At 64.5% G+C, this 230,686-nt stretch carries 170 protein-coding genes and 1 pseudogene (1 of these 171 cut by a window edge); 100 read left to right on the forward strand and 71 right to left on the reverse strand.

The genetic code is table 11. From position 1 onward, the window contains the following. Together K1X11_RS10295 and K1X11_RS10300 are read right to left on the reverse strand one after the other, a co-directional pair. On the reverse strand, nt 1–736 hold the 5' end (the start) of the coding sequence (locus tag K1X11_RS10295) for a phosphoenolpyruvate carboxykinase (GTP) (RefSeq protein ID WP_221032253.1). The gene continues 1,079 nt to the left of window position 1, outside the view; the window shows 736 of its 1,815 coding nt (coding positions 1–736); its start codon is at nt 734–736; its stop codon lies off the left edge, out of view. 74 nt (nt 737–810) lie between these two features. Further along, nucleotides 811–1,740 carry a cation diffusion facilitator family transporter gene (locus K1X11_RS10300; RefSeq protein ID WP_225919605.1) on the reverse strand — a complete coding sequence of 310 codons (930 nt, stop codon included), beginning with the start codon at nt 1,738–1,740 and terminating at the stop codon, nt 811–813. A gap of 103 nt (nt 1,741–1,843) precedes the next feature. On the opposite strand from K1X11_RS10300, the gene K1X11_RS10305 reads away from it, so the two are divergent. Then, a complete protein-coding gene (locus K1X11_RS10305; RefSeq protein WP_221032254.1) occupies nt 1,844–2,299 on the forward strand; it encodes an acetolactate synthase in 456 nt (151 codons plus the stop codon). A gap of 32 nt (nt 2,300–2,331) precedes the next feature. On the opposite strand, the gene K1X11_RS10310 is transcribed toward K1X11_RS10305, so the two are convergent. Continuing rightward, nucleotides 2,332–2,820: a DUF3299 domain-containing protein gene (locus tag K1X11_RS10310; protein WP_221032255.1), complete on the reverse strand. Its 489-nt coding sequence runs from the start codon at nt 2,818–2,820 to the stop codon at nt 2,332–2,334. A 242-nt stretch (nt 2,821–3,062) separates the two neighbouring features. Here K1X11_RS10310 and K1X11_RS10315 point away from each other — a divergent pair, with 242 nt between their 5' ends. After that, entirely contained in the window at nt 3,063–3,845 is a 783-nt protein-coding gene (locus K1X11_RS10315) for a DUF3667 domain-containing protein (protein ID WP_221032256.1), read from the forward strand. On the opposite strand, the gene K1X11_RS10320 is transcribed toward K1X11_RS10315, so the two are convergent. Next, nucleotides 3,820–5,898, reverse strand: coding sequence for a DEAD/DEAH box helicase (locus K1X11_RS10320; RefSeq protein WP_221032257.1), 2,079 nt, complete (start codon nt 5,896–5,898; stop codon nt 3,820–3,822). The genes K1X11_RS10315 and K1X11_RS10320 overlap by 26 nt on opposite strands. A gap of 307 nt (nt 5,899–6,205) precedes the next feature. On the opposite strand from K1X11_RS10320, the gene K1X11_RS10325 reads away from it, so the two are divergent. Continuing rightward, complete coding sequence (locus tag K1X11_RS10325) at nt 6,206–8,758, forward strand: TonB-dependent receptor (RefSeq protein ID WP_221032258.1); 2,553 nt, start codon at nt 6,206–6,208, stop codon at nt 8,756–8,758. Between the two features lie 204 nt (nt 8,759–8,962). Beyond that, a complete protein-coding gene (locus K1X11_RS10330) occupies nt 8,963–10,225 on the forward strand; it encodes an MFS transporter (RefSeq protein WP_221032259.1) in 1,263 nt (420 codons plus the stop codon). Nucleotides 10,226–10,246: 21 nt separating this feature from the next. On the opposite strand, the gene K1X11_RS10335 is transcribed toward K1X11_RS10330, so the two are convergent. The 5 genes from K1X11_RS10335 to K1X11_RS10355 form a co-directional block, all read right to left on the reverse strand. Beyond that, nucleotides 10,247–12,364, reverse strand: coding sequence for an ATP-binding protein (locus K1X11_RS10335; protein WP_221032260.1), 2,118 nt, complete (start codon nt 12,362–12,364; stop codon nt 10,247–10,249). Nucleotides 12,365–12,430: 66 nt separating this feature from the next. Further along, a complete protein-coding gene (locus K1X11_RS10340; RefSeq protein ID WP_221032261.1) occupies nt 12,431–12,982 on the reverse strand; it encodes a VUT family protein in 552 nt (183 codons plus the stop codon). Between the two features lie 88 nt (nt 12,983–13,070). Continuing rightward, nucleotides 13,071–13,943: a mechanosensitive ion channel family protein gene (locus K1X11_RS10345; protein ID WP_221032262.1), complete on the reverse strand. Its 873-nt coding sequence runs from the start codon at nt 13,941–13,943 to the stop codon at nt 13,071–13,073. Nucleotides 13,944–14,109: 166 nt separating this feature from the next. Continuing rightward, nucleotides 14,110–14,502, reverse strand: coding sequence for an energy transducer TonB (locus K1X11_RS10350; RefSeq protein WP_221032263.1), 393 nt, complete (start codon nt 14,500–14,502; stop codon nt 14,110–14,112). Nucleotides 14,503–14,879: 377 nt separating this feature from the next. After that, nucleotides 14,880–16,214, reverse strand: a complete 1,335-nt coding sequence (locus tag K1X11_RS10355) for an MFS transporter (RefSeq protein WP_221032264.1) — start codon at nt 16,212–16,214, stop codon at nt 14,880–14,882. 251 nt (nt 16,215–16,465) lie between these two features. Here K1X11_RS10355 and K1X11_RS10360 point away from each other — a divergent pair. The 12 genes and pseudogenes from K1X11_RS10360 to K1X11_RS10415 all read left to right on the forward strand — a co-directional run. Next, nucleotides 16,466–17,323 (forward strand): annotated as a pseudogene (locus K1X11_RS10360) (acyl-CoA desaturase); the annotation flags it as partial. Nucleotides 17,324–17,670: 347 nt separating this feature from the next. Continuing rightward, nucleotides 17,671–18,957, forward strand: a complete 1,287-nt coding sequence (locus K1X11_RS10365) for an NAD(P)/FAD-dependent oxidoreductase (RefSeq protein ID WP_221032266.1) — start codon at nt 17,671–17,673, stop codon at nt 18,955–18,957. Nucleotides 18,958–19,058: 101 nt separating this feature from the next. Continuing rightward, on the forward strand, nt 19,059–19,901 hold the full coding sequence (locus K1X11_RS10370) for a DUF1365 domain-containing protein (protein ID WP_221032267.1): 843 nt from the start codon (nt 19,059–19,061) through the stop codon (nt 19,899–19,901). A gap of 105 nt (nt 19,902–20,006) precedes the next feature. Continuing rightward, the gene (locus K1X11_RS10375) at nt 20,007–21,308 is read left to right on the forward strand and encodes an SAM-dependent methyltransferase (protein WP_221032268.1); all 1,302 of its coding nucleotides are present in this window, start codon (nt 20,007–20,009) and stop codon (nt 21,306–21,308) included. A 6-nt stretch (nt 21,309–21,314) separates the two neighbouring features. Then, nucleotides 21,315–21,728 (forward strand): DUF1475 family protein, encoded by a 414-nt coding sequence (locus K1X11_RS10380; RefSeq protein WP_221032269.1) that lies wholly within the window; start codon nt 21,315–21,317, stop codon nt 21,726–21,728. Then, nucleotides 21,725–22,264 carry a DUF2062 domain-containing protein gene (locus K1X11_RS10385; protein ID WP_221032270.1) on the forward strand — a complete coding sequence of 180 codons (540 nt, stop codon included), beginning with the start codon at nt 21,725–21,727 and terminating at the stop codon, nt 22,262–22,264. The genes K1X11_RS10380 and K1X11_RS10385 overlap by 4 nt, the downstream gene beginning before the upstream one ends. Further along, nucleotides 22,261–23,046, forward strand: coding sequence for a DUF1295 domain-containing protein (locus K1X11_RS10390; protein WP_221032271.1), 786 nt, complete (start codon nt 22,261–22,263; stop codon nt 23,044–23,046). Before K1X11_RS10385 ends, K1X11_RS10390 begins: the two co-directional genes overlap by 4 nt. An 87-nt stretch (nt 23,047–23,133) precedes the next feature. Continuing rightward, nucleotides 23,134–24,144, forward strand: coding sequence for an SAM-dependent methyltransferase (locus K1X11_RS10395; protein WP_221032272.1), 1,011 nt, complete (start codon nt 23,134–23,136; stop codon nt 24,142–24,144). Then, nucleotides 24,141–24,932, forward strand: a complete 792-nt coding sequence (locus K1X11_RS10400; protein ID WP_221032273.1) for a tetratricopeptide repeat protein — start codon at nt 24,141–24,143, stop codon at nt 24,930–24,932. Before K1X11_RS10395 ends, K1X11_RS10400 begins: the two co-directional genes overlap by 4 nt. Before the next feature lie 16 nt (nt 24,933–24,948). Then, on the forward strand, nt 24,949–25,896 hold the full coding sequence (locus K1X11_RS10405; RefSeq protein WP_221032274.1) for a glutathione S-transferase family protein: 948 nt from the start codon (nt 24,949–24,951) through the stop codon (nt 25,894–25,896). A gap of 241 nt (nt 25,897–26,137) precedes the next feature. Next, nucleotides 26,138–27,355 carry an MFS transporter gene (locus tag K1X11_RS10410; protein ID WP_221032275.1) on the forward strand — a complete coding sequence of 406 codons (1,218 nt, stop codon included), beginning with the start codon at nt 26,138–26,140 and terminating at the stop codon, nt 27,353–27,355. 110 nt (nt 27,356–27,465) lie between these two features. Further along, on the forward strand, nt 27,466–28,089 hold the full coding sequence (locus K1X11_RS10415; protein WP_221032276.1) for a hypothetical protein: 624 nt from the start codon (nt 27,466–27,468) through the stop codon (nt 28,087–28,089). A gap of 24 nt (nt 28,090–28,113) precedes the next feature. Here the strand turns inward: K1X11_RS10415 and K1X11_RS10420 are convergent, their stop codons facing one another. The 5 genes from K1X11_RS10420 to K1X11_RS10440 form a co-directional block, all read right to left on the reverse strand. Next, on the reverse strand, nt 28,114–28,830 hold the full coding sequence (locus K1X11_RS10420; protein ID WP_221032277.1) for a ThuA domain-containing protein: 717 nt from the start codon (nt 28,828–28,830) through the stop codon (nt 28,114–28,116). Between the two features lie 48 nt (nt 28,831–28,878). After that, nucleotides 28,879–29,670: an RluA family pseudouridine synthase gene (locus tag K1X11_RS10425; RefSeq protein WP_324726168.1), complete on the reverse strand. Its 792-nt coding sequence runs from the start codon at nt 29,668–29,670 to the stop codon at nt 28,879–28,881. Nucleotides 29,671–30,004: 334 nt separating this feature from the next. After that, nucleotides 30,005–30,541, reverse strand: a complete 537-nt coding sequence (locus K1X11_RS10430; RefSeq protein WP_221032279.1) for a TlpA family protein disulfide reductase — start codon at nt 30,539–30,541, stop codon at nt 30,005–30,007. Nucleotides 30,542–30,590: 49 nt separating this feature from the next. Beyond that, a complete protein-coding gene (locus tag K1X11_RS10435) occupies nt 30,591–32,099 on the reverse strand; it encodes a glycosyltransferase family 2 protein (protein ID WP_221032280.1) in 1,509 nt (502 codons plus the stop codon). Nucleotides 32,100–32,205: 106 nt separating this feature from the next. Continuing rightward, a complete protein-coding gene (locus K1X11_RS10440) occupies nt 32,206–33,111 on the reverse strand; it encodes a LysR family transcriptional regulator (protein WP_221032281.1) in 906 nt (301 codons plus the stop codon). 67 nt (nt 33,112–33,178) lie between these two features. On the opposite strand from K1X11_RS10440, the gene K1X11_RS10445 reads away from it, so the two are divergent. From K1X11_RS10445 to aroE, 3 genes are all read left to right on the forward strand, one after another. Then, a complete protein-coding gene (locus K1X11_RS10445; RefSeq protein WP_221032282.1) occupies nt 33,179–33,886 on the forward strand; it encodes a YggS family pyridoxal phosphate-dependent enzyme in 708 nt (235 codons plus the stop codon). A gap of 81 nt (nt 33,887–33,967) precedes the next feature. Next, nucleotides 33,968–34,825, forward strand: a complete 858-nt coding sequence (locus tag K1X11_RS10450; RefSeq protein ID WP_221032283.1) for a transglutaminase-like domain-containing protein — start codon at nt 33,968–33,970, stop codon at nt 34,823–34,825. A gap of 84 nt (nt 34,826–34,909) precedes the next feature. Further along, on the forward strand, nt 34,910–35,806 hold the full coding sequence (aroE, locus tag K1X11_RS10455; RefSeq protein ID WP_221032284.1) for a shikimate dehydrogenase: 897 nt from the start codon (nt 34,910–34,912) through the stop codon (nt 35,804–35,806). A gap of 9 nt (nt 35,807–35,815) precedes the next feature. Here aroE and K1X11_RS10460 read toward each other — a convergent pair whose 3' ends face one another. From K1X11_RS10460 to K1X11_RS10470, 3 genes are all read right to left on the reverse strand, one after another. Continuing rightward, complete coding sequence (locus K1X11_RS10460) at nt 35,816–38,302, reverse strand: hypothetical protein (protein WP_221032285.1); 2,487 nt, start codon at nt 38,300–38,302, stop codon at nt 35,816–35,818. Nucleotides 38,303–38,397: 95 nt separating this feature from the next. After that, entirely contained in the window at nt 38,398–40,890 is a 2,493-nt protein-coding gene (locus tag K1X11_RS10465) for a hypothetical protein (protein ID WP_221032286.1), read from the reverse strand. Nucleotides 40,891–40,991: 101 nt separating this feature from the next. Then, complete coding sequence (locus K1X11_RS10470) at nt 40,992–41,873, reverse strand: LysR family transcriptional regulator (RefSeq protein ID WP_225919606.1); 882 nt, start codon at nt 41,871–41,873, stop codon at nt 40,992–40,994. Between the two features lie 83 nt (nt 41,874–41,956). Here K1X11_RS10470 and K1X11_RS10475 point away from each other — a divergent pair, with 83 nt between their 5' ends. The 5 genes from K1X11_RS10475 to K1X11_RS10495 all read left to right on the forward strand — a co-directional run bounded on the left by K1X11_RS10475 (nt 41,957) and on the right by K1X11_RS10495 (nt 45,646). Then, nucleotides 41,957–43,441, forward strand: coding sequence for a catalase (locus tag K1X11_RS10475; protein ID WP_221032288.1), 1,485 nt, complete (start codon nt 41,957–41,959; stop codon nt 43,439–43,441). 3 nt (nt 43,442–43,444) lie between these two features. Further along, complete coding sequence (locus K1X11_RS10480) at nt 43,445–43,906, forward strand: ankyrin repeat domain-containing protein (protein ID WP_221032289.1); 462 nt, start codon at nt 43,445–43,447, stop codon at nt 43,904–43,906. 146 nt (nt 43,907–44,052) lie between these two features. Continuing rightward, a complete protein-coding gene (locus K1X11_RS10485; RefSeq protein WP_221032290.1) occupies nt 44,053–44,745 on the forward strand; it encodes a DUF1573 domain-containing protein in 693 nt (230 codons plus the stop codon). After that, nucleotides 44,742–45,194: a rhodanese-like domain-containing protein gene (locus tag K1X11_RS10490; protein ID WP_221032291.1), complete on the forward strand. Its 453-nt coding sequence runs from the start codon at nt 44,742–44,744 to the stop codon at nt 45,192–45,194. The genes K1X11_RS10485 and K1X11_RS10490 overlap by 4 nt, the downstream gene beginning before the upstream one ends. Next, entirely contained in the window at nt 45,191–45,646 is a 456-nt protein-coding gene (locus K1X11_RS10495) for a MauE/DoxX family redox-associated membrane protein (RefSeq protein ID WP_221032292.1), read from the forward strand. Before K1X11_RS10490 ends, K1X11_RS10495 begins: the two co-directional genes overlap by 4 nt. A gap of 384 nt (nt 45,647–46,030) precedes the next feature. Here the strand turns inward: K1X11_RS10495 and K1X11_RS10500 are convergent, their stop codons facing one another. The 6 genes from K1X11_RS10500 to purN all read right to left on the reverse strand — a co-directional run bounded on the left by K1X11_RS10500 (nt 46,031) and on the right by purN (nt 53,290). Beyond that, on the reverse strand, nt 46,031–47,182 hold the full coding sequence (locus tag K1X11_RS10500) for a peptidoglycan-binding domain-containing protein (protein ID WP_221032293.1): 1,152 nt from the start codon (nt 47,180–47,182) through the stop codon (nt 46,031–46,033). A 241-nt stretch (nt 47,183–47,423) separates the two neighbouring features. Beyond that, entirely contained in the window at nt 47,424–49,808 is a 2,385-nt protein-coding gene (locus K1X11_RS10505) for a VIT domain-containing protein (protein ID WP_221032294.1), read from the reverse strand. Nucleotides 49,809–49,889: 81 nt separating this feature from the next. Next, complete coding sequence (locus tag K1X11_RS10510) at nt 49,890–50,753, reverse strand: 50S ribosomal protein L11 methyltransferase (RefSeq protein WP_221032295.1); 864 nt, start codon at nt 50,751–50,753, stop codon at nt 49,890–49,892. A 52-nt stretch (nt 50,754–50,805) separates the two neighbouring features. Continuing rightward, the gene (locus K1X11_RS10515; protein ID WP_221032296.1) at nt 50,806–51,498 is read right to left on the reverse strand and encodes a GOLPH3/VPS74 family protein; all 693 of its coding nucleotides are present in this window, start codon (nt 51,496–51,498) and stop codon (nt 50,806–50,808) included. 42 nt (nt 51,499–51,540) lie between these two features. Beyond that, nucleotides 51,541–52,491 carry an N-acetyl-gamma-glutamyl-phosphate reductase gene (gene argC / locus K1X11_RS10520; protein WP_221032297.1) on the reverse strand — a complete coding sequence of 317 codons (951 nt, stop codon included), beginning with the start codon at nt 52,489–52,491 and terminating at the stop codon, nt 51,541–51,543. 220 nt (nt 52,492–52,711) lie between these two features. Then, entirely contained in the window at nt 52,712–53,290 is a 579-nt protein-coding gene (purN, locus tag K1X11_RS10525; protein WP_221032298.1) for a phosphoribosylglycinamide formyltransferase, read from the reverse strand. Nucleotides 53,291–53,576: 286 nt separating this feature from the next. On the opposite strand from purN, the gene K1X11_RS10530 reads away from it, so the two are divergent. Then, complete coding sequence (locus K1X11_RS10530) at nt 53,577–54,179, forward strand: hypothetical protein (protein WP_221032299.1); 603 nt, start codon at nt 53,577–53,579, stop codon at nt 54,177–54,179. Nucleotides 54,180–54,280: 101 nt separating this feature from the next. Here K1X11_RS10530 and dnaJ read toward each other — a convergent pair whose 3' ends face one another. From dnaJ to K1X11_RS10550, 4 genes are read right to left on the reverse strand one after another with little or no spacing between them, the layout of a single operon-like run. Continuing rightward, on the reverse strand, nt 54,281–55,465 hold the full coding sequence (gene dnaJ / locus K1X11_RS10535; RefSeq protein WP_221032300.1) for a molecular chaperone DnaJ: 1,185 nt from the start codon (nt 55,463–55,465) through the stop codon (nt 54,281–54,283). A 22-nt stretch (nt 55,466–55,487) separates the two neighbouring features. Beyond that, nucleotides 55,488–56,126 (reverse strand): nucleotide exchange factor GrpE, encoded by a 639-nt coding sequence (gene grpE, locus K1X11_RS10540; RefSeq protein ID WP_221032301.1) that lies wholly within the window; start codon nt 56,124–56,126, stop codon nt 55,488–55,490. A gap of 25 nt (nt 56,127–56,151) precedes the next feature. After that, entirely contained in the window at nt 56,152–56,955 is an 804-nt protein-coding gene (locus K1X11_RS10545; protein ID WP_221032302.1) for an AsmA family protein, read from the reverse strand. A 60-nt stretch (nt 56,956–57,015) separates the two neighbouring features. Continuing rightward, on the reverse strand, nt 57,016–57,969 hold the full coding sequence (locus K1X11_RS10550) for a type I phosphomannose isomerase catalytic subunit (RefSeq protein WP_221032303.1): 954 nt from the start codon (nt 57,967–57,969) through the stop codon (nt 57,016–57,018). A gap of 211 nt (nt 57,970–58,180) precedes the next feature. Here K1X11_RS10550 and K1X11_RS10555 point away from each other — a divergent pair, with 211 nt between their 5' ends. Together K1X11_RS10555 and K1X11_RS10560 are read left to right on the forward strand one after the other, a co-directional pair. Next, complete coding sequence (locus K1X11_RS10555) at nt 58,181–60,673, forward strand: FtsK/SpoIIIE family DNA translocase (RefSeq protein ID WP_324726158.1); 2,493 nt, start codon at nt 58,181–58,183, stop codon at nt 60,671–60,673. 121 nt (nt 60,674–60,794) lie between these two features. After that, on the forward strand, nt 60,795–61,601 hold the full coding sequence (locus K1X11_RS10560; RefSeq protein ID WP_221032305.1) for a helix-turn-helix domain-containing protein: 807 nt from the start codon (nt 60,795–60,797) through the stop codon (nt 61,599–61,601). A 200-nt stretch (nt 61,602–61,801) separates the two neighbouring features. On the opposite strand, the gene K1X11_RS10565 is transcribed toward K1X11_RS10560, so the two are convergent. From K1X11_RS10565 to K1X11_RS10580, 4 genes are read right to left on the reverse strand one after another with little or no spacing between them, the layout of a single operon-like run. Beyond that, complete coding sequence (locus tag K1X11_RS10565) at nt 61,802–62,473, reverse strand: hypothetical protein (protein WP_221032306.1); 672 nt, start codon at nt 62,471–62,473, stop codon at nt 61,802–61,804. Between the two features lie 48 nt (nt 62,474–62,521). Continuing rightward, nucleotides 62,522–63,541: a flotillin-like protein FloA gene (gene floA, locus K1X11_RS10570; RefSeq protein WP_221032307.1), complete on the reverse strand. Its 1,020-nt coding sequence runs from the start codon at nt 63,539–63,541 to the stop codon at nt 62,522–62,524. A 22-nt stretch (nt 63,542–63,563) separates the two neighbouring features. After that, entirely contained in the window at nt 63,564–64,028 is a 465-nt protein-coding gene (locus K1X11_RS10575) for an NfeD family protein (protein ID WP_221032308.1), read from the reverse strand. Beyond that, nucleotides 64,025–65,443, reverse strand: a complete 1,419-nt coding sequence (locus tag K1X11_RS10580; protein WP_221032309.1) for an NfeD family protein — start codon at nt 65,441–65,443, stop codon at nt 64,025–64,027. The genes K1X11_RS10575 and K1X11_RS10580 overlap by 4 nt, the downstream gene beginning before the upstream one ends. A gap of 202 nt (nt 65,444–65,645) precedes the next feature. On the opposite strand from K1X11_RS10580, the gene K1X11_RS10585 reads away from it, so the two are divergent. The 4 genes from K1X11_RS10585 (at nt 65,646) to K1X11_RS10600 (ending at nt 67,888) form a co-directional block, all read left to right on the forward strand. Further along, nucleotides 65,646–66,578, forward strand: a complete 933-nt coding sequence (locus K1X11_RS10585) for an aldose epimerase family protein (RefSeq protein ID WP_221032310.1) — start codon at nt 65,646–65,648, stop codon at nt 66,576–66,578. A 90-nt stretch (nt 66,579–66,668) separates the two neighbouring features. Beyond that, complete coding sequence (locus K1X11_RS10590) at nt 66,669–67,097, forward strand: Sec-independent protein translocase subunit TatA/TatB (RefSeq protein WP_324726159.1); 429 nt, start codon at nt 66,669–66,671, stop codon at nt 67,095–67,097. A gap of 12 nt (nt 67,098–67,109) precedes the next feature. Beyond that, nucleotides 67,110–67,397 (forward strand): Smr/MutS family protein, encoded by a 288-nt coding sequence (locus tag K1X11_RS10595; protein ID WP_221032311.1) that lies wholly within the window; start codon nt 67,110–67,112, stop codon nt 67,395–67,397. 227 nt (nt 67,398–67,624) lie between these two features. Further along, the gene (locus K1X11_RS10600; protein ID WP_221032312.1) at nt 67,625–67,888 is read left to right on the forward strand and encodes a hypothetical protein; all 264 of its coding nucleotides are present in this window, start codon (nt 67,625–67,627) and stop codon (nt 67,886–67,888) included. A 355-nt stretch (nt 67,889–68,243) separates the two neighbouring features. Here K1X11_RS10600 and K1X11_RS10605 read toward each other — a convergent pair whose 3' ends face one another. Further along, nucleotides 68,244–70,265, reverse strand: a complete 2,022-nt coding sequence (locus tag K1X11_RS10605) for a prolyl oligopeptidase family serine peptidase (RefSeq protein ID WP_425503836.1) — start codon at nt 70,263–70,265, stop codon at nt 68,244–68,246. A 575-nt stretch (nt 70,266–70,840) separates the two neighbouring features. Here K1X11_RS10605 and K1X11_RS10610 point away from each other — a divergent pair. The 6 genes from K1X11_RS10610 to K1X11_RS10635 all read left to right on the forward strand — a co-directional run bounded on the left by K1X11_RS10610 (nt 70,841) and on the right by K1X11_RS10635 (nt 74,463). Next, complete coding sequence (locus K1X11_RS10610) at nt 70,841–71,059, forward strand: hypothetical protein (RefSeq protein WP_221032314.1); 219 nt, start codon at nt 70,841–70,843, stop codon at nt 71,057–71,059. A 141-nt stretch (nt 71,060–71,200) separates the two neighbouring features. Further along, nucleotides 71,201–71,413, forward strand: coding sequence for a hypothetical protein (locus tag K1X11_RS10615; RefSeq protein ID WP_221032315.1), 213 nt, complete (start codon nt 71,201–71,203; stop codon nt 71,411–71,413). 409 nt (nt 71,414–71,822) lie between these two features. Beyond that, entirely contained in the window at nt 71,823–72,035 is a 213-nt protein-coding gene (locus K1X11_RS10620; RefSeq protein WP_221032316.1) for a hypothetical protein, read from the forward strand. Nucleotides 72,036–72,431: 396 nt separating this feature from the next. Beyond that, on the forward strand, nt 72,432–72,809 hold the full coding sequence (locus tag K1X11_RS10625) for a hypothetical protein (RefSeq protein ID WP_221032317.1): 378 nt from the start codon (nt 72,432–72,434) through the stop codon (nt 72,807–72,809). Further along, nucleotides 72,806–73,159 (forward strand): hypothetical protein, encoded by a 354-nt coding sequence (locus tag K1X11_RS10630; RefSeq protein ID WP_221032318.1) that lies wholly within the window; start codon nt 72,806–72,808, stop codon nt 73,157–73,159. The genes K1X11_RS10625 and K1X11_RS10630 overlap by 4 nt, the downstream gene beginning before the upstream one ends. 182 nt (nt 73,160–73,341) lie before the next feature. Beyond that, complete coding sequence (locus tag K1X11_RS10635) at nt 73,342–74,463, forward strand: glycoside hydrolase family 43 protein (RefSeq protein ID WP_221032319.1); 1,122 nt, start codon at nt 73,342–73,344, stop codon at nt 74,461–74,463. A 16-nt stretch (nt 74,464–74,479) separates the two neighbouring features. On the opposite strand, the gene K1X11_RS10640 is transcribed toward K1X11_RS10635, so the two are convergent. Together K1X11_RS10640 and K1X11_RS10645 are read right to left on the reverse strand one after the other, a co-directional pair. Next, complete coding sequence (locus K1X11_RS10640) at nt 74,480–76,198, reverse strand: ShlB/FhaC/HecB family hemolysin secretion/activation protein (RefSeq protein ID WP_221032320.1); 1,719 nt, start codon at nt 76,196–76,198, stop codon at nt 74,480–74,482. Nucleotides 76,199–76,257: 59 nt separating this feature from the next. Next, entirely contained in the window at nt 76,258–83,781 is a 7,524-nt protein-coding gene (locus K1X11_RS10645; protein ID WP_221032321.1) for an MBG domain-containing protein, read from the reverse strand. A gap of 93 nt (nt 83,782–83,874) precedes the next feature. Between K1X11_RS10645 and K1X11_RS10650 the strand changes: the two genes are divergently transcribed. The 12 genes from K1X11_RS10650 to K1X11_RS10705 all read left to right on the forward strand — a co-directional run bounded on the left by K1X11_RS10650 (nt 83,875) and on the right by K1X11_RS10705 (nt 104,782). Next, nucleotides 83,875–87,804 carry a hybrid sensor histidine kinase/response regulator gene (locus K1X11_RS10650; RefSeq protein WP_221032322.1) on the forward strand — a complete coding sequence of 1,310 codons (3,930 nt, stop codon included), beginning with the start codon at nt 83,875–83,877 and terminating at the stop codon, nt 87,802–87,804. Beyond that, nucleotides 87,801–88,751 carry a response regulator transcription factor gene (locus K1X11_RS10655; RefSeq protein ID WP_221032323.1) on the forward strand — a complete coding sequence of 317 codons (951 nt, stop codon included), beginning with the start codon at nt 87,801–87,803 and terminating at the stop codon, nt 88,749–88,751. Before K1X11_RS10650 ends, K1X11_RS10655 begins: the two co-directional genes overlap by 4 nt. Before the next feature lie 100 nt (nt 88,752–88,851). Next, nucleotides 88,852–89,055 (forward strand): hypothetical protein, encoded by a 204-nt coding sequence (locus K1X11_RS10660; RefSeq protein WP_221032324.1) that lies wholly within the window; start codon nt 88,852–88,854, stop codon nt 89,053–89,055. 97 nt (nt 89,056–89,152) lie between these two features. Beyond that, nucleotides 89,153–89,950 carry a TIGR00266 family protein gene (locus K1X11_RS10665; RefSeq protein WP_221032325.1) on the forward strand — a complete coding sequence of 266 codons (798 nt, stop codon included), beginning with the start codon at nt 89,153–89,155 and terminating at the stop codon, nt 89,948–89,950. A gap of 168 nt (nt 89,951–90,118) precedes the next feature. Further along, the gene (locus tag K1X11_RS10670; protein WP_221032326.1) at nt 90,119–92,863 is read left to right on the forward strand and encodes a TonB-dependent receptor plug domain-containing protein; all 2,745 of its coding nucleotides are present in this window, start codon (nt 90,119–90,121) and stop codon (nt 92,861–92,863) included. Between the two features lie 368 nt (nt 92,864–93,231). Further along, the gene (locus tag K1X11_RS10675) at nt 93,232–97,680 is read left to right on the forward strand and encodes an Ig-like domain-containing protein (RefSeq protein WP_221032327.1); all 4,449 of its coding nucleotides are present in this window, start codon (nt 93,232–93,234) and stop codon (nt 97,678–97,680) included. A gap of 42 nt (nt 97,681–97,722) precedes the next feature. After that, nucleotides 97,723–99,951, forward strand: a complete 2,229-nt coding sequence (locus K1X11_RS10680; protein ID WP_221032328.1) for a hypothetical protein — start codon at nt 97,723–97,725, stop codon at nt 99,949–99,951. 136 nt (nt 99,952–100,087) lie between these two features. Beyond that, nucleotides 100,088–101,944, forward strand: a complete 1,857-nt coding sequence (locus K1X11_RS10685; protein ID WP_221032329.1) for a tetratricopeptide repeat-containing sensor histidine kinase — start codon at nt 100,088–100,090, stop codon at nt 101,942–101,944. Between the two features lie 98 nt (nt 101,945–102,042). Continuing rightward, complete coding sequence (locus K1X11_RS10690) at nt 102,043–102,774, forward strand: LytR/AlgR family response regulator transcription factor (RefSeq protein WP_221032330.1); 732 nt, start codon at nt 102,043–102,045, stop codon at nt 102,772–102,774. 87 nt (nt 102,775–102,861) lie between these two features. Beyond that, on the forward strand, nt 102,862–103,638 hold the full coding sequence (locus tag K1X11_RS10695) for a hypothetical protein (RefSeq protein WP_221032331.1): 777 nt from the start codon (nt 102,862–102,864) through the stop codon (nt 103,636–103,638). Between the two features lie 136 nt (nt 103,639–103,774). Further along, complete coding sequence (locus K1X11_RS10700; protein ID WP_221032332.1) at nt 103,775–104,110, forward strand: hypothetical protein; 336 nt, start codon at nt 103,775–103,777, stop codon at nt 104,108–104,110. 108 nt (nt 104,111–104,218) lie between these two features. Continuing rightward, nucleotides 104,219–104,782, forward strand: coding sequence for a DUF4199 domain-containing protein (locus K1X11_RS10705; protein ID WP_221032333.1), 564 nt, complete (start codon nt 104,219–104,221; stop codon nt 104,780–104,782). Between the two features lie 115 nt (nt 104,783–104,897). Here the strand turns inward: K1X11_RS10705 and K1X11_RS10710 are convergent, their stop codons facing one another. The 4 genes from K1X11_RS10710 to K1X11_RS10725 all read right to left on the reverse strand — a co-directional run bounded on the left by K1X11_RS10710 (nt 104,898) and on the right by K1X11_RS10725 (nt 107,824). Further along, nucleotides 104,898–105,965 (reverse strand): S1C family serine protease, encoded by a 1,068-nt coding sequence (locus tag K1X11_RS10710; RefSeq protein ID WP_221032334.1) that lies wholly within the window; start codon nt 105,963–105,965, stop codon nt 104,898–104,900. Nucleotides 105,966–106,017: 52 nt separating this feature from the next. Then, nucleotides 106,018–106,593: a hypothetical protein gene (locus K1X11_RS10715; protein WP_221032335.1), complete on the reverse strand. Its 576-nt coding sequence runs from the start codon at nt 106,591–106,593 to the stop codon at nt 106,018–106,020. Next, nucleotides 106,586–107,101, reverse strand: a complete 516-nt coding sequence (locus tag K1X11_RS10720) for an RNA polymerase sigma factor (RefSeq protein ID WP_221032336.1) — start codon at nt 107,099–107,101, stop codon at nt 106,586–106,588. The genes K1X11_RS10715 and K1X11_RS10720 overlap by 8 nt, the downstream gene beginning before the upstream one ends. Before the next feature lie 543 nt (nt 107,102–107,644). Beyond that, complete coding sequence (locus K1X11_RS10725; RefSeq protein WP_221032337.1) at nt 107,645–107,824, reverse strand: hypothetical protein; 180 nt, start codon at nt 107,822–107,824, stop codon at nt 107,645–107,647. Between the two features lie 117 nt (nt 107,825–107,941). On the opposite strand from K1X11_RS10725, the gene K1X11_RS10730 reads away from it, so the two are divergent. The 6 genes from K1X11_RS10730 to K1X11_RS10755 all read left to right on the forward strand — a co-directional run bounded on the left by K1X11_RS10730 (nt 107,942) and on the right by K1X11_RS10755 (nt 116,701). Beyond that, nucleotides 107,942–108,835 carry a LysR family transcriptional regulator gene (locus K1X11_RS10730; RefSeq protein ID WP_221032338.1) on the forward strand — a complete coding sequence of 298 codons (894 nt, stop codon included), beginning with the start codon at nt 107,942–107,944 and terminating at the stop codon, nt 108,833–108,835. A gap of 296 nt (nt 108,836–109,131) precedes the next feature. Next, nucleotides 109,132–110,439 (forward strand): MFS transporter, encoded by a 1,308-nt coding sequence (locus K1X11_RS10735; RefSeq protein ID WP_221032339.1) that lies wholly within the window; start codon nt 109,132–109,134, stop codon nt 110,437–110,439. A 44-nt stretch (nt 110,440–110,483) separates the two neighbouring features. After that, entirely contained in the window at nt 110,484–110,804 is a 321-nt protein-coding gene (locus K1X11_RS10740) for a phasin family protein (protein ID WP_221032340.1), read from the forward strand. A 1-nt stretch (nt 110,805) separates the two neighbouring features. Further along, complete coding sequence (locus tag K1X11_RS10745) at nt 110,806–112,461, forward strand: ABC1 kinase family protein (RefSeq protein ID WP_221032341.1); 1,656 nt, start codon at nt 110,806–110,808, stop codon at nt 112,459–112,461. Between the two features lie 103 nt (nt 112,462–112,564). After that, a complete protein-coding gene (locus tag K1X11_RS10750) occupies nt 112,565–115,144 on the forward strand; it encodes a U32 family peptidase (RefSeq protein WP_324726160.1) in 2,580 nt (859 codons plus the stop codon). Between the two features lie 321 nt (nt 115,145–115,465). Continuing rightward, nucleotides 115,466–116,701 (forward strand): nucleoside monophosphate kinase, encoded by a 1,236-nt coding sequence (locus K1X11_RS10755; RefSeq protein ID WP_221032343.1) that lies wholly within the window; start codon nt 115,466–115,468, stop codon nt 116,699–116,701. 211 nt (nt 116,702–116,912) lie between these two features. Here the strand turns inward: K1X11_RS10755 and K1X11_RS10760 are convergent, their stop codons facing one another. From K1X11_RS10760 to K1X11_RS10795, 8 genes are all read right to left on the reverse strand, one after another. Then, nucleotides 116,913–118,139 (reverse strand): ABC transporter permease, encoded by a 1,227-nt coding sequence (locus K1X11_RS10760; protein ID WP_221032344.1) that lies wholly within the window; start codon nt 118,137–118,139, stop codon nt 116,913–116,915. Further along, a complete protein-coding gene (locus K1X11_RS10765; protein ID WP_221032345.1) occupies nt 118,139–119,386 on the reverse strand; it encodes an ABC transporter permease in 1,248 nt (415 codons plus the stop codon). Before K1X11_RS10765 ends, K1X11_RS10760 begins: the two co-directional genes overlap by 1 nt. Beyond that, complete coding sequence (locus K1X11_RS10770) at nt 119,383–119,775, reverse strand: four helix bundle protein (protein ID WP_221032346.1); 393 nt, start codon at nt 119,773–119,775, stop codon at nt 119,383–119,385. Before K1X11_RS10770 ends, K1X11_RS10765 begins: the two co-directional genes overlap by 4 nt. A gap of 46 nt (nt 119,776–119,821) precedes the next feature. Beyond that, nucleotides 119,822–120,571, reverse strand: coding sequence for an ABC transporter ATP-binding protein (locus K1X11_RS10775; protein ID WP_221032347.1), 750 nt, complete (start codon nt 120,569–120,571; stop codon nt 119,822–119,824). A gap of 87 nt (nt 120,572–120,658) precedes the next feature. Beyond that, nucleotides 120,659–122,059, reverse strand: coding sequence for an efflux RND transporter periplasmic adaptor subunit (locus tag K1X11_RS10780; protein ID WP_221032348.1), 1,401 nt, complete (start codon nt 122,057–122,059; stop codon nt 120,659–120,661). 386 nt (nt 122,060–122,445) lie between these two features. Next, complete coding sequence (locus tag K1X11_RS10785) at nt 122,446–122,949, reverse strand: TlpA family protein disulfide reductase (protein WP_221032349.1); 504 nt, start codon at nt 122,947–122,949, stop codon at nt 122,446–122,448. A 93-nt stretch (nt 122,950–123,042) separates the two neighbouring features. Next, the gene (locus K1X11_RS10790) at nt 123,043–123,741 is read right to left on the reverse strand and encodes a DUF4336 domain-containing protein (RefSeq protein ID WP_221032350.1); all 699 of its coding nucleotides are present in this window, start codon (nt 123,739–123,741) and stop codon (nt 123,043–123,045) included. Further along, nucleotides 123,738–124,565, reverse strand: coding sequence for an ion transporter (locus K1X11_RS10795; protein ID WP_221032351.1), 828 nt, complete (start codon nt 124,563–124,565; stop codon nt 123,738–123,740). The genes K1X11_RS10790 and K1X11_RS10795 overlap by 4 nt, the downstream gene beginning before the upstream one ends. A 72-nt stretch (nt 124,566–124,637) precedes the next feature. Here K1X11_RS10795 and K1X11_RS10800 point away from each other — a divergent pair, with 72 nt between their 5' ends. Both K1X11_RS10800 and K1X11_RS10805 read left to right on the forward strand, forming a co-directional pair. After that, nucleotides 124,638–125,870 carry an MFS transporter gene (locus tag K1X11_RS10800; protein WP_221032352.1) on the forward strand — a complete coding sequence of 411 codons (1,233 nt, stop codon included), beginning with the start codon at nt 124,638–124,640 and terminating at the stop codon, nt 125,868–125,870. 134 nt (nt 125,871–126,004) lie between these two features. After that, nucleotides 126,005–126,973, forward strand: a complete 969-nt coding sequence (locus K1X11_RS10805) for a ring-cleaving dioxygenase (protein WP_221032353.1) — start codon at nt 126,005–126,007, stop codon at nt 126,971–126,973. A 221-nt stretch (nt 126,974–127,194) separates the two neighbouring features. Here the strand turns inward: K1X11_RS10805 and K1X11_RS10810 are convergent, their stop codons facing one another. Continuing rightward, a complete protein-coding gene (locus K1X11_RS10810) occupies nt 127,195–128,322 on the reverse strand; it encodes an alpha/beta hydrolase (RefSeq protein ID WP_221032354.1) in 1,128 nt (375 codons plus the stop codon). A 137-nt stretch (nt 128,323–128,459) separates the two neighbouring features. On the opposite strand from K1X11_RS10810, the gene K1X11_RS10815 reads away from it, so the two are divergent. Genes K1X11_RS10815 through K1X11_RS10825 form a run of 3 tightly spaced genes read left to right on the forward strand, consistent with a single transcriptional unit; the run spans nt 128,460 to nt 129,659 of the window. Next, nucleotides 128,460–129,083 (forward strand): DUF2975 domain-containing protein, encoded by a 624-nt coding sequence (locus tag K1X11_RS10815; RefSeq protein WP_221032355.1) that lies wholly within the window; start codon nt 128,460–128,462, stop codon nt 129,081–129,083. A gap of 11 nt (nt 129,084–129,094) precedes the next feature. After that, complete coding sequence (locus K1X11_RS10820; RefSeq protein ID WP_221032356.1) at nt 129,095–129,445, forward strand: hypothetical protein; 351 nt, start codon at nt 129,095–129,097, stop codon at nt 129,443–129,445. A gap of 10 nt (nt 129,446–129,455) precedes the next feature. Further along, on the forward strand, nt 129,456–129,659 hold the full coding sequence (locus K1X11_RS10825) for a helix-turn-helix domain-containing protein (protein ID WP_221032357.1): 204 nt from the start codon (nt 129,456–129,458) through the stop codon (nt 129,657–129,659). A gap of 175 nt (nt 129,660–129,834) precedes the next feature. Here the strand turns inward: K1X11_RS10825 and K1X11_RS10830 are convergent, their stop codons facing one another. Further along, a complete protein-coding gene (locus K1X11_RS10830; protein ID WP_221032358.1) occupies nt 129,835–130,710 on the reverse strand; it encodes a sugar phosphate isomerase/epimerase family protein in 876 nt (291 codons plus the stop codon). A gap of 230 nt (nt 130,711–130,940) precedes the next feature. On the opposite strand from K1X11_RS10830, the gene K1X11_RS10835 reads away from it, so the two are divergent. After that, nucleotides 130,941–131,951 carry a glycoside hydrolase family 130 protein gene (locus tag K1X11_RS10835; protein WP_221032359.1) on the forward strand — a complete coding sequence of 337 codons (1,011 nt, stop codon included), beginning with the start codon at nt 130,941–130,943 and terminating at the stop codon, nt 131,949–131,951. 322 nt (nt 131,952–132,273) lie between these two features. Here the strand turns inward: K1X11_RS10835 and K1X11_RS10840 are convergent, their stop codons facing one another. Then, nucleotides 132,274–132,537: a hypothetical protein gene (locus tag K1X11_RS10840; protein ID WP_221032360.1), complete on the reverse strand. Its 264-nt coding sequence runs from the start codon at nt 132,535–132,537 to the stop codon at nt 132,274–132,276. Nucleotides 132,538–132,730: 193 nt separating this feature from the next. Between K1X11_RS10840 and K1X11_RS10845 the strand changes: the two genes are divergently transcribed. The 6 genes from K1X11_RS10845 (at nt 132,731) to K1X11_RS10870 (ending at nt 138,203) form a co-directional block, all read left to right on the forward strand. Next, complete coding sequence (locus K1X11_RS10845) at nt 132,731–135,229, forward strand: hypothetical protein (protein ID WP_221032361.1); 2,499 nt, start codon at nt 132,731–132,733, stop codon at nt 135,227–135,229. Nucleotides 135,230–135,261: 32 nt separating this feature from the next. After that, entirely contained in the window at nt 135,262–135,546 is a 285-nt protein-coding gene (locus tag K1X11_RS10850; protein ID WP_221032362.1) for a hypothetical protein, read from the forward strand. A gap of 34 nt (nt 135,547–135,580) precedes the next feature. Beyond that, the gene (locus K1X11_RS10855) at nt 135,581–136,033 is read left to right on the forward strand and encodes a GNAT family N-acetyltransferase (protein WP_221032363.1); all 453 of its coding nucleotides are present in this window, start codon (nt 135,581–135,583) and stop codon (nt 136,031–136,033) included. Between the two features lie 164 nt (nt 136,034–136,197). Next, nucleotides 136,198–136,557, forward strand: a complete 360-nt coding sequence (locus K1X11_RS10860; protein WP_221032364.1) for a hypothetical protein — start codon at nt 136,198–136,200, stop codon at nt 136,555–136,557. A 42-nt stretch (nt 136,558–136,599) separates the two neighbouring features. Continuing rightward, nucleotides 136,600–137,058, forward strand: a complete 459-nt coding sequence (locus K1X11_RS10865) for a hypothetical protein (protein ID WP_221032365.1) — start codon at nt 136,600–136,602, stop codon at nt 137,056–137,058. A gap of 104 nt (nt 137,059–137,162) precedes the next feature. Further along, entirely contained in the window at nt 137,163–138,203 is a 1,041-nt protein-coding gene (locus K1X11_RS10870) for a mechanosensitive ion channel family protein (RefSeq protein WP_221032366.1), read from the forward strand. Between the two features lie 68 nt (nt 138,204–138,271). Here the strand turns inward: K1X11_RS10870 and K1X11_RS10875 are convergent, their stop codons facing one another. Beyond that, nucleotides 138,272–140,266, reverse strand: a complete 1,995-nt coding sequence (locus K1X11_RS10875) for a beta-galactosidase (RefSeq protein WP_221032367.1) — start codon at nt 140,264–140,266, stop codon at nt 138,272–138,274. Nucleotides 140,267–140,414: 148 nt separating this feature from the next. After that, nucleotides 140,415–142,628 carry a 1,3-beta-galactosyl-N-acetylhexosamine phosphorylase gene (gnpA, locus tag K1X11_RS10880; RefSeq protein ID WP_221032368.1) on the reverse strand — a complete coding sequence of 738 codons (2,214 nt, stop codon included), beginning with the start codon at nt 142,626–142,628 and terminating at the stop codon, nt 140,415–140,417. 179 nt (nt 142,629–142,807) lie between these two features. Between gnpA and K1X11_RS10885 the strand changes: the two genes are divergently transcribed. Beyond that, complete coding sequence (locus tag K1X11_RS10885) at nt 142,808–143,362, forward strand: hypothetical protein (protein ID WP_221032369.1); 555 nt, start codon at nt 142,808–142,810, stop codon at nt 143,360–143,362. Between the two features lie 112 nt (nt 143,363–143,474). Beyond that, the gene (locus tag K1X11_RS10890) at nt 143,475–145,505 is read left to right on the forward strand and encodes an alpha/beta hydrolase family protein (protein ID WP_221032370.1); all 2,031 of its coding nucleotides are present in this window, start codon (nt 143,475–143,477) and stop codon (nt 145,503–145,505) included. 46 nt (nt 145,506–145,551) lie between these two features. Here K1X11_RS10890 and K1X11_RS10895 read toward each other — a convergent pair whose 3' ends face one another. Together K1X11_RS10895 and K1X11_RS10900 are read right to left on the reverse strand one after the other, a co-directional pair. Continuing rightward, nucleotides 145,552–146,808, reverse strand: coding sequence for a response regulator (locus K1X11_RS10895; protein ID WP_221032371.1), 1,257 nt, complete (start codon nt 146,806–146,808; stop codon nt 145,552–145,554). Continuing rightward, nucleotides 146,805–148,019, reverse strand: a complete 1,215-nt coding sequence (locus K1X11_RS10900; protein WP_221032372.1) for a sensor histidine kinase — start codon at nt 148,017–148,019, stop codon at nt 146,805–146,807. The genes K1X11_RS10895 and K1X11_RS10900 overlap by 4 nt, the downstream gene beginning before the upstream one ends. A 173-nt stretch (nt 148,020–148,192) precedes the next feature. On the opposite strand from K1X11_RS10900, the gene K1X11_RS10905 reads away from it, so the two are divergent. After that, the gene (locus tag K1X11_RS10905; protein ID WP_221032373.1) at nt 148,193–149,938 is read left to right on the forward strand and encodes a sensor histidine kinase; all 1,746 of its coding nucleotides are present in this window, start codon (nt 148,193–148,195) and stop codon (nt 149,936–149,938) included. Beyond that, entirely contained in the window at nt 149,935–151,149 is a 1,215-nt protein-coding gene (locus K1X11_RS10910) for an HD domain-containing phosphohydrolase (RefSeq protein ID WP_221032374.1), read from the forward strand. The genes K1X11_RS10905 and K1X11_RS10910 overlap by 4 nt, the downstream gene beginning before the upstream one ends. Nucleotides 151,150–151,156: 7 nt before the next feature. Here the strand turns inward: K1X11_RS10910 and K1X11_RS10915 are convergent, their stop codons facing one another. After that, entirely contained in the window at nt 151,157–152,893 is a 1,737-nt protein-coding gene (locus K1X11_RS10915) for an energy transducer TonB (protein WP_221032375.1), read from the reverse strand. 165 nt (nt 152,894–153,058) lie between these two features. Between K1X11_RS10915 and K1X11_RS10920 the strand changes: the two genes are divergently transcribed. Together K1X11_RS10920 and K1X11_RS10925 are read left to right on the forward strand one after the other, a co-directional pair. After that, nucleotides 153,059–155,032 (forward strand): family 43 glycosylhydrolase, encoded by a 1,974-nt coding sequence (locus K1X11_RS10920; protein ID WP_221032376.1) that lies wholly within the window; start codon nt 153,059–153,061, stop codon nt 155,030–155,032. A gap of 56 nt (nt 155,033–155,088) precedes the next feature. Beyond that, the gene (locus tag K1X11_RS10925) at nt 155,089–156,162 is read left to right on the forward strand and encodes a transporter substrate-binding domain-containing protein (protein WP_221032377.1); all 1,074 of its coding nucleotides are present in this window, start codon (nt 155,089–155,091) and stop codon (nt 156,160–156,162) included. 242 nt (nt 156,163–156,404) lie between these two features. Here K1X11_RS10925 and K1X11_RS23505 read toward each other — a convergent pair whose 3' ends face one another. Continuing rightward, on the reverse strand, nt 156,405–156,656 hold the full coding sequence (locus K1X11_RS23505; RefSeq protein WP_221032378.1) for a type II toxin-antitoxin system Phd/YefM family antitoxin: 252 nt from the start codon (nt 156,654–156,656) through the stop codon (nt 156,405–156,407). A 34-nt stretch (nt 156,657–156,690) separates the two neighbouring features. Further along, nucleotides 156,691–157,473 (reverse strand): glycosyltransferase family protein, encoded by a 783-nt coding sequence (locus K1X11_RS10930; protein ID WP_221032379.1) that lies wholly within the window; start codon nt 157,471–157,473, stop codon nt 156,691–156,693. Nucleotides 157,474–157,648: 175 nt separating this feature from the next. Here K1X11_RS10930 and K1X11_RS10935 point away from each other — a divergent pair, with 175 nt between their 5' ends. From K1X11_RS10935 to K1X11_RS10955, 5 genes are all read left to right on the forward strand, one after another. Beyond that, nucleotides 157,649–159,067 carry a sodium:solute symporter family transporter gene (locus K1X11_RS10935; protein ID WP_324726161.1) on the forward strand — a complete coding sequence of 473 codons (1,419 nt, stop codon included), beginning with the start codon at nt 157,649–157,651 and terminating at the stop codon, nt 159,065–159,067. Beyond that, the gene (locus tag K1X11_RS10940; protein ID WP_221033208.1) at nt 159,064–161,310 is read left to right on the forward strand and encodes a beta-galactosidase; all 2,247 of its coding nucleotides are present in this window, start codon (nt 159,064–159,066) and stop codon (nt 161,308–161,310) included. The genes K1X11_RS10935 and K1X11_RS10940 overlap by 4 nt, the downstream gene beginning before the upstream one ends. 11 nt (nt 161,311–161,321) lie before the next feature. Then, nucleotides 161,322–162,884, forward strand: coding sequence for an alpha-N-arabinofuranosidase (locus K1X11_RS10945; RefSeq protein ID WP_221033207.1), 1,563 nt, complete (start codon nt 161,322–161,324; stop codon nt 162,882–162,884). A gap of 60 nt (nt 162,885–162,944) precedes the next feature. Then, a complete protein-coding gene (locus K1X11_RS10950; RefSeq protein ID WP_221033206.1) occupies nt 162,945–164,312 on the forward strand; it encodes a TolB-like translocation protein in 1,368 nt (455 codons plus the stop codon). 207 nt (nt 164,313–164,519) lie between these two features. Beyond that, on the forward strand, nt 164,520–165,944 hold the full coding sequence (locus K1X11_RS10955) for a hypothetical protein (protein WP_221033205.1): 1,425 nt from the start codon (nt 164,520–164,522) through the stop codon (nt 165,942–165,944). 111 nt (nt 165,945–166,055) lie between these two features. Here the strand turns inward: K1X11_RS10955 and K1X11_RS10960 are convergent, their stop codons facing one another. The 4 genes from K1X11_RS10960 to rhaM all read right to left on the reverse strand — a co-directional run bounded on the left by K1X11_RS10960 (nt 166,056) and on the right by rhaM (nt 175,321). Next, nucleotides 166,056–168,572: a family 78 glycoside hydrolase catalytic domain gene (locus K1X11_RS10960; protein WP_221033204.1), complete on the reverse strand. Its 2,517-nt coding sequence runs from the start codon at nt 168,570–168,572 to the stop codon at nt 166,056–166,058. 153 nt (nt 168,573–168,725) lie between these two features. Next, entirely contained in the window at nt 168,726–172,055 is a 3,330-nt protein-coding gene (locus K1X11_RS10965; RefSeq protein ID WP_324726162.1) for a DUF5107 domain-containing protein, read from the reverse strand. 86 nt (nt 172,056–172,141) lie between these two features. Continuing rightward, the gene (locus tag K1X11_RS10970; RefSeq protein WP_221033203.1) at nt 172,142–174,895 is read right to left on the reverse strand and encodes an exo-rhamnogalacturonan lyase family protein; all 2,754 of its coding nucleotides are present in this window, start codon (nt 174,893–174,895) and stop codon (nt 172,142–172,144) included. A 111-nt stretch (nt 174,896–175,006) separates the two neighbouring features. Next, nucleotides 175,007–175,321 (reverse strand): L-rhamnose mutarotase, encoded by a 315-nt coding sequence (gene rhaM / locus K1X11_RS10975; RefSeq protein ID WP_221033202.1) that lies wholly within the window; start codon nt 175,319–175,321, stop codon nt 175,007–175,009. A gap of 123 nt (nt 175,322–175,444) precedes the next feature. On the opposite strand from rhaM, the gene K1X11_RS10980 reads away from it, so the two are divergent. Next, entirely contained in the window at nt 175,445–176,551 is a 1,107-nt protein-coding gene (locus tag K1X11_RS10980) for a LacI family DNA-binding transcriptional regulator (RefSeq protein ID WP_221033201.1), read from the forward strand. A gap of 449 nt (nt 176,552–177,000) precedes the next feature. Here the strand turns inward: K1X11_RS10980 and K1X11_RS10985 are convergent, their stop codons facing one another. Then, nucleotides 177,001–178,575 (reverse strand): GDSL-type esterase/lipase family protein, encoded by a 1,575-nt coding sequence (locus K1X11_RS10985; protein ID WP_221033200.1) that lies wholly within the window; start codon nt 178,573–178,575, stop codon nt 177,001–177,003. Nucleotides 178,576–178,712: 137 nt separating this feature from the next. Here K1X11_RS10985 and K1X11_RS10990 point away from each other — a divergent pair, with 137 nt between their 5' ends. Next, nucleotides 178,713–179,381, forward strand: coding sequence for a DUF6250 domain-containing protein (locus K1X11_RS10990; RefSeq protein ID WP_221033199.1), 669 nt, complete (start codon nt 178,713–178,715; stop codon nt 179,379–179,381). A 141-nt stretch (nt 179,382–179,522) separates the two neighbouring features. Here K1X11_RS10990 and K1X11_RS10995 read toward each other — a convergent pair whose 3' ends face one another. From K1X11_RS10995 to K1X11_RS11025, 7 genes are all read right to left on the reverse strand, one after another. Then, the gene (locus tag K1X11_RS10995; RefSeq protein ID WP_221033198.1) at nt 179,523–180,470 is read right to left on the reverse strand and encodes a glycoside hydrolase family 43 protein; all 948 of its coding nucleotides are present in this window, start codon (nt 180,468–180,470) and stop codon (nt 179,523–179,525) included. A gap of 148 nt (nt 180,471–180,618) precedes the next feature. Further along, a complete protein-coding gene (locus K1X11_RS11000) occupies nt 180,619–182,676 on the reverse strand; it encodes a sodium:solute symporter family protein (protein WP_221033197.1) in 2,058 nt (685 codons plus the stop codon). A 191-nt stretch (nt 182,677–182,867) separates the two neighbouring features. Next, complete coding sequence (locus K1X11_RS11005) at nt 182,868–183,233, reverse strand: hypothetical protein (RefSeq protein WP_221033196.1); 366 nt, start codon at nt 183,231–183,233, stop codon at nt 182,868–182,870. Between the two features lie 210 nt (nt 183,234–183,443). Further along, complete coding sequence (locus tag K1X11_RS11010; RefSeq protein WP_221033195.1) at nt 183,444–187,157, reverse strand: TonB-dependent receptor plug domain-containing protein; 3,714 nt, start codon at nt 187,155–187,157, stop codon at nt 183,444–183,446. A gap of 348 nt (nt 187,158–187,505) precedes the next feature. Beyond that, nucleotides 187,506–191,081, reverse strand: coding sequence for a TonB-dependent receptor plug domain-containing protein (locus tag K1X11_RS11015; RefSeq protein ID WP_221032136.1), 3,576 nt, complete (start codon nt 191,079–191,081; stop codon nt 187,506–187,508). A 495-nt stretch (nt 191,082–191,576) separates the two neighbouring features. Then, complete coding sequence (locus K1X11_RS11020; RefSeq protein ID WP_221032135.1) at nt 191,577–195,188, reverse strand: TonB-dependent receptor plug domain-containing protein; 3,612 nt, start codon at nt 195,186–195,188, stop codon at nt 191,577–191,579. A 429-nt stretch (nt 195,189–195,617) separates the two neighbouring features. Continuing rightward, the gene (locus tag K1X11_RS11025) at nt 195,618–196,808 is read right to left on the reverse strand and encodes a Gfo/Idh/MocA family protein (RefSeq protein WP_221032134.1); all 1,191 of its coding nucleotides are present in this window, start codon (nt 196,806–196,808) and stop codon (nt 195,618–195,620) included. Between the two features lie 331 nt (nt 196,809–197,139). Between K1X11_RS11025 and K1X11_RS11030 the strand changes: the two genes are divergently transcribed. From K1X11_RS11030 to K1X11_RS11080, 11 genes are all read left to right on the forward strand, one after another. Continuing rightward, entirely contained in the window at nt 197,140–199,701 is a 2,562-nt protein-coding gene (locus K1X11_RS11030) for a glycosyl hydrolase (protein ID WP_221032133.1), read from the forward strand. Further along, on the forward strand, nt 199,698–200,621 hold the full coding sequence (locus K1X11_RS11035; protein WP_221032132.1) for an alpha/beta hydrolase: 924 nt from the start codon (nt 199,698–199,700) through the stop codon (nt 200,619–200,621). The genes K1X11_RS11030 and K1X11_RS11035 overlap by 4 nt, the downstream gene beginning before the upstream one ends. 90 nt (nt 200,622–200,711) lie before the next feature. Then, the gene (locus tag K1X11_RS11040) at nt 200,712–202,751 is read left to right on the forward strand and encodes a rhamnogalacturonan lyase (RefSeq protein WP_225919580.1); all 2,040 of its coding nucleotides are present in this window, start codon (nt 200,712–200,714) and stop codon (nt 202,749–202,751) included. A 165-nt stretch (nt 202,752–202,916) separates the two neighbouring features. Then, nucleotides 202,917–204,734, forward strand: a complete 1,818-nt coding sequence (locus K1X11_RS11045) for a glycoside hydrolase family 27 protein (RefSeq protein WP_221032131.1) — start codon at nt 202,917–202,919, stop codon at nt 204,732–204,734. A gap of 205 nt (nt 204,735–204,939) precedes the next feature. Further along, nucleotides 204,940–207,780 (forward strand): beta-galactosidase GalA, encoded by a 2,841-nt coding sequence (gene galA, locus K1X11_RS11050; protein WP_221032130.1) that lies wholly within the window; start codon nt 204,940–204,942, stop codon nt 207,778–207,780. A 34-nt stretch (nt 207,781–207,814) separates the two neighbouring features. Beyond that, a complete protein-coding gene (locus K1X11_RS11055; RefSeq protein ID WP_221032129.1) occupies nt 207,815–209,182 on the forward strand; it encodes a hypothetical protein in 1,368 nt (455 codons plus the stop codon). Nucleotides 209,183–209,188: 6 nt separating this feature from the next. Beyond that, entirely contained in the window at nt 209,189–211,138 is a 1,950-nt protein-coding gene (locus K1X11_RS11060; RefSeq protein ID WP_221032128.1) for a sialate O-acetylesterase, read from the forward strand. Between the two features lie 273 nt (nt 211,139–211,411). Continuing rightward, the gene (locus K1X11_RS11065) at nt 211,412–212,299 is read left to right on the forward strand and encodes a 2-dehydropantoate 2-reductase (RefSeq protein ID WP_221032127.1); all 888 of its coding nucleotides are present in this window, start codon (nt 211,412–211,414) and stop codon (nt 212,297–212,299) included. Between the two features lie 225 nt (nt 212,300–212,524). Next, a complete protein-coding gene (locus K1X11_RS11070) occupies nt 212,525–213,742 on the forward strand; it encodes an MFS transporter (protein ID WP_221032126.1) in 1,218 nt (405 codons plus the stop codon). A 126-nt stretch (nt 213,743–213,868) separates the two neighbouring features. Continuing rightward, complete coding sequence (locus K1X11_RS11075; protein ID WP_221032125.1) at nt 213,869–215,413, forward strand: rhamnogalacturonidase; 1,545 nt, start codon at nt 213,869–213,871, stop codon at nt 215,411–215,413. A gap of 329 nt (nt 215,414–215,742) precedes the next feature. Next, nucleotides 215,743–216,882 (forward strand): rhamnogalacturonan acetylesterase, encoded by a 1,140-nt coding sequence (locus tag K1X11_RS11080; protein ID WP_221032124.1) that lies wholly within the window; start codon nt 215,743–215,745, stop codon nt 216,880–216,882. Between the two features lie 242 nt (nt 216,883–217,124). Here the strand turns inward: K1X11_RS11080 and K1X11_RS11085 are convergent, their stop codons facing one another. Beyond that, complete coding sequence (locus tag K1X11_RS11085; RefSeq protein ID WP_221032123.1) at nt 217,125–217,454, reverse strand: hypothetical protein; 330 nt, start codon at nt 217,452–217,454, stop codon at nt 217,125–217,127. Nucleotides 217,455–217,659: 205 nt separating this feature from the next. Here K1X11_RS11085 and K1X11_RS11090 point away from each other — a divergent pair, with 205 nt between their 5' ends. The 9 genes from K1X11_RS11090 (at nt 217,660) to K1X11_RS11130 (ending at nt 229,363) form a co-directional block, all read left to right on the forward strand. Beyond that, complete coding sequence (locus tag K1X11_RS11090) at nt 217,660–218,052, forward strand: (deoxy)nucleoside triphosphate pyrophosphohydrolase (protein ID WP_221032122.1); 393 nt, start codon at nt 217,660–217,662, stop codon at nt 218,050–218,052. 219 nt (nt 218,053–218,271) lie between these two features. Next, nucleotides 218,272–219,468, forward strand: coding sequence for a lipid A deacylase LpxR family protein (locus K1X11_RS11095; RefSeq protein ID WP_225919579.1), 1,197 nt, complete (start codon nt 218,272–218,274; stop codon nt 219,466–219,468). After that, nucleotides 219,456–220,289: a VTT domain-containing protein gene (locus tag K1X11_RS11100; RefSeq protein ID WP_221032120.1), complete on the forward strand. Its 834-nt coding sequence runs from the start codon at nt 219,456–219,458 to the stop codon at nt 220,287–220,289. Before K1X11_RS11095 ends, K1X11_RS11100 begins: the two co-directional genes overlap by 13 nt. A 235-nt stretch (nt 220,290–220,524) precedes the next feature. Continuing rightward, the gene (locus tag K1X11_RS11105; RefSeq protein ID WP_221032119.1) at nt 220,525–221,859 is read left to right on the forward strand and encodes a sigma-54-dependent transcriptional regulator; all 1,335 of its coding nucleotides are present in this window, start codon (nt 220,525–220,527) and stop codon (nt 221,857–221,859) included. A gap of 50 nt (nt 221,860–221,909) precedes the next feature. Further along, a complete protein-coding gene (locus K1X11_RS11110; protein WP_221032118.1) occupies nt 221,910–223,181 on the forward strand; it encodes a phospholipase D-like domain-containing protein in 1,272 nt (423 codons plus the stop codon). Nucleotides 223,182–223,351: 170 nt separating this feature from the next. Next, nucleotides 223,352–223,966 (forward strand): biliverdin-producing heme oxygenase, encoded by a 615-nt coding sequence (locus K1X11_RS11115; RefSeq protein ID WP_221032117.1) that lies wholly within the window; start codon nt 223,352–223,354, stop codon nt 223,964–223,966. Next, nucleotides 223,963–226,233, forward strand: a complete 2,271-nt coding sequence (locus K1X11_RS11120) for an ATP-binding protein (RefSeq protein WP_221032116.1) — start codon at nt 223,963–223,965, stop codon at nt 226,231–226,233. Before K1X11_RS11115 ends, K1X11_RS11120 begins: the two co-directional genes overlap by 4 nt. After that, entirely contained in the window at nt 226,230–228,365 is a 2,136-nt protein-coding gene (locus tag K1X11_RS11125) for a hybrid sensor histidine kinase/response regulator (RefSeq protein WP_221032115.1), read from the forward strand. The genes K1X11_RS11120 and K1X11_RS11125 overlap by 4 nt, the downstream gene beginning before the upstream one ends. After that, complete coding sequence (locus tag K1X11_RS11130) at nt 228,365–229,363, forward strand: sensor histidine kinase (protein WP_221032114.1); 999 nt, start codon at nt 228,365–228,367, stop codon at nt 229,361–229,363. Before K1X11_RS11125 ends, K1X11_RS11130 begins: the two co-directional genes overlap by 1 nt. Nucleotides 229,364–229,443: 80 nt before the next feature. Here K1X11_RS11130 and K1X11_RS11135 read toward each other — a convergent pair whose 3' ends face one another. Beyond that, nucleotides 229,444–229,905, reverse strand: coding sequence for a PA2169 family four-helix-bundle protein (locus K1X11_RS11135; RefSeq protein WP_221032113.1), 462 nt, complete (start codon nt 229,903–229,905; stop codon nt 229,444–229,446). Between the two features lie 109 nt (nt 229,906–230,014). Continuing rightward, entirely contained in the window at nt 230,015–230,476 is a 462-nt protein-coding gene (locus tag K1X11_RS11140) for a ferritin-like domain-containing protein (RefSeq protein ID WP_221032112.1), read from the reverse strand. Between the last annotated feature and the right edge of the window lie 210 nt (nt 230,477–230,686).

Genomic DNA, 230,686 nt, shown 5'->3' on the forward strand with positions numbered 1-230,686 from the left:
CGGCCATCCAGCCTTCGTCGCGCGCCATGTTGGAGGCGATGCGCAGCGCGAAGCACTTCTTGCCGAGCAGCGCGTTGCCACCGTATCCGGATCCGTAGGACCAGATCTCGCGGGTTTCCGGGAAGTGGACGATATACTTCTCCTTGTTGCAGGGCCAGGCGACGTCGGGTTCACCGTCCTTGAGCGGCGCACCGACGGTGTGCATGCAGGGCACAACCCGCTTTTCGTCCTTATCGATTTCTTTGATCACGGGAGCGCCGATGCGCGCCATGATTCGCATGTTGACCACCACGTAGGCGGAGTCGGTCAGTTCCACACCGATCTGCGAGATCGGCGAACCCACCGGGCCCATGCTGTAGGGCAACACATACATCGTGCGCCCCGCCATGCAGCCGTCGAAGAGCTTCTTCAGCCGCTTCCGCATAACAAAAGGGTCCTCCCAGTTATTGGTCGGACCCGCATTGTCTTTGGAGAGGGAACAGATGAACGTGCGATCTTCGACTCGAGCCACGTCCGAGGGGTCGGAGCGGGCATAAAAGCAGCCCGGCCAGAGATCTTCGTTAAGTTTGGTGAAAGTGCCCCCATCAACCAAGGTTTGGCAGAGGGCGTCGTATTCTTCCTGCGAGCCGTCGACCCAGTGGATCGCGGCGGGTTTGCAAAGAGCTGCCATTTTCTCCACCCACTTCAGCAGGTTTTTGTTGGTGGTGAGGGGTGCGGCAGGGTTGCGTAATGTCATCGTCATTTGAGGTATAGGGTTAACCCTCGGAGTAAACCGGAAACCTCCCTTTTGCTCTCACCATTACCTGTGCATCACTGCTCATCAGTTGCGCACATATCCTCATTTTCTGCCGGTTCTATATGCACCAGAACGTCAGTGATTTGCAAAGGAGAGCGCAAAAGCGCGTGTTTCACCGCCCCTGCGATGTCGTGCCCGGCCCGCACACTCAGGGTCGGCGCCACTTTCACGTGTAAATCGACGAGATAACTGAGGCCCGCGCGGCGAATGCGCACTTTCTCCATCGCCTCCACGCCCGGCACCGCTGCGGCCACCGCCTGCACCTTGGCCGACGTTTCATCCGGCGCCGCCAGATCCATGATGTCACCGATCGCCTGCCGCAGGACACGCACGCCGTTGGCCCCGATCACCCCACACGCGATCAACGCCGCCCAATCATCCGCCGCCGCAAAACGATCTCCCCCCACCACCGCAATGGTGATGCCGACAAACGCCGCCGCCGAGGTAATGGCATCCGCGCCATGGTGCCACGCCTCCGCCCCCAACGCCGTGCTGCCGGTGGCTCGCCCCAACGATTCCAGCCGACGGGCAAACACCGTCTTCGCCAGCACCACCCCGGCCAAAACCGCCAAGGTCCAAGGCGCCGGCACCCGATGCGGCGTCACGATCTCTCGCACCGCGTGCACCGCGATCCACCCCGTCGCCGCAAACAGAAACAACGCCACCGTCAGCGCCGCCAACGACTCCGCCTTGCCGTGGCCATACGGATGATTCTCGTCCGGCGGCGCCGCCGCCCAACGAAAACCAGCCCATACCATCAGCGAGGAAAACACGTCGGCCACCGACTCCACCCCATCCGCCACCAAGGCGTAGGTATTGCCCAGAATTCCTCCGGTGAATTTCACCGCGGCCAACACCAGATTCAGCAGAATGCCCCGCATCACGAGCGCACCACCCGACTCGGCGCGCTGCGCCATGGTATGATGGGGATTCGATTCAGACATGGTGAACTTGGAGTGAGGCGAGCCGCCTACTTTGGCGATTACCCGTCGCTCACCGCGAGGCCAGAATTGACCGCTTTCGGCGTTGTGCCAGCATCGCCAAACCATGTCGGAATTTTCCACCGCGATCGCTCGGGATCCCGTCAAACAATTCTCTGTCTTTGCCGAAAATCGGGTGGGTCGTCTCTACGACCTGACGCAAGTGCTCCAGTCACACAACGTGCACATCCTCGCGCTCACCGTGCTCGACACCACCGACAGCTCGATCTTCCGCATGGTGGTCGACGATCCCGACCTCGCCCGGGAGCTGATGATCAACAACGATTTTCCGTTCACCGAAACCACCGTGATCGCGCTGGATTTCGACGGTGAGCACAAGGTCAAGCACGTCCTCGGCGCCCTGTTGGAGGCCGAGATCAACATCCACTACGTATACAGTTTCCTGATACGCCCGATGGACAAACCCGGCCTGGTTGTCAGCACCGAGGACACCGAGGTCGCCGCCCAGGCGCTCAACAACTGCGGGTTCCGGGTTCTGACTCAGGCTGACATTTCGCGCTGAGCGCCGTCCCCCGGTCGACGCGCCCCGTCGCCCTACTCCTTCACCGCCACCGCCTCATCCATCTCGTAGATGGTGGTGAGGTAACCATTGTCCATCACCGGACCAACTTTGAGTCGTCCTCGGAAAAACAAGGTAACATCCATCAACGGTTCGATCGGTTTGGCCAACCGCACCGTCACCCATTCATTCACCGCCGGCACCGCGCCGTAGCAGCAGACCATCGGGTCGCTCACCAACAGAAACTCCGCCACCTTGCCCGTTCCCGCCTCCATGCGGACCGGCAGCATGAAACCGCTCAGCACGACATCACGACCATTGTAGCTGGCGATGTCCTCCGGGATCTGCGCCGTGCTCTCCGCCACGATGTCGGCCTCGCTCTGACCTGGTTCGTAAGCCGGCGCCGTGAACTTGAAGCCGGCCAGCTTCTCCCAACCTAGCTTGGGCACCTCGGCTGCGCTCACGCCCAGCGCCAGCATCACCAAAAACATTCCCCACCGGCCGATTCGTTGCACCGTTCGCATGCGCCCAACCTGAGCGCCATGGACGCCCCGTCAACGCCAGCTCCCGCTGAACGCTCATCGCACCACCTTCACGCTTCTCAAACCGCTGCAGATCAGCACACTCTGCGCCCATCGTGTTCTCCCGCTCCGAGCCTCCGCCTCCGCTCCCCGGCCATTGCCTCAATTGCGGCACCCCGCTCCACGGCCAATTCTGCAGTAAATGTGGACAACGCGATTTCGATTTCCGCCAAGGCTTTTGGAGCATGCTCAGTGAAGCCGCTGAGAGCTTTTTTCATCTCGACGGTCGTTTCGCTCGCGGCGTCGTCTACCTGCTTTTTCTCCCCGGCCGGTTGACGCGTTCCTTCCTCTTGGGACGCCGGGCGAGCCAGGTGCCACCGCTGCGCTTCTACCTCTTCATCACGCTCGTCTATTTCCTGTCGCTGCCGCTGCGCACCACCTTGGAGATGCCGGAACTACCCGCGGGAGACCTCCAACAAGGCCTCAAAGAGCTCCCGCAGGACATCGTCGTTGCCGACAACTCAGAGGAGGCTGAAGACCTGAGCGACTTCATCGCCGGTCTGCAGGAAGGCATGACCAACGAACGCGGGGAGAGCCTCCGCCTCCCCACCCGGGACGAGGTCATCGAACTCGTGTTGTTTTATGGGCCCAAGGTCCTCTTTGTCCTCCTACCGCTCCTGGCCCTGTCCACGCGCGTTCTCTTTTGGCGATCCGGCTTCGCTTACCTGGAACACCTCGTCGTCGCGCTGCACATCGGCGCCTTCTACTTCACCTTCCTGTTGTTTGCGGGCGGATGGGTGGGCCTCTTGGAATTGATCTGGTCTCCCTTGGCAGGTCTCGCCCAAGCCCTCGCGTTTACCTACGCCGCCCTCTATGTGCCGCTGCTCTTCGCCGAAGTTTTTCGCAAAGGCATCTGGGGCACCCTCTGGCGCACCGGCGTGCTTTTCACCGCCGCGTTCTGCATTTTCCTCGTCGTGGTCGTCAGCTTCAGCGTCGTGCTAGTCAGCCAGCTGCAGCTTGACGGGTGAGACCTTCGCCCGGCCGCAGTCGCCGGAAGCGGTGTTCGATCGGCTTGCGCTGCTCCGCGCTCAACGGCGGCACCTCCGGTAGCGTCGTGCGACCCTGCGCATCCAGCGTCGCCCGGCACAGTCCGCGAAAGACGTCCCATCGCTCAGCCAACTTCAACTCCGCGGGGCTCAATCCATCGCCGTCCAACGGGGCCGCGTGCGCCACCTGCCGCAGCAGGGAACGCCATTCTGTCAGCAGTCGATCCACGTCACCGCGTCCCGCCTGCTCGAGCTCGGCAATCACCGTCGACGCCTTGGCCGTGCGTTCGGTCAAAGCCTGCACCACTTCCGACGCGCCCGCCCCATAACCGGTCGGCACGCCTTCGCTCAGAAAGCCCGGAAAATCGAAACGCCGATACACCTTTTCCGCCACCTGCAGCAGCCGGCCGATCCGCTGCGGATCATCGCCGCAGAAACGCTCGCCGGCAAAAAGGTTGGCCGCGTCATACAACAAATCATCCAGCGGATACCGCGGGCTCTCCAGCGCCGCCGCCAACGCCAACCCCTCCGGTCCGGTGAAGCTCGCCACGATCGCCCCGCGCGCTGTCAACCGCAGCTGTTTGTCGAGCACCCCCAAGCGCTGCAACGACCACAACAAGGTCGGCTGCGGCGACAACGCCAGACACTCCCGTCGCCACTCACACCCGCGGCACCCACGAAACGGATTGCGCCGGCGTCGCACCACCCGCGCTCGCCCTGTATCCGTTTTTTGAGCACAAGGTAGCGTGACCTCCGCGGGGAGTTGTCCCGTCACTTCGTTGCCCACCGCGATTGGTTCCGGCGCGTAAAACCGCGCGCCCCAATCGCGCACCAGCTGCGCCGCGTCATCACCCACCCGCAGGCCGCGCAGCAGGAAGGTCCACGGCATCGGCGTCGCCCGCTTGAGACGCTGCGGCGCCGCTCGCCCCATGCGCGGCGTGCGTAAACTCACCAGCATGTAACCGACCTCATCCAACCCGCGCCGTCCCGCGCGCCCGATCATCTGCAGCAACTCATGCGGCGCGATAGGTCGCTCCACGTGCCCCACCCGATACCGCTCCGCCGTCACCATCACCGAGCGGAGCGAGAAGTTGATCCCCGCACTCAGCCCGAGCGTCGCGACCACCGCGCGCAACTGCCCGGCCTTGGCCAGCGGCTCCACCACGCCGGCTCGCTGCAGATACGATAATCCGCTGTGATGATAGGCCACCCGTTGGCGCAACAACCGCGCCAACTGCGGTCCCGCCGCCTGTTCCTGCGCCGTGGTCAACGTCAGCGGTTCGCTCAACGGCACCTCCCGCGCAAATTGCCGCGCCAATCGCTCCGCGTCGCGCCGATGCGGCGCAAACACCAACACCGGGCCCAATCCTTCGCGCAACGCTCCCGCCAAACGTTTCGCCCAGAAACCCTGAATCTCCCGCGGCAGACCACGCGTCAGGTCATCCACATCAAATTCTTCCAGCGGCACGGGCCGCACCCGCGTGCGCACCATCCGCACGCTCCGTCCCAATCGTTGCAACCACGCCTGCACGTCCCCCGGATTGCCCACCGAACCGGACAACAGCAGCAACTGCACCGTGACCGGCAACGCGAGCAACACGCCTTCGTAGTGGTTTCCCCGCACCGGATCAGCGATCCATTGGTATTCGTCGACCACCAGCAGTCGCGATTCCCCGGTCGCTCCTATGGCCGTCAGTTCCCGTTGCACCGCCTCCAGCGTAGCGACAACCACCGGCGCCTCCGGATCCACCGTCACGTCGCCTGTCACGATGCCCACCCGCCAACCGCGTTCCCGCCACTCGGCATACTTGTCATTCGCCAATGCCCGCGTGGGAACAGTGAATATGGCCCGGCGCCCAAAGTTTGCCTGCTCCGCCCAACGCTCGAACACGTAGGTTTTTCCCGCCCCCGTCGGCGCGTCGACCACCACATCCTCCCCCGCCGCCAGTGCCTGGATCGCCTCCGCCTGCCACGCATCGGGCAGCATCAAGCGCTGCAAACCCGCCGCCCAGTCATCGGATCCAAATCGCGCCATGCCGCGCGGACGCTCCACCGCCCGGCCCCTCACGTCAATCCGTCGACGGCGAATCCAAGCGCATTCAGATTACAAAAAAACCCTCCGAGGGCCCCCGCTCTCAAAACTTCCTTATATCGCGTAACATTTGTGAAACAAACCCTCATCTTATTCGCGACACCCGCCAAGAGGCCTTGACCACCGGGCCCGCAGCCCTGTGTTCGAGGGCGTTGACTTACATTGGTCGGTCCTCGGCCTGCCAGATTGGGAAACCTATCACCCGATCCGGCAAACCCGGTGACCGTTCCATTCACATCCACAAACTACCATGAACTATTCGAAACGGGCTTTTGCCCTAACTGCATCTGCCGCTCTCGCGGCGTTGCCGGTCTTCGCTCAGCAGACCACGCCGAGCGCCGAAGACACGGTCGAACTCGACGCCTTCGTCGTGACCGAGATGGCCGACTTCGCGGATCAGGCCATCCTTGGCACGACGCCGGTCGCTTTCACGACCTTCGATAAAGAACAGATCACCAAGGAGCTCGGCTCCCGGGACATCCCGCTCGTGCTCAACAGCGCGCCGTCGATCTACGCCACGGAAGACTCCGGCGGCGCCGGCGACGCCCGCGTCAACGTGCGTGGCTTCTCCCAGCGCAACGTCGCCATCATGATCAACGGTGTGCCCACCAATGACATGGAAAACGGCTGGCTCTACTGGTCCAACTGGGACGGTCTCGGTGATGTCTCGCAGAGCATCCAGCTCCAGCGCGGCCTCTCCAACACCTCGCTGCCCATGCCCTCCATCGGCGGCACCTTGAACATCATCACCGATCCCTCCGCTTCCGAGGCCGGTGGTTCCGTCAAGACCGAGTTCGGCTCCGATAGCTTCTGGAAGGTCACCGGCGTGTTCAACACCGGTATCCTCGAGGACAAGTTCGCCCTCACCGTCGGCGCCGTCCACAAGGAAGGCGATGGCAAGTTCGACTACGGTTGGACCAAGGGTGAAGGTTACTACCTCGGCGCGACGTGGTTCGTGAACGACACCAACCGCCTCGAGCTCTACGGCATCGCCGCCCCCCAGCAGCACGGTCAACGCTTTGACGCCAACATCGCGGTGTGGAGCGCCAAGGAAGCCAAGAAGCTCGGTTACACCGACGCCCAGATCGCGGCGGTGGAACGCTTCAACAACAGCCCCCGTTTCTACGGTTCCGGCCCGGTCGATGCCGGCTTCGATTTCAACTCGAACGCCGCTCCCGTCGATCCCTCCTACACCGGCCAGCAATACTACTGGGGTGGTCTGCATAACCGCTACGACGCCAACTTCATGAACGAGCGCGTCAACTACTTCAACAAGCCGCAGGTGAACCTCAACTGGTTCTCCGAGCTGTCCGACAACGCCAAGCTCGCCACCGTGTTCTACTGGTCCGGCGGTGAAGGCGGTGGTTCCGGCACCTACGGTAGTATCCAGCGCTACGCTGAAGGCACCTCCCTCGTGCAAAACTACGACTGGAACGCCACCATCGAGCGCAACCAGAACCGCACGCCGGACGCCAATGGCGAACTCTCCTCCTACGGCATCCTGCGCAACTCCAACAACGAGCAAAACACCTACGGCATCATCTCCAAGCTCACCTACGACTTCAGCGATGAGGTCTCCGTCACCGCCGGTGTCGACTGGCGCACCGCCGAGATCGATCACTATCGTGAAGTCCGCGACCTCCTCGGTGGCGACTACTACTGGTATACCGGTAACGACTTCGACACCACCGACGCGCAGCGGAAGAAGCGCCTCGGCGACAAGATCGCTTACTTCAACACCAACACCGTTGACTGGCTCGGTCTCTTCGTGACCAGCAAGTATAACTCCGGCCCGATCGACGCCTTCGGCACCGTCGGCTACTCGAACATCGATTACTCCTACCTCGACCACTTCACCGATGTCGGCGGTGGCGAGAAGCTCTACGCCGAGGCCAACGGTCTCGACGGCGCCCAGATCAAGGGCGGCATCAGCTACGAGTTCTCCGAGCAGTTCTCCGCCTTCGTGAACGCCGGTTATGTTGACCGCGCCCCGATCTTCGACGGCGCCATCGACGACAGCACCGGTCAGCTCGTCCCGGACCCGACCAACGAGACCTACACCTCCGTGGAAATCGGCGCTCGCTGGGCCACCCCGAGCGAGAACTTCTGGATCTCGGCCAACGCCTACTTCACCACCTGGCGTGACCTCACCGGCACCGACGTCGACGAACAAGCCGACATCGTGACCTACCAGCGCGGCATCAACTCCGACTACAACGGTATCGAAATCGAGGCCGCTTACGCCATGAACGAATGGGTCCGCTTCGACGCCGCCGCTTCCTTCGGCGACTGGACCTACGTTTCCGACGTGGACTACACCCAATACACGATCAGCACGCGTCAGCAGCTGCCGAGCAACGGTGACATGCTCTACCTCGACGGCATCAAGGTCGGTGACCAGCCGCAGACCCAGCTCGCCTACGCGGTGACCTTCTTCCCGACCGACGGCTTGTCCATCAAGCTGCAGGGTCGCTCCTACTCCAACTACTACGCCGATTGGGATGTGTTCACCCGCAACAACCCGAACGACCGTGAGCAGTCCTGGAAGATCCCGAGCTACACCGTGTTCGACCTCCATGTCTACTACGACATCCCGGCCGAGTTCGGTCCGTTCGACGTGAGCCTCTTCGCCCACGTGTTCAACCTGCTCGACGAGACCTACGTCTCCGACGCCTCCGACAACAGCCAATATGAAGGTCTGCCCGTCGGTCTCGCTGGCACCGAATCCCACACCGCCCAGTCCGCTGGCGTGTTCTTCGGCCAGAAGCTGAACTGGAACATCGGCGCTCGCCTCCGCTTCTAAGCGGCACGACCCGACTTCCTGTTCGATCTAAAAAACTCTCAGCCCCGTTCCCTTGTGGAACGGGGCTTTTTTGTGGCCCATGAAATTTACCTGCTGAGTCGCCAAAAACGTCTCCGGGCATAGATTGCTTAGCTTCTTTCCAGCTTCCCCGGGCTTCCGACACGTCACCAGCGCCAGCCCCGCGCTCCCGCTTCCACTCCACATTTGGCCTTTCCGACTTCTCTCCGCGCGCTCAACTCCCGCAACTACCGGCTGTTCTTCACCGGCCAGTCGTTCTCCCTGCTGGGCAACTGGATGACCCTCACCACCTCCGCGTGGCTCATCTACGAACTGTCACGCGACCCGTTTCTCGTCGGTTTCCTCCCCTTCGCCAACCAGATCCCGGTGCTCCTGCTCGCGCCGCTCGGCGGCCTCCTCGGCGATCGTCTGCCGCGCATCCGCCTCATGTGGTGGCTCAACATCCTCTGCGCGCTCCAAGCCGCCACCCTCGCCACCCTGACTCTGTTCGACGCCATCACCGTCGGTCGCCTGCTCGCGCTCGTCACCTTTCGCGGCCTCATCAACGCCCTCGAATTCCCCACCCGCCAGTCCTTCATCGTCGAGTTGGTCGACCGCAAGGACGACCTGCCCAACGCCATCGCGCTCAACTCGTCGATGTTCAACGCCGCCCGCCTGGTTGGCCCGGGCATCGCCGGTCTCACCATCGCCACTGCCGGGCCCGGCGTGAGCTACCTGCTCGATGCCAGCAGCTACCTCGCCATCCTCTCCGCCCTCTTTCTCATCCGTCCGCCAGCCCACCATCGGCCCGCCGCCCAGCGCAAACGCCTGCTCACCGAACTCCGCGAGGGCGTGGGCTACGCCCGCCGGTCCCCGGCCCTCATGCCTTCGCTGGTCATGGTGCCTTTGATCGCCCTGGTAGGCTTTGCCGCCAGCACGCTCGCCCCCGTCTTCGCCCGCGATCTGTTCCACGGCGACAGCACCACTCTCGGCTACATGTTCTCTGCCGTGGGCGCGGGCGCGCTCGTCAGCGCCGTCACCCTGGCCCGCCAACCCTCCCCCCAGGGCCTGCCCCGCCTCGTCGCCGCGGGTGCGTTTGCCATCGCGATTGGCCAAATTGGAGTCGCCTTCAGCCCCACCCTTCCCTGGGCCCTGCTGTGCCTGGCCGCCACCGGTTGGGGCACCGTGCTCTCCATGGCCGGCAACAACACCCTCGTGCAATCCGCCGTCGCTGACGACAAACGCAGCCGTATCATGGGCCTCTTCGCCATGGGCCAAGGCATGTTTCCCATCGGCAGCCTGATCGCCGGTGGCATCGCGTCCAGCCTCGGCCCCCGCCCGGCCGTCGCTCTCGCCGGCGTGTCGTCGGCCGCGGTCGGCTGGTTTTTTCTGCGCCAACGACGGTCCGTCGCCTCGCGCATCCGCCCTCCGCATCAGCCCGCTCCCCTCCCCTCGGATTCCCAAACCTGAGGCGACCGACGCCGCAGCCACTCAGCGTGACGGCGCTCGCCGCAGCGCCGGACTTACTGGCTGCGGTGCCTGTTCGAGGACGATCTCGATCCGGCGCAATAATTCGCCCGCCCCAAACGGCTTGATGATCAGATTGCTCCGCGTATCGAACCACTCTGACTCCGCCGAGACGCCCAGATAGCCCGACATGAACAGGGTCCGCAGGCCCGGCCACCGCTTGCTCGCGAGCTCCGCGACTTCCGGTCCTGTCATTCCCGCCATCACGACGTCGCACAAAAATAAATCCGGCGGCCGCGAGGCCTGCATCAACATCTCCAAGGCCTGATCGCCCGACCGCGCCAGCGACACCTGGAAGCCCGCTCGCCGCAGCAGCCGCTCCAAATAGCTGCGCACTGCGTCATTGTCCTCCGCTACCAGCACCGAAGTGCCCTCCATCGATGCATCGATTTCCACCATCGCCGGCACCGCCGGTTCAACCAAGGGCGCCCGACTGCGCGGCACCAAAACGACGAAAGTGGAGCCTCGGCCCAGCGTCGACTCGACCGTCACTTCTCCGTTCGCCCGTCGCACGATTCCATGCACGGTCGAGAGCCCCAGCCCCGTGCCGGTGTCGGGCCCTTTGGTGGTATAAAATGGCTCAAAAACCCGGGCCTGCACCTCCGGCGTCATCCCCTCACCTTCATCCCGGACCCGCAGCTCCACCTGATCGCCTCGTCGACGGCAACTCACCCACACCCGGCCGCCTTCCGGCATCGCGTCCCGCGCGTTGACCACGAGATTGATCAAGACCTGCTCCATCTGGCCCGGGTCTGCCTCCACTGGACACACCTCCGGCGCATCCACTTCCAGCAGGACCTGCTGGCCCACCATGCGATTGAGCAACGGCACGGCCGAGAGCACGCAGCTGCTCAGATCCATCACCGTCGGCGTCACCCGCTCCCGGCGGGCAAAGGTCAACAATTGCCGCACCATGGCCGCTCCGCGTTCCTGCACCGCCATGATATCCGGCGCATAGCGGCGCGCTTCGGGATCGCTCGAACGCGTGAGCATCGCTCCATACCCGCCAATCACCGTGATGAGGTTATTGAAGTCATGCGCCACGCCTCCGGCCAACAATCCGATCGCCTCCATCTTCTGCGCCTGCAACAGCTGCTCGCGCAAGGTCTTCTCCCGCTCCTCCGCCTCGCGCCGCACGCTTACGTCACGCATGACCAGCAGGATATCCGCCGCTCCACCGTGTCGCGGCAGTCGGCGTGAGCGCACGTCCAGCGGTATCCCGGTGGGCCCGCCCAACAACGGCACCAACTCGTCGGTTGCCTCCGACGCGCTCAACCATCCCGTAAAATCAAAGGCATCCGGCCAATCCAGCAGCTCGTCGATGCGCCGTCCCTTGAGCTCTTCGATCGGCGCCCCCAGAATTCGGGCCGCCTCCGCGTTGGCCTCCACGATGATCTCGTTCCCCCGCACCACCACGACCCCGTCCGGGGCCGCTTGGATGAGCTCCACCATCCGCGCCTCCTCCATTTCCGCCCGCCGCAGACTCTCCGCCAACCAGCGCATGAAGGTGATTAAGAGCGTGTTCGAAACCAACACCGTGGTCGCCAAGACGATCACCAGATAGGGAAACCCGGGCGCCGCGAAACCCGCCGTCATACCCAGATAACCCGATATCCCGATCGCCGCCGGGATCGTGAATAGAATCAACCACCCCATCCACTGCGCCACCCGCGGTCCCAGCCACAACGCCGCGACCGAGACCAACATCGGCACCATCATCCCGCTCGGCGCCCACGATTGCTCCAGATTCAGCGCAAACGCCAGATGCACCTCCATCATCACCGCCGCCAGCACCACCGAACCCGCCGCCCGCAGCCGACGCTTTCGCCACAGCCCCAATGCGATCAGTCCGATGATGAACACATACGGATCGCTCCACCCCCACATACCCAAGGCCCCCTGCTCGCGCCAGAGTCCCAAGGTGGTGGCACCGTAGCCCACCAGGGTGATTAACACCCCACCCAGAATCCATCGCGAGTAACCCTCCGGCATGCGCGACTGCAACAGGTGCACTCCCGCATCTTCCACAGAAGCGACCGCACGTGCCGCGGGCGAACGGGTTTGGGAGGGGCGACTTTTCACGCAGTTTAAATGCGGTTAATAACCGAGGCCCGGTTCGCCGACTTTGGATTGAGGGACGAGCGCGAATCAGGCGCTCGGCTGTTGTTGCGCCGAAGACCGTTCCAGTGCGGCTCCGTCGACCTGCCGGCCGCGCCAGATCGCCGCCACCGCACCGACCATAAACTTCACCAGAATCTCGCCAAAGATGATCGAGGCCAACACGCGCGGCGGAAAACCCGCCACGCCCGCAAAGGCCACCAGATTAAAGAAAAGTGAGTCGAGCGGAATACTCACCGCATTCGACGTCAGCACCCGGTGCCACCACGATTTTCCGAGCAAGCGCTGGTAAACCTCCGTGTCCGCCGTCTCCGCCAAAATGATCGCCACGACCGACGCCAGGATGATGCGCGGGGGCACGTGACCCAACAGGGACAGCCCGCAACTCAGCAAGGCCGCCAGCCCGATCACACCGTAGACAAACTTCCGCCCACGCACATGCATGCGGTCGCGCTGGGTGAAGGTGAACCCAAACACAAACGTGCCCACCGCCACCTGCCCGAAGACCGGGAAATGGATGAACCAGGTTGCCGTGAGGTTAGCGCCCAACACGGCGACGATGTAAATGATCGCAGCACGCATGAAACGGCGGACCGTGAGCCTGCCTCCACCGCTTGGCGAGACTGGAAATCACGCCCACCGCCCGCGTAGTTTTCGCTACGCCGCGTCGTTAAGGACCCGCTTCACCCACCGCCCGCTGCCGCAGCTGCTCCCCGCCGTAGTTCACCTGCGAAGGTCGACCAAACGGAATACCTTCCTCGTCAAAGCGCCGTTTGATCGCCCGATGCACGTCCCACGTCATGTTCATCGCCGTCGGTAAGTCTTTGGCCCACAGCGGCACGCGGAAGTTCACCATGGACTGACTAAAATCGAGCACCGGCACCTCCACCAACGGTTTGCCGTCCGCGACCTCTTCCGGCGTGCGCTCGTCCAGCAGGTCGGGATGTTTCGTCGCCTCCTCGCGAATGATTGCCACGGCGCGGTCCACGTCGGCCTCAAATCCCACGCTGATGAACATAAACTTCTGCGCCTTCTCGTCGCGGATCGTCCAATTGATCAACGGCTCCGAATCGATCACCGAGTTGGGATAGATCAGGCGCTTGTTCTCCAATGCCCGGATCACCGTGTGCCGCAACGTGATGTCCTCGATCGTCCCGATCTCGCCGTTAATCTTGATGATGTCATCCACCCGGAAGGGCTTGAACAACACGATGAAGATCCCGCTCACGATGTTCGAAAAGGCTTTCTGCGACGCAAAACCGATGATCGCCGCCAAAATACTCGCACCCGCAAACACGCCCACCGCCAGCGACCGCAGCGCCGGGATGCTGTAAATAATCGCCAGCACCGAAACGAAGAGAATCGCGGCCTTTACCGCGTTGCGCATGAAAGTGATCCCGGTGCGCCGCTCACTGGTGAGCGCTTTGCGCAGGTGATGGTCAAAGATGCGCCGCGCGATCGCATTGATCACCACCGCCGAAAGCAGCACGACCACGATGCTCACCAAAATGGTCGTATCGATGTAAGGCAGGATTTCCGGCATACGTGCCGCCTCCCCTAGCCGATGTGGTGCCAGCCCTCGCTGGCTCCATCGCTAAATCTTCCGCCCCCTCCCCTTTCGTAAAAAGAAGCAGGGCCGCCCCCGCAAAAAGCGAGGACGGCCCTGTGTTGTTTTCTGGTATCAGACTATCGATTCAGTCTCGCAACGATCAGAAGACCGCGGCGAAGCGCTCCGAACGGAGAGCCGGCTCGGAAGCGCGGACCGGGAGCTTAACCTTGGTGGAGACGGTGTCGCCGTCCTTCATCACCGGGGTGAAGCGCCACTGCGCGACGGCCTCAACGGCCGCGGAAGCGAGCTCCTCGTCGTTCGAGGAAGCCACTTCGATGGCCTCAGGAACACCGGCCTTGTTGACGACGAACTCGACAACAACTTCGGCACCCGGGGTCGCGAGCAGGTCCGGAGCAACCACCTTCACGGGCACCGGCATGTCGGTGCGACCTTCGTAGGAGGCGACATAGGCCTTCTCCGACGTCACCGCGAAAGCGGAGGCGGCGAGAGCGCCGAGACTGAGCACGATAGCGAGTTTCTTGACTGCGTTCATGTTGGGAATGCCCTGTTAAACGACAGGGCGGCGTTTTGTTTTCTTTATTTGGTGTAAGACGCCCATCGCCACCCGCGTTGTTCGCGGCAGGCTAAACGGACGGTTTCGACCCGCGCTCATCGCGCTGGCCAAAGTTCCCGGTCGGTTCGCGGCGAAACTCGCTAGTCCGCGTCCGACCAAAATTCGTTGAGAAAGGACCTTATTACGGGGCGAACCTCGCGGGCTACTTAGCCTCAGCGGATCCGGCGACCGTTTCCGGCCCGTTCCTTTCCTCTCGCAGTAAAATCAAAGAACCCGATTGGGGAGGGTCCTGAGAAAGCAAGGCGAATCAAACTCGCCAACAGTTCTAATGCAATACCCGTGCCAAGTCTAACATGTTAAGAACGCGTGACGGCGTGGCGGGAGGGCAGCGTCAGCGGCAGCAAAATCACCAGCCCCAGCACAAAAAAGCCCGCATTGGCCGCGATCGCCGGCCGGTAGCCCCAATGGGTCGCCAGGGTGCCAAACACCGCCGGACCGATCACGCCGGCCAACTTGGCAAAGAACCCCCAGTAGCCAAAAAACTCCCCCGATCGCCCCGGCGGCGTGAGGGTCGCCACCACCGCCCGCGCCGCCGATTGCAGGCTCCCCATGGCGATACCTGCCAGCACCCCGATGAGATAAAATTCCGTCACCGAATGGCAGACCGCCCCCCACAGGCACACGACAATCCACAACAGCAAAGCGCTCACCAACGGCCACTTAGGCCCGGACCGATCCTGCCAGAAGCCAAAACCAAACGCCCCCGCCACCCCCGCCAGTTGCAGCACCGCAAAGAGTCCGATCACCTCCGCCTCCCCCATCCCAATCACCTCGGTGGCATAACCCGCCGCAAAGCCCACCACCGCCATGAGACCCGCGATGAAACACACCATGGAAAGGAAAAACACCGCCAGCCGCCGATGCTGCGGCAGCTCCGCCTTCATCTGCCCAAACTGGGTCCAAGCCAGCCGAAGATACGTTTCTCCCGGCGCCAAAACCCGCGGCTTCGCGCGCTCTTTGAGCAGCAACAAAGTAGGCAAACTGGCCAAAAAGAAAAAGAGACCCGTGGTCAAAAATGTCCAAACCGCCCGCCCGTCGCCGCTTTTTACGATCACCAAGGCCAAAACCAGACTCAGCAATCCGCCAAAATAGCCAAAGGACCAGCCATAGCCGGAGATCTTGCCGACGTTTTGCGGGGTGCTGATCTCCGGCAAAAACGCCGAACAGACATTTTCGCTCATCGAAAAGGCCACGTTTGCCACGAGCACCAGCCCGAGCATCAGCCAAACCTGCCCCGCGTCGATGCCCACGATGCACGCCGTCGCCACCGAACAGGTCAGCGCCGTCGTAGCGAGGTAACGTTTTTTGCGCGCCCGCACGTCCGCCACCACCCCCACGAGCGGCGACAGGAGGATCACAAACACCTGCGACAGCGCCAACATCCAGCCCCACCACTGCTTCGCCTCGGGCTGCCCGTCGGCAATCACCCCGGTGAAATAGGGCATGCCGACCACCGTGATCACGATCGTGGTGAAGGCCGAGTTGGCGAAGTCGAAGCAACACCAACCGAAGATCTCCCGTTTGCGCACCGGCGGAGCGGTGGCTGGCACATTCTCCGGCGACGTCGCGGGGTGAGCATCCATGTGGCCGCGACAAAAACCGCCCGCCTGCCAGCTGGCAAGACGTCGCATCGGGAGGGAACATCGACCGCTTCCGCAGGACTCTTTTCCTCCACTCTGACTTGCGGAGGCCGATAAGGAGGGTTTTGCACTACCGACCGGGGGCACGATCGCCCGCCCCCGTTTTTCCGCCCATCGACTCCGCCCCTCTAGACCCGAAATAGATCAACGTGTCTGCTCCCGCCCGTCCCCTGCTTAGCCGCCTGAAAACCGCCGTCGTCCAATGGATCGACGCCGACTATTGCCCCGATGGTCCCGAGAAAATGCGCCAGGAACCCGACAAGGTCGACTGGGTGCGCGTCATGCCTTTCGCCGTGCTGCACCTCGGCTGCTTCGGCGTGATCTGGACCGGCTGGAGCCCCTTCGCCGCTTGGTCAGCCGTCGCGCTCTATTTCCTACGCATGTTTGCCGTCACCGGCATCTACCACCGCTACTTTTCCCACAAGACCTACAGCACCTCCCGCTTCGGTCAGTTCCTGCTCGCCGTCTGGGGCGGCACCACCGTGCAACGTGGTCCGCTTTGGTGGGCCTACCACCACCGCCACCATCACCAGCACAGCGATGACGAAGAGGACGCCCACTCCCCGCACGTGCATGGTTTCTGGTGGTCGCACATCGGTTGGATCACCAGCCGCCGCAACTTCCCCACCGACTACTCCAAGGTGAAGGACCTCGCGAAGTTCCCCGAGTTGGTGTTCCTCAATCGCTTCGACATCGTCGTCCCGCTGCTCTTCGCCGCCTCCATGTTCGGTCTCGGCGCCGCCCTCGAGCGCTTCGCTCCCGGCCTCGGCACCACCGGTCCGCAAATGCTCGTCTGGGGCTTCTTCATCAGCACCACCGCGCTCTTCCACGGCACCTCCTGCATCAACTCCATGGCTCACCTCATGGGCCGCCGTCGCTTCAAGACCACCGACGACTCCCGCAACAGCTTCATCCTCGCCATCATTTGCCTGGGTGAGGGCTGGCACAACAACCACCACCGCTACCAGAGCTCCACCCGCAATGGTTTCTATTGGTGGGAAATCGATCCGACCTACTACGGACTCAAACTCCTTTCCTGGACCGGCCTCATCTGGGGCTTCAAAGCCGTGCCCCAGTCCGTCCTCGCCGAAGGCGAACACGCCGACCACCACCGCACCGTCGAAGCCGCCGCCCGCTCCGAACACGTGCACGTGCGCTCCTCCTTGAAAAAGGTGGTCCCCACCGCCACCGCCCTGGCCGTCGGCACCATTCAAGCCGCCCAAGCCGAGGCTCCGAAACAACCCGAGCGTCCCGGTATCCACAAAGACACGACAGAGCTCACCGTCGACAAACCCGACGCCAAGCCCGCAAATTAATCCGCTCCGGCGGCCAAGGTGGACGCGGACGTCCCGGCCGCGTCGCGTTGCCTCTCCGCTCGGCGTCAGCCCGCCCCCGCCTGTCGCCCCCGTCGACTTGACCCGCGCCACCATCGGCGCACCTATCCGGCATGTCCCGCATCGCCATCATCGGCTCGGGCGTCGCCGGTCTCGGTTGCGCCTACTTCCTGCACCGTCAGCACGACGTCACCGTCTTTGAGTCGGCCGACTACGCCGGCGGTCACGCCAACACCGTCGATGCCGATGAACCGGGCACGCAGCGCCGCGTGCCCATCGACACGGGTTTCATGGTTTTCAACCGCGAGACCTACCCGCACCTCTGCCGTCTTTTCGACCGCCTTGATGTGCCGGTCAAAAAGACCTCCATGTCCTTCGCTGTCCGGGACGACGAGACCGGACTCGAGTGGTGCGGCACCTCACTCAACCACCTCTTCGCCCAGCGCAAAAACCTCTTCAACTTGCGCTTCCTCAAGATGCTCATGGCCGTCAACCGCTTCAACGCCGACGCGGTCAAGGCCCTCGACGACCCGCGCCTGCGCGACGTCTCCCTCGGTGACTACGTGCGCGAGCGCGGCTACGGCGACGACTTCTTCCGCCTCTACCTCGTGCCCATGAGTTCGGCGGTCTGGAGCACCCCGCCCGAGCTCATGCTCGAGTTCCCCGCGTCCACCCTGCTGCGCTTCTTCCACAATCACGGCTTCCTCGGTCTCCACACCCAGCACCAGTGGTGGACCGTCGACGGGGGCAGCCGCGAATACGTGCGTCGCATGGTCGCCCCCTTCGCCGATCGCATCCTCACCGGCACCGCCGCCACCCGCATCGTGCGCACCGGCGACAAGGTCATCGTTATGACCAACCGCGGCGAAGCCCAGTCCTTCGACCAGGTTATCCTCGCCACCCACGCGCCCGACTCCCTGCGCCTCATCGTCAACCCCACGCCCGAAGAGTCGCGCATCCTCGGCGTCTTCCGCTATCAGGCCAACGTCGCCACCCTGCACACCGACACCGACGTCATGCCCCGCACCCGCCGCGCTTGGTCGAGTTGGAACTACCAACTCGTGCGTGGCGCCGAGGGCCGCATCGAACCCGCCACGCACTATTGGATGAACTCCCTGCAAGGCGTCAGCGACCGCGAGCAATACTTCGTCACCATCAACCGGCCCAACGACATCAACCCCGCTGCCGTCCACCGCCGCATCGACTACGCTCACCCCCTGTTCGACCTGCCCGCCGTGCAGGCGCAGGAAGAAATCCCGGCGCTGCACACCGCCGCCGACACCACCACCCACACCTATTTCGCCGGTGCCTGGCAGCGCTACGGCTTCCACGAAGACGGCCTCCTCTCCGCCTACAACCTCAGCCGCCACCTCCTCCACAACGACCCCTGGGCCACCTAAACGGGACCGCCGACCCACAAATCCCCGTCCACCGTTTGCAACCACCCCGCCGAGCAAACTCCTTACCCTTCTGCCCCCTCGCCCGGCCTCGCCCCCCACCCATGCGCTCTCAGCTCTACGAATGCCGTGTCATGCACGCCCGCTTCGCCCCGAAGCGGCACCGCTTTGTCTACCGCATCTTCATGCTGAGCCTCGACCTCGACGAACTTCCCGCCTTGGCGAAACGCCTGCGCTGGTTCTCCGTCGACCGCGCCAATCTCTACAGCCTGCGCCTGCGCGACTTCCTCCCCCTCGGCGAAATCAAACACAACGCCAGCCCCGACGCCCCGGCCGACCACACCACCGCCGCCCACCTCAAACAACGCGTCCTCCACCACCTCGCTGCCCACGGCATCGATCCCGGTCCCGACGCCCGCGTGCAACTCGTCACTCTGCCGCGCATCCTCGGCTACCGCTTCAACCCCGTTTCGTTTTATTACATCCGCAACGCCGCCGATGAACCCGTCGCCGCGCTCGCCGAGGTCACCAATACCTTCCACGAGATGAAGCCGTATTTGCTTTCCGGTGACAACCGCGACGGCGACACCTTCCACCGCCGCACGCCCAAACACTTCTACGTGTCGCCCTTCTCTGACGTTGATGTCGCCTTCGACTTCACCCTGCGCGTTCCCGGCGACCGTCTCTCCGTCCAAATCGACGACTACACCGGCGACAAACGCACCCTCACCAGCACCGTGACCGGCACCGCCCGCCCGCTCACCGACGGTGCCCTCGCCCTCTTCCTCCTCAAATACCCCCTGCTCACCCTGCGCGTGATCTTCCTCATCCATTGGCACGCTTTCCGCCTCTGGCTCAAACGTGTGCCATGGTTCGCCAAAGCCGCCCGCGCCGCCGATCAACGCGACCTCTACCGTCCCCACTCCTCCCTCCGTTCCGAATCCTGAGCCGACGCCGATGCTCGCAAAAAACCGGTCTGCGGGTTGACCCAACTCACCTCCCGCATCCTGTCCACCCAGCAAGCTCACTCCGAACGCTTCACCTCCCCAACCATGCCTTCCTCGTCCTCCACCGCCTCCGCCAGCCCCACCGCGATTCCCGAGGAGCAGCGCCGTGTCTCCCTCGGTCGACGACTTGTGCTGGACACCCTTTCGCCCATGCAGCGCGGCTACCTGCGCCTCGAACTCCCCGGCGGCGAAGCCGTTGAGTTCGGCGATCGCGACACCGCCCGACCGCTGCCCTGCGGCATCAACGCCCACGCCGCCATCAAGGTGAAGCGCGAGGCCTTCTTCCAAAAGTGCGTGCTCTCCGGCGACCTCGGTTTTGCCGAGAGCTTCATCGACGGTGACTGGGAATCTCCCGACCTCTCCGCCGTGATCGCGTGGTTCATCCTCAACATCGACGAGGCGCCCACCCTCTCCGGTTCCAAACGCGCCGCCCGCGCCGGTGCCCTCAACGTGCTGCGGCTCATCAACCGTCTCGGCCACCTCCTGCGCCCCAACAGCCGCACCACCGCCCGCCGCAACATCAGCGAGCACTACGACCTTTCCAACGAGTTCTTCGGCCTCTTCCTCGACCCGTCCATGATGTATTCGGCCGCCCGCTGGCCGACCCCCGACCTGTCCCTCGAGGAAGCCCAACGCGCCAAAAACGACGCGCTCTGCCAGAAGCTCCAACTTCAGCCCACCGACCGCGTCCTGGAGATCGGCAGCGGTTGGGGCGGTTGGTCGATGCACGCTGCCCGCACCTACGGCTGCCACGTCACCACCCTCACCATTTCCCAACAACAATACGACCTCGCCACCGCCCGCATCGCCGCCGCCGGTCTCAGCGATCGCATCGAGGTCAAAATGTGCGACTACCGCGACGTCACCGGCTCCTTCGACAAGATCGTATCGATCGAAATGATGGAGGCCATCGGCCACCGCTACCTGCCGCAGTTCTGCTCCGCCCTCCACCGCGTGCTCAAACCGCAGGGCTTGCTCGCCCTCCAGTTCATCACCTGCCCCGACGACCGCTACGACGCCTTCCGCAAGGGCGTCGACTTCATCCAAAAGCACATCTTCCCGGGCTCCCTCTTGCTCTCGCTCAACCGCGTCAACGACCAGCTCGCCCGCGCCGGCGGCTTCGTGCTCAACTCCGTCGAGGACTTCGCCCACGACTACGCGCGCACCCTGCAACTCTGGCGCGAGGCCTTCAACGCCCGCCTCGACGAGGTGCGCGCCCTCGGCTTCGACGAGCGCTTCATCCGCAAGTGGTCCTACTACCTCCACTACTGCGAAGCCGCCTTCGCCCTGCGCAACATCGGCGTCGTGCACACCCTGCACACCCGCGCCAACAACCTCACCCTCTGACCCACCATGCTCTGGCTGCTCCGCCTGCTCTTTATCGGCATCTTCGCCTCCATGAGCGGCCTGATCGTCTGGGCCAGCCTGCAACAACCCATCTTCGGCATTCCGGCCGAGGTCACCGGCAACCCGTGGTTCATCGCCACGCTCTTCGACGCCTACTTCGCCTTCATCACGTTCTGGGTCTTTGTCGCTTGGAAGGAACCCACCCTCGGCGCGCGTATCCTCTGGTTCATTACCGTCATCCTCTGGGGCAACTTCGCCATGGCCGTCTACATGCTGGTCGAACTCTTCCGCATCGATCACATCAACCGCCTCCGCGAGGTCTTCACGGTCCAGCGTGAGGGCCGCCTGCGCCTGCCCCTCGGCTTCGTCCTCGCCGGGGTTGCCGCCTACGCCCTCGGCGCCGGCCCCCTTTCCTCATGAGCGCCGACGCCGGCAGCTCATCCGCCGCGACCGCCGATTCCTCCTCCGCGCCGCGTCGCAGTTTCTGGCAACGCCGCCTGGTCGATCCCATCAAGCGCCAACTCACGCAGGGCGTCACGCCCCGCAAGATCACCTTCACCCTCGCCGTCAGCACCGTCTGCTCCCTCTTCCCCTTCCTCGGCTTCACCTGGCTGCTCAACCTCTTCGTCGGCCTCCCCCTCCGGCTCAACCAGCCCATCATGCAAACCCTCAACCAACTGCTCACACCCGTCCACGTGCCCATGATTGTGGTCTACGTGCGCCTCGGTGAGCTGATCTGGGGTTCCGAGGAACAGGCCTTCTCCGTCGTCGACATGGTGCAGAACTTCGCCGACCTCACCTTCGGCGAATTTCTTGAAAAATTTGGCTGGGCCGGCGTGCACGCCTTCACCGCGTGGTTCATCAGCATCCCGCTGCTCTTCGCCGTCGTGTATTTTCCACTACGGCCGGTCATCGACCGCCTCGCCGACCTCAACCGCGAACCCGACGCCGCATGATCGCCACGCTGCTCCTCACCACCGTCGGCCTCATGGTGCTTTTCGCCCTCACCTACTTGTGGGCACGGCGCATCAACAACTACGGTATCGTCGACTTCGTCTGGGCCTACAGCTTCACCGCCGTGGCCTGGCACTACGCCCTCGCCGGCCACGGCTGGGCCGCCCGCGGACTCGTCATCGCCTCCCTCGCCACCATCTGGAGCGTGCGCCTCGGCAGCCACCTCTACTCCCGCGTGATGAGCCACCACCCGCAGGAGGACAGCCGCTACGTCCAACTCCGCGAAGACTGGCAGGCCAACTTCGCCCCCAAGATGTTCGGCTTCTTCCAACTGCAGGCCGTCTCCGTCGTCATCCTCAGCGCCCCGCTCTTTTTCCCCGCGCGCAACGCCATGCCCGCCTTCAACGCCTGGGAACTCATCGGCACCACCATCACCGTGCTTGCGCTGCTCGGTGAAACCCTCGCCGACGGCCAGCTCAAAGCCTTCGTCCGCCACCCACACAACAAGGGCAAGGTCTGCAAAGTCGGCCTGTGGCGCTACAGCCGTCACCCCAACTACTTCTTCGAATGGTGCATCTGGGTCGGCCTCGGCCTCTTCGCCTGCGGTTCCGCCTGGGGCTGGATCGGCCTCATCGCCCCCGCCGCTATCCTGCACCTGCTCCTCAACGTCACCGGCGTGCCCATGGCCGAAGCCTCGTCCCTCAAATCCAAGGGCGACGCCTTCCGCCAATACCAACAAGAGACCAACGCCTTCTTCCCCGGCCCCACCAGAAGCAGCGAGTAGACAGTAGCGTGTAGCGAGCATCCGAATGCTCCGCTACCCGCACCGCACTACCCGCTACTCACTACTCGCTACTCGCTACTCACAAAAATGATCGACTGGCTGCTCGAAAAGAACCTGCTCCCCGATGCCCTCATCCGCGTCGGCATCCGCCGCCTCCTCGCCCAACGCATCCGCGACGAGGCCGGCTACGATGCTGCCGCCTACGTGGCCGATCTCAAGACCCGCGGCATCGCCGAGCAAACCGCCGCCGCCAACGAGCAGCACTACGAGGTGCCCACCCGCTTCTACCAGCTCTGCCTCGGCGCCCGCCTCAAATACTCCGGCTGCTTCTATCCCACCGGGAACGAATCCCTCGACGAAGCCGAGACCCACATGCTCGACCTTTACGCCGAGCGCGGAGAGTTCACCGACGGGCAGGACATCCTCGAGCTCGGCTGCGGCTGGGGCTCCATCACGCTCTACCTCGCCGCCCGCTATCCCGACTCCCACATCACCGCTGTATCCAATTCCCGGACACAGAAGCTCCACATCGATGCCGAGGCCACCCGCCGCGGCCTGACCAACGTCACCGTGATCACGGCCGACATGAACGATTTCGACATCACGCCCGCGTCCTTCGACCGCGTGATCTCCATCGAGATGTTTGAACACATGAAGAACTACCAACGGCTCCTCGCCCATGTGGCCCGTTGGCTGCGCCCCGGCGGCAAGCTCTTCGTCCACATCTTCACCCACCGCGAGCTGTCCTATCACTTCGTCGCCCGCGACGCGACCGACTGGATGTCCCGCTACTTTTTCACCGGCGGTCAGATGCCCGCCCACGATCTGCTCAGCCACTTCCAAGACGACCTCACTCTCGAGGCCGCTTGGCAGGTCAACGGCCGCCACTATCAGCAGACCGCCGAACACTGGCTCCAGAACATGGACCGCCACCGCGACGAAATCCTCCCGCTCTTCGCCGAAACCTACGGCGCGAACCAAACCACCAAATGGTGGGTCTATTGGCGCGTCTTCTACATGGCTTGCGCCGAACTCTGGGGCTACCGCAACGGCGAGGAATGGCTCGTGAGCCACTACCGCTTTTCCAAACCATCATGAACACTCCGCGCATCCTCTCCCGGGCTCTTCCGTTGATCCTCACCGGCCTCTTCGCCGCCGCGGTATCGACGGCTTTCGCGGAGACCGACGATCCCGATGCGCTCCTTCAACGCGCCCTTCAAGCCGAGGACGAACTCCGCTCGCAGGACGCCCTCGACCTCTTCCTCCAGCTCGAAGACGCCCGCCCCGACGATCCGTTCATCCTGCAGAAAATCGCCCGGCAATACTCCGACGCCATCGTCGACCTCGAGGACCTCGACCGCAAACGCGCCTACGCCGAGCAAGCCATCACCTACGCCAAGCGCGCCGCGGAACTCGCCCCCGACAACGCCGAGAACGTGCTCTCCGTCGCCGTCGCCCGCGGCAAACTCGCCACCTACAGCGACAACCGCACCAAGGTAAAACTCTCCCGCGAAATCAAAACCGACGCCGAACGCGCCCTCGCCCTCGATCCCGATTACGCTTGGGCCCATCACGTGCTCGGTCGCTGGCACCGCGAGGTCGACGACCTCGGCTCCGTCGCCCGCTTCTTCGTCAGCCTCATCTACGGCGGCCTGCCCGACGCGTCCCTCGACGACGCCATCTCCCACCTCGAACGTGCCGTCGAACTCGAACCCGACGCGCTCGCTCATCACTTGGAACTTGGTTTCGCCTACCAAGCTGCCGGCCGCATCGCCGAAGCCCAGGAACAATTGGAATACGGCCTCCAGCTGCCTTCTCAAAAGAAGCATGATGAGATCGCCAAAGCTCGCGCCCGCCAACAACTGGCCTCGATCCGGAGCGGTTGAGTCCGCCCGCGCCACCATGCCCAAACGCAGCCAATTTCCCGACGAACAATCCGACGACGGTAACTTCAACCGCCAGGAGGATGCCTTCCGTGATTGGGTGCGCGCCGATGGCTCCAGCGCCTATCCCGCCATCGCCGGCCGCTACCACCTCTACGTCTGTTACGCCTGCCCGTGGGCGCATCGCATCATCATCGCCCGCGAGCTCAAAGGCCTGCAGGACGCCATCGGCATGACCGCCGTCGATCCGTGGCGCGACGACCGCGGCTGGGCCTTCCGTGACGGCGACGGTTTCTCCGCCGACCCGATCAACGATTTCCAATTTCTGAGCGAGGCCTACCACGCGACCGACGCCGCTTACCGCGGCCGCTTCACCGTGCCGGTGTTGTGGGACAAAGAAACGAAACGCATCGTCACCAACTCCGACGACGATCTGCTGCGCATGTTCAACTCCGAGTTCAACGCCGTCGCGCGTCACCCCGAACTCGACCTCTGCCCCGTCGACTACCTCGACGAAATCGACCGCCTCAACGCCATCATTTACGACAAGGTCAACAACGGTGTCTACCGCGCCGGTTTCGCTTCCGAACAGGCCGCCTACGAAAAAGCCGTCGCCCCGCTCTTCGCCACCCTCGACGCGCTCGATGACCACCTCTCGCGGCAACGTTATTTGATCGGCGGTCGTCTCACCGAGACCGACATCCGCCTCTTCGTCACCCTCGTGCGTTTCGACGCCGTCTACCACGGCCACTTCAAGTGCAACCTGCGGCGCATCGTCGACTACCCGGCGCTCGGTGCCTACTTGCGCGACCTCTACCAGCACCCCGGCATCGCCGACACCGTGCGCATCGACCACATCAAAACGCACTACTACGCGACCCACACCGAGATCAATCCCACCGCCATCGTGCCGGTTGGCCCCGACCTCGATTTCACCACCCCAGCCAACCGCGAACACCTCGCCTAAGCCGCCTCCACGCGCGCCCGCCGCAAGCCCCTTGCACCTCGCGATCAACGTTCGCAGGCAAGGGGCCTTTTTGTGGCTGGAAGTCAGGTCCCGCTCTGCATTGATGTTGCCCGCTCTCGTTCCTTAGCCCAGCAACGAGAGCGCTTTACCCGCTCCCCGCCCCGAACCCTCAACCCTACTCCCCCCGGCCGGTTCCCCCGCGCCCGCGCTCGGCTTTCCCCGCCGCGCAACGCTTTCCATCATGAGCACTGTTAACCCCTCCAAACTGTTCTTCGCCGCGTGCATGTCACTGATCGTGACCGCGATGACCTTCGCGATCCGTGCCGGTGTCCTCACCGAACTCAGCCAGACCTTCGACCTCACCGACACGCAGCTCGGTTGGGTCAACTCCATGGCCTTCCTCGGCTTCCCCGTCGCCATGATGGTCCTCGGTCTCGCCTACAACTACCTCGGCGCGAAGATCCTCATGTATATCGCCTTCATTGGTCACGTGCTGGGGTTGATCCTCACCATCACGGCCAGCGGTTTCTGGGGCCTCATCATCTCCACCTTCCTCATCGGTTTCGCCAACGGTTCGGTCGAAGCGGCGTGTAATCCGCTCATCGCCGACATGTATCCAAAAAAGCAGACGGCGATGCTCAACCGCTTCCACGTTTGGTTCCCCGGTGGCATCGTGATCGGTGCGCTCGTGTCTCAAGCCATGACCTCCGCCTCTCTCGGCTGGCAGGCCCAGATCGGGGTCATGCTCATCCCGACGGCGATCTACGGCTGGCTCATCTTCACCCAGACCTTCCCGAAGTCGGAAAACATCGAGACCTCGACCGGCACGAACATCAAAGCCCTCTTCACCCCGCTCTACCTGTTCATGATCGTCTGCATGACGCTCACCGCGACGTCCGAACTCGGCACCCAACAATGGGTTGGCCGCGTGCTCGCCGAGACCGGCGCCCACCCGATGATCCTGCTCGCGCTCTCGACCGGCCTCATGGCCATCGGCCGTCAATTTGGCGGTCCGCTCGTGCATCAGCTCAACGTCACCGGCGTCCTCCTCGTCTCGGCCATTCTCACCGCCGTCGGCCTCTACATGCTCAGCACCGCCACCGGCGGCATGGTCTACGTGGCCATCGTGGTCTTCGCCATCGGCGTCTGCTACTTCTGGCCCAACATGATCGGTTTTGTGTCGGAATACCTGCCCAAGACCGGCGCGCTCGGCATGTCGCTCATGGGCGGCGCCGGCATGTTTGCGGTCTCGATCTGGAACCCCATCATCGGCGGCTGGATCGACTCCAACCGCGCCGAAGCCATCGCCAACGGCATGACCGACGAATCCGCCATCGAGCTCGCGACCGGTCAGGCCACGCTGCACACCATGACCATGTTCCCCATCGTGCTCATCGTCGCCTTCGGCATCCTCTTCGCGGTCCGCGGCAAACTGGCCAAAGGCGCCCACACGCAATAACGCTGCTTCCATTTCGGTCCTTCCCCCGCCCCGCCATTTCGGCGGGGCTTTTTGTTTGTGCAACTTCCCGGCGATACCTTCCTTCCCCAGCTTCCGCCTCCCTCCTACCCATGAAGTTCTTCACCCTCCTGCTCGCCCTCACCCTGCCTTTCGTCTCGTCCCTCTCCGCTCAAACCGACACCGCGGCACCGGAGCTCGAGGAACTCGGTGACTTCGACGACTTTGAAGACGAGCCGCCCGCTTCGCCCTACCACGCCGGAGACTTTTTCGGCTACCTCGAACTAGTGCTTGCCGGGCGCCTCGATCACTATGCCTCCCTCCGCGGTGAACCGCTCGACCGACCCGAGGATGCTCCCCCCGGCTGGCACGCCACGCTCGAACATCCCGCCGTGCTTTCCGCCATCATCGAGGATCACGGCTTCCACGCCCTCATCGGCAAATACGACGATCGTGAATCGGCCATGGCCGTTTACGCCCAACTCGAGTCCGCCCTGCCTCAGCTCGCCTTGGCCTTCTCGCCCCTCACGCCGACCGCAGTGCGTCAGTCGAACACCGTGCCTGCCATGGAAGCCGCCGCGTGGGAGTCACCCCTCATCGACGGCTTTAAAATCTACTACGGGATCGAGATGGACGGAGATTTTGACATCCCCGATGGCGCTTTCGTGCCGCGCCGCATCTACGTCGTGACGCTGCATATTTTCAACCTGCACCCGCAGCCCCCGGCCGACGAATAACGCTCGGTGCGGCACGCCGGCCGCTCACTCCAGCGGCTCCACGTTCGGACACCCGTCCGGGATCCGCACCGTCGGGCGCAACCAGCGCACCGCGTTGAGAATCACCCGACGCACATTCGCGTCATGGTAGGATGGATACGTCTCGTGCCCGGGCCGGAAATAGAACACCCGCCCGTGGCCCCGTCGCCATGATGCGCCCGAGCGAAACACCTCGCCGCCACTGAACCAGGAGATGAACACCGTCTCATCGGGCTCGGGAATGCCAAAGGGTTCGCCATACATTTCCTCCACGAGCTCAAAATGCTCCGGCACCCCAGCCGCCACCGGGTGCGACGGCATCACCGTCCAGATGCGCTCCTTGTCGTTGTTTTCCCGCCATTTCAACGAACAGGTGCTGCCCATCAGCCGTTTGAACGGTTTGGCGTAGTGCCCCGAGTGCAGCACCAGCAGCCCCATGCCTTCCAGCACGCGCCGCTGCACGTCCGCCGCGATGGCATCGTCGACTTCGTCGTGCGCGCAGTGGCCCCACCAAAGCATCACATCGGTGCTTTCCAAAACCTCCGGCGTCAGCCCATGACTCGGCTCGTCCAGCGTCGCCGTGCGCACCTCGATGTCACCCTCCGCGCCCAAAAGCTCCGCCAAGGTCTGGTGGATGCCCTCCGGATAAAGCTCAGCCACCTTCGGGATTTCTTTCTCGTGGCGGTATTCGTTCCAAATCGTGACGCGCAGCGGATCAGCCATGGCGCGATCCTCTGAACAGACTCGCCAGGCGTAAAGCCCGACTCCCCTTCACCGCACAAACTTGCGCAGATTCTTCAACGCGATCTCAAAGCCCTTGGGCCGCGGCGCCGCAAACGTCACCTGCTCCCTCGTCGCCGGGTGTCGCAAGGTAATCCGCGCCAGGTGCAGCGCCAACCCATCCACCATCGGCCGCTCGTCCGCCCGTCCCTTGTAACCACGCTTAAACTGCGACAACAGCAGCCGCGCTTCCGGCAGCCCGTGCGCCGCATCCCCGACCACCGGCGCGCCCACCGCCGCGAGGTGCGCCTGCACCTGCTGATCCCGACTCGTCTCCGGCTCGGCTTCGATCCAGCACCAGCGCCCACCGCCAAATCTCTCCAACACCCGCACCACCGTGCGCGCCGGCCGCCCTCCCCGCTTGCGATACACGTGCATCCGCCCCGGCACCTCCAGGTCCGGCCCCAGCCCATACCCCACCTCAAATCGATCCGGCAGGCTGCCATCCGCTCCCCGCACTGGCGCAATCGCCACCGTCTGCGCCAATTCCTCCTCCCGCGCCACCACCACAAACCCCTCCATTACCCGCTGCGCCATTTTGCTCTGGAATTCCCCACTCACAAAATCGAGCGCGGCCTTGGTTTTGGTCAAAATCAGCACCCCACTCACCTCCACATCGATGCGGTGGGCATTCAGCAGCGACTCTCCGCCCTGCCGTCCGGCCTCAGCCTGCCAGCGCTCCAATACCGTAGGTGCCCCGCGCGGCACCCCTTTGCCCGGAGCCACGGCCACTCCCGGTGGTTTTGTGACCACTAAAAGCAGCTCATCTTCAAAAATGCTCACCGATTCGCTCAAGATGGATCAAGTCCGCACTCTCGCTGACCCGGAGCAATCGATTTTCCCTTCAGCCGCTTAATTTTGAAATAATTTCGAAGAGCCATCTGCAGGTTGGCACGGGCGATGCATAAACATAATCCGCAATCCGGCACTGCCGGTTATTGGGGTTACATGGATGTTGGTTCTTAGAACCAACGAGAAAACAATGGGCCCGCCGTTAAGGGGTTTTCGGCGGGCCCTTCTCGTATCCGGATACCAAGGTTTTCCGACCCAACAAAAACGCCGGAGCTTTCGCCCCGACGTGCCCACTACTCCGCCCCTCCTCCAGCGCGCTCTCCGCTTACAACAGCGAACGCACCAGCGGCTCGTAATCTTCGCGGCTCATCGAGCCCACCTTGCGGTGCCGGATCTTACCGTCCCGATCGATCAGGAACGTGGTCGGAATCGCTTCGATGCCGCCAAACGTCTCCGTCAGATCCTGATCTCCCATCACGATTGGGTAGTTGATCTCATAGTCCTGAGCAAATTTCTGCACCACCGGCACCCCGGCCCGGTCGAGCGACACGCCGACGATCACCACGCCCTGCGCCTCCAGCTCACGCTGCATCTCCACGTAGCCGGGAATCTCTTCGCGACACGGCGGGCACCACGTGGCCCAAAAATCGACCACCACCACTTTGCCCTTCAGGTCAGCCGAACTCAGCTTCGTTCCATCGAGCTTCGCCAACGTCCAGGACGGCGCCGTCCCCAGATCCGGCAGGGCCGCCACATCGGCCGTCGCCGCAGAAGCCGATTCCGTTGTGCCGCCATCGCCGCTGCAGGCTGCGACCAGCGTGAGACTCAAACCGAGGGTGAGAACGAGAGCATATTTTTTCATCATAAAAAGTGGATTTCGGGAGCTAAAGGGTCCTGTCGCCGCGCGCAAATCAGGTGCCGGCATTCATGACCCCGGTGGGCTCCGCAGGTTTCAGCCAAAAGCTCGGCCACAGGTCATTCGACGACAACCAAGCCACCGCCCAGAAGCCGCCGCCTTTCAAAGTGAGCGCCGCCGCCAATTCACCGTGGCCGCGCAGGCCAAAATAAACCGCCCCGCCCAGCAGCACCGCCCCGAGGAGCATTTCCGCGCAGGTGATCGCCGCAAAAAAGGTCCGGCTGCGCATCCGCGCCAACAAACCGCCCGCCCGCACCCGCCGTCCGCCCTTGGGCGTGCGCACAAATTCGCCACCGTTGGACAGCAGCCCCTCAAAAAAGGCCACACACAGCGTCACACTCAGCGCCAGACCGAACGACAACAGCAACGGCGACACCGCCAACCACATCAACCCTTCACGCCACTCCCGCCGCTGGAGAAATTGCCCGGCCACGTAAAACGCCACCGGAGCGCCACCCGCCAGCAGCACGATCGCGGGATTCGCCAGATACCACCAGGTGCCGAGCTGATCGGCCGCAAACCACAGGTAAGGCACAAACAGCAGCGAAAACGTCACCAGCAGCGGATGCACCACGCCGATCGTGAGATGCCACCAGGCTTCTCGCTTGATCCGCGCCGGCAGCGACGCCGTCAGCACCGTGCCCAACAGCTTCCGCGCCACCTGCACCCCGCCCTTGGTCCAACGGCGCTGCTGGGATTTGAAGGCGATCAGATTCTCCGGCAGCTCCGACGGCACCGCATAGCGATGCAGGTAAACCAGCCGCCAGCCGCGCAACTGCGCCCGGTAGCTCGCGTCGAGGTCCTCCGTCACCGTGTCACTCGTCCAGCCGCCGGCGTCCTCCAAGGCCGTGCGCCGCCAGATGCCGGCCGTGCCATTGAAGTTAAAAAACAGCCCACTCGCCGCCCGCGCCGTCTGCTCCACCACAAAATGGGCGTCCAAAAACACCGCCTGAAACCGCGTCAGCAGCGTGCGTTTCCGATTCGCAAACTCCCAGCGCGCCTGCACCACGCCCACCTCCGCCGCCGCGAAGTGCGGCATCATCCGCTCCAGGAAATCCGGCTGCGGCCGGAAATCGGCGTCGAAGATCGCAAAAAAATCCGCGTCCGTGCGCGCCATGCCCTCGCGCAAGGCACCCGCCTTGTAACCCTCCCGCCGCGCTCGCCGCACGTGGCTCACCCGCCGCGCGGCCTGCGGATGCGCCGCCAACCACCCCTCGATGATCGCCGTCGTCTCGTCGGTGGAATCGTCCAACACCTGAATCTCCCACGCCTCGTCGGGCCAACGCAGCGCCGCGACGTGATCCAATAGCGCCTCCACCACCAGCGGCTCGTTGTAAACCGGCAGCTGCACGCAGACTTTCGGATGCCAGCGCAGCGGCGGCGGCACCGGCTCCGGTCGCGACGCCGCCCGCCAATACAGCACCAACATCTTCAGTCGGTGCGCTCCGTAGAGAGCCAACCCCGTGAGGGTCAGAAAATAGGTGATGGCGATAAAGGACGGCATGCGCTCGAGGGGTAGAGGCACCAACCTGTCGGTTTATGCCCGAAAAACAACGCCCCGGAGCCAACACCCTCTGGGCAGGGCCAGAGCCCACTAATAACGCAGCCGCTTATTCGCTCTTCTTCTGGTCCCGCAGGTCCATCCCCAGCGTGTCGATGAACTTGCGCATCGCCGGCGTGAGCACCCGACCTTTGCGATGCAGGATCGCCAGCGGTCGAGTGAAGTCCTTGCCGTTGAAGTGGAGAATCTTGAGCGAGCCTTGCTGCGCCTCACGCAACACCGTGGCCTGCGGCACGATTGCCACGCCATGGTCGATTTCGACCGCGCGCTTCACCGTCTCGATGTTGTCGAACTCCATCACCGGCTCCATCTCGATCTTGTTGTCGCGGAAGATCTGATCGACCGCCTTACGCGTCGGGATGTCCGGGTCGAACCCAATGAACTTCAGGCCGGAAAGCTCGTTGAGGTCCACCGTGTCCCCCCGCTTGGCCAACGGATGATCCGGGTGCGTGATCAACACCAGATGATCGTCGCGGAACGGCACCGCCTCGATCTGACGATGCTTCAGCGGAAATGCCACCAGACCAAAATCGACCGAATTGTGCAGGATGTCCTCATACACCAGATTAGACCGGCGGTATTCCACCCGCACATTCACCGACGGGAAGTCGTGCAGGAACCGCTTAATGTAGGGCGGCAGCTCGTGCAGGCCGATCGAGTAGATGGTCGCGATCCGGATCGTCCCGCTAATGACCTTCTTCATCTCCTGCAGCTCGGAGAGCAGCTTATCGTAGCCATGCAACAACTCCTTCGAGGTGTCATACACCGCCTGGCCTTCCCGGGTGAGCTGGAATTGCTTCTGGCTGCGGTCAATCAGCAGCGTTTTGAAGTGCTTTTCCATGGCCCGCGCCTGCTGGCTCACCGCCGACTGCGTAATGCCGTTGATTTTGGCGGATTTCGAAAAACTCTTCGTTTCGACCAGATCCGCGAAGACCTTGAAGTTCTCAATTTGCATCGGTAGCGAAAGATTTAGCCCATCTATAAAGCGCGCTTATCGCTGCGCAACCCATTAATAGGACTGTATGATCCCAACTTTTGAGACCTTTGTGAGCCGGGCCGAGACCGTTCTCGCCGAAATCGCGACCGCTTGCCGCGAGGCAGGCCGCGACCCCGCCGAGGTCGAGCTGCTCGCCGTCACCAAAACCCACGATGCCTGGGCCCCCGCCTACGCCGCCCGCTTCGGCCTGCGCGGAGTCGGCGAAAACCGCGTGCAGGAAGCCATCGACAAAATGCCCCACGTCGAGCTCCCCGCCGACGTCACGCCCCCTCGCTGGGAACTGATCGGCCACCTGCAGTCCAACAAAGCCAAGCTCGCCGCCACCCACTTCGACCGCGTGCAAAGCGTCGATTCGCCCAAACTCCTCCAGCGCCTCGACCGCGCCGCCGGCGAACTCGACCGCTCCCTCGCCGTGCTCCTCCAAATCAACGCCGGCCGCGACCCCGCCAAATTTGGCGCCGAACTGGAAGACGCCCCCGCCCTGCTCGAAACCGCCCTCAACTGCACTCACCTGCGCGTCGACGGCCTCATGACCATCGCCCCGCTCTCCGACGACCCCGCCGTCGCCGAGCGCACCTTTGCCAACCTGCGCCAACTCCGCGACGACCTCGCCGCGCAGTTCAGCGTCGCCCTGCCCACCCTTTCCATGGGCATGAGCGGCGACCTCGTTCCCGCCATCGCCGCCGGCTCCACCCAAGTGCGCGTCGGCACCGCTCTTTTTGGCCAACGCTGACGCCTCCGCCTCCCGGGATTTCCCATTTTCTTGCCACAACCCGGCCGCGCGATTGTCTGAGGGCCCGTGGCCTCCCCGACCTTGACTCTCAGTCCCACGGAAAAGACCGCCCTGCGTGAGCTGCTCGACGATCCGAGTCCTGCCGTGCGCCGCGGCCTCACCCACCGCTTCGGCGACCTCGGCACCACCGCGCGTGACTTCCTGCGCGAGATCGCCGACGGCTCCAACCGCCACCTCGCCTGGCACGCCCGTTCCTACCTTGAGGAGCTGAACTTCACTGACCCGGTCGCCGAATTCCGCGAGTTCATCCGCTCGCTCAACTATGAGCTCGAAACCGGCGCCCTCCTGCTCGCCCGCACCGTCCGCCCGCGCCTCGATGTCGGCGAATGCTGCGCCGAACTCGACCGCATCGCCGACCGCTGCCGCGAGCTCATCGTCGAACCCTCCTCTACCCGCGAAAAGTGCCGCGTCATCAATCGCGTGCTGTATCACGAACTCGAATACCGCGGTAACGTCGAGCACTACACCGACCCGGACAACAGCTTCCTCGACCAAGTCATCGCCCGTCGGCGCGGCATTCCCATTTCGCTCTGCACGCTCTACCTGCTCGTCGCCGGCCGCCTCGGCCTCGCCCTCGAACCCGTCGGCCTGCCCGGCCACTTCATGATCGCGTGCTTCAGCGACGGCGCCCCGTTCTTCATCGACGCCTTCGACCGCGGCGTCTTCCGCACGCCCGAGGAGATTTTTGTTTTCCTGCGCGCCCACGACATGGCCCCCACCCTGGCCGATCTCGCCCCCACGCCCGTGCGCGAAGTCCTCTGCCGCAGCTGCCGCAACCTCGCCAATCACTTCGAGGCCAAAGGCGACCCCGAACAATCCGCCCTCTTCGACAGCTTCGTCACCGACTTCGAGACGACCTACACGAAGAACATGCTGTAAGTGGCCGAGGCTTCCAGCCTCGGCAATCCACCCGGCACACCCAGGTTTGACATTCGGCGCCGCGCCGACCGCACTCCGCCCTCGATGGAGCCCGTCTACACTCTCGCCGATCTCGATACCTGGTCCCACCGCGGCACCGCCCTCGCCGTGCTGGGGCATCCGATCAAACACTCCATCAGTCCTCCCATGCATAACGCCGCCCTCGCGGTCATGGCGCAGGACCACCCCACCTACGGCGACTGGCGCTACTTCCGTTTCGACGTGCCGCCCGCCGACCTGCCGCTCGCCCTCAACCGCCTGCATGCCGCCGGTTTCCATGGCCTGAACCTCACCGTGCCGCACAAGGTGCTGGCCTGCGACACCATCGCCCACGTCGACCCCAGCGCCCGCCCCATCGGCGCCGTCAACACCCTGCGCCGCACGACCAACGGTTGGCACGGCTTCAACACCGACGGTTACGGCCTCGCCACCGCCGTGACCGAAACCCTCGGTATCCAAATTTCCGGCACACCCGTCATCCTGCTCGGCGCCGGCGGCGCCGCCCGCGGTGCCGCCGTGGAATGCCTCGCGCGCGGCTGCGCCTCGCTCCACATCGCCAACCGCACCGCCGCCAACCGCGACGCCCTGCTGACCGCGCTCGCGCCGCTTGCCGGCGACATCCCGCTCCACGGCTTCGCCCCGGCCGAGCCTCCCGCCGACCTGCCCGTCGGCGCCTTGCTCATCAACGCCACCAGCGCCGGCCTCCATCCCGAGGATCCCTTGCCGATCGATCTCGCCGCGCTGCCCACTCCGGCCGGCGTCTACGACATGATCTACAACCCGGCCGAAAGCGCCTTGCTCGCGCAAGCCCGCGAGCGCGGCCTCCCCCACGCCAACGGCCTCTCCATGCTCATCCATCAAGGAGCCCGCGCCCTCGAGATTTGGACGGACACCCCCGTCCCCGTGGACGCCATGCGCCAAGCCGTCCAAGCCGCCCTCTAGGGGTGTCGCTCAGCGCGCCTTGATCGACTCGATCCTAAAAATGAGTCCCGGGCGCCCTTCACCTGGGTCAACTAGCAGTCCAAACCATCCGTCCAGCTCGGAACCCCAGCCCCGCAAGCCCACGTCCTCCGAACCGATTGGCACCCCCGCCTGCGAGAGCATTTCCATTCGCCCCCCTTCATACCAGATCAGTCGGTAAACGGGCTGGTGGCCCGGCACATTGTCCGGGTGCGCTCGGATCCGGCTATCCCATGCTTCGATTCGCCGCAGACCGCGGAACCACAATTCCCCGCCCCGCGAAATCAGGATGCCATCGTCAGTCAAGGTGCCACCGCGCACCACCAATTCGACGTCGTCCACCCAGTCAGCCGGAAACGTCCGCTCGCGCCAACTGCGCTCTTCACCGTCTTCCTCCATCGGAGCGGCCGCCCGCAATCGGGGCGGCTCTTCCGAGCGTTCCGCGGCTTGCAGAATCTTCGGTAGGAACCATCCCGCCGCGGCCAAACCAGCCGCCTCATCATCAACTTCAATTAAGAACCGCGTCGCACGTCCTCCCATTGCGACCTGCTGCTCAACCTCGACGACTTTTTCCCCCGCCGGTAGCACCAATGTGTGCGTCCAAACATCTCCTTGTAGCGCTCCGGTCTTCGCATCCAACGCCTGCACCGTAAACCGTGCTTTGGGTTCAACGCTCTCATCCGCATCAGGCAATCGGCGTAGGAACGGCTTCACCTTCAATTGATGCGTCGGAGCTTCGAATACAAAACCTCCCACGCCATTCACCAACCCCAGCGCCGACCGACCTTCGTGCGTCTTCAAGGTCTGCACTCGCGCTTCCACCGTAATCAAGCGTCCGTCAAGATTACCGCCGTAGGTATTGAGCACCTGCACCGCATCCTCACGCGGTGCCAGTCCCTCCCGAACCTCCGACTGGTGCAAACGCCATATTGTGTATTGCCCGCTCCGCTCCCGCGTCGAAACCAACCGGATGTAATCATCCAAATCGCCGGGTAATTCCATCCACGAATCCATCGTAACGATCGCTTCAAACCGCGACGGATAGGACAACGCTTCCCCCAACACTTGCAGCTCCGGCGGACCGTAGCCCAAAGGGGCAATCAGGATCGGCAAACCTGACATCACGTCCGTCCGCCAAATTCGCTGCAACCACTCGACGCCCCCGCCAAAAAAATACGGATACACCTTGCCCGGCTCCACGGGCCCCAAGCGCTCGGCCAAAGACTCCAGATCGCTCGCCATCTCCGGCGGTATCCGCGTGCCCTTGAGATAATCAAACGCGCCCCCCTCAACGGATAATTCCCGATACGTCTCCCGCGGTGATTGGCTAAACCCAAATAACGTGCGCTGGCCGAGCCAAGCCGAGTGCCAAAACACCATCCCCAACAACAACGTCGGCAGGATCAAACCGAGGCCCGCTGACCAACCATCACGCTTCAAATCAAATCCGATCCAAAGCCCCACCAACAACACCATGCCTGCAGCCATCGCTACATAGCCGATCTCATGATTTGTTGCCATCAGTCCACCCGTGCCACCCACCACCAACGCGCCGGCTCCCAGCAACAATAACCGGTCCAACCCACTGCGTCCTCGCCACGCCAGCCCCGTGACTACCACCAACCAGCCCACCAAAATCGCCCCCAACGGCCGGAGCCAAGCATCGTAATAATCGTGCATCGGTTCGAAGTAGAACCGCAGGGTGAGCAGGGCCCACAGATTGCCGCCCCGCTGGCGGACAGTGACCTCGATCAGATTATAGCGCCACATCTCCCAAGACGCCCCGTTTACCATCAACTCCAAGACCACCGGCACCAATGTGCCAAACAGACCCCAAACTAAGACCGTGCTAAGCGCCCGCCTCCAGCTTTCCCGACCGACCAAGGCCGCCCGCAATGGCCAAGCCCACGCAATCACGAGGCCGATCGCATGGTAGTTCAGCTTGTTCAAACCGCTCAATACCAGCGCTACCGCCACAATCAGATTCATCCCCCACCGTTCCCGACTGAGCACCGGAGCCACAGCTGCCGGCCAAGCAATCAACGCCAGCAACACGACCCCCAGGGTGTTATACCAAATGATTGCATGCTGGGCGAACGACCCCACCACCAGCGTTGTCGCCACGGACCAAGCCGCCCACCCGGGAAACCAACGCCGCAACAACGCTCCCAACCCCACGCTTACCACCACCATCAACCCAGCGTTTCCCAAGGTCATCGCTTGGTAGGTTCCTCCCAGCCAGTGCTCGACCCAAGCATTCAGAAAATACGACAGACTCGGCAACGGTGTCAGGAAATCGACAAAAGGTCGCCCTCCTTCGGCCATGCGCCCGCTCGCCACCATCATCAAGCCGTAGTCGAAAAAGTCCCGCAGTAGCCCGTGATTGCGCCACCACGGCGCCAATACCACCACCAACATAACCAAACCGCCCGCGAGGGTCAGCCCATGGCGTTTGAAGAAGGAGGACAGGGATGACATCGAAACGAGCAAAGCAACCCGCCCTACCGCTCGCGGTAAACGCAAAAGCGCAGAGCTACCGCCGCCCCTCTGCCTCAGCTTTCCCCGGACCTTCCCTAGGGGGCTTCGAACGACTCCAACTGCAGCCAGACCCCGGGCTTGATCGCGTCTCGATCAACCAAAACGCCAAACCACCCTTCGTTCTCGGGTGACCAGGCGCGGAAACGCTGCGCGCTGTCCCCCTTTTCCACCACCAACTGGGTCAAGATCTCGATCCGTCCGGCCTCATACCACACCACCCGAAGCACTGGATCTCCGCCTCCGACCTCAGTCGGCAAGGCCCGAAACGACATCCACCACTCTGCGATCTCTTTGGCAGACCGGAACCACAACTCACCGCCGCGCTCAAGCGCCAGGCCGCCATCGAGGGCCTGCCCACCGCGGACCACCACCGTCACATCCTTGGCCAATTCGGGCGGGAACAACGCCTCCGCCCAACCTGCCTCACCACCGGAAGTCTCCGGTAAAACGGGCGAGCGCAACTGCGGGGACTGCGGGGAGACGCCCGCACTGTGTTGCACCCGCGGCAAGAACCATCCTGCCGCAACTGCGCCATCGGACGCATCCGCCACCGTCACTTCAAATCGCGCCCCCCGGCCCGCGACCTGCACCGCCTGCTTCGCGCTCACAAACACCTCCCCCGGCGGCAAAATCAGTTCCCCCTCCCAGGCCTTGCCCACCCCCATCCGCGTCATCGGGTCGATCACCTCCACACTGTAAGTCGCGCTTAATTCCAGATTCGGATCCGTGCCCTCCAAACGCCGCAAGGCATACTCCCCTTCCATGACATGAGCCTCGCCGCGAAAAAGAAAACTGCCGAACCCACGCACGACCCCCAGCAACGGCTTTCCGGCTTCGATCGGCTGCAAAAACTGAACATTGCCGTCCAGCTCCACCAGGCGCCCATCCATGTTGGACCCATACCGATTCACCACTTGGATTGCATCATCCCGCGGTGGCAACCACGTCTCCTGCTTGTTTCCCCGCAGATCCCACACCGTGAACTTGCCCAAGGTCGAAGCGATACCGCGGTCATCGATAAACTCATCGATGTCCCCCGGCCAATCCGTCCAGTTGTCCATCCCCACCACAAAATCAAACCGCGGCGGATAGGAGAACGCCTCTTCCAACAAAAGCCGTTCCTTGGGCCCGTAGCCCAACGGCTCGACCGGAATCGGAATGTGCTTAATTGTATCCGTTTCCCAAACACGTCGCAGCCATTCCGTGCCTGATCCGAAAAAGTAACGGTGCTGCGTCGCCGGATCTCCCGGTGGCCCCAGTCGCTCCGCCAATTGCTCCAAGCTATCGGCCAACGCCGGCGGAATCTTCACCCCGGCCATGTAGGCGTAGGTGCCGTCCCCGTCGCGCAACTCTCGCCACTCCGCTCGAGGGGGCCGCTCAAAGCCAAACAGCGACCGCTGTCCCACCCACGCCGATTGCCAAAACACCACCCCGAGGAGCATCACCGGCGCGAACAGCCCGACCATCACTCCCCAACCCCGACGCGGCAGCTCAAACCCCACCCAGATGCCGATGAGCAACACCATCCCCGTGGTCAACGCGACGTAGGCGATCTCGTAGTTGGTCGCCAGCAGCCCGGCCACCGCTCCCCAGACATACACGGCCGCCGCCACCAAAAGCGCCCGATCCAACCACGATCGCCCTCGCCAACCGAGGCCCACCGCCGCCACCAACCACAGCACCAGAATCGCCCCCACCGGCCTCAGGTAAGCGCCGTAATAATCGTGCATAGGCCGCAGGTAAAACTCCGTGCTGAACACCGCCGCCAAATGCCCGCCACGCGACGAAAAGGCCGCCCCGATCACGTTCTCCCACCACTGCGCCGGCGTCGCCCCCGTCCACGCCAGTTCGATCGACCACGGCACCACTGTGCCCACGAGCAACCAACCGGCCACGGTAGCACCCACCCGCCCCCAATGTTCCCGCCCCAATAAACCCGCCCGCACCGGCCACGCCAGAGCCGCCACCAGCGTGATCGCGTGGTAGTTAAGTTTGTTCATCCCGCTCAATACCAGCCCTGCCACCACCACCACATGCCAGCCCCAGTCGCGTCGCCGCCACACCGGCGCCGCCGCCGCCCCCCACGCCACCGCCGCCGCCAGCAGCGTGCCCAGACTGTTATACCAAATGATCGTATGCTGCCCGGCCGTCCCCACCACCATCACCCAGCCCAGCAGCAACGCCCCCGGCGCGGCAAACCACCGCCGCATCGCCGCCACCACGAGCACCAAGGCCAACGTGATCAACACCGCGTTGCCCAGCGTCAACGCCACGAACGTGCCGCCAAAAAGCTGATCCGCCCAGGTGTTCATCCGGAACGTCAGCGTTTGCAGCGGCGCCACAAAATCCACAAACGGCCGCTCCCCCGCGCCGATCCGATAGCTCGCTACCATCATGTAACCGTAGTCGAAGAAATCCCGCAGGAACCCGCGATTATGCCACCACGGCGCCATAGCCAGGACGAGGGCCAGCCCCGCACCTCCGCACCACCACGCCTCGCGCCGCACAAAATCAAAGACTCGCTTCATTCCTAAAGCCCGCCAACTCAGCCCACGCGCCCGCCGGCCGCAAACGCAATTCCACCCCGTTTACGCCCGCCACCTCGGACTCGCCCATCTCGCCCCTCCGCTCACCCCACCCCCAACGGCGCGATGAAGGTGCTCGCCGCCCGACTCAGCTTTCGCCCCCGTCGCTTCAAAATCCCCATCACCCTCGTGGGCGCCGGATCTGTGATCCGCACCAACACCACCCCCGCCGGCACGCTCTCCCGCACCGCCATCTCCGGCACGATCGCCGCCCCCAAACCCGCCGCCACCATCGCGAGCTGCGTCGGCAACTGCTCACACACCAGCGCCCCCTCCGCCTCCACTTGGCCACACACCTGCAGCGTCTGATCCCGCAGGCAGTTGCCTTCACTTAACATCACCAGCGCTTCCTTCGCGACCACGTCGACCTTCACCCGTTGTCGCCCCGCCAGGGCGTGCCCCTTCGGCACCGCCAACAACAAGCGTTCATGAAACAGGGGCGTCAGTCGCAGCGAATACCGCTTCAGCGTCGCCGCATCCACGTCACTCACGATCGCAAACTCCAACTCCTCCGCCACCACTTCGCGCACCAACTCCGAGGTGCGCGCCTCCCGCATCATCAAACGCACCCCCGGATGCTCCGCCCGAAACCCGGCCAGCAAGGTCGGCAACAAATAGGGCGCCGCCGTCGGGATGACGCCCAGTCGCAACTCTCCCGTCTCCAGAGCATCACGCTGCCGAAACGCCGCCAGCACCTGCTCCTGCTCCGCCACGATGCGCACCGCACTCTCCCACAATTTGCGCCCGGCATCGGTCAATTCCACCGCCCGGGGCTTGCGCCGAAAAAGCACCGCCCCGAGCTCCTCCTCCAACCGGGCAATCTGGTAACTTAACGCCGGCTGACTCAAATGACACACCTGCGCCGCCCGCGTGAAATTCCCCTCCGTCCCCACTGCCAAAAACAATCTGAGCTGCCCTATTTCCATAAACGTTCTCTATTTTGATAAACGATTCTATCGATTTCTTCGATTTTTAATTCCTTGGTAGGATCAGCGGACAACTTCATTCCATGTCTGCTCCCACCTCTCGCCTCACCACCTCCGCCGGCAATCCCATCGCCGACAACCAGAACGCTCTCTCCGCCGGCCCCCGCGGCCCGCTGCTGCTGCAGGACTACCAGCTGATCGAGAAACTGGCCCACCAGAACCGCGAGCGCATCCCTGAGCGCGTCGTGCACGCCAAGGGTTGGGGCGCCTTCGGCACCTTCACGGTCACTCACGACATCACCCGCTACACCCGCGCCAAGCTCTTCAGCCAGATCGGCCAGCAGACCGAGGTCGTCTCCCGCTTCTCCACCGTCGCCGGCGAACTCGGTGCCGCCGATCAGGAACGCGACGTGCGCGGCTTCGCTCTCAAGTTCTACACCGAGGAAGGCAACTGGGACATGGTCGGCAACAACACGCCGGTGTTCTTCGTGCGCGATCCCTACAAGTTTCCCGACTTCATCCACACCCAGAAACGCCACCCGCGCACCAACCTGCGCTCGCCCACCGCCATGTGGGACTTCTGGTCGCTCTCCCCGGAGAGCCTGCACCAGGTCACCATCCTCATGAGCGACCGCGGCTGCCCGGTTTCTCCCATGCACATGAATGGCTACGGTTCGCACACGTATTCATTCTGGAATGACGAGGGCGAACGCTTCTGGGTGAAGTTCCACTTCAAAACCCAGCAGGGCCACCAGCACTACACCAACGCCCAGGCCGAAGAGGTCATCGGCCGCACCCGCGAGAACTACCAGGAGGAACTCTTCGGTGCCATCGAGAAGGGCGAGTTCCCCAAGTGGAACGTCTTCGTGCAGGTCATGCCCGAACTCGATGCGGAGAAGACGCCCTACAACCCCTTCGACCTCACCAAAGTCTGGCCCCACGCCGACTACCCGCTCATCCCCGTCGGCGTCCTCGAGCTGAATCGCAACGCCGACAACTATTTCACCGATATCGAGATGGCCGCCTACTCGCCGTCCAACATCGTGCCCGGCATCGGTTTCTCCCCGGACAAGATGCTCCAGGCCCGCGTTTTCTCCTACGCCGACGCCCATCGCTACCGCCTCGGCACGCACTACGAAGCCCTGCCGGTCAACGCGCCCAAGTCGCCGCGCCACCACTACCACAAGGACGGCGCCATGCGCTTCTTCCGCAACGACACCGGCAACCCCGACGCCTACTACGAGCCCAACTCCGTGAACGGTCCCGCCGAAGATCCTTCCGTCGCCGAACCGCCGCTCCGCATCTCCGGCGACGCCGATCGCTACAACCACCGCGAGGGCAACGACGACTACACCCAGGCTGGCAATCTCTTCCGGCTCTTCGATGACGCCCAGAAGCAGCGCCTCTTCGCCAACATTGCCGCCGCCATGGGCGGCGTGCCCGAGGAGATCATCCGCCGCCAACTCGTCCACTTTCACCGGGCCGACCCGACCTACGCCGCCGGCGTGGCGGCCGCGCTCAAGCTCGACTTCGACGCCACCGCCATCAGCAACCCCGGATCCGCCTGAGCCATGACCGCACCGGCTGGCGCAGACACCTTCACCGAAGCGGAGCTCACGCGTTACGCCGAGCTCCAGCAGCATGCCGTCGAACTGGCCCGCAACGGCGCGACCGAGGAACTCGAGCGCGTCGTTGCCGCCGGCATGCCGGTGAACCTGCGTGATTACAAAGGCAACAGCCTGCTCATGCTCGCCGCCTACAACGGTCACGTCACGACCACCCGCATGCTTTTGCAGCACGGCGCCGATGCCGACGCCCGCAATGACCGCGGACAAACTCCGCTCGGCGGCGTCGCCTTCAAAGGTTACACTCCCATCGCCGAACTGCTGATCGCCCACGGCGCCGACCTCAACGCCAGCCAAGGCGGCGCCGGCACTCCCCTGCTCTACGCCACCCTGTTCGGCCGCCTCGCCATGCGCCGCGTGCTCAAACAACACGGTGCACGTCTGCGCAGCTCTGAGCCCCCAGCCTGAGCCGCCACATCCCTCCGTTTTCCGGTTGTCACCCGACAACTTGAACCACCCAACGCACCCCGCCCACCCGGCGGGGTGTTTTTCGGCCCCCAAACCACCGTCCACGCGAACCGATCTTCCCACCGCGAGTCCATGTCGAACGTCCCATGCTCGACTTCGGTTCCATCCTCCCACGCCTCCTCCGCATCGTCGGCCTGCTCGCGGTCATTCCTGCCTTCGTCTGCGCCGAGGTGCAGTGGAGCCAGCCCCGCCAATCCGTGGAGCTCCCTGTCGGCGCGACCGAGCACGTGGCCACCTACGCCTTCACCAACGCCGGTGACCAGCCCGCCACCATCATCGACGTGCACGTCGACTGCGACTGCACCACCGCCGCAATTCATCCCCTCACCTACGCCCACGGCGAATCCGGCGAACTTAAACTCACCCTCGACACCCGCGGACTCGAAGGGGAAGTCGAACGCGAGCTATTGGTGAAACTCCGCTACGGCGACGGCACCTCCGCGACAGTCAAAAACGTCGCCCTGCAACTCCACGCCTCCATCACGCCGTGGTTCACCTTTTCCCCTCGCGTCCTCTTCTGGTCGGCCGACGAAACCGCCGCCCCGCGCACGCTCACCGTAACCCTGTCCGCGACCGAGCATGACGATGCTCAACTGGTCCTGGGTGACATCCCCGCCGATCTGAATGCGGAACTCTCCGCAACCGGCCCGCGCACCTACCAACTCACCGCCCGCCCCGCCACACCCTCCGACCCCGGCGAATGGCACCTCCCCCTCGAGCTGCACGCCGCCGACGGCTCCCTGCTCACCACCGCGTCGGTCTACGTTCTGGTCCGATGATCCGCCGTGCCCTGCCCGAAGCTCTTGGCCTGCTGCTGTTGGCCCTGCCGCCGGCAGCCCTGTCCTACTTCGTGCACCCGGACGCCGCGCTGCATCGCGACGCCAACGAACCTTTGCCTGAGTATCACCTGACACTCGCCCAGGCCGAGGCTCTCGTCGCCGACGCGACCACCCCTCCCCTCTGGATCGACGCCCGCCCGCCGTCCGCGTATTCGGCTGGTCACTACGCCGGCGCGATCAACCTGCCACCGGCCGAATGGGACCGTCACTTTCCGCAGCTGCTGCCCCACTGGGCGCCTGATCGCATCATCATTGTCTACTGCAGCTCCACGTCCTGTGACGCCAGCGATCAGGTCGCCCGTCGCCTGCGCCGCGAGCTTGGCCAGCAGGAAAAAATCTGGGTGCTCCACTCCGGATGGAGCGCACTGCAAGACACGGTTAAGCCATGAAAACGCCAAGTTTGGATGCCGCCCTCGACACCAGCCCTGAAGCACCCTGCGCCGCCGCCGCGCGCATGCTAAGCGGTCTGCTCTTCGCGGGCAGCGGCGTGCTGAAGCTGTCCGATCCGTCCGCGCTCACCACTGCGATCGAGCGTTACGAATTGGTGAGCCCGGCACTCGCTTCCGTCGGCGGCCACATCTTGCCGTGGGCCGAACTCACCACCGGCGCCGCGTTGCTCTTCAACGTCTGCCGTCGTGGCGCGTGGCTCAACGCCTGTGGTTTCTCGCTGCTGTTTCTCCTCGCTGTCGCCTCCGCGTGGTATCGCGGACTCGACATCTCCTGCGGTTGCTTTGGTGCCGATCGCACCATCGACGCCGGCTCCCTCGCCTTCAACGTCGCCCTGCTCGCCCTCACCACCTGGGGCCTCCGCCAGGAACTCCGCCGCGAAAAGCAGCGATAATGTTCGCAGCTGAAAGTGTAGCAGCGGCCGTGTCGGCCGCTCCGCACTGCACCTCCGACTCCCCGCCCCGGTAGCTACGAGCGTGAGCGAGTGGCCCCCTGTGCGTCGCAACCCTCGCCTCCTCCCTTCCACACGCGGTCGGCCCAGCGGTCCGACCCTACCAGCATACCATCTTCGGGTAGGGCGGGACCGCCGGGCCCGCCGCCCCTGCCCCTCCGCCAGCGCATCAGCCTATCCGCCCGCGTATTCACTCTGTGGCTACGAGCGTGAGCGAGTGGCCCTCCGACCGTTACGACGCCCCCCGCCCCCCATAAACCCAAAAGCACCGTGGGCTTAACCCACGGTGCATTTCGTGTGGAGAGTCTGAGACTGGAAGGTGTTCGATTACGCTTCGACGCCGAGGGCGTCGAGGGAGGCATAACTCACGCCGGCGATGGGCAGCTTGTTATCCTTCTGGAAGTCACGCAGGGCGGACATCGTGCGACGATCGAGTTCGCCGTTTACCTTCACCTTGTAGCCGCGGTCCTTCAACTCGGACTGGATGTTGGCGATGATCTCGGGAGTAGCATTGGTCTCGCACAGCACGCGGCGCCATTCGATGCGGCTTTCGCCCTGAGCCACGAGACGGTCGACCTCGCCATACTCGGCGGGAATGGCGCGACGCTCGGTGCGAGCCTCGGCCACCATCTTGCGCACCTTGCGGGTCTCATACACGGCCGGGATCTTCACGACCTTAACCTGAGCCGGGGTGTCGACGACACGACGGGCATAGGTCTCATACTCGGCCGGCACGGTTTCCTCGCGAGTGGTCGCGGGCTGCACCAGCACGCGGGTCGTCACGGTCTCATACTCAGCGGGCTCACGCACGAGACACATGATCTCACTGGTCGGGTTTTCGAGTTCGGTGAGCGGATTCTCGCCTTCGGTCCAGTAAACGCGCTCCGGCTTGACCATCACCTTGGCAGTGCGGGTCTCATAAACCGGCTCGACCGGGATTTGACGGGTGTAGGCCGGATGCTTGAGCACGCGCTCCTCCACCGTCTTGTAAGTGGCCGGGATCACCTCCTGCTTTTCGTAGCCCGCCTGCACCATCACGCGTTCTTCGACTTCTTCGAACTGCGCCGGAATCTCGACCAACTCGTAGCTCTCTTCGCGGAGCAGAATGCGATCGGTGACGGGCACCATCTCGGCCTCGACGAGCACCTGAGCATAGCACTCACCGGTCTTCACGCCGATGGCGGGGACGCCCTCTTGGGCCTGGCCGGGAGTCAGCGGCGGCGGCACGGCCGTGCCGGTGAGCGGCGTGCCCGCATCGACCGTGATCAAGGAAGCTTCGGACTCCGACCAGTCCTGCTGGCTCGTGGAATCGTTGCCCTGCGGGGCGCCGGTGGTCGGCCGCTGCAGACGGCGGTCGTTGGTAAAGAAAGGTTCGCGCTCAACGTCGTCTTGAGCGTGGAGGAAACCGACGGTCGCGCTGATCGCCAACGCAGACGTCGTGAGGAGGAGGGTGGTCTTGGTCTTGGAGGAAGATTTCATTTTCATAGGTCGGTTGAGAAGGCCGCGGCATTGCGAAGCTTCGCCAACCCCTGTTGCCAACCCCATGCCGACTCCGACCAAATGGACGCACCCATTCTTCCTATTTAATCACTCACAAGCACTTACAATTAGTTACGGCTTTTTGGACCTAGTGCCAACGACACCGCAAATCGCGCAGACTGAGCGATGCCTCCCGCCCAATCACTGCAGAATGCCCAACGAGTTCGACCCACTTTGCAAGTCACACGAAGATCGCCGAGTGATCCTGACATCTGCCTTTTTGCCGTCGGCGCCAGAGATAGAAAGCCACCAACAGTCCCATCAGCATCAAGCCATAGGTTGCCGGCTCGGGAATCGCCGGAGCGGACATCGGGTCGATCTGAGACAACCCCGCGTCCGCATACTGTTGTTGCGATTCCAGCACCACCGCCCCGCTGACCGGCGTCACGACTTGCATTCGCACAGCCATTGCTTTCGCCTCTGCGGTCAACCGCTCATCGCGAGCTACCATCGCACTCACCCGTCGGGCAGTCCACAGCCGCGCGATATGCAACGCCGCCGGACCCTCGAGGACCCGGCCCGGTGGCTTTACTCGCAGTGTCGTGTAGTGGAGAACTGGAGACGGCCGCAACGCTTCACGCAAAACTCCGGCCATGCGGTTTATTTGATTCTCAAGACTCAGGGGACGCCAGGAGACCTCGGTGGCGTCTTCAGCAAGGCGATCCAACAGCACATTTGAGCCGCGGCCGACTCGCACCACTTGCAAGGTTCGAGCAGGCAGGTCCCGCAACAGGTGGCGGACGCCTCCCAGGCCAACTTGCCAAGAAACGGATTGCGCGCCTGCGATCCACATCACCGGCGCATCGCTGCTCGCCTCCGTTGCACGATCACGCAGGGCCGCAATCAACGCATCGGTGCTGTCCTGCCCCCCCACAAACTTCTGCTCAAGCAGCCACGAAGCTGCTTCACCAGCCGTGCCCGTCGGACTCACTTGCAGTGTATCCCCCGCCAAATACACCTGCACCGGCGGTGACTCCCGCAGCCCCTTGAGCGCCGATGCCAACTCAAGCGCCACTTCTCCCAACGACTGCGACCCATCGACAACGATGCGCAACACGCCTGACGTGAACGGAATCGTCGCGAAACGCTGCTCGATCCAAGCCCCCTCTTCGTGCGGATGGGCGATCGCCACCGGCTCCGCTTGCGGCAACTTCGGCGCATCAACCGTGACCCACAACGATTCGTGCAACGACGCTGCCCCCAGACGTCCGGCCATGATGGAACGACTCGCCTCCGCCCATCCCCCGTCGACCTTAATCTGAGTCATCACCTGCTCCGGCAAACTGAAGTTAGCCGCGACCACACGTGGCAGAGCCGTCCGCAGATTACCGTGCTCGGTCGGCAGCAAGGGGAAGGTTACGGCCACCCGCATCTGCATGCGTCCCTGCGGGGGCACCGGGAAACACTGCATGAAGACTTGTTCAGGTTGGTGCCATGTAACCAAAACGGGATCCCGTCGCCGGGAGACCACGCTTTGGTAAGCACTCGTCGTCTGACTCTTGCCCCCAAATGCTGCCTCCTGTGGTTCTCCATCGATCCACAGGGTCAGCCGCGAAACCGTCCCGCCCGGTGGAAGCTGTAAGATCGTTCGGCCCTCCACGCTCTGAAATGGGTGCTGATTCTGCAGCACCAGGGTCCACTGCGCGTAGGCTACGTTGGTCTCCGGGTAGGTGATCACCTCGATGTTCGATTCCGCCAAACTCAGATCCGGGAGCAGCGAGCCGATCACCTGCTCTCCCTGATGAGCATCCCAATTCCACCCTCTGTCCGCAAGGTCCTCGCGCACCTTCGCCCAATGTGGCACTTGAGCCTCCATCGCGGACTCGGATTCACCAAAAAGCCGATACCATGCGGCCCGACGATCAACCTCCTCAAACTGCGCGTAAGCCCAGTGAAATCGCGATGTGACAAGGTGCAGAGGATACGCCACCGCCTTCTGCGAGATCCACGTGCGCAGTTTCGGCATGTCTTCCGCCCGTGCCACGCCCTCTTCTCCGATGCCTGCCAACGAGTATTGAGCCAGCATGGCCGGAATCAGTGGCAGCACTGGTAATAGAACTCCCGCCCCCAGACACCCCACGAGAGGCAGCACCCGAACCGGGCCAAAATGCCCCGCCTTTGCCCCACGCCAGAACGTCGCCGCAGCAATAAACAAACTAAAATATGGCGCGAGCGGCAGCAATCCGAGTCCGAAAAAGATCACGCCCACCGCCGCAGCCGGTGCGATGGGAATAAACACGATGCAGTAGGTCAGACTTACGCCCAAACTCACCGGCACCAGCCAGCGCAAAACACCCCGCCAAGGTCCTTCCCCTCGCTCCCGCATCACTCGCACCATCCCAAAGTTCGCCAGCGGAACGAGGGCGACAAACAGCACGTGCCACCACGTGGGAAAGGGGTTTATCAAAATCTCGGCCGCTGTGTGAGTCACCAGCTCCACCACCCAAGCGATCGCAGGAAGGACGATACCCATCGCGATCAAGGCAACCGTGCGCTCCCGTTTCGGCTGCTCCGATTCGGAGGCGGGGGCGGGGGCGGGCGATTCCGGGGCAGCGTCAACATTCATGGGGAGGGCAGCGATTGAGCGGAAAGTGAGACGACGGGCACCGGAACGGGTTACCCTCGTTTCCCTCCCCTCATCATCCCCTCAGGGCCGCCACAGCGCAACGTCGGCCCACTCGCCCATGATGCGTTGCTCCACCCGCCATTCCGGCACGGCCTGAGTGAACGCCGCCTGCACTTGATCGACTTCGGTCGCGAGGATGCCGCTGAGCACCAGCAAGCCACCCGGCGCCACCGCGCCGGTGAGCTGCGGCACAAACTGCATCAGCACGTGACCGAGGATATTCGCCATCACCAGATCGCCCGGACCACCCGACCAACCCGTTATCAGGTCACCTTCATAAAAGGTGATCGCATCGGCCAAGCCGTTGAGCGCCGCATTCTCTTCACACACGCTCAGCACCTCAGGATCGTTGTCGAAAGCGCGCACCTCACGCCAACCCAGTCGCGCCGCCGAGATGGCCAGAATGCCCGAACCGCAACCCGCATCGATTACACGCGCGTCGGCCGACGCCGTCTTGGCCCACTCCACCAGCCGCTCGCAACACAGTCGCGTCGTCTCGTGGTTGCCGGTGCCAAAAGCCATGCCCGGATCCAGCCAGATCGCCACGTCGCCCTCCGGCAGCGCGTAGGTCTCCCGCTCCCACACCGGCACCCAATGCAAGCGCCCGCACTGCCACGGCTTGAAGTGCAGCTTGTAAGCGTCGCGCCATGCCTCGTCGGGCATCTCGTTGAGCTCCGGCTCGCCCGCCCCCGCAACCGCTCCCGCCAGCGCCGCCCAGCTCGCTTCGGCATCCTCCTTGGCCTCGAACACGCCCACGATCCACGCCGCCGGGATCAGCACGTCGTGCAACACACTCCAACGCTCATCGCCCAACTCGAGCAACAGATCATCGGTCGCATCGACCTGCTCCACCGCCAACGGCACTTTGATTTCCCAGAGACTCATGCGCCGACGAGAACCGGCCGTCCTACCGATGACAATCGCGGATGCAGGCGAATCAGCTCGCCGCCACCACTACGACGGAGGCGGCGATTACGGCGACCATGGCGGCTTCCATTTCTTCGATCACCTTTGCCGTGGCCGAACCTACCGGCGAGTTGGCTATCAGACCCTGCACATGCTTGCGTTGCGCCTTCATCTCCCTCGCGCCAAAGATGCGCTTCAAGATATCGCTGTGATGCAGAATCGAGAGCAGCACCACCGTGCGCTCCGTCACCGCCGCTCCGCGATCGAAGATCGCCGCCCGCAGCCGTTCGCGCAGCGCCTCCTCCGGCTTCGGATTGAGCTCGGGGTAACGCTTCCGCGTGAAGAGAAACAACACCGTGTCCTCGCGCAGTCCGATGATGCCGCGCTCCTGCAGCCGTTCCGCGATGCTTTGTTTCAACCCGCGCGTTCCAGCCACTTTGCTCAACCAATGGTTTAACCGCCGCCGTCTTTCGGACGCCGCAATCTTGGCCAGCAAGTCGTCCAACAGCGCATCGCCGGTCGGCCCGGTGCCCTGCACCACCACCAAGTCCTTCTTCCGCTCCCGCACCAGACCGAGCCGCCCCTGCGCGAAACCTTCCGCCAGGATCGCTCCGCCCAAGACCTGCTCAAACCACTCGCCGCCTTTCATCGCGCCAGTCTGACGCGAGAGCGCGAGCAACATGACTTCTTCGTGAAAGGTGAGCGGGGTGGTCGATCGGGGCATGGGTCGTAGTGGGGTTGAATAAAAGCGTGAACAGGCCGGACGCTACACGGTGAGCCCTGCCATCTCGTCCAAGCCGAGCCGCAGGTTCATGCACTGCACCGCCGAGCCCGACGCGCCTTTACCGAGGTTGTCGATGCGCACCACCACCTCCGCCTGCTCGTCGTGGCCAAACACCATCACATCGGCGCGATTGGTGCCGTTGTTGGCCTGCACATCGAGGAAGCCGCCATCAAGATTGGCCGGATCGCCCAAGGGCATCACCCGCACAAAAGTCTGCCCTGCGTAGGCCGCACTCAAAGCAGCGTGCACCGCCGCCACCGTCGGCTTGCCCGGCAGCGTCGGCAGATGGAGCGGCACCGTCACCGCGAGGCCTTGGCGGAAGCAGCCCACCACGGGATTAAACAGCGGCGCGTGCTGCAGCCCCGAGTGCTGCTTCATCTCCGGCAGGTGCTTGTGCGTGAGCCCCAGCGCGTAGAGCCGCGGACTGTTCAGGGTCGCCGGCCGATCCGCCGCCTCAAACTCGGCAATCATCTTCTTGCCGCCACCGCTGTAGCCGGTGATCGAAAAACAACTCATCCGCGTATCCGTCGGAATGATACCCGCCGCCACCAGGGGCGTCACCCCCAGCAAGAACGCGCCCGCATGGCAGCCGATGTTCGCAATGCGGTTGGCCGTGGTCAGACGCTCCCGAAAGGCCGCGCCCAATTCCGGCAAGCCGTAGGCCCAGTCCGGATGCATCCGATGCGCCGTGCTGGCATCGATCACCACGGTGTCAGGATTGGTCACCAGCGCGGCCGATTCCTGCGCGGCGGCATCCGGCAGGCAAAGAAACGCGACATCGGCAGCATTGAGGCACGCCGCCCGCGCCGCCGGATCCTTGCGCAGCTCGGGATCGATCTGAATGACCTCCAGATCTTCGCGTCCGGCTAGCCGTTCGTGAATCTGCAATCCGGTCGTGCCTTCGGAACCATCGATGAAAACTTTGTGCGCCATGAGGCCAGAACCGTGGAGACCCAGCAGTCGGTCGTAAAGGGTCAGATGACAGGTGATGCAGAACACCGTTTCGTGCGTCCGCACTCCAAGGTCCAGTCCGACGAGCACGGCCGACACGGCCGTGGCTACACCCCAACGCCCTCCGCCGGGGTCCAAACGTCGATACTATCTGCCGAGATGTAGCAGCGGCCGTGTCGGCCGCTCTGACCTGCCTCTCCGCTCACTCCCCTGCCGTGCTCAGGCGCGCGATGACCGCCGGCAGCAGTTGGTGCTCGGCGGCGTGGATTTTGGCGGCGAAGCTCTCCAATGTATCCTCCACCTCGATACGCACCGCCGCTTGGTCGATGATCGGGCCGCCATCCACTTCGGCCGTCACGTAGTGAACCGTGCAACCGGCCAGCTTCACCCCGCGCCGCCAGGCCTGACCAATGCCGTCGAGTCCCGGGAACGCCGGCAATAGGCTCGGGTGCAGATTGATAATTCTGCCCGCGAAGTGCGCTATGAAGCGCGGTTTGATCACCCGCATGAATCCGGCCAACACGATGAGGTCCGGCTGCAGCGCTTCGATCATCTCAATGTAGAGGTCCTCCCCCGCGCCTTCGAGTTTGGTTTTGAACGGCGCCGGATCGAGGTAACGCGCCGGCACCTCGTATTTTTCGCCCAGCGCCAACATGCCCGCCTGCGGCTGATCGACGATGAGCTGCACCACTTCGGCCGAGCCCAGTTTACCGGCCTTTTGAGCCGCCAGAATGGCATCGGCATTGGAGCCGCGACCGGAACCAAGAATCACTACGCGCATGCCTCCTAAACCGGCGACCTCCGCTCGCCTTGGCAACCCGGATCGCACACCGAGCCCACCGGTGCCGCACACCCGAATCGACCGGTTAAACCCGGGCCCAAATTTCTCCCATACCAATACCTCCTAGCGATTTACACAAGCGCCTGATTTTCCGTCGAGGACTGTCGCGTCACCCCAATGTTCCGAAATTATTATTAAATTATTTCATTGATACGCGCCCGCCAGGCCCTACTTCCGACGCCCCCCGATTTCGTGTTGGGGGCTAAACCTAAACAGAAAATTATCCATGAAACCTCATAACCTCATCGGGTCGCTCATCGTGGCGGCTTTGGTGTCCACCACCGCGTTCGCGCAAGGCTCCACGCCGGCGACCAACGCCAGCCTGCGCGGCGTTCGCGCCGCCGAGCTCGGCTTCGGCTTCGTGAACCCGAACCACAGCTCCCTCAACGTCTACGCCACCAACCTCGGCGTGAACGTGCCGGTCTCCGCCAATGTCGATCTCGGCGCCGCCCTCACCTACGGCTGGGTGGAAGCCAACTCCGACGTCGACACGACCGACCTCTCCGTCAGCGCGACCGTTTACCAGGACTTCGCTCAAGTCCGCGCCTTCGCCGCCGTTTCGCTCGGCTACGCCTGGCTGCCGGGCGCGCTCGACGACGACTGGATCTGGGGCGCCCGCGTCGGTGCCGAGTTCGACCTCGGTTCCCGCTTCACCACCGTCCTCAGCGCCGGCTACGACGACTCGTTCGACAACGGGTCCGACGGCGCCTTCGACGGCACCGTGCGCCTGAACTACCGCGCCACCGACAAGCTCCTCCCCTACGTGGAAGTGAGCAACATCGAGGGCGGTGACTGGGGCGCCGCGCTCGGCGTCGCTTACGCTTTCTGATCGCACCGCGTTCGATCCGTTTGGTAGTTGTTGTGTAAACGAAAACGCCGGTCCCGCGAGGGCCGGCGTTTTTTAACAAAGGAGAGAAACTCCGCGTCGGTTCAGAAGAACTTTTTGGCCTTCTCGAACCAGCTTTCTTCGGTCGGTTGATCAGCGTCGCCGCTCACCTTGGCGAACTCCTCGAGCAGGCGGCGTTGCTCGTCGCTGAGCTTCTTCGGCACTTCGACGTGCACGCGCACGAGCTGGTCGCCCTGCGCACCGCCTTGGCGCAGCGATGGCATACCCTTGCCGCGCAGCCGGAAGGTGGTGCCGCTCTGCGTCGCCGCCGGGATCTTGAGCGAGGCTTTGCCAAAGAGAGTCGGCACTTCGATCGTGCCGCCGAGGGTGGCGAGGGTGAACTTGATCGGGATCTCGCAGAAGAGGTCCTGGCCGTGGCGTTCGAAGATCTCGTGTTCCTTGACCGTGAGCACGATGTAGAGGTCGCCCGGTTGGCCACCACCCACGCCGGCTTCGCCGTTGCCGACGGAACGCAGGCGGGAACCCGTGTCGACGCCGGCCGGGATCTTGACGTTGATCTTGGCCGTCTTGGCTTCGCGACCTTCACCGCGGCAGCGCGCGCAGACCTTTTCGATCTTCGTGCCGGAGCCACCGCAGGTCGGGCAGGTCTGGCGGAAGGTGATGATACCGCCGCTGCGTCGCACCTGACCCACGCCACCGCAGGTCGGGCAGGTCACGCGCTTCGAGCCGGGCTCGGCGCCGCTGCCGTTGCAGCGTTCGCAGGCCATGGCCTTGCGGAAGGAGAGTTCCTTTTCGACGCCCTTGGCCGCTTCGACGAGGGTGATTTCGAGGTCGTAGCGCAGGTCAGCGCCATCCTGGCCACCGCCGGCACCACCACCGCCACCGCCGCCGAACATCTCTTCAAAGATACCGCCGCCACCCCCGCCTCCTCCGCCGCCGCCGAAGACTTCGCGGAAGATGTCGAACGGGTCGTGGAAACCACCGCCGCCACCGCCACCGCCGAAGCCGCCCATGCCACCCGGACCGCGGCCAGCGCCGCCGCCTTCAAAGGCCGCATGACCATAGCGGTCGTAGGCCGCGCGCTTCTGCGGGTCCTTGAGCACCTCGTAAGCGTGCGAGATCTCCTTGAACTTCTCCTCGGCCTCCTTGTTGCCCGGGTTCTTGTCCGGGTGATACTTCACCGCCTGCTTGCGGTAAGCTTTCTTGAGGTCGCCCTCGGAGACGTCGCGGGAGACGCCCAGTAGTTCGTAAAAGTCGGTTTTCGCCATGATGTCGGGGGATGCGCGCCGCTCAGGATTCGCTCTTCGCGTCGTCGCTGGCCGGACCACCCGACACGATGACGGAGGCCGGGCGCAACAGGCGGCCATTGAGGGTGTAGCCGACTCGGATCACTTGGAGCACCTTGCCCTCCTCCACCTCGTCGCTCGGCTGCTGCGACATGGCTTCGTGCAGGTTGGGGTCAAAGTCGCCGCCGACCGGGTTGACCTCTTTAAGGCCGTGGTTGCCGAGCGCCGTCTTGAATTGATTGGCCACCATCTCGACGCCGTCGGTGAGTGACTTGAGCTCAGCGTTGGGCGCCTTGGCGGCGAGAAGCGCGAACCCGAGATTGTCGAGCACCGGCATCAGCTCCTCGACAACGTTGGCCGCCGCATAGGCGCGCAGGTCATCGCGCTCGCGGGCGGTGCGGCGACGGAAATTCTCGAGGTCGGCCACGGCGCGCAGGTGCGCTTCCTTGGCGCTGGTCGCATCTTGGCGAGCCTTCTCCAGCAGCTCTTCGAGCGTGGGTTCGACCTCAACCGAGGCGTTCTCGGTCGGGGTGGTTTCGGTGGCATCGGACGATGCCGCTGCGGCCGCAGACGAAGTCTCGGTGCCCTCGATGATGGGCTCTTCGCTCTCGTTGGAATCGGTCTTGGACGTGGTATCGTTCATTGCAAAGGGTCAGAATAAGCTACGGTCAGGGCTTTTGTTCAAGTGTGCGCAGCAGGGAATTGAGCAGACCGCCGGCCTGATTGAGCAGCTGGTTAAGCTGGGAATCGCCCGCGGTCGCGCCCTGCACGGCCTCGCTGTTGAGCAGCGCGCGCCAAAGCGCGGGGGATTGCAGCAGGCGGGTCACGAGCGCCTGCGACAACAGGTCCTGCGCCTCGCGCACGTTCTCATAATCTCCCTCCCAATCGAGCTGCTCCACCAGGCGATCGAGCGTGGCATGGCCGGGTTGCAGGACCTCCACGCGGCCGATTCTCAGGTGCAGTTTACGCACCAACACGGCCTGCGGGCCGTCCCCGATCATGGGCAGCGCGGCGAGCGCTGTGGGTGGTTCACCGGTCGGGACCACCGGGACGATGGAGGCCGCGAATCCTTCACCAAAGGCCTGCGCGTTGGAGGTGCCGTCGGGGCCGATGACGATCACGAGGTGGGCGATTTCGACGGTGAGTTCATCCACCACGAACTCCTCGCGGGTGGCCGACATCGTTTCGAGCCGGCCTTCAAAATGCGGGATTTCAACAAAACGGCCGCCGCCCCAAATCCCGGGATTGTCGATCTCCACCCCGCCGCCGGAAAAACGACCCGAGACGGGGTTGAAGGCCAGGCGCTGCACCTCGGTCGCAAAACCACTGCGCTGCGCCAGCACCCGTTCCACGCCCGTCGGCAGCAAAAGCATCCACGCCAGCACGACCGCCGCGGACAGCACGACCATGAACAGGATCAGCTTGCCGAAGGCGCCGCCGTGTTGGGAGGACGGCTGGAAACGGGAACGCATGTGGTGGGCGGAGGGAGGAACGAGGACGGAAGCCGGAGTCGAGGCAACGCCGGGAACGGCTCAGGCGAAGTTCTCGGTGATGAGCAACAGGCTGTCTGCGGTGGCGGTGAGCTTGAACTCCCCGGCGTAAGGCAGCAGGGCGTTGTCGCCCTTGGTCAGCGTGTCGGCGGCAGCATCATTCACCGTAACCACGCCGCTCACCACACTGGCGAGACGTGGCTGTTCACCGGCGGCGAAGGACACCGACTCACCGGCGGCCAGCGGCACGCGGCGGATGCGGAATTCCTGACTGTCGGCGATCACCGCGTCCTCGCGGGCGGCGCGCACGGGTTCCGGCTCGAAGAGGTCCCAGTCGATCGACGCCAAGGACTCGGCGATGTGCAGCTGGCGAGGTTTGCCGTCGAGACCCATGCGACCCCAGTCATACACGCGGTAGGTGGTGTCGGAGTTCTGCTGGATCTCGAGAATCAGGTTGCCGCCATCAATGGCGTGGACCGTGCCGCTGTGCACCAGGATCGAGTCGCCCGCCTGCACCGGGAAGCGGTGCACGCAGTCTTCCAAGGTGTTGTCGACCAAGGCCGACGCGAAAGCGCCGCGGGTCGCGCCCTTTTTCAGGCCCACGATGAGACCGGCCTCGCCCGTCGTCTCGGCGATATACCAGTTCTCCGTCTTCGGCTCGCCGCCCATGGCCGGAGCGATCTCCGCCGGCGGGTGCACCTGCAGGCTCAGGCGCTCGCGGCAGTCGAGCCACTTGATCAAAATCGGGAACGGGCGATCCGCCGGATAATCCGGCCCCATGAGCGCCGCGCCGTGCTGGTCGATCGCCTCGCGGATGCTCAGACCGTCGCAGGTGCCGCCGACGAGAACCGATTGGGCTTCCGGGCGGTCCACGACCTCCCAGCTTTCGCCGATCGGACCTTCGCGCGGCAAAGTGCGACCGAGCGCCGTCTCCAGCACCCGACCACCCCACACACGATCTTGGTAAAGCGGTTGAAAGCGAATGACTTCTTGCATGTGAACAGAGCGTATAATTCCAAAAGCCCCGAGTGGGCTATTTACATTTGACCGGGCTGGTGGCAGAGCTGAAATCCCCGCAATCGCCACCCGGTGGTGAGAGTTAGAGGCGGGAGCCTCAACAGACATGGCCAAGTCCCGGACTTCAAAACAAAAGACCCGTCACGCCGGATTCCAACCGCCACGCTATCGCCCAGCGTGGTTTGTTGCCGTGCTGTGCCTCTTGCTCGGCCTCTGGCTGACCGTGGCCTATCTCGATTACAGCCCTCTCCAGGAAGGTTATTTCTACAACAACGCCACCACTCCAACCGACCGCAACCTGGTCGGCAAAATCGGTGCCGATGTGGCACACCTGAGCTTCGTGTGGTTTGGCCTCGGCGCCTGGCTCATCCCCTTCTTTTCCTTTTGGTCACTCTGGGTGGCCGTGCGCAACGCCCGTCGCCTCGCCTTCACCCGCTTCACCGCCATGCTGCTGGCCATCGCTTCGGCCTGCGGCGTCGCGGCCATGATCAAGCTGCACTCCTTCGCCGACAGCCAGTTCTTCCCCGAGGGCCGCCTCGGCGGAGTGCTCGGTCACTGGATCTACGACGGCATGCTCTCCGAGACAGTCGGTGTCTTTGGCTCCGCTTCGCTGCTGACCACCATCTACGTCGTCGCACTGATCTTCATCTTCACCCGCGACATCGCCGCCCAATTTGAGCGCGCCATCTCCGGCTTCCACGACTGGCGCGCCAATCGCGCCGAGCGCGCGGCGGAGCGCAAAGAGGAAAAACGCCTCGCGAAGGAGGCCAAAGCCAAAGCCAAAGAAGAAGAGAAAGCGGTCCGCGAAGAGGCCAAGCGTCTCGAAAAGGAACGTATCGCCGCCGCCAAAGAAGCGGCCAAGGAAGCTAAGAAAGCCGGCAAGGAAGTCGCCAAGCAGGACATCAAACTTGCCCCCGGCACCTCCAGCGACGATCCGCTCGCCAAGGCCCCCGCCAAACGCGAAGCCCCGCCACCCGCGCCGGAGCCGGAACCTGAGCCCGAACCCAAGCCGCCGCCGCCGAAAGTCGTTGGCCTCACCCTTGGCAAACCTTCCACCGCGCCAGACAGCCCGGTTCTCGCCACCGGCGAGGGCAAAAAGATGGAGCTCCAGATCGTTAAAGCCGAGGAGCTCAAAAAAGCCCGCGGGGTCAACACGCCCAAGTCCGACGGCGATTACCGCTTCCCGCCCCTCAAGTTGCTGGCCGATCCCGCCACGCCGCACGAGGACAACACCGAGGAGGAGCACCAGCGCAACGCCGAGAACCTCCTGCGCATCCTCGAAGAATTTAACGTCAAGGTCTCCATCGGCGAGATCCACGTCGGCCCCGTCATCACCCGCTACGAGGTGAAGCCCGCCCCCGGCGTGCGCGTCGAAAAGATCGCCGGCCTCGACAAAAACATCGCTCTCGGCATGCGCGCCCAGTCCGTGCGCATTCTCGCCCCCATCCCGGGCAAGGCCGCCGTCGGCGTCGAGGTGCCCAATCAGCACCCCACCCCGGTCGGCATGCGTGAGATCCTCGAGTCGACCGACTGGAACGGCCACAAGGCCGAGCTGCCCATCGCCCTCGGCAAAGACGTCTCCGGCAAGCCGCTCGTCTCCGACCTCGCCAAGATGCCCCACTTGCTCATCGCCGGTGCCACCGGCTCGGGCAAATCGGTCTGCATCAACTCCATCGTTTCCTCCATCCTCTACTCCAAGAGCCCGCGGGACGTGCGCCTCATCATGGTCGACCCCAAGGTGGTCGAACTGAAGGTGTTCAACACCCTGCCCCACATGCTCATCCCGGTGGTGACCGAACCCAAGAAGGTCCCCGGCGCCCTCAAGTGGCTGCTCAGCGAGATGGAGCAACGCTACCAGATCTTCGCCAAGTGCAACGTCCGCAACATCGTCGGTTACAACAACCGCAAGAAGCGTGACGCCAAACCCGACTTGCCCGAGCAACCGCCCGAGTCGCAAACCGGCCTGCCCGGCGTCGACCCGGCCCTCGACGACGAGATCGAGTTGCCGGATCACCTCCCCTACATCGTCGCCATCATCGACGAACTCGCCGACCTCATGATGGTCGCCCCGGCCGAGATCGAGACCTCGATCGCCCGCCTCGCGCAGCTCGCCCGCGCCGCCGGCATCCACCTCATCATCGCCACCCAGCGCCCGTCCGTGAACGTCATCACCGGCGTCATCAAGGCCAACCTCCCGTCCCGCATCGCCTTCCAGGTCGCCTCCCAAGTCGACTCCCGCACCATTCTCGACACCAAGGGCGCCGACAACCTCATCGGCCGCGGGGACATGCTCTTCTCGCCCCCCGGCACTGCCCGCCTCGTGCGCGCTCAGGGCGCCTTCTGCTCCGACGACGAGGTCATGGCCATCGTTGAGTTCATGCAGACCAACGGTCCGCCCCAATACGCCCAGGACGTGCAGGCGCAGATCGATCGCGCCGGCTCCGACGACGATGGCGGTGACGGTGGCGACGGTGATCTCGGCGACGACGAGGAGCTCTACCAACAGGCCCTCGGCGTGCTCAAATCGAGCAAGCGTGCCTCCACCTCCAACATCCAGCGCCGCCTGCGCATCGGCTACAACCGCGCCGCCCGCATCATGGATCTCTTGGAAGACAAAGGCATCGTCGGCCCCGAAAACGGCTCCAGCCCCCGCGAGATCCTCGTCGACCTCGACAGCCTTTAAGCCACGCAACGGCTGTTACCGTGTTCCGGCCGCGCTTTTTCACGGCTTTCCCGCATTGTCTGTTGTCGCTGCCCACGGAACGTGGTTTGCATCCTGAGTTTAATCCCCCTTCTTAAATACCATGCAGAATATCGGCGAACGACTGGAAGAAGCACGCAAGCGTAAGGGCATTTCCATTCGCGAGGCAGCTGAAGCGACCAAGGTGCGGGGCGACTACCTGCACAAGTTCGAGAGCAACCAGTTCGATATCAACCTGCCCGACATCTACGTCCGCGGCTTCCTGCGCAACTACGCTCACTTTCTGAATCTTCCGGCCGAGAAGATCATCAACGACTACAATTCTCTCGGCCACGGCGGCAGCGCCACCAGCAGCCGCCCCAAGCCGCTCAATCGTGAAACCTACGGTCGCATGGACCTCACGGTATCCTCGTCGAAAGATTCGGGCCGCGAAGACGATGACGACGGTGAGGCCGGCGCTGACAGCGAAGGCGACAATCCCGCCACCTTTAAACCCAAGCCTGGCGCCCTGCCTTACGTCGACAAGGCGCTGCTGGTCAAAGGCAGCGTCCTCGTCGCCGCGGTGGTGGCCCTGATCGTTTTGGTCGTCATCACCGTGCGCGCCTTCAGCGGCGGCGGTGAGGACAACGTCGCGACCGACGACACCGCCACCCAACAAGTGGCTTCAGATCCCACCATCGTCGTGCACGCCCTCGGCAATGTGCGGGTGAAGATCGTCGAGGAATCCACCGGGGTCGAAATTTTCCAAGGTGCCATCACGCGCGGCGACTCCCGCACCTTCCCCAAGAACGGTCAGCTGCTCTTCACCGCCGACCCGATGGAAAACGTCGAAGTCGAAATCGATGGCTCCCGCAGCAACATCTCCGCCGAGACGGGCCTCCGCGGCCGCCAACGCGTCCGCATCGAATAAACCTCCTCGAGAGCACTTTCCCCCTTCCCCCGTGGCCGAGGCATCCCTGCCTCGGCTTCGTCGTTTAGGCCGCGATCAGCGATCAGCTACCAGCCACCCAGCCACCAGCGATCAGCTACCAGCACCCAGCCACCAGCTACCAGCTACCAGCTACCAGCTCGCTACTCGCTACTCGCTACTCGCTACTCGCTACTCGCCGCTCACCGCAGCCCCACCGGGCGATCCAGCACTTCCTTCAAAATGATCGCCCGCCGCGCACTGCGCGAATCGCGCAGCGTCTTCAGGAAATCCCGATCGCTCATCATATCACCGCCTGTGTTCGCACCGTATGAGGCGGAGTGCTGCCGGCGGCGGCGTTTGCGATCCGTCGAGCCCGGCAACGCGCCTTTGACCCGCGATGCCATTGCCTCGGCTTCGCGTTGCTTGGCCTCCAGCTCCCGCATTTGCGCGGCCATGCGTTCGCCTCCTTCATTGCGCGGCAACGGCGGTGGCACCATCGGCTCCGGCCGGCGCACCTCACGCACCGGCTCTGGCTCCGGCTCGGGGATCCCCATCAGCTCACGCAACACCGGGGGAATGTCGCTGGCCGTCGGCTGCGGCCGCTCCGACTGAGGCGATTCACGACGCTGGCTCTGACGCTGTTCCTGCTGGCCGCGTTGCTCGCGCAGCCGCCGCATGCGTTCGCGCACTTGGCGTGCTGCATCCGACTCGCCGCCCTGCTCCTCGCGTTTCCAATCGATGGCTTTCCGCCCCGGCCGATCGCTCGGCTTCGGCTGATCGTCATCGCTATCCTTCTTCTGCTGCGTGAGCCACCAGGCAATGGACGACCCGATGATCACCAGCAGTTGAATGTTATCGAAGATCCAATCCATCAGGCGGCTTTCGCTAGAGGCGTAACAAACGCGGAGGCCAACTCAGACTCAGTTATTGGAGTTGTTGCCGTCCTCGTCGTCCGGCTCACCGATGGACTTCCGCATGTCGGTGTCGGCCTGGATGTTTTCCATCTTGTAGTAATCCATCACGCCCAGGTTACCCTTGCGGAAAGCCTCGGCCATGGCGAGCGGCACCTGTGCTTCGGCTTCGACCACCTTGGCGCGCATCTCTTCGACCTTGGCCTTCATCTCCTGCTCGACGGCGACGGCGGCCGCGCGACGGATTTCCGCCTGAGCCTGCGCGATCTTCTTGTTCGCCTCGGCCTGGGCCTCCTGCAGCTTGGCGCCCACGTTGTCGCCCACATCCACGTCGGCGATATCGATGGAAAGAATCTCAAACGCCGTGCCCACATCGAGACCACGCTTGAGCACGACCTTCGAAATGGCGTCCGGCGATTCGAGCACGACCTTGTAGGTGTCGGCCGAACCAATGGTGGTCACAATACCTTCACCCACGCGGGCGATGATGGTCTCTTCCTTCGCACCACCCACAAAGCGGTCGAGGTTGGTCCGCACCGTGACGCGGGCGCGCACCTTCACCTGAATACCGTCCTTCGCCACACCATCGATGGTGTTGCGGCCGGCCTCCGGATTCGGACAATCAATGACCTTCGGGTCGACCGAGGTGCGCACCGCCTCCTCGACGCTCTTACCGGAGCCCTTGGTGGCGAGGTCGATGGCGCAAGCGCGTTGCCAGTCCAGCTCGATTTTGGCCTTCTGCGCCGCGATGAGCGCCTGCACGCAGGAGATCACGTTACCACCCGCCAGGTATTGGGATTCAATGTCGTTGATGCCGAGCGCCAGACCCGCCTTCACCGCGCGAATGCGCGCCTCGACGATCACCCCGTAGGGCACACCACGCAGGCGCATGGCAATCAGGTTGAAGGGGCTGACATAGGCCCCTGAGAGCGCGGCTTTCAGCCACACGTTGAAGAACGAAACAATCAGGCCGAAGAGGACCAGGCCGATGACTACGGCGACGATGAAAAGAATGAGTTTGATGTCCATGAGAGTGAGGTGCGAGTGGGGTTCATTCGGTGGGGATCACCACGACCCGGAAACTGTCGGTAGCGACAACCTTGATCGGAGTGTCCTCGTCCAAAAAGCCATTGCGGGAAAACGCCTCCACCTTGGTGCCGTCGATTTCGACCAGACCGGAAGGCGCGAGTTTCGTCACCGTTTTCCCAATACAGTCTTGGTAGTTGATCGTGCGCTCCTTCCCGGCGGTGCCCGAAATCACTTCGTTCAGGAACAACTTCCGTCCGGTCTTGGTTTTGGGCAGCACCGCAAACTCCAGCCACAACATGATCGCGACGATCACTGCAGCGACCAATACCGCCACCGCGCCACCGCCGACGCCAAATTCGGAGAACGACAACACGCAACCAGCCAGCATCGCCAGCCCACCAATCACGCCAATGATCCCTCCCGGCAGAATGATCTCGGCGCTCAGCAGCACCATGCCGACCAAAAACAAAACCACGATCAGCGTCATACGTCGTCCTCCGCCAAAGCTTCCACTTCCAAGCCAAAGCCAGTCTCGCGGCGCACCACGACCGTCGCGCCGGCTTCGGCCGAGCCGACCACCAGTTTGGCTTCATAACGTTTGCCACCCACCTCGACCTGACCACTCGGGAACAGATCCGTCGCGGCGACTCCGGTTTGACCCACCAACGAGCCCGCCGCCGGCGCCCCCGCAACCACTGGAGCCCCACTGGTGCCAGTGATGCTGGCAGCGATGACCAGTTTGTCCCACACCCAGCCGCGCGGCATAAAGCGCACCACCAGGATCGCGCCCACGATCGTGACCGTCAGAGCCAGCGACAGGTCGATCAGCGGACCGGTAAAGGTGTCGCCACTGAAAGAGATCGGTTCATCCGGCCAAATGTCCGCCATCGACCAGAGCAATGAGCCCAACATCGAAACCACTCCCGCCAACGCGATGAAGATGGTGCCCGGCAGGAAGAGAAGCTCCACCAGCACCAGCATCGCGCCGATGGCAAAAAACAACGCCGGCTCGTGCCCGGAGAGACCCGCGACGTAGTGACCAAAAAACACCACCGCCAACATCGCTCCGCCCGCGATGCCAAACACCCCAAAACCCGGGGTCTTAAATTCGATGAAGACACCGAGCAGTCCGAGCCCCATCAACAGCGGCGAAATCGCATTCAACCACGCCGCCAATTCCTCCGACCAGGTGGTTTCGAGCGAGAGCGTGGTGTAAGCACGCTCACCAAACCGCTCCGACAGCAAGGCGTCGATCGACTCCGCCGTGCCCGCCGACAGCAGCGGCTGCGCCGGATCGCCATACGTCTCCGCCGCCTCCGAGGCAGTGAGCGACAGCAGCTCGCCCTTTTCCTTCAAAACCTCATCGCCGATCTTCAATTCATAGTTGGCGTCGATCATGGCCGAAATCACTTCGCCGCGATACGGATGCCCCTCCGAGATCGCCCGAATACGCGCCTTCAGGTAACTCACGATCTTCTGCTTCATCGTCTCATCGATGTCCGCCCCACCTCCGCTCACTGGCGCGGCCGCGCCGATGACCCCATCGGTCGCAAAATAGATGTCGTCCGTCATCGCCGAGATAAAGGCGCCCGCGGAAATCGCTTCGTTGTTCACGTAGGTCGCCGTCTCGCCTTTAAAACGGTCCAACGCTTCCATGATTTCAAAGGTCACGCCCAGGCTCCCACCCGGCGTCTTCATATCGAGCACCACCAGATCCGCCTCCATCTCGATCGCCTGCTTCAACCCGCGGCGGATCACGTAGAGAATGGGTTTCGCGATCTGATCCTGCACCGGAATCACGACCACCTTGGCCGGCAGCCCCTCCACCGTCGCGGTGGCCACTTGCTCCACCATGTCCTCCGCACTCGGCACCGCTTCCTGCGCACGACCAAGCGTCGTCAAACTCAGGAGGAGACCAATAAGCCAAGGAAGGAGGCGGATAACTCGGGGGGCAGGCATTGCTAACTCGGCCAAGCTGGGACACCTGCGCAACAACCGCAAGCGTCGCGAGTCGCTTCCGCCTTACAATCCGGACCGCAATTTCGAGCCGCATCCGTGACACGCGGGCATTTTTGCGTTTCGTTGTCGCTCCCTTACACCGCTCATGCAGTCCGTTCCTTACCTTGGTCACACCATTCGCCGCTGGGAAATCGGCGATTCCACCTTCCTCGCCTGGCCCGAACGCGGCGCCCGGCTCATGCACTGGCATCACCAGCGCGCCGATGGCTCCCTGCGCGAGATCCTGCACTGGCCCGAGCTCACCGCGGATGAACTCGGCGATACCACCGTTGCCAAAGTCCGCGGCGGCAACCCGATCCTGTTTCCCTTCAACGCCCGCGTATTCGATGAGGGCGAGATTCACTTCTGGAAGGATCCCGCCGGCCAACGCCGCCCCATGCCCATGCACGGCTTCGCCCGCCAAGGCTCCTTCCGCCTCGAGTCCATCAACGACCGCGGTTTCATCGCCGTGCTCGAGCCCACCGCCGCCGACGCCGAGGTCTACCCCTTCGACTACACCTTCAGCGTCAAATACCGCTTCCACCGCCAACGCTTCACCTGCGAGTTCGCCCTCGAAAACCACGGCGAGGAACGCATCCCGTGGAGCGCCGGTCACCACTTCTACTTCGCCGCCCCCTGGACCGAAAACCAGACCCGCGACAACTACATGATCGAGCTCCCGCCCGGCGAAACCGTGCGCCAATCCGCCGTCGGTTCCCTCGTGCCCGGCCCGGAGCTGCCACGTCGCAGCCGTCTCTCCGATCCGGAGCTGATCGACGCCATCCACGTCAATCTCGCCGGCAACACCGTGCGCTTCGGCCCCATCGACGGCTCCGAACACGTCTCCCTCACCCACGGCACCACCAACCCGCCGCCCGCCGACGCCGCCTTCGTCACCTGGACCGCCGCGCCGGACGTGCCCTACTATTGCGTCGAACCCTGGATGGGCCCACCCAACGCCCCCGAACACGGCCGCGGCCTGCATTGGGTCGCCCCCGGCGCCACCGGACGTTTCGCCGTCGAAGTCGCCATCGGCTGAGATCCCCCAAATTATTCGTGTTCATTCGTGTCCATTGGTGGTTAAGACAGACCTTCCTTCCTCTTCATCCGTGTGAATCCGTGTTCATCCGTGGTTAACTCTCCCTCTTTCCTCGCCTTCCTCGACGGTATCGGCGGCATGGAGATGCTCGTCATCTTCGCGCTGTCGCTGATGCTTTTCGGCGGCAAAAAGCTACCCGAAGTCGCTCGCGGCCTCGGCAAAGCCATGCGGGAGTTCAAACGCGCCGCCTCGGGAGTAGAGGACGAGATTCGCCGTGCCATCGACCTGGAATCGCCCCCGCCCACCTCTTCGCGGCCCAACCGCCCCACCGCGCCGCCCCGCCAGCATCCGCCCATCACGGACCCCTCCGCGACCCCGCAGCCGCAAGCCGCGCCGCAAACCGTCGCCCACGAACCCGAGCCCGATCTCGCCGAAGACGCCCCCTCCGTGCCCGACGAGCCCACCGAAACCACCCGCAAGAAGCCCGGCGCGCAGAACCCGCCGCCCCCGGCTGAGTAAAAAAGGCGTCCCATGTCGGCCGACGCTCCCGACGACGCCCCCGTCGAGATGCCCATCACGGGGGAACTCGACCTCCACACCTTTCGCCCCTCCGACCTCGGGGACCTGATTCCGGCCTACCTCGAGGCCGCTCAAGCCAAAGGCCTGCGCGAAGTTCGTATCGTTCACGGCAAAGGCACCGGCACCCTGCGCACCACGGTGCACACCCTGCTCGATCGGCTGCCGCACCTCGTCGCCGGCTACCGCCTCGGCAACGAAACCACCGGCAGCTGGGGCGCCACCCTGGTCACCCTCCGGTAAACCGGGACGACCAAGCCCCCGTGGCTACGAGCGTGAGCGAGTGGCAACTCAAGCCATCCCGCATCGCGCATCCCGCATCGCGCATCCCGTATCCCGTATCCCGCATCGCGCATCCCGTATCCCGTATCTCGTATCCCGCATCCCGCACCGCGCACCGCGCATCCCGCATCGCCAAAAAACTTTCCGATTTCTGCAACCTCGCGCGGTGGAGCTGGGTGATACCTCACGTGAACCCAACCAAATCCAAGACCAACAAACTCTCCACCCTCATGAAAGCCACCGCCTTCTTACTCGTCACGGCGCTGGTTACCCCGGCCGCCCTCGCCTTTGGGGCCAGCGCAGCGGTCGTCGGAGCCACCGCCACCGGCATTGCCCTCTCTTCAATCGCCCTCGGCGACTACGGCAAACGGACCTGCTCTTACCGCGATCACGACACCGCGAAAGCCAAAGCGAACGCCAAGCAAGCCGAACGCCACCCCCTCGCCGCGTAACCATGTGGTATCCATCCCACCCCTACACCTAAACGCCGCGTCCTCCCCCCGACGCGGCATTTTTGTGCCCAAACACCACTGCGCCTTTGAAACCACAGAGAGCACAGAATCGAAAACCGCAGATGACGCAGAGAAACGCAGATCCACTCCCCTACCTCTCCACCTCCCTCCCCTTCAGTGCGTAGCCGGTAGGCGAAGCCATCCGTGTCCATCCGTGGTTAAAAAAACTCTCTGCCTCTCCGCCACCTCCCCTGTTCTCTTACCACCCACCGCCCGCAAAAAACCCGCGCCGAAATCGACGCGGGCTTGAAACTACCCAGAGCGAACGGTTCGCGATCTCACGGACGTCGCGGCCCTACTTCACTTCGTTCCAGAGGAACGTGTAGCCCAGCGCGTTCATGCGGGCGCGCTGCTCATTGTTGGCCGCACCACCGTGGCCGCCTTCGATGTTCTCGTAGTAGAGCACGTCGTAACCGTGGCTCTCCATCCGCGCCATCATCTTGCGCGCGTGACCCGGGTGCACCCGATCGTCGCGCGTCGACGTCGTGAACAGCGTGCGCGGATAGTCCACGCCCTCCTTCACGTTCTGGTAAGGCGAATACTTGCTGATAAACTCCCACTCCTCCGGCTTGTCCGGATCGCCGTATTCACCCATCCATGACGCCCCCGCCAGCAGCAGGTGGTAACGCTTCATGTCGAGCAGCGGCACCTGACACAGCACCGCGCTGAACAGATCCGGACGCTGCGTGAGCATCACACCCATCAACAGACCGCCGTTCGAACCACCCTGCGTGCCGAGGTGTTCCCGCGAGGTCACCTTGCGCTGGATCAAATCCTCCGCCACCGCGGCGAAGTCGTCATAGGCGCGTTGGCGATTCGCCTTCAGTGCGGCCCGGTGCCACTTGGGTCCGAACTCGCCGCCGCCCCGAATGTTCGCCAGCACATACACGCCGCCCTTCTCGAGCCACGCCGTGCCGATCGATCCGCTGTAGAACGGATCCATCGAAACTTCAAAACCGCCGTAGCCATAGAGCAGCGTCGGATTGGTCCCGTCCAACTTCAGGTCTTCCGGTCCGATCTGGAAATACGGCACGCGCGTGCCGTCGGCCGACACCGCCTCGCGTTGCTCGATCTTCAGCCCGCTCGCGTCGAAGAACGCCGGCAGTGTGCGCAGCAGTTGTTTACCCGGTTCACCCACCACCGCGTGGTAGAGGCTGGTCGGCGTGAGGAAATCCTCCACCGTCATAAAGTAGTCATCGCTCTCATCGGAATCGAGGCCGCGCAGGCTCACCCGGCCGAACTCCGGTGCATCCAACGGCATCAGCTCCCAGGCTTCCCCCACAAACTTCGCCGCGTAAGGACGGCTGCGCACGTTATCGAGCACGTTGAGCAGGAGGTAGTTTTTGGTCGCGCTGACCCCGTCGAGCGAGGTGCGCTCGGCCGGCGCAAAGACCACCTTCAAGTCGCGATCACCGGCCAGAAACGCATCCACCTTCGCGGTGAGCAGCGAACCCGCCAGGAAGGTCTCGCCGTCCACCGTCCAGTCCTCGCGCGGCTGGAAGGTGAGCCAGTCGCCAAACACGCCCATCGACACGTCGTCGGGCTTGTTGATCTCCACCCACTCCCCCTCGTGGAGCAGGTAAGCCTTGTTGGTATAAAACGTCATCGCGCGGGTGATCATGTCGTAGTGACGCCCCTGCGTGACCTGGTGACCGATGAACAAGCCCAGCTCTTCGGCATCGATTTCAAAGGTCTGCTCCGCCTCCTCGATCGGCGTGCCGCGACGCCACTTTTTCACAATGCGCGGATAACCTGACTCGGTCTGCGAGCCTTCACCAAAGTCCGTGCCCACCCACAACGTATCGCGGTCGAGCCAGGACACGTAAGACTTCGCCTCGGGCAGCGTGAATCCACCGTCGACGAACTGCTTCGTCTCGAGGTTGAACTCGCGCTTCACCGTCGCGTCCGCGCCACCACGGGACAGCGAGATCATCGCCAGGTCTTCCGCCGGCTCGAGAACCGACGAACCCTTCCAGACCCAGTTCTCGTCCTCGGCCTTACCCAACGCATCGAGATCGAGCACGGTTTCCCACTCGGTCTCCTCGCTGCGATAAGACTCCAGCGTCGTGCGACGCCAGATCCCCTGCGGGTGCTCGGCATCCTGCCAGAAGTTATAATACAGCTCGCCGATCTTGTAGACGCCCGGGATGCGATCCTTGGAATCGTAGATCGCCCGCAGCCGCGCCTCGAGTTCCGCGTAGCCCGGCGTGCCCTGCAGCTCGGCCAAGCTCACCGCGTTGCGCTCGCGCACCCAATTGAGTGCCTCGTCACCGCCCACATCCTCCAGCCACAGATTTGGATCTTCGGTCGCACTCATGTCGGCATTATCCGCGGCCAGCAGACCGCCGACTGGCAAACTCAAAGCCAGACCGATCAGACCCCGCGCCACGTGACGCCGAAGTGTTGAAGAGGAAAAAGAAGACGTAGGCCGTAGGAAGGAACGAAGACACATAGGCATTCAAACTTGGCATCCGGATAGGCCCAAACGCCCCCAAACGCCAGCCGTTACCCTAGAAAGCTGCGGAGAGGAATAACCGCCGCACACGCTGATACCCACAGATCCATTCCAACTGAATCTCTACCACGCTGCTCCCAGGTATCGGCGCTCATCTGCGCCATCTACGGTCTACTCCACCTTCGCGCCCCTTAGCGTTCTTGGCGGTTTTTCCACCCCTTTTCAGACCCTGCGACGGTAATCCCCAGCATCCCTCAAAACTGTCCCAATCGTGGGACAACCAGGTTTCAGGAGCGCACCGCTTACCATTCGCCCGACATACCTCCGAAAACGCCAAATATTTTATCCCATTACCTTTCGGCCACTTACAACTCTATGAATCGGTTGGCACGGGCACTGCAAGGTATGAGGCACAACCTTCAAAGAAAGTAACCAACATGAACATCACCAACTCCCTCATCGTCTCCTCCCTCATTGCTCCCGCCACCATGGTTGTGGGTCTCTCCGCTCCGATCGCCCTCGGCATCACCGCCGTCGCCGGTGTGCTCTCCATCGCCCTGATGGACTACGGCACTAGCCGCATGAGCTACCTCGACGAGTCCAAGGTCACCGTCGCCGCCAACGCGAAGAGCGAGAAACACGCCCTCGCCGCCTAAGTCCCGTTCTCCACGTCCGCGGACCGCTCATCCTAATTCGACTCAAAACGAAATCGATTTCTGCAACTTCTGTTCTCGCCGACGGGTAATAGCCCCTGAAGCAACCAACCAAAACCAAACCAACCAACACACTTACCCATCATGAAAATCGCCACCTATCTCATCACCGCCGCCATTGCCGCCCCGGCCGCTATTCTCCTCGGAGCCAGCGCCCTCATCGTCACCGGCGTCGCCACCACCGTCGGACTCAGCGCCATCGCGATCGCCGACTACGCCAAGCCCGCCATGACCTACCACACCGAAATGAACATCGCTAAAACCACCCGCGCCGAACGTCACCCCCTCGCCGCGTAACCATGTGGTATCAACTTAACCCCTACAGCTAAAAGCCGCGTCCCAAAACGACGCGGCTTTTTTGTGCCCGCACATCTGGATGCATTGACCACAGAGCACACAGAAAATCACAGAACCACTCCACTGAAGCTTCAGTGCGTAGCCGGTAGGCGACTTGTGCGCCGAAGCCTCGGCAAAGGCGTAAGCCATCCGTGTCCACTTGTCCGCCATAGCTTGAAGAGCGACGGAGGATCCGTGGTTAAAAAATAATTCCTGCCTCTCGGCCATCTGCCCCGTTCGCCCAGCCCGGGAACCGCTCATCCTAATTCGTCCCAAATTGTTTCCGATTTCTGCAACTTCTGTTCTCGCCGACGGGTGATACTCCTCGAAGCAACCAACCAAAACCAACCAACCAACTCACTTACCCATCATGAAAATCGCCACCTATCTCATCACCGCCGCCATCGCCGCTCCGGCCGCTATTCTCCTCGGAGCCAGCGCCCTCATCGTCACCGGCGTCGCCACCACCGTCGGACTCAGCGCCATCGCCATCGCCGACTACGCCAAGCCCGCCATGACCTACCACACCGAACTCGCCACTGCCCAAACCACCCGCGCCGAACGTCACCCCCTCGCCGCGTAACCATGTGGTATCAACTCAACCCCTACAGCTAAAAGCCGCGTCCCAAACCGACGCGGCTTTTTTGTGCCCGCACACCTGGATGTTTTGCCCCCAGAGCACACAAAAGACCACAGAACTAACAACCGCGGATAATCGCACAACCACTCCACCACTCTGAGACCCCCATCGCAGCCGAGGGCCTCCCCCGCCAATCCGCTCACGAAACTGCAACGTAGGCCGCGAGCTTGCTCGCGCTCACGTCGGATCGAAAACCCAACGTCTCGCACGGTAAAAACCGGACTCGCAGATCGGCGACGCATAGACAACCTGATCACCACCTGGCCGCTAGTCCGTTTCTTCACCATGAGTCCCTGCCGGACGCTTTTCTTTGCTCGATCAGATTCCCAACCACGGCCCATGAAATCCGCACTAGCGATCGCCCTGTCGATTCAGGTAGGGAGCTCGGCCTTTGGCGCCGATCCCTCCGTCACGGTGAAAGCTCAGGAGCTGATTCAACAGGAATTTAAATTCGACCCCGCAAAGGTAGAGGTCCCGGAGCCTGAGGCCGAACCGGAGGACGAAGTGGTCACCATGCCAGCAATGACCGTGTCGGCCGCACTGCAGCGGCGAGACTTGGAGAAGAAGATCCAAGAGCAGGAGCGACTACTCGAAACCAGAACCTTTTCATTCATCCGCGGTGGCACCGTGCTCGAGCGGGAACTCGGCCCCACCAAAATCGAGCTCGGTTCGTGGGCCGTTGGCTCCAACCTCGGCCTACTGCGAATTTCCTGGTGAAGACCTCCCCCATGATCCCCTACATCCACCGCCCGAAGGTTGGGTTCGGGTTGTATCTATTGGTGATGGTCGCCGCTGCCTTCGGTGCGACCTACAACCCCGCCGTTAATGCCAAACTCATCCTCAAACTCGACGGTATCGCGCTCGGATTCATGGCCGCCGTCGCCGTGCAAAGAAGCCCGATTCACCACCGTCGCAGTCACTATCCGGCCGATTGGGTTTTCTTCTATTACTACCTCCTGTTCCCCCTCTATCTCCTGACCGAAAAAGGTTGGCGCGGTGCCCTCCAAGGCCTCGCCATCCTGCTGCTCATCGTCGCCGCCAGCCTCACGCCCGCATTGCTCATGTGACGGTCTCCCCAACCTACGGGGTCAATCTTATATTCTTGAATTCCACCGTCCGTGCACGTGTCAATGCCTCCTCCGGTCGGCTTACCGGCAGCCTCCCATCGTGCGGGCGCTGATCGGTCACCTAGATTGAGACCTGACAGCGGGACGAAGCAGTCCGAAGCTGGAAGGTCTCCTCCCCGCTTATGCCTTCTACCCCCGTTCGCTTCCGCTACCTCGCCCTCTCCATTTTGTGCGCCGCACTGAGCGCTCCGTTGCTCACCGCCCAACCGGCCGCGCCCGCCTCCGACACCGGGATTCACATTGTCGAAAACCTCACCCGGCCCGCGGACAAAGCGGTGCCGCAGGAGGACGATTACGCTGGCTACATGATGGTCTATTTTAAGGATCAAACCCAGTCGGCCTACCTCGCGATCAGCGAGGACGGGTATACCTTCACCGATGTGAATGGCGGCGAGCCGATCTTCATCGGCGAACACCTCGCGGAGCAGAAGGGCGTGCGCGATCCACACATCACCCGCGGTCCCGACGGCGCCTTCTATCTCGCCATGACCGACCTGCACATTTTCGGCGATCGGGCCGGCTTCCGCGAGACCCGCTGGCAACGCTCCGAAGAACGCTACGGCTGGGGCAACAATCGCGCGCTGGTGCTGATGAAGTCCTGGGACCTGATCCACTGGAGCCACACCGATTTCCGCGTCGATCTGGCCTTCCCCGAACTCGGGGACATCGACTGCTCCTGGGCGCCGCAAACCACCTACGACCCGGTGGCCGACAAGATGATGGTCTACTTCACCATCCGCTATAACAACGACTACGCCAACATCTACTGGTCCTACGCCAACGACGACTTCACCGCGCTCGAAACCGTGCCGCAGAAGATCCCCGACATCGGCGGCATCGACGCCGACCTCACGCTCGTCGATGGCACCTGGCACATGTTCTACGTCGCCGGCGCCAAGCTCTTCTACGCCAGCTCCACCAAGCTCCACGACGGCTACGTGGGCGACCAAACCCGCATCGATCCCGAAACCAAACCCACCGAAGCACCCAATGTATTTCGCCGACTCGGCACCGACACCTATGTGCTGATGTATGACGTCTACGGCGGCCGCCCCAACAACATGGGGTTCAGCGAAACCAAGGACTTCAAAACCTTCACCGACATCGGCCACTTCAACGAAGGGGTGATGCAGGGCACCAACTTCGAACGGCCGAAGCACGGCGCCGTCTCCTACCTCACCCGCGAGGAGCTGGAGACCGTGGCCAAGCACTGGAACGTGAAGCTTCCTATCGCGCAGCCCTGAACGGCCGCCCCCTCACTCAAAAGCTCACATTCGCGGCGACGTGGAGGCGGGAGTTATCGCCGGTGTCACTGCTGCCGCTGTCGCGCAGTTGCCAGCCGTGCGCCACCCGCACATTGGCGTGGGCGGTCAGCTGGTAGGTGAAGCCGATACCGACGCTGTGCAGGTTGTAGGTGCGCTCGCCGGGTAGGCGGTCGACGTTCCACACCCGCGCGTAGTCGTGAAAAAGATACGGGGTGAGTCCATCGCGTAGGCCCGCTTTTAGCAGTGAGCGCGCCGGGTGCACGGTGGGCAGGCGCAGTTCCTGGCTGAAGAAAAGCGCGTTATCCCCCACGACCTCGCCCTGCTCGTAGCCGCGCACGGAACCACTGCCGCCAGCGGAGTATTGTTCACTGCCGAGGAGGTTGTTGGTCGAAACCTGCAGCTCACCCCGCACTGTCCAACTCGCGCCCGGTAGCAGGGCGGCGAGGGAGGTTTCGCGAAACACATCCATGCTCGCGTAGGCGTAGCGTGCTTTGGCCCCGGCCCGGGATCCGCGAAACGCACCGTCACCGTTATGGTCGGTCAGGCCGCCCGGCGAAGCCGTGAGCCGCAGTCCCCAGGTGGTGGCTCCCCAATCATCGCTGAGCGTGCCGCGATACTGCGCGCGGACCTGCGCGATGTGGGTAAGGTTGTCGGAGATGGGAATGACAAACGGCGGCAACGCGAACTCGAGGTTATTGTCGCTCACTTTGAAGTCGGCGCCGAATTGCAGGCCGTGCGTGTAGCGCGAACCGAGATCGCGCAGCGGCTGGTCGAGCTGGAGGCCCGCCTGCCAGCTCATGCCTTCTTGCGAGAACCCACCGTTGGGCACGCTCTCGATCTCCGAATAGGCGCCGAAGAACGAGAGACTGCGGTTACCGGCCAGATCGGCGGTGTAGTTGCCGGAGAGCGAGCGCGAGTGCTCTGCCTCGAGATCGCTGCTCCATTGCAGGGTGGCCATGTGGCCCAGCCCGAGCGCGTTGCCCCAGTTCACGCCCGCGGAGAGGCGATCCTCCGTGGTGGTCTGCGTGCCGGTGTTGCTGTAGCCGCCGAAGACCCGCCACGGCAGGCGGTCCTGCACCTGAATGACGATGTCGGTGGTGCCGGGCTCCGCGCCGGCTTCGACGCGGGTGGCAACGTTGCGAAAGCTATTGCGGTTAAGCCGGTCCACACCAGCCCGCAACGCGGCGGCATCGACGCCCGCACCGGGCGCGAAGTCAAAACGGCTCAGGTAACTCGCCTCCGGAAAGTGCCGGTTGCCCTCCACCCGGACTTGGCCGAGCGAGCTCTCCATCACCACGTAATGCACCACACCGTCGGTCACATCCTGTGGTGGGGCATACACCACCGAGAAGGGGTGACCCTGCAACGTGAGCATGCCGCGCACGATCGCGCGCAGTCGCTCCAGCGATTCGCGCGACGCCGGTTCACCCAGCATCGCGTCGGCCACGCCAGCGAGGTCGGCTTCGGTCAAGGTCGCTACGCCGTCCAGACGAATGCCGCCCTCGCGGCTCGCGCCCGTCGCTTCCACCTGGGCGGGATCGTTCACCAGACGCACGCCGCGCAAGGCTGGCAGGATCACGGTCTCGTCGGGGCGCGCCGATAGACGCAACTCCGGCGACAGGATGGGCGTATCCGCTTCCTGGGCACGCAGAACCGTGAGTCCGCCGGTCAGGGCGAGGGCGAGCAACAAAGGACGAAGGAAGGATGAGAACATCGGAGAAAAGCGGGACAAAAATTGGGAATCGAAGGAGTGGGATCGTGCGGCGGTCATGTTCAGCCCTCCCCTCCCGCCGGACCGACCAGTAGGCTAGTCATCGCATCCATGAGGAATTGTTTTTGGATCATCGCCTGCATGTCGCCCGGCAACGGATCGTAGTCCTCGGCGGTGATGTCCGGCAGCGGCGAGAAGTCGATGTCGGCAAAGGCCCGCGGCTCGCCCACGTCACCCACGAGGTTTTCGAAGATGATGCGTTGCTCGTCTTCCTGAAACACCTGGAAGGCCCGTTCGGTGGACCCGATGATGAAGGTCGCGAGGGCCATCGGTCCGGAGGCGAGACGGCCGGCCCCCGCCGATGCGCTGCGCACGTAGGGGAAGATCGTTTTGGCGATATTCACAGCCGCCTGGGTGCTCGCGGCCGCCGCGACGCCGGCGCCGCCCACGGCTCCTCCCGTCACGCCGCCGATGGCGCCGCTCAACACATCGTAGTTGGCCAACTTGGCATCGAGGGCGTCGAGTCGCGCCTCCCCGAGGATGTCGAGGTAGGGCACGTTTGAGCCGAACAAGCCCTGCATGCCGCCCGCGTAAAGGGTCGCGCCCTCGGCGGTGGGATCTTCCAACACCTCGCGCAGGTCCGCCCGCTGGGTTTGCAACGCGAGCAACTCTTCGCGGAAGCCGGCAATCTGGTCGTCGATGAAGGCACGTTCGCCGCCCTCGCGCGTGGCGATCCATTGATCAATGAGGGCCAGCGTATCGGCGGTTTCGCGCGGATCGCCCGACCGCGCGAGGATGTCGTTGAGCAAGGTCGTCTCGGTTGCGCTGAGGGAGCCGCTCTCAAAATCGAGGAAGCCCTGCGCCGCCGCAGCGAGACGCGTTTTGATCGTCTCCACTTCGTCGAGCAGACTGTAATAGAGACCACCCGCGGCGTTGTTGCGCTGGAAGGCCTCGAGGCGCGAGATCAGCAGATTGCCGGTCCGGTCGCGCTCTTCGGCAAACTTCTGCTGCACCACCTGCGCGAGCAGGTTCTGCGCGCCGGAGCGCTCGGTCACCGGGAGGGCCTGGACCTTGGCGAGATAACCAACCATGGCCCCGCCGAGCGCGGCACGTTTTTCCGGGTTGGTCGCGAGGTCGGCCATCCAGGCGCGAATGCGCGCAGCGTTGAAGGGCGGGCTCACGTCTTCCTCGCCGAAGATCGCGTAATACAGACTGCCTTCGCCGCGGTCCTCTCCGAAGGTGTCGGTGAGGTGGCCGAGGATCATCTCGAAGGTCATCTCGGGCTGATCGGAGAACAGCAGACCGATGTCGTTGGCGTAGTCGGAAATCGACCGCACCTCGACGCTGGCGTCCGAGGCCACGGCGTCTTCGGCGAGTTTGATCATCTCCTCGATTTCGGTGCGGTTGCGCACGGTGAGCACGCCGTTGGTCACGGCGGTGACGACATAGTTGCGGTTCGTGCCGAGGTGGCCGCCGCTGATGCCGATGGAACGGGTCACGCGGGTCTCACCTGTGCCGATGGAGGTATCCGGCACGAAGATAACCGCATCGCCCGTCACGATCGTGCCGGGATCGGAGGCGCCGATTTCGATCTCGTTCACCGCGACCTCCGTCGTCTCGCCATCAATGACAACGGGGATGAAACCCACCTGCTCGCCGCTGGTGGAGTCATCGCCTTCGTCGCGACCGATGCTCCGGCCGCCGCTTTCGCCGTCGGACGCTCCGGCGACGCCACCCACGAAGGCGCGCAGGTCGGGCGCGACGTAGTTGTTGAGGTCCACCGGCACCCCCACCTGGGCCGCAGCGGGATCGTCGCTCACCTCGTATTCAAGATTCCCAAACTGCTCAGCAGCGGTCTCACCGTTGGCGAAGTTCGTGCCGGTAACCGAGAAGGCGACGTCGCTGAGATCGAAGATCGACGCCGGATCCGTGCCGGGCGAAACGGCGAGCTCGGCGTCGTTGACGATGAGCGTGACCGGACGCGGGAAGATCGACAGCACGCCGGGCGTAAACGCCTCGAGCGCGTAGAGGTCGCTGTCGAAGGACGACCACAACATCGAGATGAGGTAGTGACCGGCGTCGCTGAAGACATCCGTCGGCACCACGGTGCGCAGATCGAGCACACTCGCGGGGTCGACAAAGTCCGGCAGCCCCATGCCACCGAAGATGGCGCTGAAGGTGGGGTTGGCGTCGCCGTAATAGCGGGCCACATTGTCGACCGTGATGGTGAGCGGACGCTTCAGGATGGCGAGGTTGCCGAAGCCGAGGGTGCCGATCGTGTAGTTGGCGTTAATGATCTCCGCCTCGATCGTGTAGTTGCCAGGCGCGGTCGCGCGGTCCGGCGCGGTGAAGCGCAGCACTTCGTCGAGCGTGTTGAGGTCGGTCGGCAGATTGGTGTCACCGATGAGCGAGAAGCTCGGGTTGCCTTCGCCATAGTAGCGCTCGATCGGGGCGATCTCGATGTTGAGCGGACGCGGCGCGATGGTCACCGCGGCGGAGGTGTCCGCGAGCGTGTAGTTGTTGGAACGCAGCGTGAAGGTCGACGCAGCGGTCACGTCGTAGGTGCCGACGTTATGTCCGCGGGCGAGATCGGTCGTGGTGGCGAAACCGAGGATGTCGCTCGCCAGATCGCCGTTGGCAAAGTCGCCGGTGAGCGTGAACGCGCTGCCGGTCGGATTCTCGTCACCGAAGAAACGCGTCGCCGTCGCGGCCACCGTGAGCGGACGCGGCAGCACGAGGAGCGTCCCGGTGAAGTCGGTGAGCGTGTAGTTGGGATCGAGCAGCGTGCCCGCGAAGGCATAGGTGCCGACATCGCTGCGGAAGTCCGCCGGATCATCGATCTGGATGAGTCCTTCGCGGTCGGCGGCAAATTTCAGGCCGTCGACCGTGAAGCTCGGCAAACCCTCCAACATGTCGCCGTAGAGGCGGCTGGTGTCGGTCACATGCACCGCGATGGGCGCCGGGGTCACGTTGAGGGTGCCGCCGTTGACCGTGATGTCGTAGTTGGGGCTGCTGGCCGTGGCGTTGTAGAGGTAGTTGCCCACGTCACTCGTCGGCGTCGCATCGGTCCCGATCTGCAGGCCGATCGACTCAAAGGTGTCGCCGAGCTTGAAGCCGGTGGCGATCGACGCGGATGGCGTGGGGTTGGCGTCGCCGTATTCGCGAGTCACGTTGCCCAAATCCAGTAGCAACGGCGCCGGATCGATGATGAGACGGCCGGGCACGTAGGTGATGGCGTAGTTGGCGTTGGCGTCGGACGTCACCTGGATGCCGTAGCCGCCGGCGATCACGTTGGAGGAAGCCGTCGCCACCGTGGAAAGGTGGAGCCCGGTGATGTCGTCCACGGTGTCAAAGGACGCCAGACCAGCGAAGGTGGCGGTGAGGGTTGGGTTCAACTCGCCGTATTCGCGGTGCAGGGTGTCGGCCGTGATCGTGAGCGGTCGGGCGAGGATGTTGAGCGTGCCGGTGCCGAAGGTGAGATCATAGTTGATGGCCGAAGCCGACGTGATCGAAACGGTGTGGCTGCCGACGCCGGCAGCGACGTTGGGGCCGGCAAACGAGAGGCCCTGAATCACGGCCGGGGTGTCGCCGTTGACGAGTCCCGTGGCGCTGAGCGTGAAGGTGGGATTGGCGTCGCCGTAGAGGCGCGAGGTGAGTTCCGGCGCGATGAACAGCGGGGCGCGGTTCACCGTGAGCGTGCCCGGCACGAAGCTCACCTGGTAGTTGCCGCTGAGGGCAGAGCCGGCCGCGTTGATGGCGTAAGTGCCAGCGTTGCTGGCAGCCGTGGCGGCGGTGCTGAGGCTCAGGGTGCCGATCGCATCAGCGAGTGTATCCGAAAGTTTGAGACCATTGCCCGTGGCGGTGAAGGTGGGATTGGCCGCGCCATAGAGGCGGGCGGCATCGGCCACCTGAACGGAAAGCAGCGCCGGGTTCACCGTGAGTCTGCCGGGCATGTAGGTGACCGCGTAATTGGCATCGGTAATGCCGCCAGCCGTAATGCTGTAAGTGCCGACGTCGGAGCCCGCGGTAGCGGTCGTGCTCAGACTCAGACCGGTGGTGTCGAGCAGGCTGAGGTTGGTGTAGCCGGTCGGATTGGTGCCGGAGAGGCTGTAGGAAAAGCTCGGGTTGGCGTCGCCGTAGCTGCGGGATTGGTCGCCCACGAGGATGCTCACCGGGCGCGGCGTGACGGTGAAGGTCGCGGGCACGAAGGTCACCGCGTAGTTGCCGGCCAAGCCGGTCGTCGTCGCCCAGGCGGGAGTGATGGCGTAGGTGCCAACATCGGAGAGCTGGCCGGTCGGCGTGGTCACCGCGAGCGTGCCGAGATCGGCCAACGATTGATCGAGCACCAGCCCCTCCACGTCGGCCGCAAAGGTCGGGTCAAGATCGGCGAAGAGCTTGCTCGCGTCCTGCGCGGTGATGGTCAGCGAAACCGGATCAATGGTGAGCGTGCCGGCCGTGGTGGTGATGGCGTAGTTGGGATTCGCGCCGACGGTGGGTGTGATCGCATAGGAGCCGACGTCGGAGTCGATCGCCGCCGTGGTGGAGTAGCTCAGCCCCACGATGTCGGCTGCGGTGTGAAACGAGGCCAGACCGGAGAGCGTGCCGCCAAAGGTGGGGTTGGCGGAACCATAGAACCGCGACACATCACCGGCGGTGATGGTAAGCAGGCGCGGATCGACTGTCAGCACGCCGTTGACGAGGTTGAAGGAAACGCCGTCGAGGGTGTCGACCGACGGCACGATGGCGTAGGTGCCGACGCCCGAGGTCGGCGTGGCGGTGCTGCTGTAGCTCAGGCCCGTAATCAGATCGAGGTCGAAGCCGGTCGGGGCGCTCACCGTGCCGGTGAAGGTCGGGTTGGCGTCACCAAAGAAGCGCGTGAAGTCGTGCGCGCGGATCGTCACGCTGGAGGCGCCGACGGTGAGCAGGCCGTTGAGGTAGGTGTAGGTGTAGTTGGCGTTGGTGGCACCGCTCGCGATGATGTTGTAGGCGCCGTCGGGGGAGCTCGCGGTGGCGGCCGTGCTCAACGTGAGCCCCGTGATGTCCGCGGCGGTGTCGCCATTAACGAGTCCGGTGAAAGAGGCGGTGAGTGTGGGGTTGTCGGTGCCGAAACTGCGGGTGAGATCGTCGGGGCGGATCGTGAGCGGCGCCGGGTTGATGGTCAGCGTGCCGGGCGCGAAGGCGATCTGGTAGTTGTAGTCGGAGGCCACCACGGTGCCGGCCGCGATGGTGATGGCGGCCGTGCCGACGTCGTCGCCGGCGGTGGCGGTGGTGCTAAGCACGGGCGCGCCGCTGAAGGCCTGCGCGGCGGTATCGTCGCCCACGAGGCCGTCGACCGAGAAGGTCAGGGTCGGATTGGCGCTGCCGTAGAGGCGCGCGAGGTCGTCGGCCGTGAGCGTCAGGATGGGCGCGAGACGGTAGAGGATGCGGTTGCCGGTCGCGGTGATGGTGCCGGGGGCGTTGGCCGCGTAAGTGCGATCGTAAACTGGCTCGAAACTGAGGCCGCCGAGCGCGCTGTCGGTGGGATTGTCGGCGTAGATCAGCGCGCGACCGGAGTTGTGGTTCGTGATGGCAGGGCTGCCGGCGAGATTGGTGAAGTTGCCGCCGGTTGCGACCAAGGTGATGTCGGCGTCGGTGGTCTCGATCGTCGCACCGCTGGCGAGGGTGAGGTTGCCGGCCGTGATGATTTGCACGTCGAACCCACTGCCGACTCCGAGCTCTTCGCTGTAGGCGTTGAGCTGACCGTCGATGGTCAGGTCGCCCGAGCCATCGACAATGTGCACCGCACCGCCAATCGCCGCAGGAGTGGCGTCGGACGTGGTGAGCATGCCGATGGCGTTGGCGGCATTGGCAATCGTCACCGCCCCGCCGATACCGCCCTCGTTGAGCGCGAGATCGAGCGTCTGCGTATTGAGCACGCCATCAAAAGCGACGGCGCCCATGACGCGGCCCTCAAAACCGGACGGCGGCAGATTGCCGCTCCCGGCCGGCGCGGCGTCGGCGTTCTGGCGGATCGAAACCGTATCGGCCGTGACCGTCGCGCCGCTGTCGACCGTGAGATTGCCAGTGGTTTCCGCAAACCTACCACCGACGCCCAACTCGAAAATGACAGCACTGCCGCTGCCGCCCGTGAGGTCGGCGTTCACGTTGATATTGTCGCCGGATTTCAGGATGAGCGAAGAGCCCGAGGTCCAGGTCACCGCATCGTTGACCGTGATGTCACCAAAGACGTCGAAGCCGTTGCCGTAAGCGCTGGAGGTATCGATCGTGACGTTGGCGGTGGCGAGGTTGGCGGCGAGCACGGCGGTGTTGAACACGCCGTTGGGCTGATCGTCGGTCGCGCTGCTGATGATCGCCTCGTCCGGATCCAGCCAGAGCATGCCGGTCAGGCCGTGCACCGCAGTGAGGTCGGCGAGTCCCCGGTAGTTGAGTATTTGCTTGCCCGATACCTCGGCAAAGGCGCCGTGGCCGCCCTGCCCGCCTGCGCGGCCATCGATAAAGCCGGCAAAGTCGGTCTGCTCGTCCGCCCACACGATCGCACGTCCGGCGCTGGCCGCGCTGTCGGCGGCGGCGGACACATCGATGACGGCGTCGGCCGTGACCGTGGTGCGCGCGGCGTTGGCAACGGCGGCGTTTTGACCGCGGAAGTCGCCGCCGAGCAGCACCTCGCCGCCACTGCCATCGGCGTTGCGCGCGGCCAGCGTGCCGCTGTGTTGCAGCTCGCCGCCCTCGGCCGTGAGTAGGATCCGACCATCGCGATGAGCGACGCCGGTGGCACGGACGATGCCGCTCTGGTTGATGGCCAACTCGTAAAGGCTGCCACCGGCGGCTTTCAGCTCCGCCTGCGCGGCGTCGATCACGCCCGCGTTGGCCACGCCGACTTCGGCGGCATCGGCACCGACGCTGGTTTTGACCAAGAGGCGCTGGTCGCCCTGCGGACTGAGCACCACCTCGCGACCGGCGGCGAGACCGGCGATGCCGTTGGCCGCGGCGATTTCCCCCTCATTGGCGACGGTGTAGGCGATGAGGATCACGTCGCCGTTTTCAGCGGTGATTTTACCGAGGTTGAGCACACCGGCGGTGGATTCGCCGGCAAAGTTCAGGTCGCCGCCGTCGAGAAAATCCTGGTCCGTCACATCGAGCGCCGACGCGACGAACTCCATTGCGTTGATCGAAGCGTCTTTGCCCACCACCACGCCGTTGGGGTTGATGAGGTAAACGCGCCCCGAGGCGTTGAGCTGGCCGAGCAACTCCGACGGATTGGCCCCGAGCACGCGATTGAGCAAAGCAGCCTGCGCGCTGTCCTGCGTGATGTTAACAACCTCGCCCGCCGCGATGGAGAAATCGGCCCAGTTCACGATGGCCGCATCGCCGAGCTGAGTCAGATTGAGCGTGTTCGCGCCAGCATCGATGGTCACATCACCCGCCACGACCTCACCGCCCTCGGGCAAAGCGGCGACCGGGCCCGCCAACAGGCTGCTCAGCAACAGACCTCCGACTACCCGGCGCCGATTTTTCCACGCGGAACGGATTCCTCGACGGGCAACGGGTAACAAAGTGACGGGGGAGTCGGCATTCGACTGGCTCATGGAACGCAGACTATCTCAACGTGCTCTTTCCGAGACATACCCCCATGGGAGTATGTCGCCACCGCCGCCGCTCATGAAATATTGCAACGCAACGTGTTGTTAATCCGCCCGCCCTTTTTTTGGAGACTGCTTCAGCTCGCCGCCGTTCTGCTCGCCGGATCGGCGCTTGTCTCCGCGCAGTCGGCGGTTGCGGATGCGCCGGCCCCCGACCGCGAACGCGGCCTGCCCATGCTGCGCACCTTCGGCGTGCGCGACTACGAGGGGCACAACCAAAACTGGGCCGTCGTCCAGGACCGCGCCGGCCTCCTCTACGTCGGCAACAAAGACGCCGTGCTCACCTACGACGGTCAGGCTTGGAACCGCCTCCCGGTGCCCGGCCTCTTCATTCGCGGCCTCGCGGTCGACGCCGAAGATCGCATTTGGGTGACCGGCGTCGGCGAGTTTGGTTACCTGGAGTCCAACGCCTTCGGTGGTCGCGACTACGTGTCACTCACCGAACACCTTCCCCCGGAGGACCGCCAGACCCTCGAGCTCCATCACTGCGTCGCCCTGCCCCACGGCATCTACTTCAGCAGCATCAAAGGCCTGCAACGCTGGCACGACGGCCGACTCACCCTCATCGCCCCCGGCCGCCGCACCCACTTCTCCGTCATCGATGACGTCCTCTGGCTGCACTACCGCGATCAACCCCTGCAAACCTTCGACGGCGCCTCCCTTCGCGACATCACCGCCGCGCCGTCGATCGTCGACGACTGGGTGATCAAGGTCCTCCCCCTCGCCCCCGACGCCCGCCTCATCGTGACGGAGCGCCACGGCCTTTTCCTGCTCCACGACGACAACGCGGATCCGCAACCGTGGCCCAACGAGCTCGCCGCTGCCCTCACCCAACTGCGCGTCAACGCCGCCCTCCGCCTCGCCGACGGCACGCTCGCCATCGGCACCAACGAAGCCGGCGTCTTCCTCCTCGATCCCGCCGGTCGGCTCCTCCACCAACTCCAGACCGACAACAATGCCCTCCTTTCCGACACCGTGCTCGGCCTGCAGGAAGACGACGAAGGCAACCTCTGGATCGCCGCCAACAACGGCCTCGCCCAGGTGCGTTGGCCCGCCGCCTACACCCGCTATGGTTCCGGCGAAGGCCTGCCGCGCGCCGGCATTCGCACCGCCCTGCGCCACCAGGGTCGCCTCTACCTGACCACCAACGCCGGCGCCTACGTCCTGCAACCCGCCGCGCCCACCGCCACCGGTTTTCAACCCGCCCACTTTGCCCACATCTCGCCCACTCGCGGCACCTTCTGGGGCATCGACGCCGCCGGCGATGAACTCCTCCTCGCGGGCAACGGCCTGCATGTCGTCACGCCCGCGCCAGACCCGCAGGTCACCGCGACGATCGAACCCCAGACCTTCTTCACGACCCTCCACGTTTCCCGCCAGAACCCGACCGTGCTCTGGGTCGGCGCCGAGGAGGAACTGCGCATGTATCGCCGCGCCGCCGACGGCTGGACCCACCAAGTCACCCTCTCCACCGGCAGCAGCGAGGTGCGCATCATCGTCGAAGACGCGACCGGTGCCCTCTGGCTCTCGCTCGCCGGACGCGGCTTCGCCCGCGTGACCGGCCCGGTGCACGACCCGTTCGCCACCGCCGACAAACTCACCCTCACGCCCTTTCCCGGCGAGCACGGCCTGGCGTCCGCCCTCATCACCGGCCTGCCGCAGGTCACCGCTCACGCCGGTCAGCTCCGCTTCCTCGATGCCAACCGTATCTACTCTTTCGATACAGCGACCGAACGTTTCCAACCCGTCCGCGCTCCGCTCGACGAACTCGGCCTGACCGCCGGTCGCCTCGCCACCGTGCAATACGGCGACGACGGCCGCCTCTGGATCCGCACCACCGAAGACGGCCCCAACGCCGGCCCGTGGGACGGCCGCGTCTTCCGCCGCCTCTCCGCCGACGGCCACTGGCAATCCCTGCCCTTTGCCATCGCCCGCACCGTTGCCGAAAACCCCCTGATCTACACCGAGCAAACCGCCGGGCGCGACATCGTGTGGCTCGGCGGCAGCGATGGTCTGGTGCGCGCCGAACTGCCCGCCGCGTTTGTCGCGCCCACTCCCTTCGCCACCCGGCTCCAACGCATCGAGGACAACCAAAATCAGTTGCTGCCCATCGCGCCCACCGCCGCGGTGAACCTGGCCCCCGCGCAGAAGCGCCTGACCTTCACCTTCGGCACCGACCGGCTCGACGACGCCGGCATGCGCTTTCAAACCCGGCTCGACTACGATCCCGACGGCTGGTCGCCCTGGAGCCCCAACCGCAGCCTCACCCTCAACTACCTGCCACCCGGCGAACACACCTTGTCGATTCGCGCGCAGGACAACAACGGTCGCGTCGCCGAGACCCTCGACTACGCCTTCGTCGTGCCGCCGCGTTGGTGGCAGACCCCGTGGGCCGGCCTGCTCGCCGTCGTCGCCCTCGCCGGGGTGTTCTACGCGGGCGCCCGCCTGCGCTCGCGCAGCATCGAACAACGCAACGCCGAGCTCGCCGCCCAGGTCGCCCACCGCACCGAAGAGCTGCGCCTCAACCAAGCCGAGCTCGAACAGGCGCGCGACGAAGCCGAAGCCGCCAACCGCGCCAAGAGCGTGTTTCTCGCCAGCATGAGCCACGAGCTGCGCACGCCCCTCAACGCCATCCTCGGCTACAGCCAACTGTTGCGCCACCGCCCCGACACCGCCGGCGAGATCAACCGCCAGCTCACCACCATTCAACACAGCGGCGAACACCTGCTGCAGATGATCAACGAGGTGCTCGACCTCGCCAAGATCGAGGCCGGCCGCGTCGAGCTGAACCTCCAACCCACTTCGTTGCCGCGCCTGCTCAGCCACCTGCAGGAGGTCTTCGCCCTGCGCGCCTCCCAACGCCGCCTCGCCTTCAGCCTGCGCAGCGAAACCGCCCTGCCGGAAACGGTCGTGATCGACGAAGCCCGCCTGCGCCAGGTGCTCTACAACCTGCTCGGCAACGCCGTAAAATTCACCGCCGCCGGCCGCGTTGAACTCCTCGTCGCCTTGCACGACGAGCGCCTGCACTTCGCCGTCGAGGACACCGGCCCCGGCATCGCGCTCGCCGATCAGGGCCGCGTATTCGATTTCTTCCAACAAGCCGCCGGGCCGCAACTCGCCGCCCAGGGCGCCGGCCTCGGCCTCGCCATCAGCCAGCGCCTCGTCGGCCTCATGCAGGGCCGCATCACCCTGCAGAGCACTCCCGGCAGGGGCAGCCGTTTCGCCTTTGCGATTCCGGTCACCAGCTCCGATTCCACGCCCCCCTTCCCGGTCGAGGCCAGCCTGCCCACCGGCTACACCGGCCCGCGTCGACGCGTGCTCATCGTCGACGACGAACCCGTCAACCGCGACGTGCTGCGCACCCTGCTGGCACCGCTCGGCTTCGAACTCGCCGAAGCCGACGATGGCGAAACCGCGCTCCAAGCCATCGCCGCCGCCCCGCCCGATCTGGTGCTCATGGACCTGCGCCTGCGTTCACTCGACGGCCTCAGCGCCACCCGCCGCCTGCGCGCTCAGCCCGCCACCGCCGCCGTGCGGGTGATCGCGATCTCCGCCAGCGTATTTCCCGACGATCGCGCCCAGGCCCTCGCCGCCGGTTGCGACGAGTTTGTGGCCAAACCCATCGACACGGCGGTGCTCTGCCGGGTCATCGGCGAGCAACTCGACCTCGAGTGGACCTGGCTCGCCGCGCCGTCCGCCGCGACGAACTCCCGCCCAGCCGTGGCCGCCGACGCCGCCCCGCCAGCCGGTCCGCGCCCGCCGGAGGCCACCCTGCGCGAGCTGTATCAACTTTCTGATGACGGCGACCTCATCGGCCTGCGCGCCGCCCTGCAGACCGCCCGCCAGGAGCACCCCGCGGCGGCCGTTTTTCTCGATGCGCTCAGCGCCCTCGCCGCCGAAACCCGTTTGAGCGAACTGCGCCGCTGGTTGCACGACGCGCTCGAGTCGCCACCTTCCGCCTCTTCATGAGTTCCCTCCTGATCGTCGACGACGTTCCCGCCAACCTGTCTGTGCTGATCGACACCGCGTCGGCGCACGGCCACCGCGTGTTCCTCGCCGAGAACGGCGAACGCGCCCTCGCCCTCGCGCAACGCGTGCGCCCGGAGATCATCTTGCTAGACGTGTGCATGCCGGGCCTCAGCGGCTTCGACGTCTGTCGGCAGTTGAAACAGAACCCGGAACTCGCCGAGATCCCGGTCATCTTCCTCACCGCCCTCGACGACCTCGTCGACAAGATCGAGGGCCTCGAAGCCGGCGCGGTCGACTACATCACCAAACCGCTCCAGCCCGCCGAAGTCATGGCGCGCGTGCAGGTGCACCTGGAGCTCCGTCGCCTCCGCCTCGAACTCGCTGAGCGCAACGCCGCCCTCGAAGCCGAAGTCGCCCGCCGCGAGGAAGCCGAGCGCGCCCTGCGCCAGTCGCTCGATCGTGCGGTGCTCGTCGCCACCACCGAGGGCCAGATCCTCTTCGCCACCCAGCGCGCCTCACGCCTGTTGAAAGAGTGTTTTGCCGCCGCAACCGATGCGCCCGACACCCTGCCCAGCGAACTGCACTTCGCGTTGCAAGCCACCGACGATGGCGCTCCCCGCGAGATCCCCGTCAACGGCGGACGCCTGCGCATCCGCCGCATGGCCGAAGTCGGCGCGACCGAGTGTGTCACCCTCCTCCTGGAGGAAGTGCTCACGACCGGCCCCGGCACCTTGGAACGTCTCGGCCTGACGCCGCGCGAAGCCGAGGTGCTCTACTGGATCGCCCAGGGCAAAACCAACCCCGAGGTCGCGATCATTTTGGCCAACACCACCGGCACGGTGAAAAAGCAGGTGCGCAGCATCCTCGAAAAACTCGGCCTCGAGACGCGCGTCGCCGCCGCCCTGCGAGCGCAGGAGGTGCTCAACGGTCAGACTGCCGGCGAATAAGCCATCGGCGCGGAATTTTTTCGATTCCTGCAACTTTCGCCGAAGCGGCGGGGTGATGAAGCCATCAGCAATTTAAAAACCTGCCAACTTCATCACTCACATGAAAACCACGTCCTACCTCATCGCCGCCGCCATTTCCGCTCCTGTCGCCATCGTGCTCGGAGCGCCCGTCGCCCTCGTTGCCGGCGTCGCCATCACCAGCGGTCTCGCGGCCATCGCCATCGGCGACTACCATCGCGACCTCGTGACCTACGACCGCCCGGCCGCCGCGCGCACCACCGAGCGCCACCCTCTCGCCGCCTGAACGACACCGCCCCGTCGCGTTCCAATTTCGCGACACGATTCCATTCCCGCAAAACGCGATTCCCTCACTTCCGCAAATCCCTTACTTCCTCCTGCCCATGAGTTCCATGCACGAAATCGACTACCGGATCGAAGGCGACGACATGCAGTTCGTCGAAATCGAGCTCGACCCCTCCGAAGCTGTCGTCGCCGAAGCCGGCGGCATGATGTATATGGAAGACGGCATCGCGATGGAGACCATCTTCGGCGATGGCTCCCAACAAAACTCCGGCTTCGTCGGTTCCCTCCTCGGTGCCGGCAAACGTCTGCTCACCGGTGAGTCGCTGTTCATGACTGTATTCATGAATCAAGGACACGGTAAGCGCAAAGTCGCGTTCGGCGCGCCCTATCCCGGCAGCATCGTGCCGGTGCACCTCGCCGCCCTCGGCGGTGAATTTATCGCCCAAAAAGACTCCTTCCTCTGCGCCGCCAAGGGCGTCTCGGTCGGCATCGCTTTCAACAAACGCATTGGCGCCGGCCTCTTCGGTGGCGAGGGCTTCATCATGCAACGCCTCACCGGCGATGGCTGGGCCTTCATGCACGCCGGCGGCACGCTCAAGGAGAAGACCCTGCAACCCGGCGAAACCCTCCGCGTCGACACCGGCTGCATCGTCGGTTTCCAGCCCTCCGTCAGCTACGACATCCAATATGTCGGCGGCATCAAATCCGCCCTCTTCGGCGGCGAAGGCCTGTTCTTCGCCACCCTGCGTGGACCCGGCACCGTCTGGCTCCAGTCCCTGCCCTTCTCGCGCCTCGCCGATCGCATCATCGCGGCCGCTCCGCGCGCCGGCGGCAAGTCGCAGGGCGAAGGCTCCGTGCTCGGCGGACTCGGTCGCCTACTCGACGGCGACCGCTAGACACCGCCCTCACGTATCCGCCTCTGGGCGGCCCCTTTCCTGGAGTAATCCCCCATTTCCCGACGCCGTGGCCTTCCCGCCACGGCGTCCTATTTTGAAATTTCATACAGGGTATTATGACTAATTGAGTGACACTGCCCGTATCGCTTCCTTGGGTCGGGTCGTCCCATGCTTCCCTTCCAACGTTACCCCGCCCTCGCCGGCCTGGCTGCGTTGTCGGCCCTGAGCGGTCTGGCCCAAACTCCGCCCCCCTCCGCTGGTGCCAACAGCATCATGCTCGACCCGTTCCCCGTGGTCGGCTCCCGCCTCTCCACGCCCACCGATGAAGTGCCCAGTCCCGATGTCATCGTGCTGGACGACACCTTCATCACCCGCGCCGGTGCCACCGACTTGGCGCAACTGGTCGGAATGCTACCCCAGACCTACGGTGGCTCGGCCTCCGGCACCGGGACCGTGCCCAACGGCGCGCCCTCCTACGGCACCGCCCGTGGATTTTATAACTTCACCACCGGCGCGGCCGTGCCCCTCAGCCAAACAGGCGTCTCCTCCGTCGGCCTCGGCGCATTCGGCGCCGGCGGCACCCTCGTCCTGATCGACGGTCGCCGTTTGCCGCTCGCGACGCAGGGCGACAATGCCGGCGAAACTCAGAGCGGGTTTTATGATCTCTCCGCCATCCCGCTCGGTCTGGTCGAACGCGTGGAGATCCTCACCAACGGCGCCTCCGCCGTGCATGGCTCCGATGCCGTCGGCGGTGTGGTCAACGTCATCCTGCGTCGCAACTACCACGGCGGCGAACTCACCACCGGCATTCGCGGCACCTTCGACGGTGGTGCCTTTGAGCGCCACGCCACCCTCTCGACCGGCTTCGTGCGCGACCGCCTGAGCGTCTTCCTCAGCCTCACCGCGCGCGACCAGCAAGCCTTGCGCGGCAGTCAGCGCGCCTTTTCCGCCAGCCAAAACCTCACCGGCCTCGGCGGTCGCGACCACCGTCTCATCGTCGGCTCTCCGGGCGTGCTCACCGCCCGTTCCGGCACCCTCAACGGCCTCACCGATGCCGATGGCAATCCCGCCCGCCACGCCCTCGTGCCCACGGGCCAAACTGGCACCGGCCTCACCGTGGCCGACTTCGAAGGCTCCAGTAACTACTTCGCTTCACGCCTGCGCTACTACGACTCCGCCGCCGACAAAGACCTCGTCGGCGCGACCGAACAACTCGGCCTGCGTGGCTCGGTCACTTACGCCTTCAACGACAACCTCGAGGCCTTCGCCACGCTCAACGGGTCCGACCGCCGCGCCGAAACCACCCACGAGCCGCCCGCCGTCTCCGGCGGTGGCTTCGGCGGCGCCCAAACGATCGTGCCCGCCGCCAGCCCGCTCAATCCCTTCGGCCAGGATCTCTACTTCACCGGCGTGCTGACCGACTTGCCCCCGCGCCCCCAGACCGTCGATGTCACCCTTACCACCGCCACCGCCGGCCTGCGCGGCGTCGCCGCCGACACCTGGCAATGGGAGGTCGCCGCCCACCTCGCGCACGAGCGCTTCGACAGCCGCACCCTCGAACTCGACACTGCCGCCTTCATCGCCGCGCTCGCCGACGGCAGCTACAACGTCTTCGCCGATCCCGCCACCACCGCGCCGCTGGACCCGGAATTCCAGGCCAGCCTCATGCAGACCGCGCGCATCCACGGCTCCTCCGAAACCACCGGCGCCAACGCCTTCATCCGCGGCCCCGCCTTCACGCTGCCCGCCGGCGACATCCTGCTCGCCGCCGGAGCCGAAACCGCCCGCGCCGAGCGCGACCGCGCCTCCACCAACCCCAACTTCGGCCAACCCGCCGCCATCACCTCCGCGCGCACCACCTCCGCCGCCTTCGCCGAGCTCTACCTGCCTCTCTTCAGCGCCGCGCAAAATCTCCCCGCGCTCCACCGCCTCAGCCTGCGCGCCGCCGCCCGTTACGAACGCGCCGACGCTTTCTCCGCCACCACGCCCTCCCTCCGCCTGCAATGGCAACCGTTGCCCGACCTCACCGTCTTCGCCCACTACGCCGAGGGTTTCCGGGCGCCCGCGCTCAGCGAGATCGAGGACGAGATCTACGACGGCACCAGCACCGTCACCGATCCGCGCAACGGCGGCGCCAGCACCAGCATCACGCGCCTGCGCGGCGGCAATCCCGACCTCGACGCCGAGACCTCCCGCACCTACCAGACCGGCCTCATCCTTGCGCCGCGCTTCGTATCCGTCCTCCAACTACACGCCCACCTCAGTGAAACCTACTGGTCGAACCGCATCAATTCCCTGCCCGAACAGACGCTCGTCAATCACGAGGACCGCTTCCCCGATCGTATCTTCCGCGACGCTACTGGCACCATCACCACGGTCGACGCCACCACCCTCAATTTCGGCAAGATCTACAGCCGCGCCGTCGATGCCGGCCTCTCCTATCGCTGGGAAAACGACACCGTCGGCCGCTTCACCTTCAACGCCTCGGCCGTGCGCCAGCTCGAGTATCGCGTCGAAAACCGTCCCGACCGTCCCGGCAACGTGACCCTCGACGGCGCCGACACCATCTCGCCGCCCAAGTGGAGCGGCCTCGCCCACCTCTTCTGGGATCGCGGCCCGTGGGACGCCGCCGTCTTCGTGCGGCACATGGACGGCTACGCCAGCAACCGCACCGGCCCCTTCTTCGACCGCAGCACCGCGACCCCGTCGTGGACCACGGTCGACCTCCGCCTCGGCTACACCTTCCGCGAAGGCCTCTGGCACGGCTACGGCCGCAACGCCCGCCTCCAGCTCGGCATCGGCAACCTCGCCGACCGCCAGCCCCCCTTCGCCAACACCCCCTACGGCTACAACCAAAGCCTCTACTCCCCGCTCGGCCGCACCTACGACGTGACTCTGCGGCTGCCCTTCTAGGCCGTGTTTCAGCCTCGGATTCCCCGGATTTGCACGGATAGCCCTACCTTGTTGCCTAGGTGTAGCTGCGCTTGAGCCGGAGGTGAAAGCGTGGCCCGAGCCCGACTATCCTGCGGACAAGGGACTACTGCGCTCCCCCCACCCACCCACCGGCACAGAAACACCCTAGGCCGCCAGCCCCGGCCTTGGCGTTTTGCAACCTGCCCGCGTTAGTGCGACCGCCCGTCATATTCTGCTACCGCTGATCAATGCGGGGTCCACATCGCGGCCTCAACCGCCCCACGTTCGCGCCCGGGGACATCCCCCCACGTGTTCGTCAACCCACGCCGCCGACTCCGATCCGCGCTCGGTGGCTCTTACCCTCGCGCATGAACTTCCTCGCCCTTCGCCGCCTCGCCCTCTCGGTGTTCGCCACCACGTTGGCCACCCTCAGCCTCCACGCCTTCGTCATGGTTCCGGTCATCGTGACCACCGAAGACCCCACCAACGTCACCGGCACCAGCGCCACCCTCAACGGCAGCTACGAAGACCCCAACACCGGCGACACCACCTTCCAGTGGGAGATCAGCTACGGCACCGATCCCGACGAAAACACCTGGACCACCGATAAAGCCGACCGAGACGGCACCTCATTCTCATTGGACATCTCCGGCCAAACGCCCGGCACCACGATCTATTATAAGGCCATCGTAAACGCTTTGGACGCCGGTGACACCAAATCCTTCGTGCTCACCGCCCCCAACACCGCCCCGGTCGACCTCACCCTCTCGGCCAACACCCTCGATGTCAGCGCCGCCGTCAACACCGTGATCGGCACTCTCGCCACCGTCGACGCCGACCCCGGCGATACCCACACCTACACCCTCGTCACCGGCGACGGCGACACCGCCAACGCGTCCTTCAATATCAACGGCAACGAGCTGCGCGCCACCGACCCCACCTCCCTCTCCGCCGGCACCACCTACTCCGTGCGCATCCAGACCGACGACGGCAACGGCGGCACCCACGCCGAGGCCTTCTTGATCGAAACCTACGACGCCACCGCCCTGCTCACCCAGTTCGAAACCTATTTCAAAGCCCACGAACCGAGCAGCCAGGACCGCTTCGGCGACAAGATCGCCGTTTCCGGCAACACCCTCGTCGTCGGTGCCCCCGGCGAACAGAGCGCCGCCACCACCATCAACGGCGATGCCACCGACAACTCTGCCGCCAACACCGGCGCTGCCTACGTTTTTGTGCACGACGGTTCCGCTTGGGCCTTTGAGGCCTACCTCAAACCCGACAACGCGGGGGCTGGTGATTCCTTCGGTTCATCCGTCGCTATCGATGGCGATAGCATCGTGATCGGTGCCCTCTACGAAAAGAGCGGCGCGAACACCATCAACGGCGACGGCTCCGACAACTCCACCAACAGCGCCGGTGCCGCTTACGTCTTCGTTCGCTCCGGCACCACCTGGAGCCAACAAGCCTACCTCAAGCCGCCCTTCCCCCGAAGTGTCGGCTACTTTGGCGACGCCGTCGCCATCTCCGGCGACCTCGCCGTCGTGGGTGCCTTCGGCGACTCAAGCAACGCCACCGGCATCAACGGCGACGCCGACAACACCCTCGCCTTCCGCTCCGGCGCCGTCCACGTCTTTGCCCGCTCCGGCACTACTTGGTCCTACTCCACCTACCTCAAGCCAGACAACACCGGCGCGCAGGATGAGTTCGGCCGCGCCGTGGCCATCGATGGCCACACCATCGTGATCGGCGCGAGCGCGGAAGACAGCGGCAACCCCGCCGATGGCACCGACAACACCCTCACCAGCTCGGGTGCCGCCTACGTCTTCACCCTCTTCGACGGCACTTGGACGCAACAGGCCTACCTGAAGGCCGACACCCCGGCGGATGGCGCCCAGTTTGGTCGTTCCGTCGCCATCTCCGGCGATACCCTCATCGTCGGCGCGTCCAACGAGGCCAGCGACGCGGTCGGCGTCAACGGCACGCCGACCACCACCACCCTCACCAATGCGGGCGCGGCTTACATCTTCCAACGCGCCGGCTCCATCTGGACGCAGCAGGCCTTCCTCAAGTCCACCCACCCCGCCGCCGACAATGAGTTCGGTCACAGCGTCGCCATCGACGGCAACGTCGCCGTCGTCGGCGGTCCGTTTAACTCCAGCGACGCCACCGGGATCAACACCCTCAACGACAACACCCTCAGCCCCGTCTCCGGTAGCGCGTTCATCTACCACCGCACCGGTGAGACCTGGAGCACCTTCGCGTCCATCAAGGCCCCCATTGCCGATTCCTATGACTACTTCGGCAAGAGCGTCGCGGTTTCGAACGACACCGTCTTCATCGGCGCGTCCTTCGAAGCCAGCTCCGCCAACACCATCAATGGTGACATGGACAACAACGACCTGGCCTACGCCGGGGCCGCCTACGGTTACGCCCTCGTGGCCAACGAAGCGCCGACCGACATCACGCTGAACAACGCCTCGATCAACGAGTCCACCAGCGCCAGCGCCACCGTCGGCACCCTCACCGCCACCGACGCCAACCCCGGCGACACCCACACCTTCAGCCTCGTCGCCGGTGAGGGTGACCTCGGCAACACCAACTTCGCCATCACCGAAGCCACCCTCAGCGTCGCCGGCTCCGCGATCCTCGCCGCCGGCGACTACACCGTGCGTATCCAATCCACGGATGCGTCAGGTGAGACCTTCGCCAAAACCTTCACCATCACGATCGTCGACGACATCGCCCCCGACGCCCCGACCAACGTCGCTCTCGACGGTGCTTCCGATTCCGGTGCCAACGGCGCCGACAATCTCACCAACGACAACACCCCGACCATCACCGGCACCTCCGAGCCTCTCGCCACGATCTATCTGGACTTTGAAGGCGGCTTCATCGGCATCGGCGCCGCCGACGCCAATGGCGACTGGGCCGTCACCGCCGACGAGCTCGATGACGGCGTCTACCCGATCCAAGTCTACGCGGGCGATCAGGCCGGCAACAACTCCGGCCCCTCGGCCACGCTCACCTTCACCGTCGACACCACCGCACCCGACGCCCCGGCGACACCCAGCCTCTCCCTCGTCGACGACACCGGCGTGTCCTTCTCCGACGGCATCACCAACCGCGTGCGTCCCGCCATCCAAGGCCTCGCCTCGGCCAACGCCACCGTGGCCGTTTACTTCAACGACGCCGAAGTCGCCCTTGTCACCGCCGCCGCCTCCGGCCTGTGGACCTACACCCCCGACAGCGATCTCGCCGAGGGCCTCACCACCGTCGCCGCCATCGTGATCGATTCCGCTGGCAACGCCTCCGCCCCGTCCGGCGTGCTCTCCGTCATCGTCGACACCACCGCGCCGGTCATCACCAGCGTCAACCAGATCAACACCACCTACGGCGAGCCGATCGACTACACCCTGACCGCCGCCGGCGACCCGGTGTCCTTCACTCACACCGGCCTGCCCGATGAGCTCTCCCTCGACTCCAGCACCGGAGTGCTCTCCCTCATCGGGAACCTGCCGGCCTCCAACCGCGAGCTCACCCTCATCGCCACCGATGCCGCCGGCAACAACGGCTCCCTCGCCCTTAACTTCTTCGTCGCCCAACGCCCCATCGATGTCTCCGGCTTCACCGCCATCGACCGCGTTTACGACGCCACCGCCATCGTCCAGGTCGACTCCAGCAACGCCCAGTTCACCAACCTCGTCGACGGTGACGACGTCTCGGTCGACGCGACCTCCACCTTCGCCTACGCCAAGGGCAAGGCCTCCGTCGGCACCATCGGTCTGGCCGTCTCCGTCAGCCTCACCGGCACCGACGCCAGCAACTACTACCTCAACACGCCCGCCTCCGTCACCGCCACCATCAGCCCGGCGCCGCTCGACGTCACCGGAATCCTGATACCGAACAAGGTCTACGACGGCACCACCGCCGCCACCGTCGACACCACCAGCGCCGACCTCAGCGGCATCCTGGAGAGCAATGATCGCTCCCCCCCGACCGGCGGCGAACTCACCGCCCCGAACCTCGAGTTCAACGCCGCCACCCAACCACAGCCCTCCGGTCCCGACGACGTCACCCTCGTCACCACCGGTGCGACCGCGACCTTCGCCTCCGTCGATGCCGGCACCGGCATCGCGGTCACCGTCGAGGGCCTCGACCTCTCCGGCACCGACGCCGGCAACTACGAACTCATCCTGCCCGCCTTCGCCGCCGCCATCACGCCGGCACCGCTCACCGTTTCGGTGGAGCCGGCCACGCGCTACTACGGCGACTTTAACCCTCCACTCACCCCGAGCTACACCGGCTTCGTGAACGGCGAGGATGCCTCCGTCCTCACCGGCGAAGCCGACTACACCCTCGAGGCCACCGCAACCAGCCCCGTCGGCGACTACGTCATCGAGGTCGAGCTCGGCACCCTCAGCGCCGCCAACTACACCCTCACCGCGGCCAACAGCGTCCTCAACATTACGCAGGGCTACCACTTCGCCGACACCGACCGCGACTATCACCTGAGTCTCAGCGAACTGCTCCGCGTCATCGAACTCTACAACACCCGCGAGGGCACCGTCCGCACCGGCGCTTACCACACCGACTTCGACAGCGAAGATCGCTACGCCCCCGGCGACGAAGACGACATCTACGTGCCCCACACCGCCGACACCAACGCCGATGGCCGCATCAGCCTCGTGGAGCTCACCCGCGTGATCCAACTCTACAACTACCGCGAGGACGGCGCCCGCACCGGAGCCTACCGACCCGCGCGCGCTACCGAGGACGGCTTTGAACCCGGTCCCGTTCTCTCGAACCAAGGCTAAGCCGCTCTGAACCCGAACCCGCTCAACCCACTCCTTCCTGCCATGAAGTCCTCCCTCTTCACCGCGTTCCTGTTCAGCGCCACCCTCACCGTTGCGACCAGCTTCGCCGACACCGCGCCCGAAACGCCCACCGCCACGGTCACCCTCACGGCCGACTCCACCGAAACCCTCGCCGGCGGCGGCACCCTCACCTTCACCGCCACCGCCACCGACTATCCGGAAGACACCACCGTGCTCGCGTGGTCCATCACCCTCGCCGAGGGCTGGTCCTTCGGTGAGGTCATCGGCGACGGTCCGTCGATCAGTCCTTCTTCCGGCACCACCTCGCCGCTCGAGTGGGCTTACATCGATGTTCCCGCCGACAGCGCCGCCTTCACCTTCACGGTCAACTACCCCGAGGGCATCAGCACCGACTCCGCCGTCACCGCCGAGCTCATCCTGCGCACCGGCACCTTCCCGTCCGCCACGACCCTCGCCGTCGACGCCCTCGCCTTCAGCCCGGCACCGAGCTTGGCCAACCCGATCGACTTCCCGTCCATCGCCGCCAAACGCGCCAACGACGGCAGCTTCGAACTCGCCGCCACCTCGCCCTCCGGCCTGCCCATCACCTACACCGTGGTCTCAGGCCCGGCCCTCATCTCCGGCAACGTCGTCACCCTCACCGGTGCCACCGGCCGCGTTGTCATCCGCGCTGACCAGGGTGGCGACGTCTACTACACCGCCGCCGACTCCGTCACCCGCATCTTCAACGTCGTGCCCGCCGCGCCGCTCATCTACTTCGGCACCACCAGCGACGGCACCGACTTCGCCGTGCAAATCCCCACCGGCAAAACGACCGGCACCCTCTTCGGCCGCATCGCCTCCACCCAGCAGTTCTACATCCTCACCTTCCAGGTCGAGGACGACAACAGCGTCACCGCGCTCGACCTGCGCCTGCTCGGCAACCCGGCCAGCGCCGCCTCCGACCTCGCCTTCAACTCCCTGCGCAAGTCCCTCGGCCAAGATGAACGCACCCCGGCCGCCGACCTCGCTTACACCTTCACCGGCACCCTCACCGGCGGTGTGCTCAGCCTCAATATTGCCGAGCTTGGCGTGACCCTCACCGGCAACGTTGAACCCGCCGACGGCCCCACCGCCGACATCGCCGGTCTCTACGAGTCCTCTTCCCTCAACTCCGCCTCCGGCACGACCTCCTCCATCGTCGGCACCACCGGCAAAGTCTTCGCCATCGCCGTCACGCCCGACGTGATCGCCGGCGGTTCCGGCACCATCGCCACCAGCGGCACCTTCTCCATCAGCACCGACACCGCCGTCACCATCAACGGTCAGGTCGACGCCCCCACCACCACGGTGACGGGCACCCTCATCCTGCCCTCCGGCGAAGAGGACGCCTTTGCCGGCCTGTCCACCAACACCGTGCGCACCGATCGCATGATCAACCTCTCCACCCGCGCCCACGTCGACACCGCCACCGGCTCGCCGCTCATCACCGGCTTCGTCATCGGCGGCACCACCCCCAAGCGCGTCCTCTTGCGCGCCGTCGGTCCCACCCTCGCCGACTTCGGCGTCACCACCGCCATGGCCGACCCGCAGGTCACCGTCTACGACGCGACCGGCACCGAAGTCGCCAGCGTCGACAACTGGGGCGGCGACGCCGCCGTTAGCACCGCCACCACCCTCACCGGTGCCTTCACCCTGCCGACCGACAGCCTCGACGCCGCCTACCTCGCCGACCTCGCCCCCGGCCCCTACACCATGCACGTCACCAACAACGGTGCCGCCGGCGTGGCCATCGCCGAGATCTACGACGCCTCCGAGAATCCAAATTCTGAATACCAACGCCTCGTCAACATCTCCTCCCGCGGCGACGTGACCGCCGGCGAAGGTGTGCTCATCGGCGGTTTTGTTGTCACCGGCAACAGCCCCAAGCGCGTGCTCGTGCGCGGCACCGGCCCGGCCCTCGCCGAGCTCGGCGTCACCGGCACCCTCACCAACCCGCAGCTCAAAGTCTTCAACGCCGACGACCAACTCGTCGCCGGCAACGACGATTGGGAAACCGCCTCCGCCGTCTTCGACGGCCAACGCACCGCCACTGCCGCCGAGCTCACCACCGCCAACGACACCGTCGGCGCCTTTGCCCTCGCCGCCGGTTCGGCCGACGCCGCCCTCATCGTCACCCTCAGCCCGGGTTCCTACACCGTCGAGCTCAGCGCCGCCACCAGCGGCCAGACCGGCAACGCCCTCATCGAGATCTACGAGATCCCGGAGTAAACCGTCTCCTGTGTTGGAGCGCGGAACGCGAGCGGCGGTTTGCTCGCGTTTCGGCCACGATCGAAGCCCCCGGCGCGCCCTCCGCACCGGGGGCTTTTGCTTTACCCCTTGTGTCGGGTCACATGGACTCCCGCCGATGCCCCGCCGGATCCTGCTTGCCCTTACCTTGCTGCTCTCGCCGGCGGCACTGCTTCCGCAGGTCCCTCCCTCCCCCTCGACCAGCGACTACGAAACCGCCTTCGCCCGCCTGCTCGATCCCGACATCGTCATCGCCCCCGCCATCGAGCAGGTCACCCAACTGCGCATGGCTCGCGACGGCACCACCGCCATCGATGCCCGCATCGCCGTCGACCTCGATCTGGCCGATCACCTTATCGCCGCCGACCGCCCCCTCGACGCCGCCGCCCACCTCAGTCACGCGCTGGAACTCGCTCGCCCGCTCCGCGACGCCGATCAGTTGCTCGAGATCTACACGCGCCGTGCCCACTGCTTCGATACCGCCCGCGACCGCGCCAGCGCCATCGACTCTGCCCAACGCGGTTTCGACATCGCCCGCCAACTCAACCGTCCCGCCCCCCAGATCGACCTCGGTTGCCTCCTCGCCCGCCTGCTCTTCGAAAACGGCGATACCGCCACCGCCATCGCGTTGCTGGCGTTCCTCGATGAACTCCCGGATAACAACGGCGTCGCCATCGCCCTCTCCCGCGCCCGTCTGCTCAACACCAACGGCGGCTCCCACGCCAACACTCAACGCTGGCAAACCGTCGCCGATCGCGCCCGCGCCGCCGCCGATATTCCCACCCTCGCGCTCGCCCACGACCAGCTCGGCCGGCTCTCCTACCTCGAAGGCGATCTGCCCGCCGCCCAGTCCCACTTCGCCACTGCCGATCAACTCGCCCCCGACCGCGATCGCTCATCCTGGGTCTGGGAAACCCACGGCCGCACCATGAGCCGACTCGGCCAAGCCGAGGAAGCGATCATGGCTCTGGAACAAGCCCTCACCGATACCAACGACTCCCACGCCGCCGACCTGCACGAAGCCGTCGCCCGGCTGCAACTCGACCAACAAAACCTGCCCGCCGCCCGCCACCACTACGAAGCCGCCCTCGAGCTGCGCAAAGCCGGCGTCATCAGCCAACGTGTGCCCAACGTGCGTATGGCCCCCATGGTCTCCCACCAGCAAAGCGACGACGCCGCCGACCTCGCCGCCGTGCGCGCGGCGCTCCGCGAAGCCGAACTCGAACGCACCCAGCTACGCCAACGCCAAACCCTCGGCATCACCACCGTCGTCACCCTCGTCGCCGCCCTGCTCGGCCTCGCTTACGCCTACAAACGCCGCGCCGCCGCCAACGCCGTGCTCGCCCGCGACACCGCCGAACTCCGCGCCGAAAACGCCCAACTCATCGCCCTGCGCTACCAGCTCAATCCGCACTTCCTCTTCAACGCGCTCAACAGCCTGCGCGCCCGCGTCTTCTCCAACCAAAGCGAAGCCGAACGCCTCATCGACCGCCTCACCGCCTTCTGTCGCCGCACCCTCGAACACCGCGACGACGGCATCGAAACCGTCGGGGACGAATGCGACCTGCTCGAAGCCTTCCTCCAAATCGAACAATCCCGCTGGCGCGAAAACCTCACCGTCACCCTCGACTTCGATCCCGCCGCCCGCGCCCGCCGCATCCCCACCTTCCTGCTTCTGCCGCTGGTGGAGAACGCCCTCAAATACGGCGCGCAAACCAGCGAAGAACACATCGTCATTGAAGTTTCAATACAGGCGCCCGACGACGACATGCTCGTCATCACCGTGAGCAACTCCGGCTCCTGGATCGAGCCCGGCACCGCCCGCCGCCAGACCTCCACCCGCACCGGCGTGACCAACGTGCGCGAACGCCTCGCTCGTTATTACCCCGATCGCCACACCTTCACCGTCGGCCCCTCCCCCACCGGCGTCACCGCCACCCTCACCGTCACCGGCTCCCCCCAAACCAAGCTCTGAGCCCCGAACCGTCGGGCCTAAAGCCCGACCCACATCCATCCAAGTCACCTCCTTTTACAGCTTTTCAGCCTTTCAGCGTTTTCCCCCGCCTTCCTGCCATGCTCCGCATCCTGCTCATCGACGACGAACCGCCGGCTCGCGAAGAAATCCAACGCCTGCTCGCCGACCATCCTGAGATCGCGATCGTCGGTGAAGCCGGCAGCGTGACGGCGGCCCGTCGGCGACTGCGCAAAGCCGCCGACTACGATCTTGTGCTCCTCGACATCCAACTCATCGGTGGCAGCGGTTTCGACCTCGTGCCCGACGTGCATCCGGACGCCCACATCATCTTCATCACCGCGCACGAGCAGCACGCCCTGCGCGCATTTGAAGTCAACGCGGTCGACTACCTGCTCAAACCCGTCACCGCCGACCGCCTCGCACAGTCACTCCAGCGCGCCCACCAACAAGCTCAGCTGCCGGGTCCAGTGCGCACCCACGACACCCGCCCGCCCTTCGCGGCGACCGACAGCGTGCTCGTGCGCGGCAACGAAGGCGCCGAGTTTGTGCCCCTCGAAGACATCGCAGCGATCGAGTCCCAGCAAAACTACTCCTGTGTGCACCTCACCAGCGGCCGGGACATTCTCGTCTTGAAGCCGCTCAAAGCCTGGATCGACGAACTCCCCGAGCCCCAGTTTGCCCTCATCCGCCGCGGCACCCTCGTGAACCTCGCACACGTCACCGCCGTGCGCCACGGCCTCGTCACCCTCCCGGAACTCACCATCACCGGCCTGCGCGCCCCCATCCCCGCCAGCCGCCGCCAATGGGCCGAGATCCGCAACCGCATCTAAGGGGTCAATCTTATATTCTTGAATTTTCACCCCGCATTCCGCGTCCACCATTCGACAAGCCACCCCGCTCGCCTAACCGTCTTTCCCATGCGCTCCTCTGCCGGCCTCCTCGTTCTCCCCCTGCTCCTCGCCCTCACCGCCTGCGCCCCGCAATCGCCCACCGCTTCCAATCCGCCCGCCGCCGGTTTCAACCTCGCCGGCTCCGACGCTCAGGCCATCGCCATCGCCGACGCCACCATGGAGGCCATGGGCGGCCGCGAAGCCTGGGACATGACGCGCCATCTCACGTGGCGTTTCTTCGGCGGACGCCGCCACGTCTGGGACAAGTTTACCAACAACCACCGTTTCGAGAACGGTGACCTCACCGTGCTCATGAACCTCGACAGCGAACAGGGTCGCGCCTGGCGCGCCGGCACCGAGATCACCGACGCGGCCGAGCTGCAGGAGGTGCTCCAGAAAACCAAGAGCGCCTGGATCAACGACAGCTACTGGCTGGTCATGCCTTACAAGCTCAAGGACTCCGGCGTCACGCTCACCTACGTGGGCGAGCAGCCTAACTCCGCCGGGGCTCCCTGCGATGTGCTGCAACTTACCTTTGCCAACGTCGGTCGCACGCCCGACAACAAATACCACGTCTTCGTCGATCAACAGACGCACCTCGTGAGCGAGTGGACGATTTGGTTTGATGCCGCCAAGGATGAGCCTCGCTCGCTCGGCCCGTGGACCGATTGGCAACGCTTCGGCGACATCCTCCTCGCCCCCGGTCACGGCGAACGCAGCCACACCGAAATTGGCGTGTTCGACGAATTGCCCGCGTCGGTCTACACCGCACCGATCCCGACCTTTGCCCTACCGACGCCCTGAGGGTTGGCGCAATTCTCCCGCACCTCCCCACCACCGTTCGTCAATTTTTCGCCCCGTTCGTCAACCGAACCTCGCCTGACCGCGCCCCCGTGGGCGAGCAGAGAAGCGTCAGCCTGCTCAAGGCTGCTGCTCCCTCATGGCCACTTCGTTTTCCAACTTCGCTCAGCGCTTCTGCGCGCAGAATCACATCGACCCATCGCGCTTCCCGGCCGCGATTGTCCGCCGCTCCCTCCACTGGCCGAGCCGGTGGTTTGGTTGGTTCGCAGTGCGTCTGAAACCGGACTATTTCGAAGCGGATCTCGAACTGGCCACCTATTGCGGGCAGCAGGCCGCCAGCCGGGATTTCGAATCCGAGCTTCAGGAGTTCCGCTACGATACCCGTAACCACGGCCTGTGGCGTGGCCGGTTGCGCCAACGCGTCTCCACGCGCCGCCTGCGTCGTCTCTTCTACCACACCATGAGCACCGACTGAGGCCCACCCGGCCCAAAATCCGCCGCGCACCGCTCATCCCCGCCCAGCAACCGTCTGTCCATTGCCCGGTTGGCAAACCCGCCGTCCGCGCTCACGGTCGGTTCCGTCATGAAAACCACCTTCCTCTACGGCCTCGGCATGGCCATCGCAGGCGCAGTCCTCAATCTCGGCCTTTTCTTCGGGGGTTACCACGACTCCGTGGACAAGCTCACCACTTCCCAAATCATCGGCGGTGTCGGCGGTGGCATCATCACCATCGTAGGCCTGATCCTGGCCATCCGTGCCCGCCGTGCGGAAACGCCCGCCGACGAGGCCTTCGGTTACGGCCGCGCCCTCGGAGCCGGCACGCTCACCTCCCTCTGGGGCGCTCTATTTGGCAACGTGTTCAACGTGCTCTACATGACCGTGATCAACCCCAACATGCAGGAGATCGTCGTCGAGTCGCAGATGGCAGCCATGGAGGCGCAAGGCGCCGGCGCAGATCAAATGGAAGCCGCCGAAGGCATGATTCGCATGATGACCAACCCGGCTCTGCAATTCGTCTTCGGCCTCATCGGCGCCTTCCTCTTCAGCTTCGTTATTTCGCTCATCATCGCCGCCTTTATTCGCCGCGAGGCGACCGAAGACTTCGCCGACGACGGAATGGGCGCTCCGCCCCCGCTCGGTTCCTGAGCCATTCGCCCCGGCCTTTCCCTCTCATCCAAAAACGCGGAGCCACCCGGCTCCGCGTTTTTTCTGCGCCGGCGACGTTCCCGCCGCCTCGTATCGGATCATTCACTACAACACATCACCGCGTGGCCGTTGCGGCATCACGCGCGGCGAAAAACTCCACCCGCGGCCCCGACTCGACCGCCGCCGACGAATCCCCGGTGTGAAAGATGCGCAGCTCCTCGGTTTCCAAGTTGCCGTCCGGCACCGCTTCCAAGGTCTGAATGCTCTCCACCTTCTCCAAGCGCTGCTTCACGGCGTCACTCAAAGCCTCCCGGTCCTCGGCCGAGTTCACCGGCCCCTCAAAGAGCAGCTCACCCGCGGCATCCTTCACCACGAGCAGTTTGCCCACTTCATCGGATTTGAGCTCCACGACACCATCATCGTCGCTGAAGACCACATTGCCGCGATTCACATTGAGCATGCGCACCACCGGACCATCGCCCTTGCTCACCCAGGAGAAGGTTCTGGCCTCGGACCCGGCACCACTAGCGGACTTCTGCACCTGTTGGATGAGGAGCTCGACGTCCTCTTTGGATATGTTGCCGTGCAGGTCCTCCATGCGCTCATGGAGCTCGATATTGCCGTTGTGCAGCTCGTCAAAATCGACGTCACCGCCCTTAAACTCGAAGAACCGTGCCCGGGCCTTTCCCTTGCGCTCGCCCAAGGTGACGGTCGCCGTCTGCTCCTGGCCTCCACGAATGAAGGTAAGCGTGACCTCCGTCCCCGGTGCTTTGGACCCGACGAGCACGCCGAGTTGGTCGGCGCTCACCAGCAACTGGTCATCCAATTTGGTCAGAATGTCGTGCTTCTGCAGCGCGCCCATGGCTGCGCTCTCTTTCACCACCCGCTGCACCACCAGCCCAATGCCACGCGGCAAGCCGAGTTGCTGGCGCAAGGTCGTCGAGGCGCGCGCGGTTTCGACCCCGAGAAAGGCCGCGGGCTCCACTGCCTCCTCGTCGTCACCGAAGCCGGTGGTGTAGTTCACCACGACGTGCCGTTCCTCGCCTGGCTTCACGTCATGGTCGCTGCTGACCAACACGCGGACTTCGCGTTGTTCTTCTTGGGCCGCCGCGAGACTCGATCCCGCGCCGAGCGCGGTGATCAGGGTGGCGAGGAAGCATCGGGATTTCAGGGCTGTTTTCATCGTAAGTTTTCGTTGCAGGTTATCGTTTTGGCCGGATCGGAGGACGCGTTGCTCAGTAGGCCGCCAAGCCCACGTAACGCACTGCCTCGCGCGGCACTTCCCAACGCAGCTGCGAGTTGCCGGCGGGATCGCGCCATTCAATTGTATCCACAAAATAATCACGCACGCGCTCGACGGCCGACCCATCGGCCAGCTCGACCACGCCATCCACGCGGCTGCCCAGCAGCACGCGGCCGGCCTTCACCGGCCGCAAACCGGCCGCGGCGGCATCCGCCGGCGTCGTTGGGTTGACCGAGGCGGTGGCGCTGGTCGTCGCGGCGATCGCCGTATCCTCTACGCCACTACGCCGGGATTCCACCCGTTGCAGGGTGAGCATTACCGCGACCAGCGCGGCGGCCACGGCCCAGTTGGACCATTTCCAAGAGGTCCACGCCGTCGCGGTGCGGTAGCGTGGGGCAGGCGCGGTGGCGCGGCGATCTTCCATCACGCCTCGCGCGCGGCTGCTGGCAGGACGCAGGGCGGCGGTGAGTTCGAGCTCGGCGGCCAGCCGCGATTCGAGGCGCGCGCCGGGTTGCCGCGGTTGCAGGCGGAGGAGCTCCGCCTCGAGATCGGCAAATTCGTTATCCATGATTTTCCTCCAGGGTTGAAAGTCGGGACCGCAGTCCGCCCAGCGCGTAGCGATAGCGGGAAGCGGCGGTGTTGGGGGAGAGATCGAGTTGCTCGGCGATCTCGGCAAAGGTGAGCCCACCCCAAATTTTCAGGACCAGCACCTCGCGTTGTTCGGAGGGCAACTGCACCACTGCCTCTTCCAATAGGTTGGCACGCTCGTCGCCCTCGGGGTTGGGCTCAAACCAGGATTCGGCGTGCAGATCGACGTGCACCTGCTCGCGGCGTTCGCGGCGCGCTGAGCGACGGATAAGATCGAGCGCTGCTCGTCGCACGGAAGTGATCAGCAAGGGCAAGGGATCACCCGGCAGCTCCCGTTGTTGGCGCCAGTAGCGCACAAAGGCCTCCTGCACGACGTCCTCGGCGTCGGTCGCCGATCGTGTCCACTGCCGCGCCACCAGCAACAGCCGGGCACCGTAGGTCGCGAACCAAGCGCGCCAGTCGGCAGAGGTGGGGGTAGATTCGGGCATCGGTCGATTCAGTCGAGTTGAAGGCAAAACTACCCCCAACGCGCCGCGTCCGACGACATTTGTCTAAACCACCGCAAAAAACTCTGCCAGTCGGAGGATGCCACCACGGATACCGCGAAGGTCCGAGCGGCGACGGCTCCGCCAACCGAGATTTTTAACCACAGATGGCACAGAGGGGCACAGAACCAGCGAACGCGGGAGTCTCCGCCCCTCCTTTTCGTGACTTTTTGTGCCTCTTTGTGGCCAATTCATCTGCTGGGAAGGGGATGAAAACCGCAGATCACGCCGACGGGCGCAGAGTTCCGAGAGGCAACGAGGCTCTTAGGAAAAATCGCGAAGCCGAGCGGCAAAGGCCGGAAGGACGCCGGGTATCAACGGCCGGAAGGACGCCGGGTATAAATCACAGATCCCCCATCCGGTATCCCGCATCCCGCATCCCGCATCCCGCATCCCGCAAATTAAAACGGCCCCGGTTTCCCGGGGCCGCGTATAACTAATCTGACAACACAAATACTACTGCGATAGATTTGCTATTCGGTCGCTTTACTTCAGCGCTTTAGCGGAATTGCGATAATCCTGCCAGATGAGCAGGAGGACCGCGGCGATGACGTAAGCGGCAAAGGCAGCGTTGACGGTGATGGCGCTCACAGCAGCCGTGGCGATCCACGCGAGGGCGACCGTCGAGGCACCAATGAGGGCGTAGATGATGTTTTGGTTATTCATTTTCGTTCTTCTTTCTTCTTCGTCTGTCGGCCGTTCATCCGGTCGACGCAGGGATAATACGCCACAAGCTTCGATAGTTGAAATATTTGATATCTATTGTTTCCATAGGTCTCTCCTATGGAACTTCACCAGCTCCGCTACGTCGTCGCCATCGCCAACACCGGCAATTTCACCCGTGCTTCAGAAGTCTCATTTGTAAGTCAACCCTCTCTAAGTCAGCAGGTTGCCAAGCTAGAAAAGGAACTGGGCCACAAACTCTTTCACCGCCTCGGCCGCCGCGCGGTGCCCACCGATGCGGGTGCCGTGTTCATTGAGCGTGCTCGCCGCATCCTCGTGGAAGTGGAGAACGCCACCTCCGAAATCCGCGATGATCCGCAACTCGGTCGCCAGATCACCCTTGGCGCCATCCAAACCGTGGCCCCCTACATCCTGCCTTCGCTCATCATGCGCACCCGGGAGGTGTTACCCAACCTCCAGATCAACACCTACGAAGGATTCCGCGGTGACTTGGTGGAGGGCCTCGTAGACGGCCGTATCGACCTCGCGCTCGTCGCCATGCCGCTCAACGACTCGCGCCTCTCGACCGAGTCGATCTTCCGCGAACCGCTCCTGCTCGCGGTCGGCCGCAATCACCGCCTCGCCACCAAGCGCACCTTCACCGTGGCCGATCTCGCCGACGAGACCTTCATCATGATGGGCCGCAGTTCCACCCTCACCGAACAGGTCAACGAGTTCTGCGGTGAATACGACTTTGAACCCAAAATCGGCTTTCGCTGCGGACAGGTCAGCACGCTCAAGTCCCTCGTCGGGCTCGGACTCGGCATCGCCATCCTACCTCGCCTCGTGCAGTCGCCCGCCGACCACAACACCATCATCTACCGGCATTTGACCGACCGCATGCCCACCCGTGAAATCGGCATCGTGCGCCACCTGCAGCGCTACCAGAGCCGCGGTATGGGTCAGTTCCTCGAACTCATCCGCCAAATCTTCCACGGCTTCGGCGACGCCTGAAGCGCCGCACGCGATCCGCCGACCGCCGCCAAACCGATCTCTTTTAGTGCCTCTTTGTGGCCATTCCCTCTGCTGGAAAGAGGCCTAAAACCGCAGAGAGACGCAGATTTCCGCGAGGCAACGGGTCACAACTGCAAGGGCGCATCCCGTATCCCGCATCACGCATCACGCATCCCGTATCCCGCAACGCGTTCCGCCCTGCGGCATTTTGGCCATCAACACCAGAGATCGCCGTTTCGCCCCACCCTGCGGTTCTTTGAGACTTGGCGCGAAACCTTCTTCGCCCGCCGCCACTCATGACCACCACCACCGCTTCGCTGCCCGCCTCCCAGGAACGGGCGCTCCTCATCACGCTCGCGGCGGTGCAGTTCGCCAACGTGTTGGATTTTATGATCATGATGCCGCTCGGGGCCAAGATCATGGGCGTGTTCGCCATCACCCCACGCGAGTTTTCGTGGTTGGTCGCCGCCTACGGCACCGCCGCCGCCATTTCGGGCTTCGCCGGCGGTTTCGTGCTCGACCGTTTCGACCGCCGCAACGCCCTCTTGGTGCTGTTCTCCGGCTTTACCCTCGCGACCTTCGCCTGCGCCATCGCGCCCACCTACCTCGCCCTGCTCTTCGCCCGGCTCGCTGCCGGTGCTTTTGGCGGCGTCGCCGGATCCGTCGTTACCGCCATGGTGGGCGACGTCATCCCGCCCGAGCGACGTGGCCGCGCCATGTCGACCGTGATGTCGGCCTTCCCGCTCGCCTCAATCGCCGGCGTGCCCCTCTCCATCATCCTCGCCAACGCCTGGGAATGGCACGCGCCATTTTATCTGCTCACCGTCCTGAGCCTCATCGTGCTCTTCATCGCCGCCCGCACCCTGCCCCACGTGCCCAGTCAGCGCGGCGACCACACCGGCTGGCGCCAGATGCGCGCCATCCTCGTGCACCCGGTCCACCAACGCGGCTTCTGGCTCGGCGGTCTGCTCATGTTCGCCGGAGCTGCCATCGTGCCCTTCATGGCGCCGTCGCTGATCAAAAACGTCGGCATCAGCGAAAGCCAATTGCCCTTCATCTACCTGGTCGGCGGCACCGCCAGCTTCTTCGCCATGCCGTGGTTGGGGCGCATGTCCGACCGCTACGACAAGCTGCACGTGCTCATGGTCGTCACGCTTCCGGCCTGCCTCGCGGTTCTCGTTCTCACCCACCTCGGCCCCACGCCATTGCCATTGGTCCTGCCGCTCTCGGCCTTCTTCTTCGTCGGCATGGCCAGCCGCTTTCCCCCGGCCATGGCGATGATCACCAACTCCGTCGAAGCGCGCTACCGCGGCGGATTCATGTCGGTCATCAGCGCCATCCAGCAAGCCGCCGCCGGTCTTGCCAACGTGGCCTCCGGTCTGCTCGTCACCGCCGATGCCGACGGTCGCCTCATCGGCTTCAACCGCGCCGGTTTCATGTCGGTCACCGCCTTTGCCTTCACCGTCTGGATGGCGTGGCGCCTCCGCGTCATCGCGCCCTACGCCGCGCGCAACCCGCACGAGCGCGAGGTCGCCACCGCCAGTCCGCCCTCCGGCGGCCCGGCCGCCAACACCACCTACCGCACGCCCGACGACGCGCCCTGAATTCCATTTGCGCAACGGCCCGACCCGGCTACGTTGATCACGCTATGATCGACCTGCTCAAAAAAACCCTGCTCGCGGGCGTGGGTGCCGCCGTGATCACCAAAGATAAGATCGAGGGCACCCTCGATGACTTCGTGCGCCAAGGGAAGGTCAATGCCCAAGACGCCCGCATCATGGCCGACAAGATCGCCGAACAAGGCCGCAAGGAATTCGACGAACTCGCCGGCGAACTCAACACCCGCATCTCCGGCATGCTCGACCGCTCGTCCGCCGACGCCAACGCCCGCATCGCCGCCCTCGAAGAACGCGTGAAGGTGTTGGAGGCCAAGCTGGCCGAGCCGCCCACCCGCAGCGGCGAACCGTGACGTGAAGGCGTTCGACCTGCTCGGCAACGCCGTCCGCGCCAAGGAGATCTTCACGGTCTTCGCCCGGCACGGCTTTGCCGATTTTATCAACCAGCTCGATCTGCCCGCGCCCCTCGCCCGGCGCTTTCGCAACCCCGACGCCCCCCGCCGCTCCTGGTGGGAGCGCATCCGCCTCGCCGCCGAGGAACTCGGCCCGGCCTGGGTGAAGTTTGGCCAGCTGCTCAGCATGCGGCCCGACCTCATCCCCCACCCGCTCATCCTTGAGCTGCGCAAACTGCAGAACTCCGTCGCCCCGGTTCCCTTCGACCGTATCCGCGATCTTATTACAGAGGAATTGGATGGCGAACCGACCGAAGTGTTTGCCGAGTTCAACGAGACCCCGGTCGCCGCCGCTTCCCTCGCCCAGGTCTACTTTGCCAAACTCCACGAAGACGGCGCCGAGGTGGCCGTAAAAGTGCAGCGCCCCGGCATCGCCCGCCTGATCCGCGCCGACCTCGACCTCGCCACCTGGATTGCCCACCAGCTGCACCTGCGCATCGCCTCGCTGCGCCCCTACGACCTGCCCTCCGTCGTCGAAGCCGTGCGTGACGGCGTCGAGCGCGAACTCGATTTCCGCTACGAGGCCCGCAACCAGACTTACTTCAACACCATCAACCCCGCCGGCGATCAGGTCTTCGCGCCGAAGACCTTCGACGACTACACCACGTCGAAGTTGCTGGTGATGGAACGCATCGCCGGCCGGCCGGTTTCCGCCGAAGACCTGCCACCCGAGCAGGGCAAAGCCCTCGCCGCCCATGGTGCCCGCTCCATCGTGCATCAGGTGTTGATCGACGGTTTTTTCCACGGCGATCCGCACGCCGGCAACGTGCTTATCGCGCCCGACGGACGCCTCTGTTTTCTCGACTGGGGCCTCGCCGGCCACCTCACCCGCCGCCTGCGCTACGCGCTTGCCGATTTCTGGGTCGCCGCCGTCGAAGGGGACGCCGAACGCGTCGTGCGCATCGCCGCCGACCTCGCGCCCACCGGCGCTCGCATGGATCCGCGCGAGATGGAAAAAGACGTCACCCTCGCGCTGCGAGAAGAACTCAACTTCGCCATCGGCCGCCAGGAAATCGGTCGCGCCATGCTCAAGCTGCTCTTCGTCTTCGGCGACCACGGCGTGCCCCTCTCCAAGGACTACGCCATGATGGCCAAAGCCGTGCTCGCCATCGAAGAAGTTGGCCGCGTGCTCGACCCCGAGTTTGACCTCCGCCGCCAGGCCGCCCCAGTCCTGCGCCAGCTCTTTAAGGAGCGCTCGGGCCCCCGCGCGCTTTCCCGCCGCACCCGCGAATTTATGCGCGGCGCGCTGGGCAGCCTCACCGATTTGCCCGCCGCCGCCCAGCGGCTCGTGCGCCGCTTTGAGCAGGACGACATCACCGTCAACCTGGAGCACAAAGGCCTCGACGACCTCGACGATGCCATCGAGCACGCCTCCAACCGCATCACCCTCGGCGTCGTCACCGGCTCCCTCATCATCGGTTCGTCGATGATCGTCACCACCGGCATCCGCCCCCTGCTCTTCGGTTACCCCGCCCTCGGCCTCGTCGGTTACCTGCTTTCCGCCATGGTCGGTTTCTACCTCATCTGGGACATCGTCCGCCACGGCCGCCACCGGTAACGATTCTTTCGCTTTATTCGCCGTCCCCCTCCACCGCAGCAATGCCGGCTAAAGCCGGCACTACGGCTTGAACCCCGACCGCCAAACGTCACAACGGGTCACCGTGCCGCCATCGCCCAACACGCCCGCGCCTACCGCTACCCACCGTCCTGAGCTGCTTGCTCCCGCGGGTGACTGGGAATGCGCGCGAGCCGCCGTCGAGAACGGCGCCGATGCCATCTACTTCGGCCTCGAACGTTTCAACGCGCGCATGCGCGCTCACAATTTCACCCTCGCCGACCTGCCCGCCCTCATGGCCTTTCTGCACGAGCGCGGCGTGCGGGGTTACGTGACGTTCAACACGCTCGTCTTCGCCGACGAACTCGACGCCGCCGCCGACTACCTGCGCGCCATCATCGCCGCCGGCGTCGACGCCGCCATCGTCCAGGACATCGGCATCTGCCGCCTCATCCGCCGCCTGTCGCCCGACTTCCCGATTCACTGCTCCACGCAGATGACCATCTCCAGCGGCGCCGGCACCGATTTTGCCCGCGACCTCGACGCCCATCTTGTCGTGCTCGCCCGCGAAAATTCCATTAAGGAAATCAACGCCATCCAGGAAGCACAGGCTGCCAGCGGTCGACCGCTGCCGCTTGAGGTCTTTGTGCACGGCGCGCTGTGTGTCGCCTACTCCGGCCAGTGCCTCACCAGCGAATCCCTCGGGGGCCGTTCCGCCAATCGCGGCGAGTGCGCCCAAGCCTGCCGCCTGCCCTACGAGCTCATTTCCGATGGCCAAAAGGTCGACCTCGGTGACCGCGCCTACCTGCTCAGCCCGCAGGATCTCGCCGGCCTCGACGTGCTGCCCGAACTCGTGCGCGCCGGCGTTGCCTCGCTCAAAATTGAAGGCCGCCTGAAGAGCCCCGAATACGTCGCGTCCATCACCCGGACCTACCGCCGCGCCCTCGATCAGATCCTTGAAGCTGCGCCGCCCGCCTTCGACCGCGAAGCCGCCCGCTACGAACTCGAGATGAGTTTCTCCCGCGGCCTCTACACCGGCTGGTTCAACGGCATCCACAATCAGGAACTCGCCCACGGTCGCTTCGGCACCAAACGCGGTCGTTTCCTGGGCCGCGTCACGCGCGTGCAGGGCGACCGCGTTTTCGCCCGCCTCGAGTCTCCGCTCAAAGCCGGTGACGGCGTGGCCTTCGACGCCGGCCGCCACGCCGAGGGTGAAGAGGGCGGCCGTATTTACACCATCGATACGGCCAAGTCCGGCGAGAGTGTGCTCACGTTCGGCCGCGGTGCCGTCAACTTCGGCCGCGTCCACGTGGGCGACCGCCTCTGGAAAACCAGCGACCCGGCGCTGGGGCGCGAACTGCGCGCCACTTTTGCCGGCGACAAGGTGCGCTTCACCCGCCCCATCCGCGCCGAAGTCCACGGCCACGCCGGCGCGCCGCTCACCCTCATCCTCGACGACGGCGAAGGCCATCAGGTAAAAGTCGCCTCCTCCGCCCCGCTCGCCGTGGCCGAGCAACGCCCGCTCGATACCGAACGCCTGCGCCAGCAACTCGGACGCCTCGGCGGCACGCCCTTCCAACTCGGCGAGCTTGCCAATCACCTCGAGGGCGAAGTCATCGTCCCGCTGAGCGAGCTCAACCAACTTCGCCGCGACGCCGTCGCGCAGCTCACCGCGCTCCGGCAGGCGCCCCTGCGCTGGGCGCTCACCGCCCCCGATCCGACCACGACCCGCGTAGCGGCCAACGCGACCGCCGTCCCGACCGAGACCGCGCCCGAGCTCATCGTCGTCACCCGCGACCTCGCCCAGTTCGAAGCCGCCCTCACCTGCCCCGGCATCAGCACCTTCTACTGCGAGTTCGAAAACCCCAAACACTACCGCGAAGCCGTCACCCGCTTCCGGTCTCACCAACAAACTACTTCTGACTTCGAACATCCTACTTCGAACTTATCGACGGCAAAGCCGTCGATTTGGGTCGCCCCACCCCGCGTCTTTAAACCGGGCGAAGAATGGATCCTCAAACAGGTGCGTTCCTGCGAAGCCGACGGTTTTCTCGCCCGCCACCACGAGCACCTGCGCTTCTTCGCCGACGACCGCGTGCGCGGTGATTTTTCGCTCAATGTCGCCAATCCGCTGACGGCCGAATTTTTCCGCGAGCGCTACGGCCTCGAACGGGTGACCGCCAGTTACGACCTGAACATCGGGCAACTTGAAGCCCTGTTGCAAAATGCCCCGGGCGACTGGTTCGACATCACCATCCACCAACACATGCCCATGTTTCACATGGAGCACTGTGTGTTCTGCGCCTTCCTCAGCAGCGGCAAGGACTACCACGATTGCGGCCGACCGTGCGAAAAGCATCGCGTCGCCCTCCGCGACCGCGTCGGCGCCCAACTCCCGCTCAAAGCCGACGCCGGTTGCCGCAACACGGTTTACAACAACCGAGCCCAGACCGGGGCCGAATACGTCGACCGCCTCGTCGCGCTCGGCGCCCGCTATTTCCGGGTCGAGTTTGTGCACGAATCGCCGGACGAGATCCCGCGCACCATCGCCGCCTACCAACGCCTCCTGCGCGGCGAACTCACCGGCTCCGCCCTTTGGCAGGAACTCAAACTCCTCAACCAACTCGGCGTCACCCGCGGCCAAATGGAAACCGGTCCGCGCACGATTTTGAAGAAGCGCTCGTAGGGTTGGCTTCAGCCGACCATATGACAGTCCCCGCGCGCCAACCGCGCCGCCCAGAAACACCAAGACGGGGCCACCGCAAGGGCGACCCCGTCAGGTCCAGCTTCAACTAACTCCCGGGGACGCATCCCCGGGGCCATTCGGCATCCCCATTGACCCCCCTTGCCCGGATGGGTTCCCGATTTCACCCGACCATCTGGTTATAATTTCGTGACCGATTTCCACTCGGGCCCCCGTGCCGCAGCTCGCTTTCAATAGATTGAACAAACAAAGCGTCGCTGACTCGACAAAACCCTCCCGGCACGCTGCGCTTCGCGTGCTGCCATGCCTGAATCCGATAAGCACTCCGCCGCCGCCGCGGCCTCCAAACCCCACGCTCAAGGTGCCAAACCCGCCGACCTTGAGATCAAAGACACCACGCTGATTTTTAACGATGTCTGGACCGACTTGGAGGCTGAGTTTGGTCGTGAGCACCTGCGTTTCCCCAAGGAAATCATCCTCCTCGGTGGTGCGCCCGGTGCCGGTAAGGGCACCAACACCGGTTTCATTCTCAAGGCCCGCGGCCTCACCTGCCCACCCATCGTCGTGAGCGCCTTGCTCGACAGCCCTGAGGCCCGCCGCATCAAGGACGCCGGCATGATGGTCGGCGACCGCGAGGTGATCGGCATCCTGCTGCGCGAACTGCTCAAGCCAGAGTATCGCGACGGCTGCATCCTCGACGGCTTCCCGCGCACGCAGGTGCAGGTGGAGTCGCTCAAGCTGCTTGTATCCAAAATGCAGGGACTGCGCCGCGAGTTTTACGGCACGCCGCTCGGCATCCATTTCCGCCAGCCCACCGTGCACATCATGGTGCTCTTCGTGGAGGAAAAGGTCTCGGTCGAACGTCAGCTCAAACGCGGCCGCCTCACCAAGGAACACAACGACGAGGTGCGCCGCACCGGCGATGGTGAACTCTGGGAGGAGCGCCCCACCGACTACGATGCCGACCTCGCCCAGCGCCGTTACCGCGTCTTCAAAGAAAAGACCTGGGATGCGCTTCAGTCGCTCAAATCCATCTTCCACTACCACTTCGTCAACGCCCAGGGCGCCATCGACGAGGTGGAGGAAAACATCGTCAAGGAGCTCAAGTATCAGAGCTTGCTCGAGCTCGACCCCGCGACGCACGACACCCTGCGCCACATCCCGGTCGCCAGTGAGCTGAGTGTGCACGCCCGCCAGGAGTTGGTGAAGCGCCTCGACGGTTACCAGTTCAACCACCCCGAGCTGCTTGCAAAGGTCGTGTCCTTCGTGGAGCGCAAGATCATGCCGATCGTGCGCCGGCACGCCATCTCGGGCAACGCGCACATCAACGCCGAAGACGGCCTGCTGCACGACAACCTCGCACTGGCCATCCTCATCGATGTCTTTTCCGAGCGCGGCTACCACGCCGTGGTCGACCTGCACCGCATCGAGATCCCGGAAAAATTCGACCTGCAGACCGGCGACATCACCTGCCGCATCAAAAAGGTCTTCCGCATCACGATCGACTTCCAGGGCTCCGACATCCGCCGCGGCAACTGAGCGGATTTCGGGATTTTGGATTTTTGATTCTCGATTTTGGATTGGGCCGTTGCGGTGGCGGAGGGGCAACGCAGCGCAAGCAAGCTTGCAGCCTACAGTGCGGGTTCGCACCTACCGTGTAGGCCGCGACCTTGGTCGCGCTAGCGGATGATCGGCGAATGCTTCGCCAATCAAAAATCAAGAATCCAAAATCGAAAATCCCTCTATCCGATCATTCGAAGCGCAGGGCTTCGATGGGATCGAGGGACGCGGCTTTCCACGCGGGATAGAGGCCGAAGCCGACGCCGATGCCGCTGCATACGATCAGGCCCGCGGTAGCCCAGCCGACCGGGAACACCACGGCCGCACTCAGGAGCATACCGGCCAGGTTGCCGCCCACGATGCCGAACGCGATGCCGGCAATGCCACCGACGATCGACAGCGCTACGGCTTCGATCAGGAACTGCGCCAGGATCGTCTTTTTGCGCGCGCCGAGACTTTTGCGGATGCCGATCTCGCGGGTGCGTTCGGTCACACTCACCAACATGATATTCATTACGCCCACGCCTGCCGCGAGCAGCGCGATCGAGCTGATGACAAACGCGCCCACCGCCACGCCGTTCAGCGCTTCGTCGAAGGTCTTGATCAGCGAATCGTTCGTGGTCGTGTCGAAGTCGTTACCGTCTTCCGGCAACAGCCCGCGCACCAGGCGCATCTGGCCGATGGCGTGCTCGTGCACTTCGTTCAGGTCGGCCGTATCCGGCGCCTGCACGTTGATGCTGATCGAGCGGCCGGAGCGGCCGTAGGCGTTGAACCAACGCGAAATGGGCGTGACCACGAGGTTGTCCTGACTCTGGCCAAACGATGAACCCTTCTCCGCCAGAATGCCCACGACCGTGAGCGAAGCCCCATCGATCCGGATCGTTTTGCCGAGGGCCTCCTCGTCGCGGAAGAGCTTCTTGCGCACATCTTCACCGATGAGGCAGACGGAGCGGGCGAAGTTCACGTCGTCGATCGAGATCGGCCGGCCCTTCGCCACCTCGTAGGCGTAGCTGGTGAGGTAGTTCTCATCGGTGCCGGTGAAACGCACGTCCGGGTTGGTGTGCTCCTGCTCGTAATACACCCGGCGACCACCGCGGCCCGTGATCAGGCTCACGCGCGCCGTGTCCGCCATGAGCTCCTTGAAACGCAGGGCCTGGCGGTAGCGAATGTCGGGGCGGTTGCCGAAGCGTTCCCGCGGGTTGCTGAAGTTCACCAGCGGGAACTTCGAAACCTGAATTGAGTTCGCTCCCAACACATTGAGGCCGTCCTCGATCTTGGACTTCACGCCCGAGATGGCGGTCATCACCAGGATCACGGTGAAGATGCCCACCCCGATACCGATCATCGTGAGCGCCGAACGCAGCTTGTTCGCCTTCAGGGAGGCAAACGCCAAAATCAGTGTTTCCCAGAGAATCATTATTCGTAACGCAAGGCCTCGACCGGGTCGAGGGAGCTGGCGGTGTAAGCGGGGGCAAAACCGCTGACCACGCCCACTCCGGTGGAAAGGGCCACCGCGACCAGAATCACGGTGGGTGAAAAGACGATGGGGAAATTGGGGGCGGCCATCGTGACCACCGCCGCCAAGCCCCAGGTAAGGGTGAGCCCGATGATGCCGCCGAGCACGCAGATGCTCACGGCCTCGACGAGGAACTGCGTAAGGATCGAACGTCGCCGCGCGCCCAGCGCTTTGCGCGTGCCGATCTCACGGGTGCGTTCCTTCACGCTCACGTAGGTGATGTTCATGATGCCGATCGCGCCGACAAAGAGCGCCAGTCCGGTGATCACCAGACCCGCAATCGCGATGCCCTGCTGGATCGGATCAATGATGTCGCGAATGACGCCCGACTCGTTGATTTCAAAGTCGTCCTTATCCTCCGGACCGAGCTGCCGGATGCGCCGCATCAGCCCGCGCAACTCATCGCGCGCCTGATCTCCGCGACTGGTGTCAAACTGCACCCGGACGTCGCCCTCATCGCGGCCGTGGATGTTGTAACGGTAGGCTTTGATCGGGATCACGATCGATGAATCCAAACTGAACATGCCCAGGAAACTGCCCTGCCGTTCACTCACGCCGATCACCGTGAAGGGCGCGCCTCGCACCAGCACGGTTTCTCCGACCGGGGAGCGGTTCGGGAAGAGAGCATCGGCCACATCGAAGCCGATGATCGCCACCTTGGTGCCCTGCTGATTCTCAAACTCGTTGAAGAACCGGCCTTCCATCATCTCGGTTTTGCTGATGGTGGCCAACTCGTGCGAGGTGCCGAGTAAGAAGATATTGGATACACGCAGGTCACCGTGCGCGACATTGACGGTGCGATTGTCGGCCGGCACCGCGCGAATGAGCGCGCTGCCTGGGTTCTCATCGATCCATTCGTTAATGCGCTCGGAGTAGCTGGTGCGAATGTCGGGGCGGTTGCGATACACCCACCACTCGTTGGTGCCCGCCCACGGCCACTTGGTCACGTAGAGCACGTCGTCGCCGAAGCCGGAGAAGCTTTTGTCGACCACCCGATTGATGCCGAGAATGGCGGTGACCATCATCGTCACCGCGACGATGCCGATGACCACCCCCAACGCCGTGAGCGCCGACCGCATCTTGTTGGCGCGAATCTGCGCCAACGCGATCTTCACCGACTCGGAAAACTCATAGAAAAAACGCTTCACCGGATTTTGGATTTTGGATTCTCGATTTTGGATTCCGCCGCGCGCTTCTGCAGAGTGCGGCGCGATGCGACCATGATGGCGGTTAGCTCATGCGCTTCCTTCTTGAGCGCGGACACCTGTCGGGCGCTGCGCAGGCCATACGCTTCGATGAGCTCCATCCAGAATTCGGACTCATCGGCCTCTTCCTCCACGACCGACAGTTTGGAAATCATTTCCGCTTTGGAACGCGAACGACAGGCCGCGCGGTAATTGGCCCCCACGGACGTGCACGAACGGCCGAGTTGCCCGGCGAGAATGCGACCCGAGCGCGTGTCCGGCAGCGAATCGATCAACTTCAGGCCTCGGAGGGCGAAGTCCTTCGTGCGTTTTTTGAGCTCGGTTTCGTTCATCGTGAAAAATCGAAAATCCAGATTCGAAAATCCAAAATCCAACGGCTCAGCCGTTGGCTTGGTCGGCTTCGATGAGGCCGTCGCGGAGGCGGACGATGCGGCGGGCGTGTTGGGCGACGTCCTCTTCGTGGGTGACCATGATGATGGTGTTGCCCTTGGCGTAGAGCTGCTCGAATAGCTCCATGATCTCGACGCCGGTCTTAGAGTCCAAGGCGCCGGTCGGCTCGTCGGCCAGGATGATCGACGGGCGGTTCACCAGGGCGCGGGCAATGGCCACGCGCTGACGCTGACCGCCGGAAAGCTCGTTGGGCTTGTGATGCACGCGGTCGCCGAGACCGACGTTCTCCAACGCTTCCATCGCGCGCTCGCGACGTTCGGTAGAACTCACTCCGGCGTAGATCAGCGGCAGCTCCACGTTGTGCAGCGAATCGGACCGCGGCAGCAGGTTGAAGCTCTGGAACACGAAGCCGATCTCGCGATTACGGATGTCGGCCAGCTCGTCGTCGCTCATGGCTGCGACGTCCTCGCCGGCAAAGGCGTAATAACCGGCAGTCGGCGTATCGAGGCAGCCCAGCATGTTCATGAGGGTCGATTTGCCGGAGCCCGACGGGCCCATCACCGCGAGGTATTCGTTGCGATGAATCTGCAGGGAGACGCCGCGCAGCGCGTGCACCACCTCGCTGCCCATGCGGTAGAGCTTGGTGACGCCCTCGATGTCGATGACCAGCTCGCCGTGCGGCCGGATGCTGCGACCCGTCGCGGGAAGCGGGCTGGGAGTGGAAGTGGTGTCGCTCATGATTTGGCGTGGCAGGGATTCGGGCGGGCGGCGCGGCGGGCGGGGAGGGAACCCTCGCACCGCGGCAACCGTTCGCGCTGGCGGTTCTTATTCCTCGGTGTCTTCCGGCGTCGTCTTGGCTTTGCTGCCACCGCGCTTTTGCACGCTGACGGCCATGTCATCCTTCAAAGTGCGGGTGATGGTGGCGTAGCTGCCGGAGACCACGACCTGGCCTTCCTCCAGGCCGGAGGTGATTTGCATGTAGGACGTGTCGGCGATGCCGGTCTCTACATCGACCAGCTTGGCCTTGCCGTCTTCGACCACAAACACCACGCGGCGCAGCGACTCACGATTCTCGCGCTCCTGCTGGCGTTGCTCCTCGAGGTTTTCGGCCGTCGCCGCACCCTCGCCGCCCTTTTCGCGCTTGGCCTTCTCGCGATCCTTTTCGAGCTGCTCCATAGTCTTGTCGTCGTCGCGGCTGCGGACCGTGACCGACTGGATCGGCACGGCGATGACGTTCTCCACCTTGGCGGTTTCGATGTCGGCCAGCGCGCTCATGCCGGGCTTGAGTTGCTCGCCATCGGCGTCGATGCGGATGCGCACTTCAAAGTTGGTCACCTCGGCCTGGGATCCCGCGCCGGTGGTGATGGCGGAGGAGGCAATCTCAGTCACCTCGCCGGCGAATTCACGATCTGGATACGCGTCGACATCGATGCGGGCGACATTGCCGACCTTCACGTTGACGACGTCGTTCTCGTTGACCTGCACGACCACCTCCATGTTGGAGAGGTCGGCCACACGCATGACCTCGGAAGCGTTGTAACCGCCGGTGCCGGTGACGCGCTCGCCAAGCTCGACCGGGAGGGAGCTGATCGTGCCGTCCATCGGCGCGTAGATGGTGGTTTTCTCCAGCTGGTCCTGCGACTGCTTGAGCAGTCCTTCAGCGCGGCGCACCTGGGCCTTGGCGCTCTCGTAGTTGGCGACGGCGACATTGTGCGAAGTCTTGTCGGCAGTGTATTCGGCGTCGGAAATAAGCTTCTTGGCGTAGAGGCCTTCGCTGCGCTTGAAGTCTTCTTCCGACTTCAGGAGCTGCGCCTTGCTCTGCACCTCGGAGGCGCGGGCGGCGGCGAGATCGGCTTCGCGCTGATCGACCTGGTAGCGGTAGTTGTCGTCCTTGATGCGCAGGAGCAACTGGCCCTTGGCTACCTCGGCGCCTTCGGCGTAGGGCAGCTCAACGATCTCTCCGGAGACTTCCGGCGCGATCTTCACCTCGACCTCGGGCTCAATCTTGCCCGTGGCGGTGACAAACTGGGTGATGTCGCGACGCGCGACTTCGTCGGTGAGGACCTTGGTGCCCTTTTCGCCCTGGCGGGACTTGGCGGCAGCCGCCACGGCCAGGAGCACCACGAGGAGCACACCACCAATGATCCACCACATGGTGGAGGACTTCTTTTTCTTTTTCGCCACGCGCTTCGGCGCGGCACGGTTCGGTTCGGATGAGGAGGCCATGAGGAATCAGCAGTTAAAGTCGTGGAGCCAAGCGTTCCGGTTCACTGGCGTGACCGGCAACGCGACCAGCGTGCCTTCCTCCGGGCCGTAGAAACGAATCGTGGAGGAGCCCCGAAGGACTCCCCCACAACACAACAATATACTACGAACAACTCGGGGCATGACACGATAGAGTCGCTCCGCAAACGCTCCGGCGACGAGAGCCCGCAAAATCGCGTTGGACGCGCAGCGAGAGTCGGCGAGTGGGGGAAACGTAGCGGGCATGTTTGCAACACACCTCATTTCCGCCCGAAGTTGCAGGAAGTTTGGATGAATGGGGTCGCCGGTTGGATGAACGGCGCCCCGACTGCCCGGATCTACCGCCGGGAGCCGTCAACGGTCCGATATCAGGATGAACCGCCCGCCACCTTCACCGGCGTTACCGTGTGACCGGGCAGCGCCTCGATCCGGTGATGCACCCATTCGAGCGCTTCGGTGCCGCTCTCCTGCGGGTTGTCCTCCACCAGCACTTTGCCCTCCGGTCCCACCACCATGAAGTGAGGCAGCCGGCGCAGGCCAAATTGCATCGCCACCGGCGAGGTCCAATCGATCTGCGTCGCGCCTTCCCGGTCGATTTGCACCATCACGACCACCATGTCGTCGTGCGCCGCCTGCAGGGCCGCCATCGGGTCGGCGAGATTCGCGCAGGGTTCACACGGGCAGGCCGGGCTGAACTTGCTCACGAAACCAAAGACGACCGTTTTCCCCGGCTCCACATAAGCGTCCAAATCGAGGCGTTGCGCATCGGCGACAACGATCGGACCACTCGTTTCGGCTGCCGCCACGCCGGAGACGCAGCAGATCAGGGACAACAAAGCGGCCAGCGGGCGGGGGAGAGTCGAGACTGGCATGCATCTTCTCAGACGCAGCGCCCCCGAGGCCGTTCAAATAACTTTCAGAAAAAACCGGTTCGAACGCACTACGGCAAATAGGTGGCAATTCCCCTACCCATTCGCCCACGCCAGCGCCTGCTCGAGCGTGCGTTTTGCATCGCCCGCGATGATCTCGCCATGCCCTACCACCACGCGCTCAAAGTCCCACGCCAGCACGCGCGCCAACGACTGCCGCAGCGCCGCCCGGTCCTTCACACTCAGCCGTAACAGCCGGCTGGTGCCGGGAAAGGTCCGCAGCCCCGACACCCACCGCACAAAAAACGGCACCCGTTCCCCCGGCCCCACCCGCAGGTTAAACACCAGATCCGCCAGCACGAGCGTGCGGGAACGACGATGATAAACCGCCACTTCCTGCGTCGCGGGGATACCGCCCAACGGCTCCACTTCGATCTCCCCCGCCCACTCCGCCGGAACCGCCCCCAACTCCCGGCCCGGTGCCAAGTCCTCCGCCGCGACCGGGAAACGCGCCGGCCACAAAAACTCCGCCTCCGGAAACTCCGCCCGCAACTCCCGCGCAAAGGTGTCATGCAAGCGCGTCGCCTCCATCACCCATCGCACCGGCCCGAGCGCCTGGATCGCCGCCACGTCGGCCGCCGACCACGGCGCGCCCGAATGCACCACCAGTTCTCCCGACGGCAGCCGCATCACCGTCACGGCCTTGCCCAGCTCCGCACCCACAATCCGAAACGGAAACTGCGCCACCCACAGATCCTCGCCCAATGCCCGCAGATCTCCGGTTACGGCGCTCATAGTTTCTCCCCGCAATATTTGCAGTAGTTCGCGTCGTCCGCGTGGCTGCTCGCGCCACAGGCCGGACACGCCTGCGTGTTGGTCGATTTTTTAAACGCGTCGTTCATCGCCACCGTCACGATACCCGTCGGCACCGCGATCACACCGTAACCGAGGATCATCACCACCGAGGCCACGAACTGCCCCACCACCGTCTGCGGAGCGATGTCGCCGTAACCCACCGTGGTCATCGTCACGATCGCCCAATAGATCGAGCGCGGGATGCTGGTGAAACCGTGCTCCTCCCCTTCGATCAAATACATCAACGCCCCCGCAATGAGCACACAGGTGAGCACCGCGCCCAGAAACACCGTGATCTTGCGCGAGCTCGCCGCCAGCGCCGCCTTCAACATGCGCGCCTCCCCCACGTAGTGCGTGAGCTTCAGGATCCGGAAAATCCGCAACAAGCGCAGCGCCCGCACCACCAACAACGACTGCGTGCCCACCACAAACAGGCTCAGGTAGGTCGGCAAAATCGCCAACAGGTCGACCACCCCATAAAAGCTGCGCGCATACATCCACGGCCGCTTCACCGCGATGAGCCGCGCCACATACTCCACCGTGAACGCGATGGTGAGCCCCCACTCCAGCACCCGTAGCTCCGCGCCGTAAGCCTCTCGCACACTGCGCACGCTTTCGAGGCACACCGCCAGCACGCTCAGGCCGATCGCCACCAGGATCGCGAGGTCGAAGATCCGACCCGACGGGGTGTCCGCCTCAAAGATGAGTTCGTGCATCCGGGCGCGCCAGGGCTGCGCCGCTCCGCCGTGTTCGTGGTCTGGCATGGGCCGCAACTTGGTCACCCGCTTAACGAACCGCAAGACACGCCATTCCCTCCCCGCCGCGGATTCGTTCACATGGCCGCCGTCCCCCTTCCGTCCGCCATTCAAGCTCCCACGCCCATCTCCCGGGTGCAGGCCCACTACTTCGCCGTCTACGCGGTGTTCGGCTGCATCACCCCCTACATCCCGATCTACCTGCGGGATGTAAAACAGCTGTGCGCCTCGGAAATCGGGTTCACCTTCGCCACCGGTCAGGCCGCCGTGCTGCTCATGCCGGTCATCCTCACCTACTTGGCCGACCGCTACCGCCTCGTGCGTCCGCTCCTGCTCACGATGTTTTTGGTCAACATCGTCGCCATGACCGCCCTCATCGGCGCCGCCGGATTCTGGGCCACCCTCATCTGGGTTTCCCTCAACCGCATGGTCACCCAACCGCAGGTCGCCCTCGCCGACGGCATCTACTTTTCCCTCCAATCCGACCCCGCCCAGCCCCGCGCCCCCTACGCCAACGTGCGCGTCTGGGGCACGGTGGGTTACATTGCGCCTTCCCTCGTCATCTACGGCAGCTACTACCTCCGCGACTACTGCGCCGGCGGGCTCGTGTGGATGCCCTACGTCGCCGGCGGCTTCGCCATCTTCGGCGTGCTCAACGCCCTGCGCATGCCCCGGCGCTACCACCTGCCCGCCACGGTCAAAGCGCCGCCCAAAGTCCCCACCCTCGCCGCCGCGCGCGTGCTGCTGCGCCCCAAGCTCCTCGTTTTCCTGCTCGGGGTCGGTTTCGTCATCAGCTCCAACATGGCCTTCTACGGCTTCTACCCGCTCTACCTCACCACCCAAATCGGGATCGATGAGCGCTGGGTCGGCCTCATCTCCAGCCTGGGGGTCGCGGTCGAGATCCTCTACATCCTCAACATGGAGCGCCTGCGCCGCCGCATCGGATTCGGCGGACTGCTCCTGCTCGGCGGCATCGCCAGCCTCTTCCGCCTCGCCTGCCTTGCCTACCTGCCCACCCCCTTCTTCAGCATCGTCTTCCAGCTCGTGCACGGCCTCACCGTGATCGGCTACATGATCGTGCCTGTCATGTATCTCAATGCCCACGCCGGCGAAGGTTACCGCAACTCCATCCAAGGCGTGTATGTCATGGTCATCCAGGGTGCCTTCTCCATCGCGGGTAACATTGTGTCCGGTCAGCTCGCCGAAATCGGCCTGCTCACCCTCTACCGCTACGCCCTGCTCTGCTGCCTCCTCGGCCTGGCCCTCGTCGCCCTCAGCTTCCGCCTCAAGGACCGGCCCAAGCCCCTCACGTAGCGCCGGTCTTCAGCCGGCCCTGCTCCACCCAGCAGGCTATCCCACCGTCCCCAGAGCCGGCTGAAGCCGGCGCCACGTTGGCCCCCAATTTGGACCGCCACTGGACGCCGCGCCTCCCGTGAGCATGTTGTGCGATGCAACTCACGGGGATTCACCACCTCACCGCCGTCACCGCTCGCGCGTCCGAAAACCACGCCTTCTACACGCAGGTGCTCGGCCTGCGCCTGGTTAAGAAGACCGTCAACCAAGACGACGTCTCGGCCTACCATCTGTTCTACGCCGACGGCGCGGCTTCCCCGGGGACCGACCTCACGTTCTTCGATTGGCCCGTCGGCCGCGAACGCCGCGGCGCCCATTCCGTCTGTCGCACCGGCCTGCGCGTAGGCAGTGCCGAGTCGCTCGCCTGGTGGCGCGATCGCCTTTCCCAACACGAATTGGTCGTCGGCGAAATCCACGAGCGCGACGGCCGCGCCACCCTCGATTTTGAAGATCCCGAAGGCCAACGTTTCGCCCTCGTCAACGACGACGGCGGCTTCGCGCTCAACCCGTGGGACCAAAGCCCTGTGCCGCTCGAGCATCAGATCCGCGGACTCGGTCCCATCATGCTCTGCGTGCCGCAACTCAAACGCACCGCCGACGTGCTCATCGAGCTCATGAACATGCGCGAAGAGCGCACCTACACCCTGCCCGGTGCGCCGGATGAAGCGGGTGAAAGCGAGGACCTCGACGTGCATGTCTTCGCCATGGACGAAGGCGGCCCGGCCGCCGAACTCCACGTTGTCGTCGATCCCAACGCCCCCATCGCCCGCCAAGGCGCCGGCGGCGTGCACCACGTCGCCTTTCGCACGCCCAACTTCGACGAATACGCCGCGTGGCACAAACGACTGATCGAGGCCGGATATCCCAACAGCGGTCCGATCAACCGCTTTTATTTCCGCAGCCTCTACTTCCGCGAGCCCAACGGCATCCTCTTCGAGATCGCGACCGACGGCCCCGGTTTCGCCTCCGACGAGCCCATGGAATCCCTCGGCGAAACCCTCGCCCTGCCGCCCTTCCTGGAAGACCGCCGCGCCGAAATCGAAGCCGGCCTGAAACCGCTTTAGTCACAAGGTAGGGCGGGACCGCCGGGCCCGCCGCGCCGTTCGGAAACAAAACCGCGAAGCAGAGAGGCAACGCAGCGCGAGTAAACTCGCAGCCTACATTCCTCGTTCGAAAGCGCAGTGTAGGCCGCGAGTTTACTCGCGCTAACGCCTGCCTCTCGGTCCCTTCCTTCCCCTCTGTTTCCTCATGTAAAACCCCTCCTGTCAGGAACCAAACAAAACCGTCATCGGCGTTCCGCCAAACGGCGCTGCAGCACGTCATACGGCGACTCGCGATCGAGCTGCACTTTCACGTCCATCGCCGCCCGCGTTTCGCCGCCGCCCTTGGTCATGAAACCGAGGTCGTCGAGCCAGTGGACGAAGCGCTCCTCCCAAGAGCCAAACCCCACGCCGTCCCGACTGCTGATCCCCGCCGTCGCCGGCGCCTGACCTTCCTGACCGCGATCACCCGGATGCACCCCACGCGCATAAATGTGCATCTCCACATTCGGCACTCCGTCGTTCAGCAGCGCCGTAAAATACTCCGTCGCCCACAGTGCGTGAATCCAATCGCCCCAACCCGGTGAGGTGATGAACGAGGGCGGCGCATCCCGCGGAATTTCAGCCGTGCCGCCATTAAAGAACGGCGAGGGTCCCGGATACACCAGCCCCGCAAAATCCGGCCGCGACGACACTGCCGCCAACGGACCGCCCGCCTCCGCCCCCGCGACATCAAAGGCCTCGTAAAACAACGACGCGCCCGCCACCAGCTCGGCTCCCGCCGAAAACCCCACCACGCCAATGCGGTGCGGATCGATCCCCCACTCGCCCGCGTAGGCTCGCACCACCTTGATCGCCTGCTGCAGATCATACACGCCGTCGGTCTTCGGTTCATACCCGTCACTGCGCAGCCGATTGCGCAGGATGATCGCGCTGATGCCGCGGCGCGTGAAAAACGGCACCACGTCCGCGCCCTCACCCGCCACGCCCAGCGTGTTGTGGCCGCCCCCCGCCGCGAGAATCACCGCCGTGCCGGTATTCAGCGCGCCCTTCGCGGCATGAAACTCAATCGACGGATTGTGGATGTTCACAATGTAGCCGAGGTGCGGCGGACTGTAGCTCCCATACGTCTCCGCTTCGTGGATACGCTCGGCATTCAGGTAGGGTGAGTCCGGCGGATACAACGTCACCACCACGCCGCCCGGCACGATCGCCGTGGGCTGGTAAGGTCCATCCGTCTGCGGCCCCGGCTGCGGCACATCCTGCGGTGCCGGCAACGGCGGCAAGGACTCGGCCGCAGCGATCCACGAAACCAATACGATTAACAAAACCGACAACAAAGCCGGCCGACGAAACAGGGTAGGAACGCGCATGGGTAAGAAGAAAACCGCGCGACCATGAACGACTCTCCCGCCCCGCCGCAAAACCTCTCTGCACGGCCTCATTATTGTTTTTCAATAATTCCGGTTGACTCAAAGCCTCCACGACCGATTACTGTTTTTCAATAATCATGAACCTGCCGCCCGCCATCCGTCGCCTCACTCGTTCGCTTGAATGGGTGCTCAACATCACCCTCTTCCTGTGCGGTATCGCCGGTGCGGCAGGCCTCGTGTTTGTGGGCGCGTTGCTGGTCGTCGGCGAGATCCCGGGTGGGCTTACCCAAAGCGTCGTGGTGGAGACCGACCTGCCCGCGCAGACCCTGCTCACCGCCGACGGCGAGGCCGTGGAGCTCGTGCTCAGCAACGTGGCCGGCGAACTGGAGGTGCCGAACAGCCTGCAAGGTCTGCAGCTCACCACCGCCGTCTGCAGCCTCATCACCGTCGTCCTCATCGCGGGCATCTGTTGGCACGCCCGCTGCCTCTTGCGCAGCCTGCGCCAGGACCATCCTTTCATCCGCGCCAACGCGCGCCGCCTCCGCTGGATCGCCGGGCTCAGTTTCGCCAGCCTCGTCTGGCAGGGCCTGTCCAAGCTCATCATCGCGCTCGGGGTCAGCGACGCCTTCCCGGCCTTCGATGTGAGCGCGAGCCTCGACCTCATCAACCCCACCCTGCTCACCGTGTTTGCGCTCTTCATCATCGCCGAGGTCTTCGCCGTCGGCGTCCACCTGAAGGAAGAACAGGACCTCACGGTTTGATCACCCCCGCCATGATTCCCTCCCGTTCCATTCCGCCTAGTCCCCTCCGCCTCCTCGCGCGGTTGAACCAAGTTTTGGGCACAAGCGTAGTGCTCGTGGTCGTGGCCAAAGTGATGGCGTTGATCATCACCGGTCCCGCCACCCACCACCCCTTGGTGAAGTCGATCATCATCCAACCCCATCTCGCGTCGACCACGCAACTGAACCCGTCGGCCGCTCGCGGCCTCCCGCTATTCGCCGGCGCCAACCCGCTGATGCTGATCATCGCGCTCCTACTGGGCTCGGCTTTGATTCAAGTCGTCGTCGCCGGAGTTTCCAAACTCTGCCACCACTCCCGGGCCGAATCAGCCCCCACGGTCTGAGCCGCGCGCCATGCCGATTCGCATTCATCTTGATCGCCTGCTGGCCGCGCGCGGACTCACTCAAAAGGAGTTGTCCGAACGCATCGGCATCACGCCGGCCAACCTCAACATCTTCACCACCGGCAAAGCCAAAGCCGTGCGCTTCACCACCCTCGAAGCCATCTGCCGCGAACTCGACTGCCAACCCGGCGACCTCCTCCACTGGGAGGAGTGACGCAGACGGTTTCTACAGGAACACGGATGTCGGGCGTAAAGCCCGACATCGTAATCACAATGGCTCCAGCAAGCGCACGGGAGCCCCCATTCCTGCTCTGTGCTCTCTGTGCTCCCTCTGTGACCTCGGTGTCGAAAACGCAGCTGCCCCTCGGCTTCGCTTGCTCCGATTCCGCCTACAGATCCAAGCCGCGCAGATACTCCAGACTCTGCGGGATGTTGGCCAGCGGGTCGGGCGATTCGTCTTCGATGAAGTAGTGGCGGATGCCCGCCTCCCGGCAGGCCTTCAGTAAAGTCGGCCAGTCGATCTGACCCGTGCCCACGATCACTTTGTCCGTCGCCGGTGCACCGCCCGTTGCAAAACCCGTCTCCGCGCCTTTGCGGATGTCCTTCACGTGCAGGGCCACCCAGCGGCCGGCGTATTTCTCCAGCAGCGCCAGCGGATCGGCGCCGCCATGCACCACCCAGAACACGTCCATTTCGAAATACACGTTATGCCCGGCCGTCGCCGCCGCCATCACGTCAAACGGCGTGTCGCCCGCCAGCTTGCCGGCACCGAACTCGTATCCGTGCGGATGATACCCAAACTTGATCCCGGCCGCGGCGAAGGCATCGCCCCACTTCGCGAAGTCGGCCGCCGCCACCTGCGCTGACTCCGCGGTGAACTCTCCGTCGTGCGGGATCCACGGCACGATCGCATACTCCACGCCCAGCGTGACCACTTCGTTGAGCACCGCCGCGAAGTCCTCCCGCAGCGCGTCGTATTGCACGTGCGCACTCACGGCCTTGAGCCCGCGCTGATCCAACTCGGCCCGAAACTGCGTCGGCGTCATGCGCGCCGTGCCAGCCGTCTCGACTTCCTTGATCCCGTAACCCGCCACCATGTCCATGGCCGCAAACGGATCCTGCAGGAAACTGCCCCGCACACTCCACAACTGCAGCCCCAGCTGATCAGCCAAAGGCGCCGTGGGCTCGTGCGGGTGGGCCCAGAGAGGAGAAATCGCCGCGCCACAAAGCACGGCCAGACCGGTTCGACGGAAAAAAGAAATCATTGGAGCAAGGGGTTGGAGGGGAGCATCGGACTACGCTCGCGATCCCGGCGCGGCAACCCCAGACCCGTTTCCCCTGCGGCAATTCCATCGCCCCACCGCCCGGTTGCGGCCTTTGCGTGCCGGCTTGTGCCCGACTTGCATCGGCAATATTTCTCAATCCACCGATCAAATTGTCCCTCACACCCGAGGGGAAAAATCGCTAATGTTGTCCCCCCACCACTTCGACACCCATGGCTAAAAAAACCCCCGCCAAAACTCCGACGATTCTCGGCTCCGCCCTCCCCAACATTCCGTGGGAGGACAAGCCCGCTGATTGCCCGCACGTGATGTGGCGCAACAGCGCCAACCCGCTCATCGGCTGGAATCCCACCCCCAACACCGCCCGCGTCTACAACAGCGCGCCGGTTCCCTTTAAGAAGGGCTTCGCCGGCGTGTTCCGCGCCGATGGCCGCAACGGTCGCGCCGCCCTCCACTCCGGCACCTCGGCCGACGGTCTCAGCTTCGACATCCAGGACAAGAAGATCGAATGGGTCGACGAGAACGGCCAGCCCGCCACCCCGTCCTACGCCTACGACCCGCGCGTCGTGAAGATCGGCTCCTGGTATTACATCACCTGGTGCGACGACTTCCCCGGCGCCTCCATCGGCCTCGGCCGCACGAAGGACTTTGAGACCTTCATCCGCATGGAAAATCCTCTCATGCCGTTCAACCGCAACGGCGTGCTCTTCCCGCGGAAAATCAACGGCGAATACGTCCTCCTTTCCCGTCCTTCCGACAGCGCGCACACGCCCTTCGGCGACGTGGTGCTCTCGCACTCCAAGGACCTCACCTACTGGGGCAAGCACCGCATGGTCATGCAAAAGGGCGGCAGCGGTTGGTGGCAGGGCGTGAAGATCGGCGCCGGCCCGATTCCGATCGAAACCAAGGAAGGTTGGCTCGTCTTCTACCACGGTGTGTCCACCACCTGCTGCGGTTTCGTTTACTCGATCGGTGCCTCGCTGCACGACCTCGATAAGCCCGAGAAGGTGCTCTACCGCACCCGCGACTATCTGCTCACCCCGGAGAAGCCCTACGAGACCACCGGCTTCGTGCCCAACGTCTGCTTCCCGGTTTCCGCCCTCGTCGACGCCCCGACCGGCCGCATCTCGCTCTACTACGGCGCGGCCGACACCTACACCGCCATGGCGCACTGCCAGGTCGACGAGCTCCTCACTTACCTCAAAGCCAACTCAGAGGTATAAAGCCAAGACCGCCTCAGGTCACCGCTTCAACAAATCCCGCAACCACCCCGGGCCGCCCCGCGTGCACCCGGGGTGTTTTTGTGTAGGGAGGCGGAGGAGCGGTCAGCTGTCAGCGGTCAGCCATCAGCAGTCAGCTTTCAGCAGATCTCCGGATCCCGCTCCCCGCCCGTCTCCGAGCCCCTGAGTAGCTGCGCTTGAACCGAAGGTGAAAGCGTGGCCCCAGCGCGACCCTCTCCGCAGAAGCGGCAACAAAACTCCCTTTCAGCGTTTTAGCTTTTCAGCTTTCAGCGTTTCCGACGAGCGGCTTCGCCGCTCGCCCCGCCTACGTATTCACCCGATTGTCGCTCTTGAAGTGGGCTTTGCGGCGGTTCTCCGCCTGCTGGCGACGCGAGGCGAGTTCGGCGTTGTTGAAACGCTCGACCTTGGCCGAGGCCCGGTCGACCGCGGCATTGTCGATCTCGGCCGCCACCGCAAACAGCACCAAACGCTGCGCGCCCGGCGCAAAAACCACGCCCGGTCCCACGGCGTGGCGGGCAAACCAATCGATCGAATTGAGCGGAGCGGAGGATTCAGCAGCAGTGGCCATGGCAACAAATACGCCCCCGTCATGAGCGCCGCGCCCCGCCCAACGCGAACCAATTTCCACGCCCCGCTGCGGTCACCACCTTCCGGCACATCATAAAACCTTCCCGCCGCCTCCGGATTTCCCCATGGTCCGCCTGTCCGCGACTGGCCCGCGCGTTCCCGCCCTTCCCTCCCCGCTCGTCTTCCCGCCAGCCATGCGTGCCTCTCCCCTCGTGCTTACCCTGAGCGCCGGCCTCGTCGCCGCCGCCGCCGTCGCAGGCTTCTGGCTCGGCCGCACCACGGCTCCGACCTCGCCACCCGCTCAACCCGGCTCCTCAGCCTATTCTGCGGTCGAACAGGGTCCCCTGCCACCGGCCGACGTGCTCGCAAACCGCCCGGCGCCCGATCTCCCGTCGGTCGAACAATCCTTGGCGGACTGCGCCGAGATTCTCCAAGGCACCCGCTGGGTGATGAACAAAGACTGGGAGCGACGCTTCAACGCTCTCACCTCCGCCGATCTGCCCGCCTTCGCGGATCTGTTGGAACGTCACGCTAAAGCGCGCACCTATCCCATTATCGCCTTCGCGATCTATCGCCGCTGGGCCGAGGTGGATCCACGATCCGCTCTTGCCCAAGCCCGGACCATTGACCACCCGCAGCGGCGCGAAAGCGCAATCAGCCACATCATGGCCGGCTGGGCCTACGTTGATCCGCATAGCCTGCAGGCGTGGGCACGGCAATTGCCGGAAGGCCGGGAAAAACAGGAAGCCATGAACGCCGCCGCCAACCAACTCGGCCCGCAGGATCCCGCGATGTTGCTCGCCGTTCTGGAATCCTCCACTCCCGCTCCTTCAGTCGTCTCACGTTTGCCTTTGCTGCAGGGCTTTGAAGCCCTGGGCGCAGAGAACCCCGAGTCGGCGCTCGCCGCCGCAGCCAAACTGACCAACGCCAACGAGCGCCGCACCGCCCATAACTTCATCGCCGTCGGCTGGGCCCGTCGCGACCCGGCCGCCGCCATCGCCTGGGCTCGAACTCTGCCCGCCGGCGAAGGCCACAACGTATTGCCGGTCGCACTGAACATCTTCGCCGAATCTGCGCCGCTGGAGGCACTCGCCCTCACTGCCGAACTCTCCCCGGGGCAAATCCGCGAGCGCGCCTACTCCATGATCCTACAAAACTGGCTCGGCCGGGACCAAACCGCGGCTGTCGCTTGGTTGGAGAGCCAACCGGCCGGTCCGACTCGCGACAGCATCTTCGCGAACGTCCTGAACCAGTTGTCCCATCAGGACACCGATACGGCGCTGCGGCTTTTCGAGACCTTGGGTTCCCCTCGCAACCAACCTTACCTGATCGCGAATATGCTGGGTCAAATGGCCAACACCGAGCCGGACCGCGCGCTGAACTATGCGCGATCCCTGCCACCGGGTAACGAACGCCAAAACGCGTTGCGCGCCATCCTCAACCAAGTCGCTCAAAGCGACCCGCTCACTGCCTTTACCTACCTCGAACAAGTCGACTCACCGGCGCTCTACGACCAGCTCTTTAATCAAATTGTCGGCAACGTTGCCCGGCAGGATCCGGAACTCGCCCTCGCTCACGTCCAGGCCTTGCCCACCACCATTGCGCGGCAGAAAGCCCTCAACCAGATCGTCGGCAGCGTGGCGCATCAGGACCCCGAACTCGCCGCCCTCATCGCCTCGGCACTGCCGCCCGGCCAGATGCTGAACAACGCGATCAACACCATCGCACACAACTATGCCCGCAACGATCCCGAAGGCGCTCTCCGCTGGATCGAAACCCTGCCCCCCGGTTCCGCCCGTCTTCAGGCGACGCAGAACACCATCAATCAGATCGCCCAATACGAGCCCGACCGCGCGCTCGCCCTCGTGCAGGCCATGCCCGCCGGACATGATCGCGCCAACGCCTACGGCAACCTGGCGCAAGCGCTGATGCAGTCCGACGTTCCCCGCGCCCTGGAGCTCATCGCCTCAGCCCCCGACACCAACGCCCGCCACCAAGCGCTGCAACGCAGCCTCTCCGTTTGGGCGTCTTCCGACCCCGATGCCGCCACGGCCTACATCGCGCAAAACCTGTCTGCCGCCGATCAGGCGATCGTGTTGCCCAGCGTAAGCCACTCGCTCATCAACCAGCACCCGCAGCAGGCCATCGCGCTCATCGATCTGTTGCCCGCCGGTGAAAGTCGCGACCGCTACCTGACCACGCTCACCAGCAACCTCGCCAGCAACGATCCGCTGGAGGCCGCCGCCCTCGTCATGGATGTCTCCGATCCCAATCAACGCGCCAGCGCCGTCGCCTCCGTCGCCGGCAGCTGGGCCAGCTACGACCCGGCCGCCGCGTTAGCCTGGCTGGAGACGGTGCCGTCCGACACCGCCAAAGACTACGCCTACCTCAACACCCTGCAAACCTGGGCCCGCTTCGACCCCACCAGCGCCGGGGCCTGGGTGCAGCGCCAACCCACCGGTGACGCCCGCGAACAAGGTGTGCGTGCCATGGTCGACAGCCTGCAGGGCACCGACCCGCGCTCCGCTCTGCAGTGGAGCGCTCTCATGCCCGACAACAACGAACGCCGCATGGTCACGGTCAACGTCCTGCGCAACTGGATGAACCAGGACCCGACCGCCGCCCGCGCCTGGCTCGCCACCAGCGACCTGCCTCCCGAAACCAAAAGCCAATTTGGCGAACCCTCGCCTTAAGGGGTCAATCTTATATTCTTGAATTTCTGCCCATGCAAACACCCACCCTCATCGTTCGCCTCCTCGGTTTCTACCTCACCTTCATCGGCACCCAAGGCCTCATCATGCTCCATCGCATGAAGAGCATGATGGGCGGCAATCGCTTCGGCTCCGCGGAAATCCCCATGGCCAACGACATGAAGATCTGGCTCTGGCTCAGCCTGCTGCTCGGCCTGTGGCTGGTCATCCGCGCCGGTCAGGTCGCCCGCTGGCTCACCTTCGACGCCGAGCCCTCCCGCAGCTCGGGCCTGTCTTTTTCCGACCGCTTGATGAAGTAGTTGCACCGGACACGCCCCCGTCCGTCCTCCCTGAGTGCACACGGCCTCTCTTCGCACCGAACCCGCCACTCCGGCTGACTTTGCCCGGTTACTCGCCCTGCGCTTGGATGCGATGAGGCCGAGCCTCGAGGCTTTGGGGCGCTTCAACATCGAGCGCAGCACGACTCGCTTCAAACAGTCGTTTTGTCCCGCAAACACCCGCCTCCTGTTCGAGTTGCACTTGTTGGTCGGGTTCTCGGCTCTGACGCATCACTCGGATCACCTGCACTTGAACCATCTCTACATTGCCCCCGCGGCTCAAGGTCGCGGTCTGGGAGCCTGGTTGCTTGATCGAACTTTGCGCGAGGCAGGCACCGCAATACTGCCCGTCCGGCTGATCGCCCTGCGCGCAAGTCCCGCCAATGCGTTTTACCTGCGCCACGGTTTCCGCGTCAGTCACGAGGACGAGTGGGACATCCACTACGAGCGCGGGCTGTGCTCCACCTGAGCACTCGGCGTCAACCGCCCGACGACTCCACCCAACGACCGCGCGACAATATTTTCCGGCAGCGCGTAAGATTCTTCACGGCCAGATCAGAAACCCAACGTCAGGCAAATATCTCCCACGTCCGACCTTCTGTTTCCGACCGTCTCAACCTTCCCTCGCCTCCCGTGAATCCTACCACCGCCAGACTCATTTGCACCGCTCTCGCCGCAATCATCAACCTTCTGCTCATCGCCAACTGGGAGAAAGACGTCGAAATCAACGCTCGCTCCGCGATGCACAAAGCCCAAGCCGCGGATGGTTCCATCGACTACGCCGTCCTTGACCGTGAACTGCGTCAGTCCAGCCCGTCCGCAAGCATGGCCTTGTTGCCGTTCGGTTCCATCGGAGTCGCCGGCAACGGCGGGGCGCTCCCCCACTGGGCGCGTTTCGCTCAGGCCCTTCTTTGGGCCGCCGGCGCCTGGCTGGCCTCAGGTCTGCTGTTCCGCAGTCAACCCTCCGCCCACACCGCGCTCTCCTCCATCTAAGCCATTCCCCGTCCCACCAGCCCTTCAACCACCCCCTCGATCATGCAAAGCCCAAGACACGACGACCACGCCGGCAACAACCCCTACCGCCCCTACACTCAGGAAAACCAGAATTGGGAAAACCAACGCCAACAGCAGGAACGCCAGCGTCAGCGCGATCAGGACGCGCAATGGAATCGCATGATGCAGGAGCAGGCGGCCCAGCAACAGGCCCGCCAACGCGAAAGCACCCGCTCCCGCTCATCCAGCCCGTCAAAATCCAGCGCTCCGTCCTCTTCATCATCGGGCAAAAAATCCGACTTCAGTTTCCTCGTCGCCATCATCACCGGCCTGATCGCCTTCGGCTACCTCACCAAGGAGCAGAACATGGAGGAAGGACCAGCCGCACTGGTCGCCGTTGTCGCCGGACTGTTCCTCGGCGCCACCTGGCTCGCACTGATCAAAGTCGCCGTGGTCATCGTCATCATCGTGATCGCGATTCACGTGATCGGTAACCAGTAACCCGGCCGACGCCGCCGTCGCGGCGCCCGCAGACGCGAACCAATTCGCTTCCACCTGGTCACCGCTGGATAGCGCTCCCGGCTTCCGGGCGCGCGCTTCCAGCCATGGCCAGTCCCGATTCTCAACCGTCCACCGAGGCCGTCGCCGCTGCCGCGCAGGCCACCAACATCGAGCCCATCACTCTCGATCGCACCTTCTCCATTCTGCAGGAGAAACTCGTTTCGTGGTTCGATACCGGCGTCGCCCTTCTGCCCAACTTTCTCATCGCCGCGCTCATCGTGGTGGTCACCTATGCAATCGGCTCCGTCGTCGGTCGCGTCACGAACCGCGTTTTTAACCGCGCCTTCGATTCCGGCGCCGTGGCCAGCCTCTTCGCCACCATCTCCCGCGTGGTGGTCATTGCCCTCGGTTTCTTCGCCGCCCTTGAAATGGTGGGTCTGCAAAAAGCGGTCGTGTCCCTGCTCGCCGGCGCCGGCATCATCGGCCTGGCCCTCGGCTTCGCCTTTCAAGACCTCGCCGAGAATCTGTTGGCAGGTCTGCTCATGGGCATCCGCAAACCCTTCAAGCCCGGCAATCTGATCCAGTCGAATGACCAGTTCGGCTTCATTGAGAAGCTCAACCTGCGCAACACCATCATTCGCAACTTCTCCGGCCAGATCATCTACATCCCCAACAAAGAGGTCTTCAAAAACGTCCTCATCAACTACTCCAAGTCCGGCGAGCGCCGCATCGAAATCGCCGTCGGCGTCTCCTACGGCGAAGACCTCAAGAAGGTCACCGACATTCTGCACGAGGCGATCGAAGGACTTGATTTTCGCAAAGCCGACAAGGACATCGACATCTTCGCCCTCGAGTTCGGTGACAGCTCCATCAATTTCACCGTGCGCTACTGGATCGATTACCCCGATGGCGACACCGGCTACTTCAACGCCATCGACGCCGGCATCAAAGCCATCAAGACGGCCTTCGACGAACACGACATCCTGATTCCGTTCCCGATCCGCACGCTCGATTTCAACGCTCGGGGCGGCGACACCCTGAGCGATCACCTCCAACCCATCGCCGCCAATCCCGAAGAAGGTGACGAAGACGAGGGCGAAACCGCAGACAGTCAACCGGAGAACGCCGCGGCGTCCTCCCGCTAGGACGCGCCCACGGCAACCAACCCGGCGCGACATTTCCCGTCACACTCCCTGGCGTATCCATCCACCACCTACGCTTCGACCACGCGCCACCCGTAGGGCTTGATCGCCAGACTTTCGCCCGTCGGCGCAGACCAGGTGCCGCCTTGGCCGTCCATGTTGATGGCGATCCAACTGCGTTGCCCGGCGTCATCGATCCGCGGCGCCACAATGGTGCCCGGCGAGACCGCTGCACGCTCCACGTCGGCGGCGGTTAACACGTGATCGATGATCGTCGCCCAAGTCGCCTCGGCCTCTGCTTCAGCGATCTCCACGCTCAACATCACGACGCGGCCCGCGCCCACGGCGCGCTCCGTCCACCACGCGAGTCCATCCACCGGACTGCCCGCGCAGACCAACCGACCGCACACGGCCGTCGCTTCATCAACGGGTCGCAGCGCGCTGCACCAGCCCACCAAGGGCACCGGCTCAGCCGCCTCGCCCACCGTCAATTCACCGCGCACGCCAGCATCGGTGATCGGATAAGAAAAAACCGCTTTCACTCCGGCCAAAGCTTCCAGCGCCGCGCCCAAACCGGCATCGATCGGCACGTTGTGTTCGGCGGTGCGCGTGCCAGTGAGCGGGCCGACCACCCACGTCCCACCGGCCTCCACCCACGCCTGCGCTTTCGCCCAAAACGCCTCATCCACGCAGGCCATCATCGGCGTGAAGAGCACCTTCATGCCCGCCGGAATCGCCGCGCCTTCAAACACCACGTCGCGATGCGCGCCCGTGTCGCAGAGCAGACCGTGCCATTGCTTGATCGACTGCACATAGTCGACCTGATGCCGCTCCCGGTTCGCCCCAAGCGGTTCGACGTCGAGCATGACCCGACCGCGGTCGCTCCACGTCAGCCCGACCTCAGCCGGCGCCGGTCGCGTGCGCAAAATCAACGGCTCGAGTTCGCGACGCGCCGCATCCGCCCGCGCCACTTCGGCATGACCGATACTGGGCTCCCCCCAAGCGCTCAGAATCGCACTGTGCGGCATCTCGCAACCCGCCCGCTGCTGCCGCCACAACCAATAACACACCGTCTGCGCGCCAAGCGCATACGACAGCGCGACCTCCGCCGCCAAAAAGCCCGGCGGATGCACCGTCTCGTGCGCGCCAAACCAGCCGTTGTGCGCCACGCTCGTTTCCATGAGCCAGTGCGCCCGGCCCGGGATCGCCGGACGATACATGTCGTGATCGAGCACGAGGTCGGTCCAACGATCGGAGGGCGGATAATCATCCACCGACGCAAAATCCACCCGCTCGCACATGCGTTCAAAACCCGCCGGAAACCCGAGGCCAAAGTTATGCGTGATCGGCCGGTCGGTGTGCTCACGCAACGCCGCGATCTGCGCCTCGAGGAACTGCGCGATCCGTTCCCGCGAGTAGAGGCGCCACGCCGTCTCCAACGACGCGTTGTGCAAAAACGGCGTGCGCACCGGCGCCGGCACTTGCTCAAATCGTTGATACCGTTCGCTGAACAGCGCCGTGCACCACGCGGCGTTAAGCCGCTCGATGTCGCCCTCGTAGCGTGCCTCCAACCAGCGATGCCAACCGGCGATGGCGTGCGGATTAAAATCCTCGGCCGTGTGGCAGCACAGTTCGTTGTCGACCTGAAACGCCACCAGCGACGGATGCGACCCCAGTGCCTCGCCACTCTGCCGCGCGATGCGCACACAGGCATCGAAGACATCCGGATGCGCATAGGACACATGTTGCCGCGCGCCGTGATGCATCACGCGCCCCTCGCCATCGACGAAGCAGCGCTCCGGATGGCCGTGCGTGAGCCAGATCGGGGGACACGGCGTCGGTGTGCACCACACCACATCGATCCCGGCAGCGTGCAGCCGATCCATCACGCCAAGGTAGAAATCGAAGGACACCTCGCCCTCGTTGGGCTCGAGTCGCGACCACACCGCCTCGCCCATGCGAATCATGTTCAGCCCCAGCCGCTGCATCTCGGCGATGTCGCCATCGATACAGTCCTCCGGCCAAAGATCCGGATAATAACAAACCCCGTGGTAGAGCTTATTCATAAGTCAGGTTTTAAACCACGGATGAACACGGATAGGCTCCACTACCGTTCCGCCTTCAGCTTCAGGGCGTAGCCGGTAGGCGAAGCTATCCGTGTCCATCCGTGGTTAAAAAAACTCCGTGCCTCTCGGCGACCGCGGCGGCTCGCCCTCAGAGGTCGAGCACGGCGATGCCGTGGGCTTCGAGGTCGACGGTCACAGCCTTGCGCGCGCCGGTGGGCTTCACAGTGGTGGTCTGCGGTTCACCGTCGTTATTGATGACGATGAGCTGCTTGGCTTGAGGGAACCACGCACACTCGGTGCGCACGTTGCTGGTGTTCCAGTCGCTCCATTTCGCCTCGTAACCAGAAGTCCAATACAGCGCCCGATGCAGCAGGCGGGTGTTCTCCGGCGTGAAGCTGAAGCCCGCCGCATACATGCTGCGGCCCTTGCCGGCCGCGCGCACCGTGAGCGTGGGCTCGCTGCCGCGCGCCGCGAGCACCGCGGTGTCGCCATCGAGCACGTGCAGGCCATGCACCTGCGCGCCTTCCACCGGCACCTGCGTGCAGTCGCTGGTAATGAAGTGCTGCCCGAGGCCGTCCACCTCCCCGGCCGCTACCGGGGTGAACTTGTATTTGCCGTTGGCCAGACGATCACCGGTGTCCTGATCGACGCCCAACAGCGCCGCGAGGCGGAAGGTGCGACCGGGCTGCGCCAAGGCCGACGGTTGACCGATACCGATCAGGCCACCGCCACGCTGCACCCAGGCGGTGAGGTTGGCTTCGACCGCGGGGTCCGCCCAATGCTCGCCGCCGCTCCAGGCGGTGCCAGCCGCGCCGCAGTTGATGATGGTTTTGATGCCGCGCGGCACGCCGTTCTCGGCGATGTCGGCCAGGCTGAGAAACTCCACGTCGACCGGCAGACCCGACAACGCTTCGATCACATCGTAGAGCTCCACGCCCTTGATGAAGTGACCCGAGCAAGTCCAGGCGCGCAGGTCGCCCCACGCCGTGAGCACGCCCACTTTGAAGGGAGCGGTCCACGGTTTGCCGCCCGCGTGCAGGGCCTTCAGGCGACGAAACTCCTGCGCCACGCCGGCGATGTAATCCTGGAAATCCGGGAAGGGCTCGACCAGGGACAGGTAGCCACCGAGACCGATACGATCGATCGGCGCGCGCAAAATACCGCGGCGCGCATCAATCCAGAAGTTTTTGGCGTCGAGCGTCGGGTTGCCACCGGGCGCAAAGGTCGGTTCGCCCTTCAGACCGGTCGGGAAGAGGTAGGGATGCAGGCGCAGTTCGCGGGCGCAGTTGCCCTTGGCATGGGCGCAGAGCCGCACCTCGAAGGCGTTGAAGACGCACTTGATCAGACCATCAAAACCGAACTCCGGGAAACGCTCGCTGCTCGGTTCCACGCCAACCCAGTGATCGTCGTAGAACACGTAGGCCTTCTTGCCCGCCGCCTGAATCTTGGCGATGCACTCGCGGCCGAAGCTGATCACGAAGTCATGGATAAAATCCATGTAGTCGCGGTAGCGCGCGGTGGGCGGATTGTGGGTCGAGTTGTAGCGCCCCCCCTGGACAAAGTCCTCCGAGGTGAGCGCGTAGCCGTAGCGTTTCTCAAACAGCTTCAGGGCCCGCGGGCTCACCGTCATGGCGTAGTCGCCCCAGTCGGTGTAGCGATCACGCAAGGTTTTATGATCGCTGCCCCAGAACCACGAGAAGTTGTAGAACATCGAGGTGAGGCGCACCACCGTCGTGGCGGCATGCTCATCGAGCCAACCATCGAGGAACCTGAGGATCACCTTCTGCACCGCTGGCTGCATCGGATCGACGGCCGCGAGGTGCTCCCGATCCCCCCAGTTGTTGGTGAGGTGATTATACATCGAGATCTCCTCCCAGATGCGGAAGGCGAGGAAGTTGACCGTGTAGGTGTGCCCGGGCACGGCCTCGGCGATCGTGACGGTGCCGCGCTTCGTATTCACCGACCAATGACGCTTGGGCACCTCCTGCCCCGTGGTGCGATCGAAGACCTGCCACCAACGCTTCGGATTGTCGGACACGTTCAGGACAAACTGCTCGTCGTAGTAACCTTCCAGCGGCGTGATCGTGAGCGTCTTGCGCGCGGCGATCTTGGGCAGCGACATGAGGAAGTTCTGCTGCAACTGGTTCTGGTGTTCGCGCGCCCAGGGTTGCACCGAACGCACCAGACAGAGCGTCGAGTAGATCGCCTTGCCGCTGTCGAGGATCTCCGGCGAGAGCTGGGTGCCGTCGGAGTCGCGGATCGTGTCCGCGCCCCACTTTTCAGCGAGTTCGAGAGTGAGTTTTTCGTAACCGGCTTCACCGGGCAGGGTGAAGTCGCCGTAGGTTAAAGAAGACTGGGACATGGCAGAAGGTTGAGAGGGACGTGGGGCGGAAAGGCACGGGGCCGGGGTTGAACGAGCATTGCGCCTGAGCCGCCCAACGCAGCAAAGATCGGACAATTCGGATAGTCCGAAGCTTGAGCCGACGCGTCCCCCTGTTTCCATGACGAATCCACCGCAACCCCGGTCCCCCAGCGTTTCCCATGTCAGTCACCCCTCCCGCGATTCGTCGCCTCGGTCTCTTCCTTTGCCTGCTCACCGCGGGCCTGGCCGCCACCGCCCCCCGCGGAAACGCCACTGAGGACACCGACACCTCGCCCCCGAATTTCCACGCCTTCCTCCGTGACGTCGCGCAACGAGCCACCGCCGTCAAAGTGCAGGTGAACCGCAACTTCCCCCGCGAGCCTACACGATTCCGCATCTTTCGCTCAGGGAAAGCGGCGGACATCCAGATGGTCGCCGACCTCCTGCTCGCCTGCGAGGAGCCCCCGCTGGCCGATCAAGACGGCGCGGCGACGGTGCTGTTGTCTCCCTTCCCCCCACCGCAGTTTCGCTACACCATCACCTTCGAATCCCCCGACGCCCCCCTGCTCGCCCTCTGGCTTATCGACCGCAGCGTCCTCCAAGGCCTGCCCGAGCCGTGGCACCATCAAGCGCGTTTCGCGGCCGACGACGGTGCCGCCTTGATGGAGTTCCTTTACCGCGAACACGCCTTCACGCCGGGGGCCCCGCGACCCGACACCAGCCCGTCGCTTTGAGCGTTTGACCGCCCGGCCGCCCCGACCGCCGCCTTTCGGACGGTGCGAATCGTCGGCCGCTTGCACGAAGCGCAGCACCGTTTTGCGTGGGCTGGTTTTCCCCAAACTCCCCATGCTACCCCTCTCTTCTCTGCGCCCTCGCGCGCTGCTGCTTGGTGCCTTGGCGGCCGTCACGCTGCCCCTCTCCGCTGCGGAACGTCCGCCCGTCGCCGACTTCGCCCGCACCCCCATCATCAGCCAGGCGCGCCTCTCGCCCAATGGCGAAGCCCTCGCCTTCACCCGCGACTACGGCGGCCAGCAGCACCTCTGCGTGCTCGACCTCACCACCGACCAAATCACCCGCTTCAAAATCGGCTCCGTGCCCTACAACGGCACGCCCATGCCCAAGGAAGTGCATCGCTTCCAATGGGTCGGCGACGAACGCCTCACCATCACCACCACCATTTGGGATCGCATCTTCGGCTCCGCCGCCGTCGACCGGGATGGCAAAAACTGGGTCGGCCTCACCGGCTACGAATTTGATCCCCACGGTCGCCACGCCACCCTCGCCATCGACGTCGCCCACGTCTTCAACGACGGCACCGACCGCCTCCTCGTGCTCGACCACGGTCGCGGTTACACGCCCGGCAATCCGCACCCCGATGTGCTGGAAATCGACACCCAGTCCGGCCTGAGCAAAACGATCGAAGAAAACCCCGGCAACGTGCGCGCCTGGATGACCGATCACGAGGGGATCGTGCGACTCGGGGTCGTCCGCGACGAGGACACCCAATCCGTCATCTACCGCGATCGCGCCGACGCCGACTGGCGCACCCTGCCGCTGCCCAACCGCGGCCACGAAAAACTTCGCCCCTACGCCTTCGATCCCGACAACGCCACGTTCTACGTCGCCGGCTTCAACGCCGAGGACCGCTGGTGCGTGCTGACCTACGACCTGGCCAACGGCACCGTCACCGAAGAGCCCATCGTGTCCGACCCGACCTACGACGTCGTCTCCAACGGTTCCTTCAACACCTACGCCGGCATCGACCTCACGCGTCCCATTTTCTCCGCCCGCACCCAGTCCCTGCTCGGCATCGCCTACACCGCCGACTTCCCCCGCGTGAAGTGGCTCGACCCGGAATTCGCCACCATCCAGGCCGCCGTCGATCGCGCCCGCGCCGGCCGCGTGAACGTGCTCGTCAACCAATCCCGCGACGACCAACGCCTGCTTTTCTTCTCCTACTCCGACCGCGACCCCGGATCCTACTTCCTACTCGATCGCACGGCCCGATCCTTCAAGCCCCTCGGCGCCCGCATGGACTGGATCGATCCCGCCGCCATGTCGCCTTCCATGGGTATTTCCTACGAGGCGCGCGACGGCACGACCATCCACGGCTACCTCACCCTGCCAGCCGGCCATAAGCCCAAAAACCTTCCGCTCGTGGTCCTCCCCCACGGCGGCCCCTGGGTGCGTGACAACTGGGGCTTCGATCCGATCGTGCAACTCATCGCCAGCCGCGGTTACGCCGTTCTGCAGATGAACTACCGCGGCTCCAAGGGCTACGGCTCCGCCTTCGAATGGCTGGGCAAACAAAACATCGGTCGCGGCATTCAGGACGACATCGAGGATGCCACCCGCTGGGCTATTCGGGCCAAGGTCGCCGACCCCAAACGCATCGCCATCGCCGGCGGCAGCTACGGCGGCTACTCCGCCCTCTTCGCCCTCGGCAAATCCCCCGACCTCTACGCCTGCGGCATCTCCCTCAACGGCGTGACCGACTGGGAAGCGATCTTCGACCGCGCCGACAAAGACCGCGACCGCGCCGCCGCCCGCAAGACCTGGGTCGAGCGCATCGGCGACCCCGACGAAGACCCCGACTTCTTCCGGTCGATTTCCCCGGTCAATTTCGGCTCCGCCATCAAGGCCCCCGTGCTCATCATCCAGGGTCGCCAGGACAAGACCGTGCCGCTCCGCCAGGCCCGCCGCATGTATGACGCGCTCGGCAAATCAAAGGGCGACTCCGAGCTGCTTTGGCTGCGCAAGTCCGGCCACTCGCTCAGCAACGAAAGCGAACGCACCGAAGCCTTCGCAGCCATCGTTGCCTTCCTCGAGAAACACCTCGGCCCCGGCGTGCCTTACCAACCCACCAACACGCCCTGACCGCACTCCCACGCCGGACTTCGCGCGCGCGCTCGCCCGCCGCCACTCACCGATTGCACCAACCGTGCTCGAGCGCCTGCCGCCAGCGCGGCACCGCATCGGCGTAACCCGCCGCCGCCACATACGCCTCGTCGAGCCACGGCTTGCTGCCGCCTTCCACTTCGTCGAAGAAATCGTGCACCAGCACGTCGGCCACATGCACCACCATCGCGGTGCCGAGCGCCGGCGGCTCCTGACGCACCGGCGCATGATGCCAGGCCACCCCCTGCACCACCGGCAGACTGAGTCCCCACAACGCAAACAGATAGCCGCCCACATCGGCGTGCGTGCAGCCATGCACCTCACGCTCGAGAACCGCCACCGCCTCCGCCCGCGCTTGGGCATCGGCGATGATCTGTTTGGTGCGCCCCGGGAAATTCATCGCCAGCACGAGCTTGCCGGCGTCGTGCAACAGCCCCGCCGTCGTCGACTCTTTCACGACCGCGCGCGGCAGTCCCTCCAGCTCCGCCAGATCCCGCGCCGCCGCACTTACCCGCAGGCTGTGTTGCCAGAGCGATTCGATCTCGCTCTCCGGCACGCCCTGCCGCTGCACCTGCTCGGTCAGGCCATTGAGCACCACCAGTGAGCGAATCATCTCCACGCCCAGATACGCCACCGCTTCCTGCGCCGTCTCCAGCTCCCGCGCCAGACCGAAGTAGGCGGAATTCACCACCTTCAGCACCTGCGCGGTCATGGCCAGATCGCGACCGATCAACTCGCCGATTTCCTCCACCGACGCCCGGTTGTTGCGCAGCCGCTGTTCCAGTTCCTGACACAGTTGCGGCGGACTGGGCAGCCGCTGAATCCGCCCCACCAAGGCCGTGATCGCCGGATCCCGCACCGCAAACACGATCGAGGTCGCATACTCCAGCGTCGCGCGCAGCGTCGCCGTCTCACAGGGCTTTTCCAAAAACCGGTGGGTGATCTCCACACACTGCGCCACCAGACGGTCATCCGCCTGCCCGGATAAAATGATCCGCACCGTCGCCGGATACCGTTCCCGCACCGCGCGCAAAAACTCCGCCCCGCTCATGCCTGGCATCATCATGTCCGACACCACCACATCAAACGGCCCTTCCGCCTCCATGAGCGCCAGTGCCTCCGCGCCACTGCCGGCGTAGGCCGCCCGCCATTCCCCCCGCAGGCCATGCATGCTCCGCCGCAACCCCGCCAGCAGCATGGGCTCATCATCCACAAACAAAACGGTGCGCATGGTATTCACCTGCGCGTCGCCATGGTGGAGGGCGGTCAAAGGGGTCGTCATGGGTTTAAGTCGGTCTCAACCGACGGCAGAAATATATGAAACGCCGCGCCCGCCCCCAGCGCACTCTCGACTTCGATCCGACCTTCCAGCCGCCGCACCAGCTGCTGCACCAACGCCAATCCCAGCCCCGTGCCGCAACCTTCGGCCTTGGTGGTGAAAAACGGCTCAAACAGTCGCGCCCGCGTGACCTCGTCCATCCCGTGCCCTTCATCGCGCACCGTCAAACGCACCTCCCGGTGCACGTCCGGACGCGCCTCGGCCAGCTCCGCTGACTCCACGATCACAACGATCCGCCCTTGCGGCGGTGACGCGTCCCGGGCGTTGATCACGAGGTTGCTCACGATCTGTCGCAGCCGCCCGAGATGGCTGTTCACCCAGACCTCCTCCTCCGGCAGGATCAACTCCAGTTTGTGCTCATGCGCCAGCATGGGCCGCAACAAGGTCGCACAGCCGCGCACCGCCCGCCCCAGCTCCACCGGCTCGAGTTCGTCGGCTCCGTCCCGGCGGCTGAACCCCATCAACTCCTTCGTCATCTCCGCCGCCCGACTGGCCGCGTCTTCGATCATGGCCAGACTCTTCGCCGGCTCAAACAAGGCCGAGTCCCGCGCCAGGGTAAGCACCACCGACAACAAGTTGTTCACGTCATGCGTAACCCCGGCCGTGAACTCACCCACCACCGCCAGCCGCTGCGCGTGCTCCAGCCGCGACCGCAACAGATCCCGCTCCGCCGTCTGCAAATCATATTGCCGCAGCGCCTGCTCCAGACTGCGCACCAAGTCCGCCTTTTCACAGGGTTTCAGCAGCAGCCGGAAGACGTGCCCTTCATTCACCGCCGCGAGCGCCGTGTTCATGTCCGCCTGCCCGGTCAGCATCACCCGCACACAGTCCGGTTGTTGCGCCCCCACCGCTGCCAACAGCGCCGCGCCCGTTATCCCCGGCATGTGCATATCGGCCACCACCACGTGAAACACTTCGTGCTGCAGCCGCGCCAACGCGACCCGCGGATCGGTCTCATAAACGATATCCCAGGTCGCACCACTCGCGCGCAATCCGCGCCGGATCCCCTCCAACACCAGTCGCTCGTCATCGACAAACAGGATGCGACGCGACGGCTCCACCACCGCCACCGTCGACGGCAACGGCTTCGCGGCGACAGGCTCCGCCATCTCCGGGCGGGCGGTTGCCTCGCTCGGGGTATCCTCAACAGGCACCGCGGCGTCGGGGGTCACCTTGCTCCTATCGGCCCCCTTCCGCTCGCCCTTCAGTGCAAAGCGAATCGCACAATCACCCGCCCACCCTACGTGCATCCACCCGGTTCAATACGCGCCCAAGTGTGCCGATAAGATCGATTAGACCGGCCACCTCGGCCCAATCCCACAAATCCATGCCCACGCAGCTCCCCGCCTTCTGCGATGGCCGCTCGCTCGGACCCGATGAGGTCACGGCAGACAACGCCGTGGTCCGGGCCCTGTTTACCGCAGCCGCCAGCGCCCCCTCGCTCATCGCCCTCTTTCATCGCGATACGCTGCAACTGGCGTTTCTCAACAGCGTTGGCCGCAGCTGGCTCCTGCCTGATGACGACGGCGACCCCGCCCGCATCAGCCTCACCGACATCATCTCGCTCGAAAACAACGAGGACATCCGGGACGCCATCCTGCTGCGGGCCGAGTTCTTCGGCGCCTGGCGTGGCCGCTGCAAACTGCGCGACACCTGGGGCAGCGAGATCCCCGCCTTCGCCACCGTCGCCATCCACGCCGCCCCCGACTCCCCGACCCCGACCGACATCGGTGCCACCAATGCGTGGGTGAGCGTGCACGCCGTGCAAGCCAAGGGCACCGGCAACCCCGACCGCATTTTCACCGAAGACACCGAGCTGCTGCACGCCCTGCTCGAGACCCTGCCCGACGCCGTCTATTTCAAAGACCGCCACAGCCGCTTCATCCGCGTGAGCCGCTCCCTCGCCGACAAAGACGGCAGCGCCGACCCCGCCGCTCTCGTGGGCAAAACCGATTTCGACCGTTTTAAGCCCGACCACGCCCAAGCCGCCTACGAGGACGAGCAACGCATCATTCGCACCGAAGACGCCCTGCTCAATCACGAGGAAAAGGAGACCTGGACCGACGGCCGTATCACCTGGGTCACTACATCCAAGTTCCCCCTCCGCGACCGCGAGGGCGCCATCATCGGCACCTTCGGCATTTCCCGCGACATCACTGCCCGCAAACTCGCCGAAGCCAAGGCCCGCGAACTCGAGCTCCAACTGCAACTCGCCCAAAAGCTCGAGTCCATCGGCCGCCTCGCCGCCGGCATTGCCCACGAGATCAACACCCCCACCCAGTTCATCTCCGACAACACCCGCTTCCTCGCCGACAGCTTTCCCCAGCTCAACCAACTCGCCGCCGCGCACCGCCGTCTCGCCGAAACCATCCAAAGCGGCGCCGATGCCGCCACCATTCGCGCCACCCTCGCCGAGACCACCGCCACCATCGATCGCGAGGAGGTCGACTTCCTCCTCGACGAAGTGCCCCGCACGCTGGAGCAGACCCTCGAGGGCCTCGGCCGCATCGCCCGCATCGTGCGCTCCCTCAAGGAATTCTCCCACCCCAATCCACCGGAGCCCAAACCCGTCGACCTGCGCCACGTCATCGAGACCACCATCACCGTCTCGCGCCACGAGTGGAAATACGTCTCCACCGTCGATACCGATTTCGACCCCGAGCTGCCACCCGTGCCCTGCGTGGTCGATTCCTTCAACCAGGTCATGCTCAACCTCCTGGTCAACGCCGCCCACGCCATAGCCGACAATACCGCCGCCCGCCCCGCCGGCGAACTGGGCCGCATCACCGTGCGCACCCGCCGCGCCGGCGACTACGCCGTGATCGAGGTGGCCGACACCGGCGCCGGCATCCCCCCCGCGGTGCAGCCGCAGATCTTCGAACCCTTCTTCACCACCAAGGAAGTTGGCAAAGGCACCGGGCAAGGCCTCGCCATCGTGCACACCGTCGTCGTGAACCTCCACGGCGGCAGCATCGATTTCACCACCGCTCCCGGCGAGGGCACCACCTTCCGCATCCTGCTGCCACTCCATCCTCCGGCGAACCACGCCGCCGCCGCCGACTCCACGCCATGAACCGCCGCCTGCTCTTCGTCGACGACGACCCGCTCATCCTCTCGGCCTTTCGCCGCAATCTGCGCCGCGACTTTGCCTTCGACACCGCCATCGGTGGCGCCGAAGCCCTCGCCTTGCTCGACTCCGGCCAGACCTACGCCGCCATCCTGGCCGACATGCGCATGCCCGGTCTCGACGGCGTGGAGTTGCTCGAAATCGTGCGTAAGCGTTTTCCGGATACGGTGCGCATGATGCTCACCGGCAACGCCGATCAAGGCACCGCCATCGAGGCCATCAACCGCGGCCATATCTTTCGTTTCCTCAACAAGCCCGCCGATCCCGACGTCCTGCATCAGGCGCTGGAGGATGCCATCGCTCAACACGCGCTCATCCGCGCCGAACGCGATCTGCTCGAACACACCCTCGCCGGCAGCATCAAGCTGCTCACCGACGTGCTCGCCATGGTCTCGCCCGAGGCCCTCGGTCGCGGTCAACGCCTGCGCGATTCCATGGGCCCCTTTGCCCGCGCCGTCGGGGCCGAGTCCATTTGGGAACTGGAGCTCGGCGCGCTGCTGTCCTCCCTCGGCTGCACCGCCCTGCCGCCCGCCCTGCTGCAGAAACTCCGCGAGGGCGATCCACTCACCGTCGCCGAAGCCAACCTCCGCCGGCGCATCCCGGAGATGGGTCACGACCTACTCGCGCCCATCCCTCGCCTCGAAGGGGTCGCCCAAATCGTGCTGCACCAACACCTGCGCTTCGACGGTCGCGGCAGCCCGCCCGATGCCCCAGCCGGTCGCGACATTCCGCTCGGCGCCCGCATGCTCAAAATTCTCCACGATCGACTCGACCTGGAAGCCGACGGCGTGGTCAAGCGCCAGGCCTTCCAAACCATGCAGGACTGCGAGGGTTATTATGACCCCGACTTGCTCGTGCGCTGCTTTGCCTGCTTCGGCGATTTCCTCATCAACCCGCTGTCATCGACCGCACCGATCCAGCCGCTCACTTCCGCCGGGCTCTGCCCCGGACAGATCGTGGTCTCTCCCATCACCACCAGCGAGGGTGTGGTGCTCGTCGGCTCCGGCATGCGCCTCACCGCGCCCATGGTCGATCGGATCCGCAACCACGCCGCCATCGGCGACGTGGAGCCGCCGTTCATGGTGCAGGACGCGCCGACCGCCGAGCCGATGACAGACACGGTCGCGCCCGCCGTCGCCGTCGCTTCGGTCGACTGAGCACAACTCAGCGCGGCGCGCGTAGTCGCATCCGTGATACAAAACTCCAGTCGCCGGTCGCGTTCTGGATCTTGATCAGGATGCGGTTTTCACCGGCGCGCAGTTTTAAGGGCACGATGTCGTCATCGAGCTTGCTGATGCGCCGCACCCATCGGTCGTGCACCAGCTCGCCGTTGAGCCAAATTTTGAGGCCTTCATCGCTGCCAATGGCCAACCATGCGTCGAGTTCCTGCGGCGACTCGAGCGCCGTCCACGCGTAACCGATGCAGTAGTCGCGCCGTTCAAAAGACTGCAGATCCACGAACCCGTGCTCATCCGCCTGCATACTGCGCCACTCCAGCTCCGTGCCGGCAACGTCCTGCTTATCGCCCGCCTGCGGCGCCACCGCCGCCGCCCCGCCGGCGGCGTCATCAAACCAATCGTGGTCGAAAGCGTTCATCTGCGACGAACGGGAAACCTTCGCCGTGTCCGCCTCAAAGGCCGACATCATCACCACCCCATCCTCGTTCACGCCCTCCACCACCGAAAACATCTGCTCAGGCACATCCACCGGCTTGAGCACCAGCCAATCGCGCAGCGCCAGCGGGATGGCGGCTGTGCCCTTCAGCCACGCCTGCTCCGCCGGCGTGAGCGGATCCGCCGCCGAGACCACGTGGTCGTAAGGCGCCGTGCCGGCCACGGCCTGACCCCGCGCCACCGCCGGACTGAATCGCGCGGCCTGCACCAAAGCCTGCTCCAGCGGATGTATCCACTTCTCCGGCACACCTGCAGCCCCATCGATCCGTGCCTCGGTCGCCCGGCCATCAGCGCCCACCTCGATCTCGGCTTTGATCCGCGTGATGCCGCGCTGCCGCAGCCCATCGTCACGCAGCGGGTCGCCCACCAACACCGGGGCGCTTTCGCCTTCGGCAAACCAAACCGGCCGCGCCGCGTTGAGATAGTGCAACCGATCCGGCCAGCTGCTCGGCGCCGTCGGATCCGTCAGCCACATGATTTCGTTGAGCCCATCCACGAATTCCTGGATCTCCGCGAGATCCTTGGCCGTCGACGAAACGAGCGGCACGCCTTCGCGCGAGAGCGCCACCATCGAGATACCTTCGCGCGGCGCGAAGCGGGAGAGCGTGTTCATCCCGCGCTGGCTCATGTAGTCCGTCACCAGCCACCTCGGCTGCCCGGTCACCGCGATGCGTGCATGCTGTGCCGCGTCATGCCGCACGCCGTAAAAGAGCGCCTCGACGCGATCCCCATACATCGCCCGCAGGCGACGATAGGTCGGTTCAAAGTTACCCAACATGCGCCACGATTCCCCGTCGTTGTGGGAGCCAAACAGCACCACCAACACCTCCGGCTCCGGCACCGCGGTCAGGTCAGCCAGGACCAGCTTGTCCTGCTCCACCCGCATCACCCGGTTCGGCAACTCCGCGGTCACGTCCCCGGCCGCGTCCGCCCAACTCGCTGCCCGCGCCGGCCGCTCGGCCATCTCCGCCCCCAAACGCGCGGCATCCTCGGGCGCCAGCCCCCGCAACAGCACCCGCTGCCCTGCGCGCGCTCCCGATTTAAAGAGCGCAAAGGGGCCGAGCACCTCGACCGGCTTCCCTTTGATTTCGTTGCCGGCCACGTCCTGCCATTCCGGGCGCTTCGCAGCGGCCGGCGCCACGGCCACCATCACGGCAGCCAAAACCAAACCAATCGACTTCACGGCAAACACACGCTGCCACCGGGGTTGATGTAACGTTAAATTCATGGGGTTGCCCGAACGAAACCGCTCACTCCGCCGACGTCAATCCACCGCTCAGCCCTTCGATCGTGTCTGACGGTTAGACAAGCTCGCCCTTGCTCCCATGGTGCTTCCTGCGCCGCACTGGTCCTTCGTCCGTCCCCTTTACCCGCTCGCCCCTTGCCAATCCCTATGCGTTCCCTTCGCCGCTTTTTCTGCGTCGCCACCCTCGCCGCGCTCACTTCAGCCCCCTCCCTCTTTGCTGTCGACGCCCCCCACGCGGCTTCCACCGCCGATCCGGCCGTGGCCGATGCCATCGACGCCTTGCCGAACCCGCTCATCCTGCAGCGCGCCGACCCGCACATCCACAAACACACCGACGGCTACTACTACTACATGGGCACGGTGCCCGCCTACGATCGCCTCGAGCTGCGCCGCGCCCGCACCATCGGCGAGCTGCGCACCGCCCAACCCAAGGCCATCTGGCACAAACACGCCACCGGTCCCATGGGCGACCACATCTGGGCCCCCGAAATCCACTTCCTCAACGGCAAGTGGTATATCTATTTCGCCGCCGGCGACGCCGAAAACCGCTGGCACCTCCGCATCTACGTGCTCGAAAACGCCTCACCCAATCCGCTCGAGGGCGAATGGACCGAGCTCGGCCCCATCGACACCGGCTGGGACAACTTCGCCCTCGACGCCACCCTCTTCGAGCACCGCGGCACCACCTACCTACTCTGGGCCCAAAAAGGCCTCGGTGACCACAGCAACTCCAACCTCTACATCGCCCCGCTCGCCGACCCCACCACCCTCGCCAGCCCGGCCGTGATGCTCTCCGAACCGGAATACGATTGGGAAAAGGTGCGCTACGCCGTCAACGAGGGCCCCGTCATCCTGCGCGGCCCCGACAAACTCTTCCTCACCTACTCCGCCGCTGGCACCGGCCCCGAATACTGCGTGGGCATGCTCACCGCCGACCTCGATGCCGACCTGCTCGACCCGGCATCCTGGACCAAGTCTCCGGAACCCGTTTTTCAATCCGCCCCCGACCATAAAATCTACGGCCCCGGTCACCACACTTTCACCAAAGCCGAAGACGGCGCGACCGACGTGATCGTGTATCACGCCCGCGACTACACCGAGATGCGCGGCGACCCGCTGCGCGATCCCAACCGCCACACCCGCGTGAAAGCCGTGCGCTGGAACGAGGACGGCACGCCCGACTTCGGCATCCCGCCCCCCAACTCCCCGCCGGCCGTCAACACCTGGGACCTCGAAAACCTCCGTGCCCGCGACTCTCTCGTTTATCCCGATCCAGCCAGCGGCGGTTACCTCATGTATACCTCCTACCGCGTCCGCGGCCCGCAGCCCAAGTCGACCGTCGTCGCCTACCGCAGCACCGACCTCAAACGCTGGACCGGACCCGTCGTCGTTTACGAAAAGCCCGACGACTGGTGGGCCGACCGCGGCATCTGGGCGCCGGAGATGCACGCGTATCAGGAGAAGTATTACCTCTTCCTCACCTTCGACTCCTCCCACCTCCTGCCTGAGCAATGGCGCAACTGGCGCCCACGCGTGCGCCGCGCGTCGCAGATCCTCGTGGCCGACTCTCCCCTCGGCCCGTTCAAGCCCTTCAGTGACGAGCCCACCCTGCCGGCCGATATGATGACCCTCGACGGCACTCTCTTTGTCGAAGACGGCACGCCCTACATGGTCTTCTGCCACGAGTGGGTGCAGATCAAAGACGGCACCATCAACGCCATCGAACTCAAGCCCGACCTCTCCGCCACCGTCGGTGAACCCTTCCGCCTCTTCCATGGCAGCGACGCTCCCTGGGCCGTGAAAAACGAAGAATACGGCTGCTACGTGACCGACGGTGCCTGGCTCCACCGCACCAGCGAGGGCAAACTGCTCATGCTCTGGTCCGGCTTCGGCGAAGGCGGCTACACCGTCGGCATCGCCGAGTCCACCAGCGGCAAACTCGCCGGACCATGGATCCAGCAGGAGGAGCCGCTCTACGCCGACGACGGCGGCCACCCCATGCTCTTCCGCCGCTTCGACGGCCAGCTCATGCTCGCGCTGCACTCGCCCAACATCGGCGGCTCGGAGCGTGAACACTTCTTCGAGGTAGAGGAAGTCGACGGCACCCTGCGCCTGAAGTAGCGCCAATCGCACCTCCGGATTTGGCCCGACGGCGAAACCATGGCTCACTGCGGGCCATGCGTCGCCTTCTGCCCTACCTCGCCCGCTCCCTCGCGCTCGCCCTCCTGCCGGTCTTCGCGTATTCACAGAACAACGACACCACCGTCATCATCGGCACCCGCGAAGCCCCGCCCTTCGCCATGCAGGCCGAGGATGGTTCCTGGTCGGGCCTGAGCATCACGCTGTGGGAGGAAATCGCTGACGAGCTCAGCCTGCAGACGGAATGGCGCGCCATGGGCGATCCGGAATCCCTCGTCGAAGGTGTGGCCGATGGCTCGCTCGACGCCTCCATTGCCGCCATCACGGTGACCGCCGATCGCGCCCGGCGGGTCGACTTTTCCCAACCCTTCTTCACCAGCGGCCTGGGCATCGTGGTGCCCGCCACCGGTGAGGGCGGCTGGCTCTCCATGCTGCGCGCGCTCTTCTCATTGGCCTTCCTCAAAGTCATCGGCGCGCTGTCACTCGTGCTGCTCGCCGCCGGCGTGGGGCTCTGGTTCTTCGAGCGCCGCAAAAACCCCGAGCAGTTCGGCGGTCCGCCCGCGAAAGGCCTCGGCAGTGCCTTCTGGTGGTCGGCCGTGACCATGACCACCGTCGGCTACGGCGACAAAGCCCCGCAAACCCTCGGCGGCCGCCTTGTCGCTCTCGTGTGGATGTTCACCAGCGTGATCATCATCTCCGGTTTCACCGCCCAGATCGCCTCCTCGCTCACTGTGACGCGCATCAACACCGAGATCCGCCAAGTCGACGACCTCAAGCGCTTCACCGTTGCCACCCTCGGCAACTCCGCCGCCGCCGACTGGTTGGACAAGGAAGGCATCCGGCACATCACCTTCGACGACATCGGCGAAGCCCTCGACGCCGTCGCCAAGGGCCAGGCCGCCGCCTGCGTCTACGACGCCCCCATCCTGCGCTACCAACTCCGCCAACACGAAGGCCTCAGCATCCTGCCGAACGTCTTTGAACGCCGTGACTACGCCATCGCCCTGCGCCTCGAAGACCCGCGCCGCCAGCAGATCAACGTCGCCCTGCTCGAACACCTTCGCAGCGCCGAATGGGCCGCCCTCACCCAACGCTACCTCGGCCGCGACTGAGCATCTAACGTTGCCTCAAAGTGTAGCTGCGCTTGAGCCGAAGGTGAAAGCGTGGCCCGTAGACACGGCGATCGCGGAGCCTCCTTCCGCAAACGTGCTTCGTTCTACCGCTTCACTTCGTTTTCTTAGCCACGGATTCCACGGATCTTCACGGATAAGGAGGCGAGTTCAGAGGCACCAATCCGTGCTCATCTGTGTCATCCGTGGCCCCTTTTCCCGGCCAGCAGAACTATCCTAGTGCGCTACGAATCGTGTCGAACTCGGCGAAGCCGCCGCGCGGTCTTCGCAACATCAGCCATATCAGCTCGATCCGCCCACATCCCAACCGCCGGGTGTCCGGCTACGGTAACGGGTTTCTCCGCTAACGGTTGTTCGTAAGGCACTATCCTCGCGATCCGCTGACCTCGTTTTGAAATTGTGACCTCCTGGCGACACTCAACGGCTTCAGCGACCTCCCGCGCCCTACGGCGCAAATCAGCGAGCGAGACATTCATCAAGCTTCACCATACGAGTTTGCGCTCAGGGTGGTCAATCCGCCGTCCCGCCCCACAGCCGTTCCAGAGGATCCAGCGCTACCGCCGCGCCGTCGTTGCGCTGACGACCGATCCACGGTTTGTGCCCGGCGAAATGCAGCAGCCGGCACTCCGCCAGACCGGCCTCATCGGTGTAGTCTTTCTTGATCAGGTTGTAGTCCGGCGAGAGCAGTTCGACGTCGATGCCGTCCGCGGCGATCCACTTGTTCACGATGCCTTGATCCCCCGCGTTGTAGCCACCGCGTCCGGGTGAGGTGCGGGCCAACGCCTGCAATCGCGCGATCGTCGCCGCACCTTGGATACGGCTCCCGATCGACAATACCCCGCTGTTGATCTCAATGGCGTGCCCTTTGTAGGCGCGCGTCTTGCGGAAGCCACTGTCCAGCACCGCCCGCAACGACACCGCGCCGGGCGCCAGCAGCGCGGACGCTTCGCGCAGGCAAAGCACGTCGCTGTCCAAAAACACGTTTCGCTCGAAACCGAAGTCACCGAACGCCTCAAACTTGAAGAAGGTCTGCGCATGCCGCCGCGAGTGCCGCTTCTTGTAGGTTTGAATGTCCGCGTAGGGTGCCGGATCGATCCGCACCCGCCGTTCACAGCGCGCGACCAACCACGGATCCTCCAGCACCGCGGCCTCCACGCTCAGCGCCACCACCGGCAGCCGCGGATGCCACGCATCCCATGACTCCAGCAGCTTTCGCGTGCCCGGCAGATACAGGGCATCCGTCAATACGACGAGGCAGACGGCGGCGGGGGATTGGGCTGCGGAGGACTCCAAGCCGCGCAGTTTGCGACCTTCCCGACTGCCCGACAAGCGACGACCACTCCCGTTCGGACGGTGCGAATTCGCCGTCCTTGAACCGCCCTCACCGTCCCCAACGCTCCCCCAACCCCTTTCTGCGACGCGCCCCCTTCCCGCGCGCTTCAGCGTTTCAGCTTTTCAGCGTTTTCCCGTGCTCCAACTCACCGTCTTCCTCGCCCTCACCGCCGCCATCGGCGCGATCACCTGGTGGCATTGCCGCCACTGCCGCCGCGACGGTGGCGATACCCGCGACTTCTTCCTCGCCGGCGGCAGCCTCAACTGGGTCTTCGTCGCCGGGTCGCTCACCCTCACCAACATCAACACCGACACCCTCGTCGGCTGGAACGGCAACCAGATGCTGCTCATCCTCTGGTGGGAACTCTTCGGCGTCCTCGGCCTGCTCCTCCTCGCCTGGGTCTTCCTCCCGGTCTACTACCGCCTCGGCTGCGCCACCGTCACCGAACTCCTCGAACGCCGCTACGGCAGCCGCCACGTGCGCGCCACCGTCGCCTCCCTCTTTCTGCTCGGCAACGTCTTCGTCTTTCTGCCGGTGATGCTCTACACGAGCTCGTTGTTCCTCCGCAGTCTCTTCGGCCTCGAAATCCCCCTCCTCGCCATCGCCACCGGCGTGGCCATCCTCGGCGCCGCCTACGCCATCTTCGGCGGACTCCGCGCCGTCGCCATTTCCGACACCTACAGCGGCGTCCTCCTCTTCGGCATGGCCCTGCTCGTGTCCTACCTCGCCCTCGATCGGGTCGATTGGTCCTTCAGCAACGTACCCGCCGAGCGCCTCACCCTCATCGGCGACAGCACTTCCCTCGTGCCCTGGCCCATCCTCTTCACCGGCATGATCCTCTGGCAGCTCTACTACTGGAGCACCAACCAGACCATCACCCAACGCGCCCTCGCCGCCACCTCCCTCAAGGAAGCCCAACGCGGGTGCTACGCCGCCGCCGTCATCCGCGCCACCATCGTGCCCATCGTCATCGCGGTGCCCGGCCTCTGCGCCTACCAACTCCACGGCGAACTCGGCGACGCCACCTACGGCACCATCGTGAGCGAAGTCCTGCCCACCGGCCTCACCGGCGCCTTTGCCGCCGCCATGGTCGCCGCCACCATGACGAGCTTCAACTCCACCCTCAACAGCTCCGCCGCCCTCTACGTCTGCGACCTGCACCTGCGTTACTTCAACCCCACCGCCAACGTGCCCAGGATCAGCGTGCTCACCTCCGTCCTCTTTGCCCTGCTCGGCATCGCCCTCGTGCCCGCCTACATCGGCGCCGAGAGCATCATCCAACTCATCCAACAACTCATCGGCGTCTTCAGCATACCGATCCTGTCGGTCTTCATCATCGGCCTCGCCTTCGACGGCATCGACGCCCGCGCCATCATCGCCACCCTCGTTTTCGGCGCGCTCACCTACTGGGCCGGCACCTCGCTCTGGGGCGGACTTCACTTCGTGCACATCGGCGCGATCACGCTCCTGCTCAACGCCGTCTTCGCCCTCGCCGTCAACCGCCTCATCCTCGGTCGCCGCGCCACCTTCAGCCGCACCCTGCTCCCATCATGACGCCCCGCAACCCATTGTGGGTCGGGCTTTACGCCCGACACCTCCTGCTGGCCAGCGCGCTTTCGGCTGCGACCGTCGTGGCGGCTCCGCTCACCCTTACCACCTCCGCGCCGACTCGCTCGGCCGCGCCGGCGCCTGCCTTTCACCTCGGCACGCCCACCGCTCCCGACGGCCAGGCCATCACCGTTGATGCGCAAAGCCTCCTGCTCAATGGCGCCCGCTGGACGCCCGTCATGGGCGAGTTTCATTTCTCCCGTTACCCGGCCAACGAATGGGCCGAAGAGCTGCGCAAGATGAAGGCCGGCGGCATCGACATCGTCGCCACCTACGTCTTCTGGATCCACCACGAGGAGATCGAGGGCCAATGGGATTGGACCGGCCAGAAGGACCTCCACCGCTTCATCGAACTCGCCGGCGCGTCCGGCCTGAAGGTCATCGTCCGCATGGGTCCGTGGTGCCACGGCGAGGTGCGCAACGGTGGCCTGCCCGACTGGGTCGTCGCCCGCGGCCAAGTGCGCTCCGAAGACCCGGCCTTCATCGCCAGCACAACCACGTTCTACGAACAGATCGCGGCCCAATGCCGCGGCCTGCTCTGGAAAGACGGTGGCCCGATCATCGGCGTGCAATTGGATAATGAATACGGCGGTCCCGCCTCCTACCTGCTCGCCCTCAAGCGCCTCGCTATCGACGTCGGTTACGACGTGCCCCTCTACACCCGCACCGGCTGGCCCGCCCTCAGCACGCCCATGCCCTTTGGTGAAATCATCCCGCTCTACGGCGTCTACGCCGAGGGTTTCTGGGACCGCGAGACCACCTCCATGCCCGGCCGCTATTGGTCCGGTTTCCATTTCTCCAAACTCCGCATCGACGCCAACATCGCCAACGAGGCGCTCGGTCGTCGCGACGTCAGCGATCCCGACGATGTCGCCGACTACCCCTACCTCACCTGCGAAATCGGCGGCGGCATGATGAGCAGCTACCACCGCCGCATCCTCGTCGATCCGGCCGACATCTACGCCACCACCCTCATCAAACTCGGCTCCGGTTCCGTCTCCCCCGGCTACTACATGTATCACGGCGGCACCAATCCGCCCGGCCAGCTCACCACCCTGATGGAGCAGCAGGACTCCCCGCTGACCAACTGGAACGACATGCCGGAACTCAACTACGACTTCCAGGCCCCCCTCGGCCAATACGGCCAGACCCGCCCGCACTATTTCCAACTTCGCCTGCTCCATGCCTTCCTCGACCATTTTGGGCCCAGTATGGCTCGCATGGATACATTCCTGCCCGACGTCCGCCCGAGCGGTCAGCACGATATCTCCACCCTGCGCTGGTCCGTCCGCAGCGACGGCGAACGTGGCTTCGTTTTCGTCAACAACCACCAACGCGGCACCACCCTGCCGGCCAAAACCGACGTGCAGTTCGCCATTCGCCGCGCCGATGGCAGCACGCTGCGCTTCCCGCACGAACCGCTGACCGTGGTCAGCGATGCGGCCTTCATCCTGCCCTTCGGCCTGCAGTTCGGTCACCAACATCAACTCGAATGGGCCACCGCCCAACCGCTCGCGATCGAGCACAGCAGCACGCACCAGGAGGTCATCTTCGTGGAGATACCCGGCATCCCAGCGACCTTCAAATTTGCCCACCAAGCGCCGTTCACGCTCACTCCCGGCCATTCGAGCGAACTCGATCACCTCACCATCACGGTGCGCTCGCCCGACGCCGCCGGTCGCCACGGCCTCACCGGCTCCAGCCTGAGCCTCCCCAAGCTCCGCTCGTTTCCGTTCACCCTCGAACGCGCCGCCGGCCCCCTGCGCACGATCGACCTCGCCACCACCCGCCAGCCCGTCGCGACCGCGCCCACCGCGGCCGACTTCGCCGACGCCGCCATCTATCGCATCGACCTCCCCGCCGACTTTGATCCCGCCGCCCAGAACACCCTCCTGCGCCTGCACTACGTCGGCGACGTCGCCCGCCTCATGATCGGCGACACCGTCATCACCGACGATTTCTACAACGGCAACCCGCTCGAGATCGGCCTGCGCCGCCACGCCGAGGCCCTCCGCCATGCGCCCCTGCGTCTCGCCATCCTGCCCCTGCAACGTCGCGCCGTAACTGGCAGGCAGCCCCTCATTTTCCTCGATCCGTCCGCGCTCCCCGATTTCGGCGACCGCGACGCCATCGCCGAACTCCGCCAGACCGAACTCACCTTCCCCACCACCTGGCACGAACTCCCCTAACCGACCCAGCCATGACCCGTCACCGTCTCACCTCCCTCTTCGCGTCTGCCGCCATCGCGCTCGCCGCAACCCCATTCACCGTCACCGCCGGCGACGCCACCCTCGTTCTCCATCCCGACCAGGACGGTCCCACCATCGCCCCCGAGATCTACGGCCACTTCGCCGAGCACCTCGGCAACTGCATCTATGGCGGCATCTGGGTGGGCCCCGATTCCGACATCCCCAACACCCGCGGCATCCGCAACGACGTCGTCGACGCCCTGCGCAAACTTGAGATCCCCGTCCTCCGCTGGCCGGGCGGTTGCTTCGCCGACGAATACCATTGGAAAGACGGCATCGGCCCGCGCGAGAAGCGCCCCACCATCGTCAACACCTCATGGGGCGGCGTGGTCGAATCCAACGCCTTCGGCACCCACGAGTTCATGGACCTCGTGGAACTGCTCGGCTGCGAGGCCTACATCTCCGCCAACGTCGGCAGCGGCACCGTGCAGGAGATGATGGAGTGGGTCGAATACCTGACCTCCGCCGCCGATTCCCCCATGGCCCGCCTGCGCCGCGCCAACGGCCGCGACGAACCGTGGCGCGTCCGCTACCTCGGCGTCGGCAACGAGAGCTGGGGCTGCGGCGGCAGCATGACGCCCGAATATTACGCCGACCTCTACCGCCGCTACGCCACCTTCGTGAAGCAGCATCAGGAGGACACCCGCATGCTCAAAATTGCCTGCGGTGCCAGCGGCTCCGACTTCAACTGGACCGAGGTTATGATGGCCAAGGTCGGCAACCGTCGCATGGACGGCCTCTCCCTCCACTACTACACTCTGCCCACCGGCAACTGGGGCAAGAAGGGCTCCGACACCGTCTTCGCCGAGGACGCCTGGTTCGCCACCCTCAAGCAGACCCTGCGCATGGAGGAACTCCTCCAGCAACACATCGAGATCATGGACGCCCACGACCCCGAGCAAAACGTCGACCTGCTCGTCGACGAATGGGGCACTTGGTATGACGCCGAGGACGCCAAGGGCATCCTTTACCAGCAGAACACCCTGCGCGACGCCCTCGTCGCCGCCATCAACCTGCACCTCTTCCAGGACCACGCCGACCGCATCAGCATGGCCAACATCGCGCAGACCGTAAACGTCCTCCAAGCGATGATCCTGACCGACGGCCCCGATATGATCCTCACGCCGTCCTACCACGCCTTCGAGATGCTCAAGGTCCACCAAGGCGGCACCGCCGTGCCCCTCCAACTCCTCTCGCCGGACTACACCCACGGCGACGAGAGCATCCCCGCCGTCACCGCCTCCGCCTCCCGCGACGACGCCGGTCGTATCCACCTTTCCCTGACAAACGCCGACCCCGCCAATGGCCAGACCCTCACGGTCACCCTCGGCGACCTCGGTCGTGACGTGGACACCATCACCGGCCGTATCCTCACCGCGCCCGAGATCACCGCCCACAACACCTTCGACGCTCCGACCGTCGTGGAACCCACCACCTTCGACGGCGCCACCGTCACCGATGGCAAACTCGTCATCGAACTCCCGGCCAAGTCCGTGGTCGTAATCGAAATCTAAAACCGCGCCACCGCTGTCGGACGTAAAGCCCGACATCATCGCCCCCCTCCACCCTTGCCCATGAAACCTCGACTCCTCCTCACCTGCACCCTCGCGCTCGCCACCGCGCTCTCCGCCGTCGCCGAGCTCGGCCAGCGCTTCCCCTCCGAACGCAAGGTCGTCACCGATCCCGTCACCGGCGTGCCACTCACCTTCCTCACCACCACCAACGCCGGTGACTCCAAAATCTACCCGACTCACCCCCAATGGACCGCCGACGGCGAGTGGGTCATCTTCCGCACCCGTCGCGCCGACGGTGACGCCGTCGCCGTCAACGAGAAGACCGGCGAGATGGTGCAGGTCACCACCGGCGGTTACCGCGGCTCCCTCTGCATCGCCCAAAACTCGATGCGCCTCTTCTACAACCGCTACGTCGACCACGCCACCAAAGCCATGAGCGACCGCCGCCGCGACGATCCGCCCGTGCCGGTGGAGGTCGTCTCCGTCGAACTCGCCAAACTCTTCGCCGACAGCGCCGCCGGCACCGTCGCCGCCCCCGAAACCTACGTCACCGTGCACGGCACCATCCCGCTCGACTACGATGGCGCCGGTGAACTCGCCCTCGATGCCAACGAAGACGTCGTTTACTTCCGCATGCTCGGTGAAGCCGCCGCCCGCTACCTGCCGGCCGGCACCGCGGTCGCCGACACCTTCGGCCCTCGCGGCATGGGCGCCGGACCCACCGGCGTGGCCAAGATGGACCTCGCCACCGGTGAAGTTTCGCCCGTCGTCGCCGTGCCCTTCCAGGTCGGTCACATTCAATCCAATCCCTGGGTCGCCGGCGAAATCGTCTTCTGCTGGGAAACCGGCGGCAAATCCCCCCAACGCACCTGGACGGTCCAGGCCGACGGCTCCGGCCTTCACGAACTGTATCCCGAAAGCGAATACGACTGGGTGACGCACGAGGCCATCACCGGTCCCGACGAAGTCGCCATGGCCATCATCGGCCACCGCGAGGTCGGCGTCGACGACGACTGGGGCAAGGCCGGCAGCCGCGTGCGCCCCACCGGCCTCGCCATCGTCAACCTGCGCACCAACGAGATCTTCATCGAAGGCCAGGTGCGCACCGGCAGCGGTTTCTGGCACGTGCACGCCTCCCCCGACGGACGTTGGGCGGTGGGCGACGACTTCGACCGCAATCTCTGGCTGATCGATCGCCGCACCCACGAGATGCGCCTGCTCACCACCGGCCACAAAACCACCGCCCGCGACCACGTGCATCCGACCTTCCATCCGGACGGCACCCGCGTGCAGATCCAGTCCGCCATGCTCGCCGAAGACGGCCGCGCGCTGAACATTTGCATCGTGCCCATCCCCGAGGACTGGCTCGCCCGCACCTACGACGACGCCATCGCGCCGCACCCGATTCCGGACGTAAAATTCCCCTGAGGCGGGGCCTCTGCTTACCGCTTTGCGGGCGTCTGCGGACGCCCGCAACCCAAGCAGGCCTTATTCGTTGCATTAAGCTGAATTGCTGAATGTTACGAAATTTCAGCGAGTCACCCAGTCGGCCATTTTTTGCGCCCGATTGGCGAGGGGTGACGCCTTCCGTTGCGCGGGGTCGAGACTACACTGGCGGCAACTCCTCCCCGCTCCATGTCTCACTCCCCGCAACTCCGCCAAAACCACCCCATTGATGTCTTCCTTTTCGCCTCGCCGGTCTACTGGCCGGACGAGGCCATTCGCGCCCAACAGCTCGCCGCGGTAAAGTCGGCGCTGACGGCCGCCGGAGGCGAGCGCTGGCGGTTTCAACCGGTCACGGGAGCCGACGAAGCGCAGCATCTCACCGCCGCCCACGCCGCGTCCACCGATCCGTGCATCGTCATCGCGCTCAGCGGCGGCGTGCAGCCGTGGATGCGCAGCATCACCGCCAACCGGCCGCACCTGGCCCTGTTCAACGCCTATCTCCCCGAGGCCCTGCCCGACTTCCCCGCGCTCGCCGGTCGGCTGATGCACGCCAACGCCCACCCGGCCAATACCGACTTCTTCGCCGCCTGTCGTCTGGCCGGCAAATCCGTCCGCTGGATCGACAACCTCTCCGACCTCATCGCCTACGCCGATGCCTGGCAGGCGACCACCCGCCTCCGCCGCGCCCGCCTGCTCAAGATCGGCGAGACCGAGCCCTGGGTGATCAACAGCTGCCGCGAGCCCGCCACCATCGCGCAACGTCTCGGCACCGAGGTCATCCCGCTCGATCGCGAGGCGCTTTACGACGTGTATCACCAAACCGGTGACGACGCCGCCCGCGCCGAAGCCGAAATATGGGCGCAGGACAGCAGCAGTCTGATCGACATCAACACGCCCGACATCCTGAAAGCCTGCCGCGTGACCGCCGCCATGCGCACCCTGCTCAAGCAACACGACGCCGACGGGCTTTCCATGGCCTGCTTCGCCATGATCGGCGACCTCGATACCACCAGTTGCCTGGCGCTCAGTTCGCTCAACAGCTCGGCCACGGCCATCGGGGCCTGCGAAGGCGACCTCGACGCCGCCCTCACCCTCTTCCTGCTCAAGTCGCTCGGCGCGGACTTTGTCTGGATCGCCAATCCCATCATTCACGCCGACAACACGGTCGACCTGGCCCACTGCACCGCGCCGACCTGCGCCTGCCAGGAAAAGTTGGGTTATCAACTCATGCGACATCACGAAAGTGGCCGCGGCGTCTCGCCGGAGGTGGTGTTGCCCGATGCGCTCACCGCCAGCGCGGTGCGTCTCAGCGTCAACGCCCAGGCGCTCACCTGCCACGTCGGCCTGACGCAGCGTCAGCCGAAGCTGCCGGCCTGCCACACCCAGATTCGCCTGCACGTCGAATCGAGCCAGCGCGTGCTGGACAGCCTGCTCGGCACCCACGTCGTGCTCGCCTACGGCGACTACCAACCGGCGCTGCGCTACGCCGCCGATTTCCTCGGACTCGACGCCACCATCACCAGTCGGCCGGCCACGCCCGAACCACTTCCCTCTTCCTCGATCCCCTCGGCCTTCACCGCGGTCGGCTGCAACTGCGCGCCGGTCCCCGCCTGAGTTGGCCCCTTTCTCGGCTACCCCGAGGTTAAACCCAAAACCTCGGATCGCCCGGTCTCGCAATGGAACGGGCGATCCGAGCTAAGGCGTGTCTGGGAAAGCCCTAGCTTTTCAGGGCTGCGGCCACGGCATCGTGAAATGATGCTTGCCCGGCGTCAGGGGCTGCGGCGCACGACCATCCGGTAACTGCAACGTGGCGGAGGTGTTGGCCGGCACCACCACGTCGAAGTGCACGGTGTCGCCCTCGATCCGCCAACCGCTGGCGGCGCGACCGTAAGCCGTCTCGAGTTCCGCCCGCGCCGACTGCAATCCGCCGCCGATCAAGGGTCGCACGTAAAAGTGGCGATAGCCGGGCTGGGCCGGATCCGGAGCCAGTCCGGCGACACGCTCATACATCCACTGGCCGATGGCACCGTAAGCGTAGTGGTTGAACGAATTCATCGTCGCATCGCCAAAGCCGTCCTCGTGGCTGTAGCTGTTCCAACGCTCCCACATGGTGGTGGCGCCTTGGTGGATGGAGTAGAACCAGGACGGATAACTTTCCTGCAGCAGCAAGGTGTAGGCGAGATCTGGATACCCCTGCTCATCCAACACCCGCACCAGGTGCGGTGTGCCGAGAAAGCCGGTGCGCAGGTGGTTCCCCGCCTCCCGCACCAACCGCACGAGGTTGGCCGCAGCGGCCTGCTGCAGGTCCTTCGGCAGGAGGTCGAATGCCAAGGCCAGCACGCAAGCGGTCTGGGTCTCCGGCGCATTCTGCAAACGCCCCGCCGCGTCGAAGTAATGCGCCGCAAAGGTCGCCCGCACCTCCGCGGCCTCGGCCGCGAAACGCTGCGCCTCGTCGCGCTTGCCGAGCACGGCGGCCGCGTCGGCCACGATCTGCGTGCTGCGCGCGTAGAAGGCGAGACCCAGCAACGGCGACGGCGTATCACCGCGCAACTCGGTCGCGTGCGGCTGCAGCCAGTCGCCGTAGCCCTTGATGTTGGGCAACAAGCCATCGACCGTCTGTCCGCGATACCAGCCGACGAGGTCCACCATCATGGCAAAGTTCTCCGCCAGGATTTCGACGTCGCCGGTGCGCACGTAGGTGTCCCACGGAATAAAGGTCGCTGCATCGACCCAGCCCGGACTGCCCGAACGCAGCTTGATGTTCGGGATCACGCTGGGCACTTCGCCGTTGCTCAATTGGTCGTCGCGCATCGAGCCCAGCCAACTCTTCCAGAAGGCGAGGCTGTCGTAATTAAAACTCGCCGTGGGCGAAAACACCTGAGCGTCGCCCGTCCAGCCGAGGCGCTCATCGCGCTGCGGGCAATCGGTTGGAATATCGAGGAAGTTGCCCCGCTGTCCCCACACGATGTTGCGCTGCAACTGGTTCAGAATCGCGTGAGAAGAGGTGAAATGACCGATCGGTCGCAGCGCCGAATGCAGCACCACGCCCGTCACCCAGTCAGCCTGCGGGGTCACTCCGGCCGGCAGGCCCGACAACTCCACGTAGCGGAAACCGTGAAACGTAAACGTCGGCTCCCACTCCACCACGCCATCCGCCGCGGCCGTGAGCACGTTGGTCGATTTCGCCGACCGGTAGTTCTCCGTGTAGAGCGTGCCATCCGGATTCAACAGCTCGGCAAAGCGCACGGTGAGCGTGCCGTCGCGCGTCATCGGCACGCGGAGGCGCGGCCAACCCACCATGTTCTGACCGAGGTCGAATACATAGCGCCCCGGCTCCGGCTCCGTGATGCCCTGCACCGCGAGCTCGTGCTCGGGTCGCACCGGCGTGAAGGGTTTGGGGGTGAGGGCAGCCTCGCCCAGCTCCGGCGTTGCGGTCACCGGCGCCCACCCGCTCACGGGACGCCGCGCATCCCAGATCTCGCCGTCGTAAAACCCGGACGAAACGATCGGCCCTTCAAAGGTGCCCTCCCAAGCCCCATCGGACACGACGGTCTCAACGGACCCGTCGGCCAGCTTCACCTCGAGTTGCAGCAACAGCTCCGGGTGTTTGCCGTAGATGAACCAATTGTCCTTCCAGCCCAAACGCCCCGCATACCAGCCGGAGCCCAGCTTCGCTGCCAAAGCATTGTTGCCAGCCTGCAGTTGCGCGGTGACGTCATAGGTCAGTGTATCCAAACGGTGGTGATACGAGGTCCAGCCGTTGGCGAAGACATCGCGCCCGACCGGCTGGCCGTTGAGTTGCAGCTCAAACACGCCCCGCGCGGTCACATACAACCGCGCCGAGACGATGTCCTTCGACAGCGCAAAGTGCCGTCGCAGCGAAGCCACCGGATCATGCCGGTCCGGCGTGGACTGACTTGGTCGGATCCACTGCGCCGTCCAATCCGCCGCCGACAGCAAGCCCAGTTCAAAACGAGCCGACTCACTCCACGCCGACTCCGCGCCGTCCTGGTCCTTGTAACGCACCCGCCACGTCACCGCCTCGCGCGAGTGCAGGGGCTCGCCACCGTAGGGCACAAAAACCGACTGATCCGACTCCACCCAACCACTGTCCCAAGTCGCGCCCGGAGCGGTGACTTGCACGTGGTAAGCGCTCTGGCGCTCCACGCCGTCCGGCAGCTGCCACGAGAAACGCGGCGTCGCGTCATGGAAGCCGAGGGGATCCACGAAACCTTCCCCCACGGTCAAATTTGCGGCTGAGTTCGCTCCGGCAACCAAGGGGGTCAGTGCGAGAGCAGCTGTCATAAGTATATGAAATTTCACGGGTTAACGATATTGAGGTTAACCCACCATGGGACCGCCGAACAGCCCTTGGCCACCTTCGAATTGTTAAGATCAATCCTCTGCCAAGAAGCTGCCGCGAAAATCCGCCGCCGCCGCCAGGTCCGGATTGGCTAACAACAGCCCGTCCAACAAGCGCCGCGCCGCCGCCTTGCGACCGAGCGCCCATTGCGCCTGCGCCTGCAGCAAACGGGCATGCTGTTGTTGGCGGGCATCGAGGTCGTCGACGAAGAGCAATAGCGTCGGCAACGAGGTGGCGAAGTAGTCGATCTTCGCCGGGGTTCGTTCCAACTCGCGGGCATACGCGAGCAGGCCCAACGCAAGTTCGCGGGCCCGCGCCTTTTCACCCAGCTCCCGCCACGCGAGCACCGCAAACACGGTCAGCTCCGAATACGGTTTCACCTCCATCCCTTGGAAATCCTGCGTGGTCCGCGCCGCCGCAGTGAAGTGCTCACGCGCGGCCGAGTCGTCGCCCACGGCCCGGGCCGCCATACCGCACCAGTAGCGCACGTCGGCTTCGTTGGCCAAAAGGTGACGCGCCTCACCCAGGTTCTCCGGAATATCGCGCGCGGCCAAAAACTCCCGCAGCGCCGCCCGGGCTTCGCCCGCCGCAAGCGCCTTGCGTCCGCGCAGCAACCGCGCCCGCACATACTGGCCGAGCGCGCCACCTTCCCCACCCTCCCACGGTTGGAAGCGCCGCGAACGCAAAAACGCCAGAGCCTCGTCCGGTCGCCCAGCACCGTTGAGAAGGCTCGCCCACACCACACTCAAATCATCCCGACGGCGCACCAACTGCGGATGTTTGGCCAACACGCGCCGCCGCTTGTCCGGAGACTCTCCACACCGCGCCCACAATTGATCCTGCTCATAAAGCAACCGCGCGTCTTTCGGCGCCCGTTTTACCGCGCGCGCATAAGCCCGCCGCGCTCCACGCCCATCGCCGACGATGTTAAACAAACCCATGCCCAGACAGCGCCACGCCACCACATCGCGCGGATCGTGTCGCACCGCCAATCGCCAGTGCGTGATCGCCTCGGCGTGTCGTCGCCGATCGTAGAGCCAACCTCCCAGCAAGCGATGCGCCCGCGCATCCGTGGGCTCCGCGGCCAACGCCGCCTGCAACACCGTTTGGTCGATCAACTCCGCCGGGAAGCCCCCGGCATCACTCACCCGTCGCGCCTGTCGGCGAGCCGTGCGCGCTTTGGCCGTCAGCCCGCGCCGATCCAACAACCACGCTCGAGTGTAATGCACCAGCGGCAACGAACCGTCGCGAGCCCGGGCATCGACTCCGCTCAACAACGCGAGCGCCACGCCATCCAAGCCGGCGCGTGCCAAGTCCGTCGCAAAGTCGAGGCGCACGCGGTTGTCGCCCACAAACGCGCCGCCCGCCAACCACGGCGCGAGTCCACTCAACGGATCTTCCCGCGCGACCGCTTCCGCCAACCGTTGCGCCGCGTCTCCCCGGCCGAGCTCTCGCCACGCCAGCACCAACAGGAGCCGTGCCCACAGGTGTTCCGGATCACGCCGTCGCGCGTCCTCGAGTAGTGACACCGCCCGCGCCCAATCTCCACGCTGTCCCTTCAACTCCGCCAGCGCGACCTGCGCCGGAACTGCCCACGCTCGGTTCCACTGCGCTTTGCCAAAGGCGTCCTCGGCCTCCGCGTCGCGTCCCACCCAACGCAGGCAACGACCCAATTGATAATGCGCTTCGCCATCGGCCGGGTTCGGATTGCGCCGCGTGAGCCGCGCGACGCTGCGCCGCAAAAACGTTTCGGCTTCCGCAAACTCTCCGCGTCGCAGGTGCCACCGCCCGACCGCCAGATTGCAACGCGCGTCGCCCTCATCACGCCGCAGCGCCTCGCGCCAATACGGCAGCGGATCGCGCGTCGCGTGGCGGTATTGGTCAAGGTGTTGACCGGTCAGGTAAAGTTCGTCGGCACTGGCGATCTCGCTCGGCGGCGGCGGTTCGCTCGCCGTCTCCAGCGGAGCCGGTTCACGCGACTGCGCCTCGTCGAAAATCAACACCCCATCCCCCACCTCCACGCGCACGGCCCCGGGATCGTCCAACGCTCCCAACCACGCCCGCCCCGGCCCCACCCGAACCAACTCCTCATGAACAACTTCCCCGCCAATGTTCGTAATACGAACATTGAGCGAGGCGTGGTCACGGGTGGTGGCGAGGCCGAGGTGGAGGGTGTTACCGGTGCGGCGCAGGCTGAGGGCGGCCTCGGTGTTGGCGGCGACGGCCGGACCGATTTCTCGGAACGGATACCAATACTGCGTCCACGCCTTGGTCTCGCCCGGTTGCAGGAAGGCGAAGTCGGGTTGGTTGTCGGTGAACACGCCCGCCATGAGCTCGATGTAGGGCGGATACGATCCGTCTTCGCGCGCGTCGGTGAGGTTGCGATCCCACGCGTAACCGAAGTCGTGATTGCCCCAGGTCCACTGCTTCTTGCCCGGCGCGATGTGGTGATCGGCGATGTGCATCAGGCCGGCGCGGGCCCGGTGATCGTAACCGCCAAAAAAATCCTCCCGCGAGCCCATCGCCATGTAGGAGGTCGGCACGGGAATGTTGGCATACCACGACAAGTCGTCCGGCGCCGCCGTGTCTCCATCGATTGGATACTTCGCCGGCAGCTCGGCCGGGGGCACGCCGTCGCGGGCGCGCGCCGCGTAGTCGACGCCGTAGTAGTGGTCGCCGCAGTGCGGGAAGGAACTGACCGCGCGTTTGGCGTGATCAGCCACCATCGTCACATCCGGCGGGAAGAACGATTGGTAGGCTTCGTGCACTTCGGTCGCGACGTTGGCCCACCACAGGAAGGTCTGCGTGTCTTCGGTGCGGTTGTGCACCCGCGCACGCAGCTCCAGCACCGCGCGGTCCGGTTCCAGGCACACGCCGTGCATGCCCTTCATGCGCGTCATCGGGTCGTGTTCGCTGAGCCACACCACCACGCCGCCGGACGGCAGCCGTTCGATGGCCACGTCGGCCGGCAGGAAGGTCGACGGTCGATGATGCTGCGGCCAGTTGAACTCGATGCCACCGCTGATCCACGGGCCGGCGAGTCCGACCAACGCCGGCTTGATCACGGGCTGATGGTAGAGCGCGTCGTAGCCATTGGTTTTATCGAGCAAGCGATGCACCCGGCCGCCGAGTTCGGGCAGGATGACGACTTTTAGAAAACGGTTCTCCAGCGTGATCGCCCGCCACGCCACCGGTCGCGGCTTCTCGGCGATGCGATCGATGACGGGCAGCGGGTAAACCCTTCCGCTCGAGCCTTGGTAAACCCGTTTCTCCAAAAACATGGGCTGCCGCTCGGGCGCCGCCGGCAGATAAGTCGGCAGCACCAGCGAATCGTCCCGAACAACAACGGCGTCAGCACTCACAACGAGAAATGCACCCCAGAAGGCACAGAGCGCACAGCAGGGAATCCCTGCTCTGTGTTCTCTGTGGAATCTGTGGTCAGTTAATCCTACTCCGCCGGCCAGGTGTCGCCGACCAGCGCCAGACACTCGATGGCGGCGAGTCCCCACTGCGCAGTGCCGTTGGTCGAGACACCGGCGGCTTCATCGACCGGCCGGATGTATTCCGGCCCCTCGAGGCGTTTGCGCTCGGGCTCGTAGGTTTCCCAGCGGTTGTTGCCCTTAAACTCTTCCCAAGCGCGCGCGGCCAGATCCTGGCGGTCGAGTTTCTCGGCGGCGTAGGCGGTGAGACGGGCGTGACCCTGACGGAGATTGCCACGATTGGAGCGGCCAAGGCTGGCTTCCTGGGTTTCGCGATCGGCGTTGTAGAGCACGCAGTAGTCGAGCCAGGTCTGGCGGAACTCCGGCACATCGAAGTTCTGAATCAGCTCCGCGCAGATCTCGACCAGACCAAAGACCGAGGCGAGATGGGAGAAGCCAATGCTGCCTTCCGGCGCGATGGAAAACTCGGCGGTGTCGAGGTGCATGGTCGCGCCGATACTGAAGAAGCCGTGCGGCTGGGCACCGATGGTGCGCATGCTGGTGAGCAGGCGGTTCTTCATGAGCTCGCTGCCGGTGCGTTCGTATTCGGTGAACCAGGCGCCGGCCAGCGAGCCCCAGTCGGTGCCCAGGCTCAGACCCACACGGTCCTGCCCCTTGGCCTCCGGTCTCGCCACGTCGCCGGGTTGATCGGCCGAGGCCAATTTGCGCGTTGGCGGCACCTTTACCAGCGTGCGCGCGGCTTCGAGCTGCTCGCGCATGAGGTCACCCACGCGCTCGTCACCCGTGAGGTAGTAGTAGTAACGCCGATTGATCGCGGTGCTGATGCGCAACTGCTTCGCCGAGCACCCCCAGTGCAACACGTTGTGGCGGGAACCGAGCGGCGCAAAACGCCCCACGTGGTGCACGTCGACTTCGCCGGTGTGGCGCGTCATCGCCTCGGCGAAGCGGAACTGATCGGCGCGACCGGTGCGCAGGAAGGAGAGCCACAGCCAGATGTCGGTCGAGAGTTCGGAGTTGTCCCAGGCGAAGCCACCCACGTCGTAACGCCATTCGTGACGGTCGGCGTCGTAGGTGTGCATGACGTCTCCATAATTCCAATACCCATACCAACGGCGTTGCTCCTGCTGGTCGTGGTAGAAGTCGAAATACCAATCGAGTTTGTCCTCGATCTTGGCGCGCGCCGGGGTGGAACGGTCGGCCGGACGCCAGATGTCGGTGCCACCAAAAACCCCCGCTGCATTCAGGTGCTTCGGGGTGGTGATGAGCACCGCCGGTTCGCGTGTGACCGCCGCGAGTTGCGTGAGCTCTTCGCGTGACGGCGTGGCCGCGCACACATCCAGGAATACCTCGCTGGTGCGAGCGACTCCCATGGGCGTATCGAAGCCCGGCTCGTAATCTTCGTAGGTGATGGCGAGGCCACCGTTGTATTGCTTGGCGTAGGTGTCCTGACCGAGTCCGTCGTGGTAGGAGCGCAGGTCCATCGCCGGCGCATCGGGCGACCACATCCACACCGTGACCGTGGCGGTTTCGCTGGTCGCTCCGGTGAGCGCGAAGCCCGCCGGATAGCTCTGCCAGAAGTTACGCAAACCAAAACCGAGACCGCCCTGGGGCGTGCCGAGATAACCATAACCGCCGGCGCGCTGCCCCTGCCCGGACATCAACCACGTGTAACCGGGCTTGGTGCGTTTGCGGATTTGGAAACCGTCAGCGTTAGGCTGGCTAAGCGTCCATTCGTCGTAGGCCGCGATGTAGTCGAGTCGGGAGGAAACCGTCTCCGCCCACTCGCTGAGCGGGGGCGTGGCTTTACCCTCGTATTGCGCGGCCACCACCTCGGGACCCGGGTAACGGCGCAGGCCGGTGATGCCCCGAACGGCTTCGCCGAACAAACCGTTGTCCTGACCAGCAAAACGCACGTGACGGTCGTAGAGTTTGGCGCGCATCGGCACGTCGAAACGCAGACCGAGGCCCTTGATGAAGTCTTTGTTCTGATCGCCGTTGAAGACGATGGTGTGCATGGCGCGCACCCGGTCGCCGCCCGCGTAGAAATACAGGCGCAACACAAACGGCAACCACGCGCGGTCACCGTCACTGTGTCGTCCCTCAAGCTTCACCACGGCCCGCACCGGACCGTCCTGCTCCAGCGTCACTTTATCGATCACGCCATCGAAGGCCTGGTCGCGCGTCACGCCGGGCTGGCTGCGATCTTCGAGCAGGCACACGAGACGTCCCTTGGTCGCGATGGCTTTGCCGCCGCGGCTCAACTCGGGCACGAGCACCTTGCCGGACTTCGCGATGCGCGCGGTGATGACGCCGGTATCGATGGTGATCGAGTCACCACTCTCGGACGCGGTCAGGCGATGCGCCGGCGCCGCCGGAGAACCCGGCTCCACTTCGTAATGTTCGGCGAGTGAAATGTCCGCCGGCACCGCATGCGCCGACCACTTGAGCGAACCATCCGGCCAAGTCGCGAGCGGCCAGGTTTGCACCGGCACCGCCGCACCATTCGGAGCCTTAAGGGTGAACGACGTATCCGCGCCGTGCTGACCGCGCGGCCAGGGCAAACCCCAGGTCGCACCGCCGAAGGCGTTGGGTGCGGTGCCGTCGAGCCAGCGCACGGGCGCGGCACCGACTTTGGATGCGGTGGGCATGGCGGGCATCGCCGGCGTCGTGGCCGATTGACCGCGCGCGGCGGTGATAAATTTGGTGGCGGCAGCGGCAAAAGCCGCGGTGCGAACGAAGTCGCGACGGGTAACGGATTTCATGAGCAAGCGGGGGGGTTAATCTAAACAAGGGAGGCGGCACCGCACGGTCCGCCGGGTTTCTAAAAACGAAGCAGGCGGGCGCGAAGCACCCGCCCGACGGGCACTGAAATTTCAGTCGAGGTGAAACACCTCGCGTAGCGGCGCACTGACCGGGCTGTTGTCAGGATTGGCCGGCATGATGTCGCCCATGTGCGCCCACCACTTCTGGCATTCGGGCGTTTGGGCGATGGCATTCCAACGGGCTTCATCCTCGATCTCGGCATACGCGAAAAGCTGGCGCGTTTCGGGGAGTAAAAAGATGGAGTAGTTGTGCACACCGTGAGCTTTGAGCACTGCCTCAAGCTCGGGCCAGATCGGCCGGTGGCGACGTTCATACTCTGCTTCCTGTCCATCATTCACGGACATGACAAAGGCTTGGCGAATCATGAGTCGACGGGGGTTTAGGGGGGATAGTCAGCGACCAGAACAGCCGTTGACCACAGACAATGGAAGGACAGTCCGAAAATGTTTGAAACCCTTTCCCGGCCGACCTGTCTTCTGACAGTCAGCATGCCAAACCCCACCCTGCGCTCCCTGGCCAAGGAACTTGGCCTCTCTCGCACGACCGTTTCCGACGCGCTCCGTGGTTCGCCACGCGTGAAACAGGATACGATCAAACGTGTGCTCGCGGCCGCCGACGCCGCTGGCTACCAACGCAATCCGCTCACCGGCACGGTGATGTCCCTGTTGCGCCGCTCCGGCGGGCAGGACTTCCGCGGTGTGATCGGCGCGGTCGATTTTGTGCCGACCAATCGCACGCGTCACGCCCAGCGCTATGCCGATGCGGTGGTGACGGGCATCAACCTGCGCGCCAATGAACTCGGCTTCAAAGTGGAGCGCTTCGAGGTCGGTCCCAACGGCATGCACCTCAAGCGGCTGGATACGATTTTGCACACGCGTGGCATTCAGGCGCTCGTGATTTTGCCTGCGGTCGGTTTCCCCGATCTGTCGGACCTGAATTGGAACCGCTACACGGCGGTTTACGCCGACTACTACATCGATCGCCCGGCACTGCACTGCGTGTGCTCCGATCACTACCGTTCCATGGTCGCGCTACTGCACGAGGTGCATCGCCGCGGTTACCGTCGGCCGGGGCTCTACATGGATATCTTCCTCGATGAGCGCCTGCAGTTCCGCTGGGAAGGCGCGTTTGTCGCGCTGCAAAAATACCTGCCCGACATCGCTGAGGTTCCGCCGCTGCGCGTGCAGTCGCTCAACCGCAAAAACTTTCTCGAGTGGTTCAACCGTTACCAACCCGATGTGGTGTTTGGTCACGACGGCGACGTGCTCGCCTGGATGCGCGAGGATGGCGCCAAGGTGCCCGAAACGACGGGCTACGTAAGCCTCAATTCCCTGCGTGCGCCCGAGGGCAGCGCCTGCCTCGACCTGCAGTCGGGTCAGCTGGGCGCCCGTGCCGCCGAACTCGTCACCGCGCAACTGCTGCACAACGAGCTCGGCATCCCGGCACAACCGTCACTCACCACCATCTCGGCCCTCTTGGTGGAGGGTCACACCCTGCCCTCCAAGAAACCGGAAAAAGCGGCTGAGCCCAAGAAGCGCGTCGCGAAGAAAAAGACCGCCGCCACCACCACCCGCCGCAAAACCACGGTGAAGTGAAGTGGGCCGAGAGGCAACCTCCGAGAGGCAGGGCGGGAGCGGCCGAGACGGCCGCTGCTACATCCAGCGCGGAGCTGTAGCCGCGGGCGTGTCGCCCGCGTTTGGTTGGACGGGCGTAGTGCCGGCTTCAGCCGGCATTGGCGGCGGAGAGGCAGCGCGAGACGGCGGCTGAAGCCGCCGCTACGGCCGTGAGGCAAGGTCCCGAGAGGCCGCGCGAAGCGGCCGAGACGGCCGCTGCTACATCCGGAGCGACGCTGTAGCCGCGGGCGTGTCGCCCGCGTTCGGTCGGACGGGCGTAGTGCCGGCTTCAGCCGGCTGTGGCGGCGGAGAGGCAACGCGAGACGGCAGCTGAAGCCGCCGCTACGGCCGTGAGGCAAGGTCCCGAGAGGCAGCGCGAAGCGACCGAGACGGCCGCTGCTACATTTTCGGAGCGGAACGTTCGCCTGCGTTTATTTCGCTTCGAGTAACTTGGACAGCTCCTCGGCGACGATCTCGGCGGTGAGTTGAGCGCCTACTAGGGAGGTGTGGGTGCGTTCGTCGCCAAACATGGTCTCGACCTCGTCTTTGCTCATCGCGTCGTAGCGCACAGCCACGAGTTCGTTGAGGTCGATCAAGGGCACGTTTTCAGCCTCGGCCACTTCACGGGCGATGGCCGGGAAGCCGCCGCCGTTGCGTTCGATCAATCCGGTTTCCTCGTCCCAAATCTTGCGCGGCACGGAGGTGCAAATCACCGGGTGCGCGCCCAGCGCGCGGATGTCGTTGATGTATCCACGCAGGTAGGACCCGTAGGTGCCCACGACTTCGGGTGCGAACGTGACCAGATTGTAGACGGCCTGAATCTCATCGCCGGCGGTGCGGATCGTGCCGCGGGCACGACGGTTGTCGGTGAGCGGCGCGGCGTCGTTGTGACCAAACTGCATCAGCACCCAGTCGCCGGGTTTGATGAGGGTCTTGGCGCGATCCCAGTGGCCTTGGGTGAGAAAGGTGCGGGAACTCAGGCCACCGATGGCGCGGTTAACCACGTTGTAGTCGGCGGCGTCGATGATCTGGGCGAGCGGTTCGCCCCAGCCCCACTGGCCGCCGGCGCCGTCACCACCGCCGTTGCGCACGGTGGAGTCGCCGATAAGCACGATGGACGGCAGTTCCGCGTTGGCGGGTTCCGGGAGATTCAGCCAACCAATGCTGTCGGCGGGCACCCCTTCACCGGTGCGATTGAGCCATCCCTCGAGGCGGTCGATCTTGCCGCGACGCAGGCCTTTGAGTCCGCTCAACATCATGGCGGCGTTGAAGCGGGCGCCTTCGTCGTTGGAGTGCACGTAGTCCTGGGTGAAGAAGGTCTTGGCGGCCGTTTCGCCCAGTTGCTCCCAGACGTCGGTGGTGAGGCGGGTCAGGTCGACGAAGCCGAGTTCGTTCCGCGCGGCGAGCTCGCGGATCCAGGTGCGATATTCGCCGGAACCGCGCTCCGTGTGGCCATCTTTCCAGATGTCGCGCGGCGTGAGTGAAGCCAACACGGGCGTCGCGTCGTGCGCGATAACCTCGTCGATCATCTCCTGCATGTAAGCGCCAAAGGTGCGCACGACCTCGTGTTTGCCGGTCACGATATTGTCGATCTCCACAGACTCCGATCCGAGGCCCGGCAGGCTGCCGCGCGAACGGCGTTTCTCTTCGGGCACCGACTCGTCCTCATTGACCGGACTCCCGTCATTGTGACCGAACTGGATAATCACCACATCACCCGCTTTCAGATCGGCGAGCAGCTTGGCCCAGTGACCCTCGGCGATGAAGGTGCGGGTGGAGCGACCACCGCGGGCGCGGTTGGAAATATTGACCTTCTCCGTGTCAAAAAAATCGGCGAAGGGCTCGGCCCACCCCTGAATGTTGGGGTTGTTGTTGCGCGCGGCGGTGGAGTCGCCGGCGATGAAGAGCGTGGGCAACTCGGGATTGAGGGCGGGGGCCTCTTCGTCGGCGGCCAGCAACAGGCCGAGGGACGACAGGAAGCACAGACAAAGGGATCGAACTTTCATGGCGGGGTTTGGAGGTCGCGAGGTTGAGCGAGCCACCACCAGAAAACGAACCTTTCCCGGTGTCGCGAATGGCCCGGCTAGACAGTCCGAAAAAATCGCGGGCTGACATCCCCGGCGCGGCGCGCTGCGCTGGCCGCATGCGTTTTCGACTCCTGCCCCTGTTGCCGCTTGCCCTGCTCTCCGTGCAGGCGGAACCGACTGTCACCGAGGCCACGTTTCAACCGGGCCACCTCGACCAGTGGGTGGTCGAACAACAACCCGGCGGCACCGTCATGATGGAAGACGGCACGCTGGTCATCACCGATCAGGGCGGCTGCACGGTCTGGTGGAAGGAACCGATCGAAGCGCCGGCGCGTATCCGCTATGAAATTACGGTGACCTCGGCCGGACGCGTGTCGGACATGAACTGCTTCTGGATGGCGACCGACCCCGATCACCCCGATGACCTCTTCGCCGAGGGCCATGGTCGCACCGGCAAGTTCGCCACCTACGACCAACTGCGGCTCTACTACGTGGGCTACGGCGGCAATACCAACAGCACGACCCGTTTTCGGCGCTACGACGGCACCGGCGCCCGCCCGCTCGAGGAGCAGAATGACCTGCAGACGCCCGAGTTCCTGCTCGTGCCGGATCACACCTACACCATCGAGCTTGAGGTCACTGCCGATGGTCACGTGAGCTACACCCGCGACGGTGAAGTGATCTACGCGATCACTGATCCGGAGCCGCTGCTGCGCGGTTGGTTCGGCTTTCGCACGGTCGACAGCACAACCCGCGTCACGGCCTTTCGGATCGTGGAGGAGTAGGTTTTACAGGAGATAGCCCGCCAGAGGCGGGCAAGCGGAGGAAAACAGAGCCGTCAGCCTGAGGTTTTTAACAGAAGGTAGCAAAGAGAGCGAAGGGAAGCCGGCTGGCTGCGTGGTTCGCTTTGTTTCCTTCTGTAAAACCTACTTCAGCTCGGTCTGCAGTCGCTCGATGAGGCTCTGCGGGACCTCGATGATCGTGCCGTGGCGGACGCGCTCCTTGGTGCCTTCGAAGGGCATCTTGATGCGCTCGCTGACGTTTTCCCAGTGCACCATGTCGGTGGAGCGCATGGCGCCGTAGTGTTTGTCGCCGTAGGCGTCGAAATAGACCAACACCGCACCATCAACGGTGACAGCGGTCGGGCCTTCGACCCACAGGCCTTCCGGCGTAAAGGGTTCACCGAGTTCGCCGAACGGGCCCTGCCTGGATTCGGCGCGAGCCACCCGCAGGTGCTTCTTCGGCGGGTAACGGGTCTCGTCCTTGATAATCCAATACAGCTGTCCGTCGAACTTGTGTTGGGTCGCATCGATCACGCTGAAGCCGGGATCATAAAACACGCGCGTGGGCGTGAAGGTCTGCCAGTCCTTGGTGGTGGTGGCATACATGCGGTGGTTAAACTCACTCTCCGATGCACCGGCGGTTTCCATGAAACGACCGGGCACGGTGGAGGCCCAGAAAATGACAAACTCCTGCGCCTGGTCATCGTAAACAACCTCAGGGGCCCACGAGTTGCGCACTTCCGGCTCATGCGCCATGACCGGGATGGCCTGCTGGGGCGTCCAATGGATGAAGTCCTTGGTGGAGGCGTGGCCGATGATGTTTTGGTGCCAACCGGAGGTCCACACCATGTGGTAGGTGCCGTCGGGTCCCTGCACCACGCACGGGTCGCGCATGAGCACTTCGGTGGTGCCGATACGAGGCGGCATCACGGAGCGGCCCTCGGCGATCGGCTGCCAGGTATAGCCGTCGTCGCTCCACATCAGGTGCAGCCCGTCCTGCCCGTTGCCGGTGAAGTAGGTGAAGAGAAATGCGGTATCCACCGCGCGCAGGGGCAGCGCGACGAACAAGAGGAGAAGGAGGCGAGGCAACATGGGGACAGTTGTTTTAATTAACCACGAATGGACACGAATGGCTCACTACCGTTTCGCCCGAGAATGAATACACCACCGGAATAACTCCGCTGCTGACCAACGCAGCGGTAGCGGAGTTATTCGTGTCAATTCGTGGTTGAAAACAAACTTAGGCGCCGGCGGCGGCGCGGAGGAGGAGCCAGAACGCGCCGAGGATGCCGAAGGAGACACAAAGACAGGCGATGAAGCCGACGGCGTCGAGCTTGTCCCACTTGGTGAACTCCCAGACCGAGTTGGGGCCAAAGAGTTTGGTGTCGTTGAAGCGTCCCGGGTTGCGGCCGGTTTCGGCCATGGCCTCGTCTTCGAGGGCCGGGGTGGCGCCCACCGGGGTCTTCATCTTGCCGAAGAAGAGATCGGTGCGGCGTTGGTCCGGAGTCTTGGTGAGACGGCTCACGATCCACAGGACGAGGAAGGGGAACAGACCGTCGAAGATGAAGCGGGCGGCGTTACGGCCGGACGGCGAGAGGGCGGCAACGTCGAGACCGAGCTTGTTGAGGATGACGAGCTCGGTGTGGAGACGCTTTTGGCCGACGAGCGGGGACGTCATGTCCTCGGGGTTCTCGCGCACCACGGTGTCGAAGAAGACCGGGACCGGCTTGCCGTTGTAGTCAACCTGCTGCGTGAGCGTCTCGCTGCGGGCGACGGAGTCCATGTGCGGCGCGACGAGCGACGGCACGACGATGTTGAGCAGCGCGGAGATGATGACGGTGGCCCACACCGCGGTGGAGGTGAGGCGACGCCAGAAGAAGATGAGCATGACCGACGCGCCGAAGGGCACGTTGACGGTGAGCATGAGCTGCACGACCTGGTAGACGTCGCTCATGTTGGCGGCGGCATATACGCCGATGGCCAGGATGACGACGATGGCCCAGCGCCCCGTGCGCACGATCTGGGTCGGGGTGGCATCCGGCACCAAATAACCGTAGACGTTGCGCGTGAAGAGCGCTGAGACCGCCATCGTCTGAGAAGCGATGGTCGACATGTTGGCGGCGAGCAGGCCGGCCATCATGAGACCGAGGAAACCGGGCTTGAGCAGTTGCAGCGACATCATGCCCCAGGCGGAATCCGGATCGGACAGCGCGTCGGCGCCCTGATAGAGGGCGATGGCAATGAGACCGCAGAAGGCCCAGAGAATGATCATCACGCGCTTGGCGTAGGTGCCGGAGACCGCACCAAAACGGGCGGCGTATTCGTTCTTGGCCGAACCCGACACACTCATGTTGCCGATGATGCCGTGGATCTGCACCAGCGAGATGAGGAAGATACCGAAGAGTTCCCATCCGCCGATACTTGAGGCCCCTCCCCCGCCGAGGAGATTAAACATCTCTGGAGGCACCCTTTCGGAGAGCTGCGCCCAGCCGCCGATGGCCGACAGGCCGAAGGGAATCAGAATGATGGAGAAGATAACAATGAGCGTGCCTTGGAAGGCTTCGTTGATGGCCGCGGCCTCCAAGCCGCCCATCACGATGTATGCCCCCACCACGATCGAATAGAGAATGTAGTAGGCCCACTTGCCGGTGTTGCTATCGAGCCAGGAAACAAAGCTGCGCAGCTCACCGCGCTTGTTGAGGTCGCGGAGGACTTCGAGGCGGGACTCGTCCTCGGCCGACAGCGTCTCACCGGCGGCGAAGGACACCTCCAGCGCGCGAAGCTCCTGATAGCCTTCCACGGATACCCGCTCCTCGGCCGTCCACCGTGCTTCGGGTTTCACCAGCAGGGACGACGTCACCTTGTAACCGACGAGATTGCCGAAACCGATGATGACGATGACCGTCGCGATGATTTGGAAGATGGCGTAGAAGCGCGCCAGACTGCGGGTGCCAAAACGATCCTCGAAGAGGTCGGCCACCGTGACCAGACGCACGCGGCGGAACCACGGATTCATGAACCAGTAGTAAGGATTCATGAACAGCGTCTGCAGCGAGAGCCACACGCCGGACGCGCCCTTCTGGTAAACGAGGGAGGCGGTGCTCACCGCGCCGTTGGCGTCGGTCGCATTGCCGAAGTTGAGGAAGAACTGGTAGAGCTTGCCCAGCTTGCGGCCGGCGAGGAAATACCCCTCTTCGCTCTTGGCGGCGGCCGCGGCCCGACGGCCGATGTAAATTACGATCGCCAGATAGGCGAAGATGACGAGCAAGTCGACGATGTGAAGGCTACCAAATCGCATGGGGTATTCAAAGTTTAAGGACAGAATAGCACCGCAGAACAGCGGGCCGAACGGCCGGGGTTTGGGACGACAATGGCGGCGACGGAATTGATTCCGAGCCTAAGCTGCCGGGTGACGGCTCATTGGGCCCCGGGGGTCACGGAGTCGCAACGGGAGCCCATTTCTGACAGTTCGCGAGGGGTTACCTGCCGTCAGCAGGAGGTGTAGAGCCGCAGCGTCCAAACCTCTTCGGGCGAAGTCACCACCACCCGATAAACGCCGGGCTCCGGCATCCAGGCCGCGAAACTGCTCCAGCCTTCCAAGGTATCAAACTCGGTCCACAGCGGGGCCTGGCCAGCGACCAGCTTAAGCCCCTCTTCCCAGGTCACCTGCCAGCTGGCGATGAGCTGGTCATCGGCATCGTAGATTTCAACCCAAAGCGGCGACAGCGGCTCGTGCCCGACATCGATCTCCAGATGGCCCTCCACCTCGGCTTTTTCGGTGCGGGTGTCGGCCCGCGCCGCCAGAGGCATGAGCAACATTCCAAGGAGGGCGAAACGGAGCAGGAGGCGGCTCATGAGCAAAGGGGATCGGGCGGGTGAAGAGGAAGGCGGATGGACGGACTCGCGCGGGCGAGCGGGACACGCACGCGTGGCGAGAGAGACGCCCAAAATGAACCCAGGTTTCCCTGCCGCCGAGCTTTTCACCGCAAATGGCTAAAAAAAACACCCCCGAAGCGGTGAAGCTTCGGGGGCGGCAATAACCCTTATCTAGCTACTAGCAGAAACTTAGAACTCAAACTTGGTCGAGAGGATGAACTGCCGCGGGTCGATGATGCGGTAGGCGTTCGGCGAGGCGTCGTAGTTGACGCCGACGACCCGCAGGCCGCCGCTTTCGAACGCGTTGACCACGTTCAACTGGGTCTTCATGCGCACGCGGTCGTTGAAGACCTTGGTGGTGTAGGAGACCCACAGATCGACGTAGGTGTTGGCGCTGTCGTAGATCGGGCGCGTGACATCGGACAAGGTGAGATCGGTGGAGCCGGAGCCCGCGTTGACCTTACCATAGTAGCCGATGATGGCCTTGTCTTCCCAACGGGCGCTGCCGCCGACGGAGAAGCCCTTGAGCATGCCTTCGTCGAAGGTGTAGTTGGTCAGGAAAGACCAACGGTATTTGCGCTGACCGGGGGCGGCCTGACCGTCGAGGTCGGAGGCGATGGCATACTGCGGGGTGACGACCGCGTCGTAATACTCCTGCACGTTCTCAATGCCGTCGGCGTTGTTCAGGCGGATGGAGCCGTTGTAGCCGTAGCTGCTGAGGAAGTTGCCGTAGTTGTATTCGATGCCGTTGTCGGCGACGAAGGCCTGCGCGTATTGCTGATACTGCGGGAGCAGGTAATCGGCGGCGCGAGCGGAGGACCACACCGGGAAGCGCACGTCATACCAGGCGTCGAACTCCTTGAGCACGTTGGAGTATTTGGTCTCCTGCTGGCCGGCGGTGAACTTCATCGTCCAGTTGCGCGTCGGGTTGTAGGTCAGCTGGAACTCCACACCTTCGGCGACGGCGTCGCGGGTGGCGTAGATGCTGCCGATATCGGTGTAGTAGTCGAAGGGCAGGCCCCAGATGGCGGCGGTTTCTTCGTCGAGCGCGTCGAGTTCGGCCTGGCTCCAACCATCGGTGTTGAAGTCGGTGCGCAAGGTCGGGTCGAGGCCACGGTTGATGAGCGCGAGTTCCCGGGCCCACGCGCGGAAGAGCGTGGTGTCGACGTTGCCGGTGAGGCGGGAGATCGACGTGCCGGGGTTGGTGCGCTCGTCCTGGTTGGTGGCTTTGAACCAGTTCACGCGGGCGAACAGCTTGTTGTCGAAGAGGGAGAACTGGACGCCCCAGTCCTCACCTTCGCCGGTCGGCTTGGGCAGCTGGTTGCCGAAGGCATCCACCTGCGCGGCGGGCGGCGGGTTGAAGTTGTCCGACTTGTTGTAGGAGAAGCCGAGGCTGCTGATGAACTGGTGGAACTGCGAACCTTCGGCCGCGCGGTCTTCGATGCCGTTCCACTTGGAGAACGGACGCAGCACGGCGCCGGTGGTGCGGGTCGTGCCGGAGAGCTCGTCCCAGTAGTTGAAGCGCTTCAACACGGTGTCGGTCTGGAACCAGCCGTCGATGAACTGCTCGGCGGTGGACATGCCGGGCTCGACCTGATTGCCGCCCGGGCCGTCGAGGATGGCGCCGGTGGTGGTGTTGCGGGCCTTGTAGTCATCCTTGCGGACGCCGAAGGTCGTGACGAGGCGATCGTTCCAGAGGTTCGAGGTGAGACCGAAGCTGGTGGAGTCAACCACGCGCTCGGTCGCGCCGGTGGAGGCGCTCATGTCAATGTAGCCCGAGGTCGTGCCGATGCCGCGCCATTCCGAGTTGTTGAAGTCGTAGTAGGAGATGCGGCCGTTGTAGGCGAGGTCGTTGAACTTGCCGGAGGAACGGGTGACGGCGCCGAAGGGCTGCGAACCCGGGTTGGCGAGGTAGTAGTTGCGCACATTTGAGCGGCGCTGACGGCTCCAGCCGTCGGAGGCCGGGTTGAGCGCCCAGAAGATCGTGCCGTTCTCGATCTGGTCGTCTTCGATCTCATACCAGCGCTTGCGGATGAAGGTGGAGGCAACGTCGTTGCGGCTCCACAGACCAAGGACCTGGTGACGACCCAGCCACTTGAGGATGCCGTCGTTATCGGTGAAGTCAGGGGTCCACGCGAGCATGGCGCGGTAGTTGTCGTTGATCTGGGTGTGCACGAACTGGTCGGGCTCGAAGTCCTGCACGTAGGGGGCGCCGAAGAACGGGTTCGGGCTGCCATCGGCCAGCTTGATGTTGGTGTCGACGAAGAGGGTCGCGACGTTGAGCTGGGAGATGGTGTAGTTGGTGGCGTCAGAGAAATCCTGACGGAACCAACCGGCGCTCAGATTGAGGGTCGGGAGGAGCTCCTGCTCGAGTTCGACATTGTAGGTCGTGTTCTCCTGGGTGCCGAAGTTCTGCTCGAGGATATTGATGCTATCCCAGTCGTAGATGCTCTTGTCGGAGACACCCGGGTAGCGGTAGCTGCCCACGCCATTACCGGTGGCGCTCCAGAAACCGGACTCGGTGTAGGTGTTGTTGTAGGCCGCGTCCCAGGCCGGGTTGGCGAAGATGTCGGCTTCCGCGTAGGGGAAGATCGGACCATTGGCCAAGGGGTTGCTCGGCGTGCCGTAGAAGGTGCGGTAACGGGCAGTGCCGTTGTTGATCCAGCTGTGCACGACGCCGTCCTGAATCTGCATGCGCGGGCGGTTGGTGTTACCCAGCCACATGCCCGGTGTGTAGAACACGGAGTTGGTGTTGGTGAAGGCCGCGCCGCCGTAGATCGGCGCACCGTTGTATTGGGTGCGGTCACCGTTCCAGAGCGCCGCATTGTAACCCGGCATGCTTTCAATGAAGGCACGGGTGTCATCGATGCGCGGGGAACCGGTGCGCATCGCGACCGGACCGCGCACTTCGCCGGTCACGGTGCTGTATTGCATGCCGGTGGTGGCATCGAACGCCCAGCCACCGCCGGTGCGCCACTCGGTGACGGAGTCGCGCGGAGTGAGGGTATTCGGGCGGCGGTTGTCGTTGTCGTAGGACTCGATGCTGGCACGGATCACCGTCTTCTGGAACGGACGGAAAGTCAGCGCACCATACATGCGCGTCGTGTCATCGTAGGACGGCTTGCGGGTGAAGCGTTTGTTGTCGGCGAGCACCGCACCGTAGATGGCGAGCTTGTCGTCGATGATGCCCTTGTTGAAGGTCGCGGCGGCGCGGAAGGAGCCACGGTCGTCGACGCGGAAGGAGGCCGAATAGTTGTCCTTGTTGAGCACCGCTTGGGCGGTGCTCTGATTCACGATACCGGCCGGGCTGCCCATACCGAAGAGCATGGAGTTCGGACCGCGGCTGATCTCGATCGACTGCACGTTGTAGGCGTCAAACGGGACCTGTGAGATCGTCGGGTAGTAGTTCTGCGAGGAACTCGGGGCGCCCAGACCGCGCACGCGGTTGGCGCTGGCGTTGGTCTGCGGGATACCGTCACCGCCGTGGGTGTAGCCGGCGTTCACATCGACCACACCGTCATTGCGCAGGGACTGGATGGCCGGTGTGTAGGTGGAGGAGCCTTCGGTGTTGGCCTCGTAACGGAAGACATCGTTGATGTCGGTCGAAGCGGTGTCCTCGAGCTGCTGCGCGGTGATCACGGTGATCGATGCCGCAAGGTCGGCGACGTTGGTGCGCATGCGCGAACCCGCGAGGGTGTTCTGGGCGAAGTAACCCTGGTCTTGGGTCGTATCGACCTGGAAGGGAGTGAGCGTGATGATGTCGTCTTCGCCCGCCTCCTCGGCGGAACCGGCATCGTTGGCGGACTGCGCAAACACGGGGGCGCTGATCGCAAAGGCAAGGGACAGCAGGGACCGCGAGAGTCGCGGGGGCCGACCCGACAGGTAAGATCGTCGGAAGATCATTTTGCTTGGGGGGGAGGGGGTTGGGTGTCGGTATTCGCACTCCGTCCCAAGGGCACACACCACCACACGTAACCTAATACTGAATACAGCAGGCGTGGGGTCGAGCGGGGTCCTTGTTCTTGAGTGGCGGGGTTCGGGCGGTGCCTCTGGAGACCCGCTCGGGATGGATTTGCTCATGATCGAAGCGAATCCCGCCTCACAAGCGTATTGCATTCGGACAGTCCGCAAGCACCCCTCCCTTTCACCGCCGGCGCGGCACCGTTCGCCCCCCCCCCCCCCCCCCCCCCCAAAAAAAGCCCCCGGACCAACCGGTCCGGGGGCATGCATACCTGAACTAATTAACCTGAATCAGAACTCGAACTTGGTCGAGAGGATGAACTGGCGCGGGTCGACAATGCGGTAGGCATTGGGCGAGGCGTCGTAGTTCACACCGACGACGCGCAGACCGCCGCTTTCGAACGCGTTGACCACGTTGAGCTGGGTCTTCATGCGCACCTTGTCGTTGAAGACTTTGGTGGTGTAGGAGACCCACAGGTCTACGTAGGTGTTGGCGCTGTCGTAGATCGGACGCGTGGTGTCCGACAACGTGAGATCGGTCGAACCGGAACCTTCGTTCACGCGGCCATAGTAACCGATGATCGCCTTGTCTTCCCAACGGGTGCTGCCACCAACGGAGAAGCCCTTGAGCATACCTTCGTCGAAGGTGTAGTTGGTCAGCAGGGACCAACGATACTTGCGCTGACCCGGAGCGGCTTGGCCATCGAGGTCGCGAGCGATCGCATACTGCGGGGTCACCACGCCGTCGTAGTAGAGCTGGGCGTTGGTGAGGCCCCACTGGTTGTCGAGGCGGATGTTGCCGTTGTAGCCATAGGAGGACCAGAAGTCGGAGAGGTCGACCTCGACACCATTGTTCATGGTGTAGCTCGCATATTGCTGATACTGCGGCAGCAGGTAGTCTGCCGCGCGGGCGGAGGACCAGGCCGGGTTGCGCACTTCGAACCATTCATCGAACTGCTTCAGCACGTTGGAGTATTTGGTCTCCTGCTGGCCGGCGGTGAACTTCAAGGTCCAGTTGCGGGTCGGGTTGTAGGTCAACTGAACTTCCACACCCTCAGCAACGGCGTCGCGGGTGGCGTAGATGCTGCCGATGTCCGTGTAATAGTCATACGGCAGACCCCAGATGGCGGCGGTGGCGTCGTCGAGGGCGTCGAGCTGAGCCTGGGTGTAGTCATCGGTGTTGAAGTCTTCACCGGTGGGATCGAGGCCGTCATTGATCATGGCGATCGTGCGGGCCCAGCTGCGGAACAGGGTGGTGTCGATGTTGCCGGTGAGGCGCGAGATCGAGGTGCCCGGGTTGGTGCGCTCGTTTTCGTTGGTGGCCTTGAACCAGTTCACGCGAGCGAACAGCTTGTTGTCCATGAGGGAGAACTGGAAGCCCCAGTCCTCACCTTCGCCGGTCGGCTTCGGCAATTGGTTACCGAAGGCATCCACCTGGGCGGAGGGCGGCGGGTTGAAGTTGTCCGACTTGTTGTAGGAGAAGCCGAGGCTGCTCAGGAACTGGTGAAACTGCGAACCTTCGGCCGCGCGGTCTTCGATGCCATTCCACTTGGAGAACGGACGCAGCACCGCACCGGTGGTGCGGGTCGTGCCGGAGAGCTCATCCCAGTAGTTCCAGCGGTTTTGCACGAGGTCGGTTTGGAACCAACCGTCAACGAAAGCTTCGTCCCAAGGCAGGCTGCCTTCGACCTGTTCGCCGCCCACGGTGTCGAGGATGGCACCCAGGGTGGTGTTGCGGGCCTTGTAGTCATCCTTGCGGACGCCGAAGGTCGTGATCAGGCGATCGTTCCAGAGGTTCGAGGTGATACCGAAGCTGGTGGACTCGACCACACGCTGGGTGGCGCCGGTGCCCCACTGGGTGTCGATGAAGCCCATCGTGGTGCCAAGGTCACGCCACTCGGAGTGGTTGTAGTCGTAATAGCCATACCGACCATTGTAGGTGAGGTCGTTGAACTCGCCGGCGGCACGGGTGACATTGCCGTAGGGCTGGTTGCCCGGGTTACCGAGGTAGAACTTGCGGATGTTGCTGCGACGCTGGCGGGTCCACGCGGCGGTGGTCGGGTCCTGCGCCCAGAAGATCGTGCCGTTCTCGATCTGGTCGTCTTCGATCTCAAACCAGCGCTTACGCGTGAAGGTCGAGTCGACGTCATTGCGGCTCCACAGACCAAGGATCTGGTGGCTGCCGAGCCATTTCAGGATGCCGTCGTTGTCGGTGAAGTCCGGCGTCCACGCGAGCATGGCGCGGTAGTTGTCATTGGTCTGGGTGTGGATGAATTGGTCACCGTCCTGATCCTGCACGTAAGGCTGGCCGAAGTAAGGATTCGGCGTGCCGTCGGGCAGGGAGATGTTGGTGTCGACGTAGATGGTGGCGACATTGAGCTGCGAGACCGTGTAGTTCACGGCGTCCTCGAAGTCCTGGCGGAACCAGCCGGCACTCAGGTTGAGGCTGGGGAGGATTTCCTGCTCGAGTTCGACATTGTAGGTCGTGTTCTCCTGATGGCCAAAGTTGGACTGCAGGATGTTCACGTTCTCCCAATCGTAGATACTCTTGTCGGAGACACCCGGGTAACGGTAGCTGCCCACACCGTTGCCGGTCGCGCTCCACAGAGCGGACTCAGTCACCGTGGTGTTGTAGGCTTGTTCCCAGGCCGGATTGGCGAAGATCGAGGACTCAGCCAGCGGGTAAGTGTTACCCGAACCAAAGGCGGTGTTGTAGCGCGCCGCAGTCCAGTAATACCAGCTCTGCACCTGACCGTCCTGGATCTGCATGATCGGACGATTGGAGGTGGCGCCAACAATGCCCGGGGCATAAAAAACCGAAGCCGGGTCCGTCAGCGTGCCGCTGCCCAGGCCGTAGATGTTGATACCGTTGTATTGAGTCCGCGCGGCATTCCACAGCGAGGCATCGTAGCCCGGCAGACCCATGATGTAATCGCGCGTATCATCGATACGGGTGCGAACATAATCCGGGTCCGAAGGGTCGCCACCCGGACCCGTGCGCAGCGCGATCGGGCCCATGCTCTCGCCGGTCACGGTGCTGTGCAGCATACCCGTGGCGGTGTCGAAGCCCCAGCCACCACCGGTGCGCCATTCCGTGACGGTGTCGCGCGGGGTGAGGGTGTTAGGACGACGGTTATCGTTGTCGTAGGACTCGATGCTGGCGCGGATCACCGTCTTCTGGAACGGACGGAAGGTGAGCGCACCATACATGCGGGTCGTGTCATCGTAGGACGGCTTGCGCTCGAAGCGCTTGTTGTCCGACAGGATCGCACCGTAGATGGCGAGTTTGTCGTCGATGAGACCTTTGTTGAAGGTGGCGGCGGCGCGGAAGGAACCACGATCGTCGACCCGGAAGGAGGCCGAGTAGTTGTCCTTGTTGAGCACAGCCTGCGCCGTGCTTTGGTTCACGATACCGGCCGGGCTGCCCATGCCGAAGAGCATGGAGTTTGGACCGCGGCTGATTTCGATCGATTGCACATTGTAGGCATCGAACGGCACCTGCGAAATCGTCGGGTAGAAGTTCTGCGAGGAACCAGGGACGCCGAGACCACGCACGCGGTTGGCGGTGGCATTGGTCTGCGGGATACCGTCGCCGCCGTGGGTGTAACCGGCGTTGACGTCGACCACACCATCACTGCGCAGGGACTGGATCGCCGGCGTGTAGGTGGAGGAACCTTCGGTGTTGGCTTCATAACGGAAAACATCGTTGATGTCCGTAGAAGCGGTGTCCTCGAGCTGCTGGGCCGTGATCACCGTGATCGACGACGCGAGGTCGGCGACGTTGGTGCGCATGCGCGAACCCGCGAGGGTGTTTTGTGCGAAATAACCTTGGTCCTGGGTCGAATCGACCTGGAAAGGCGTAAGCATCACAATTTCATCTTCACCAGCCTCCTCATCGGAGTCGGTGGAGTTCGTGGACTGCGCAAAGACTGGGGCGCCAATGGCAAAGGCGAGGGTCAGTAGCGACCGCGAAAGTCGCGGCGACTGACCCGATATTTGAGATCGTCGGAAGATCATGCTTGCTTGGGGGTTGGGTGTCTAGAGAAGCACTCTTTCCCAAGGGCACACGCTAGCGCGCAAGCTGAAGCAATATCCAGCAGACAGAGGGGCCGAACGGGGGTCCTTAAGAGAGAGATGCGGGGTTCGGGCGGTGTCCTGGGACACCCGCTCGGGATGAAGACTTAAATGAGCAATAGGGTGCGTATAGGACAACGGAAGTGGATTCTGACAGTTCGCGGACGGGACAATTCTTAGGTCAATTTGGCCCGTTTGGTCCCCCATTCCCCCGGGTTTTGCGATGCAAAAAAAAGCCCCCGGACCACGCGGTCCGGGGGCATGCATACCTGAACTAATTAACCTGAATCAGAACTCGAACTTGGTCGAGAGGATGAACTGACGCGGGTCGACAATGCGGTAGGCGTTGGGCGAGGCGTCGTAGTTCACACCGACGACGCGCAGACCGCCGCTCTCGAACGCGTTGACCACGTTGAGCTGAGTCTTCATGCGCACCTTGTCGTTGAAGACTTTGGTGGTGTAGGAGATCCACAGATCGACGTAGGTATTGGCGCTATCGTAGATCGGGCGGGTGGTGTCCGACAGCGTAAGGTCGGTCGAACCGGAGGCGACGTTGGCCTTACCGTAGTAACCGATGATGGCCTTGTCTTCCCAACGGGCGCTACCGCCAACGGAGAAGCCCTTCATGACACCTTCGTCGAAGGTGTAGTTGGTCAGGAAGGACCAGCGATACTTGCGCTGACCGGGAGCAGCCTGACCGTCGAGGTCGCGAGCAATCGCATACTGCGGGGTCACCACGCCGTCGTAATAGAGTTGGGCGTTGGTGAGGCCCCACTGGTTGTCGAGGCGGATGTTGCCGTTGTAGCCATAGGAGGACCAGAAGTCCGTGAGGTCGACCTCCACACCGTTGTTCATGGTGTAGCTGGCGAGGTTCTGATACTGCGGGAGCAGGTAGTCAGCCGCACGGGCGGAGGACCACGCCGGGTTGCGCACCTCAAACCACTCGTCGAACTGCTTCAGCACGTTGGAGTATTTGGTCTCCTGCTGACCGGCGGTGAACTTCATCGTCCAGTTGCGGTTCGGGTTGTAGGTCAACTGAACTTCCACACCCTCAGCAACAGCGTCGCGGGTGGCGTAGATGCTGCCGATGTCCGTGTAATAGTCATACGGCAGACCCCAGATGGCGGCCGTGGCGTCGTCGAGGGCGTCGAGCTGGGCCTGGGTATAGTCATCGGTGTTGAAGTCTTCACCGGTGGGATCGAGGCCGTCATTGATCATGGCGATCGTGCGGGCCCAGTTGCGGAACAGCGTGGTGTCGACGTTACCGGTCAGGCGGGAGATCGAGGTGCCCGGATTGGTGCGCTCGTTCATATTGGTGGCCTTGAACCAGTTCACACGAGCGAACAGCTTGTTGTCCATGAGGGAGAACTGGAAGCCCCAGTCCTCACCTTCGCCGGTCGGCTTCGGCAGGGCATTGCCAAAGGCATCAACCTGCGCGGAGGGCGGCGGATTGAAGTTGTCCGACTTGTTGTAGGAGAAGCCGAGGCTGCTGATGAACTGATGGAACTGCGAACCTTCGGCCGCACGGTCTTCGATACCGCTCCACTTGGAGAACGGACGCAGCACCGCACCGGTGGTGCGGGTCGTGCCGGAGAGCTCATCCCAGTAGTTCCAACGCTGCTGCACGAGGTCGGTCTGGAACCAACCATCAACGAAGGCTTCGTCCCAAGGCAGGCTGCCTTCGATCTGCTCGCCGCCCGCGGTATCCAAGATGGCACCGAGGGTGGTGTTGCGGGCTTTGTAGTCGTCTTTGCGCACGCCGAACGTGGTCACGAGACGATCATTCCACAAGTTGCTGGTGATACCGAGGCTGGTAGAGTCGACCACGCGCTGGGTGCCACCGGTGCCCCATTGGGCATCGATGAAGCCCATGGTGGTGCCGAGGTCACGCCACTCGGAGTGGTTGTAGTCGTAATAGCCATACCGACCATTGTAGGTGAGGTTGTTGAACTCACCGGCGGCGCGGGTGACGTTGCCGAGCGGCTGGTTGCCCGGGTTGCCCAGGTAGAACTTGCGGATGTTGCTGCGGCGCTGGCGGGTCCACGCGGCGGTGGTCGGGTCCTGCGCCCAGAAGATGGTGCCGTTCTCAATCTGGTCGTCTTCGATCTCAAACCAGCGCTTACGCGTGAAGGTCGAGTCGACGTCGTTGCGGCTCCACAGACCGAGCACCTGGTGACTACCAAACCACTTGGTCCAGTTGTCGTTGTCGGTGAAGTCCGGCGTCCACGCGATCATCGCACGGTAGTTGTCGTTGGTTTGAGTGTGGACGAACTGGTCACCATCCTGATCCTGCACGTAAGGCTGGCCGAAGTAAGGATTCGGCGTGCCATCGGGCAGCGAGATGTTCGTGTCGACGAAGATCGTAGCGACGTTTAGCTGCGAGACCGTGTAGTTCACGGCATCCTCAAAGTCCTGGCGGAACCAACCCGCGCTGAAGTTGAGGCTCGGAAGAATCTCCTGCTCCAGTTCGACATTGTAGGTCGTGTTCTCCTGATGGCCGAAGTTGGACTGCAGGATGTTCACCTTCTCCCAATCGTAGATGCTCTTGTCGGAGACGCCCGGGTAGCGGTAGCTGCCGACACCATTGCCGGTCGCGGTCCACAGGGCGGACTCAGTCACCGTGGTGTTGTAGGCTTGGTCCCAGGTCGGATTTTCGAAGATCGAAGCTTCCGCCAGCGGATAAGTGTTACCGGAACCAAAGGCGGTGTTGTAGCGCGCCGCGGTCCAGTAAAACCAACTCTGAACCTGCCCGTCCTGGATCTGCATGATCGGACGACTGGAGGTGGCGGGAGCAATGCCCGGAGCGTAAAACACCGAGGCCGGATCGGACAACGTGCCGCTGCCCAGACCATAGATGTTGATGCCGTTGTAGCGGGTCTGCTCCGCATTCCAGAGAGAGGGGTCGTAGTTCGGCAACCCCATGATGTAGTCGCGCGTATCCTCGATACGCGGCGATCCCGTGCGCAGCGCGATCGGCCCCATGCTTTCACCGGTCACGGTGCTGTGCAGCATGCCCGTGGCGGTGTCGAAGCCCCAGCCGCCACCAGTGCGCCACTGCGTGACAGTATCACGAGGCGTGAGCGTATTCGGGCGACGGTTGTCGTTGTCGTATTGCTCAACGGAGGCACGGATCACCGTCTTCTGGAACGGACGGAAGGTCAGCGCACCATACATGCGCGTCGTGTCGTCGTAGGACGGCTTGCGCTCGAAGCGCTTGTTGTCCGACAGGATCGCACCGTAGATGGCGAGTTTGTCGTCAATGAGCCCCTTGTTGAAGGTGGCGGCAGCGCGGAAGGAACCACGATCGTCCACCCGGAAGGACGCCGAATAGTTGTCCTTGTTGAGCACGGCCTGCGCGGTGCTTTGGTTCACGATACCGGCCGGGCTGCCCATGCCGAAGAGCATGGAATTCGGACCGCGGCTGATTTCAATCGACTGCACGTTGTAAGCGTCGAACGGCACCTGCGAGATCGTCGGGTAGAAGTTCTGCGAGGAACTGGGCACGCCCAAACCACGCACGCGATTGGCGGTCGCATTGGTTTGCGGGTTGCCGTCACCACCGTGCGTGTAGCCGGCATTGACGTCGACCACACCGTCATTGCGCAGCGACTGAATCGCCGGCGTGTAGGTGGAGGAACCTTCGGTGTTGGCCTCGTAACGGAAGACATCGTTGATGTCCGTCGAAGCGGTATCTTCCAACTGCTGCGCGGTGATCACGGTGATCGATGCCGCCAAGTCGGCGACGTTCGTGCGCATGCGGGAACCAGCGAGGGTGTTCTGGGCGAAGTAGCCCTGGTCTTGGGTCGTATCGACCTGGAACGGAGTGAGGGTGATGATCTCTTCTTCGTCCGAATCGGAAGACGTTTCTTCCGTGGTTTGCGCATAGGCCGTGGAGCCCAACGCGAGAGCCAGGAGAGTTCGCGGAACGCGACCAAACCGACTCCGGGGGATGGAGGGTTTCTGCATCATTGTGTAGCTTGGGGTTGGGTAAGAGCGAGAGACGTAGCTGCGCCTATCCGGGCAAGCGACGAACTTTGCTCAAGGGTTAGTCCCCGTGAAAAACGGGGAAGAGGGGTGAAAACAGGGGTAGAGGGGTGAGGGGAAAAACGAAAAAAATCTTGGGGCTCGCGCCTTCGGATTTGAAGCAATCGCTGGATAACACGAGTGGGGGCGGGCTACGACAACGGCCTATATGTCGGACAGTTCGGGCAAATGTTAGCGCATTGCGCTAAATTTGACCGTATTCACGATCGCGATACCTCGCGCCCCCGTCGTCCGCGACAGACAGAGCCGCACCCTATCCTCCTGCAGCTATTGAACTTAATAAAGTCAGGACGACTCCACCCAAGCCGCATCCCGCGGCGTCAGGGTGCTGCCCTCAGCGTGCGCGGTGCGCATGGCGAATTCCAGCTCGCGCACCGCCGGGACGGCGGTGACATCGGCGGGGTTATCCCCCCAGTCGATCAAGTGTGGATCAAAATCACTAATGGGCGTGCCCGCGTGCAACGCACTGATGAACGCCGTGTGCCGCGCAGCCACCGCGGGCGAACACACCCGCGCCGTCGGATCGGTCATGCGGCGCAGCACCGCATCCATCATGTGCTGACGCGCACCATGCACCGGCAACAGGCGACGTGACTGTTTCTCACCGCCCTCGCACTGCCACCACGCCTCCTCTTCGTAGCGCCAACAGGCGACGCCCTTGGAGCCGCGAATCTCGATCACTGGCTCGATGGTCGTGCGCGACGCATGGCTGGCACCAAACCATAACTCGATTCCTTCCGGAGTGCGGGAACGGACCACGCCAGTATCAAAACTCTCGATCGCGTGCGTCCGATAAAGCTCGGCTTCCACAATCTCCACCGAGGCCGCATCACACTCGCGCGGATCCGCGAAAAAGAGGCTCAGCATCACGAAGTGGGCAAAGGCATTGTTGAGCGGCGAATCCAGCACCGGCGTCCCGTTGGAGGCCAGCCGTCCCGCCCAATTGTTGCGCAGGAAATACTGCCGCGCCCGCGGCCACAGCCCGAGGAAACGCACCGATTTGATGTCGCCAATCTCCCGGTTCACCAGCTGCTGCTTCAGCCACTGCGTGCCGGGCTCGTAGAAATCCTGGAAACCCACCGCCACAAAGCGGCCATGCTTACGCTCCGCCGCCTGGATGGCCTCCGCCTCCTCCATCGAAGCGCACAACGGTTTTTCAACCATGACATTCGCCCCGGCCTCCAGCGCCGCGATCGTCATGCAAGCGTGCCAGTGAATGCCCGTCGGCACCAGACAGAGGTCGATCGCGCCCGCTTCCTCTTGTAACATCACTTGATAGTCGGCGTAGATGCGACAGCCCTGCTCTCGCAGCCAGGCCATCGTTTCCACTTCATCATCAGGATTGATGACGACGGCCGCCACCAGCTGCAAACGCTGCTGCGCGAGGCTCTCTTTCACCAATTGGACGTAAACTTGACCGTAGCCGGAAACCCCGATCAAAGCGACGCGCGGGCGGGTGGAGGACGAAGAGGACATGGTGGGGGAGACAACCGCCGCAGCACCTGCCTCAACCATCAGGTGAGGACAAAACCGCGGGAGTATGGTGCCGAAAAGGGGTTAGGGAAACGGCAGGAAAGGATTGGGGAGTGTGAAAGGCAACACGCTGGAACGAGTGCCACCGGAACAGGTTGCGGACGCTAGAATCCCGCTTGGATTAAGCCACGCGATGCATTTTTTGACAGTCAGAGCGAGCTCACTTCGCTTCGCGTTCGCTCCACTCCCCCACATCCCCCACCGTCGCCCCATGCCCCGCCCCCCTGTTCCCCTGCGTGTTGTCCTGACCCTGTGTCTTTGCTGTGCCGGTATCTTGAATACAGTCCGTGCCGCCCCCCCCACGGCCTCCTCCCATGAGGCGCCAGACAGCACCAAACCCTGGACCCGCTGGTGGTGGCCCGGCAGCGCAGTGGATCCCGCCGGTCTCACCGCCCAACTCGAGGCTTTCGCCGACGCCGGGATCGGCGGCGTCGAAATCACGCCGATCTACGGCGCCCAGGGAGCCGAGGACCGCTACCGCGACTTCCTCTCCCCTGCGTGGACGGCCGCCTTGCAACACACGCTCAACGAAGCCCAGCGCCTCGGCCTCGGCGTCGACATGGCCACCGGCACCGGCTGGCCCTTCGGCGGCCCCTGGGTCACTCCGACCGACGGTTCCCACCGCCCCGTGCTCGGCGCCGACGGACAACTCATCGGCGCCCCCACTGGCATGCAGGTAAAACGCGCCGCTCCCGGCGGTGCCGGTCTCGTGCTCGATCCCTTTTCCGCCGCCGCACTCCAGCGTTACCTGGAACCGATCAGCGACGCCCTCGCCCCCTTCCCCGGCAATCCCACCCTACGCGCCCAGTTTCACGACTCGTTCGAATACTACGGGGCCGGCTGGACCGCCGGCATCGACCAGGCCTTCGTCGCCCGCCATGGCTATGAGCTCGCCCCCTACGCCGCCGCGCTCCTTGGCGAAGCGCCACTACCGACCGACGACCTGACCCGCCTGCGCGCCGACTACCGCACCTTGCTCGGCGAGTTGCACCTCGAATACCTCCAGGCCTGGACCGCTTGGTCCCACGACCACGGCTGGATCACCCGCAACCAATCTCACGGCGCGCCCGCCAACCTGCTCGACCTCTACGGCGCCGTCGACATTCCCGAGACCGAAACCTTCGGCTCCACGCCTTTCCCATTTCACGGTATCCGCCGCATTGATACCGAAATCCGCGGCAACGACGACCTGCCCGAACCGCTCATGATGAAGATGGCCTCCTCGGCCGCTCACGTCATGGGTCGCCCGCTGGTCTCCAGCGAAACCTGCACCTGGCTTCGCGAACATTGGAAGGTGTCCCTCGCCATGGCCAAGCCCGAGATCGATCGCCTCTTCGCCAACGGCATCAACCACATCTTCTACCACGGCACCGTCTATTCGCCGCCCGACGCCGCCTGGCCCGGCTGGCTGTTCTACGCTTCCACCCAGTTTAATCCCAACAACTCATGGTGGCAGGATTTCGCCGCCCTCAATGCCTACGTCGGCCGCATTCAAACCGTCCTGCAAAGCGGCGAGCCCGACAACGAAGTGCTGCTCTACTGGCCCTACGCCGACGTCACCCATCGCTCGGACGTCGATCTCGTGCCGCTGCTCACCGTGCACCACGTCGACTGGCTCACCGGCTCCCCCTTTGGCCGCACCGCCCGCGAACTCGCCACCGCCGGCATCGCCACCGACTACGTATCCGACGCTCAACTACTGACTACCACCGTCGATGCCCGCGGCCAACTCGCCACTCCGGGCCATACCTACCGCGCCCTCGTGGTGCCCGCCGCCCAGCACCTGCCCCTCGCCACCCTGCGCCAACTCCGCGACCTCGCCGCCGCCGGTGCCCGCATTCACTTCACCGCCCTGCCTGCCGACGTGCCGGGGCTCGGCCACCTCGAGACCCGACGCGCCGAGTTCGCCACCTTACTCGACGAACTCCGCGCCCTCGCCGCGCAACCGGACACCTCCCTCACCCTCGGCGGCCACCCGGCCCCGGCCCTCGCCAACGTCGCCCTCACCCGCGAGCCGCTGGCATCCTCCGGCCTGGAATATATCCGCCGCCGCACCGACCAGGGCTGGGCCTATTTCGTCACCAACCTCACGGCCGATGATTTTGACGGTTGGCTTCCCCTTGGCGTATCCGCTCCTTACCTACAAGCGACCGACCCGCTCACCGGCCGCTTCGGCGAACCGATCCATCGCACCGCGGCCAACGGCCCCGGGGTCGAGCTGCGCCTCCAACTCGCCCCCGGCCAATCCGTGTTGCTCACCGCATCCCACCAGACTCTCCCCGGCTCGACGATGACATGGCCCCCGGTGCAACCCGCCGCCGCCCCCACTTCCCTCACCGGCGACTGGACCCTCACCTTCCTGCGCGGCGGCCCCGTGCTGCCCGCCTCGACCCGACTCGACGCGCCGATCGACTGGACCCAACTCGACGACCCCGACGCCCAACGTTTCGCCGGCACGGCGCGCTACGAACTCACCTTCGAGCTGCCCGACGCGCCCGCCGGCACCACCGACTGGTTGCTCGATCTCGGCGACGTGCGCGAGAGCGCCCGCGTGATCCTCAACGGCGAGCTCGTCGCCACCCCCTGGAGCGTGCCCCACCGCATCCGTCTCGGCGCCCACCTCCGCCCCGGCAAGAACGTGCTTCAACTCGATGTCACCAACCTCTCCGCCAACCGCATCCGCGACCTCGATCGCCGCGGCGTGGAGTGGCGCATCATGCACGAGATTAACTTCGTCAATATCCACTACCGCCCCTTCGATGCGTCCGAGTGGGACCTGCAACCCTCCGGCCTGCTCGAAGTCCCCACCCTCACTCCGCTCACCCCCGCACCATGAAACTTCGCCTCCGTCGCCTCAGCCGCTTCTTGCTGCCCTCGCTCATCGCCGTGACCGCCGCTCTTGCCAACCCGCCCGCCGACGGCACCGTCATTCCGCTTTGGCCCGAGGGTGTGCCCGGTCAGCTCGGCATCTTGGCCGATGAGCAATGGGAGGATGGCCGCGTGCGCAACGTGCAGGAACCCACCCTCACCTACTGCACCCCCGCCGTCGACCGTCCCACCCGCACCGCCGTCATCGTGTGCCCAGGCGGTGGATACACCGTGCTCTCCTTCGAACGCGAGGGCTGGCAATACGCCCGCTGGCTCTCCCAACAAGGCATCACTACCTTCATCCTGAAAAATCGCCTCAAGGAATACGGCCACCCTCACCCCCTGCGCGACGTGCTGCGCGCCATTCGCCACGTGCGCGACAACGCCGCCGCCTACGGCATCGATCCCGATCGCATCGGCGTCATGGGCAGCTCCGCCGGCGGCCACCTCGCCGCCTCCGCCTCCACCCTCTTCGATCATCCCGACGGCAAGACCGGCGCCGCCATCGATGCGGTGAGCGCTCGCCCCGACTTCGCCATCCTCATGTATCCGGTCATCTCCATGGCCGATGGCGTCACCCACGAGGGCTCCCGCCGCAACATCACCCACGAGGATCCCGCTCTACGCCCCCTCCTCTCGCTTGAAGACCAGGTCACCGCCGCGACCCCGCCCACCCTCATCATCCACACGCAGGACGATCAATCGGTGCCCGTCGCCAACGCCCTCCGCTACTACACCGCCCTTAGCGAAGCCGGCGTGCCCGCCGAACTCTACATTTTTCAACACGGCCCCCACGGCATGGGCCTGAAACCGGGCCTCGGCACCGCCTCCTCCTGGCCCGACCGCGCCCGCGAATGGCTCCAAGATCGCGGCCTCACGCTGCGCTGATTCCGCTGAACGGTCACCCGCGCGACGGACGGTCAGATTCCGCCGTCCCCTGCACGCGGCGGTGAGTTGGACATGGTGCCTTTTCACCCCATGAAACCTCACTGCTTCCTTCTGTCCGCTCTCGCGGCCTGCCTCCTCGCGGGCAGTCTCGCCGCCCAACCCATGGTCGAACGCCTCTCCCGCGGCGTCACTGCCATTCATCAGCCCGACGGCTCCGTGTTCGTCACCTGGCGCCTCCTCGCCGACGATCCGGCCAACATCGCCTTCAACCTCTACCGCGAGACCGGGCCCAATCCCGACATCCCGCCCGACAGTCCTTTCGCCTCGCGCCGCGATCCGCGCGCCGGCCTCGCTCGCGTCAACGCTGAGCCACTCACCGCCGGCACCTGGTTCATCGATCGCGACGCCTCGCTGTATCGGGAAACCCGTTACACGGTCCGTCCGATCGTCAACGGCGAGGAATGTGCCCCCAGCGCCGCCTTCACCTTCGCCTCCGGCGCCGCACCAATGCCCTACCACGCCGTGCCCATCGATACGCCGGAGGGTTACACGCCCAACGACGCCTCCCTCGGCGACCTCGATGGCGACGGCGACTACGAGATCATTCTCAAACAGGAACAACGTCCGCGCGACAACTCCCACTCCGGTTACACCGGCGAAACCTTGCTCCAGGCCTACACCCTCGCCGGCCAACATCTCTGGACCATCAACCTCGGCAAAAACATCCGCGAGGGCGCCCACTACACCATGTTTATGGTCGCCGATCTCGACGGCGACGGTCGCGCCGAAGTCGCCTGCAAAACCGCCGACGGCACCATCGATGGCCTCGGCCAGGTGATCGGCGACCCCGCTGCCGATTGGCGTGAGGGCGGCACCACCACTGTGCCGTCGCCCGATCGCTCCGGCGCCGAAGTCACGCCCGATGGCTACCGCGCCCGCATGGAAGGCCGCATCATTCGGGGCCCCGAATACCTCACCGTTTTCGACGGCCTCACCGGTGCCGCCCTCGCCACCGTCGATTACATTCCCGGCCGCCATCCCGACACCGACACGCCCACCACCGAACAGATGGCCGCCATCTGGGGCGACGGTTACGCCAACCGCTCCGACCGTTTCCTCGCCGGCGTAGCCTACCTCGACGGTCACTTGCCGTCCCTGCTCTTCTGTCGCGGTTACTACACTCGCTCGGTCATCGCCGCGTGGGATTTCCGCGACGGTCAACTGACTTCCCGCTGGGTCTTCGACAGCGACGACCACGGCCCACGCAACGGCAGCAACCCTTGGCGCGGTCAGGGCAACCACCAGCTCTCCACCGCCGACGTCGACGACGACGGTCGCCAGGAGATCATCTACGGTGCCATGGTCGTCGATGACGACGGTTCCCCGCTCTATACCACCGGCTGGGGTCACGGCGACGCGCTGCACGTGTCGGACTTCGATTGGACCCATCCCGGCCTAGAGGTGCACGACATCCAGGAGCGTTTCGACAAAGAGGGCATGAGCCTGCGCGACGCTCGCACCGGCGAGCCGCTCTTCCTTCTGCCTTCGGTCAAAGCGGCCGAGGACGGTGGCGACAAAGGTGAAGGCCCCGGCCGCGGCAACGCCTTCAACATCGATCCGCGCTTCCCCGGTGCCGAGATGTGGGCCGCCGGTGCCGAGGTCGACGGCCTCTACGCCGCCGACGGCACCGTCATCCTCGCCAAACGCCCGCGCGGTTTCCCGGTCAACTTCGGTGTCTGGTGGGACGGCGACCTCCTGCGCGAACTTCTCGATGGCAACCGCATCCTGAAATGGAACTGGGAAACCGAGTCGATCGATCCGCTCCTCGTCGCCCACGCCTCCACCTCCAACAACGGCACCAAAGCCACGCCCGCCGTCTCCGCCGACCTCTGGGGCGACTGGCGCGAAGAGGTCATTTGGCGCGCCCGCGACAACTCCGAGCTGCGCATCTACACCAGCACCATTCCGACCCCGCATCGCCTCGTCACCCTCATGCAGGACCCGCAATACCGCACCGCGATCGCCTGGCAAAACACCGCCTACAACCAACCCCCTCACCCCAGCTTCGCCCTCGACGAATCCCTCCCCCTGCCCCCGCCACCCGCGGTCACCTTCCCGGAAACCAAATAGGCGTCAGCCCAATCCTCCGCCCCCCTCCACGCCGCCCCACCCGGGCGGCGTTTTCATTTCCCCCGCCCCAAACCACGCCTAACGGTTCGCCCCCGAAAACGCTGTTCCCTCTCCGCGCCCCCACCTAGCCTGCCCCGCTCCCCAAACCCCGACCTCTCCGCCTCCATGTTCCGTCCACTCCGTCTCGCCACTCTCTCGCTCGCCGTGCTCACCACCGCTTCCGTCTCTTCCGCCAACGCTTCCGCCACCGAATCGTCCCCCCACGATTCCACCTTCCTCTCCTGGGCCGCCACGCCGCCCATGGGCTGGAACAGCTGGGACTGCTTCGGCACCACCGTGACCGAGCCCCAGACCAAGGCCCAGGCCGACTTCATGTCGGAACACCTCAAGGACCACGGCTGGACCTACATCGTCGTCGACATCCAGTGGTATGAACCCGACGCCAAAAACCACGCCTACCGCGCCGGCGCCCCGCTCACCATGGACGCCTACGGTCGCCTCCAACCCGCGCCCAACCGCTTTCCCTCCGCCGCCGACGGCGCCGGCTTCAAGGCCCTCGCCGACTACGTGCACGCCCGCGGCCTCAAGTTTGGCCTCCACCTCATGCGCGGCATCCCCCGCCAGGCCGTCCACCAAAACGTGCCCATCCTCGGCACCGACGGCATCCACGCCCAGGACATCGCCAACACCGATTCCATCTGCCCGTGGAACCCCGACATGTATGGCGTCGATATGTCCAAACCCGGCGCCCAGACCTACTACAACAGCGTCTTCAACATGTTCGCCGAGTGGGGCGTCGACTACGTGAAGGTCGACGACATCTCCCGCCCCTACCACGACCACGAGTCCGAGATCGAAGCCATCCGCCACGCCATCGATCAAACCGGCCGCCCCATGGTCCTCAGCCTCTCCCCCGGCGCCACCGCCCTCTCCGCCGCCGACCACGTTGCCCAAAACGCCAACCTCTGGCGCATCAGCGACGACTTCTGGGACCGTTGGCTCGCCCTCCACGAGCAGTTCGAGCGCCTCGCCAACTGGAACCCCCACCGCGTCACCGGCGCCTGGCCCGACGCCGACATGCTGCCCGTCGGCGTGCTCGACCTCGGCCGCCGCTCCACCCGCTTCACCGCCGATGAGCAACGCACCATGATGACCCTCTGGAGCATCGCCCGCTCGCCCCTCATGCACGGCGGCGACATGACCAAAACCGACGACTTCACCCTCGCTCTCCTCACCAACGACGAGGTCCTCGCCGTCAACCAACACAGCACCAACAACCGCCCGCTCTTCGACCACGACGAGCTCATCGCCTGGGTCGCCGACGTCCCCAACGATCCTGCCGGCGCCAAATACCTCGCCGTCTTCAACGCCCGCGACCGCGTGCGTCTCCTGCCGGAATACGCCGACTTCATCAGCGAGCCCATCACCGCCGGCCAAACCGAGCCGCTCCAGCTCGACCTCGACGTCACCGGCGGCACCCAGGTCATCCTCACCAACCTGCCTGGATGGGACGGCCCCGGCCAAAACCCGCTCGTGTTCTCCGCCCTCACCGCGCACTTCGCCGACGGTCGCACCGTCGACCTCACCGCGCAGGGCTGGTCCGCCGTCGACTCCCCGTGGGACGCCGCCGGCCAACACGACGCCACCGCCGACGCCCCGGCCCGCATCACCATGCTCGCCCCCAGCAAGGTCGCCTTCGACCTGCCCACCGACGCCACCCGCTTCACCGCCACCGTTCACTTTGAGCACCCCAAGGGCGCCCAAGAGGAAACTTTGCGCCTCGTCGCCGTCGTCGCCCGCGCGACCAACACCGACACCCGCGCCAGCGTGCCGATCCCGGTCGACCTGAACGAACTCGGCCTCAACGGCCCGGTCGCCATCCGCGACCTCTGGACCCACCAGGACCTCGGCGAGCAAACCGGCACCTTCGCCCCCGAAGTCCCCTTCCACGGCGCCGGCCTCTACCGCCTCACGCCGCAGTAAATCGCCGGCGCGCCCCGCCCGCCGCCCCCATCCTCCCGTCCGGTCCTTCCCCTCCTTCCAGTGCGCCGGGTCACCTCGTATGACCCGGCGCTTTGCGTTGTGGGCGGAGCCCGTCCGCCCCAATATCTCCCGCACCCCAAAAACGCCCACCCCGACCGCATCGCATTGACGCCCCTCGGGGTTTATCGCTAAATCTTACGGTTCCATGTTCTCGCTCCGCCGACTCCTCCCCTTGGCCGGCCTGCTGGCCTTTGCCCTCTCCGCCTCCCTTTCCCTCCAAGCCGCCGACTCGCCCCGCGAGCGCACCCGGCTCGACGCCGATTGGCGCTTCGCCTTCGGCCACCCGTCCGACACCACCCAGGATTTCGGCCACGCCACGGGCTACTTCTCCTACCTCGCCAAGACCGGCTTCGGCGACGGTCCCGCCGCCGCCCAATTCGACGACCGCGCCTGGCGCGTCCTCGACCTGCCTCACGACTGGGCGGTCGAAGCGCCGTTCTCTCCGCAGGCCAGCCACAGCCACGGTTACAAGGCCGCCGGCAAGGGCTTCCCCGAGCGCTCCGTCGGCTGGTATCGCAAGACCTTCACCGTCCCCGAATCCGACCTCGGTCGCCGCATTTCCGTCGAGTTCGACGGTGCCTTCCGCGCCGCCCGCGTCTGGGTCAACGGCTTCTACCTCGGCGAGCACCCGAGCGGCTACACCGGCGTGCAATACAACCTCACCGACTACCTCAACTACGGCGGCGAAAACACCATCAGCGTGCGCGTCGACGCCTCCATGGAAGAGGGTTGGTTTTACGAGGGCGCCGGCATCTACCGCCACGTCTACCTGCTCAAAACCGACCCGGTTCACGTGAAGCCTTGGGGCACCGCCGTCACCACCGACGTCTCCAACGACAACACCGCCGCCACCGTCCACATCGCCACCGAGCTCGTGCACTCCGGCCGCGAGCCGACCACCGTCACCGTCGAGCAAACCCTGCTCGGCCCCGACGGCCAGACCGTCGCGTCCACCACCCTCGCCCCCGTCACCCTCGCCCCCGGCGACGAGCCCACGCTCAAGGCCGACGTCGACGTCGTGTCCCCCGCCCTCTGGTCCAACGTCACCCCGCAGCTCCACACCGCCGTCACCACCGTCAAAGCCGCCGACGGCTCCGTGCTCGATCGCTACGAGACGACCTTCGGCATTCGCTCCATCCGTTGGGATCCCGACCAAGGTTTCTTCATCAACGGCCAGCACCTGAAGCTCAAGGGCATCAACCTCCACCAGGACCACGCCGGCATCGGCGCCGCCCTGCCCGACGCCATGCATGAGTTCCGCCTCCGCAAGCTCATGGCCTTCGGCGTCAACGCCATTCGCGTCGCCCACCGCCTGCCCCCGCCCGAGCTCCTCGACGCCTGCGACCGTCTTGGCCTCATGGTCATCGACGAGAACCGCCTCCAGGGCATCAACCGCGCCCAACTCGACGAGTTGCGCGACATGATCCGCCGCGACCGCAACCATCCCAGCGTGGTCATCTGGTCGGTCGGCAACGAGGAGTGGGCCATCGAGGGCAACATCCTCGGCGCCCGCATCACGCAGACCATGCAGGACTTCGCCCAGCGCCTCGATCCGTCCCGCCGCAACACCGTCGCCATCTCCGGCGGTTGGGGCGGTTCCTCCACCACCGCCGATGTCGTGGGTTACAACTACATCAACCAGTCCAACCCCGACCAGCAACACGCCGACTTCCCCCATCAGCCCGGCGTCGGCACAGAGGAAACCTCCACCCAAAGCACCCGCGGCATTTTCTACACCGACGCCGCCAAAGCTCACCTCGCCCCCCTCTCCCGCGGTGACTCCGGCGGCAACAACGAGGTGGGATGGAAGTTCTACGCCGCCCGCCCCTTCCTCGCCGGCCTCTTCTACTGGACCGGCCTCGACTACCGCGGTGAACCCACGCCCTTCGCCTACCCGGCCGCCCTCTCCCAATACGGTCTGCTCGATATCTGCGGCTTCCCCAAGGACAGCACCTACTACTTCAAATCCTGGTGGACCGATGAGCCCACCCTCCACATCGCCCAACACTGGAACTGGCCGGAACGCCTCGGCGAGGAAACCCAGGTCACCGTCTACTCCAACCACGAGGCCGTGGAACTCTTCCTCAACGGCACCTCGCTCGGCCGCCAGGACATGCCGGTGAACAGCAAGCTGCACTGGATGGTCCCCTACACCCCCGGCAAACTCGAAGCCCGCGGCTACCGCGGCGGTGAGCTCGTCCAGACCACGATCGTCGAGACCACCGGCCCCGCCGCTCACCTCACGGTCTCCGCCGAGGAGCCCACCGTCGGCGCCGACGGCCCCCGCCTCGTCATCTACACCCTCTCCGCCACCGACGCCGCCGACCGCACCGTCCCGCGCGCCGACAACCTCGTTTCGCTCGAGGTCTCCGGCGGCACCATCATCGGCGTCGGCAACGGCAACCCCGGCTCCCACGAACCCGACCGCTTCATTCCCACCAGCGAGTTTAAACTCATCAACGGCTGGGTGGGTCGCATCGCTCCCGCCGACATCACCACCCCGGCCGATCCCACCACCCTCAAGCCCATGCTCGAGCTCGGCGCCTACCGCGCCACCCTGCCGACTGCCGACGAGATCTACGACCTCACTGGCACCTTCGAGCTCAGCGAGATTCCGGCCGACGCCACCTTCGACCTCTACCTGCCGAGCGTCGGCGACGCGGTCACGATCTGGCTCAACGGCCACGTCCTCGCCACCGACCTCGACACCACCACGACCGGCCCGAGCTTCACCCTCGACCGCGAGCTGCTGCAGGTCGGCGCCAACCGTATCCAAATGTTCGTGACACCCACCGCCGGCCCCAACCGCATCCCCGAGCGTCACGACCTCGGCCTCGTCCGCATGTTGACCGCCGCCCCGCCCGCCCAGCGCGCGCTCTTCAACGGCCTCGCCCAGGTCATCGTCGAAGCCGACTCCGCCGACACCCCGGTCACCCTCCAAGCCACCAGCGAAGGCCTCACCTCCGCCTCGGCCACTTCGCGGTAACCTTCGTCCCGGGATGAGGTCACACCACTCCGGCATGCCCCACCCCACGCACCTCCTCCCCATCCTTCTCGCCTCGGCGGTCGCTCTCACCGCCGAGGTTTCTCCTCACCCCACCCAACCCGGCCGCCTCGTCGACACCCGCGGCGATCTCGCCGTCGAATACTCCCCCGGCCAGGAGGCGTGGGTGGAGATGGGATTCGTTCGTCTCCAAGCGCTCATCGACGCACGCGCCAACGCGCCCGCCCTGCCGACGCCGGCCCCCGACCCAACACTCCTCGGCTCGGTCGCCAACGTCCACGCACAGCGCGACTCCTTGTTGGCCGCCACCGCCTCCTCCATCGGCCTGGCCGCGCCGTCCGATCTGCAGGCGCGCACCTTCGACACCTTCCTCGGTTACTACGACCTGCTGACCGAACTCACCCTCGCCTCCGCCACCCGCCTGCCCGCCATGCTCGAGCCCCGCCGCGTTGGCATCTGGCAATTCGACGATCTCAAACAACGCCTCATCGATGGGGCCAAAATCCCCGGCATGTATTACGATCCGGCCACCGATCGCGGCGGCTATGATTTCGCCGGCAACCTTAATGACCCGGAACTCAACGCTCGCATCGCGACCATCAAAGCGGCCATTCGGCAACAGGAGGTAAAGCACGCCTTCCACCAGGACGCCGACGGCGTCTCCGCCGCTTTCTCCCTCACGCCCCCCGCCGACCTCGATACCGCGCCCACACCTTCCGAGGCAGACACCGCCGCGAAGCCCGCGCCCGAACCCCTTATCGTCCCGGTCGTCTACCGCGGCGCCTTCGATCTGCCACCGGATCCCGCCGCCTTCAAATCTCTCGGATTCCTGTCCCCCGATGCCGTCGCCACCGTCCTGGAACGAGCTTCCGCCTACCGCGATCCGCGCACTGTCTTTGTGATTCTCCACGAGACCATCGAACTCGGTCTCTTCGAAAACATCATCCGCAGCCCCGACCGCCGCTGGCTGTGTGATGGCACTGCCAACGTCATCGCCTGGCGCATCATGCGCGATGCCTTCGGCGTCGACTTCGCCAATCAAGGTTACGACCTCGACGCCCAACTCCGGCGCTACGCTCCCCTGCAACAGCAGATCGATTTGGTGAAGTGGTCCGCCACCGAAAACCAAACCACCGGCGATCAGGACACCGCGCTCAACAAGGCCCACTACGCCTTCGCCACCCGCGCCATCTTCCTCCTCACCGCGGCCCACGGTGAAGACGCCCTCGCCACGCTCTGGGGCGACGTTGCCGCCGTCGGACTCGAAAAGGCCTCCGCCAAATCCTTCGCCACCGCCCTGCGCAAACGCTACCGCGCCAATCTCAAAAAACTCATTCGCGCCGCCGAGACCGACCCCATCCCGCCCGCGCCTCCATCCGCCTGATTTCCCATGCTCCGTCGACTCCTGACCCTCACGCTGCTCAGCGGCTTCGCCTTCTCGCTGGCGCACGCCGAACTCAAACTCGCCGCCCCCTTCGGCGACCACATGGTCCTGCAACGCGGCCACCCCATCCCTGTCTGGGGTTGGGCCGATCCCGGCGCCGAGGTCACCGTCGATTTCGCCGCCCAATCCGTGAGCACCACCGTCGACCCCACCGGCGCCTGGCACCTCACCCTCCCCCCGCTCGGCACCAGCGCCACGCCTCGCGACTTCCAAGTCACCGCCAATCAAAAATCAAAAATCGAAAATCAAAAATTCACCGACGTCCTCGTCGGCGAAGTCTGGCTCGTTGGCGGTCAGTCCAACATGGAACGCCAGCTCGGTCCCCGTCCCGGCCAGAAACCCATCATCGGTTGGGAAGCCGAAGTCGCTGCCGCCGATCGCCCGCTCTTCCGCCAGCTCTACGTGACCCAAACCCGCGCGCTCACCGCGCAAGCCAGCGTCGAAGCGTCGTGGTCCGTCTGCACGCCCGACACCGCCGATGATTTCACCGCCGTCGGATATTTCTTCGGCCGCGATCTGCGCGCCGCCCTCGGCGCCAATGTTCCCGTCGGCATCATCCACAGCTCCTGGGGCGGCACGCCCGCCGAGGCCTGGACCAGTGAAGCCGGTCTCGCCGCCTTCCCCGAATTCACCGACGCCATCAGCACCTTGAAGTCCACCGGCGAAGACGAAGCCGAAGCCTTGCAACGTTACCTCGACAGCCTCGACGCCTGGTTCGCCCAATACGATCCAGGCACGACCGCCGGCGCCGATTGGACCGCCCCCACCCTCGACGCCTCCGACTGGGACACCATGACCCTGCCGGTCGCCTGGGAAAACGCCGGCCACGATGGTTACGACGGCCTCGGTTGGTTCACCCGCCGCTTCGAGCTCCCCGCTGCCTGGCAAGGCCAGGATCTCACCCTGCGCCTCGGCCGTATCGACGACATCGATACGACGTGGTTCAACGGCCAGCTCCTCGGCACCACTACCGGCTGGCAGACCGAGCGCGTTTACACCGTGCCCGCCAGCGCCCTGCACGCCGGCACCAACGTCATCACCGTGCGCGTGCTCGACACCGGCGGCGGCGGCGGCATCTGGGACGCCGATTCCCCGCTCGATCTCGCCCCCGCCGATGCCACCCCGCTCAACCTCGCCGGCGACTGGCACTACCGCCTCGCCGCCAATCTCAAGGAGACGCCCTACCCGCCGCAGGACCTGCGCAACAGCTCCGGTGCCCCCACCGGCCTCTACAACGGCATGATCGCGCCGCTCGTCCCTTACGCCCTGCGCGGCTTTGCCTTCTACCAAGGTGAATCCAACGCCGATCGCCCGACCCAATACCGCACCCTGCTCCCGGCCCTCATCGCCGATTGGCGCGCCCAGTGGCAGGACGACACCCTGCCCTTCCTCTTCGTCCAAATCGCTCCGCACGAAAGCCAGCCGCCGGAGATCCGCGAAGCCCAACTCCTCGCGTGGCAGGAAACTGAATACACCAGCATGGTCGTCACCCTCGATGTCGGCGACGCCACCGACATTCACCCCGCGCAAAAGGAACCCGTCGGCCAACGCCTCGCCCTCGCCGCCCGCGCCCTCGCTTACGATGAGGACCTCACCTACTCCGGCCCGGTCTTCGAGTCGGTGAGCTTCGACGGCGACACCGCCATCCTCCACTTCACCCACGTGGCCGACGGCCTCGTCGCCCCCGGTGGCACCCTGCGCGGCTTCACCCTCGCGGGCGCTGACGGCGAACACCACGCCGCCACCGCCACCATCAAAGGCGACACCGTGCGCGTGAGCTCCCTCGACGTCCCCGCGCCCACCACCGTCCACTACGCCTGGGCCCACGTGGCCAACGGCAACCTCTTCAACACCGCCGGCCTCCCCGCCTCCCCCTTCCGCACCGACCACCCGTAAAACCGCGGGTCTTCACACCAAGGCAGCAAAGAAAGCAAAGGTCCTCCCCCCTTAGCTACCTTTGCTACCTTGGTGTTTAAAAAACTCAGCCGGAAGGCTCCATGTCCCCACCACGCCTGCCTCCCGGCCACCACCTTCCTTCCCTTCGTTTCCATCTGTAAAAAAGTCCGTGCCTCTCGGCCAGGCCCGGTCCAGCCGCAGCTGCGTAACGTTTGCGCATCCTCCGCTAAATGAGGATTGGGCCGGCCTCCGTCCGCCCGTAGCACTGCCACCATGTCCACTCGCATCGCCATCATCGGTCCCGGCGCCATCGGCGGCACCCTCGCCGCCCTTCTGCAAACCCGCGCCGACCTCTCCGTCTCGCTCATCGCCCGCACGCCGTTCGCTGCGCTCTCCGTCGAGCAGCCCGATGGCTCTGTCCTGAGCAGCAGCCCGCCCGTGCTCACCACGCCGAGCACGCCCGCCGAGGCCTTCGACTGGGTCTTCGTCGCCACCAAAGCCTACGACGCGTCCTCCGTCGCGCCGTGGCTCAACGCCCTGCTCTCCCCCATCACCAAGATCGCCATCCTGCAAAACGGCGTGGAGCACCGCCAACGCTTCGCCGAGCTCGTGCCCGCCGCCCAACTCCTGCCGGTCATGGTCGACCTGCCCGCCGAACGCACCGCCCCCGGCGTGCTCCGCCAACGCGGCCCCGCCCTCCTCCGCGTCCCGGCCGACCCCCTCGGTGAGGCCTTCGTCGCGCTCTTTGCCGACACCGCCGTCGACGTCAAAACCTCCGACGACTTCCTCTCTGTGCTCTGGCGCAAGCTCACCATTAACGCTCCCGGTGCGGTCAACGCCCTGCTCGATCAGCCCAATCACATCGTCCAGCAACCGGCCATCGCCGAGCTCATGCGGGGCATCATGCTCGAAGTCATCACCGTCGCCAACGCCGAGGGCGCACAGCTCGACCCGACCCTCGCCGACAAAATCCTCGCGTCCATGCGTCGCGCCGCGCCCGACGGCATCAACTCCCTCCACGCCGACCGCCGCGCCGGCCGCACCATGGAGGTCGACGCCCGCAACGGCGCCGTCGTCCGCGCCGGCCAACGCCACGGCATTCCCACGCCGCTCAACACCATGGCCGTCACCCTCCTCACCGCCCTCCAACCCAAAACCTGACGCCGGAGAAATTTACAGGCGGCAACGGAGGAAAGCAGAGCCACTCCGACGCAACGTCTCACACCAAGGCAGCAAAGAAAGCAAAGGCCCTCCTCTTTGCTCCCTTTGCTACCTTGGTGTTTAAAAAGCTCTGTGATCTCTGTGCTCCCTCTGTGTCCCCTCCCCGCCTGCCTCTCCGCCCACCTTCCTTCGCTCCCTTCCTTTCCTTCTGTAAAAACCAACTCCGTGCCTCCCGTTCCCACCACCGTTCCAGCACCTTCAGCCGCCACCCGAGGCGATTCCTACCTCGGCTTGCTCGGCACCACTGTGCTGCTCGGCCTCGGTTACTCGTTTGTTTATCCGTTCCTCTCACTCTGGGGCACGCAACACATCGGTCTCAGCCCGGTGCAGTTCAGCGTCTTCATGACCGTGGTCATGGGCGCCGCCATGATCTGGAACCTCACCGTCGGTCACCTTTCCGACCTTCGCGGCACCCGACGCGGCTGGCTGCTTCTCGGTGCGGCCTCCGGCATGCTGGGTTACCTCGGTTACGCCTTCATCGAACACCCGCTCGCCCTCACCGCCATCGGCTCACTCGTCATCGGCGCGGCCGCCATCAGTTTCCCCCAACTCTTCGCCTACGTGCGCGAGTGGAGCCTCGCCCGCGTCGCCGCCGGCACCAGCAGCCGCCCGGCGCACATCACCATGAGCCAGGTTCGGGTCTGCTTCTCGCTCGCCTGGACCGTCGGCCCCGCCACCGCCGCCGCCGTGGTGGCGCGCTTTGACTATCGTGGACTCTTCCTCGCCGCCGCCGCGCTCTACGCCCTCTTCCTCCTCGGCATCGCCCGCTACGTCGCCGTCGCCCCTCACTCCTCCACCGACGCCGCCTCCACCCCGCGCGCCTCCCTCCGCGAAGCCCTCCTCCAGCGCGACCTCCTCCTCGGCTTCGTCGCCCTCGCCTTCAACTTCGCCGCCCACGCCCTCAACCTCCTCAATCTGCCGCTGCTCATCAACGGCGAGCTCGGCGGCAGCACCCGTGACCTCGGTATCGCCCTCGCCATCGGTCCCATCGTCGAGTTGCCCCTCATGCTCTGGTTTGGCCGCTGCGCCTCCCGCCGCGGTCGTCACTGGCTCATGATCCTCGGCCTGCTCGGCACCGTGCTCTACTTCGCCGGACTCTCCCTCGCCACCACCCCGTGGCACGTCTTCCTCGTCCAACCTTTCAGCGGCCTGTCCTTCGCCATCCTCACCAACGTCGCCATTGTCTACTTCCAGGACCTGCGCCCCGGTCAGGCCGGCCTCACCACCAGCGTGTTCTCCAACTCCGCCAACGCCGGCAACCTCCTCGGTTACCTCAGCTTCGGTTTCGCCGTCGATGCTTTCGGCCACCAAGGCGTGCCCCTCATCACCACCGGCCTCGGCCTCATCGGCCTCATCGTCTTCCTCTTCATGCGCCGAGAGTAGCCCCGACTATTCAAACTGTCCTTCTCCACGCCCCTCCCGCGCGCTCACTTCCTCAGTTCAACTACAGATTCCCCTCGGTGCGTAGGCGGTAGCCGAAGCCATCTGTGTCCATCTGTGGTTAAAAAAATGCCCCTTCCCACGTTCAACGTCCGCGATCACGGCGCCGTCGGTGACGGCACCACCCTCGATTCCCCCGCCCTGCAACGCGCCCTCGACGCCGCATCCGCCGCCGGCGGTGGCACCGTGCTGCTGCCCGCCGGCACCTACCTGAGCTTCACCCTCCACCTGCGCAGCCACGTCACCCTGCACCTCGACGCCGGCGCCACCCTGCTCGCCGCCACGCCCTCCGTCGAACTCGGCGGTTACGACCAGCCGGAACCCAACCCCTGGGGCGACGAGCTGCAGTATCAGGATTTTGGACACAGCCACTGGACCAACAGCCTGCTCTACGGCAATAACCTCACCGACGTCGCCATCACCGGTCCCGGCCTCATCGACGGCCGCGGTCTCCTCCGCCACGCCACCTACACCACCGCCACCGGCGACCCTGGCCCCAACGGCACCGCCGCGCCCGGCACCAAGGTCACTCTTTCCTCCGGCCACGGGGACTCCGTTGCCGATCCCCTCGGCCACGGCAACAAGGCCATCGCCCTGCGCGCCTGCACCGGCGTCACCCTGCGCGACTTCCGCCTCTTCCGCGGCGGTCACTTCGCCCTGCTCGCCACCGGCGTCGACGATCTCACCATCACCGGCCTGCTCATCGACACCAACCGCGACGGCCTCGACATCGATTGCTGCCGCCGCGTGCACATCGCCCACTGCACCGTCAACTCCCTCCAGGACGACGCCATCGTGCTCAAAACCAGCTACGCCCTCGGCGAGCTGCGCCACTGCGAACACGTCACCGTCGAACACTGCACCGTCTCCGGCTACGACCTCGGCACCGTGCTCGACGGCACCTACGGCACCAGCACCTATTACGCCCCCGACCGCGACGGTCCCACCGGCCGCATCAAGATCGGCACCGAGTCCAACGGCGACTTCCGCCACATCACCGTCCGCGACTGCACCTTCCGCCGCTCCCGCGGCCTCGCTCTCGAAACCGTCGATGGCGCCACCATCGAACACGTCATCGCCGAACGTCTCGACCTCGAGGACGTCACCAACGCCGCCATCTTCCTGCGCATCGGCAACCGCGCCCGCGGCCCCGAAGGCACGCCCGTCGGCGCGCTGCGCGACGTTGTGATCCGCGACTTCAACGCCCGCAACGTCGACGGCCGTTTCCCCCTTCTCCTCGCCGGCCTACCGGGTCATCCGCTCGAAGGTATCCAACTGGAAAACGTCACGGTCGAATCCACTGGCGGCATCACCCTGGCCGACGTCGCCGCTCAGTCCGACGAACACGTGAACGCCTTCTTCCTGCGCAGCGACGAACCCGGCGTCACCGGCCCGCGCGGCACCAGCATCGCCGACGTCCCCGAACGCGAACGCGGTTACCCGGAGCCCTCCATGTTCGGCCTCCTCCCCGCCTCGTTGCTCTTCGCCCGCCACGTCCACGGCCTCCGCCTGACCAACGTCACCGTCACCCACACGAGCCCCGACGAACGCCCCCCCGTCCTCCTCGAAGACGTCACCGGCCTAACCCTCGAAGGCGGCAACCTCACCGCGTGATCCCTCTTTCTCTTTCCTCTTTATCTTTATCTTTCTCCCCACCGACCGAACCCACGTCCTCCATCACTAAACAGGCGGCGCTCCGCGCCGTCAGATAAAGATAAAGAATAAAGAGAAAGAACCCGAGGTCCCCACCACGCCTGCCACTCCACCGCCGCTTCATCACACCAAGACAGCAAAGAAAGCAAAGGCCCTCCTCTTTGCTCCCTTTGCTACCTTGGTGTTTAAAAAAACTCGGTGCCCCTCTGTGCTCCCTCCGTGACCTCTGTGTCCCCACCACGCCTGCCTCTCCGCCCACCTTCCCTCCTTCGTTCCCTTCTGTAAAACCCATGCGCCGCTTTGCCCTCGCCTGCCTCACGGCCGCCACCGCCGCCACGTCCCTTCTGTTCGCCGCTCCGACCGTCGACCTCCCCGTCTCCGAGGGCAACCACGCCGTTACGCTCACCTTCGGCGCAGCCGATCACGCGACCTCCACGACCGTCTGGGGCGAATCCCGTCAGCTACTCCTCGAGAACGTCACCACCGCCCCGGGCGAATTCATCACGCGTAACATCATCGTGAATACGCGCACGCCCGCGCTCACCCCGCCCGAGCCCCACGCCCCCGGCGCCACTGCCGTGGAACTCAACCCCCGCGAGCAGGGCCTCGCCCGCTGGGACGATCGCCTCACCCTCACCTTCGCCGGCGACGCTCCCGCCGCCCTCGTCGATCTGGTCGAGGACGCCCCCGCCACCACGCCCGCCCTCTACCTCCTCGGCGACTCCACCGTCACCGATCAGCAGGGCGGCGATTACGCCAGTTGGGGGCAGATGATGCCGCGCATGTTCGACGGCACCATCGCCGTCGCCAACCACGCCGAGTCCGGCGAGACGATGAAGTCCTTCCTCTTCACCAACCGTCTCAACAAAGTCCTCTCCACTCTTCGCGCCGGCGACACCGTGCTCATCCAATTTGGCCACAACGACTCCAAGTCCCAATGGCCGCAGACCTACGCCGAGCCCCACACCACCTACCCGGCCTACCTGCGCACCTTCATCGCCGAGATCCGCCTGCGCGGCGCCACCCCCGTCCTCGTCACCTCGCCCGAGCGCCGCAACTTCACCGCCGACGGTCACATCAAACTCACCCACGGCGACTACCCTCAGGCAGTCCGTGAAGTCGCCTCCGCCGAAGAGGTGGCGCTCATCGACCTCAACCGCACCAGCATCACCCTCTACGAAGCGCTCGGCCCCCAACTCGCGCCCCTCGCCTTCGCCAACAGCGGCAAGGACGGCACCCACCACAACGCCTACGGCGCCTACCAACTCGCCCTCGCCATCGCCCACGGCCTGCAGGCCGCCGGCCTGCCCATCGCCGATCACCTCGCCGCCGATCTCCCCGCCTTCGATCCCGCGCACCCCACGCTCCCGGCCGACTTCCCGCTCACCCTCCCCGACATCACCCCCGTCGAGGCCCCCCGCGGCAACTGAGCGCCCTTGGTGCTACCTCGAAAATTGGTTTTCTAGCCACGAATCCCACGGATACGAACGGATAGATATGCGCTGGCACCCATGAGTAGCTGCGCTTGAGCCGGAGGTGAAAGCGTGGCCCGCGGCCGACCACCGCGCCGGGCCCTTTTCTGGCATACTCCGGTTTCGGAGGCACCAATCCGTGTCTATCCGTGTGATCCGTGGTCCCCGTTACGATCTAACGAAGTAGACCCAGGATGTGTCTAGACGGCCGCGGTCGGCGTCGGCGGCGGGTTGCCGTTGCCGCGCTTCGGTCGGCACAGCGCCACCAGCCCCACGATCGCCAGGACCGGCAGCCAGAGCGGGGTCAGCGCCGCCATCACGGCGAAGGCCACACCAAGCAGGGCAACGATCACGGTGAGCCCAACGCCTAGTCCCACGACGGCCGCGAGGGCTCCGATGCCGGTCAGCACGACCGCCAGGACGAAGGCGCCGATCACCGGCATGATCAGCGCGGGCGCGTTATGCAGTAGCCACCAGAACACCAGAGCCACGACTGCGATTTTGAGGAGCGTAATCAGGAAAGTCTTCATGCCTTCAAAACCCCCGCCCGCCCCCAAAGTTGCAGAAAATGAATGAGGAATGGTGAAGAGTGACGGAGAATGGTGAATACGGAATAGTGAATGGTGAAAAAGGAGAGCGCTGGCGTGGTCCGCCTACCCGCCGGATTGCCATGGGATCCCAACTCCTCCTTCACTCTTCACTATTCCCCATTCCTCCTCTCTTCCCGTTTGCTGTGTGCTGCTTGAGCACAACGACCGCGTGCTGATTGCCCAGCGCCCGGCCGGTAAACACTTGGCCGGCTGGTGGGAATTTCCCGGTGGCAAACTCGAAGCCGGCGAAGACGCCGCCACCGCGCTCCACCGCGAACTCGACGAGGAACTCGGCTGCTGCATCGAGGTGATCGCCGCCCTGCCCGCTTGCCCGCACCGCTACGAGACGGTGTCCATCGTGCTGCACCCCCTCGTCGCCCGCCTCACTCCCGACTCTCCCGCGCCCTCCCCGCACGAACACGCCGCCCTCGATTGGCTCCCGGTCGAGCAACTCGACACCGTCCCCCTCGCCGCCGCCGACCTCCCCGTGCTCGCCGCCTACCGCACCTGGCTCCGCCAAGGTCGCCCGTCCACCTAGCAAGGTAGGGTCGGACCGCCGGGCCGACCGCTGCGGATGCCCCGCGCGGCACCCCTCGGCCACACCGTGCATCATGCCCGATTACGAATCTCCGCGCGTGTGCAAATTGCACCCTTCGCTCTCGTGCAACCCGCACGCCCGATACCCTATCCCATTACCATTAGGATACTAACAACTCTCTCACCACAGATGGCATAACTCCGGCAGACCAGGCCGGGCATGTCCATTTGTCCTCAGTTCCTTTCTTCAACCTCGATTCGCGTGCGTCGTGTCCTGACGACGAGCGCCCTCGTGCTCGGCGCCGCCACCGCCACCTCTTCGGCCTCCGCCCAAGTCACCGACGCGGACCTCGATCGTCCGCCCACGACGCAGCTGCGCACCGCGGACGGGGTGCCCACTCGCCTCGCCCGCCAGTCTCCGGTGCTCATCGCCTACATCGAGAACGACTACTTCGGCGGCACCGACCAAAACTACACCAACGGCTTCAAACTCTCCTGGCTGTCGGCCGATCTCTCCGAGTGGGACCGCTCCGGCTGGCAGCAGACCTTCATCGAAGCCCTGCCCTTCATCAACAAAGCGGGCACCCAAAAGAACATCGGCGTCGGTTTCGGTCAGCACATCTACACGCCGGAGGACATCTCCCGCCCCAACCCCGACCCGCTCGATCGCCCCTATGCCGGTTGGGCCTATTTCGAGTTCTCCTTCCTGGCGAAGACCGATCGCGTCGCCGATAACATCACCGTCCAGCTCGGCATGGTGGGCCCCCACAGCTACGCCGACGACATCCAGACCTTTTACCACGAGCTCATCGACGACGAGCTGCCCATGGGCTGGGACTACCAAATCGGCGACGAGCTGGGCGTGAACCTCGCCTGGGAACGCAAGTGGCGCTTCTACGCTCGCACCGTCACCGCCGCCGACCGCTGGGGCTTCCGCTCCAATCCCTTCTCCACCAAAGCCGATCAAGACCGTGCCCGCTGGGGCTTCGACGCCATCCCGCACATCGGCGCCGTCGTCGGCAACGTGAAGACCTACGCCAACGCCGGCCTCACCGTGCGCGCCGGCTATAACCTTCCGAGCGACTTCGGCGTCGCCCTCATGCGTCCTGCCGGTCTCGCCGCTTCACCCGTCGATGACCTCGACCCGCGAGTGCGCGGCGCCGGCTGGAGCTTCTTCGCCTTTGGCGGCGTCGATGGCCGCGCCGTCGCCCGCGACATCTTCCTCGACGGCAACACCTTCAAGGACAGCCGCAGCGTCGACAAAAAGAACTTCGTCGCCGACTTCACCTACGGTTTCGGCATCGTGCGCAACTCCTTCCAGCTCACCTTCACCCGCGTGGTGCGCACCAAGGAATACGAGACGCAGGTCGGCTCCAACTCCGACTTCGGTTCGGTGACCACCTCATGGACCTTCTGATCCCGAGTCTCGCCGGGCCTCACGCCCTCGTGCGCCAGCGCATGCTGCGTCGCCGTATCCTACGTGCGGATACACCGGCCTCCCGCGCGGCCGGAACCCACCCGCCACACGCGGCCGAATCCGCTTCGCCTCCCCCGGAGGAACCGCCACCCGAGAACTGGCGCGAACGGGCCCGACGCTTCTGGCGCGATCATCGCAACTCGACCCTCGTGGTCGCGCTGCTGTTCATCGTCGTGCCACTGGCCTGGGGCCGCGTCGACTTCGAACGCATGCATGACTGGGCCGAGCATGTGAACCCCGCGCTCCTTTTCGCGGCCCTCGTGCTCCTGCCGCTGGTCACCGTGCCGGTCACTCCGCTCAACATCCTGGCCGGCATCCGCTTTGGCCTTGTCGGCGGCCTCACCTTCGTCGCGGCCGCCATCATTGTGCAGCACGTCCTCGCCTACTTTGTTGCCCGCGTGCTGCCGGGCTTGGTCCGCCGCAAACTCGACCCGCTGCGCCAACGCCTGCCGCGCAACGCCCACGCCGACGCCACCGTATTCACCTCCCTGATACCGGGCGCCCCCTACTGGGCACAGCTTTACGTGCTGCCGCTCATCGGTGTCCCGCTGTTCACCTACGTGCTGCTTTCGTCCGGCTTACACACCATCCGTTCCCTCACCGCCATCATCGCCGGCGAGATCAGCGACGATCCCTCCATCGGTTGGGGCATCGCCCTGCTGGTTTATGGCACCACCCTCGCCATCACCTGCGTCTACGCGGGCCGTCGTATGGCCCGCAAATACCGCGACCACCCGCCCGCCACGATGGCCGAAACCTGAGCGCAGACCGCATTGCAAAACGCAACTCTCCACCAAAACCGACCACTGCATTTTGCACTATTCACGATCTCCGCTAAGCTAGCGAACGGACTAAGCCAAGAAACCGCAGCCCGTCTAACGCCTCGGAATTATTCCGTAAGTCACTGCTCATCATTCCTTTTCAACATCTTCCTTTTTCACCCCCACTTTTGACCCGCCCTTTTCGGCACACCCCCTGCAATTTGCCCGCTCAACCATGACCATTCTGATCGTCGACGACCAACCCAACGTCCTCCGCACCACCACCTACGCCCTCTCGGCCATGGGCCACCAGTCCGTGACCGCCGAAAACAGTCGGCAGGCCGCGCGCCAACTCGAAGCGGAGAAGATCGACGCCATCCTCCTGGATGTGAACCTGGGCCCCGAGAACGGTCTCGATTTCCTCTCCCATATCCGCGCCGAGGGCAACCTGACGCCGGTCATCGTCTTCACCGCCCAAACCTCCGTCGAGTCTGCCGTCGATGCCATGCGCCGGGGCGCCTACGACTACATCCCGAAGCCCTTCATCCCCGAGGATCTCGAGCAAAAGCTCAAAAAGCTCAGCGAGCACCAGTCCATGCAGACCAAGGTGACCGACCTTCAGGCTCAGGTCGCCAAGGCTCACCCGACGCTCATGCTCGAGTCCGGCGAACCCGCCGTGCAGCGCGCGTTCGACATGGCCTTCCGCGCCGCCTCCTCCGACGCCAACATCCTCGTCCTCGGCCCCAGTGGCACCGGCAAGACGGTGCTCGCCCGCGCCGTGCACGACCGCTCCCAACGCGCCGACAAGGCTTTCATCACCATCAACTGCCCGTCCCTTTCCCGCGAACTGCTCGAGAGTGAACTCTTCGGTCACGTGAAGGGCGCCTTCACCGGCGCCCTCAAGGACACCTGGGGCAAAGTCGCCGCCGCCGACGAAGGCACCCTCTTCCTCGATGAGATCGGCGAGATCCCGCTCGAGATTCAGCCCAAGCTGCTGCGCCTCCTCCAGGATCGCGAATACGAACGCGTCGGCGACACCCGCACCCGCAAAGCCAACGTGCGCGTCATCGCCGCCACCAACCGCGACCTCGCCAAGGAAGTCGCCGCCGGCCGTTTCCGCGAAGACCTCTACTATCGACTCAAGGTCATCGCCGTCGAGATGCCCGCCCTCGCCGATCGCCCCGCCGACCTCATGCCGCTGGCGGAAAACTACCTCAACCACTTCGCCCGCGAACAGGGCCGCGCCGGCCTGCGCTTCTCCGCCGATGCCCGCACCGCCGTCATCGATTACGGCTGGCCGGGCAACCTGCGCGAACTGCGCAACGTGATCGAACGCGCCGTCATCCTTACCGCCGGTCCCGAGATCGAGCCGGCCGACTTTCCCGACGAATTCCACGAGAAGGAGGAGAGCTCACTGCGCCCCGGTCACCTCGTCACCATCGATGCTCTCGAGCAGGAACACATCCGCCGCATCATCGCCAAGTCGCCCAGCCTCGACCAGGCCGCCAAGACCCTCGGCATCGATACCGCCACCCTCTACCGCAAGCGCAAGCGCATGGGTCTGGCCTGAGCCTCCCTCGCCTCCGCTGACCTGCGCCCCGCCCTCAACGTATCCGCGGTATGAATACCCTCGCCATCGCCCTGGGGTTCATCGCCGCCGCCGGCCTCGGTTGGGCGGTCGCCCGCGCCCGCGATCACAAGCATCTTGAACACCAGGCCAAGGATCTGCCGGCCGTCGATGACCCGCAGTTTCACCGCGCCATGGCCGCGGTCATGCGGGTGCCCTTCTGCACCGGCAATCACATCCAACGTCTGCGCAACGGCGTGGAGATTTTCCCCGCCATGCTGCGCGCCATCGAACAGGCGCAGCACACCATCTGTTTCGAGACCTACATCTATTGGTCCGGCGACATCGGCCGCCGTTTCGCCGACACCCTCGTCGCCCGCGCCCGTGCCGGCGTGAAGGTCACCATCCTGCTCGACTGGGTGGGCTCCATTCCCATGGACGACGAACTCGTCGACCACCTGCGCAACGGTGGCTGCGAGGTGCGCCGGTTCCACAAACCCAACTGGCGCCATCCCTCCCGTCTCAATCACCGCACCCATCGCAAACTGCTCATCATCGACGGCCGCATCGGTTTTACCGGCGGCGTGGGCATCTCCGACGATTGGGCCGGCGACGCGCAGGACGCCGATCATTGGCGCGACTCCCACTTCCAAGTCGAAGGCCCCGTCGTCGCTCAGCTCCAGTCCGCCTTCATGGTCAACTGGATCCGCACCACCGGCCAGGTAGAGACCGGCCCCGACTACTTTCCCGCGCTCAAGCCTCGGACCGACAACGACGCGCCCACCCATTGCTTCGTCAGTTCCCCCGACGAGGGCAGCGAAAACGCTCGCCTCGCCTTCCTGCTCGCCGTCGGCGCCGCCCGCCGCCGCATCCGCCTCGTCACGCCCTATTTCACGCCCGATCGACTCGCGCGCCAATCCCTCGCCGCTGCCGCCCGCCGCGGCGTCGAGGTCACCGTGCTCGTCACCGGCAAAAAGACCGACAGCCGCCTCTCCCGCCTCGCCAGTCGAGCCCTCTGGCGCGGCATCCTCGAAGCCGGCGTCGAGATCCATGAATTCCAGCCCACCATGCTCCACGCCAAGACCCTCATCATCGATGACGCGTGGATCTCCGTCGGTTCCGCCAACGTCGACGAACGTTCCTTCCGCCTCAACGACGAAGCCAACGTCCAAGCCTGCGACCCCACCCTCGCCGCCACCCTCGAGGCCGATTTCCAAACCGACCTCTCCCGCTCCCAGCGCATCGATCTGGCGCGCTGGCGCCGCCGACCCGCCTCCGAAAAACTACTCGGCCGCCTCGCCACCCTGCTGCGTTCCCAGATTTAACGCCCCCTCGCATGCCCCCTGGCCCTGCCGTGCATTTTGCATGGCATATGATTTTGAGCACGAATAGTTTAGGATGGTGTTGCCTAGCGCTGCCAACCGCCCTCTGTTGTGGCCGTCACGCCCAAACGGGCCGGTAAATTTGGGCCTCAAGCGTTTCGCGCCTCCCTTCTTTGATCGCTACCCTTCGAGAGTCCACCGCCCAGATCCACCGCGATTTGGAAACCCAATTCGGTAGCTTCACCGCCATCCGCACGCCAGCGGCGTATGCGCGCCTCCTGACCAGCTACCGCGATCTCTACGCCGAACTTTATTCTCTGTTTCCAAACGACCCGGCGACCGAAGCATCCGCCCTTTCCTGGCAACACGATCTCTCCGAGCGCCTCACCGCGCTCGAACTCGATCTGTGCCACCTGCCATCCGTCCGCACGCCGACAAATCCGCCGACCCCGGTCGCTGACTCACCTGCTCCGCTCCTCGATTCTCCCGCCCACCAAGCCGGCTGCCTTTACGTCGTCGAGGGTTCCGCCCTCGGCGGCCTGATGCTCGCCCGCAACTTCGCGGCCCAGATTCCCGGCCTCAGCCCCGACGCCCTCCGCTTCTTCAGCGGCTCCGGTCCCGCCGCCGCCTCCGCCCGCTGGCGCGCCTTCATGGCTTGGCTCGAACATCAACCCTGGACCACCGCTGAAACCACCGCCGCCGCCGCCAGCGCCGTCGCGACCTTCGCCTTTTTCTCCTCCCGATTGCACTCTGCCGCTTGGCCGGAACGCGATCCCCCCACCGCATGACGCTCCCTCCCTCCAACACTACGGTCGACCTCACCAACTGCGACCGCGAACCCATCCACATCCCGGGTTCGGTCCAAGCGCATGCCGTCCTCCTTTGCCTCAGCGAACCCGACTGGGTCGTCGAACAGGTCTCGGTCAACATCGCCACCGTCCTGCCCGACGCCACCCCGGCCACCGTGCTCGGCCAAGCGCTCTCCACTCTCCTCTCGTCCGCCCAAATTGAGACCTGGCAACAAGAGCTGGCCCACGAGCCCCTCGATCAATCTCCCCTCTACCTCTCCCCCTTGCCGGCCCGCGATGGGGGCCCGGAGTTTGAGGCCCTGATGCATCGCCACGATGGTGTGCTCATTCTCGAGCTCGAGCGCTGGCTTTCGGCCGACGCCCTCGAATCCGCGCCTTCCCTGCATCGCTTTCAACGCACCCTCAACAGTCTGGCCGAGGCCGAAACCCTCACCGCCTTTTCCCAACGCGCCGCCGATGCCGTGCGCAGCTTCATCGGCTTCGACCGCGTGATGGTCTATCGCTTCGCCGACGACGACTCCGGTCACGTCATCGCCGAATCCCGTCGCCAAGATTTGGATACCTACCTCGGGCTGCACTACCCGGCGTCCGACATTCCCAAACAGGCCCGCGACCTCTTTCGCCGCTCGCCGGTGCGGCTCAATCCCGACATCTACTACCAGCCCGTCCCGCTCGAGCCGACCCAACACCCGCGCACCGGCCGCCCGCTCGACATGAGCCATTGTGTGACCCGCTCGATGTCGCCCATCCACGTCGAGTATCTCAGCAACATGGGCGTCGCCGCCTCCATGTCGCTATCGATCGTGGTCGACGGCCGTCTCTGGGGCCTCTTCGCCTGCCACCACTACCAGCCGCGCTACGTCAGCCAAGGCGCCCGCATCGCCTGCGAATTCCTCGCCCGAACTCTCTCCCTCCAAACCGCCAACAAGGAGCGCGCCGATTACGCCCACTACGAACGCCGGCTCATCGAGGCGCGCGAGCACTTGGTCACCGCGCTGGACGAAGACCACGACTTGCCCGACACTTTGCAGAGCGCGGCCCCGCGCTTTGGCCAAGTCGAGTGCGCCGGCTCCGCCCTCCTGCTCGCCGGCGAGGTCCACCCGCTCGGCGACTGCCCGTCCGACGACGCCGTGCTCGCCCTCGGCCGTTGGCTCGCCGAGCACCACAACACCAGCGTGAGCGCCACCGTCAGTGCCGCCGATTGGGACGCCGACCTCGCCGCGCAACTCGCGCCCCTCAGCGGCGTGCTCGCCACCCGCTTGTGCCGCGATCCCGTCGCCTACCTGTTCTGGTTCCGCCTGCCCGAAGTCCAGAAAGTCAACTGGGCCGGTAACCCCACCAAACCCGTCGAACCCGGTCCGCACGGCGACCGCCTCACCCCGCGCAAATCCTTCGATCTCTGGCAGGAGGAAGTGCGCGACCGCTCCCTCCCGTGGCTCCTCGTCGAACGCGACGCCGCCCGCAGTCTGCGCCACGTGGTGCTCGAAGGCATGGCCCGCCAGACCGAACGCCTCGTGCGCCTTCAAGTCGAACTCGAGCAACGCAACCAGGACCTCGAGTCCTTCTCCTACATCGCGTCGCACGACCTCAAGGAACCCCTCCGCGGCCTGCGCAACTACGCCCGTTACCTCGCCGAGGATCACGCTACCGAGTTCACCGCCGACGCCAACCAGAAGGTCGACACCATCCGCCGTCTCGGCGACCGCATGGAGCTGCTCATCGACGCCCTCCTGCACTACTCCCGCGTCGGTCGCGCCGAACCGTGCGCGGAATCCATCGACCTCAATATCACCCTCGAACACGTCCGCGAACAACTCTCCGCGCGCCTCGAGGAGAGCCCGATCGAACTGCGCGTCCCCCGCCCCCTGCCCACCGTCTCCGGCGACCCGGTCCTGCTCGCCGAGATCTACGCCAACCTCATCAGCAACGCCATCAAGTATAACGACAAGGACGCGCCGTGGGTGGAGCTCGGTTGGCGCGAACCCGCCACGCCCGGCCAACCGCTGCAGTTCTACGTGCGCGACAACGGCGTCGGCATCGCCACCGAGGACCAACCCGCCGTCTTCCGCATTTTTAAACGCCTTTACGCCCGCGACGAGTTCGGCGGCGGCGCCGGCGCCGGCCTCACCATCGTGCGCGCCATCCTCACGCGCCTGGGCGGTCACATCTGGCTCGATTCCACGCCCGGTGAAGGCTCCACCTTCACCTTCACCCTTTCCGCTCCCTCCACCTCCGTCCCGTCGTGAACTCGCCGTCCGCCACCGCCCCCCCCTCTCCGCTCCGCGTCCTCATCGTCGACGACGCCCCGGAGGATCGCGTCGAGTTTCGGCGTTTGCTCTGCCGTGGACAGGAGAGCCAATGGGCCGTCGAAGAGGTGCCCGACGCCGAACGTGCCCTCGAACGCCTCGAAGACGGCCTGCCGGACTGCGTGCTCATGGACATCGACCTCATCCGCATGGATGGGCGCGAACTGCTCAATCGCATCATCGAGCGCCATGGTCATCACGCCTGCGGCCTGGTCATGCTCACCGCCTCGACCAATACCAGCGTCGCCGTCGACCTCCTCAAAAGCGGCGCTCACGACTTCCTCCTCAAATCGCGCATCACCGCCCCGCAACTGCGCCGCGCCGTGCGCCACGCCGTCGAAAAAGCCTCCATCCGCCGCGAGATCTCGCGCAGCCGTCAGGAGCTGCAACGCAAGCACGACGACCTCGAGGAAGCCGTCGGCAACTACGAGCGCGAAACCGCCCAACGTGAACGCGCCGAGGAAGCCCTTCGCCGCAGCGAGTCCCGCTTCCGCAACCTCGCCGACAACATCTCCCAGCTCGCCTGGATGACCGACGAGACCGGCTACATTTTCTGGTATAACAAACGGTGGTTCGATTACACCGGCACCACCCTCGACGGGATGCGCGGCTGGGGTTGGCGCAGCGTCCACCACCCCGATCACATCGAGCGTGTCGTCTCGAAATTCAAAGAATGCCTGGCCCGCGGCTCCGAGTGGGAGGACACCTTCCCCCTGCGCGGCAAGGATGGCTCCTACCGTTGGTTCCTCTCCCGCGCCATCCCCATTCACGACCCCCACGGCAAAGTGCTCGGTTGGTTCGGCACCAACACCGACATCACGCGCCAGCTCGAGACCGAGGACGCCCTCAAATCCGCCCGCGACCAGGCCCTCGCCGCCTCGCGCGCCAAGGACGATTTTCTCGCCGCCCTTTCCCACGAACTGCGCACCCCGCTCAACCCGGCCCTGCTCACCGCCAGTGCCCGCGCCAGCGACGAATCCCTCCCCGCCGAGGTGCGCGCCGACTTCGAATCCATTCGCGACAGTGTCGCCCTCGAAGCTCGCCTCATCGACGACCTGCTCGACCTCACCCGCATCACCCGCGGTAAACTCAAGATCGATCGCCAGGACATCGACCTGCACACCGTGCTGCAGGACGCCCTCCGCATCGTGCGTTCTGAGTTCGCCGACAAGGGCGTCACGTGGCAGCTCGACCTGACCGACGCCTCGCTGCCCCTCCGCGGCGACGCCGTGCGCCTGCGTCAGGTGATTTGGAACGTGCTCAAAAACGCCGCCAAGTTCAGCCCGGATCAGGGCACCATTCACGTCTCCCTCCAGATCGTTGAGCCCGCCGCCCCCGAAACCGGACCGCAGGTCCAACTGATCATCACCGACGAAGGCATCGGTCTCACGCCCACCGAAGTAACATCGGTCTTCGACGCCTTCGCCCAAGGCGAGCACGTGAGCTCCTCCTCCCATCGTTTCGGCGGTCTGGGCCTCGGCCTCGCCATCTCCCGCACCTTGGTGGAAATGCACGACGGCTCGATCAGCGCCAGCAGCGAGGGTCGCGACCGCGGCGCCTCCTTCACCATCCGCCTGCCGCTCGTTCCAGCCACCGAACCTCCCATGCCGGTCAGCCCGACCGCGTCCCCCGCGCCATCTGCGACGCCCGCCGCCCCTACCGAAGCCGCGCCGTCCCCCACCCGGCCCTGCCGCATGCTGCTGGTCGAGGACCACGCCCCCACCCGCGCCACGATGGGTCGCTTACTCCGCCAACGCGGTCTAGAAATCATCGCCGTCGGCACCTACGCCGAGGCCCTCCAAGTCGAACAACACGGGCACATCGACGCCCTGCTCAGCGACATCGGCCTGCCCGATGGCGATGGCTCCTCCCTCCTCCCCGAACTGCGCCAACACTGGCCCGACCTTGTCGGCATCGCCCTCAGCGGCTACGGCATGGAGGAGGATATCAAACGATCCGAGCGCAACGGCTTCCTCCTCCACCTGACCAAGCCGATTGAAATCGATCAGCTCGACCGCGCCCTCCGCCGCCTGAAGGAACACCTCGGCTGCGATTCCGCCCCTTCTGCCTGATGTCCGCCCCCGCCCGCCTCGCCGATTTCACCTTCCTCCTCGTCGGCCCCCCCGACGCCACCACCCCGATTGCGGAGCAACTCACGCGCTGGGGCGCCGCCACCGCACGTATTCACTGTGCCAATACCGCCGCCGACCTCGCCGGAGTGCCGGTCGATCCCGATGCCTTTGTGCTCACCTCCGAGCCCGCCGCCTGCCTCGCGTTGAACGACCCGCCGTTGACGATCGGAGGCTGGGAGCTCGACCCGGAATCCATCGAGCTGCCCGCGCCTCATTTCCATCTCTCGGCCGCGCTACCCGCCGCGGCCGTGCTCGAGATCCTGCGCCTCGCCCGCCTCAACGCCGAACAACGCGGCCAGATGCAGTCGATCGCACGCCGACTCACGCACGATTTTATGACGCCCCTCGGCGCGGTCATCACCACCGCGGCCACCTTGCAGGACGAGTCCGTGCCCCTGCAGCCCGAGGACCGCGAGCTGGTCGACGCCATCGCCGTCTCGGGCGAGGAACTCAAACAACTGCTGGTGCGTATCGGCTTCCTGCTCAAAGCCGGTCTGCAACCGCTGGACCTCACCTCCGTCGACACGACCGACGCCATCTGGGAGCTCCGCGATCTCATCCAATCGCGCCTCGTCCGTGGCCAGGCTCACGCCCATTGGCCGATCGATGAAAAACTACCCGCCGTGCGCGGGGCCCAGCCCTGGATCGTGCGCATGCTGGAGGAACTCGTCGCCAACGCCGTGCAGCACAACCCGACGGGGGTGGAACTCACTCTCCGGGTGCAGGCCGACGACGATCACGTGCGCTTCAGCGTCTCCGACAATGGCACCGGTAATCGCATCGATCGAGAGCGCCTCTTCGTGCCGCTGCATCACCGCTCCTTCGTCAACGCCCGGGGCTGGGGCCTCACCATCGTGCAACGCCTCGCGACCCTGCAAAACGGCGAGGTCTTCCACGAAGCCCCCACCACCTTCGGCTTCCGCCTCCCCCGCGCCTAAACCAAAAGCGCGAAACGCCCCGCCGGGCGGTTTCGCCCCACGGTTCGTTTCGCGCTTTCGGCGATAATTGCCCGTTCGCGTCAGACCTTCTGGTAGGTCGGCGAATCACGCAGGTCGCGCACGATGTCGTGGCTCTTCTGCACCTCGACATACTGACGCTGCACCAGGTCGGCCGCGATGGGATCGATGAAGGTTTCGACCGCGTCGCGATACGCCGCCAACGCGTGGTCTTCACCGCGCTCGCACTCCGCGAGAATCGTGTGGTTGTCCTTGGTGGTAATCGCCTCACGCAGCTTCATCCAGCCACGGTGAGCCTTGGCCGCCATGGAGCCGGAGTCTTCGGCTTCCTCGCCGAGCTGGTGCACGCAGGTGCGCAGAGCCTGGGCAAAACCCTGACGCTGCTCGCTCAAGCGGCGGAAGATTTCCTGCAGCTCCGGACGGTCGACGGCCGAGGCCGCTTCGCCGAAGCCGTCGGCGCCATCGCAGCAGATTTCGATGAGGTTGTTGAGGGTGGAGACGGTTTCTTCACTGATGGTTTTCATATGGATCGTTGGGTTGAGGGGTTCGCGTTTCGTGAGAACAGGCGGCGCGATCGGGACTCGATCACTGGGTCCGCCCAAAGTGGAAAAATGGGGTTCGGCGCAGCAGGCTTCAGCTGGCGCGACACATGCGCTCGTAACGCCACGTGCGCAGCTGCTCGTGGGAGACTTGAACCTCGATCGCCTGCGCCCGCACCACCTGCACCACGTCCGGTTCGACGAGCGTGGCCAAGCCGTCGCGATAGGCCGATAGTGCGAGCTCCTCGCCCCGCTCGCAGTCCTCCAGGATCGTGATGGCGTTGCGGGTCGAGATCGCATCGCGCAGCGACATCCACACCCGATGCACCGCGCCGCCCAAGGAGCCGCTGCCAAAAGGCTCACCGTTTTGTCGCAGCACACACTGGCGCAGTTCGCCCACAAAACGGGTCCGCTGGCCGCTCAGATCATACAACATGCGCTCGAGCTTGGAGTCACCGACCGCTTCCGCTGCCGCATGAAATCCTTGGGCGCCATCGCGGCAGACCTGGATCAGCTCATTGAGGGTATCGATCGTGGTGAGGGTGGTTGTAGTCATTTTTTGGATATGGGTTAAACATCACGTCAGGGGTTACGCCGACGCAGCTACCCACCCTGTCGCGATCCCCGTGCCAGGAATTCCACCAAACATTTTTCCTGCTCATCATGAGAACCTTACCAATTTTTCCGGGGAAATGGCGGCGCCCTCTCCCCGTCATTTTGCGCGACGAATTCTGGGCAAAATCGACAATGTGCAATCCGCGCCATT

The sequence above is a fragment of the Actomonas aquatica genome, from assembly GCF_019679435.2.
Classification (GTDB): domain Bacteria; phylum Verrucomicrobiota; class Verrucomicrobiia; order Opitutales; family Opitutaceae; genus Actomonas; species Actomonas aquatica.

Excerpts from the sequence above, each read along its gene's own strand:
- K1X11_RS10365 (WP_221032266.1), top strand. The coding sequence starts at position 17,671 with ATGTCCCGCATCGCCATCATCGGCTCGGGCGTCGCCGGTCTCGGTTGC.
- K1X11_RS10670 (WP_221032326.1), top strand. The coding sequence starts at position 90,119 with ATGCTTCCCTTCCAACGTTACCCCGCCCTCGCCGGCCTGGCTGCGTTG.
- K1X11_RS10470 (WP_225919606.1), bottom strand. The coding sequence starts at position 41,873 with ATGGAAATAGGGCAGCTCAGATTGTTTTTGGCAGTGGGGACGGAGGGG.
- rhaM (WP_221033202.1), bottom strand. The coding sequence starts at position 175,321 with ATGATTCGCCAAGCCTTTGTCATGTCCGTGAATGATGGACAGGAAGCA.
- purN (WP_221032298.1), bottom strand. The coding sequence starts at position 53,290 with ATGCGCGTAGTGATTCTTGGTTCCGGTCGCGGCTCCAATGCCGATGCC.
- K1X11_RS10865 (WP_221032365.1), top strand. The coding sequence starts at position 136,600 with ATGCAAAGCCCAAGACACGACGACCACGCCGGCAACAACCCCTACCGC.
- K1X11_RS10380 (WP_221032269.1), top strand. The coding sequence starts at position 21,315 with ATGCTCTGGCTGCTCCGCCTGCTCTTTATCGGCATCTTCGCCTCCATG.
- K1X11_RS10515 (WP_221032296.1), bottom strand. The coding sequence starts at position 51,498 with ATGCCCCGATCGACCACCCCGCTCACCTTTCACGAAGAAGTCATGTTG.
- K1X11_RS10800 (WP_221032352.1), top strand. The coding sequence starts at position 124,638 with ATGGCCGCCGTCCCCCTTCCGTCCGCCATTCAAGCTCCCACGCCCATC.
- K1X11_RS11010 (WP_221033195.1), bottom strand. The coding sequence starts at position 187,157 with ATGATCTTCCGACGATCTTACCTGTCGGGTCGGCCCCCGCGACTCTCG.
- K1X11_RS11035 (WP_221032132.1), top strand. The coding sequence starts at position 199,698 with ATGAAACTTCGCCTCCGTCGCCTCAGCCGCTTCTTGCTGCCCTCGCTC.
- K1X11_RS10970 (WP_221033203.1), bottom strand. The coding sequence starts at position 174,895 with ATGAAATCCGTTACCCGTCGCGACTTCGTTCGCACCGCGGCTTTTGCC.
- K1X11_RS10775 (WP_221032347.1), bottom strand. The coding sequence starts at position 120,571 with ATGAGCGACACCACTTCCACTCCCAGCCCGCTTCCCGCGACGGGTCGC.
- K1X11_RS11140 (WP_221032112.1), bottom strand. The coding sequence starts at position 230,476 with ATGACTACAACCACCCTCACCACGATCGATACCCTCAATGAGCTGATC.
- K1X11_RS10790 (WP_221032350.1), bottom strand. The coding sequence starts at position 123,741 with ATGAGCGCCGTAACCGGAGATCTGCGGGCATTGGGCGAGGATCTGTGG.
- K1X11_RS10340 (WP_221032261.1), bottom strand. The coding sequence starts at position 12,982 with ATGCGTGCTGCGATCATTTACATCGTCGCCGTGTTGGGCGCTAACCTC.
- K1X11_RS10420 (WP_221032277.1), bottom strand. The coding sequence starts at position 28,830 with ATGGCTGATCCGCTGCGCGTCACGATTTGGAACGAATACCGCCACGAG.
- K1X11_RS10605 (WP_425503836.1), bottom strand. The coding sequence starts at position 70,265 with ATGAGTGCGACCGAAGATCCAAATCTGTGGCTGGAGGATGTGGGCGGT.
- K1X11_RS23505 (WP_221032378.1), bottom strand. The coding sequence starts at position 156,656 with ATGAATGTCTCGCTCGCTGATTTGCGCCGTAGGGCGCGGGAGGTCGCT.
- K1X11_RS10310 (WP_221032255.1), bottom strand. The coding sequence starts at position 2,820 with ATGCGAACGGTGCAACGAATCGGCCGGTGGGGAATGTTTTTGGTGATG.
- galA (WP_221032130.1), top strand. The coding sequence starts at position 204,940 with ATGTTCTCGCTCCGCCGACTCCTCCCCTTGGCCGGCCTGCTGGCCTTT.
- K1X11_RS11120 (WP_221032116.1), top strand. The coding sequence starts at position 223,963 with ATGACGCTCCCTCCCTCCAACACTACGGTCGACCTCACCAACTGCGAC.
- K1X11_RS10375 (WP_221032268.1), top strand. The coding sequence starts at position 20,007 with ATGCCTTCCTCGTCCTCCACCGCCTCCGCCAGCCCCACCGCGATTCCC.
- K1X11_RS11085 (WP_221032123.1), bottom strand. The coding sequence starts at position 217,454 with ATGAAGACTTTCCTGATTACGCTCCTCAAAATCGCAGTCGTGGCTCTG.
- K1X11_RS11060 (WP_221032128.1), top strand. The coding sequence starts at position 209,189 with ATGCTCCGTCGACTCCTGACCCTCACGCTGCTCAGCGGCTTCGCCTTC.
- K1X11_RS11130 (WP_221032114.1), top strand. The coding sequence starts at position 228,365 with ATGTCCGCCCCCGCCCGCCTCGCCGATTTCACCTTCCTCCTCGTCGGC.
- K1X11_RS10845 (WP_221032361.1), top strand. The coding sequence starts at position 132,731 with ATGCGTGCCTCTCCCCTCGTGCTTACCCTGAGCGCCGGCCTCGTCGCC.
- K1X11_RS10640 (WP_221032320.1), bottom strand. The coding sequence starts at position 76,198 with ATGTTCTCATCCTTCCTTCGTCCTTTGTTGCTCGCCCTCGCCCTGACC.
- K1X11_RS10495 (WP_221032292.1), top strand. The coding sequence starts at position 45,191 with ATGAAAACGCCAAGTTTGGATGCCGCCCTCGACACCAGCCCTGAAGCA.
- K1X11_RS10795 (WP_221032351.1), bottom strand. The coding sequence starts at position 124,565 with ATGCCAGACCACGAACACGGCGGAGCGGCGCAGCCCTGGCGCGCCCGG.
- K1X11_RS10530 (WP_221032299.1), top strand. The coding sequence starts at position 53,577 with ATGAAACCTCATAACCTCATCGGGTCGCTCATCGTGGCGGCTTTGGTG.
- K1X11_RS10430 (WP_221032279.1), bottom strand. The coding sequence starts at position 30,541 with ATGAAAAAATATGCTCTCGTTCTCACCCTCGGTTTGAGTCTCACGCTG.
- K1X11_RS10475 (WP_221032288.1), top strand. The coding sequence starts at position 41,957 with ATGTCTGCTCCCACCTCTCGCCTCACCACCTCCGCCGGCAATCCCATC.
- K1X11_RS10610 (WP_221032314.1), top strand. The coding sequence starts at position 70,841 with ATGAACATCACCAACTCCCTCATCGTCTCCTCCCTCATTGCTCCCGCC.
- K1X11_RS10830 (WP_221032358.1), bottom strand. The coding sequence starts at position 130,710 with ATGATTTCTTTTTTCCGTCGAACCGGTCTGGCCGTGCTTTGTGGCGCG.
- K1X11_RS10915 (WP_221032375.1), bottom strand. The coding sequence starts at position 152,893 with ATGAATTTAACGTTACATCAACCCCGGTGGCAGCGTGTGTTTGCCGTG.
- K1X11_RS10595 (WP_221032311.1), top strand. The coding sequence starts at position 67,110 with ATGTCGGCCGACGCTCCCGACGACGCCCCCGTCGAGATGCCCATCACG.
- K1X11_RS10690 (WP_221032330.1), top strand. The coding sequence starts at position 102,043 with ATGCTCCGCATCCTGCTCATCGACGACGAACCGCCGGCTCGCGAAGAA.
- K1X11_RS10710 (WP_221032334.1), bottom strand. The coding sequence starts at position 105,965 with ATGAAAACAGCCCTGAAATCCCGATGCTTCCTCGCCACCCTGATCACC.
- K1X11_RS10680 (WP_221032328.1), top strand. The coding sequence starts at position 97,723 with ATGAAGTCCTCCCTCTTCACCGCGTTCCTGTTCAGCGCCACCCTCACC.
- K1X11_RS10945 (WP_221033207.1), top strand. The coding sequence starts at position 161,322 with ATGACCCGTCACCGTCTCACCTCCCTCTTCGCGTCTGCCGCCATCGCG.
- aroE (WP_221032284.1), top strand. The coding sequence starts at position 34,910 with ATGGAGCCCGTCTACACTCTCGCCGATCTCGATACCTGGTCCCACCGC.
- K1X11_RS11015 (WP_221032136.1), bottom strand. The coding sequence starts at position 191,081 with ATGCTTACGCCTTTCCAGGTCGATTCGACCCAGGACCAAGGTTATTTC.
- K1X11_RS10705 (WP_221032333.1), top strand. The coding sequence starts at position 104,219 with ATGAAAACCACCTTCCTCTACGGCCTCGGCATGGCCATCGCAGGCGCA.
- K1X11_RS10440 (WP_221032281.1), bottom strand. The coding sequence starts at position 33,111 with ATGCAAATTGAGAACTTCAAGGTCTTCGCGGATCTGGTCGAAACGAAG.
- K1X11_RS10325 (WP_221032258.1), top strand. The coding sequence starts at position 6,206 with ATGAACTATTCGAAACGGGCTTTTGCCCTAACTGCATCTGCCGCTCTC.
- K1X11_RS10825 (WP_221032357.1), top strand. The coding sequence starts at position 129,456 with ATGCCGATTCGCATTCATCTTGATCGCCTGCTGGCCGCGCGCGGACTC.
- K1X11_RS11040 (WP_225919580.1), top strand. The coding sequence starts at position 200,712 with ATGAAACCTCACTGCTTCCTTCTGTCCGCTCTCGCGGCCTGCCTCCTC.
- K1X11_RS11045 (WP_221032131.1), top strand. The coding sequence starts at position 202,917 with ATGTTCCGTCCACTCCGTCTCGCCACTCTCTCGCTCGCCGTGCTCACC.
- K1X11_RS10370 (WP_221032267.1), top strand. The coding sequence starts at position 19,059 with ATGCGCTCTCAGCTCTACGAATGCCGTGTCATGCACGCCCGCTTCGCC.
- gnpA (WP_221032368.1), bottom strand. The coding sequence starts at position 142,628 with ATGTCCCAGTCTTCTTTAACCTACGGCGACTTCACCCTGCCCGGTGAA.
- K1X11_RS10850 (WP_221032362.1), top strand. The coding sequence starts at position 135,262 with ATGCAAACACCCACCCTCATCGTTCGCCTCCTCGGTTTCTACCTCACC.
- K1X11_RS10485 (WP_221032290.1), top strand. The coding sequence starts at position 44,053 with ATGCTCGACTTCGGTTCCATCCTCCCACGCCTCCTCCGCATCGTCGGC.
- K1X11_RS11110 (WP_221032118.1), top strand. The coding sequence starts at position 221,910 with ATGAATACCCTCGCCATCGCCCTGGGGTTCATCGCCGCCGCCGGCCTC.
- K1X11_RS10480 (WP_221032289.1), top strand. The coding sequence starts at position 43,445 with ATGACCGCACCGGCTGGCGCAGACACCTTCACCGAAGCGGAGCTCACG.
- K1X11_RS11095 (WP_225919579.1), top strand. The coding sequence starts at position 218,272 with ATGTCCATTTGTCCTCAGTTCCTTTCTTCAACCTCGATTCGCGTGCGT.
- argC (WP_221032297.1), bottom strand. The coding sequence starts at position 52,491 with ATGGCGCACAAAGTTTTCATCGATGGTTCCGAAGGCACGACCGGATTG.
- K1X11_RS10490 (WP_221032291.1), top strand. The coding sequence starts at position 44,742 with ATGATCCGCCGTGCCCTGCCCGAAGCTCTTGGCCTGCTGCTGTTGGCC.
- K1X11_RS10835 (WP_221032359.1), top strand. The coding sequence starts at position 130,941 with ATGGCTAAAAAAACCCCCGCCAAAACTCCGACGATTCTCGGCTCCGCC.
- K1X11_RS10505 (WP_221032294.1), bottom strand. The coding sequence starts at position 49,808 with ATGAATGTTGACGCTGCCCCGGAATCGCCCGCCCCCGCCCCCGCCTCC.
- K1X11_RS10405 (WP_221032274.1), top strand. The coding sequence starts at position 24,949 with ATGCCCAAACGCAGCCAATTTCCCGACGAACAATCCGACGACGGTAAC.
- K1X11_RS10730 (WP_221032338.1), top strand. The coding sequence starts at position 107,942 with ATGGAACTTCACCAGCTCCGCTACGTCGTCGCCATCGCCAACACCGGC.
- K1X11_RS11005 (WP_221033196.1), bottom strand. The coding sequence starts at position 183,233 with ATGAGCCGCCTCCTGCTCCGTTTCGCCCTCCTTGGAATGTTGCTCATG.
- K1X11_RS10685 (WP_221032329.1), top strand. The coding sequence starts at position 100,088 with ATGCCCCGCCGGATCCTGCTTGCCCTTACCTTGCTGCTCTCGCCGGCG.
- K1X11_RS10815 (WP_221032355.1), top strand. The coding sequence starts at position 128,460 with ATGAACCTGCCGCCCGCCATCCGTCGCCTCACTCGTTCGCTTGAATGG.
- K1X11_RS10645 (WP_221032321.1), bottom strand. The coding sequence starts at position 83,781 with ATGAGCCAGTCGAATGCCGACTCCCCCGTCACTTTGTTACCCGTTGCC.
- K1X11_RS11105 (WP_221032119.1), top strand. The coding sequence starts at position 220,525 with ATGACCATTCTGATCGTCGACGACCAACCCAACGTCCTCCGCACCACC.
- K1X11_RS10305 (WP_221032254.1), top strand. The coding sequence starts at position 1,844 with ATGTCGGAATTTTCCACCGCGATCGCTCGGGATCCCGTCAAACAATTC.
- K1X11_RS11055 (WP_221032129.1), top strand. The coding sequence starts at position 207,815 with ATGCCCCACCCCACGCACCTCCTCCCCATCCTTCTCGCCTCGGCGGTC.
- K1X11_RS10755 (WP_221032343.1), top strand. The coding sequence starts at position 115,466 with ATGCCTGAATCCGATAAGCACTCCGCCGCCGCCGCGGCCTCCAAACCC.
- K1X11_RS10720 (WP_221032336.1), bottom strand. The coding sequence starts at position 107,101 with ATGCCCGAATCTACCCCCACCTCTGCCGACTGGCGCGCTTGGTTCGCG.
- K1X11_RS10725 (WP_221032337.1), bottom strand. The coding sequence starts at position 107,824 with ATGAATAACCAAAACATCATCTACGCCCTCATTGGTGCCTCGACGGTC.
- K1X11_RS11025 (WP_221032134.1), bottom strand. The coding sequence starts at position 196,808 with ATGTCCTCTTCGTCCTCCACCCGCCCGCGCGTCGCTTTGATCGGGGTT.
- K1X11_RS10700 (WP_221032332.1), top strand. The coding sequence starts at position 103,775 with ATGGCCACTTCGTTTTCCAACTTCGCTCAGCGCTTCTGCGCGCAGAAT.
- K1X11_RS10620 (WP_221032316.1), top strand. The coding sequence starts at position 71,823 with ATGAAAATCGCCACCTATCTCATCACCGCCGCCATCGCCGCTCCGGCC.
- K1X11_RS11000 (WP_221033197.1), bottom strand. The coding sequence starts at position 182,676 with ATGCGATTTGGTAGCCTTCACATCGTCGACTTGCTCGTCATCTTCGCC.
- K1X11_RS10990 (WP_221033199.1), top strand. The coding sequence starts at position 178,713 with ATGCGTTTTCGACTCCTGCCCCTGTTGCCGCTTGCCCTGCTCTCCGTG.
- K1X11_RS10585 (WP_221032310.1), top strand. The coding sequence starts at position 65,646 with ATGCAGTCCGTTCCTTACCTTGGTCACACCATTCGCCGCTGGGAAATC.
- K1X11_RS10985 (WP_221033200.1), bottom strand. The coding sequence starts at position 178,575 with ATGAAAGTTCGATCCCTTTGTCTGTGCTTCCTGTCGTCCCTCGGCCTG.
- K1X11_RS10300 (WP_225919605.1), bottom strand. The coding sequence starts at position 1,740 with ATGTCTGAATCGAATCCCCATCATACCATGGCGCAGCGCGCCGAGTCG.
- K1X11_RS10435 (WP_221032280.1), bottom strand. The coding sequence starts at position 32,099 with ATGCCGTCCTTTATCGCCATCACCTATTTTCTGACCCTCACGGGGTTG.
- K1X11_RS10400 (WP_221032273.1), top strand. The coding sequence starts at position 24,141 with ATGAACACTCCGCGCATCCTCTCCCGGGCTCTTCCGTTGATCCTCACC.
- K1X11_RS10395 (WP_221032272.1), top strand. The coding sequence starts at position 23,134 with ATGATCGACTGGCTGCTCGAAAAGAACCTGCTCCCCGATGCCCTCATC.
- K1X11_RS10675 (WP_221032327.1), top strand. The coding sequence starts at position 93,232 with ATGAACTTCCTCGCCCTTCGCCGCCTCGCCCTCTCGGTGTTCGCCACC.
- K1X11_RS10385 (WP_221032270.1), top strand. The coding sequence starts at position 21,725 with ATGAGCGCCGACGCCGGCAGCTCATCCGCCGCGACCGCCGATTCCTCC.
- K1X11_RS10955 (WP_221033205.1), top strand. The coding sequence starts at position 164,520 with ATGTCTCACTCCCCGCAACTCCGCCAAAACCACCCCATTGATGTCTTC.
- K1X11_RS10875 (WP_221032367.1), bottom strand. The coding sequence starts at position 140,266 with ATGAATAAGCTCTACCACGGGGTTTGTTATTATCCGGATCTTTGGCCG.
- K1X11_RS10740 (WP_221032340.1), top strand. The coding sequence starts at position 110,484 with ATGATCGACCTGCTCAAAAAAACCCTGCTCGCGGGCGTGGGTGCCGCC.
- K1X11_RS10615 (WP_221032315.1), top strand. The coding sequence starts at position 71,201 with ATGAAAATCGCCACCTATCTCATCACCGCCGCCATTGCCGCCCCGGCC.
- K1X11_RS10920 (WP_221032376.1), top strand. The coding sequence starts at position 153,059 with ATGCGTTCCCTTCGCCGCTTTTTCTGCGTCGCCACCCTCGCCGCGCTC.
- K1X11_RS10545 (WP_221032302.1), bottom strand. The coding sequence starts at position 56,955 with ATGCGTTCCCGTTTCCAGCCGTCCTCCCAACACGGCGGCGCCTTCGGC.
- K1X11_RS10890 (WP_221032370.1), top strand. The coding sequence starts at position 143,475 with ATGCTACCCCTCTCTTCTCTGCGCCCTCGCGCGCTGCTGCTTGGTGCC.
- K1X11_RS10550 (WP_221032303.1), bottom strand. The coding sequence starts at position 57,969 with ATGCAAGAAGTCATTCGCTTTCAACCGCTTTACCAAGATCGTGTGTGG.
- dnaJ (WP_221032300.1), bottom strand. The coding sequence starts at position 55,465 with ATGGCGAAAACCGACTTTTACGAACTACTGGGCGTCTCCCGCGACGTC.
- K1X11_RS10950 (WP_221033206.1), top strand. The coding sequence starts at position 162,945 with ATGAAACCTCGACTCCTCCTCACCTGCACCCTCGCGCTCGCCACCGCG.
- K1X11_RS10465 (WP_221032286.1), bottom strand. The coding sequence starts at position 40,890 with ATGAAGCGAGTCTTTGATTTTGTGCGGCGCGAGGCGTGGTGGTGCGGA.
- K1X11_RS11135 (WP_221032113.1), bottom strand. The coding sequence starts at position 229,905 with ATGAAAACCATCAGTGAAGAAACCGTCTCCACCCTCAACAACCTCATC.
- K1X11_RS10905 (WP_221032373.1), top strand. The coding sequence starts at position 148,193 with ATGCCCACGCAGCTCCCCGCCTTCTGCGATGGCCGCTCGCTCGGACCC.
- K1X11_RS10995 (WP_221033198.1), bottom strand. The coding sequence starts at position 180,470 with ATGTTGCCTCGCCTCCTTCTCCTCTTGTTCGTCGCGCTGCCCCTGCGC.
- K1X11_RS10780 (WP_221032348.1), bottom strand. The coding sequence starts at position 122,059 with ATGGCCTCCTCATCCGAACCGAACCGTGCCGCGCCGAAGCGCGTGGCG.
- K1X11_RS11100 (WP_221032120.1), top strand. The coding sequence starts at position 219,456 with ATGGACCTTCTGATCCCGAGTCTCGCCGGGCCTCACGCCCTCGTGCGC.
- K1X11_RS10390 (WP_221032271.1), top strand. The coding sequence starts at position 22,261 with ATGATCGCCACGCTGCTCCTCACCACCGTCGGCCTCATGGTGCTTTTC.
- K1X11_RS10320 (WP_221032257.1), bottom strand. The coding sequence starts at position 5,898 with ATGGCGCGATTTGGATCCGATGACTGGGCGGCGGGTTTGCAGCGCTTG.
- K1X11_RS10315 (WP_221032256.1), top strand. The coding sequence starts at position 3,063 with ATGCTCAGTGAAGCCGCTGAGAGCTTTTTTCATCTCGACGGTCGTTTC.
- K1X11_RS11075 (WP_221032125.1), top strand. The coding sequence starts at position 213,869 with ATGCCCCTTCCCACGTTCAACGTCCGCGATCACGGCGCCGTCGGTGAC.
- K1X11_RS10870 (WP_221032366.1), top strand. The coding sequence starts at position 137,163 with ATGGCCAGTCCCGATTCTCAACCGTCCACCGAGGCCGTCGCCGCTGCC.
- floA (WP_221032307.1), bottom strand. The coding sequence starts at position 63,541 with ATGGACATCAAACTCATTCTTTTCATCGTCGCCGTAGTCATCGGCCTG.
- K1X11_RS10500 (WP_221032293.1), bottom strand. The coding sequence starts at position 47,182 with ATGAAATCTTCCTCCAAGACCAAGACCACCCTCCTCCTCACGACGTCT.
- K1X11_RS10895 (WP_221032371.1), bottom strand. The coding sequence starts at position 146,808 with ATGACGACCCCTTTGACCGCCCTCCACCATGGCGACGCGCAGGTGAAT.
- K1X11_RS10665 (WP_221032325.1), top strand. The coding sequence starts at position 89,153 with ATGAGTTCCATGCACGAAATCGACTACCGGATCGAAGGCGACGACATG.
- K1X11_RS10940 (WP_221033208.1), top strand. The coding sequence starts at position 159,064 with ATGACGCCCCGCAACCCATTGTGGGTCGGGCTTTACGCCCGACACCTC.
- K1X11_RS10770 (WP_221032346.1), bottom strand. The coding sequence starts at position 119,775 with ATGAACGAAACCGAGCTCAAAAAACGCACGAAGGACTTCGCCCTCCGA.
- K1X11_RS10565 (WP_221032306.1), bottom strand. The coding sequence starts at position 62,473 with ATGGATTGGATCTTCGATAACATTCAACTGCTGGTGATCATCGGGTCG.
- K1X11_RS10820 (WP_221032356.1), top strand. The coding sequence starts at position 129,095 with ATGATTCCCTCCCGTTCCATTCCGCCTAGTCCCCTCCGCCTCCTCGCG.
- K1X11_RS10355 (WP_221032264.1), bottom strand. The coding sequence starts at position 16,214 with ATGCGACGTCTTGCCAGCTGGCAGGCGGGCGGTTTTTGTCGCGGCCAC.
- K1X11_RS10980 (WP_221033201.1), top strand. The coding sequence starts at position 175,445 with ATGCCAAACCCCACCCTGCGCTCCCTGGCCAAGGAACTTGGCCTCTCT.
- K1X11_RS10660 (WP_221032324.1), top strand. The coding sequence starts at position 88,852 with ATGAAAACCACGTCCTACCTCATCGCCGCCGCCATTTCCGCTCCTGTC.
- K1X11_RS11080 (WP_221032124.1), top strand. The coding sequence starts at position 215,743 with ATGCGCCGCTTTGCCCTCGCCTGCCTCACGGCCGCCACCGCCGCCACG.
- K1X11_RS10925 (WP_221032377.1), top strand. The coding sequence starts at position 155,089 with ATGCGTCGCCTTCTGCCCTACCTCGCCCGCTCCCTCGCGCTCGCCCTC.
- K1X11_RS10655 (WP_221032323.1), top strand. The coding sequence starts at position 87,801 with ATGAGTTCCCTCCTGATCGTCGACGACGTTCCCGCCAACCTGTCTGTG.
- K1X11_RS10560 (WP_221032305.1), top strand. The coding sequence starts at position 60,795 with ATGCAGAATATCGGCGAACGACTGGAAGAAGCACGCAAGCGTAAGGGC.
- grpE (WP_221032301.1), bottom strand. The coding sequence starts at position 56,126 with ATGAACGATACCACGTCCAAGACCGATTCCAACGAGAGCGAAGAGCCC.
- K1X11_RS10840 (WP_221032360.1), bottom strand. The coding sequence starts at position 132,537 with ATGGCCACTGCTGCTGAATCCTCCGCTCCGCTCAATTCGATCGATTGG.
- K1X11_RS10345 (WP_221032262.1), bottom strand. The coding sequence starts at position 13,943 with ATGCCGGAAATCCTGCCTTACATCGATACGACCATTTTGGTGAGCATC.
- K1X11_RS10735 (WP_221032339.1), top strand. The coding sequence starts at position 109,132 with ATGACCACCACCACCGCTTCGCTGCCCGCCTCCCAGGAACGGGCGCTC.
- K1X11_RS10695 (WP_221032331.1), top strand. The coding sequence starts at position 102,862 with ATGCGCTCCTCTGCCGGCCTCCTCGTTCTCCCCCTGCTCCTCGCCCTC.
- K1X11_RS10460 (WP_221032285.1), bottom strand. The coding sequence starts at position 38,302 with ATGTCATCCCTGTCCTCCTTCTTCAAACGCCATGGGCTGACCCTCGCG.
- K1X11_RS11065 (WP_221032127.1), top strand. The coding sequence starts at position 211,412 with ATGTCCACTCGCATCGCCATCATCGGTCCCGGCGCCATCGGCGGCACC.
- K1X11_RS10575 (WP_221032308.1), bottom strand. The coding sequence starts at position 64,028 with ATGACGCTGATCGTGGTTTTGTTTTTGGTCGGCATGGTGCTGCTGAGC.
- K1X11_RS10805 (WP_221032353.1), top strand. The coding sequence starts at position 126,005 with ATGCAACTCACGGGGATTCACCACCTCACCGCCGTCACCGCTCGCGCG.
- K1X11_RS10635 (WP_221032319.1), top strand. The coding sequence starts at position 73,342 with ATGCCTTCTACCCCCGTTCGCTTCCGCTACCTCGCCCTCTCCATTTTG.
- K1X11_RS10410 (WP_221032275.1), top strand. The coding sequence starts at position 26,138 with ATGAGCACTGTTAACCCCTCCAAACTGTTCTTCGCCGCGTGCATGTCA.
- K1X11_RS10760 (WP_221032344.1), bottom strand. The coding sequence starts at position 118,139 with ATGATTCTCTGGGAAACACTGATTTTGGCGTTTGCCTCCCTGAAGGCG.
- K1X11_RS10415 (WP_221032276.1), top strand. The coding sequence starts at position 27,466 with ATGAAGTTCTTCACCCTCCTGCTCGCCCTCACCCTGCCTTTCGTCTCG.
- K1X11_RS10625 (WP_221032317.1), top strand. The coding sequence starts at position 72,432 with ATGAAATCCGCACTAGCGATCGCCCTGTCGATTCAGGTAGGGAGCTCG.
- K1X11_RS10810 (WP_221032354.1), bottom strand. The coding sequence starts at position 128,322 with ATGCGCGTTCCTACCCTGTTTCGTCGGCCGGCTTTGTTGTCGGTTTTG.
- K1X11_RS10885 (WP_221032369.1), top strand. The coding sequence starts at position 142,808 with ATGTCAGTCACCCCTCCCGCGATTCGTCGCCTCGGTCTCTTCCTTTGC.
- K1X11_RS10910 (WP_221032374.1), top strand. The coding sequence starts at position 149,935 with ATGAACCGCCGCCTGCTCTTCGTCGACGACGACCCGCTCATCCTCTCG.
- K1X11_RS10785 (WP_221032349.1), bottom strand. The coding sequence starts at position 122,949 with ATGCCAGTCTCGACTCTCCCCCGCCCGCTGGCCGCTTTGTTGTCCCTG.
- K1X11_RS10715 (WP_221032335.1), bottom strand. The coding sequence starts at position 106,593 with ATGGATAACGAATTTGCCGATCTCGAGGCGGAGCTCCTCCGCCTGCAA.
- K1X11_RS10350 (WP_221032263.1), bottom strand. The coding sequence starts at position 14,502 with ATGAACGCAGTCAAGAAACTCGCTATCGTGCTCAGTCTCGGCGCTCTC.
- K1X11_RS10445 (WP_221032282.1), top strand. The coding sequence starts at position 33,179 with ATGATCCCAACTTTTGAGACCTTTGTGAGCCGGGCCGAGACCGTTCTC.
- K1X11_RS10510 (WP_221032295.1), bottom strand. The coding sequence starts at position 50,753 with ATGAGTCTCTGGGAAATCAAAGTGCCGTTGGCGGTGGAGCAGGTCGAT.